The following is a 211,994-nucleotide window of genomic DNA, read 5'->3' on the forward strand; positions in this document are numbered from 1 at the left end:
AGGCATGCCGCGTCATCGGCATCTCGTTGCCGTACTACAAGGTGGCGCTGGGCAACTTCAAGCAAGAGGTCTGGAGGGCCTTCAAATGAAATACGCACACGAAGTCATCGATCTGCTGGCCGCGTATCCGGGCCGCGAATTCAGGATGGCCGAGATCCTGCGGCACGTCAGCCGGGGCATGCCCATGGCGCCGGCCTCGCAAGAAGCAATGCGGCGCGGCGCGCGTCGTGTGCTGGATCATCTGCTGGATGCCGGACACGTGCAGCGCTGCGGCGGCAACACCAAATCCGCCACGTATTCCTGGCAGCAATTGGGACATGCACTTCATAAAAACCATGCCCATTTGGGACCGGATTTGAGACAATAGCCGCGGGGCATTGCGCCCACACGAAATGCAGCCCGCCAACCGATCCGGTTCGCGGGCTTTGTTTTTTTCCGGACCCAACAGTGACCGACATGACGCCTGAAGACGCAATCCTTACGTTGGTGACGGCCGCCGCGGGCGGCGTTCCAGTGTTTCTTTCCGACGATGCGCCGTCGGTTCCCCCGCCGCCTTGCATCGCGCTGGCCGTACGCTGGGTGCAGGCCGGCCCTGCCGAAACCGGCCCGGTCGACGCCGACGGCAATCAGCTGGTGCGTGACCATCGCGATGCCACCGTCGAACTGCGCAGCGTAGGCGCCGCCGCCTATCGCGCCCTGGACAAGATGGGGCTGGCGCTGCGCCATCCCGCTCATGAAGACCGTGCGGAAGCGCTGGGCCTGGCGGTGTTTCACGCCGGCCCCGTGCAGCGCGTGCCACGCGACGGCAACGACGCCACCTCGGGCACAGCGAGCGAGCCGCGGGGCGCGCTTGACCTGGGTATCCGCTACGCGCAGACCGATACGGATGTTGTCGGCCTCATCGAAACGGTGACCGGCAACATCACGACCACGGGCGGGCTGCTGCCTTCCTTTACAACCTCATTTTCCGCGAAGACCGAAGCGACGAATTAACGTTCAAGGTCTTCATCACGCTGTCCCCCCGCCGCCTTTGGGCGGTTTTTTTTTGGAGCCGCAAATGGCAAAAATCGACCGGATCGTCAATGTGGCGATCTCGCTGAACACCACGGCGATCAAGGAGCAGAATTTCTCTGACATCCTGATCCTTGGCGCACACGCGCTGGCCGTCAACCGCGTCATGGCGGTGACCGAGGCCGGCGAGCTGCTGGACATGGGCATCGCCCCGAACGACCCGCTGTACATCGCGGTGCGCGATGCCTTCAAACAGATTCCGACGGTGGCCCGCGTTTTTGTCGGCCGCCGCCAGGTGGATGCATCGCGCATTGCCGTGACGCGCGCCGCCGCGTCGGACTACGCCGTGTCTTTGTCCTGGCGTGAAGCGAATGGCATCGTGCAAAAGGTGGCTGCCAGCGTGGCGGGCGCAGCCGACAGCACGCCGCAGACGCTGGCGACGGCTCTGGCCGCCGCCATCGCCGAGACCGACGCACCGGTGACAGCCACCGCAACCGGCGCCGACGTTGCGGTGACCGCCGATGTGACCGGCCAGGCCGTCGCCATTGCCGTGACGGGCAACCTGGAACTGGCCGCGCCGGTCAGCACCGAAACGCCATCGGCCGCGCTGAACGCGTGCCTGCGCGAGAACGGCGACTGGTACGGCGTATCGCTGGCCAGCCGTGTTGAAGCGGATGTGCTGGACGCCGCCGAATGGGTGGAATCGAACGAGCGCCTGTTCGGCGTATCCAGCGCGCAGGCCGGCATCATCGACGCCGCCGTGTCCAACGACATTGCGTCGCGCTGCCAGCAGAAGCAGTATTTCCGCACGCACGTGTGGTACCACGGCCGGGCCGATAGCGAAGCGTTGGACGCCGCCGTCGCCGCCAACCGCTTCACCTTTTATCCGGGTGGTGAAACCTGGGCCAACACGCGGCTCTCGGGCGTGACCTACGACAGCCTGACCGAAGGCCAGGCGCTGGCCGCGCATGCGAAAAATGCCAACACGTTCGAGCAGATGCGCAACTTTGCCGTGACGCAAAACGGCAAGGTCGCCGCCGGCGAATGGATCGACGTGATCCGTGGCCGCGACTGGCTGGCCGAGCAGGTCAAGATTAACGTGGCATCGCAGCTGATCAACGCCAACGGCAAGGTGCCCTACACCGACGCCGGCATCCAGGTCCTGGTCAACGGCATCCGCCAGGCATTGCTGCTGGGCCAGAGCCGTGGCTTGGTCGCGCCCGACGAAATCGATGACGCGGGCCGCAAGATTCCCGGCTTCGTCATCAACGTGCCGCGCGCGGCCAGCGTGTCGTCCAACGACAAGGCCAACCGCATTCTGCGCGACCTGAGCTTCAGCGCCCGCCTGGCCGGCGCCATCCATGTTGCCGAGATCAAGGGCAACCTCACCTACCAACAACTGTAATCGGGGCATAACCATGTCAGTCAAAACCTACGCACCCAACCAGGTCAAGATCGTGATGGGCGCGCTGCCCATTTCGGGCCTGGCAGAAGACACCTTTGTCACCGTCACGGAGATCGGCGAAGGCATCGCCTCGGTCGTCGGCGTCGACGGCGAGGTGGCGCGGTCGATGTCGCGCGACTCGCGCCTGCGCATCACCTTGACGCTGATGCAGACCAGCGCCAGCAACGCCGCCTTGACCGCGCTGCACCAGGCCGACCGCGCCACCGAGGGCAACGGCGCGGTACCGATTTCCGTGACCGACCTGCGCGGCACGTCGCTGCACGCCTCGGATTCCGCATGGATCGTCAAGATGCCCGACGCGGGCTACGGCGCCAAGGTCGGCAGCCGTGAATGGACGATCGAGACCGGCCCGGCCATCCACGTGATCGGGGGCAATAGCTGATGAGCGCCATCAAGGAAGTAAGCGTCGGATCGACCGTCTTTCGTATTTCACGGTTTGATCCGTTCCGCCAGCTCAAGCTGTTGGGCGACCTGCAAAAAGAAGTGCTGCCGGCCGCCGGATCGATGCTGACCTCGGTGTTCAGCGCGGACGGCGCCGGCGAAGGCCGCGACGAAAACGCGATGCTCAATGCGTTCCGGGAACTGTCGGCCAAGCTGGGCGGCGATGCGCTGGCCGGCTGGGCCGAGCGCCTGATCGACCCGGAGCTGGTCAGCTTCGAACTGGCCGGCCGCGAGCCGCAGAAGCTGACGCCGGCGCACCGGGGCCTGGCGTTTGCGGACTATGCCGAGATCCTGGAGTTGCTGTTCCACATTCTTGAGCACAACTTCGCCGGCCCTTTGGCGCGTTGGGCCGGCCGCTTTGGTCCGGCCCGCGCGACGTTGGCGAGCCTGTCGGGCGGTTCGACGCAGGCTTCGAACGAGAGCTGATCATCTGGCGGCCCATCCTGGCCCGCCATGTCAGCCTGGACGCCGTCAAGCGCGGCGACGTCGATCTGCTGGACATCCTGAAGCTCAACGCGCTGATGGACGCCCAGCAGGCCGCGCAGGCTGCGGCAGATAACAAGGCGAGGTAACGATGATCGTTGTACGAGAGGTGGTGACGCTGCTGCGCTACCAAGTGGATCAATCCGGGCTGTACGCCTATCGGCAGGCGTTCGAGTCGACGTTGCAGGCCATGGTGGCCGCAAGCGTCAGGGCGGGCGCCGCGATGCGCCAGGCGCTGGCGGATGTGTTGCCCGGCGTGCCGAACGCGCCGCAAGCGAAGGCAGGGCCATCGGCAATCGCGCGGATGCCCGGCGCGTGGATGACGATTGCGCAGATGACCGTTGCCCAGATGGCGGTCGGTCGGATGGCCGTTGGCCAGATGGCAAGCCCGCGGACGGCAAACGGCCAAGCCGCAAGGGGTCAAACCGCGAATGGCCAAACTGCTAATGGCCAAACTGCTAATGGCCAAGCCGCAAGCGGCCCGGCCGGACCCAGGCCTCAAGGCATTCCGGCGCCTCGCCAGCACGCCGCGGCGTTGGGCGGTCTGCGCGGTGCCATCCAGCTGACGCTGGGCGCGTCGCCGCTCAAGCGTGTCCTTGGCGACATCGACGCGTGGGTGCAGATCCAGGCGCGCTTGCTGCAAGCAGCCGGATCGGACGGGAACGCAGTGCAAGCCGACCGCGATCTTGCCCGCGTGTCACGCACCAGTGGCACGCCGTATGCCGACAACGTCGACACGTACGCACGGTCGGCGCGTACCTTGCAAGACCACGGACGCACGCGGCAGGAAGCCACCGGCATCACGGAAGCCGTGGCGTTGAGCATGCGCCTGTCGCAAACGCCGGCTCAGAACCGGGACGGCATCGTCACGGCACTGACGAACATGGTCGAGCAAGGCCGGTTGGACCTGGGGCAATTCAACGCCTTGCCCCAGCGCATGCAGGACGCATTGGCCGCAGGGCTCGATCTAAGCCGTGGCCAGCTGCGCGATCAAGTGCAGAGCGGCCAGGTCACGACGGATCGGGCGTTGCCGGCATTGCAATCGCAATTGCCGGCCATGCGCACCGAAGCCGAGGGCGCGCCCGCGTCCATCACGGCAGCAATGACGGTGTTCAACGACGCCATGCAGCGCTACCTGGGGCAGGCCTTGCCGGCGGGTCGCGGCGTGTTGAACGGCGTCGCGACGTCGATCCTGTTTCTGGCCGACCACATCGACGCGGTCGTCAAGCTGCTTGCCCTGATGGGGGCCAGCATTGGGCTGGTCTCGCTGGGCAACGGGCTGCGGCGGGCTAGTGCGGTGTCGGGCGGCCTGTTTCAATCGCTGATCGCGGCGACACGCGCCGCCCTCGGGTTGGATGCCGCGATGGCGCTGCGCGGTGGCCCGGCCGGCGCCATGCGGATGCTGTCGGTGTGGACGCGGTCGATAGCACCCATGCTGCGCATGGCGGCGGTGTTGAGCACGATCTATCTGATCGGTGAAGACATCGCCAGTTGGCTGGCCGGGGGCGAGTCGGTTATGGGCGGCTGGATCGGCGGCGTGGAGGAATGGCAGGACGAGCTTGATGCCGTGTCGTCCGTGCTGACGGTCGTGAAGGACTTGCTGGGCGGTGCGGGCGAGGCGCTGGGGCCGTGGATCCAGCGCTTCGGGTCGATTGCCGTGATGGTCTATGGCCTGTGGCAAATCCTGTCGCCCGTCGGCGGATTCCTGCTGAACCTGGCACGGGTCGTGGTCCCCATGTTGTGGAACGCTTTTGCCATGACACCGATCGGCCGGATCATTTCGCTGATCGGCATGCTGGCCGTCGCGCTGTGGCAAATCTGGGAAAACTGGGACGTCATCAAGGCGTACATCTCGGCATCCTGGGATGCGCTGATGGCGATGGCCATGGACTCGTTTCTGGGGCCGGTCATCGAATACATCGGGGCCATCTGGAAATTCTGGAGCGGTCTGGTCAGCGGCGTGATCGCGGCGTTTACCGGTGACTGGGACGGGGCCATCGCGCATTGGGCGGGCGCCTTCAACGGCTTGTGGACGTTTTTCTCGGACATGGGCGGCCGCATGGTCGCCACTGTCAAGGAGATCGGCCGCGCCATCCAGACCTGGGTGATCGACAAGGCGCGCGCGGCAAAGAACTGGCTCAAGAGCTTGCTACCGGGCCAATCAGGCCCCGACGCCGGCAACCAGGCGTCGGTAATGGACGGCTGGTCGCCGGACGCGGCGCCAAATTGGTTGACGACGGCAAGCAGCGCAGCGGGGCTGGTCGTGCCGCCTGTGTCCGTGATCGGTCCTGTACCGACGCGCATCGGCTCCCCGTTCAGCTTTCAAAGCAGCAACAACTTCGTCGTGAACGTGGCGTCCGGCGATCCTCTGGTGGTGAGAAAAGCGGTTGCGGAAGGCGTGAGCCAGGGGCAGCAACGCAGTCTTCAAGGCCTGCCGCACTGGTACGACCTGACGCCCGGCGTCGAAAGCCCCGGATAGGAGCCCTAATGAACTTTGTTTCCATGATCTTTGGGTGGAACGGCGGCAGCAGCATCGGCACCTTGCCGCTGGATGCGCTGGTCAACGAAACCACCCAGCTCAACAGCCGAACCACGTCATTCGCTGTGGAAGACGGCCCGCCGGTCACCGACCACGTGGGCCAGGAGCCCGAGCAACTGACGCTGACAGGGTGGGTGACTGCCGCCGACATCAGCTTGCTGGGCGGCTTCCGGAGCGCGGCCTTGGGCGCCGGCCGGTCAAAGCTGATCGGCGCCAAGGACGCGCTGCGCAAGATCCATGCGGATCGTCTGCCCATCACCATCACGACGGGGATGGACGTCTACGTGGACTTCGTGATGGAAAGCTGCTCCATCGGCCGCACCAACACGGCGGGCGACCGTTACGAGTTGTCCGCCATGTTCAAGCGCATCCGCAAGGTGACGTTGCGGCAGGCAGACATTCCTCCGGAAAAAACCTCGGGCAGCGCGACAGGCAAGGCCGGGTCGACCAAGGCCAACGCGGGCAAGCAAAGCGGCGTGCCCGCGAGCCCGAAGCAACGCGACACTTTCAACTCGGCAAAGGGTTTGAACCCATGATCCAGATACTCGTACCGGACGCCAACGACAGCCTTATCGAAATGGAGCTGGACGGCATGACGGTGTTCTTGCGGCTGTCCTGGAACAGCGAGGCCCAGCAATGGGTGCTGTCCATCGAGAACGCGTACAACGAGCTGGTCGTTGCCGGCATCGCCGTGGTGCCGGACACGCGCTTGCTGGCGGGCTACCGCCATCTGCCCGTGCCCCCTGGCGAACTGGTGGCCTTGGCGCCGGACCGTCGCGACACCATCAGCCGGTCGGCGCTGCCGTCGGGCGAAGTGGCGTTGCTGTACGTCAACGCGGCAGAGGTGGTTGATGGCAAGGTTTGATCGCGTCTACCGCCTGCTGGTCGGCAAAAGTGGCGCGCGCGGACTGGAAATCATGCCCCCGATGCGCATCACGTTCGATATCGCCAAGACGGCGGCCGAAGAGCCCAACGACGCCAAGATCAGCGTGTACAACCTGGCCGAGCAAACCCGGCGTTCATTGGAAGAGCCCGGCTTGCAATGCGTGCTGTATGCGGGCTATGCCGAAGAGGGCGGCCCCTTGTTGATGGCGTCGGGCAGCATTGTGTTTGCCTATACGCGCTATGGGCCGCCGGACGTCGTGACTGAGTTGACGGTCAAGGACGGCTACATCGAAGTGCGTGATACGGCGGTGTCGATCGGCCTGGGCCCGGGCGCGCGCGCCCGCGAGATCATCCGCGACATTGCACGGCAGATGGGCTTGCCGCTGGTCATGGCCGACGACGTGCCTGACCGTCGTTGGGAGCACGGGTTTTCTTTCTACGGCGCGGCGCGCACCGCGCTGCACAAAGTGACGCAAGGGACCGGGCTGGAATGGTCGATTCAAAACCAGCAATTGCAGGTGGTCCAGCGGCTGGGCACCACGCGGCGCCAAGCCGTTGTGCTGGCCGTGGACAGTGGCCTGCTGGGCCAACCCGAGCGCACGCGGGAAGCGGCCACTGAAAAGGCGAAGTCGAAAGGCAAGGCGTCGGCGCAGGCGGGTGCAAGCGCGCCCGCTGCCCGTGCCGCCGCGGCCAAGCCGGCCAGCGCCCAGCAACAGCGCGACGGCTGGAAGGTCAAGTCGCTGTTGCTGCCCACCATCAGCCCCGGCGACCTGGTCAAGCTGGAAAGCCGGTCCGTCCAGGCGTTTCAACGCGTTGAAACCGTGCGTCATACCGGCGATAGCGAAGCCGGTGATTGGCAAACGGAGTTGACGTTGGTGGATACCCAGGTCGCGCCATCCAAAAAGGAGCAGACATGAGCAATGCGGTAACCCTTATCCGCCGTCTTATCGCCACGGAATTGGCGGATATCTATACGACGCTGCCTGGCGAAGTGGTCGCGTATGACGGCACGTTCGTCACGGCGCGCCCCACGCTGGCCAAGCGGCTGGCCAATGGCGAAGTGCTGTTGCCGCCCCAGGTGGTGCGCGTGCCGGTGTGTTGGCCGGTAGGCGATGTGCACGGCGCGCAGGCGTTGATCTCGGTGCCGCTGGCGCCGGGCGATGCGATCAAGCTGTCTTTTTCCGCCCGTGCATTGGAAAACTGGCTGGGCGGCGATAACGGCCCGCCGGACGATCCGCGCCAGTTCGATTTATCCGACGCGTTCGCCTCGCCGCTGCTGCGGCCGGGCACGATGGCGGCTGACACGCAGAACGTCAGCATCCAGTACGGGCCGGGAACGTTGAAGCTGTCGCCCGCCGGCGACCTGAGCTTTCATGTCAAGACGTGGACGGTGCAGGCGGAACAGACCACCTTCAACACGCCGGTCACGATCAACGGGCCGCTGACCTATACCCAGGGCATGGCGGGCGAGGGCGGCCAGGGCGGTGCGTCGATGCGCATTCGGGGCGGGGTGGCCTATGAAGGCGGCGCGATCACTCATAACGGCACGAATATCGGCGACGCGCACCGTCACCCCTACGCGGGTGGCACGACCCAGGGGCCGCTGTGATGGCACTGGACCTTGCTTTATCTCCCGACCGCGATCTGGACTTGGACCTGCTAGGCCGCGCGTCATTCGTGGATGGCGCCGACCGCATCGCGCAGCAGATCAACACCACCTTGCTCGCCTTCATGGGCGAGTGGTTTCTGGACACCACCTTTGGCGTTCCTTACTTCGAGGACGTCCTGGTGAAGTCTCCCGACCGGTCCGGCATTGAAGCCATCTTCCGAGCCCGCATCCGCGCGGTGCCCGGCGTGACGCAGGTCAGCGCGATGCAACTGCAACTGGAACGCCAGCTGCGCGTGCTACGCGTGACCTACCAGGTCGACACCACCTTCGGACGACTGGAACGCGTGGTCTTGCTTCAAGCGTCTTAACCCCCTTAACTTTGTCGAGGAAACTATGGCCTACGGTGTCACACCGGACGGGTTCGTCCGACCACGCCTGCCCGAAATCCGCACGGAAATCGTGGCCGACTTGCGCGCTCGCATGCAATCGGCCGGGTTCAATGGGGCGGTGGAAACCCGCCCAGACAGTATTGCCGGCCTGCTGATCGACACCTTCGCGGAACGCGAAGCCACGTTGTGGGAGCAGGCCGAAGGCGTCTACTACGCGATGTATCCGGGTTCGGCGACGGGCGTCTCGCTGGACCGCGCCGTGTCGTTTACCGGCGTATCGCGCTTTCGCGACGAGCCGTCGCGCGCCTATGTGGTGCTGTATGGCGCGGCCGGTACAACGGTGCCAGCCGGCGCGCAAGCGCGGCATCGCGTCAGCCAGAACTTATGGGCGCTGGACAGTGCCGTGCAAATCCTGCCGGGCGCGGCAGCGGACGTGACGCTGCAAGCCGCCGTCGCTGCCCAGACCGCCTATACCGTGTCGATCGACGGCGTGGACTATGCCTACACCAGCGGCGTCACGACGAATTTGCCGCAGGTGCTGGCGGGCTTGGTGGCCGCGCTGAATGGCAGCGGGCTGACGGTGTCCAGCGACGGCGTCTCCGTGCGGCTGCACACGGACGGGCGGCAAGCCGCGTCGTTCGCGTGGTCCGCCGCATTGTCGCTGGTTCGTCTGGGAGCGCCCGGCCTGATGACAACGGTGGACGCGTCGGACGAAGGGGCCGACGTGGGCGACCTGAACGGCATCGTCACCCAGGTAGACGGGTGGGACGCCGTCAACAATCTGCAAGCGGGCGTGGCGGGACGCCTGGCGGAAAACGCCGCCCAACTGCGGGCCCGCTACACCACCGGCCTGTTCCGCCTGGGCGCGGCAACGCTGCCCAGTATTGCGCCCAACGTGCGCGACCGCGTGGCCGGCGTGCGCGTCGTGAAAGTCTTCATGAACAGCACCGACGTGCCGGACCCGCAGGGCCGCCCGCCGCACAGCGTGCACGTGGTGGCCGATGGCGGCCTGGACGACGAGGTGGCCGATGCCATCTTTCGCGTGGTGGCGGCGGGCATCGATACCCACGGTCAGCGCCAGGTGGTGGTCAAGGATGAAGAGGGCGCCAACCATCTGATCCGTTTCGACCGGCCTGAACGCGTGTACCTCTGGGTGCGTTGCGCCACCACGCTGCTGCCGCCCTCCGAGCAGGCATTCCCGCCCGACGGCTTTCAGCGCATTGCCCAGAGCCTGGCGGCGGTGGGCGAGGGCTTCTCCATCGGCGAGGACGTCGTCTTGCAGCGGCTATACGGCGCCATCTTTCGCACGCCTGGGCTGGCGTCCGTGGACCTGGCACTGGCTTTCTCGACCAACCCGGCCTTTACGCCCGCGCCCTCGGATTTTCGCGCGGCCAACGTGGCGATCCAGGATTTCCAGGTGGCGGCGTTTGATCTGTCGCGCATCGAGGTGACGTGATGGATCTGCACCAGAACCACGGGCAGGTTGCCTGGGGCCATTGGCTGGGCCAGTTTCAAACCAAGCGGCGGTTGGAGGCGCTGGTCAAGGCGCTGCTCAAACCCGCGGACGGGCTGCAAGGCGCGCTGCGGGCGCTATACGAAGACCGCTGGCTGGACACCGCGGTGGGCAGGCAGTTGGACGGCATCGGTGAGATCGTCGGCTTGCCGCGCGTGATTGATGAAGCGATCTACCTGCGATTTTTCGGGTTTGAAGGGCAGCCGAGCGTCGGCGGCTTCGGCCAGGCGCGATTTCGCCGCGCCAATGAACGGCCGGTGGCCGGCTCCACCGCGCTGCTGGATGCGGAGTATCGGAAGCTGCTGTATTGGAAGATCGCCTTGAACAACGGGCACGGCACCACGCCGGAGATCGCCCGTTCGCTCAAGCCGATCTTCGATGTGACCCGGGTCGTTGTGCAAAACGCCGGCAACGCAAAGATCCGCATCTGGGTCAGCCGCATTCCCGGCCCCAACGATCCACTGATGGGCAACCCCTACAAGTGGGTACCCCAAGCCGCCGGCGTCGGCGTGCAACTTATCACCGGCTCGACCGACAAGCCCTTCGGCTTTCGCGAGCAAGGTTTCTTTGGCTTTGGCGTCGGCGTGCTGGCGCGAGGGATTTACTGATGGCAGACCCCACTTTCTTTGACCTTTTCAAATCGACCTGGGCACAAAACGGCCTGACGGAAAGCATCACCGATCAGCAGTACAAGACCGGCTGGTCGTTCATCGGATCCGTGCCGCCTTCGGTCGAGCAATTCAACAAGGTGCAGCAGACCACCGACGAACGACTGGCGTGGCTGTACAAGCAGTTGGACGGCCTGGCCGAGGTCACGGGCCGACCGCTGGCGGCCACGAGTTCCGATGCATTGAGCTACGCGCAGCAGAACCTGAACGCCGCGAACCTGAAGACCGGCACGGTGCCGGTGGCGCGTCTTTCCGGCACGGCCACGTCGTTAACGGCGGGTGCGGCGACGAAGCTGGCAACGGCGCGCACCATCGCCGCCACCGGCGACGCCACGGGTGCCGGTTCGTTCGACGGGTCCGCCAATCTTTCCCTGGGCCTGACGCTCAGCCCCAGCGGCGTCACCGCCGGCAGCTACGGCAACGCCAACGCGGTGCCGACGTTCACGGTGGACGCCAAGGGCCGCGTGTCCGCGGCCGGCGAAGTCGCCATCGGCAACGCGGCGACAGCCACAAAGCTCGCGGCGGCGCGCACGTTCTCGGTCTCGGGCGGGGCGACGGCGGCCGGCGTCAGCTTTGACGGGTCGGGCAACGTGGCGCTGAACGTGACGGCGCTGGACGTCTCGAAGGCATCGGTCGGCACCCTGCCTGTAGCGCGCGGCGGCACGGGCCTGACAACCGTGGCGGCAGGTTCATATGTGGCGGGCGCGGGAACCGGCGCGCTGGTGCCCCGCACCCCAGCGCAGGTGCTGGAAGACATCCAGGCGCTGCCCAAGACCGGCGGCGATATCAGCGGGCCTTTGGTGCTTGGCGCGGGTGCGGCGATCGGCGCCCAGTACGGAACGAATACCGCATCGGGACGCACCGCGCATGTCCTGCTGCCGGATGGTGGGAGTTATTCCACGCATACCGGCACCGTGGTGGGCGCGATGAAAATCACGTTGCCCGCCGCGGCGGTCGGCGCTAACACGATGCTGCGTATGCGCGTGGATGTGTTCGAGTACCTGGACGGCGTGCCGCCGGTGTCGTTGTTGATCCATGGCTACGTGCAAACAACGAAGGCGTGGGCACGCTGCGGGGCGACGGTGCTGGCGGGCAGCGCGGCTTCCGATCTGCCTGTCAGGTTCGGTTCGGACGCGGCGGGCCTTCCATGCATCTGGATCGGCGACACAACCAAGTCCTGGTCATACGCAAGCCTGACCGTGTCGGAAGTGCAAGCCAAATACAACACCTCCGGCGCGTCGGTGGCTGCTTGGGGCGCGGGTTGGAAGGTCGAGCCGGTAACGGCGTTTGAGACCGTGTCGCAGACCTTGGCGAGCGGCAATCTGGCTTTCGGCCGTGCGGATATCGCCACGGTAAACGGCCTGCAGGACGCTTTGGAGCTGAAAGCCAATGCAGCCGTATCACTTCTGGCTGGCAACGGCCTGAGCGGCGGCGGTACATTGGGCGCCAACCGCACTGTGGCCCTGGGCACACCGTCCAAGCTGAGCGCCGTGACGACAAACGCAGTCACGTCGACCAGCCACACCCATGAACTGGATACGCAAACCGCCCCAAACGACGCGACAGCTGGGCGGATTCTGACCCTGGGTAATGCGTTCGGGCTGGGGGCGGATAATCCGTTGAAATCGGTGAATCTGAACTCGGTGATCGCTCCCGGGCTGTACGGCCAAAGCGTAAGCAGCGATGCAACGCTGCCGAGAAATTATCCGGTGCCGCTCGCAGGGACCTTGTTGGTCGGTTCAGCCGGCCAGACTATCTCTACGCAGATGTACACGGTCTTCAATTCAGGCGCGACGTATTCGCGTGCCAGATACGGCGAGACGTGGTCGCCTTGGCAGCGAGGGATCTTAGAGAATGATCTTGCGTCTGCGACACAGTCCGGTCTGGTGAAGCTCGCAACAGCGGATCAAGCTGTGGCCGGCGCAGACGGTTCGTCTTCGATGACGCCTCTGACCGCTGCCATAGCGGTTAATGCGCGTCTAGCGACCGATGTATTGGCGCAGGCCGGCAACGACAATTACCGGCTCCTGACGCCGCAGCTGATGGCGCGGGCGTTCGGTGGCCCCAACAGTCGACTGGAGGGACAGGGGTTCCAGCGGCTGCCAGGGTCGGGAAATCTCGTCATCCAGTGGGGATCTTCAGCAGGCTATGACAGCTACACCATTGCTCCTTATGTCCCCAGCTACATCCTCGGTTATGTAGCGACATGCTATGGCAACGTAGGATCCGCTGCATCGGCCGCATGGTGCGAGGTCAGCCTTATTGAGTCAGCCACGAAAATGCAGATCGCTGCCTACCGACCTGGCCCCGGTGGAGGAGCCATTGCCGCGCCTAGGGGCGTGCAATGGCTACTGTTCTGCTTGCCACGATAACGAAACGAGGAAACGACATGAAATGGATGTTTAGCGCGTCGATGCAAGAGTTCTACAACTTGGCCGGCGAACCCGGGGATCGCCTACCCGCAGATTGTGTCGAAGTGAGTACGACACTGGCGGAAAAATTGCTTGCGGAAATAAAAAGCGGCGATCGGCTGCTCATCGTCCGGGAGGACGGGCGGCCTTCGACCGTTCCTAGAATCGTATTCAGCCCGTCGGAATTGATGTTCTTTCATACCGGTATCAATAGCGCGGCGGCGATTCCCTCGGATTCTGTGCCCGTGAGTGTTTCTCTGGCCAACGATATTCAGGCACAGCTGGCTCTGGGCCGAGTCATTGCGGCTGATCCTGATGGGCAACCCATTACATTGCCGCGCCCTCCCGAGCCGCAAGAGGCTGTTGCTACTCGCGCACTCGCTCAACGCGACGCGTTGCTTGCGGAAGCAGCGATTCGTATTGCCCCGTTGCAAGATGCGGCGGATCTTGGCATCCCTTTCGCTGGAGAGGAGGCGTTGCTTCAAGCCTGGAAACGCTACCGGATCGCGCTGAATCGGGTCGAATCCGACCCGGGTTTTCCGCGGAATGTCTCGTGGCCGACGCGGCCTGAAGCCGTCGTCTAGCGAACGCTCGTCTCGACAGGTCTTTTTGTCTATGGAGGTCGTATGTCCGATTGGGAAAGAACCCTTGCATGGCTGGCCGGCGTAGGCGCGCTGGTGGCGGTTGGCCGTGCGCTAACAAACAAGGAAGAACTGCCGTGGCGTGTGGTGGCCGGACGAGTGATTCTCGGAAGCGCTCTGTCAACCGTGGTCACGCTGTTGCTGATTCCGTATCCGACCGCGCCGATGCCGGTATTGGTCGGCGCCGGGGCGGCTGTCGGCATCCTAGGCGAGCAGGTGCTGGAGGTTGCTGCGCGGCGGATCCTTGCATTCAAACTTGGAGGCGGGGCGAAGTGATTATGTATTGGGCCCCCTTCGGGTGTAGTGCGTCAGCGGACAAGTTGAGAGGCGCCTATGGACCTACACGCGATTTGTGATTACACAGTTAGCCCTGCCTTGACGCTGCTTCCGCCCGCGATGGACACGCCGCAGGCCTGCGTTCTCTTGCTGGCTATCGGCTTGCAGGAAAGCCGCTTTCTGCATCGTCGCCAAGTGGGTGGACCGGCCCGAGGCTTCTGGCAGTTCGAGCAAGGCGGTGGCGTGCGAGGCGTGTTGACGCATGCTGCCACTTACGGACCTGCCCGCCGGCTCTGCGCCGCCCGCGACGTGGCGGCCACCGCGGACGCCGTCTATTCCGCCCTGGAGGCCGACGACGTGCTTGCCGCCGGCTTTGCGCGTCTGCTCTTGTGGACCGACCCGCGTCGTTTGCCTGACGTGGGCGACGCCGACACCGCCTGGGCGCTGTACCTGCGCACCTGGCGCCCCGGCAAACCGCATCCGCACACCTGGCACGCGCTGTATGCCCAAGCCATGGCCGCTATCGGGGAACCGCATGTTCGCGTGGCTTGAACGGTTCAAGACCCTGGCGGTGGCCGCGTTGGCCGCGAGCGCCGTGGTGCTGCTGGCGTATCTGCGAGGGCGCAGCGTGGGGGGGCGCGCCGAACGCCAGGGGCGCGACACGCAAATCAATCGGCAGGCCGAGCAGGTTCGGCAGGAGGTAAGGGATGTGCAACATCAAACGGCTCGGATGGACGATGCTGCCATTGCTGACGAGCTTAAGCGTGACTGGGTGCGCGGCGCCGGCCCGGGTGGGCGTTGAGTATTGCGAGCACGCGCGGCCCGTCTTCTTTGATACGGCGGCGCAGGTGGATGCCACGCCGGCTTCCGTCCGGCGGCAGATCCGGGATGGCAATGCCGTCTGGCGCCGGCTGTGTGGCGGGGCGCCATCATGACCTAGTCCATATTGCGCGATATGGCTCTGTCCGGCTGGGCCAAGAAGGCGCACGATAGCGGTTCTGAAATGTCTTTATCAGGATGCCATTATGAATGCTCGCCTTGACTATGCCAAAGCTTCGCCCGACGGGTACAAGGCCTTTGGCGGGGTATATGTTTATCTTCAGCACTGCGGCCTGCCCAAAACCTTGATTGATCTGGTGTTTTTGCGGGTGTCCCAGATCAACGGATGCGCCTATTGCATCGACATGCATTCGCGTGACCTCATCAAGCAGGGCGTGACCGTGGACAAGCTGGTGCTGGTGCCGGTGTGGCATGAAGCGGGCGCGGTGTTCACGCAGCAGGAACGCGCGGCGTTTGCGTGGGCGGAAAGCGTGACGCGCGTGGCTGATACTGGTGTGCCGGATGAGGACTATGCCGCGGCCGCCGCCGAGTTCAGCGACAAGGAATTGGCGGACTTGACCTATGCGATCGGGCTGATGAATGCCTTCAACCGCCTGGGCGTCTCGTTCAGGGCGACGCCGGCCGCCACGAAGGCGGCTGCGCGGGCGGCGGATTGAAGGATGCGATCAGTCGTCAGTCCAGATCGATGACGGAAGAGGTGTCCGGCGCATAGCCGTTGGCCTCTCTGTCAGCGCCTCTATCGGACCCGGCCCGATCGGAAGCTTGGCGTCTTTCTTCGGCCGCTTCAGCCGGCGCGCCACCTAATTGGCCCGCTTCCAGCACTTTTATCGTGCCATCCACCGTGCCGACAACCAGCGATTGCGCATCGGCATCCATGGCGAAGATCAGCGTTGGCAAGCCGTCGACCCGCACGCGGGCATAGCGCCGCAGCACGCCGGTTTGCGCGTCGATCAGTTGCAGCGAGCCGTCAAGAAAGGCGGCCGCGATCAGGTTCAAGGCGGGCATGTGCACGATGGCGCTGGGCGATGCGGGGATGGGGCGCCGCCAAAGTTCGCGATCCCGGCCCAAGGGCTTGCGGTAAATAAAGCCGGAGTAGGGCGCGCGCACGTTGGGCGAATAGTGCTTGCCGCCGATGACCAGGCCGGGGCCCAGAGCATCGTCGACGTAGGCGCCGCACAGTTCCATGGCGTGGCCGGCGGCATCGTTGCTGGCTTTTAAAACCGGCCATAGCCGGCGCACGGGGCCATCAGGTTGCACCACGCACAGGGTTTTGCGTTCGTGCGAACTGGCGGGCGTGCCTTGCAGCAGGAATAGACAGGGCGCGTGGCGGATGCGCAGGTAGTGGTTGAAGCAGTCGTAATGGCCAAGGTCTGGACGATGCTCGACGCCGGTCGCCAGGTCCAGCAGCACATCGCGCGCCTGTCCGGGGGCCGCCGTAACCCGGTTTTGGCGGCCCAGGATCCGGCCTTGGGGCGTGGCGGAAAACGTGAATTCGCCGTCATAGGAGCGCGTCAGCTGCAGGCCGGCGTTGGTGGTTGTGTGGGTGTTGGTGTAGGTGTAGGTGTTGGTGTGGGCGTTGGTGTGGGCGCTGGCATCCGCACCGGCGCCGGTGTACGTGTACAGCCGCGCGTCCTGCCTGCCCACAATTTGGCCAGCCTGGCCGGTCTGGACGACATGCACCAGTACGTCCTTGCCGGATGTGAGGATCTCGACGCCGTGGCCCGCGCCGCTGTGGGTGGCAAGGCGATCGCCGTTGCGGTGGTGGACCTCTAGTTGGCAGCCCTCGTGCACGGCGGCGTAGCGGTCGCGATCCAGCCAGGCCACATCCAGGATGGCCCCCCGGCGCGTCCATCCGGCTACTCCGAACCACGCTTGCAGGCGCGCTTCCAGCTGCTGGACATCTGGGGCGCGCAAGGCTTGCGCGCGCAACTCGGCAGGGACGCTGGGGGCTGCATCCACGTTCAGGTTCAGCGCTTGCGAACCGGGGCAAGGCGCTGGCGCTTGCACGCGGAACAAGGCGTCGAAGGCGTCGCGGGCATCATCGCCGTCGTCCCACGGCCGCATCCACGCTTCGATCTGGTCGCCCGCCGCGTTGTAATGGCATCGCACCACTTCGGGAACCTGGTTGTACAGATGAACGCCGTGCGTCTCGCGCCAGTCCCAGACGATGAGTTCGCCTTCAAACAAATAGCCGCCGTCGTAGCTGCCGCCGCCAATGGCGACTGTCGTGCCGGTGGGGTGGAACGCCACATCGTTGACGGGATAATGCAGGTCGTCAAAGGCGGCGAAGGGAACGAGCGAATCGCGGCGGTACAACGCTACCCGGTAGCGCAAGGTGCGCCCGCCATAGGCGGCGCGCGCGCGCGGGTGGGCCAGTAACGCAAACGTGGACGCCACCGCCGCCACATCGCCCGCCGCGTTGAAAAACACGCCGTTGATCTTGCCGCTGCCGCGTAGCCCTGGGGCGGGTGATGTTGTCATGATGCGCGCGTGAAAAAGCTACGAAGGATCGACGCCCGGCACGCCTTGCCGGATCGCTTGAGAGAATCCCGGGGCATTTCCGTGGGCGCGAGCGCGCTCTGTGTAGCGGCCCCGTTCGCGGTATTGCGCGGCGCTGTCCGCGCCTTGCAGCACGTTCAAATCAAAGAAGTACTCAGGTAGATACCCCGACGCCAGCTGGCGATAGTCCAGCGGCAGCCCGGGCACGATGCGCCGCGCCATCTGGAACACGATGGTGGTGCAGTTGCCCGTCACGGTGTGATAGAAGCGGGGCGTGTCGCGCAGCCGGTTCGCGCTGTTTACATACGCCAGGAATAACGAACGCGCGTTGTCCAGCGGCATGTGGATGCGGTACAGGTAGCTGTCTTCGTCACGCACGTTGGTGCGCACGCGCAGGCTATCTTCTTCGGTCGAGGCGATCAGGCTCAATTCGTATTGCTTGAAAAAGCCGCCGATCTCGGAAAAGCGGTCGCCTTCCTTGCGGCGGATTTCCACCGAGAAAACGACGTAGCGATCCTGCCCGAATCCGAACGACACCAAGGCGTGGGCGATGGCGGGGCGGCCCCAGTACGACAGCGCAACGTCCACCGATTGAAGTTCGTCCAGCGCGTAGCGGCGCGTTTCCCATCTGGGTGTGAAGTCGGTGCGGCTGCGCCAGTCGAAGTTGCGCACGTTTTGCAGCGTGACAACGTTGCCATCCACCTGCCCCAGGGTCTGCCGTGAGACTTCGGGCATCCACGGCCGGTCGTTCGACGCGCGCAGGCGTGCCCACCATAGGCCAAGCGCCAGCGCGACCACTGCAAAGCCATAGCCGGCAGGGCGCCACGTGGGCCAGAACAACCCGGCCAGGGCGGCGCAAGCCAGCATCAACCAGCCCGCGGTCAGCACGCCCCTTGGCGCGCGGGCCAACGGCGCGCGTATCCACAGCGCCAAGCCGCCCCAGGCGGCGACCAGCGTGATGGTGATGCCAAGCAAAATGGATGCGGTCATAGGATCTCTAGGCGGTCGAGGCCGCCAGAGTATGGCCGGGCTTGATTTAAGCCGTCAATTGCGCCGGGGAGGTCGGCGCGGGCCCGTCATGGCGACGGGCGGCGGCGGGGCCGATCCGGGACGGGCAACGCCGCAACGGCGGCGCGCGTCCTGGTCGGCAACATCATGAACGCGCCCGGCTTGCGGCCGTCGGTTCTTTTTTGGCGCGCGTTTTAGGCGCGGGTTTCTTGACTTCGGCAGGAGCGTCGAACTCCTGTTTGTTGCGCTCACCACGTGGGGTGTTTTCCGGATGAGGCTTGGGAAAGGCCCAGGGCTTCGTTTTCTGATCCATTGCATGTACTCCTTGCACAGGCGGAACAGTAGCATTAGCCGTGGCTGTGAGTAAGTGAGGGTTGACGTCAATATTCATCACATCGTGATTTTTTAAGAAAAAAGTTCGGGTTTGGACCGGGGCGGCGTCGGCGATGTTCCCCGATGGCGACACGTCGTCGGCAACGAGACGAAAGACGCCTCTGCATGCGGCGTGCCCGGGGCCGATCGTGCAATGCCGGCCCACGCATCCGGTTTGGAAACGCCACGCGTTCAAGCTCAGGGCGTGGTCCTGTTGGCCCGTCGCCCTGATGGAATGGCGCGGCGCGCGCGCTGATGAATCGATCTTTGTTTGGTCCAGCGCAAAACGGGTTGCCGCCGCGCGAGTCGAAGACGCTTATAAGCGTGGCATCCGGCCGCAGCCGACCCCAAAGATCGGACGCATGCACCATCCGGGCTGCGGGATTTTACGCAAGTTGCGCGGCGCGTCGATCTGAGGGCTGGCCGCAACAGATTCGACGGGTTAACCCTGTCAGGGCCTGGCGCTCATCCTTTTTTGATGGCGAAAGCGCGCGGCGCGTTGCATGCGCGGCGCTACGATGGAAAGCGTGCAAAGGGAAAGCGTGCACATAGGGAGACAACTATGGACACCGCCAAGGATTGGTACGCCGCTGTCCGGGAATGGCAGCGCGCCCGCGATGAACTCACCGCGGCCATCGCCGCCATCAAGTGGCCCAGCCCCACGCCCGGGTGCCTGGAAAGCTACGACCGCGCCTACGCGCGCGAGACGCAGGCGCGGGAACGCATGAACCAAGCCTACGAGCGAGTCCGACGATAACGCTGTCCGCGCACGCCCTGCCGGGGTTGCCGAAGTGGCTCTATAAAACAGTAAAGCGATGGCCCTGTGCATGGGGCCACGATGGCGTTATGTTGTGTTTTTCCCTGACAACGCCTGGCCCACCATGTACCTGCCATCCGCTTTTCGCGAAGACGACCTTGCCGTCCAGCACGACTTTATCCGCGCCCACCCGTTGGGCGTCGTCATGACCAGCGGCGAGGGGGGCTTGATGGCCAACCACATCCCCTGTCTGCTCTATCCCGAAGGCGACCATGGCGTGCTGCGCCTGCACGTGGCGCGCGCCAACCCGCAGCTTGCACATTTGGCGGCCGGGCGGGAATGCTTGATCGCGTTTCATGGCGCACAGGCCTACATCACGCCGTCCTGGTACGCCACCAAGGCGCAGACGCACAAGGTGGTGCCGACGTGGAATTTCGTGGCGGTGCATGTGTGGGGCACGCCGGTCATCCAGGATGATCCCGCCTGGTTGCGCGCGCAGCTGGAAGCGCTGACCGCCAGCCAGGAAAAGGCGCGTGCACAGCCCTGGAGCGTGGACGAGGCGCCGGCGGATTTCATCGCGGCGCAGATGCGAGCCATTATCGGAATCGAGATCCCGATATCGCGCATCGAAGGCAAATGGAAGGTCAGCCAGAACCGAACGCCGGCTGACCGCGCAGGCGTGGCGGAAGGGCTGGTGAACGAGGCCGGCGATACGGTCATGGCCGCGCTGGTGGCGCGCCGGGGCCCGCCGGCTTGATCGTGGCGGGCGGCGTACGGCGCACCGCCGCCTGGCCGCTGCCAGCGGCAAAGCAGACGATGGCAGCGGCCTGCAACAGGGCCGCCGCCGCCAGGAAGCCGACCATGGCGTGTCCGCTTGCATCCAGCACGGCGCGCAGCAAGCCGAACAGCGCGGGCGCGAAGGCATAGGCGCCTTGCGACAGCGCGACGATCAAGGGCACGACGCGCAGGCTGTCCTCACGCGCGAATTCCATTTGCGCGATCAGCGGCGGCAACGACGTGGCATTGCCGATGCCGGACCCGAACAGAATCACGCCCAGCCACACCGCCCACATAGCGTCGGGGGCCAGCATCAGCGTTAGCGACCCGCAGATTTGCACGGCATAGGCCGCGCACGCCACCTTGCGTCGGTCGGTGCCGGCCGGCATCAGCGCGCCTACCAGCGTGCGCCCGACGATGGCGGCCGCGGTGGCCAGCCCCATCGCCAGGCCGGCGGTCTGCGCGCCGAGCAAGGGCGCCAACAACGACAGCAGGTGCGCGATCAGCCCGATCTGGGCAAACAAGCCCAATGCCATGCCACCGGCCAGCGTCAGAAACGCGCGGTCGTGCCACAGGCGCGACACGCGGGGCAGCGTGGCGGACGCCGGCGGCGCGGGCGCATCCGTGCTATCGCCGTCCGGCAGTTGGCCCAGCTGCTGTGGCGTTACCGCGAACACCTTGCGCGACAAGACTCCGATGACGGCGACCATGGCCACGCCGACCCACAACGCGGCCTGGGCGAAGCCCGCCTGCGCAATCAAAAATACCCACAGCGGTGAAAACACAATGCCGCCCACGCTGGCGCCGTTATAGGCCATGCCCAGTGCGGACGGGCGACGCCGCACGAACCACGGCGCGATCAGCGCATTGACCGCGGCCGCACCCAGGGCCACCCAGCCCATGCCGCTAAGCACCGCCGCCCCATACAGCTGCCATGGCGATGCGGCCATCGACCACCCGGTCACCCCCAAGGCCAGCAGCACCGCGCCGCCGAACGTGGCCCCCACCACGCCGATGCGGCGGTACAGGCGCGGCAGGTTGGCAACGACGATCGTGCCGCTAAGAAAGTGCAGGGTGACGGCGCCTGATACCAGCGCGACGCTCCAGCCGGTGCGTTGCACCACCGCGTGCAGGAACACGGGCGGCCCGTAAAAACCGACGCCCCAGCCGAAGACGGCCAGCACAAAGGTGGCGGCAAGCACTTTCCAACCGAAGAACGAAGATGACTTGGGCATGGCTTTTCTGATTTGTCCGGATGTCATGTTGCGATAGGGCGCAGTATGCTTACGCCTTGCACACAACACTTTGGTCCACAGCGAATCATGGAATCCAAGTTCGCCGACATCAATCTCTCCGCGGTGGCCGGCGCCATTGCCGACCCTGCCCGCGCCCGCATGCTTTGCCTGTTGCTGGACGGGCGCGCGCGTACCGCCACTGAGCTGGCCGCGGCCGCCGATATCGGGGCGTCCACCGCCAGCAGCCATTTTCAACGCTTGCGTGAACAGGGCCTGGTCGACATGGCCGTGCAGGGCAAGCATCGCTACTATCGGCTGGCCAACGGGGACGTGGGGCACGCGCTTGAGGCCCTGCTGGTGGTGGCCGGCGCCGACCGCGTACCGTTCAAGCCCAGCACGCCGACCGCGCTGCGCGACGCGCGCACCTGCTACGACCACATGGCCGGCACGCTGGCCGTGCGCGTCCATGACGCCATGGTGGCCCGCCAATGGCTGGCGCAGGACGGCCGCGATTACGCGCTGACACCCCTGGGCGAAGCGTCGATGGCGCAGATTGGCGTTGACGTTGCCCAGGCACGCCTGCGCCGCCGCCGTTTTGCATGCGCGTGCCTGGACTGGAGCGAGCGTCGGTCGCACCTGGGCGGTGCGCTGGGCGCGGCGCTGCTGGACGCCCTGATGCAGCGCGGGTGGATCACCAAGGACCTGGATTCCCGCGCGCTGTCCGTCACGCGCAAGGGCGCACGGCAATTTCCGGCGTTCTTCGGCATGCCGGACGCGTATGCCGACGACGGTTTGATGCAGGGGGATGCGCATGCGGCGGCTTGATCGAACATAGCCATTCCAGCCGCGAATGCGGCTTTTTTTTCGTCGGCCGTGGCCGAAGCCCGGCGTGTGCGGGGCCCGTCTTCAAGCTGTGTTGAACATGATTCCCCCGACCTTTTTTTCCCATTAGCCTTATCAACGTTTTTCAGGAGGTGGCCTTGCCTACCCTGGCGCTGCGCGCAATTTGCTTTCCCGCCGGTTTGATTTCGGAACTACGCATCGACGTCAATCACGCTCCCGAGGAAGTTCAGAACGAACTGGACGCCATTCATCAACGGATGCAGCGGCCGTCGGACCGCCTGTATGCGTTGCCGGAGGTTCATACCGACATCCCCGGCCTGGTGCTGCGTTATCGCGAAGCCGATGGCGAGTACTACGTGTACGTGGTGGATGTGCGGCGTGACCGCGTGGCCGGCTATACCGTCTTTAATCGACTGATCGAAGTGGGCAAGCGGGCTGACCCCTATGTGCGCGCGCCGCATTCGAAGTACGCGCCGGCGTATCAGGGGATGGGCCTGGCCACCGCCGTGTACCGCTGGGCGTTGGATGCCGGCCTGTGCATCATCAGCGGTGCCCGCCAGTCGGTGGGTGCGCATCGCCTGTGGATGGGGCTGGCGGCGGACTACGAACTGGGGTTTGTAGACCTGCGCAAAAAGCAGCTTGGCTATCTGGGCAAGGCGGTTTCGCAGCGCGTGCAGGAAGACTTGCACACGCGCATGATCCTGCTGGGACGCGGCTGGGCCCTTCCGGAATACATGCGCCTGACGGGCATGATTTCGGTCAAAGAGGCGATTTCGCAACATGACCTAGGGTAATCCCCGTAACGCCTTGGCCGGGGGGCGGTGCGCAAAAGCGTCGCCCTTTCAAACCCCGCGCCCCGCTTGGCGTTGCGCCGATCGCCACGATTCGGCTACGTCTCACCCGGAAACGGGGACGCAATTGTTGCCGTGCAACAATGTTTCTATTGGCTGCCGAGGTTACAAAACATATCCGGACTGTCATCAATGCCGGGGTATGCTCATTCGCAGAACGAGGGCATCCGAAAGTGCATCAGAACAATTTGATCTACAAGGGATACCGGCTCACGGCCAAGGTGTCCCGGGGCGAGGACGCTGACATTTCAGCGTTGCAAAGCGGCCCCGTATTCATTGCATCGGTCATGGTGGTTCAGGCCGGCGCCGTCCTAGAAGGTGGCGATGAATATCCGGTGCCGCGCTTTGCGGACGGCGGGTTCGTCTATAGCCCGCGCGAAGCCGTGCACGCGGCCATCTTGCATGGCCGCGAAATCGTGGACGGCCTGACGAACATGCCGTCCTAGCTGGAAAAGACTTCCCGCCAATCGCGAGTCTTGGCCAGCGTCTGCACCGTTGCGGATTGCTCCAGGATGGTCACGGCCTTCTTGAATTCCTCGGCGGTAGCGCCGTCTTCCAGGATGACCATGCGCGAATTGCGCGCATCCGCCATCTTGACGTCCGACATCTTGCCGTGGGTTTGATAGACCTGCGTCCAGTCCATTTTCTTGCCGGCCTTCAGCGCAATCGGCTCGATGTAGGTCAGCGCCGTGCTACCCGCCGCACGCACGGCGAAGGCGAAGTCGGCGGTGTGGCCGCTGCTGCCCTTGGCGCGCGCGCCCTTGACCATGCGATTCACGCCCACGCCCTCGGCCAGGGCGCGGCCCACCTGGGCACGAAACCGCAGCTGGCTGAAACGGGGCATCCACTTGGCGCACTGGAACGACAGCGCCATCGCCAGCTTCACCGCATCCCACAACGCTTCCTGCAATTGATCGTTCGGGCCCGTCGCCACAATGGCGCCGTCGCGGTCGAAGTGCGCCAGGCTGACGCCGGGCGTTTCATTGAGCATGTCGATGCGCTTGGGGCCGATTTCGATGCCGTAGCTGGACGCGTGCATCGAGGTCTCACAGGCGTCGGTCAGATAGAAGGTGGCATCGTCCGGATGCGCGATGAAGAAGGCGGCGTGCTGGCCATCCAGCCCCAACGTCATGGGGGCGACGGCGCGTATGGCGTGTTCACCGGCCGGCAGGACGGTCCAGCCGGAGGCTTCCAGGAAATTGCTCATAGGATCAGTTCGATTTGGCGGCCTTTCAGGGGATGCGCAAAACCGCCCACTAGCGTGAGGTTCGCCCGCGGCAGGAAATACTGCATCAGCGCGCCGATGGTGTGCAGGGCGGGCACGATGGGCTCGGCATAGCCTTCGCCTTCGTCCACCCAGATATGTTCGTGGCTGCGATCCGCAAGCGGCTTGCGAAAGTGCGGCCGGCCTTCGCCCACCAGGCTGGTATGGAAAGAGTCATCGGTATCGACACCGAACACGCGATGCGGGCCGACAAACAAGCTGGCGCAAAACGCTTCGGTGAGAAAGATCGTGGCCTGGCCGTGCACCACGGTGCGCGCGCCGCGATAGGTCACGCGAAAGATCACGTCGTCGCGCGCGTCGCCCTTGACCTTGCAGGGGCTTGCGAATTCCATCCACTGGATGTTGTTGGCCGCGGGCTTTGGGATCCAGGAGATCGGTTTTACAGTTTCCTTAGGTTCGGCAAGAATCTCTTGCACCTCATCAACGGTAATTAACGGTTCGAACTTGTTGGCCATAAAACGAATCTAGGGTCTTTGAATTGCGCTACCAATGCGCTCTGCCGCTCGCGCCGCGGCGCAGGTGCGCGTGCGGGCAAACAGGGCGAGGGGGCGTAATCTTACAAGATGGAGTCAGTGCAAACCCGCAAGCTGTATGGATATACAGCTTGCGGGCCGGGCGCGATGTCCGATTTCAGCGCCGGGCTACAGCGCGCTGGCGCCGAAGGTGTCGCACTGCTTGATGCTGCCGCTTTCCAGGCCGCGCTTGAACCAGCGCACGCGCTGGGCCGACGAGCCATGGGTGAAAGAGTCCGGCACGGCATAACCCTGCGCCTGCTTTTGCAAGCGGTCGTCGCCGATGGCGGTGGCCGCGCCCAGCGCTTCCTCGACATCACCGCCTTCCAGGATATTGCGCGCCGCGTTGGCCCGCTGCGCCCACAGGCCGGCAAAGCAGTCCGCCTGCAATTCCATGCGCACCGACAAGGCGTTGGCCTGCGACGGGTTGCGCCGGCGCAGCTGGTCGACCTGATCCGAAATGCCCAGCAGATGCTGCACGTGGTGGCCGACTTCGTGCGCGATTACATACGCTTGCGCGAAATCGCCGGGTGCCTTGAAGCGGTTTTGCAGTTCATCGAAGAACGCCAGGTCGATATACACCTTGCTGTCGCCTGGGCAGTAGAAGGGTCCCATTGCGGATTGGCCCGTGCCGCACGCCGTGGGCGTTGCGCCGCGAAACAGCACCAGCTTGGGCGCGACATATTGGCGGTTCAAGTCTTTTTGAAAGATGGCGCCCCAGGTGTCTTCGGTTTCGCCAAGCACCTTGGCCACGAAGCGCGCTTGCGGGTCGTTGACGGGAGGCTTGGTCGCGGGGGCTTCTTGCGTGGTGGTCGGGCCTTCGGCCATTTGCAGGACGACGCTGGGGTCCACGCCAAAATACATGGCCACCAAGGCAAGTACTATCGTACCGATGCCAATGGTTCCACGACCGCCGATACGGGGACCGCTGGCACGTCGGTCTTCCACATTGTCGCTTTCGCGCGAGTCATCGAGGCGCATACTGTTTCTCCGGGCGGGTCGGCGTTCCCGCCATTTTGCATCGCCGCGCTTTACTTGGCGGCATTCAAGAGTGTTAGGATAAACCCATGGCTCTGTATTTATCTATTCATCCTGCGAATCCTCAACCTCGCCTGCTCAAGCAGGCAGCCCAATGGCTGAACGATGGGGGCCTTGTGGCCGTACCCACTGATTCCAGCTACGCCGTTGTCGCACGGCTGGACGACAAGGACGCCGCGGACGGCTTGCGCCGGCTACGCGGTCTGGACGAAAGACATCACCTGACTTTGCTGTGCCGCGACTTGGCTGAAATTGGCCATTTCGCGCGCGTCGACAACAAGCAATACCGCCTGCTGAAGGCCGCCACGCCCGGTCCGTGGACCTTCATTCTGGAAGCCACCAAGGAAGTGCCGCGACGCGTTTCGCATCCGTCGCGCAAGACCATCGGCATACGTGTGCCCGATCACGCCGTGATGCTGGGCCTGCTGGAGCAAGTCGGCGCGCCGCTGTTGTCCACCACGCTGATCCCCAAGGACGAAACCGAGGCCTTGAACGACGCCGAAGCCATCCGCGAACGCTACGACCATCAGCTGGCCGCCATCATCGACGCCGGCGCGTGCGCGCAGTCTCCCACCACCGTCATTGACCTCACCAGCGACGATCCCGTCGTGGTGCGCGTGGGCCGCGGCGACCCGGCCACGCTTGGCCTTGCCTGATTTCCCTATTACTGTTTTGCCCTTGCGTGCCGGCTCCCGCCGGCACGCGGCTCATCTACAATCCGGTTCGCCATGAACGACATCATCCAAACCATTGCGGTCTACGCGATACCGGTCATCTTCGCCATCACGCTGCACGAGGCCGCGCACGGTTACGTGGCCCGCATGTTCGGCGACCCCACGGCCTATGAAGCCGGCCGTGTCAGCCTGAATCCCGCCCGGCATATCGACCCGATCGGCACGCTGCTGGTCCCGATGGCAATTCTTCTGGCGTCCAAGCTGCTGGGAAGCCCCGGCATGTTGTTCGGCTGGGCCAAGCCCGTGCCGGTGGACTTCGGCCGCCTGCGCCGTCCCAAGCGCGACATGCTCTGGGTGGCGCTGGCCGGTCCCGCCGCCAACCTTTTCATGGCGATTTTGTGGGCCTTTTCGCTGCGCCTGATGCTGGAATCCGGCATGCAGGAATCGTTCTGGTTCCAGATGGGCGTGGCGGGCGTGAACATCAATCTGGTGCTGATGGCGCTGAACCTGCTGCCCATCCTGCCGCTGGATGGGGGACGCATCCTGTTCAGCCTGTTGCCGAACCGTCTGGCCTGGCAATACTCAAAAATAGAGCCGTATGGCCTGGTCATCGTGATCGTCTTGCTGGTCACGGATGTGCTGTGGCTTTTGATGCGCCCGGTGTATGAACTTGGAACGACTATCGTCCAGTGGTTTCTGTAGGATTTCATCCAATATCCGTTAAACTCAGCGGTTTCTTTGATTCTGGCCCTGGGGCATCCTGCCACGGGGCGTTGGAGCCCTACATCTATGGCATCCCCTGCATCCGCCGCAGGCGTTAATTTCCAGGGCAGCTTGGTGGCCCTGGTCACTCCCATGCAGCCCGACGGCAGCCTGGACTACGCTGCCTACCGGTCATTGATCGACTGGCACGTCCAGGAAGGAACCGACGCGCTCGTGGTGGTGGGCACCACCGGGGAGTCGCCCACGGTCTCCATGGAAGAACACGCGGAACTGATTCGCGTAGCGGTGGAACATGCCGCGGGCCGCATCCCGGTCATCGCCGGCGTGGGCGCCAACTCCACCGACGAAGCCATCCACCTGACGAACCACGCCAAGGCCGTGGGCGCGCAGGCCGGCCTGTCGGTCGTTCCGTACTACAACAAACCCTCGCAAGAGGGTTTGTACCGTCACTTCCGCGCTATCGCGGAAGCCGTCGACCTGCCCACCATCCTGTACAACGTGCCCGGCCGCACCGTGGCCGACATGACCAATGAAACGGTGCTGCGCCTGGCGCAGGTGCCGGGCATCATCGGCATCAAGGACGCCACCGGCGACATCGCGCGCGGCGGCCTGCTGCTGCGTGAAGCGCCGGACACGTTCCAGGTTTTCAGCGGCGACGACCCCACTGCCGCCGCCCTGATTCTGTTGGGCGCGCGCGGCAATATCTCCGTGACCGCCAACGTGGCGCCCAAGCTCATGCGCGACCTCTGTGCCGCCGCATTGGCGGGCGACGTGCCCAAGGTGCGTGAACTTAATGCCTATCTGGCGCGTCTGAACAAGGCTTTGTTCGTTGAAGCCAATCCCATCCCCGTCAAGTGGGCGCTGGCCGAAATGGGCCGCAGCGCACTGGGCTACCGGCTTCCGCTGGTTGAACTGGGTACGCAGAACCACGAAGTCGTGCGTCGCGCGCTCCAGGAAACGGGTCTGCTCTAAATATCGTGAGGATACGTATGAACAAACGTCATGCCGGTTTGTCGGCATTGATGTCTCTGGTGTTATTGGCCGGCTGCAGCGAGGTCAATCAATTCCTGGGCAATGAAGAATCCGTCAACTACAAGAGCGCCGTCACCCAGCGTGGAGAGCCTCTGAGCATCCCGCCGGATCTGACTCAGGCCAATAGCGACCCGCGTTATCGCGCGCCCGCTTCGGGCTCGACGACGTACTCGCAGTTCCAGCAGCAGGGCCAGGCGCAAGCCACCGCGCCCAAGTCCAGCAACGTGCTGCCCGGCCGCCAGGACATGCGCGTCGAACGCGACGGCGATCTGCGCTGGCTCGTCGTTGACCGTGCCCCGGAAGACGTGTTCCCGCGCCTGGTCGACTTCTGGACCGAAAACGGCTTCACCGTGGCCAGCAACAACCCGTCTGCCGGCCTGATCGAAACCGACTGGGCGGAAAACCGCGCCAAGATTCCGGAAAGTTGGTTGCGCCAGGCATTGGGCGCTGTGCTGGAATCGGCCTGGGATAGCGGCGAACGTGAAAAATTCCGTACCCGCGTCGAACGCGTGAACGGCCACACCGAGGTCTACGTCAGCCACCGCCAGATGCTTGAAAAGCGCGTCGGTTCCGACGGCGGACAGGTGCAGTGGCAGAACGGCAAGGAAGACCCGGGCCTGAACGCCGCCATGCTGGCGCGCATGATGGTCTACCTGGGTTCCGACGTGGACAACGCCCGCAAGCTGGTACAGCAGGCCGAAGCCTCGCCGCAAAAGCCGGCCGTGCAGGAAGACGTCCGTTCCCAAGGCGCCTCGTTGCTGGTGGCTGAATCGTTCGACCGCGCCTGGCGCCGTGTCGGCGTGGCCCTGGACGGCGGCGGCTTTGCCGTTGACGACCGCGACCGCTCCACGGGTGACTACTTCGTGCGCTACGTCGACACCGACACCGGCGAAAAGAACGAGCAGCCGGGCTTCTTCAGCCGCATGTTCTCGGGCGACAAGAAGGCCGGAGCACCGCAGTTCCGCATCCACCTGGCCGCCACGGGCGACCAGACCACGGTGACGGTGCTGGACGCCAACGGCGCGCGCGACAGCAGCGCCACCGCGCAGCGTCTGCTGAGCGTGCTGAAGGACAAGATGTAATAGCCGTTCTTGGCCGGCGCCCAGCGCGCCGGCCCGGATTGGTCAAGGCCCCCATATGGGGGCCTTTTCGTTGGGGCCGCCGCCCTGGCAGCGGGCGGGCGGATCAGCCCGGCTCATTGCGCGGGTGGGCTGGGCGGGCAGGGTGGGCATCGCCGCTGCGCAGGGCACTGCCCACGCCGCATCGCGCCCAGACGCAAAAAAGCCCCGGCAATTTCTTGCCAGGGCTTTTTCGCGTCTTCAGAGCGGGGGTTCGTCTCTGTTTTATTAAGACGCCGGGGTGGTCGAGCCGCCCGGGGTATTCGAACCGCCGCCAGGCGTGGTGCCAGGCGAAGTCGGGGCCGGCGACGTGGCCGGAGGCGTGGTCGAGGGGGCCGGCGTGCTGGCGCCAGGGGTGGTCGCGGGCGCCGCCGGGGCATCTTCCTTCTTGTTGCAAGCGCTGAGCGCAACGGCCAGCACCGAAGCAATAATCAAGGTTTTGCTCATCATTTTTGGACTCCTGTAGATGACGACTCTTGAAACCCCCTTAGGGGAAACCAGAACTCAGGCTACAGGAAGCCGACGCCGCAGCGCGTGTGAAAGTTAAAAAGGTCGCATCCCAACGGCAACAAACCTTTCAGCTTCGTGTTATGTCTTTCCTTATGTGTCCCCGCGCATGGATCTGATTGCGTTCTGTCCGACTCCGATACGCGGACGTGTCCGGATACTACGCCGGCTGGTAATGAATCCACCCCGAGTCCAGCCAGTCGGCCAGGCACGAACGTGCCTCTTCCGACAGCTTCGCGCAGGCGGGGTGGGCGCAGTCCAGGCTGCGGGCGTCGGCCAGCGTGCGCAGCGCGGCGTCGGCGGGCGTCATGGCGGTTTCACCGTTGATGAAAAGCTGCTTGCCGCGATACAGCATGCGGGTGCGGCGGTCCAGCACCAGGCGACCGGACGCGGGCCAGTCTTCTTCCAGATCAACCTCTACGTCCTCGGGCGCGTCAAATACGCTTTGGTTGTGTGGTTCGGTCAGCCAGCAACCCAGAAAGCGCGAGGCCAGCGCATCGTCAAAACGCAGTTTTTCCACGGTTTCCAAGGTGGCCGCCACCAGCGCATCCGGCAGCGCCGCCGGGGTGTCGACGGCGGGTTGCCCGGGGTCGCGATAGACGGCGGACAGCTTCGGGCCGGGCAGGGCGGGTTCGCCATAAGGGCCGCCCAGCAAGCCCACCCGCGCCATGACCTGGTCGGCGGCGGCTTCAAGCAGGCCGCGCGCCAGGATGGCTTGCGTGGGCGCCCGAAAGCCGATCGAAATCGTCATGCAGCCATCTCCCATGGCGACGCCGTCGTGCGCGGCCTGGGGCGGCAGGTACAGCATGTCGCCGGGCGCCAGCACCGCCTTGTCCTCGGGCTGGAAGTTGCTGAGGATCTTCAGCGGCAGGCCCGGTTCAAGCGACAGGTCTTTTTGCCGTCCATAGCGCCATTCGCGTTCGCCGGCCGCTTGCAGCAGGAACACGTCGTAGCTGTCGAAATGCGGCCCCACACCGCCGCCATGGCTGGCGATGCTGATCATCACGTCGTCCAGGCGGGCGTCGGGAATGAAGCGGAACAAGCCCATCAGTTCGGATGCGGCGTCGCTAAGCAGGTCCACGCTTTGCACCAGCAGCGTCCAATCGCCTTCGTTGTCTTTCGGCAGGCGCGCAAAGGGGCCGTTCTCCATTTGCCATTCGCCGTTTTCACGCCAGATCAGGCGCGATTCCACATCGTCGCGTCGCGCCAGCTTCTTGATGGCGGCGATGGTCAGCGGCGGCTGAAAGCCCGGGATGGCCTGACGGATCAGCAGCGGCTTGCGCTGCCAGTAGCGGCGCATGAAGTCGTTCGGGCTTTGGTCGCCTAACAGCGGCAGGGGTTGGTCAAGGTTCATTGCAGGTGCTTCTTCAGGCGGTAGAGGGCGTCCAGCGCTTCGCGCGGGGTGAGGCTGTCGGGGTCGATCGTGGCAAGTTCTTCGCGCAGCGCGTCCAGCGCCTCGAGGGCGTCGTCGCGATCGGCCTGGGCGTAGGCGTGCGCGTCGGCGTCCGCCGCCGCTGAAAACAAGCCCAGCTGGGGCGTGGGAGCGCCTTGTGCTTCCAGCCGTTCCAGTTCGCGCGTGGCCTGGCGGATGACCGCGGCAGGCACGCCGGCGCGTTGCGCCACCTGGATACCGTAGCTGCGGCTGGCCGGGCCTTCGCGCACTTCGTGCAGGAACACGATTCCCGCGGCGGATTCGGCAGCGGCCAGATGCACGTTGGCCGATGCCGGTTGTTCGGCCGGCAGGCGCGTCAGTTCAAAGTAGTGGGTGGCGAACAGGGTCAGTGCGCGGTTGTGCGCCAGCAGGCGGCAGGCAATGGCCCAGGCCAGCGCCAGGCCGTCATAGGTGGACGTGCCGCGACCGATTTCGTCCATCAGCACCAGGCTGTTGGGCGTGCTGGCCGACAGGATGGCGGCGGCCTCGGTCATTTCCATCATGAAGGTCGAGCGCCCGCCCGCCAGGTCGTCGGCCGCGCCGATGCGGGTGAAGATGCGGTCGATCTTGCCGATGCGCGCCCGCGCGGCCGGCACGAAACTGCCGATGCGCGCCAACAGCACAATCAGCGCCACCTGCCGCATGTAGGTCGACTTACCGCCCATGTTCGGACCGGTGATCAGCAACATGCGACGCGCCGGGTCCAGCCGGCAGCCGTTGGGCGTGAAGCGTTCAATGGCGTGTTCCACCACCGGGTGGCGGCCGGCGTCGATGTCGATGTCGGCATTCTCGGACAGCTGGGGCGCGATCCAGTCGTGGCGGCGCGCGTGCTCGGCCAAGGCGGACAACGAGTCCAGCTCGGCCAGCGCGGCGGCGCAGTCCGACAACGGCCGCACGTGTTCGGCCAGCACGTCCAGCAATTGCTCGAACAGCCACTTTTCGCGCGCCAGCGACCGGTCTTGCGCGGACAGCACCTTGTCTTCCCACGTCTTGAGTTCGGGCGTGATGTAGCGTTCGGCGTTTTTCAGCGTCTGGCGGCGGCGGTAGTCTTCGGGCACCTTGGCGGTCTGGCCCTTGGTCACTTCAATATAGAAGCCGTGCACGCGGTTGAATTCCACGCGCAGGTTGCTGATGCCGGTGCGCTCGCGTTCGCGCGCTTCCAGTTGCAGCAGGAAGTCGCCGCCATCGGCGGCCAGGCCGCGCAGTTCGTCAAGTTCGGCGTCAAACCCGGCGGCCAGCACACCGCCGTCGCGGATGGCGACAGCGGGTTCCGGCGCAATGGCGCGCACCAGCAACGCGGCCAGGGCAGGGTCCACGGACAGGTGCGAGATCAGTTCGCCCAGACGCGGCGACGCTGCCATGGGTTCGACCAGGTCGCGCAGCGCGGGCAGCGATTGCAGCGCATCGCGCAGGCTGGCCAGTTCGCGGGGGCGAACCGAGCGCAGCGCCAGGCGCGCCGCGATGCGTTCAATGTCGGGAAACGCATTCAGCGCGGCGCGCAGCGATTCCAGCACACTGGCGGACCCGAAGGTCTGCTCGACGTCCATGCGGCCGGCCAGCAGCGCCGAAATGGCCTGCTGGCGCGCCAGCGCCTGATCGTTTTCACGCAAGGGGTGATGCAGCCAGCGGCGCAGCAGCCGGCTGCCCATCGGCGTGCGGCACCCGTCCAGCAGCGAGAACAGCGTGGGCGCGTCTTCGCCGGACAGCGTTTGGGTCAGTTCCAGGTTGCGGCGGGTCACCGGGTCCAGCAACACGTACTGCCCCGGCCGTTCGGCGGACAGGCTTTGCACGTGGGCCAGCGCCTGCGATTGCGTGCGCGCCGCATAGCGCAGCAGGGCGCCGGCGGCGCAGATGCCCGCGGGCATGTCTTCGATATCGAAGCCCGCCAGGGTGTCGGTCTTGAAGTGCGCCAGCAGATGCGCGCGCGCGCCATCGTTTTCGAAATGCCAGTCCGGCACGCGTGAGCGCGCGCCATCAAACGGGAAGTCGAAGGCGGCGCTGTCGGCGCAGATGATCTCGGCCGGCGCAATGCGGTGCAGTTCGGATTCCAGCTGCGCGGGGGCGCATTCGGTAACGCGAAATTCGCCGCTGGCCAGGTTCAGCCACGCCAGGCCGGCGCGCGGCGCGCGGGCGTTGCCGGACACGAACACGGCAGCCAGCGCGCGATCCGCCTTGGCGGGCAGCAACGCGTCGTCGGTCAGCGTGCCGGGCGTAACGATGCGCACGATGCGGCGTTCGACGGGGCCCTTGGACGCGGCCGGGTCGCCGATCTGTTCGCAGATGGCGATGGATTCGCCCATGGCCACCAGCCGCGCCAGGTATTGCTCCATGGCGTGCACGGGCAGGCCCGCCATGGGAATCGGCGTGCCGTTGGACGACCCACGCTTGGTCAGCGTAAGGTTCAGCAGGCGCGCGCCGCGCTCGGCGTCTTCGTAGAACATTTCATAGAAGTCCCCCATGCGGTAGAAGAGCAGCAAGGGGCCGGCCTCCGCTTTCAGGCGGAGGTATTGCTGCATCATGGGGGTGTGGCCCGCGTGGGCCTCGGCGGCGGTGAGTGGTGTTGCGGAATTCATGCCCGTGATTGTATCGGGGCGAGCGCGCGCGTGCGGTGGCAAGCAGGATGGATTTGCCGCGCCCGGCCGCCGACGGCACAATCGCACGACGCGGTCTTGTGATGGCCGTGGGAGCCCCAGATGCCGGACCTGCCCTTTCCCGACCCCGCCTTACCCGATCCCGCTTTTTCCGACCCGCCGTTTCCCGACCCGCCGTTTCCCGACCCCATTAATGCGGCCGAACGCGTGACGATCTCCAGCGGGGCGCATCAGGCCGAGTTCGCGCCGGGTGGCGGCGGGCGGCTGACCCGCTTGTCCACGGGCTCACACGACTGGATCGTGCCGCTGACCGCCACGGAATGGGCGGCTGGCAAGTGGCCCCGCGCGGGCTCCTACCCCCTGGTTCCGTATTCCAATCGCATTCGCGACGGGGTGTTCACGTTCAACGGCGCGCGCCACGTGCTGCAATCCGTGCCCGGCCGGCCGCAAGCCATCCATGGTGCGGGCCTGTTTCAGCCCTGGCAGGTGCGCAATCACACGCCGGACAGCATCGACCTGGTGCTGGCTCAACCGGCGGGCGTGCTGGGCTGGCCCTGGCCGTTCGAATGCGTGCAGCGCTACCGGCTTGACGCGCGTGGCTTGCGCCTGTCACTAAGCGTGGTCAACCAGGGAGATTCCGCCATGCCTTGCGGCCTGGGTATCCACCCTTACTTCACCGCCGATCGCGTGGCGCTGAACGCGCGGCGCCTGTGGCCCGCCGATGCCGACGGCTTACCAACGGGCAGCCGGGTCAAGCATGTGCGCGAAGTGCGCCGGTCGGCCGAGGGCTGCGATACCTATCTGTCGCAATGGGAGGGGCGCGCCACGCTGCACTGGCCGGACGGGCACGAACTGGCCCTGCATGCGGACCCGGCCTTTGCCCATGTCGTGGTCTACACCGCGCCGGGATCGCAATTTCTGTGCGTGGAACCCGTCACCAATGTGGCCGACGCGTTCAACCTGGCGGCGGCCGGTGAAACCCGCACGGGGATGCAGGTCCTGGAGCCGGGGGCGCGCTTTGCGGCCACGGCGCTGATGGCGCTGACGCCGCCTCGCGGCCAACGCTGAACGCCGCGCTTGGAAACGCCGGCTTCCTCCGGCGATAATCCGCCAACCCCAATCCAGGAGTCTCCTACGTGAAAAAGCTCAGCACCGAACAATTGCAGGCGGCGGCCGAAACGCTGCGCCGGGTGCAGGCCAAGCTGGCCCGTTCAGGCAGCCTGCCGCTAGAGCCCACGCTGTACGCCAGCGCAAAGGGCTTTCGCCGTAACGTGCCGGACTATCTGTGGAACTGGTTGTCGGGGCTGCTGGCGCCGCACAAGAGCCTGGCGTCGTGGATGGACACCCATCAGCCGGGGTGGCGTGACGGCAAGACGCCGGCCGCCGTGGTGTATGCCCGGACCGAGAAAGGCTGGTTCGATTGGCTGATCGCCGAACTGGAAGCGGAAATCAACGATCCGCATGCCCGCGCCAGGCGGGAAGGGCAAGCCTGAGCCAAGCAACTGGGTCCGGTCAAGCCGTTGCATCGGCCTTGCCGGGCCCATTCCTGTGATCGGCGACCACCTTCGTGTACACCGTGGCGCCCAATGATGCGCCATGCACGGCCAGGTGCGCGCCCAGCTGAATGACTTGCAGGATTTCCGCGCGCGTCACGCCTTGCGTCAGCGCACGCGGAATCAAGGCCTGCAATGCCGTGCGGTCGCCGTCCGTGAACGTGGCGTGCAGCGCAATGCGCACCAACAAGCGTTCGGCATGGCTAAGGCCACCTGCCGGCGCGCCGCCTTCCACAAAATCCAACAGCACGGCCACATAGCCCGGGTCCTGCGCCGCCATTCGCAACAGGCCGGCCGCCTGATCCGGCCATAGCGCCTGGATGCGGGCCACAAGCGGATCATCCGGCGGCAGGGCCGCCGACGGGGCGGCCTCATGCAGCACGTCCGCCGCTTGCAGCACGGCGCTCAGGCCTTGCAAGGTCACCAGGTGCAGCACATCGAAAACGTCCGCTTCACTGGCGCCTGCCGCAAGGGCCAGCTTCAGATGCGTCGTCAGGCCGGCTTCGTACAGGTGCGTGGGGGACGTGTCCAGCGCCACGTAGATCAGCTCGACCATGCGCGGCGTCAGCGGCCCGGTGCGCGCGGGATAGCCCGCGTATTCGGCGTAGGTCGACAAGAACGTGGGATTGGCGTGCAACAGCGTCTCGGTCCACGGCCGCCAGTAGCCGCGCGCGGCGATGAACCGGGCTTTGATCGCGGCCGGATCGTTCAGCGTGTGCATAGCGTTTGCCCTGTCAGGTATTGAGCTTCAGCCCCCGCGATGAAACGAAGTAGCGGGTTCAGCGCGGCGTCCGGGTTGGCGGCGTCCACTTCGACAGCATTGATGCGGCGCGCGCGCGGCCCCCATTCACAGGCCAACGTGGCGATCAGCATGCGCGCGGCGGCGTCGTCGCCCGCGTGTTCCCAGGCGGTCAGCGAGTTCGTATGGGAGTCCACTTGGGAGTTCGTTTGGAAATCCACTTGGAAGTCCGCCTGGGAATCCACTTGGAAGTCCGCTTGGACGGCACGCGGCAGCAGCAGCGTCAGGCTGCCCGGCCCACTGCCGGCGCCATGGCGCTGCGCGGCCGCCAAAGTGGCCGCCAGCCGCCCGCCAGGCGGGCTGTGCAGCACAGACGTGTCGACGATGGCGGCGTAGCCGTCGCGCGTATCCGTGCTGCCCAGCCCGGGCCAGCCGCCGTGCACGGTTAACGACAAAGGCGCGTCGCAGGGCACGGCGGCGATGGCGTTCGGGGCAAAGGGTTGGCTGCCGCCAAAGACAGACGACCCGCCGTCCACGGACAGGCGGCTGCCGCTTAAGGGCGCGGCGTTTCGGCTGGCCAGAAACGCCAGTGCGCAAGCCAGCTCTTCGGGCTTGGCCAGGCGACCCAGGGGAATCTTCGCGACTGCGCGCACCGGGTCCAGGCGCCCGCTTGCGATCAGCCCGTCAACCAATTCCGTTTGCACGAATCCAGGGCACAAGACGCTGACGCGCAGATCTGGCCGCGCGCGCGCCAGGGCTTGCGTCTGCGCGATCAAGCCGGCTTTGCTGGGGCTGTACGCGCCGCGCAGCGGAATGGCATGCAGCCCCGCGCCCGACGCCACGTTGACGATGCGGGCGTGCGGTGCCAAGCGGCCCTGTAGCGCGCGCAGCAGGCGTGGCGGCGCATGCAGGTTCAGGTCTAGCAAGCGCTGCCAGTCGCGGTCATGTTGTTCGGCGACGGGCAGGTTGCTGGCGTCCGTCATCCCCGCGTTGTTGATGATGGCGTCCAGCGTCGGCATGCCGTCGGCCAGCGCCAGAATCTGTTCGGGGTCCGTCAAGTCGACGACGCGGGCAAGATGTTCGAACTGGGCGGTGGCGGGCGCCTGGGACTGCGGCGCAGACCGGTCCGTGGCTCCGGCGCGCGAAGGCTTCGCGACCGGGGCGGCGATCCTGTCGGCATCGGCGTCCACGTTCACCTTCGTCGCAGCGCGCAACTCCGCCAGCAGGTCCTCCAGCGCCTTTGCATTGCGGTCCACCAGCACGCAACGGTGGCCTAGCCGGGCCAGCCGCCAGGCCGTGGCGCGGCCGATGCCGCTGGCGGCGCCGGTCAACAGAACCGTATCCATCAAAGCGTGGTGAACGTGATGCCGCCGTCCACCACCAGCGCCTGCGCCGTGATGAAGCGCGCTTCGTCGCAGGCCAGGAACGCGATGCCGCTGGCCACGTCTTCCACTGTGCCCAGCCGCCCCAACGGCGTGCTGGCGATGCGGCGCGCGTCGCGTTCGGCGTTGCGGTTGCGCTGCGTGCCTTCCGTTGGCACCGCCGACGGGCAGACCGCGTTGACGCGAATGCCGCGCCCGCCCAGCTCGGCGGCCGCCGCCCGGGTAATGCCCAGCACGCCCGCCTTGATGCCCGAATACACCATCGACGCCGGCGCCGATTTCAGCGCGGCGGTGGACGCCACATTGACGATCGCACCGCCGCGTTCCGGGTCCATCGCGTCGGCGGCGGCCTGGATGCCCCAGATCACCGCCTTGAAGCCGATGTCCAGCATGCGGTCCATCGTGTCGGCCTGGATCTCGGCGGCGCTTTGGTAGCGCACCCACGCCGCGTTGTTGACCAGGATGTCAAAGCGCGAACCGTACTCGGCCGCCTGCCGCACGGCCTGCGCAATGCCTTGGCGTGACGCCACGTTCTGCACCACCGCAAACGCCTTGCCGCCGCCGGCGGTGATGTCGGCGACGGCCGCGTCCACCAGTTCCTGCTTCAAGTCGTTGATGCCCACGATGGCGCCGCGCGCCGCCAGCACGCGCGCGGTGGCGCGGCCGATGCCGGCGCCTGCGCCGGTGACGAGCGCCACGCGCCCAGCCAGATCTTGTTGCATGGTTTCTTCCTACACCGATTCAATGAAATCGCGGCCCACGGCACGTGACACGCCGCCGAATGCCGCATCCAGCTTGCGCACCGCGCGCAGCGCGGGGTGCAAGGGTAGCTCCCAGGTAAAGCCCATGCCGCCGTGCAGGTGGATGGATTTTTCGATGACGAAGGCGGCGTTGGCGATGGCGCCCGCCAACGCCGGCCGGGTATCGCGATGCGCACCGAACTCGTCGGTGTGCATCGCGCGGCGGATCGCGGCGCTGGACACGTCTTGCAGCAAGCGCATGCGCGCCAGCAAATGGCGCACGGCCTGCTTGGCCGACAGCGGACGGCCGAATTGCACGCGGGTCGCCAGGTAGCCGGCGGCGGCTTGCAATGTCCCTTCGGCCGCGCCGTTGGCGTACTCGGCCAGCAGCAGTTGCGCGGACGCTTCCAGCGCGACCCGTGCCCGCGCGTCAAGCCGCGCCAGCACGGGTGCGCCGGCCAGCGCCAGCCAGATCTGCGGATGGTCCGGGTCCAGTTCCGCTTGCGGTTCTTGCGTGGCATCGCGCACGTCCAGCAGTGCCGCGCCGTCCCCATCGGCAACCAGCACCCAGTCGGCCGGGCCATGATCCAGACGCGCGCTACCTTGCTGGACGCTGCCTTGCCACGCGATGCCCGCCAACCGCTCGCCGGCCACCAGCACGGCGGCGTGCGGAGTGCCCGCCAGCGCCTTGGACAGCAACATCTGTTCGGCCAGCGGCAAGGGCAGTTGCAGCCGGCCCGCCGCCTGCGCAATCGGCAAGGCGAACGCCAGGTCCAGGCCCAGCCCGCCGTCGGCCTCGTCCGCCATCACGCCGCACAGACCGGCCTGCGCCAGCACGGCGGCCATCTCGTGCGGGTCCGTGCGCGACAGCGCATCCGTGATGGCCGCGTCGGCGGCCTGCGCAAACTCTTCCGGACGCAGTTCTTCGCTACTCATGTCAAATCCTTGGGCAGATTCATGACGCGCTGCGCGATCACATCCAGCTGCACTTCGGTGGTGCCCGCGTAGATCGTTTCAGCGCGCGCGAACAGATACGCGTTGGTAAAGGCCTTCTGCGTACGCCGCGCCAGGGGGCTGGAATGCGGCCCCACCTGCGACAGCAGCGATAGCGCCAGCCCGGCAAAGGCCTGATGGCATTCGGACCAATACAGCTTGGTCAGCGATCCGCGCGCACCGATGGATTCGCCGCGCAACATGCGGTCCACCGTCAGTTCGACCAGCCCCTTCAAGCCGTCAACCTGCGCGACCACGTCGCCCACGCGTTGCTGCACATAGCCGTCGTCCAACGATGGCGCAAGATGCGCGTGGGATTTGCACGCCGCGATCAACTGCCGCAGTTCGCATTCAAAGCGCCACGGCCGGTACATGCGATTGGTGGCGCGTTCGATGGACAGCACGCGGATGGCGGCGTTCCAGCCTTCATCCGGTGCGCCCAGACGCGCGCTGTCGGGCACCACCACGTCGTCGAAGAACACCTCGGCAAACGACTCCTTGCCGTCGATCGACTTGATCGGCACCACCCGGATGCCCGGCGTGTCCATCGGCACGGCAAACATCAGCAGCCCACGGTGCTTGTCCGCCACGGTGCCGGTGCGCGTCAGCAGCAGGCAGTAGTGCGCCTTGGCCGCGCCGCTGGTCCAGATCTTCTGGCCGTTGATGCGCCAGTGTCCGCCTTCCTGCACCGCCTTGGTACGCAAGCGCGCCAGATCCGAGCCCGCGTCCGGTTCGGAAAAGCCCTGGCACCAGAATTGCCGCATCGTCAGGATTTCCGGCAAAAAGGCCTGCTTCTGCGCTTCGTCGCCAACGGCCATGATGATGGGGCCGGCCAGCTCCTTGCCGATGGAGCTGACGCTCTCCGGCATCGGCAGCGCGCCGATTTCCTTATTCACCGCCAGATGCTCGCGCAGCGTCAGGCCATGTCCGCCATAGGCTTCGGGCCAGGTCATGCCCGCCAAGCCGGCCTGATGCATGGCCGCTTCCCAGGCGCTGCTTTCGGCCAGCGTGGCGGCGCGCCACTCCAGGCTGTCCGCGCGCATGAAATCCGGCAGATTCGCGCGCAGCCAGTTGCGCGCGTGTTGCCGGTAGACCTCGACGCCCGAGGCGGGGTCGGGAACGATTACCTGTTGTTCAAATTGCATGCTTGTCCTTGCTGTACGGGCGCGGCTGCCGGGGTAGAGGCACGCGCGGCGCGCGGAATCATCAACGCGTCCAGCACCACCACGCCCCGGCCCTCGGGCCGCACCAGAATGGGGTTCATGTCGATGTCGGCGATGTCGTCGCGATGCCGGAATGCAAATTCCGACAAGCGGGCCACGCTGCGTGCGGCGGCGGCCACGTCGGCCTTGGGCTGTCCGCGCGCGCCGTCCAGAATCGGAAACATCTTTAACGACCGGATCATCGCCAGCGCTTCGTCTTCGGTGACGGGCGCGGTCTGCACTGCCACGTCGTTCAGCACTTCGGCAAAGATGCCGCCCATGCCCACCATGACAATCGGGCCGAACACCGGGTCTTGCGACACGCCCGCGATCATTTCCGTGCCACCGCGCAGCATCGGCCCGACCAGCACGCCGTCAATGCGGGCGCCGGGCGCGTGGCGCGCCACGTTGGCAAGAATGCGAGCATGCGCCTCGCGCACGGCCTGCGCGTCGGCCACATCCAACGCCACTCCGCCCGCCTCGGTCTTGTGCGCCACATCCTCCGACGCGATTTTCAGCACGACGGGGTAGCCGATGCTGTCGGCGGCGCGCACGGCGGCGTCGGCATCGGTGGCGATCAGTTCGCGCGGCACATCGATGCCGGCTTGGCCCAGCGCCTGCTTGGCGTGGAATTCATTCTTGAAGACGACGGGGTCGATGGGGGAAGGGGCGGGGGGCGCATTGTCGATGGCCGCAATCGAAGCGCCCTCGGGCGCTGCAAGCGGTGTTGCCGTCGTGTAACCCGCTCCAGCCGCACTGTCAGCGCCACCCTTCGCACGCAACTGCCCCAGCCGTGCCAGCCCCGCCAAGCCCGTGGCCGCGGCGTCAATGCTGGCGAACACGGGTATGCCCAGCGCATTGATCTGTTCGATCGCGTCCGCCGGCCCCTGGCTGATGATCATCAGCAGGCGCTGCGGATGGCTGGTGCGCACCTGCGCCAGCGCTTCCAGGTAGATGCCGCGCAACCGGGTGTTGTATAGCGACAGCGACATGAACAACACCAGCGAACTGTCGGACGGATCTTCCAGCAAGGCAGTCAGCATCTTCAACAGGATGTCTGGCCGGCTCGACATTTGCGCCGACGCGTCGACCGGGTTGCCGGTGCTGGCGGTGGGCACGGCGTCGTGGATGCGCTGTTGCGTCAGCGGCGCCAACGCGGGCAGCGTCATCCCGGCCTCGCTCATGGCGTCGGCCATCATGATGCCGAAGCCACCCGAAGCGGCCACCAGCGTCACCGCGTCGTTGCGGGGCAAGCGGTTCGGCATCAGCATCGACGCCGCGTGGCCGACGTCGATCAACGCTTCCACCGAGCGCACGCGCAGCACGCCGTAACGGCCGAAGACGGCGTCGATGACAGCGTCCGACCCGGTCAGCGCGCCGGTGTGTGACGCGGCCGCCTGCTGGCCTTTTTCGGTGGAGCCGATCTTCAACACGATGACCGGCTTGCCGCGCTGGCGCGCCAGGCGCAGCGCGCTGATCAGCTTGTCGGCATCGCGGCACGTCTCCATGCAGCACAGAATGATGTGCGTGTCGGGGTCGTCGGCCAGCGCGGCGATGCCGTCGGCCACGTCCACGTCGGCTTCGTTGCCGGTCGCAATGAAGCGGCTGACGCCCATGCCGCGCCGCGCCACGCTTTGCATGGTGTGGCTACCCACATTGCCCGACTGCGACACGATGCCTGCGTGCCCGACCGGCGGCATGTGTTCTTCCAGCGCGATCGAGAACGAGCCGATCAGGCGGTCGGCCACGTTGACCGCGCCCAGGCAGTTCGGCCCCAGCACGCGCATGCCGTATTCCCGGGCGATAGCGACAAGCTCGGCTTGCAGCGCGGCGCCGGCAGGACCCGCTTCCGTGAAGCCGGCCGACAGCACGATGGCGGCCTTGGTGCCGCGCGCCGCGCAGTCGCGCAACGCGGCGGGCGTGGCGGCGGCGGGCACGGCCAGGATGGCCAGCTCGGGAGCGGAAGGCGTGTCGCGCACCGAGGCGTAGGCGGCCAAGCCCTGGATGAAACCGCCCTTGGGGTTGATGGGATACACGGCGCCGGCATAGCCGTGCTTGATCAGCATCTGCACGGGCCGCCCGCCGATCTTGGTGACGTCATCCGACGCGCCCACGACGGCGATGCCGCTTGCCTTGAAAAACGGCGTCAGTCCGGCGCCCGCGCGCTGGGGGCTATGTCGTTGGGGGCTATGTTGCTGCGGGCTACGCGCTTGTTCGGTCAGCGCCATGTCAGCGGCCCTTGAACTGCGGCTGGCGCTTTTCCAGGAACGCCATGCGTGCCTCGCGGGCGTCTTCCGTCTTGGCCAGCGCCATCGTGAAGTCCTGCTCGAAACGGTAGGCATCGCGCTGCGGCATCAGGTCCACCATATTGGCGGCGCGCTTGGCGTATAGCACGGCCAGCGGCGCCTTGGACGCAATTTCGTGGGCCAGCGCCAACGCCGTCGGCAGCAACTGGTCGGGCGGCAGTACGTCTTCCAACACGTTGCGGCGCAGAAGGTCCTGCGCGCTAAGGCGTTGACCGGTAAAGAACATGCGGCGCAAGGTTGACCGGCCCACCAGCGTGCGCAACATGGACGCGCCGCCCGCCAGGCCCACGTTGATCTCGGGCATGCCGAAGGTGGCGTTGTCAGACGCGTACATGATGTCGCACGCGGCCATCAGCCCCAACCCCGCGCCCAGCGCCGCGCCGTTCACGGCGGCAATCACCGGCTTGGCGCATTCCTTGATGGCGTTGCCGGTTTCGCGGGTGATGCGGTTGTGCTCCAGAAAGTCGCCCGCGATTTCGGCGTTGGGTCGGTCTTTCAAATCCGCCCCGGCGCAAAACACCTTGCCTTGGCCCGTCAGCACGGCGCAACGTATGTCATCGCGCTCGGATATTTCGTCGAAGATGGCGACGATGCGGCGGCGCATGGCGCGGTTCAGCGCATTGACCGGCGGGCTGTTCAGCGTGACCAGCGCAACGCCTTCGTTGATTTCCAAAGTGACCGTGGCGTCGCTCATGCGGGCACCTTTTTGATGGGGGAAAAAGCGAGGGCGCGCAGGGCGCCGATGGCATGTTGCATGACGTGTCTCCATAAGTCCGATGGACCGGTCTTGCCCCGCTTTTAGTGCGGGACGGCCGGTTTTTTTTGGATTATATGGACGGGTATTGCGCAGGATTCAGGCCAAAAATGTTGGTTGTGTTCTGCACGAAAACGGCATATTCCCGCGCGGCTCAAGCCGATACCATGGTTTGGGAATTCGTCCGCCGGACGAGCAGAACAGGGGCGGTCGGCGCATGCAGATCGAGCGTATCGGCACGGTTCGCGCGGCGCTGGGCGAATGCCCGGTGTGGGATGCGGCCGGAAATTGTTTGTGGATGCTGGATTGCCGCGGCGGGCAGCTGCTGAGGATTGATCCGGAAAGCGGCGCGACGCGCGAATGGCGCTTGCCCGCCCCGGTGGGCTCGTTCGCGCTGAACGGCGACGACAGCATCATCGTGGCGTTGAAAGAAACATTTGCGCTCGTCAGCCTGAACGACGGCGCGACGCACACGCTGGGGCGCATTGACGACAGCCACCCGAATCTGCGGCTGAACGACGGCGCGCCGCTGCCTGATGGCAGTTTCGTGGCCGGCACCATGCATGTCCATCGGCAAGAAGGCGAAGCGCCGCTGGGCGGCTTGTATCGCGTGGATACGGTCGGCAAGGTCAGCCGCATCGCGCAGGGCCTGGGCGTGGTGAACGGCCCCGTCATGCATCCGGACGGGCGGCATTTTCATGTATGCGATAGCGCGCAACGCAAGGGTTTTCGCTATCGCATGGATGAAGCCGGCCGGTTGTCTGCCCCCGAGGTCTACATCGATACCGATACGCTTGGCTCCGCGCCGGACGGCTGCTGCTTTGATCGCGACGGCGGTTTGTGGACCGCGCTGGTGCATGCGGCAGCCATTGCGCGGTTCGATGCGACGGGCAGGCTGGATCGCCGCATCGACCTGCCGGTCGCGCATCCGGCATCCCTATGTTTCGGTGGCCCGGATCTGTCGGACATCTTCGTCACGACAATCAGCGACAGCGGTCGGTTGACAGCCACAGGCCCGCTGGACGGGGCCTTGCTGCGCATTCGGGAAGCGGGCGCTGTGGGTGCGCCGCGTGGGCAGTGCCGCATTCGTCCTTGATGTACTGCGCCTGATCAGGGGCTTTCGGCGGCGGCCATCTTGTTGTACGCGGTGAACCGCAGCGCCGAACCCGACACATGCGAGGCCACGAAATCCAGGAACAGCCGGATCTTCACGGGGATCATCGCCGTATCCAGAATGGTGGCGTACATGCCTTCTTCGAAGGTCGTGTTCGTGACGTGGTAATCGGGGAATAAACGCACCAGCGTGCCACGCGAAATATCGTTGTGCACGGTGTAGTCATCCAACAGCGCAATGCCTTCACCCAACAGCGCCAGTTCCAGCAGCGCGACGCCGTTGTTGGTCACGTGGCGCGGCTTGATCAGCACTTCCTCAATCGCTTCGTCTTGCTTGAAGCGCCAGCAATATTGATCGCCGGGCAGCAGATAGGCCAGGCAATCATGCCGCGCGATATCGGCGGGCCGGGCGGGCGCGGCGTGCTTGGCCAGGTAGGCGGGCGAGGCCACCAGAAAACGTTCGCTCTTGAACAGAATGCGGCGCTTCAAGCCCGCTTCCACGGGCGGAGAAATGCGGAAATCGATATCGAAGTTATTGCGGCGCAGGTCCGCCTTGGTTTCGGACAGCACCAGTTCAATATGAATGTCGGGGTACTGCTGGCGAAACGCGGCCACCAGCGGCGGCAGCACGCCCAGCCCGAACATCATGCGTGAATGCACCCGCAGGATGCCCTTGGGCGCGGCGCGGATTTCGGTGATATTGCGATGCGCCTCGTTGATGTTCCACAGAATGGACTCAAGCTGTTGCGCATATTCCTGGCCGGCTTCGGTCAGCACGACTTGCCGGGTCGAACGCAGCAGCAGCTTCACGTTCAACTCGTTTTCGAATTCGGTGATCATGCGGGATACCGACGTTGCCGACACCCCGAACTGCCGAGCCGTTTCAGAGAAACTCTCGGTCTTGGAGATCGACAGAAAGAGCTCCATCGCGCGCAGCCTGTCCATCATTCCTCCACTTTACGCAGCACAGAACGCCGCATTTCCTGTATTTCCCCGATGACTGCCGGCCTCTAGAATTTCCTCAGAACGTCAAGCAATCAATGAGGAGACATTATGGAATTCGGCGTGTTCATTCTGGCGCAGCAGCGAGGTTACCACCAGTCCTCAAAGCAAGTCATCAACAACTCCATCGAACAAACCGTGGTGGCGGAGCAGGCCGGTTTCGACGCCGCCTGGTACGCCGAACACCACTTCAACAACTACTCGTTGTCGCCGTCGCCGCTGATGACGGTGGCGCACGCGGCGGCCAAAACGCACCGCATCCGCCTGGGCACGGCGGTGTGCATTCTGCCGCTGTACCACCCTGCGCGCTTCCTGGCTGAAGTGGGTTTCGTGGACACCGTCTCCAATGGCCGCCTGGACCTGGGCGTGGGTTCGGGCTATCAGGAATTCGAATTCGAACGCTTCGGCGTGCAGATCGCGGATTCGGGGGCAATCTTCAATGAATTTCTTGACGTCATCCCCAAGGGCCTGACGCAGAAGATCTTTGAACACGACGGGCAGTTCCTCAAGATTCCGCCCAGCTCGATCGCGGTGCGCTGCTTGCAGGACCCGATGCCGCCGCTGTGGATCACGTCGGGCAACCCGGTCACGCTGGGCCGTGGCGTGCGCGAAAACCATAACCTGTTCGTCACGGCGCTACTCAAGGGCAACGACGCCATAGCCGAACTGCGCGGCAGGCTGGAAAAAGTGGCCGAGGACAACGGCCGCGACCTGGACCGCGATGTGAAGTTCGGCTTTCTGCGCTGTGGCTACGCGTCGGACAACAAGGCAGAGATCGACGCGTACCTGGACTGCGCGCGCTTTCAACGCCGCATTTCCGAAAGCCTGAAATTCCGCCGCGCACAAAGCGACGATGGCTACATGGTCAAGGAAGTGCCGTCTGAAAACGACCCCACGTTCGAGCAACTGCGCAAGAACCTGCCGGTGGGCTCGGTCAATGAAGTGATCGACAAGATGCTGGAAGAGATCAGCATCCTGCGGCCCAAGCACATTGCGTTGCAGACGCAGCTGGGCGACTTCGATCAGAAGACGATGCTCAAGCAGATCGAGCTGTGGGGCGACAAGATCATTCCGGCCATCCGCAAGGAAGTCGGCAGCACGACGGCCGTGGCCTGAAGGGGTGCAAGATGCAGATCTATCTGAGCAACGCGGGGGCGATCACGCTGCGGCATCCGTCGGACTTCCGGCGGCTGGACGTGCTGGCCGACCCGCAGCCGCGTGAACGCCTGGAACACGCCATCGCTCGCGTCGGGCGGCGCGAAGACGAGCGCCATGTGCGCCTGTCGCCATCCGTGCTGCGATTTTTGTCGCAGCATGCGGGCGATCCGAAATGGGAAGCGGATTTTTCCGCCATGGTCGATTACGCGGCCAGGCACGGATGGGTCGACGAACGCGGCGACATTCGCGCGCACATGGTGGTCAACGAGCATGACCAGGTGGTGTCGGTTGACGACTTCAAGGCAGCGATGCGTTCGCTGCCGGCCGGCATCAGCGCGGTCACCACGGGTGAAGGTGAACAGGTGGCCGGCATGATCGTGTCCAGCTTGACGTCGATATCGGCTGACCCGCCGATGGTCGGCTTCTTTGTCCAGCAGACCTCGTCGGCGCGCGAGCCCTTGCTGCGCCACGGCCGCTTCGTGGCCAACGTGTTGGGCGAAGGGCACGAGGCCGTCATGCAGGCGTTTCTGGGGCAGCCCCAAGGCATGGCGCGCTTTGCGCAAGGCGGCTGGGCGATGAACGAGCAGGGCACGCCGGTGCTGCCCGATGCGCTGGCCAGCATCGAATGCGATATCGTCTGCACCGAAGTGCTGGGCACGCATGACTTGATCGTGGGCAAGATCCGCAAGACGACCTGCCGCGAAGCGCAGCCCGTGATCAACTTCAAGTCCGCCACGCATCGCATCGCGCCCGTCCGGCTTCAATAGACGGGGGCCGCGCCCGGCAAAATGCCCGCCATGTCGGCGGGCATTTCTTGCTGCGGTTGAAACGCAGGATGCCGCCGGACACGCGGCGGCAAGCCTCTGATCAATCCAGCACGATATGGTTTTCCTGGATGACGCGGCCCCAGTATTGGCGGTCCGCTTCCAGTTGTGCGTCCAGCGCTTGCGGGCCGCCTGCCTTTTCGGTCTGCCCATTGGCCACCAGCATCTGGCGAAAGCTCTCGGCCTGAACCGTCTTGACCGCCGCGGCGGAATAGGCCTGGATCAAGTCAGCGGGCGTGCCCTTGGGCGCGTGCAGCGCGGTCCAGTAGCTGGCCTTCAACTGCGGATAGCCCAGCTCGACTACCGACGGCACATCGGGTAGGGCAGGGTCGCGCTGGTCGGTCGTCAGCGCCAGGATCTTCACCGCGCCCGCCTTCTGGTGATCGGCCAGCGCGATGGGCGTCATGTACGACAGGTCGTTGCGGCCGGTGATCAGGTCGATCAGGCTGGTCGGGGTGCTCTTGTAGGGCACGGCGGTCAGCGGGATGCCCAGCGTCTTGGCCAGGATCAAGCCGTACAGGTCGGTGACGCTGCCCGGCCCCAGCGAGCCATAGGTCAGCGCGCGGTTTTCCTTCTTGGCGTAGGCGACCAGGTCGGCAATGGAATTCACCCCGATCGTTGCCGGTACCGTGATGGTCAACGGGCCGTCGAACATCATGGCCACGGACGCGAAGCTGTCAAACCGGTATTGCAGGTTGGGGCGCAGCAAGACGTTCAGCGACACCGGGCCCGAGCCGCCCATCAGCAGCATGTTGCCGTCGGCCGGCGCGCGCGCGACTTGCGCCGCGCCGATGATGCCGTTGGCGCCGGGCTTGTTTTCCACGATGAAGGGCACGCCCAGCTGCGCGCTCATGCCTTCGGCCAGCAGCCGGGCGAAGTTGTCGTTAGGGCCGCCGGCGGCGTAGGGCACGATCAGGGTCACGGGCTTGGGGGCGGCGCGCAGCGGCCGGGCAAGCATCATGAGGGTGCCGGCCGCGATGAAATCGCGGCGCGTGAGCTTGAACATTGTCTCTCTCCTTGATCCCGCCGCCGTGCATGTCCGTGCCTTCTGTGGGCCGGGTCAGCGTGTTGTCAGCGTGGCGACAGGGCGGCGGGCGGCGCTGGGCCGCCCGCCTGGGGTTGTCACAGGAGTCGATGATAATTTTTATCGGACTTCCCGATTACCCCATCTTTGCGCAGAACAGTTCTGCGAAGGCCGTCAGAAACCTTCCAGGACGACCTTGCCCTGCGCCTTGCCGCTTTCGATGAAAGCATGGGCGCGGCGCAGATTCTCGGCGTTGATCTTGCCGTAGTGCTCGCCCAGCGTCGTGCGCAGCGTGCCGTCGTCGATCAGGCGGGCCGCCTGGTTCAGCAATTCGTGCTGCGCGATCATGTCGGGCGTGTTGTGCAGCGAACGCGCAAACATGAACTCCCAATGCAGCGACGCCGATTTGCCTTTGAGCAGGCGCACGTCGATGGCGCTGGGGTCATCGATCAGCGCAATCTTGCCTTGAGGGGCGATGGCTTCGGCCAGTTGGGCAAAGTGCTTGTCGCTATGGGTCAGGCCGGCGATGTGGCTGACCTGCGGCACGCCGATGCGCTTGAGCTCTTGCGCCAGCGGCTTGCTGTGGTCGATGACGTGATGCGCGCCCAGTTCGCGCACCCATGCCTGCGTCTCGGGCCGCGAGGCGGTGCCGATCACCGTCAGCCCCGTGAGCTGCCGTGCCAGTTGCACCAGGATGGATCCGACGCCACCCGCCGCGCCCACCACCAGCAGGCTGCCCTGGCTGGGCGCGGCGTTGTCCAGCACGCGCAGCCGGTCAAACAGCAGTTCCCAGGCGGTGATGGTCGTCAAGGGCAACGCCGCGGCTTGCGCAAAGTCCAGGCTCTTGGGCATGTGGCCGACGATGCGCTCGTCCACCACGTGGCGCTGGCTGTTGGCGCCGGGGCGGTTGATGGCGCCGGCGTACCAGACACGGTCGCCCGGCTTGAACAGGCTGACCTTGGCGCCCACGGCGCGCACGACGCCGGCGGCGTCCCAGCCGATGATCTCGGGCTTGCCGTCCTTGGGCGCCCGGTTGGCGCGGATCTTCACGTCAACGGGGTTGACCGAAATGGCGTGTACGTCCACCAGCAGGTCGTGGTCGCCGGGGGTGGGCTCGTCGATGGTGATGTCTTGCAGGGCGTCGGCATTGTCGGCCGGCAGGTTCTTGAAGTACGCAATGGCTTTCATATCAGTGGCTCGGGTTTGCTTGGGTGATGGGGTGAGATCAGAGGATGGAGCGGACCACGCCGCCGTCCACGCGCAGCGCCGCGCCGTTGGTGGCGCTGGCCTGCGTAGAGCACGCGTAGACGACCATGTTGGCCACTTCGTCCACGGTCGCCAGGCGGCGCAGCAGTGACGTGGGGCGGTGCTGGGCGATGAAGTCGCGTTCCATCTCGTCTTGCGACACGCCTTGTTCCTTGGCCATTTCAGCGAAGAAGTCAGACACGCCTTCCGAGCGCGTCGGGCCCGGCAGCACGGCGTTCACGGTGACGCCGGTGCCGGCGGTCAGTTCGGCCAGGCCACGGGAAACGGCCAGCATCGCCGTCTTGCTGACGCCGTAATGGATCATTTCCGCCGGAATCTGCACGGCCGATTCGCTGGAAATGAAGACGATGCGGCCCCAGTTGGCCGCGATCATGCGCGGCAGGTAGTAGCGTGATAGCCGGATGCCGCTCATGACGTTGGTGTCCAGCATTTGCTGCCAGTCGTCATCCGTGATTTCGGTGAACGACTTGGGGGCGAAGAAGCCGGCGTTGTTCACCAGGATGTCCACGTCGGGGTGCGCCGCCACGATGGACGCGGCGCCGTCGGCGGTGGCCAGGTCGGCCTGCACGGTCGTGACCTTGGCCGCGGGAAATTTCCGCGCAATCGCGGCAGCCGCCTGTGCCAGCTTGTCGGCGCTGCGGCCGTGCAGCACCACTTGGGCGCCGGCCTCGGCCAGGCCGAACGCAATCGCCAGGCCGATGCCACCGGATGATCCGGTCACCAGCGCCTTTTTGCCATTCAGTTCGATATTCATGTGTCAGCTCCAGAAAAGATCAGGACGGGCTTGAAAACGAAACCATGATTACCCAGTTCGCAGGCATGAAAAACCGGCTAGCATCGCACTCAGTTTCAATAATTTTTTGAAAATGAGTCGACCATGGTGCGGTTTGAAGACTTGCGGATCTTTGTGGCCTCGGCCGATCACGGCAGCTTTTCCGGCGCCGCGCGCGAGCTGGACGTGTCGCCGGCCGTGGCCAGCGCGGCGCTGAAGCGGCTGGAGCAGACGTTGGACGCGCGCCTGTTCGTGCGGTCCACGCGCAGCCTGCGGCTGACGGCGGACGGCGAGCGTTATCTGGAATACGCACGCTCGGCCATCGCTACGCTGGAAGCGGGCAAGAACGCGATGGCGCGCGACAAGACGGCAATATCCGGCACGCTGTCTGTGTCGATCCCGTCCGACTTGGGTCGCCACGTGCTGCTGCCCTGGTTGGATGACTTCCAGAGCCAGCATCCCCGCGTGAGCTTTCAGGTGCGCATCAGCGACCGCCTGGCCGACCTGTACCGCCAGCCGGTGGACATCGCCATCCGCTACGGCAAGCCCAGCGATTCCGCCTTGGTGGCGCTGCCGCTGGCCGAACAGAACAGCCGCGTCGTCTGCGCCTCACCCGCGTATCTGGCGCGGCACGGCGTGCCGCAGAAACCGGAAGACCTGCGCAACCACAACTGCCTGTCGTTCGTGCTGGGCGAAACGCTGCACGACCGCTGGGCGTTCGACCACGAAGGCACGGCGCTGACGGTGCCGATCAAGGGCGACCGCGTGGGCGATGACGGCGACCTGGTGCGCCGCTGGGCGTTGGCGGGCAAGGGCGTGGCGTACAAATCGCGCTATGACGTGCTGCGCGATCTGCGCGCCGGACGCTTGGTGGCGCTGCTGCCGGACTACGCCACCGAACCCTCACCGCTGTACCTGCTGTGCGTGCACCGCATGTTGCTGTCCCCGGCGGTCAAGCGCTTGCGCGAATTCCTGCAAGAGCGCTTTCGGCAATTCGACGCGGGGCAGGGCGACGCGGGGTAGCTCGACGCGGGGTAGCTCGACGCGGGGTAGCCCGCCGTGGGGTAGTCCGACGTGGGCTGGACAACGCGGATTGGGCGACAGAGCCCGCGGGTCTAATGCGCCGCGCGGTGGTGCGACCCCGATGCGGCCTTGTTTCTGGCCCGCGTCTGCGCCGCCTTCTTCGCGGCGGCGGAACGGCCGGCCGCGCCCTTTGTTGCCGCTGCCTTCTTCGCCGCTGCCGAGCGGTCAGCCGCCGTGCGGCGGCCCGCCGTCTTGCTGGCGTGGTGTGACAACGCCGAACGCGATGCGGGCTTGGTGCTTTCCTTCTTCAAGGCCTTGGTCGTTGCGCGAGAACGCGTGGACGACTTGGCATGCCCGTCGTGTGCGGCCTCGATATCCTTTTTGGCCCGATGCTTGGTGGCGGGGCTGGCCTTCTTCGACGGCGTGGCCTTCACGCCCGCGCGGCGCGCCTTGGACAGTCCGATGGCAATGGCTTGCTTGGTGGAACGTACGCCGTGCTTGCCTTCGCGCACGTGCTCGATTTCCTCGCGGACGAACTCTCCGGCCTGCGTGGATGCGGCCTTGCCTTCTCGCTTGTCTTGCTTCGCGCGTTCCAGGGTTTTCCGTTCAGGCATGGTGATCTCCTTGCTGGGTTGCGGGAGCGGGCTTCGTCGCCAGTCGAGACCACGCGACGGAACTCGTAACACCACGATAGCGCCACGGCGGTATCCTGTGTGTTCGAATGGATTGCCGGTCGTAAGCGCCGGAACACGGCCGACAGACCGTCGATTCACGACTCACCCCCTTAGCGGAGACGAGCTATGTCGAATCATGTCTACAAGCAAATCGAACTGGTGGGCTCTTCCACCACCTCAACCGATGACGCGATCGCCAAGGCGATCGAGCGCGCATCCGAAACCCTACGCAATCTGGACTGGTTTGAAGTCACTGAAGTGCGCGGCCATATCCAGGACGGCAAGGTGGCCCATTGGCAGGTCGGTTTGAAAATCGGCATGCGTCTCGAAGGAGACGAGTAATCCGCGCGCTGGTCGTTCATTGACCAGCGTCTGCAAGTGCTTGTTGGATAAGGAGTTTTTGGGCTTGTTATCCGACTGTTCATAGGCTTGTCCACATTCCATGGGGACAAGCCTTTTCTTTTATCCCCAAGTTGGGCGGCGTGGTACGCGGGACGCCCCACGTCGCGTCGGCCGGATCATGCTTGGGCGTTTATTGCCCGCTGCTCTCAAGTGCTTGCCCTGTAAGCGTTTTTAGCGACTACCCGCATACTGTCCTCAGCCTTATCCACATTTGCCGGGGACAACTCGGTGCCCGCTTAGCCACCATTGGGCCTTTATTGACCACCCGTTGCAGGTTATTGATATGCATGGGGTTTTCGTACCTGCCCTCAAACTGTCCTCATGCTTTTCCACAGAATGCTGGGACAAGACGCGCACCGTGCTCCCGCCTTGAGGACCGCTGTTCGGACATACAGCTTTTTCGGGGATAACTTCGCCCAAACTCATCCAAAAGGACGATTGCGCATTGTTTGATCAGCACGCGCAAGTGCTTGGCGGGGCAGGGGATTTTGACTGTGCCCCAATACTGTCCTCAGCCTTCTCCACAGATGGCGGGGATAAGTATTTATGGCGTGGGGGGCGCGGGCGGTGCTGCGTGTCGCAAACCCCCCGGTCAAGCCGGAGCCGTCCGCGATTCCACGTCCATCGCAGGCGGCCATTCGACCTTCGGCGCCAGCCGAAGCGCCAGGTTGTGGGAGGGCACTTCGTTAGGGTCGTTGAATTCTCGGACGGGAGGCACGGCGTCGACCCCGTACTGCATGTAGGCGCGCACGTAATCCCAGGAACTGCCTTCGTCCTGGTAGACGCTTAAGGGAAACCGGTCGATGACTTGATTGGTGCCCGGCTTGACGACGGCCACGGATACGCCCCACGAAATCATCAAGCCGCCTTGCCCGGTGGCCCCCCGTTGCCGCCAGGCTTCGGCACGCAGGTCGGCCCAATCGTAGGATTTCGTGGTGACCTGCCATTTCGCGAATGGATTCCACCAGACGTGTTCGAAGCTGTATACGTATACGGTTCGGCGTAAACGGTTAAAACGGACCGGCTCGTCGCGCGGGATGGCAGTGTCTATGCGTATGCAGAGGTATGCCATGGCGCCGGTCATAATGCCCGGTGCCAGGATTTGCAACGAGAAGACGATGCCGTGCTCCCAGCTGCTACAGGCCATAGCCAGCACAGCTAAGGTGAAGCAGATTGGAAAGATGGCGAAGAACATTAATAGCCCGCGCATTTTTGTAGAGCGACGGGAAATCTCCAGATAGGCGTCGTTGAGCGCGTTGAGTGTAGGGGCATGATGGGGCTGGACTTCAGCGCGCTCGCCGTCCATGGGTGCGGCTAAATCGCGTTGCCACCCCCGATATGGTCTATCAAGTAAAGGTCTTTGGTTTGCCATAATTCCGGTTCTAAAAGAGGGGGCGCGGCCAGGGGCCTATGCATGTAGCGAGTCGCGCACGTTATCGAAGAGTGGTTAGCACCAGCTCTGCAAACAATTCGGGCTGAGTTTGGTCGGGCCAGTATTTCGCCTTGATGGTTGCCGACTCAATGTCCCGTTCCAGAAAAGCCAGAATGAGAGTTCCGGCAATCAACGGATTCATAGACGTCGGCATACGCGTAGCGTTGGCATCTACGTGGTAGCTCGGGCGCTTCTGGGAACCAGACAACTGCACCGACGCCGAAGCGTTGCACTGTTCGACAACGGCGATGTGGTTGCCCGCGTAACTTTTTAAGCTGACGTACATGGCGTAGGCGGAAAGTGCTGGGTCCCATGCGGGAAGTCGAATGCGGTATACCAGCGCTTGCGACCAGATCGGCTCGACGCTGGAGATATCCAGTGTTGGCTGGGGGTTATTAACGAACTCTGCCGCCACATCCATGCCCAAAATCGCCGCGTTCAGCGCGCCGATGGCCGTGTATTGATCTTTATTGGCCGCCTCGTTTTTGGCTAATGCGGCTTCAAGGGTGGGGGAGGGCGGGACGGTGATGACAGTTTTTGCGCTATTCCACCAAATCGCGGGAGATTCGTTGTGCACCCCGAAATAGCATCTCCTGCACCACTGTTCCAACGCGGTGGACTGATGGTCTTTGGCACTTTGCGAGGTGGCGTAGGCGGCCAGACCCAAAGCAATCGCTAAACCTAATGGTCCCATCAACGAACTTAAGCCGTAATGCGCGGCTACGGCGCCCATCCCACCGCCTGTGAGCGCGAACCCAGCAGCCCAGCTGTATAGGTTTCTTGCGGGGAAGTCGCCGGCGCGTTGATTTCTATAAGCCGCAAAGCCGAACTGCACGGCGTCCGCTGCTCCCGACAGCGCACTGGTCACGCCACCAAACCGAATCAGTCCCTTTCCCAGGGCCAGTGCATTCACTGCGTGCGATTGCGCGACCGAGACTCTCTCCATCGCCTGGGCCACGCTTCGTATCGCCACGCCCGTTGCTTCGATTCCGACGCCCATCACGCCCGCCGCGCTTGCGGCCACGCTAGAGACGGCTTCGCGGTATCGGCCGCCCGCCACGCGATCCAGGCCGTCCAAACTGGCCTTAAGCCCGTCCTGTTGAAAAAACAACGCGCCCATGGAAAGCGCCACGTCCATGTTCGCCATCCCGCGCATACCCACAAAAGCCGTGTGTGCTCGTAGCTTTGCGTCCGCCGCCGTAGTTCGTAGTTGGCCGGCTATAACGTGTGCCTTCGGCTCGAAACTACCAATGCCCACCACCACGCTGCGCCAACCGGCGTCCAGCGTTTCGGCCGTGGCGTTGGACATCGCCGTTAGCTTTTCTTTCAACCCTTCGGCGGTATCCGCCACCCAGAACGTGGCTTTGAATATGTGGTTCTGAGCCGGGCCGGGCAAGGTCAGCATGCCGCTGAATATCAGCGCCCGGGCCTTCTTGCCGGTCTCCTTCGCGGCCTTGTCGTATTGCTGGCGAATTTGTTGAGTGAGTAATTCCTGATACTCGCCCAGTGTCAGTTCAATCTGAACCCGTAGTAGCTGGGTGCGCTCGTATAGCAGCAGGGCGGCTTGATGAACTGTCGTCGCGACGGGCAGAAGCCGTTCTTGCGCTCGCGCTTCCAGCACCGTCATCGCGTTAATCATCGCGCCTTGCAGTTGGCCCGCCGCGTCCCTTACGGTGCTGCGTAGATACATCTCACCTTCTTGCGAGGCCATCACGTCTTTGATCGCTGCATACAGCTTGCCGGAGTCGTTGGCCTTGAAGCCTTCCGTAAAACTCGGGCGTAGGGCTTCCAGCAGGCGGGCGTTCTTGGCCAGTAGCGCCTGGTACAGAATACTGTCGGGGTTTTCCAGCAAGGCCTTCCACAGCTGCTGCGTGGGGCCAAGATCCGCGCCATCAACCGGGGGCGCTTCGCTGGGGCCGCCGTCCAGGCAGGCCGCCACCATCTTGGTGTACGCCGCTGCCGAGTGCGGATCGGTAGCCGAGTAGTCGTATCGCGCGATGCGCAGCCAGGCCAAGGATTGCAGCCATGCGACATAGCGGGCCGCCATCGTATCTATCAGTCCTTGCCGACGCTGCCATTCCTTATCGTGCATGTCCTGAAACTGCTTGCGACGCGGCTCGCTGTAGCGTTGTTCCAGGCGTTCGTGATACTCGGCCGTGATGCGCCTGGCCGCGATTTCCGTTTCGCGGGGGACATCTACCGGCGGTAAATGGGAACGCGTGCCCAGCACGGGATGGTCATTGTGTTGTCGGCGGTATTCGATCTCTTTTTCGACTTCCTGTACCGCTTGCGTGCGTGCCCAGGTCTTCTCCAACTCTCTGATCTGCACCAGCGCCGCCGATGTGAACAGCAGATACTGCCGTTCGGCATTGCCCGCCCATGCGAGCCGGTCGTTAATCAACAAATGTCGTTGTTGATTGAATTCCAACACCGCGCCCACCGGATCGGGCAACGCCAATGCCGGCACACCTTGCGGCAGGCCTTGCGTCTTTGCGATGTCGTCGACGTAATCATTCGACGGCACAAACCTGGGGGTACGTGTACGCACGGCATGTCGGCTGCCGAAATCTTCCCCGTCGTAACGGTATTCCCACACGTGATCGGTCAGAAACCCATCCGCGAATTTCAACCCGTGCAATACCGTCTGCGGCGTGTCACGCAACGTCGTCAGATCCACTTTCAAGAACCGCGCGGATGGCGCCGTCTGCGCCTTGTAGGCATCCAACACCGGCTCAGGCCACCGGTCCTGCGAGAACGCGATCCACGCTTCCTTGTAGACCGCGGTGTCGACGTGTATGAACGAAGCGCGCACGTCGTGCCCTACACCCGTGCAAGCCTGGGACAAGGGGCGGGGAGTGCCCTCGGGCATTCGGTACGGGTCATATTGGCGCATGTGCCCTTCGGCGGTGACTTGGTACGCGTGCCAGATTTCCTGATCCAGCAGCACATACACAAACCCTTCGCGCAGTACGCGATAGTTGCCCGGCTGCATATCGATGCGTACGCGGTCTTGTTCGGGATCGAAGGGGGACGGCCCCTGCGGCAATGCGGCCTCGCGCAGCAACAGGATCGGCATCCCGCTGCGCTCGCACGCGCGGCAAGTACCGACCGGCACCGCCATGGTTTCCAATACCGCCAGCCGCGCCTGATAGGCGAACGAACCCGCATGCGAACCCATGATGCAACTCCCCGTAAATGCCAACACGTCACGACCGCAATGCCGTCGGCATGCCGTCAAGCGTTCGGATCGGCGCGCGGCACGTTCGACAGGTACGCGCTCGCGCTGGTCCGATATCGGAGCAATGCAACATCCGTGCCATGAAACCGAATCTTGAAAATAGACGCGCGATATCAATGGCTTGCGGTGAAATTGGCGGACTTGTAGTGGCATGCGGTCGGTGCCATGCCCGGAAAACGCCCGTTTTTCACGAGAAATCGAGCCAGAGTTGACTCGATTAAAAATAACCTGCGTCTTATCAACGACTTATAGCGGGCCAGATTTGGCTCGATCGGGTCAAATCTGGCTCATCCAGTCATGCCCCAGCGCCAGTCCGACAAACGCGGCGCAAAAAAAAGCCCCCCGACGTGTCAGGGGGCTTGATCGCCCGGAGGTAGATCGGGCGATCGGCGCCGGTGGGCGTGGCCCTGCCGGCTGCGGCGGCAATCAGCTGTTCAGTTTCTTGACCCAGTCCACGTAGCGGTCGACCCAGCCTTGCAGGAACTTGCGGGTGCCTTCGTTGGTGATCGTGTATTGGTCGTCGATCAGGCCTTCGGAATATTGCAGGAACACTTCCGGGGTGGTCAGCGCGTTGGCGCCTTCGGCGGCCAGGATGTTGCGCAGGTGTTGCTGCATCATCGCGGTGCCGGCGGCGCTGGGCGATGCGCCGACGATGCCGACGGCCTTGCCGGGCCAGGAGTTCTGGCCCCAGGGGCGCGAACCCCAGTCGATGCCGTTCTTGATCGCGGCGGGCACCGAGCGGTTGTGTTCGGGAGACACGAAAAGAATGCCCTGCGCGTCGGCGATCTGCTGCTTGAGCTTGGCGGCGGGGGCGGGCAGATTGTTTTCGTTGTCCTGGTTGTACAGCGGGATGTCGCCCAGGCTGACGTAATCGAACTTGAAGTCCGCGGGAACCAGCTTTTCCAGCGCACGAGCCAATCGCAAATTGATCGAGGCGGCACGCAGGCTGCCGACGAAAACTGCAATTTTGTAGGTGCTCATGGGCAAATGCTCCAACGGGAAAGGGAAAAGCCAGTGTAGACCTGCTTGGCGACGCGCTCAATCATTGTCGCGTTATGTCTTAATGCGAGCGGTGCCGTCCTGCGGCAGAGCAGGCCAGCGGCTTGGCCGCGCGCGCCATGTCCGTGACAGCGCCGCGGCCGCGCGTCGCCCGTCAACGTGTCACACCATCAGGCTGACATGCGCCGACACCACGCGCCACCCCGCGGGCGTGCGCATCCAGGTCTGGCTTTGGCGGCCGATGCGGTCGCTGCCCTGGCGTTGGAATTCGATGTTGGTGGTGGCGAAGTCCGTGCCGTACGTGGTGATGGCGGTGCGCAGGACGCGCCGCGCCAGGCCTTGCGGCGAGCGCCCGGCGCGGAATTCGCGGATGGCCTCATAGCCATACAGATTTTCGCCGGCGCCGTAGCGCAACGTGTGCGGGCTGTTCCAGAACAGCGTGTCCAGCTCCTGAACGTCGTTGGTCACCAGCGCGGTTTCATAGCGCTCGAAGGCGGCCGTGACTTCGGCGACGACGTCGGGCAAATTGATGTCCATCTCTGTTTCTCCGCATGCACCGGCTTGGTGCGTTGAGTAGGGGTAATCACCAATATGGTGTGTGTTGCGGTGCGCAATTTTGGACGTGCAGCGCGTCGATGTCGTTCACGCCAGGGGAATGCTGCACCGCAAGGCTGGCACGGGGATTGCTAGGGTTAACACTGCATAACAAGCTACACCGTTGCCCAGGAGTTCCGTCATGTCCAGTTCCGCTGTTTCCGCCCCGGTCACCATGCTGGTCACGCGTCATATCGCACCCGAACGCTATAGCGATTTTCTGTCCTGGATGCGCCAGGGCGAAATCCTGGCGGCGGGGTTTCCCGGCTTTTTGGGGTCGGGTGTGCTGCAACCGCCCGAAGGGGGCGACCAATACCAGATCGTGCTGCGCTTCACGGACGAGGCGAGCTTGTTGCGGTGGGAAAAATCCTTGCCGCGCCGCATGTGGCTGGAGCGCGGGGCGAACCTGGTGCGGGCCAGCCATGAACACCGCGTCAAGGGCACGGACGGCTGGTTTGCGCCGAAGGCTGCCAGCGCGCCGCCGCGCTGGAAGCAGGCGGTGAGCATCTGGCTGGCGTACTTCCCGGTGTTGCTGGTGTTCTCGATGCTGGTCAGCGAGCATCTGAGCGTGCTGCCCGTGTTCTGGCGCGTTTTGATCACAAGCGTGATATTGACGCCCATCATGGTGTTCATCTGCATTCCGGTAATTTCGCGGGTGCTGCAACGGTGGTTGCGGGCGGGATGATGCCGCACACCCGTCAGGCCGCCTTGGCGTGACGGGTGGAATACAAGCGGTGCAGGGTGATTTTGCGCACCGCGCTTTGGCTGTCGCTGATGTGCGCTTGCAGTAGCTGTGCGGCGGCAGCGCCGTCGCGGGCCAACACGGCGCGCAGGATGGCGCCATGTTCTTCGTAGGTGTTGTCGATACGGTCTTGCAGCGTGAAATCCAGCCGTCGCACGATGCGGATGCGCTCGGTGGCTGCGCGATGCACGCGTGCAATCTCCGGGTTGCCGGCGGCCGCCACCAAGTCGATATGAAAGCGTTCGTCCAGGTCGGCCAGCCATTCGCCATCGCTGGACCGATCACCGGGCGCGACCAGCCAGGTGTCGGCCAGTGATTGCAGCGCGCGCAGCGGATCGGGGCCTTGGCCTGGCACACACAGCGCATGGACGGCAGCGGTTTCCAGCACGCTGCGCAGTTCGTAGAAGTGGTCCAGCGTGTTGAAGTCCAGCGGCTTGACCAGCCAGCCGTTGCGTTGCCGGACTTCCAGATAGCCTTCGCGCTCCAGCCGGAACAGCGCTTCGCGCACCGGCGTGCGGCTTACTTGCAGCCGGTCCGCGATTTCGGTTTCGGTAAAGCGGTCGCCCGGCGCCAGCCGGAAATCAAGGATGTCCCGTTTTAATGCACCGTAGGCGGTGTCGGCCAGGGTGCGGGGCATGTCGATGGCGGCGAATGCGGATTCCATAACGGGCCTTGGATGTTGGGGGTGTGGCGGTCGGACGGTGGCGGAAAGAGATAAAAAGAAAGCTCAGACCGGACGCACGCGCGCGGCGCCGGCCTGTTCCAGCACGTAGGCGGCGGCCAGGCAATCAGCTTCGCGCCAGGGCGCGCCGATCAATTGCACGCCCAGTGGCAAGTGGCCGTCGTGTTCGGTCTCGGGCCAGGTGGGCGCGGTGCAGACGGGCAGGCCGATACATGAGATGGGTTGCGTCAGCAGCCCCATGCTGGCTCGCGCGGGCAGTTCTTTACCGGCCAGCGTCAGCCAGTCGGTGCCTATCGGCGTGGCGGACACGGGCGTGGCGGGCGCGATCAGCACGTGGTACTGGTCGAACAGCGCCATGGCCTCGCGGTAGACGCGGTGGCGAATGCGTTGCGCCTGCTGCACCCAGGCGGCGGGCACCAGGCTGCCGGCGACCAGGCGGTCGCGCGAATAGGGTTCGTAGTAGTCGTAGTGCGTGACCAGCTTGCGCCGATGCAACGCGCCGCCTTCGGCCGCCGTGATGATGAAGGCGGCGGCGCGCGCTTGCGTGGCGCCGGGCATGTCGACGACGGCGGTGGCGTCCAGCGCGCGCGCGGCGATCTCGACGGCGCGGCGGGCTTGCGGGCCGGCCCAGTCGGCAAAGTAGCCGCCCAGCACGGCCACGCGCAATTTGCGCGCGCCAGAGGCTAGCGTGGGCAACACGGAGTCCACGGCATGTTGGGCGCAGGCAGCGTCGTCCGGGTCGGGGCCTTGCAACGCATCGTAGGCGGCGGCCAGGTCGCTGGCGCTGGCGGCGAAGGGGCCCAGGTGGTCCAGGCTGCCGACAAAGGGAAAAGACCCCGTGCGCGGCAGGCGGCCATAGGTCGGCTTCAAGCCGAAGACGCCGCACAGCGACGCCGGCACGCGGATGGACCCGTTGGTGTCCGAGCCCAGGGTTAACGGCACCAGCCCGCCCGCCACGGCGGCCGCGCTGCCGCCCGATGACCCGCCCGCGATACGGCTGGTGTCGTGCGGGTTGCGGCATGGGCCATAGTGGGTGTTTTCGGTGGTGAAGCCGTAGGCGTGTTCGTCCATGTTCAGGGCGCCAATCAGCACGGCGCCGGCGTCCCGCATGCGCGCGACCAGGCGCCCGTCTTGCGCGGCGGGCGGATTGGCGGCGTTGACGCGGCCGCCTGCCAAGGTCACTTCATCAGCAATGTCGAACAGGTTCTTGACGGCATAGGGCACGCCTGCCAATGGCGGCAGTGCCTCCCCACGCGCGCGGCGCGCATCGATGGCGGCGGCTTCCTGGCGGGCGCGCGCCTCGGTCACGGCGGTAAAGCAGTTGTACGCGGGGTCACGTTCGCGCACGCGGGCCAAGGTGGCGTCCAGCACGGCCAGCGCGCTGCGCTCGCCGCTGGCGACCTGGCGGGCGATGTCGATGGCGGGGCCGCTCACGGACGGAACACCGATGCGGATTCCAGTTCGACGGGCAGCGGCTCGTCGATGAAGCTGGCCGCAATGTCGTGGATGCGCGCGAACTGCTGCACGACTTCGGCCGTGGCCGCTTCGCGCAGGGCGTAGCCCGACAGCGCCAAGGCGCTGCGCACGTATTGATCGATGGTTTCCTGGGTCATGGCGGATTCTCCCGATAGACGCGTTGATTGCTTGCCTGAGACACCGAGTCGGTGGATTGCCTACCTGCGCACTTCGCGCTGGAAAATCTCCAGGCTCAGTTTCTTCATTTGAATAAAGCTGGGCTCGGACAGTGTTTCCACCGTGCGTGGGCGGGCATCCGTGTAGTCCAGGATCTCGGCCACGCGGGTGGGGCGCTTGGTCAGCAGCAGCACCTGGTCGGCCAGGTACACGGCTTCTTCCAGATCGTGCGACACCAGCAACATGGTGGTGCCCGTTTGCAAAAACACCTCTTGCAGCTTTTCGCGGATGAACAGCGTCATCTCGAAGTCCAGCGCGGAGAAGGGTTCGTCCAGGAACAGCACCTCGGGTCCGGGCGCCAGCGCGCGCATGATGGAGGCCGTCTGCTGCTGCCCGCCACTGAGTTCATACGGATAGCGCTTCAGGTCGAACTTGACGTCGAACGAGGCGACCAGCTCTTCCACGCGCGCATCCACTTCGGCCTTGCTGCGGCCTTCCAGCCGCAGCGGGTAGGCAATGTTGTCAATCGTGCGCAGCCACGGGAACATGGCTTCGCGGTAGTTCTGGAACACATAGCCGATCTTGGTTTGCGCCAGGGATTTGCCGTCGAACAGGATCTCGCCGGCATCAATGGGAATAAGGCCCGCGATCATGTTGATCAGTGTGGACTTGCCGCAGCCGTTGGGGCCGAAGACGGAGACGATCTTGCCCTTGGGGATGTCCAGGTTGAAGTCTTCGTACAGCGGCCAGCCCGCGAAATACTTGGTCAGGCCACGAATGGTGATGTGCGTGCCCAGGGGGCCGGGCGCAAACGGCGCGGCGGCGGGGGCGGGGGCGATGATGGGGTTGATGACGGTGGACATTTATCGGCCGCTCCAATGGACCACGCGCTTTTCCAGCACAAGAAAAATAATGTTCAGCACATAGCCCAGCGCGCCGGCCGCCAGGATCGCCGCGTACATCTCGCGCACGTTCAGCACCTGCTGCGCGTTGATGATGCGATTGCCCAGGCCGCTGTCGGACCCAATGAACATTTCCGCCACGATCACGATCACCAGCGCCATCGATACGCCGCTGCGCAGGCCGACAAACGTGGGTTGCAGGCTTTCCCAGATCAGCACGTCCTTGAAGATCTGCCAGCGCGATGCGCCCATCACGCGGGCCGCCATCACACGCTGCTTGCGGGCATTGATGACGCCATAGGCGCTGTTGAACAGAATCACCAGCACGGCGGCAAACGCGGCGATGGCGATCTTGTTCATGTCGGTAACGCCAAAGATCATCAGGAACAGCGGGATCAGCGCGGACGACGGCGTCGATCGAAAGAAGTCCACCAGGAACTCCACGCTGCGATACGCCTTTTCATTGCTGCCCAGCAGCACGCCCAAAGGCACGCCGATGACGCCGGCGATCACGAAGGCTTGCAGCGTGCGGTTCAACGATGACAGGAAATCCCACAGCAGCGGCCCGCCGGCCAGGCCCTTGACCAGGGCCACGATGGTGGCGCTGGGCGTGGGCAGCAGCACGGGGCTGACCAGTTGCAGCCGCACCACCAGGTCCCAGATCACGAACAGAGCCAGGGGCCCGACCAGGGGCAGGAAGCGTGCGCCATTGAACTTGCGCGGTGGCTGCCTGGTGGGGGCGGAGGGGGCGGCCATGGCGGTCGGTGCCTTTGTCGCGGTCGTGGTCGTGGTCGCGCTTGCGGGCACGCTTGAGGTTGCGGAAGTCGCGGTCGTGGCTGTCATGGGTCAGCCCTTGTAAAGCATGGTCGACACGTCGACCTTTTGCGCGAAGATGCCCTTCTCGGTAAACAGGTCGAAGAACTTCTGGAAGTACTGGATGTCGCTGGGCGTGAACTCGTTGTAGAGCGTGTAGGCCGCCAACGGCACTTCTTCGGTCATGGGGCCTTCGATGGCGGTGTAGCCCTTCATGAAGGGGCGCGCCTCGGCCGGCTTGGTGCGGATCAGTTCGATGCCGCGCGCATAGGCCGCGATGAATTTCTTGCTTTCTTCCGGGTGCTTTTTCAGGAACGCGGTGGTCAGCGAGGCCGACCCGCCAAACCACGGTGCCATCGGATCGCCCAACACGTACTTGGCGATCACGCCCGTTTCCAGCACGCGCGTGGTGCCGTTCAAGCGGCCCACCGTGCCCGTGGGTTCCAGCGTGTAGCACGCATCCAACTGGCCGGCGGCAACCGCGGCCACGTGCTGGCTGATCGCCAACTCGACCACGGTTGCTCCGGTTGCGCCGGCGCGCTCCAGTACTGCTTTGGCCAGCGTGGCGTTCTGGATGCCGGGTCCAGATCCGACCTTTTTCCCCTTGAGGTCTGCTATGGATTTGATGGGACTGTCTTTCGCGACGATGAACTCATCCAGCACGTTCTTGGCGTTGCTGGGATTGGACGCAAAAATCTTGAACAGGCCAGGCGAGGCGATCTCGCCGATGGCCAGGTTGGCCGAGCCCGTGCCGTTGGCGCTGCCGTCCGCGCGGCCGGCCAGCATGGCTTCCATGACCTGCTGCGCGCCCGCGAACTTCAGCGGTTCGACGTTCAGGCCCGCTTCCTTGAAATAGCCTTTTTCCACGGCCGCGTAGAACGGCAGGCCGGCCGCCACGGGCCAGAAGCCGATGCGGATCACCGGGCCCGATTGGGCGCGGACCAGCGCGGGCGCAGCCAGCGTCGCGGCGCCCAGGGCCGCGCCCTGGATCAGACGGCGGCGGGTGGCGTTGAAGGCGAAAGGCGCATTGCGGTTGATCATGAAGGCTCCTGGAGGGCTTGCAGTGAAAGGTGTTGCGACGCTTGCCTTGTAGACAAGCTTGCATACCAGTCATCAAGCAAAACCCGTGCCAGGTTTGCCAGAGTGGGGTTAGCCCTGGGAGGCGCGTGCGGCGGCCTCGCGCTGGTGCCTCGGGTGAACCATTTTGGTGCATGACGCACCACTGAAGGGGACAGGTCGGACGTCGGGTGGGCGTCAGCAGGCTTGCGGACTCGGCGGCGTCAGCCCACCAGGCGGTTGGCCAGGGGTTCAGCGCGCGCCCAACGGTGCAGGTTGTCGACGAACAGGCCGCGCACGCGCGCGCGATTGCCGTCCGAGAAGCCCGCGCTGTGCGGCGTCACGATGACGTTGTCCAACCCCCATAGCGGGGATGCCGGCGGCAGGGGCTCTTGCTGGAATACGTCCAGGAACGCGCCGCCCAGGCGGCCTGCCGACAAAGCGTCGATCAACGCGGCTTCGTCAATGACGTGGCCGCGCGCCACGTTGACGACCGACGCGTGCGTGGGCAAGGCGGCCAAAGCCTGCTGGTCGATCAGCCCACGCGTGGCCGGTGTCAGCGGGCAGGCAAGCAGCAGCCAGTCGGCCTGGGGCAGCAGGCTGCGCAGGTTGGCATAGGTAACGCTGTGGCGCGCTTGCGGCACGGGCGTGGCGGAATGGCGCACGACGGACAGCGTCAGGCCCAACGCGCCCAGCAGCGCGCCGATGCGTTGGCCGATGCCGCCCCAGCCGACGACCACCGCGTGTTGCCCGGCCAGATCGCGTGGCGTGCGTTCGCCCAACAGAGGCCGCCACGCGCGTTCGCGTTGGTCGGCGGCCAGCAGGGGCAGGCGGCGCGCCAGGGCCAGCACGCCACCGATCGCGGTTTGCGCAACCACCGCGTCGGTCGCGCCTTGTGACGTGGTGATGGCGACGCCGCGTGCGTGCAGTTGCTGATAGATGTCGCGGTCCGCGCCGGCCGAATGCACATGGACCCATTGCAGGTCAGGCGCGGACAACAGCGCGTCGTAGTAGCGCGCCGTGTCGGGCGTGATCTGGAACTTGGTGGACGCGCCCGTGATGTCGCGCGAAATGAACGCGACGCGCGCGTTGCACGGCTCGCCGGCTTGCGGGTGGCACAGCGCGATGCGCGGTGCGTCCCGGCTTGCCAGCGCCTGGCGCAGCGCGGCGGCCTCGGCGGGCGAACAAAGGATGCGGATCTCGTCTTGCGGCATGGATGGCTCGGGGGTGATCCAGAGGGCGGCGGCTTAGTTGGCGGCGGGTTGGAATTTGCGCACCAGCGCCGCCCACTTGTCGTGCTCCGCACGGATGAAGGTGGAAAACTGCGCGGGCGTGCCGCCTACGGGCTCGGCGCCTTCATGCAGCATCTGCGCCTTCAGCGAGGGCAGGGCGGCGTTGACTTCGCGGTTGATCACGGTAATGACCTCGGGCGGCGTGCCTTTCGGGCCGAAGAAGCCAAACCAAGATCCGGCGTCAAAGCCCGGATAACCGGACTCGGCAATGGTGGGCAATTCGGGCAGGGTTGCCGACCGTTGCAGCGTGCTGACGGCCAGCGGGCGCAGCTTGCCCGCGCGTATCTGCCCGATCACCGACGGAATCGTGGCGAACATGAAGTCGATGCGTCCGGCCAGCAAGTCGTTGACCGCGTCGGCCCCTTTGTACGGCACGTGCGTGGCTTGCACCCCCAACTGGTCCATCAACATGTAGCTGGACAGGTGCGACGACGTGCCCACGCCGGTGGAACTGTAGTTCAGGTGCTGCGCCTTTTTGACGTAAGCAAGAAAACTCTTGATGTCCTTGGCGGGCGATGACGGCGGCACGACCAGCACGTTCGGCACGGTGGCGATCTGCACCATAGGCACCAAGTCGGTCAACGGGTCGAACGACAGTTTGGCCAGCGATGCATTGACCGCGATGGGGCCGACGGAATTGACAATCAGCGTATGCCCGTCGGGCGCGGCGCGCACCACGAATTCCGTGCCGATGTTGCCGCCCGCGCCCGGTTTGTTTTCCACCACGAAAGGTTGGTCCAGCTTCTTGGACAGCGCGTTGGACATGCTGCGCGTCAGCGTGTCGGTGGTGCCGCCGGCAGTGAACGCCACGATCACCTTCACGGGCTTGTCGGGGTAGTCGGCGGCCATGGCGGCTGGGGCGGTACAGGCGCAGGCCGCCGCTGCGGCGGCGAGCAGGGCTCGGGCAGTGTTCATCGTTGTCTCCGTCCGTGGTTGTCGTTTGGATAAGTCGGCGCCGTGCCGCCACGTCGGCCGGCGCCTTTGGGATGCAGGACTCCAATACAGGAATCCAATGCAGGTATCCGTCGCCGGTCGGGGCGCCGGGGTCAATCCCGAAAGCCGGGGTCGATGCGGTCCAGTTTGCGCAGCAGGGCCGGCCATTCCATGACGCCGTAAGGGCGCCGCGTGCCGGGCTGATAGTTGTTCCAGGTTTCTTCCAGCACGGCGGGGCTGACCTGGCGCAGCGGCGAGCCCGTGGCCATGGCCGCCAATTGGGCACGGCAAGCCAGCTCCAGCCGGTGCATCCAGTTGAAGGCCTCGCCCACCGTGCGTCCCACCGTCAGCGCGCCATGGTTGCGCAGGATCAGCGCTTCGCCCTGGCCCAGGTCCTGCAACAGCGATTGCTGCTCGTGCAGGTCCAGCACCACGCCCTGGTAGTCGTGATAGCCGATCTTCAAAAAGCGCATGGCCGTCTGCGTCAGCGGCAGCAGCCCGCAGTCCAGCGAGGCCACGGCCATCGACGCCCAGCTGTGTGTGTGGATGACGCAGTCCACGTCATGGCGGGCGGCGTGCACCGCGCTGTGGATCACGTAGCCCGCCTTGTTGATGCCGTAGTTCATGTCGCCAAAGTCCGGCTTGGCCAGGATGGTGCCGTCCAGGTCCACCTTGATCAGGCTGGACGCGGTGATCTCTTCGTACATCATCCCGTAGGGGTTGATAAGGAACGCGTTGTCTTCGCCCGGCACGCGGGCCGAGATATGGTTGGCCATCATGTCGGCCATGCCGTAAAGCTCGACCAGCCGGTAACAGGCGGCCAGGTCGACACGGGCCTGCCATTCCTGGTCGGAACAGTGCGGCCGCATGGAGGCGATGGGAAGCGTGCCCGGGCGTCGGGAATCAGTGGTCATCAGCTTTGCAGGGGTCCGTTGCCGCGGCACCATGCCACGGCGTTCACGAATGCAATGTATGCGTGGGACCCGGCGCGGCCTAGCCCCGCGGCCGGCATGGGGGCATCACGAATCCAGAAGGGTGGCGCCCGGCCAGCCGCCGTGGCGTACTTGCGCGCGCATCACGTCCACCAGCACGACGCGCGCGGCCAGCGCGGCGGGCGACAGTTCTTCGTCGTTGATGCAGTAGACGGCGTTGCGGCGGTACAGGAACGGGTCGTCGATGGGGTGCATGTTCAACAGCCCGGCCTCGGCCCGCGCCACGGCGGCGCCCGGTTGGATGGTGGCGATGGGGTTGGCCTGCACCAGGTCCATCAGCGTGGTCAGGCCGTCCACTTCCACGGCCACCCAGGGCTCGATGCCTACCCGTTCGAAGGCGGCTTCGACCCAGGCGCGCAGGCCATGGGCCTTGCTGGTCACGGCCAGCGGCAGGCCGGCCAGCTGGTCGATGGTGGCGGGTTCGCCGTCGGGCAGGGCAAACACGCCACGCGGGGCCAGCAGGAACAATTTTTCGTCCAGCACCGGGATCGCGCTGCGGCCCTGGCTGCTGTCATTCTGGAACAGCACCGCCAGGTCCAGCCGCCGGTTGTTGAGCTGCTCGCCCAGGTTGCCCGACAGGCCCTCGACCAGATGCAGCCGCACGTTGGGGTAGCGTTCGACCATGGCTGCGTAGAACGGCCGCGCCAGCATGGACGCCGTGGTGGGCGCAAAGCCCACGCTGACCATGCCCGACAGGCGCGCCTCGCGCGCGGCCGCCACGGCGTGTTCCGCATGCCGCAACGTCAGCCGCGCTTGCCGCAGGAACGCGGTGCCGGCGGCGGTGGGCACCACGCCGGTATGCGTGCGCATCAGCAAGCGCGTCGCCAATTCGCTTTCCAGGCGGCTGATCTGCTGGCTTAGCGCCGAGGCCACCACGCCCAGATCGCGCGCCGCGCGGCCGATGCTGCCCAGTTCGGCAACGCGCACGAAGTAGCGGAGTTGACGCAGTTCCATGGTCTTCAAAACGGGGACGGTAATAGCGCGATAGTAGCGGCCCGCCTGATAGGCGCGCGCTTTTTTTAAGCGGATTCCGTTCAAAAAAATGTCAGGTATCTGACTTGGCGCTGAACATCAAACGAAAATTGTTTACACTCGCATCCACAAAATTGAAGTCGGAACGGCCCGCCGCGGGGGCGGACACCGTTCGAGTCACGGGAGAAAGTCGATGCGCAAGTTGTTGTTGGGTGCGGTGTTGGCCGCAGCGGTATTCGGGGGGACGGCCCATGCGGCCGCGGAACCGCGTGCTGTCGTCGCCACCTATTCGGATCTGGCGCTGGCGGGCTATGAAGATTCGCTGACCGCCGCCAAGACGCTGCGCTCCGCCATCGACGCGCTGATCGCCAAGCCCGGCCCCGACACGCTGAAGGCTGCGCGCGAAGCGTGGCTGGCCGCGCGCGTGCCGTACCAGCAGACCGAGGCGTATCGGTTTGGCAATCCCATCGTTGACGACTGGGAAGGCCGCGTGAACGCCTGGCCGCTGGACGAAGGCCTGATCGACTATGTGGATGCCTCGTACGGCACCGACAACGACGAAAACGCCTACTACGCCGTCAACGTCATCGCCAATTCAAAGATCTCGGTGGGCGGCAAAACGGTGGACGTCAGCAAGATCACGCCGCAACTGCTGTCTGAAGTGCTGCACGAAGCCGACGGCAACGAAGCCAACGTGGCCACCGGCTATCACGCCATTGAATTTCTGTTGTGGGGCCAGGACCTGAACGGCACCGGCCCGGCGCCGGCAGACCGCAAGGGCACGCCGCAAGAACGCCATTCCGGCAACCGCCCGCATACCGACTTCGACACCAAGCAATGCACGGGCGGCCACTGCGAACGCCGCGTGCAATTCCTTAAGGCCGTGACGGACCTGCTGGTAACGGACCTGGAAGAAATGGTCGGCAACTGGAAGAAGGACGGCGCCGCGCGCAAGGCCGTCGAAGAAGACCCCAAGGCGGGCTTGATCGCCATGCTGACGGGTTTGGGCAGCTTGTCGTACGGCGAACTGGCCGGCGAACGCATGAAGCTGGGCCTGGTGCTGCATGACCCCGAAGAAGAGCACGATTGCTTCTCGGACAACACCCACAATTCGCATTACTACGACCAGATCGGCATTCGTAACGTCTACCTGGGCACCTACACCCGCATCGACGGCAAGCAGGTCACGGGCGCCAGCCTGTCTGAATTGGTCAAGGCGCGCGACCCCAAGCTAGACGCCGAAGTGCGCGCCAAGCTGGACGCCACCGTGGCCGCCATGCAAGCCATGAAGACGCGCGCCGAAACGGTTGAAACCTACGACCAGATGATTGCGGACGGCAATAAGGAAGGCAACGCCGTGGTGCAGGCCGCCATCGACCGCCTGGTCGACCAGACCCGCAGCCTGGAACGCGTGATTACTTTGCTTGAACTGGGCAAGGTTGCCATCGAAGGTTCCGACAGCCTGGATAAACCCGACGCCGTATTCAAGTGAAGCTCGCTCTAGCCGCCGTACTGGCGGCGTCGGCCTGCGCCGGCGCCGCCGTTGCCACTGAAGTCCCTGCCGGGCGTGACGACTTAACGCCCGAAGACCAAAAACGCGTCACCGCCATCACCGCGCCCACGCGCGATTTCTCCAAGGTCGAAACCTTCGAGACCATGCAGGCCGGGGCGGCCACCACCAACAAACTGATCAACGCCGACATTTTTTCCCAGCCCTCGGCCAACATGAGCTTCGAGGGCCGCCAGGAATTCCAGGTGGGCAACGGCCTGTTCCGCAAGGACTGGGTGTCGGCGCCGGCATCGACGCAGGCCTCCGACGGCCTGGGGCCGCTGTTCAACGCGCGCTCGTGCCAGGCCTGTCACACGAAAGACGGGCGCGGCACCGTGCCGGGCTTTGATCCCTTGGAACGCACCGACGCCGTGGCGCTGTTGTTGCGCCTGGCCGTGCCGCGCGGCCCGGACCGTGGCCATCCGAAGCTGGCGCCCGGCGAATTGGCCGAGCTGCCCGAACCCGTTTACGGCGTGCAATTGCAGAACTTCGCGGTGGCGGGCCTGCCGGCCGAAGGCCGCATGGAAATCGAATACGAGCCCATCGCGGTGGCGCTGAACGGCGGCGAGACCGCCACGTTGATGAAGCCCACGTATCGCATCGAGAACCCGGGTTATGGCCCCCTGCGCGCCGACACGCAGATTTCGCCCCGCCTGGCGCCGCCCATGATCGGGTTGGGCCTGCTGGAATCCATACACGAAGCCGACATCCTGGCCAACGTGGGCGCGGACAAGCGCGACGGCATCGTCGGCAAGCCGAATTGGGTGACCGACGCGCGCACCGGCAAGCGTGTGCTGGGCCGCTTCAATCTAAAGGCCGGCCAGCCCACCGTTGAACAGCAGAGCGCTGCCGCGTTTTCCAACGACATGGGCCTGTCCACGCCACTGTTCCCCAAGCATTCGGGCGATTGCACGCCCGCGCAGAAGCAGTGCCTGGACATGCCGCACGGCGCGCAGCCGCGCTTTGGTCCGGAAGAAGTGCCGGCCAAGCTGATGGACTTCGTGACGATCTATTCCACCAACTTGGCGGTGCCGCAGCGCCGCGACGCCGACGACGCGCGCGTGCTGGCCGGCAAGAAGCTGTTCTACGAAGCCAACTGCGTGGCGTGTCACGTGCCCAAGTATGTGACCAGCCGCAATGCCAAGCAGCCGGAACACCGGTTCCAACTGATCTGGCCGTATACCGACATGCTGGTGCACGACATGGGCGACGATCTGGCCGACGGCGTGTCCGACGGCCAGGCCACCGGCCGCGAGTGGCGCACGCCGCCGCTGTGGGGCATCGGCCTGACCAAGACTGTGAACCCCACGGCGACGTGGCTGCACGACGGGCGCGCCCGGACGCTGCTGGAAGCAGTGCTGTGGCATGGCGGCGCGGGCAAACCCGCGCGCGATCGCGTCGTGGCGATGACGCCGGACGAACGCGCTGATCTGATTCGTTTCCTGGAGTCGTTGTAATGAGATCCATGACGCAAGCGGGCGGTAAGGCTGCGCAGGGCGGGGCGTTCGCGTGGAACGGTCCGCTGATGAAGGTCATCCCGCTGAAGGTGTCCGCGCTGGGCACTTTCGAGCTGACGGCGACCGCGTTGCATGCCGCCGCACCGAAGGTCACTGCGTTGAAGTCCTTCGCATTGAAATGTTCGGCATTGAAGGCCACCCTGGCTGCGGCGATGCTGGCCGTGCCGCTGGCCGCGCAGGCGCAATTACCCGCCGATCTGGGCGAGCGGCTGGCGCGCGACTACGCGCGCCCGGCCGTGGGCAAGATGGTGGATGCCGCCACCGCGCTGGATGGCGCGCTGGGCGGCTGGTGCGCCAAGCCGGATGCCGCCGGCGCCACGCGCGTGGCCGACGCCTATACCCAATTGATGCTGGCGTGGTCCGGCGTCGAGATCCTGCGTTTCGGCCCACTGGTGCAGGCCAACCGTTTTGAACGGCTGGCGTTCTGGCCCGACACGCGCGGCGTCATGCCGCGTCAAGTGCAGCAGTTGATCGCCGCGCAAGACGCCGCCTTGCTCGCACCCGGCGCGCTGGCCGGCCGCAGTGTGGCGGTGCAGGGCCTGCCGGCGCTGGAATACGTGTTGTATGGCGACCCCGCGCTGCTCAAGCAGACCGGCGCCCCGACCTTTGCCTACGCTTGCGGCTATGCGCGCGCCGTGGCCGCCAACGTCACGACGATATCGCGCGACGTGGCCCAGGCCTGGAGCCCGCAAGGCGAGTTCGGCCGCCAGTTCGCCAAGCCGCAAGCCGGCAACGACCTGTACCGCGACCCCCAGGAAATTGCCGCCGAGGCCATGAAGGCCTTGTCGACCGGTTTGCAGTTTGCCCGCGATGTGAAGATCCTGCCGGTGTTGGGCGAGTCCGCCGACGCCGCGCGGCCCAAGCGCGCCGCCTTCTGGCGCAGCGGCTTGTCCACGCGCTTGCTGGCGGCAAACCTGGATGGCTTGAAGGCCTTCTATCAGGCGGGCGCCTATGCCCTGCCAGCCGGCAGCGAATGGATGGATGTGTCCGTGCGCGGCGAATTGCAATCCGCCGCCCGGACCTTGCAAGCGGTGCCCGCGCCGCTGGATGCCGCGCTGCAAGACGAAGACGGGCGGCGCTTGTTGCTGTTGGCGTCGCTGACCATCAAGAACGCCAAGGCCATCGTGGACCAGGATCTGGCCCCGGCGCTGGGCGTCACCATCGGCTTCAACGCGCTTGATGGTGATTGATCGGCGCCGCTTTCTGATGCTGGCCACGGCGCTGGGCTTGGCGCCCGCCGCCGCGAGGGCGGTGCTGCCCGCCGATGGCGGCGCCTTGTATCTCAGCGCGCGCAAGCGCGGCGGCCGCGACGAAGCCGTGTTGCTGGACGAGGCCGGGCACGACCGCCTTGTGGTGCCGATGCCCGCGCGCGGCCACAGCTTTGCCATCGACGCCCGGGGCCAGCGCGCCGTGGTGTTCGGCCGCCAGCCGGGCTTTTTTGCCGTGGCGTTTTCGTTGCGCGACAAGGGCCAGCCGCAGGCCTTGCCCGTACCCGACGAACGCCATTTTTTCGGACACGGCGCGTTTATTGATGGCGGGCGCCTGCTGGCCGCCACGGAAAACGACTTTGAAGGCGGACGCGGCGTGCTGGGCATCTACGATGCGTCGCCCGGCGGCGCATGGCGCCGTATCGGCGAATTCGATTCGGGCGGCATCGGTCCGCATGAAGTCGTATTGATGCCGGACGGCAAGACGCTGTGCGTGGCCAACGGCGGCATCCTGACGCATCCCGATTACGGCAAGCTGGAACTGAATCTGGACACGATGCGGCCATCGCTGGCCTATATCGACGCGGCCAGTGGCCGGTTGCTTGAAAAGGTAGAGCTGGCGCCCGCGTTGCATCGCTTGTCGATCCGGCACCTGGCGCTGGCGGATGATGGCTGCGTATGGTTTGGCTGCCAATACATGGGGCCGGCCTCGGATCGGCCCGCGCTGGTGGGGCGGCATCGCCGGGGCGCGCAGCTGGAACTCTTCGAGGGGCCGGCGGAAACGCTGCGCAATATGCGCAACTACGTGGGCTCGGTCACGGTGGACGCGTCGGGCGCCATCATCGCCACGTCCAGCCCGGTGGGGGGGCAGGTGATGTACTGGGATGCCGCCAACGGCCGCTGCCTGGGCACGACGCAATTGGCGGACGGATGCGGCGTGGCGCCCGCGCCCCAAGCCGGGTTTCTGATCAGCAGTGGCCTGGGCGCGATGTTGCGTGCCGATGCAACGGGCTACCACGCGCCGGTGCTGCCGCCATCGCGCGAGCTGTCCTGGGACAACCACTTTCGCATCGTCAAGGCCTGACGCGCGGCTCGGCACTTACAAAGCTTGACATAGCAAGCCCGCGCCGCGCCCCTTTGCGTCGGCGTCATCTGATACAGTTTTCGGTTGTTATTTTTTGTGGAAAATTCCATGGAAGACGCCTTGAACGAATTTCAGGCCTGGGCCCCCAGGCTGGTTGATATGGGCATCAATCTGTCGGTGGCGCTGCTGATCCTGATCATCGGGTGGTGGGTGTCGTCGTTGCTGGGCAGCTGGGTGCGTCGCGCCTCGATGCGCTCCAGCAAGATCGACCCGACGATTGTGCCGATGTTCTACACCACGGTCGTGTGGGCGGTGCGTATCTTTACCGTCATCGCCGTGCTGGCTCGCTTCGGCGTGCAGACGGCCAGCTTGATCGCTGTGCTGGGCGCCGCCGGTCTGGCCGTGGGCCTGGCCTTGCAAGGCACGCTGCAAAACATCGCGGCCGGCATCATGCTGCTGATCCTGCGCCCCATCCGGGCGGGCGAGTACATCGCCCTGAGCTCCGGCGCCGACGGCACGGTGGAAGAGGTCGGCCTGTTCCTGACGCGGCTGGTGCAAGGCGACGGCATCCACCTGACCCTGCCCAACAGCACTGTCTGGAACGCCACCATCACCAACTACAGTCGCAATAAGACGCGCCGCCTGGATATCCCGGTGCCGGTGCGCTACGGCGACGATCTGGATCAGGTGATGACCAAGCTGAAGGAAATCGTGGCTGCGCGCCCGGATGCGCTGATGGATCCGGAGCCGCAGATCAAGGTGTTTGAGTACAAGGAAAGCGGCGTCATCGTGAACGTGCGCGTGTGGGCGGAATCCAGCAAGTATTGGGACCTGCGCTGGGGCCTGTACCAGGAAATCCGTACGACGCTGGAAGCGGCCGGTTTCCAACCGCCGATTCCGCTGCGCGAAATCCAGAACCCCCGGACCCCGGGCAAGGCCGACGCGGCCACCTGAGCGGTTTCTGGCAGACTTTGCCAATACCAATGCAAACGGGCACCTTCGGGTGCCCGTTGTTCATTCGGCGTACCAGCGCCTTGCCGCCGTGCGCGATCAGGCCTGCATGGCCAGCCGCGCCAGTTCCGATTTGATCCAGCCCGCGATCTCGCGCTGGCGCTGGGCCGGCATGCGGTCGATGATGGCCGTGACGCTGACGGCCAGCAGTGGCGAACCGTGCGAATCCAGCAGCGCGCAACCCACGCCCAACGCGCCACGCACCGCGTGATTGCCCACCACGGAATAGCCGCGCGCGCGGGTGTTGTCGATCAGCCGGTACATTTCCTGCGGCGTCATGCCGCCATATTCGTCCAGACGGCCCGAATTGCGGTCGACGATGCCGCGTGCGATGTCGTCCGGCAGGGCGGCAAGCAGCGCCATGCCGCCCGACCCCACGCCCAGCGGCTGACGCTTGCCCGCGTAAGTGGCCAGGATCTGGACCGGGTAGCTGCCGATCTCGCGATGCAGGCTGATGGAATCATCATCGTCGCGCACCACCAGGAACACGGCGTCGCCCGTGCGGTCGGCCAGGCGGCGCAGCACCGGCAGCAGCTGGCGCACGCGCGGATCGCGCGAGCGGGTGTCAGGGTCCACGGCCAACTGGGCGCGATATTTCTTGGTGCCCGTCACGGGCAGCACCAGGCCGGCGTCCAGCAGGGCGGCCAACAGGCGGTATATGGTGGGGCGTTGTATGCCCGTCAAGCGGGCGATATCGGTCACGCTGAGGCCGTCGGGCCCTTGGTCGCGCAGGGCGGCCAGCACGGCAAGTCCGCGCCGCAACGTGCGTGGGCCTGCGGCCGCGGCATCACTGTCTTGCATGCAAATCTCTGAGAACTTAGGGTTATTGCGAATCGGTCAAGGGAAAACCATTGTCCGTAGCGTGGACTCTACCTTGATGCAACCGTCGTGTATAGCTCAAAATGCGTCATCAAATAATTCGAATCGTCCATCTAATGGACAGTACCTGCACGGAGACACTATGACTACAGGTCAAAAGCCTGGCCTGCGGCGTTTTGCCGCCACCCTTCTGGCTACCGCCGCAAGCGCATTCGCGATGGGTTCCGCCCACGCTGCCTACCCTGACAAACCTGTCCGCATCGTGGTCGGTTTTTCCGCCGGTGGCACCACCGACGTGATTGCCCGCATCATGGCCAAGGAACTGACCGAGGCCCTGGGCCAGTCGTTCGTGGTTGAAAACAAGCCGGGCGCCGGCAGTAACATCGCCACCGACCAGGTGCAGCGCGCCGCCCCGGATGGCTACACGCTGCTGTTCGTGGCTGTCACCAGCGCCATCAACCAGACGCTGTACAAGAACGTCACGTTCGATCTGACCAAGGATTTCGCTCCGGTCGCGCTGGGCGCCAAAGTGCCTAACATCCTGGTGGTGAACCCGGAAGTGCCGGTCAAGTCCGTCAAGGAACTGGTCGATTACGCCAAGAAGAACCCGGGCAAGCTGGCCTTTGCCTCGTCGGGCAGCGGCACGTCCATCCACATGGCGGGCGAGCTGTTCAAGATGAAGGCAGGCATTGACGTGCTGCACGTGCCCTACAAGGGCAGCGCGCCGGCCATGACCGACCTGATCGGCGGCCAGGTGCAATTCATGTTCGACAACATGCCGTCGGCATGGCCGCACGCCCAATCGGGCAAGCTGCGCGCCCTGGCCGTCACCACCAGCGACCGCTCCAAGAGCGCGCCGGACCTGCCGACCATGAAGGAATCGGGCTTTACCGATTTTGACGTGTCGTCCTGGTTCGGCCTGTTGGCCCCGGCCGGCACGCCGCCCGAAGTGATCAATACGCTGAACGCCGCCATGCAGAAAGCGCTGGACAAGCCTTCCGTGCAGACCAGCTATGAAAAGCTGGGCGCCGTGGGCGTGAAGACCACGCCGGCTGAATTCGGCGCGTTCATCAAGTCGGAAGTCGACGGCTGGGCCCCGGTGGTCAAGGCCTCGGGCGCCAAGGTGGACTGATCGGGCGATACCCCGGCCGGCGCCAGCCGCTACCGGGATCTGATCCGACAGGGACGGGCTTTGCGCCCGTCCCTATTTTTTTGCGCCGCCGTTGCGCCGCGCGGTAGCCAGCATGGCGGTGCAGACGCCGCGCATCATGTCCACTTCGTCGCGCGTCAACGCCGGCCGCGAAAACAGATGGCGCATGCGCGGCATCAGCTTCTTGGGGTGCGCCGGGTCCAGGAACTGGACGCCGATCAGCGCTTCTTCCCAATGCGCCAGGAACGCCTGCACGGCCTCGCCCGAAGCCGGCTCGGCTCCGCGCGACGGCTCTTGCGCGGTCGATGCGGGCAACAGCGCCGCGCCTTGTTCCACCAGCAGCGCGTAGCGCAGCTCCCACGCGGCCAGCTGCAAGGCCTGGGCTACGTTCAGCGAGCTGTATTCCGGGTTGGCGGGTATGTGGCAGATGCGATGGCACAGGGCGATCTGCGCGTTGGTCAGCCCGGCGCGTTCGGTGCCCAGCACGACGGCGGCCACGCCCTGGGCCGTGCCGGCCAGATGCGCGCGGGCCAAATCGGCTGCCTGGCGGATGTCGCAGGGCGGAGGACCCAGATCGCGCACGCGCGCGGTCAGGGCAAACGCCATGGTCACGGGCGCCAGCGCTTCTTCCAGCGACGCGTAGATGCGCGCGTTTTCCAGCACGTCCAGCGCGCCGCTGGCCAGGGCCACGGCCTCCGGCTGGCTGGTTACATCTGGAAATTTAGGCGCTACCAAGACCAATTCGGAGAAGCCCATCGTCTTGATGGCGCGGGCCGCCGAACCCACGTTTCCGGGGTGGCTGGGGTTCACCATAATGAAGCGAACACGTGAAAATGCTTGAGTCATTTAAAATGGCGCGTTTGGCTTCACGCCTTCCTGGTTTTTTGGGTCGATTTCCCCGTTGGGGCGACGACGGATCGGGGGGGGCGGCAAGTGGCCTATCATCACGCGAACCCACCGCATACGTACGGAATTTTATGCACCCGATGCTCAACATCGCCATCAAGGCGGCCCGGCGTGCCGGCACCATTATCAACCGTGCCAGCATGGATTTGGAACGACTCAGCGTGGCTCGCAAGGGGCCGCGCGATTATGTCACGGAAGTCGATCGCGCCGCCGAGGAGTCCATCGTCGAAACGCTGCATGCCGCTTACCCGGATCATGCCGTGCTGGGCGAGGAATTCGGGCTGCAAGGTCCCGACCAGGCTGAATTCCAATGGATCATCGATCCCTTGGACGGCACGACCAACTTCATCCACGGCCTGCCCAACTACGCCGTGTCCATCGCGCTGACCCAGCGCGGCCAGGTCACGCAAGCGGTCATCTATGACCCCTCGCGCAACGAGCTGTTCACGGCCAGCCGTGGCAGCGGCACCTTCCTGAACGACCGCCGCGTGCGCGTCTCGGGCCGTACCCGCTACCACGAAGCGCTGCTGGGCGCGCACTGGCCCAACGCCGGCGACCCCGAGCAGGGTTCGCAGCGTTTCCGCCATATGGCCGAAAGCGTTACGGGCGTGCGCCGCATGGGTTCCACCGTCCTGGACCTGGCCTACGTGGCCAGCGGCCGTCTGGACGGCTTCTGCGGCGTGGGCCTGAAGCCCTGGGATCTGGCCGCGGGCAGCCTGATGGTGCTGGAAGCCGGTGGCCTGATCGCCGACTTTGACGGCGAACAAGGCTGGATGGACAGCGGCAACGTCCTGGCCGCCACCCCGAAGATCTTCACGCAGTTGCTGACGTCGCTGAACCCGCCGTCCGCCGCCTGATCGCGCGGGCCGATGCGGCCTTGCCACAACCGGCCTTCGGGCCGGTTTTTTTATGGTCCTTGCAAGGTGAACACCAGCCATGCGCATGGCTGAAAGCCATTGGCCATCAGGCAAACGGAGGGCCGCGTGTCACCGGCATGTCACGAATTTTCCATGTACGATTACCGGTCGTGTAACTTCTGGAGCTCCTGATGGAGTGGCTGCTAGACCCCGCAGCGTGGGTCGGCTTGCTTACCCTGGTCGTCCTTGAGATCGTCCTGGGCATTGATAACCTGATTTTCATCGCCATCCTGGCGGACAAGCTGCCCCCTGCGCAACGCGACCGCGCGCGCATCATGGGGTTGAGCCTGGCCCTGATCATGCGGCTTGGCCTGCTGTCCGTCATGTCGTGGCTGGTCACCTTGACCACCCCCTTGTTCACAGTCGGTCCGGTGTCGCCTTCGGGGCGCGACCTGATCCTGATGGTCGGTGGCCTGTTCCTGCTATTCAAAGGCACGATGGAACTGCACGAGCGCCTGGAAGGCGGTCAGCACGCGGGGTCCTCCGGGCCGCGCGTGTATGCCAGCTTCTGGGTGATCGTTACGCAGATCGTGGTGCTGGACGCGGTGTTCTCGCTGGACTCGGTCATCACGGCGGTGGGCATGGTGGACCATCTTGCCATCATGATGATCGCCGTCGTCATCGCCATCGGCATCATGCTGCTGGCCTCCAAGCCGCTGACGCGCTTCGTCAACGCGCACCCGACCGTGGTGGTCCTGTGCCTGGGCTTCTTGCTGATGATCGGCTTTTCGCTGCTGGCCGAAGCCTTTGGCTTCAAGGTGCCCAAGGGCTATCTGTACGCGGCCATCGGCTTCTCGGTGGCCATCGAGGCGCTGAACCAGGTGGCGCGCCGCAACCTGCTCAAGCTGGACGCCCGCCGTCCGATGCGCGAACGTACCGCGTCGGCCGTGCTGCGCATGCTGGGCAAGCGCCCGCCCACCAGCGACGAAGCCGACCTGCCCAATGCCGACGGCCCGGCCATTCCGGCCTTCGGCGTGGAAGAACGCAACATGGTCAGCGGCGTGCTGACGCTAGCCGAACGTTCCATCCGGTCGATCATGACGCCGCGCACGGATGTGTCCTGGATCAATATCGACGACGACCCGGAACTGATCCGCCATCAGCTGACCGAGGCGCCCCACAGCTTCTTCCCGGTGTGCCGGGGGTCGCTGGATGAAGTGCTGGGCATCGCGCGCGCCAAGGACCTGGTTGCCGACCTGATCACCGAAGGGCGCGTGCGCCGCAACCGGCTGCGCGATCCCATCATCGTGCACGAGTCCATCGGCATCCTGCGGTTGATGGACACGCTGAAACGGTCGCGCGGGCAGCTGGTGCTGGTGGCCGATGAGTTCGGCGCCATTGAAGGGCTGGTCACTCCCATCGACGTGTTCGAGGCCATCGCCGGTGAATTCCCCGACGAAGACGAATTGCCCGACATCGTGGCCGACGGCGACAACACCTGGAAGATCGACGGCGCGGCCGACCTGCACCACGTCGAACAGGTGCTGGAAACCGAAGGCCTGGTCGACGAAGCCCAAGACTTTTCCACCCTTGCAGGCTACCTGCTGTCGCGCTTTGGCCATCTGCCCAAGCCCGGCGATGTCTGCGAATACGAAGCCCATCACCAGCACTTCCGCTTCGAGGTGCTGGAAATGGACGGCCGCCGGATCGCGCTGGTGCGCGTTGAAAAGCGGCCGCAGGAAATGCTGTCGGACGAAGCCCCGCTGGCCAACGATTAACCGGAACCCCTACCTATCGTGACTGACAACGCGCTCTATCTGATCAAGGCCTTCATTCTTGGCATTCTTGAAGGCCTGACCGAGTTCATCCCCGTGTCCAGCACCGGCCACCTGATTTTGGTGGGCGACTGGATCAACTTCCAGTCCGGCGATGGCAAGGTGTTCGAAGTGGTCATCCAGCTGGGTTCGATCCTGGCGGTGATGTGGGTGTTCCGGGCGCGGTTGATCCAGCTGATCCGGGGCACCTTGACCGGCGTGGCCAGCGAGGTCGCGTTCACCCGCAACCTGATCATCGCGTTCCTGCCAGCGGCGGTCATCGGCGCCATCTTCATCAAGACCATCAAGTCGGTGTTCTATCACCCCGGCGTGGTGGTGGTGACGCTGGTGCTGGGCGGCCTGATCATGCTGTACGTGGAACGCAAGACGCATCACACGCCGGGCGACGCGCCGGGCGCTGCCGACGACACGGCGTCCGACGAACGGGCGTCCGCGCACACGCTCGAACAGATCACCTGGAAGCAGGCGCTGGGCGTGGGTGTGGCGCAGTGCTTCGCCATGATTCCGGGCACATCGCGGTCGGGCGCCACCATCATCGGCGGCATGATCGCCGGCATCCAGCGCAAGACGGCCACGGAATTCTCGTTTTTCCTGGCCATGCCCACGATGCTCGGCGCGGCCGTTTTCGATATGTACAAGAACTTCGGCGCGCTGACCCAGCATGACTTGTCCGGCATCGCCGTGGGCTTCATCGCAGCGTTCCTGAGCGCGATGGTGGTGGTGCGCGCGGTGCTGCGATTCGTGGCCAACCACACGTACCGGGTGTTCGCCTGGTATCGCATCGTGTTCGGCGCGGTGGTCGCCGCGTGGATCTTCACGCGCTGATCCCGTTCAGTCGCGCAAAAAAAATGGCCTCGCGGTTGCGAGGCCATTTTCATTGTGCGGCCGTTGCCGGCGCTGCACAGCGTTCGGCTTTGTCCTGAGTCTTGCCCTTACGATTCCGTTTCCAGGTCGTAGAACGTCAGCCCATCGCTATCGATGATCAGCCAGCCACCGCGCGGGGGCGACACGTGATCGCAATCCCAGTCGGGCAGCACCCAGCGTTCACGCTTCTTGCCATCCACGTCCAGCACGTGGCGTGCCGGGCGATGCGTGTGGCCATGAACCAGCACGGGCACGCCGCTATCGCGGAAGATCGACTCGATGGCGGCGCCATTGACGTCCATGATTTCCATGGACTTCGTCTGGTTGGCCGCCTGGCTTTCGCCGCGCGCCTGCTGCGCCATGGCCAGGCGTTCGGGGATGGTCTTGGCCAGGAACTCGGCCTGCCATTGCGGATTGCGGACCATCTTGCGGAACTGCTGATACGCGGCGTCGTCCGTACAGAACTCGTCGCCGTGCGTCAGCAGCACCGGGCCGGCATCCGTTTGCAGCAGGGCGGGCTCGGGCAGCAGCTTGGCGCCCACGGCCGCGGCCAGTTCTTCCCCAATGAGGAAGTCGCGGTTGCCGCGCCCCAGCCATACCGGGATGCGTGCGCTGGTGTCGCGCAGCGCCGTCAACACCGTGGCAAGCCACGGCGGCGCGGCGCGGATCACGTCGTCGCCGATCCAGGCGTCAAAGATGTCGCCCGGCAGCAGCAACGCGGCAGCTTCCTGCCGCGCGGCCTCCAGAAACGCCAGGAATGCCTCGGAGGTGGCCGGCGTGGCCGGCCCCAAGTGCAGGTCGGACGCCAGCCAGATCGGGCCGGGCAGGGCAATCTTATTCAAGAATCTCGGCCTTCTCGATGATCACGTCTTCGTTGGGCACGTTCTGGTGGAAGCCCTTGTTGCCGGTCTTCACACCCTTGATCTTCTCGACCACGTCGGTGCCTTCGGTGATGGTGCCGAACACGGCGTAGCCCCAGCCGTTCGGCGTGGGCGACGTGAAGTTCAGGAAATCATTGTTGGACACGTTGATGAAGAACTGCGCGGTGGCCGAATGCGGATCGCTGGTGCGGGCCATCGCCAGGGTGTACTTGTCGTTCTTCAAGCCGTTGTTGGCTTCGTTTTCGATCGGGGCATGCGTTTGCTTTTGCTTCATGCCGGGTTCGAAGCCGCCGCCCTGGATCATGAAACCGTCGATCACGCGGTGGAACACCGTGCCGTTGTAGAAGCCTTCCTTGACGTAGGTCAGGAAGTTTTCGACGGTCTTGGGCGCCTTGGCGGCGTCCAGGGTGATGACCATATCGCCTTGGTTCGTAACAAGCTTGACGCGCGGGTTGGTGCTCATGGCTTTTGTGCCTTCAGAAGTAGTGGTGGTGGAGGAGGCCGCTGGGGCGGCGCTGACAAGCGCTGGGGCAAATGCGGCCAGCGCGAACGAGCACGCCGTCAGGCGCAGCAGGTGGAAGGGTGAGTAACGGGACATCATTTGCCTTGTTTATCCTTCAGCATGGTTTCGACTTCACGGGCCTTCTCCTGCATGCCGGGCACGCCATCGCTGGCGGCCTTCTTGTAAGTGCGCAGGGCCTGTAGAAGTTGCAGATCGCCCAGGTTGGCTCGGGCGGCGGCGTAGCCGGGGTCAGCGCGTAGTGCCATTTGGAGGGCGTCTTGCGCTTTTTCAAGTTCACCGCGGCTGGCATATAGAGCGGCCAGGTTGTTCCAAGGTTCCGGCAGCTCGGGGAAACGCGTGGTCATGTCGGTGTAGATGTCGATGGCTTCGCCCGTGCGATTCAGGGCGGCCAGTGCGCGCGCGTGCTGGAACATCAGCTGCACATCGGTGCCGCGTTGGTCCTTGATTTCGGCTTCGCGCTTTTCGATCATCGCCAACGCTTCTTCGTTATCGCCGCGGTTCAGCAGCATTTCGATGCGGTTGGTGATCTGCGAGGGCGACGGCGTCAAGCGCGTGTCCACGCCGGGTTTGGCCGCTTCCAGCAGTTTGGCCAGACTGTCCCAGCCGCCTTCGGGGGGGATGGGGTCCAGGGTGGTGCGCGTGGCGTTGGGGCTGGCCCCACCGCCGCCGGCCATCGACTGGGCAAAGGCGCTACCCGCCGGCGCGCCGGCAAAGGCCAGCGCGAGCAGGGCGACACAAAAACGCGGCTTGATAGTCACGTGGGTATCCGTTAAAAGTCGTGGCCGGGCAGCACTTACGCGTGCGACCGGGCCGCTTGCTATACTTGACGACCGCCATTTTAGCCCCGGTTGCGTTTTTGTTTCGGCAAGAGCTTGAGCCGGAACAGAGATGTCGAGCTGGAGCCCCCCGGCAGGACGCGCGGTATCGGTGGCGCCCGGGGTATCCCGGGGGCCGGCGATATCGGTGATATCGGCGATATCGGCCATATCGGCGATGCCGGTGATGCCGGTGATACCGGGGGCATCGTCCCGCCCCAGCAACTTTTTCCGATTTCGCCGCGGAAAGCAATCAGACCAATACATAAGCGCCATGCTGCAAATCTACAACACGTTATCGCGTACCAAAGAACCGTTCAAACCGGCCCAGGCTGGTCAGGTGCGCATGTACGTGTGTGGCATGACCGTGTACGACTTCTGCCATCTGGGCCATGCCCGCATGCTGGTGTCGTTTGACGTCGTGCAGCGCTGGCTGCGCGCCACCGGCCTGGCCGTCGATTACGTGCGCAATATCACCGACATCGACGACAAGATCATTCGCCGCGCCGTTGAAACCGGCCGCCGCATCGGCGAGGTCACCGAGTTCTACATCGCCGCCATGCACGCCGACGAGCGCGCGCTGGGTGTTCAATCGCCCGACCGCGAGCCGCGCGCCACGCACTACGTGGGCGACATGCTGGACATCATCGGCAAGCTGGAACAGAACGGCCTGGCCTATCAAGCCGATGACGGCGACGTGAACTACGCCGTGCGCGGCTTTGCCGGTTACGGCAAGCTGTCCGGCAAGACGCTGGACGACCTGCGCGCCGGCGAACGCGTGGCGGTGGGCTCGGCCAAGCGTGACCCCCTGGACTTCGTGCTGTGGAAGTCGGCAAAGGCCGACGAACCCGCCGACACCAAATGGGAATCGCCCTACGGCATGGGCCGCCCCGGCTGGCACATCGAATGCTCGGCCATGAGCAAATCCTTGTTGGGCTTGCCGCTGGACATCCACGGCGGCGGTCCCGACCTGAAATTCCCGCACCACGAAAACGAAATCGCGCAGACCGAAGGCGCGTTCGGCGGCACGCTGGCCAACATCTGGATGCACTGCGGCCCGCTGATGGTGGATTCGGACAAGATGTCCAAGTCGCTGGGCAACTTCCGCACCATCCGCCAGACCGTGGCGCTGGGCGACCCCGCGGCGGACGACGCCGACTACCGCGTCAACCCGCGTGAAGCCGAAATGGTGCGTTTCTTCATTGTGCGCAACCACTATCGCAGCTCGCAGAACTACACCCCCGACAACCTGATCGACGCGCAAAACGCACTGGATCGCCTGTACCAGGCCTTGCAGAACGTGCCGGCCGACGACCAGGGCATCGACTGGAACGAGCCGCAGGCCCAAGCCTTCAAGGCGGCCATGGACGACGACTTCAACAGCTCGGGGGCCGTGGCAGCCCTGTTTGAACTGGCCACCGAGGCCAACCGCGACAAAAGCGCGCGCAGCGCCGGCCAGATGAAGGCGCTGGCGTCCTTGCTGGGTTTGTTGCAGCAGGACCCGGCTACGTACTTCCAGTCGCCCACGCGCTATTCGGCCGCGGCCATCGAGCAAGGCGCGCGCGCCACGCTGGACGCCGACGCCATTCAATCGCTGATCGATGCGCGCGCCGCCGCCAAGGCCGCGCGTAATTTCGCCGAGGCGGACCGCATCCGCGCCGAACTGCGCGAGGCCGGCATCGAACTTGACGACAAGCCGGGTGGCTTGACGCAATGGCGCCGGGCCTGAGCCCAGTGGATACGCCCGATATGTCCACCGCCGATCTCGACATTCCCAAGCCTGATTATTGGGAAGCGGCCGTCGCCCATCTGATGCGGCGCGACCGCATCTTGAAAAAAGTCATCCCCCAGCACCCCGAAGTGTGGCTGACGTCGCGCGGCACGCCGTTCGTGACGCTGGCGCGCGCCATCATCGGGCAGCAGGTCTCCACCAAGGCGGCCGATGCCGCCTGGACCAAGTTCATCGAAGCCGTCGGCAAGCGCCCCACGCCCGTGGCCGTGCTGCGCGTAGGCGTCGATGGCCTGCGCCGCGCCGGCTTGTCCCAGCGCAAGGCCGAGTACGTGCTGGACCTTGCCGTGCACTTCGGCGAACGCCGCGTCCACCCTGAAAAGTGGGCGGCCATGGACGACGAAGCGGTTATTTCTGAATTGGTCGCCATCCGGGGCATTGGGCGCTGGACGGCGGAGATGTTTTTGATTTTCAATCTACAGCGGCCTGACGTCCTGCCGCTGGATGATCCAGGGTTGCTCAAGGCAATCTCACTACACTATTTCAGTGGCGAGCCTGTCTCGCGCTTCGAGGCTCGCGAAGTCTCGCTGGCGTGGCAGCCCTGGCGTACCGTGGCGACCTGGTATCTATGGCGCAGTCTGGAACCGACACCGGTTCAATACTGATGCACACCAGGCAGCCCATCTACGGAACCACACTACATGCGCAATACATTTCTGGAATTTGAACAGCCGCTGGCCGAACTTGAAAACAAGATCGAGCAGCTGCGCTATGTGCAGGCCGATTCTGCGGTAGACATCTCCGACGAGATCGGGCGTCTTCAGCAAAAGAGCCAGACCTTGGCCAAGGAGATCTACGCCAAGCTCACGCCGTGGCAGACGGCGCTTGTCGCCCGCCACCCCCAGCGTCCTTACACGCTGGACTACGTGCGCGAAATGTTCACCGACTTCCACGAACTGCACGGCGACCGCATGTACGCCGACGACCAATCCATCATCGGCGGTCTGGCCCGCTTTAACGGCACGCCCTGCATGGTCATCGGCCACCAAAAGGGCCGCGACACCAAGGAACGCGCCGCGCGCAACTTCGGCATGCCGCGTCCGGAAGGCTATCGCAAGGCCCTGCGCCTGATGCGCCTGGCCGAGAAATTCGGCGTTCCCGTGTTCACCTTCGTGGACACCCCCGGCGCCTATCCCGGCATCGGCGCCGAAGAGCGCGGCCAGTCCGAAGCCATCGGCCACAACCTGTACGCCATGGCCGAACTGAAAGTGCCCGTGATCTGCACGATCATCGGCGAAGGCGGTTCCGGTGGCGCGCTAGCCATTGCCGTGGGCAACGCCGTGTTGATGCTGCAATACGCCACCTACGCCGTGATCTCGCCCGAAGGCTGCGCGTCGATCCTGTGGCGCAGCGCCGACAAGGCGCCCGATGCCGCCGAAGCGCTGGCCATCATCGCGCCGCGCCTGAAAGACCTGGGCCTGGTTGACCGCGTCGTCAATGAACCGGTGGGCGGCGCCCATCGCGACCCGCGCGTCATGGCGCGCTTGCTGCGCCGCGCGCTGGCTGATGCCCTGCGCCAACTGCAAGGCATGACGCCCGAACAGCTCGTTGAACAGCGTGTGCAACGCTTGCTGTCCTACGGCGCTTATACGGAAGTGCGCGCGTAGCGCAGGCAACGGCGCCGGCTGGTACGCCGGCGCCACGGCCGCGCTGCCCGCGCCCAAAATCATGAACGCGCACCCCACGCCCGACACGCCCGACCAGGCCGAGTCGGGCGTGTCGCATTGCGCGTCCGCAGCGCCTTCGGTGTCGACGGAAAAGGGCGCGGTGCCGTCCGCTGCGTCGTCGGCGTCGACAGTTCGGGAAACGGTGTTGCGCGCCAAGGCGTCGGTGTCGGCGGCAGGGCGACCGGCGTCAACGGTTGCGCTGCCGAAATCGCCCGCGTTGATCGCGGCGTTGCGAGACGCCTTGCAGGCGTTGCCCGCGCGACCCGCCCGCCTTGCCGTCGCCTTGAGCGGTGGCGCCGATTCCGCCATGCTGGCCGTGCACGCGGCGGCTGTTGCGCATGACCTTGGCATCGGCCTGTCGCTTTTGCATGTGCATCACGGCTTGCAGGACGCGGCCGACGAATGGGGCAGGCAAGTGCATGCCCTGGGCGCCTTGCTGGGCCTGCCGGTGCACGAAGCGCGCGTCCAGGTCGAGCAAGCGGCGGGCAAGGGCATCGAGGCCGCCGCGCGCGATGCCCGCTACGCGGCGCTGGCGCGGCTGGCGCAGGCAGAAGGCGCGACTCACGTTCTGCTGGCGCATCACCGCAACGACCAGGCCGAAACCGTTTTGCTGCGGCTGCTGCGCGGCACCGGCCTGCTCGGCATGGCCGCGATGTCCCCGGTCTTGCAACGCGACGGCATCACCTATGTGCGCCCCTGGCTTGCGCAGGACCGCGCGACGATCCTGCTTGCCGCCGACGCCGTGCGGCAAGCGAGCGGCTGGCAGCCCGTACAAGACCCCACCAACGCAGATCCCCGCTACACCCGCGCCGCCGTGCGCGAATTGCTGGCGCCCGTGCTGGACAAGCGCTGGCCCGGCTGGCGCGCCATCGTCGCGCGGCACGCCGCGCACATGGCCGAAGCGGCGCAGATCCTGGAAGAAGTCGCGCGCGAAGATCTGGCCCGTCTGGACCCCGGCCCCGACGGCGCCAGCTTTTCATTGAAGGCGTGGCGCGAATTGTCGCCGCCGCGCCAGTCGCAGGTGCTGCGCTTCTGGCTGCAACAAAACGGTGCGCGCATGCCCACGGACGCGCGCCTGCGCGACCTCTTGCGTCAGCTGCGCGAACTGCACAGCCTGGGGCACGACCGGCAGCTGCAAGTGCAGCAGGCCGGCCATGTGGTGCGCTGCCATCGCGGGCGCGTGTGGATCGAAGCGCGGCAATAAATAAACCGGCGTTCTGGAAAGAATCCACGGAAAAATAGCCGCGCAATGAACATAAATTTCCTCAAACTGAGCAAATTTTTACCGCCGCGCTAGAATATATGGTTTTGCCCGTCACCACTTTGCGGCGGGTGTCCAGCCAGAGTACGAGATGTCCCTGATCGTTCACAAATATGGCGGTACTTCGATGGGCTCGGTCGAGCGCATTCGGAACGTGGCGCGTCGCGTCGCGAAGTGGCACGCCGCCGGCCACCAGGTTGTTGTAGTGCCGTCGGCAATGGCGGGCGAAACGAATCGCCTGCTGGGTCTGGCGCGCGAAATTTCGCCCCAGCCCGATAGCCGCGAACTCGATATGATCGCCGCCACCGGCGAGCAGGCCAGCAGCGGTTTGCTGGCCATTGCGTTGCAGGCCGAAGGCGTGCCGGCGCGCAGCTATGCCGGTTGGCAAGTGCCCGTGCGCACCGATTCATCCTTCACCAAGGCGCGCATCAGCTCCATCGACGACGCCCGTATCCGCGGCGACCTCGACGCGGGCCGCGTGGTGATCGTGACTGGCTTCCAGGGCATCGACCCCGAAGGCCACATCACGACGCTGGGCCGTGGTGGTTCGGATACCTCGGCCGTGGCCGTGGCCGCCGCCATCAAGGCCGACGAATGCCTGATCTACACCGACGTGGACGGCGTCTACACGACCGATCCGCGCGTGGTGCCTGAAGCGCGCCGCATGGCCGTCGTTTCCTTCGAGGAAATGCTGGAAATGGCCTCGCTGGGTTCCAAGGTACTGCAAATCCGCTCGGTGGAATTCGCCGGCAAATACCGTGTTCCGGTCCGGGTCCTGTCCTCGCTGACCGACCCGCTCATTCCGCTCGACGAAGAAATGGTCTCGGGCACGCTGATTACTTTTGAGGAAGACGAAAAAATGGAAGCCGCCGTTGTCTCCGGCATCGCCTTCAGCCGCGACGAAGCCAAAATCACCTTGCTGGCGGTTCCCGACAAACCGGGTATCGCTTTCTCCATCCTGGGTCCGGTCGCCGCCGCCAACATCGATGTCGACATGATCGTGCAGAACCAGTCCGTGGCTGGCACGACCGACTTCTCGTTCACCGTGAATCGCAACGAATTCGCGCGTGCCGTCGACCTGCTCAAGCGCGAAGTCATCCCCGCCGTGGGCGCGCGTGAACTGTCCACCGACGAGAAGGTCGCCAAGGTCTCGATCGTCGGCATCGGCATGCGTTCGCACGTGGGCGTGGCCAGCCTGATGTTCCAGACGCTTTCGCAAGAAGGCATCAACATCCAGATGATCAGCACCAGCGAAATCAAGACGTCGGTCATCATCGACGACAAGTACATGGAATTGGGCGTGCGCGCGCTGCACAAGGCCTTTGGCCTGGACCAGGCGCCGGCCCCCAAGGAATAAAGGCAGCGGATCGGTACGTTTTTTTTTGATTGATGGCCCCGTTTGCGGGCAAGCACCAAAAAATTCGTGCTAGAATCTCGTTCTCTTTTCGGAGACGTGCCCGAGAGGCTGAAGGGGCTCCCCTGCTAAGGGAGTATGTGGCTAAAAACTGCATCGTGGGTTCGAATCCCACCGTCTCCGCCAGATCTTCGGCGCTGGTGCTAAACAACCAGCGCTGAATTAAAAAACCCGCAATCGCGAAATCGATTGCGGGTTTTTTTCATTGGTGCGCGTTGATCGTCAGCGCGTTTTTCATTCCAGCGCGGATAGCAGCGCGCGCGCCTGCTCCACGACATCCGCATCGTTCGGCCTGAACGGCATCGGCAATGCTTGCGCCAGGCGCTTGTATTGCGCGTGGCTGCTGCGCGCGTAGGCGGGGTCGTAGTGGCGGTCGATGAGTTCGCGCGCCAGATCGATGCGGCGGCCGTCGTCCACCATCTGCTGCCAACCCTGGATCACCTCGCGGCTGTGCAGGCCCAACATGCGTTGCAGCTGGGCTTTCAACCATTCCGGGTTTTCGAACAGCTGCGCGTAATCCTGTTGAAGGAAAGCGGCGCGGTCTTCGCGCGTGGATGCCACGTTGATGCATACGCCGTCATGCATGGCTTGCAGCAAGGCGGGCGGCAATTCGACGGCGCCGATCTTGCGGCTCTCTGCTTCAACAAACACGGGTTGTGATGCGTTCAGGGCACGAAGGCGCGCGGCAAGCAGTGTGTCGAAGTGCTTTTGCGAAGGCTGCGCCACGCCTTGCAGGGCGCCCAGCAACGAGCCCCGGTGCGAGGCCAGTTGCTCCAGGTCCAGCGTCTGCGCGCCGGCCTGCGCCAACGCGTTCAGCAAGCGCGTTTTGCCGCTGCCGGTGGGGCCGACCAGCACCACGCAGTGCAAGGCCGCCGGCAAGGTTGCCAGCGCTTGCAGCGTAGCGCTGCGATAGCTTTTGTAGCCGCCGTCCAGCTGCCGCGCGCGCCAGCCGATCATGTTGAACATCAGCGTCATAGAGCCAGACCGCTTGCCTCCGCGCCAGCAATAGATCAGCGGGCGCCAACCTTGCGGCCGGTCGGCGAAGCGCGTTTCCAGATGCAGGGCGATGTTGCGGGCGACCAGCGCGGCGCCCAGTCGAGACGCTTCGAACGGCGACGCTTGGCGGTACAGCGTGCCAACCTGTACCCGTTCTTCATTACTGAGCACGGGCGCGTTGATGGCGCCCGGGATGTGATCGTCGGCGTATTCAAGCGGCGAGCGTACGTCGATGATTTCATCGAAGTCGTGCAGCTTGTCCAGACTTACCAGCAGGTGTTTCACGATGACGGCCAAGAGATAAGGGAGGCAATGGAAGCGGCCACTAGGATAGTGCTTTCCGGCGGCGTGGGTGCACGATCGCGATGGCAATCGCTGCCGTATCCAAGCCGCGCCGCAATGCGATATTTCGATGCCCCGACTTGCACGTTTTCTGAAACAACGCTATTATTCAAGGCTTGCTTTTTGACGCGCCCGTAGCTCAGCTGGATAGAGTACCTGGCTACGAACCAGGGGGTCGTAGGTTCGAATCCTGCCGGGCGCACCAAGTTTTTTTAGAGCGGTTTGTTTTGTAGGACCGGCTTCTAGGACGTAGCGAATTCTTTTCGCGAAATCCGGCAAAAAAACTTCAAAAAAACTTAGAAAAAAAAGCAGAAGCAGTAAAAATGGTGAAATTGTTCTGATATAATTTTGCCTCTTTGTCGGAGCGCCCGTAGCTCAGCTGGATAGAGTACCTGGCTACGAACCAGGGGGTCGTAGGTTCGAATCCTGCCGGGCGCACCAAGTTTCACGTCACACTGAAGCGCCGAACAAAGAAAATGGAAAGGCCTTTGATCATTGATCGAAGGCCTTTTTGTTTTGCGCCGACGCTGCTTTGCTTTCCTCTTCAAAGCCCCAGTCCCCTACGCTTGCCCAATCGTCACCCAACAGTTCGGCGGGGTGCATCGTGCGGTCGGAACCGTTGCCGCATTTCATGGCGTCGGATGCGCAGTATTGATCGCAGCCCCAGCAAACCCGTTCGGGGTGCTTGGGATGCATCGGGAATTTCTTGGCCATGCCGTGCCTCATCAGGGAAACGCCATCGCAGTGTCGTCCGCAGCATGCCGGGACAGGCGGCCGGTGCGTGTGCGCGAAGAGAAGTGCAGTGCAGTGCACTGTAATTTCAGCGTACTGCGCACCCGCGCCGCGTTCCTTGATGTGAAGCAAGCTATGGTGCACCGAAGCCTTGCCCCGACCGGCGCCCAAGCGCATTTTTCCGCACCGATTTGCACGATGCGGTTTTTCCATGTTATAAACACGCCTCTTTCGGGGCGCCCGTAGCTCAGCTGGATAGAGTACCTGGCTACGAACCAGGGGGTCGTAGGTTCGAATCCTGCCGGGCGCACCAACTTATATCGAACACGTGATGGCAATGCGAAAAGCAATGCAAAAAGCAATGCGAAAAGCAATGCAAAAAGCAGTGCGATAAGCACGGCGATAAGCACGGCGAGAAGCACGGCGATCGCGGTTCCGCCAAAGCGCCACAGCGCCAAGGCATGGCAAGAAAACGAAGCGGCTTGATGGTCATCCATCAAGCCGCTTTTGTTTTGTCCGGGGCGGATCACCAGACCCGGCTCGCCAGGCCCGGATCTCCACGTATCACCAGACCCTTATCACCCGGCCCGTCTGCGCGCCTTCCACGCTGCGGCGATAGGCCAGCGCCACCCGCGAGGCGGGCGCCGCTTCAAAGCCCGGGAAATACGGCCCGTAGGCTTGCATGGATTCCTGCAACACCGTCGGGCTGACCGAGTTGATCCGCAACCCTTGCAGCTCTATCGCCGCGCCACGCACGAAGCCGTCGATGGCGGAGTTCACCGCCGATGCGTTCGCGCCATACCGGATCGGTTCGTCACTGACGATGCCGCTGGTCAGCGTGATGGATCCGCCCGCGTTCAAGTAGTGTTGCCCGATCAGCGCCACGTCAACCTGACCCAGCAGCTTGTTGTGCAAGCCGATCTTGAATTGTTCGGCCGTCATCTCGGCCAGCGGGCCGAAGTGCATCGCGCCGGTGGTCGAGACAATGGCGTCGACCTTGCCCACGCGTTCGAACAGGTTGCGGATGCTGTCGCTGCGCGTTACGTCCACGTGGTACTGGCCGCTGGTGTTGCCCACGGCGATGATGTCGTGGCGTTGGCCAAGCTCTTCGGCAACCGCGCGGCCGATGGTGCCGGTTGCGCCGATCAGGATAATTTTCATGGAAGCCCCCGGGCCGTGCCCGTTGTTTGGTTGGCATTTGCAAAGCGCTGGCGTCGTGCCAGTGCATAGAGGCATTCTCGCTTTTCGATATCCATGGAAAAATCCGCTCATGGTGCAAACACTTCACACTCCGGGTGCGTAATACATGGATCGCTTGCTCAGCATGGAAGTTTTCGTGGCGGTCGTTGAGCTGGGCAGCCTGACCGCGGCGGCGGCGCGGCACGAAATGTCGGCGGCCATGGCGGCCAAGCACGTCAAGGCGCTGGAATCGCGATTGGGCCTGCGCCTGTTGAACCGCACCACGCGCCGCCAAAGCCTGACCGAAGCGGGCCAGGCGTATTACGCGCGCTGCAAGACCATTCTGGAAGACATCCGCAACGCGGAGCAGGGCGCCGAGGCCTTGCGGCTGACGCCGCGCGGGCATCTGCGCATTACGTCCACGGTGACCTTCGGTTCGCTGGCGTTGACGCCAGCCATTGCCGACTATCTATCCGTGTATCCCGACGTGAGTGTCGAGCTGGTGCTCAGCGACATGGTGGAAGACATTGTGGCCGCCCGCTACGACGTGGCGGTGCGCATCGGCGAGCCGGTCGATTCCGGTTTGGTCGCGCGCACGATCGGACGCTACCAGATGGTGATCTGTGCCGCGCCCGCGTACCTGGACCGCTATGGCACGCCCACCACGCCCGACGACCTGATGCAGCATCAATGCCTGGATTTCTCGTACTGGAGCCGCCGCACGGGCTGGCAGCTGTCAGGGGACGACGGCAGCCAGGCCGGTTACCCCACGGGCCGCTTTGTGTCGAACAACGGGCAGGCGCTGCGTCAGGCCGCACTGGCGGGCTTTGGCGTGGTGTTGCAACCCGAGCTGTTGCTCAATGAGGATATGCGCGCTGGCCGGCTGGTGCCGATCCTGCAACCGTATTGGCCCGCCGCGCGGCCCATTACGCTGCTGTACCAGAAGGACAGGCAGGCGCTGCCGAAGCTGACCACCTTTGTGGACTTTCTGGTCGAACGCTACACACGATAGTTGCCGGCACCCCAGGCAGGGCGCCTCTTGCCGGCTTCCTGGCAGCCTTTTAACGGCCTCGTCGCCGGTCCACCGCGGTCAATGAAATACCGTTCTTGATCATCTGATACGCCTGCCCACCCAGCCACGTGACCTGCTCGCCCGAACTTGTCCGGCAGATACAGTGCGTCTTGGGATCGAAGCGCGAGGTGCCCAGCGCGGAATATGCCTCCAGGTCCGCAACGAAGCGTTCGATGCGGTACAGGGTGCCGTCGGGGGATGTGACAAGCACATCGGCCAATCGTCTTGCGGTGCCGAGCATACTCAGTACCTCCAGGGGCCGTCGGTGTTGCGGCGGCAAAGCCTTGTGGGCGCTTCTTCGTGTTGCGGCGCATGCGCGCGTGGCGCGTTTGCGGTGCTACCGAAGGCGGCCTCCAAACAAAGAATCATCAAGTTGGTCGGGTGACACGCCCAGCGCCTCGGAGATGCGATCCAGCACTATCTGCCGCGGGCGGGGTCGTGGCCTTTCCAGTTCAATGTATATGGAATGATCCACGCCAAGCCGGGCAGCCATATCAGCGGTAGTGATATTGAGGTGCTCGCGCCACGCGCGTATCAGACTCCAATCGTTGCCGGTTTTTAAGTTGACGACCGCTAGCGGTAATGGCTTGTGTCCGACGGCCAGTCTGCGGTGCGGGCCTGCCGGCTCGGGGCCGAGCACATTGCGCTTGGCGGCGCCGCTTTTCCGGGGTTCGCCTCGGGGCGTTGTGACATCGGGTTCTGCGGTGAATATAGCGCCGCCGTTGGTTTGCCGATACTGATCATTGCCGATCCAGGAGATTGCTTCGCCGTTATCGAGCATGCACTCGCAATCCAGGTGGTAATTGCTGGGAACGCTCTCAAGTTTGGCAATGGTTTCCGTGGTGGTGGCGTGCCGCACCACACGGTGCAATGCGCCGTCGGATGAACGCACGAACACGTCGGGAAGTCTCCAGGAAAAAGGGATGATGATCTCCACGGTCAAAGCCACGCCTGCCACTGTAGCCCGGTGGCAAAACGGTGAGATTTGGGGTTTCCCCTCGGCTGTTGTGGCTAGTTCGTTTCTACTCGATCTTCAACGTAAAGATGCTCACAAATGTTCACGGTGCGTGACCGCTCTTGAACCCGTCATCGCGTGGGTCGAAGGCGGCCGCCAGCACGCGCGGCATGAGGTCGGCGGCGGCGCCATGCAGATTGCAGTGCGCGTGCGCGTCCAGCGGTGTGGCGTTTGGATTGACCTGCACGACCGTCGCGCCGGCGGCCAGCGCGCGCTGCGGCAGCTCAGCGGCGGGGTACACCAGCGCCGACGTGCCGATGCTGAACAGCAAGTCGCATTGCTGCGCGGCGCGTATCGCGGTGCCCCAGGCGTCCGACGGCAAGCTTTCGCCAAACCACACCACCCCCGGGCGCACGGGCGCGCCGCACTGCGTGCAGCCGGGCGGGGGGATGCGGCGGCCTTCGTCGGTGTTGCCGGCGGCGTGGGTGTGCGCGGCCGAAGACCCCGCCGCGGACGTGTCGGTCGCGAGGCTGTCCGTCGCCACGCTGTCGTCGAAGGCATAGGGGGCGCCGCACGCCGAGCAGCGCGGGGCGTGCAGGCTGCCGTGCAGATGCACCACCTGCGTGGCCCCCGCGCGTTCGTGCAGATCGTCCACGTTCTGGGTGATGACCGTCAGCGCGGGCACGTGCCGTTGCAGCGCGGCGATGGCGTAGTGCGCGGCATTGGGCGCGGCGCGCAGCACTTGCGCGCGGCGCCATTCATACCAGCCCCAGACAATGTCGGGATGCTTGCGAAAGGCCTGCGGCGTGGCAAGCGCCTGCGCGTCAAAGCGCGACCACAAGCCGGTCAACGCATCGCGAAAGGTCGCAATGCCGCTTTCCGCCGACACCCCTGCCCCGGTGAACGCAACGACGCGCTGCGCGTTGCGCAATGCCTCGATCAGGGCAGGCGGAATATCGTGATGCGTATTTTTCATTTCAAACCTTGAGAACAGTTCGATACGCTGCGCGCGGGGGCGCCTGCCTGTCAAGCGCGGGCTGCGATGTGTCGCTGTAATGTGCTTCTGTGATGCGCGCGTGCGCATGCATCCCGAATGATGGATACTGCTTTTCTCATCTGGGATTTCCCCATGCACTGGAGACCCGCAATGCCTGAATCCGCCGCCGGCCTGGACCGGCTTCGCCGCTTCATCGCCACTGCCACCCGACTGGCCGGCGCCGACGCTTTGGCGCAAACGACCGCCTTGCAAGAGGCGTTTGCCGATCTGGTGCGCCACGATGATTGGTTGCCCGACGCCTGTACCGCACCGCATCCGCGGTATTACCAGCAATATCTGCTGCACTGCGATCCCTTGGAACGTTTTTCGCTGGTCAGCTTTGTGTGGGGGCCGGGCCAGTCCACGCCCGTGCATGACCACGAAGTGTGGGGCTATGTGGGCATGCTGCGCGGCGCCGAGATCAATCAGCGCTATGTACGCCACGCCGACGGCAGCATCGTACCCGCCGGCGAACCCGCCACCTTGCACCCCGGCGACATCGAACGGCTGGACCCCGCCCAGGGCGACATCCACCGCGTGTCGAACGCGTTCGCGGACAAGGTCTCGATCAGCGTGCATCTCTACGGCGGCAACATCGGCGCGGTGTCGCGCCATGTCTATGATCCTGAGACGGGGCAGGCCAAGCCTTTTGTGTCCGGCTATTCCTCGCCCAGCCTGCCGAACCTTTGGGACCGCTCGGCCGCCGTGCGCGCCACCATCCCGGGGTTGAAAGCCTGACCGCAGCGCGCGCGACGCAAGTTGTTCGGTGGTGTCTGCCCGTGCTATGTTCCTGTCCTAAATATTAGGAAATACAAAGATGGACAAGACGCTGCTCAAGGGCTTGATGGTATTGGAAGCGGTGACCGACGTGGACAATCCGCCGCGCACCATCGATGCCCTGGCCGCGCGGGTCGGCCTTACCCGCAGCAACACCCACCGCACGCTGCAAACGTTGATCCACGCCGGCTACGTCATCAAGGACGACGACGGCGGCGGCTACCGTGGCGCGGTGCGTCTGTTTGAATTGGCCGCACGCCAGCTTGCACAGCTGGACGTGCGCAAGCTGGCCGCGCCGTTCATGCGCACGCTGGCGGACCAGACGGGCGAGACGGTGCACCTGTCGGTGCTGGACGGATTCGATGTGGTCTACGTGGACAAGATCGACAGCCCGCAACCGATACGCGCCTATTCCATGGTGGGTGGCCGCGCGCCCGCCTATGCGGTGGCCACGGGCAAGGCGCTGCTGGCCTATCAGCCCGAAGGCTATGTCGAGCGCTATGCCGAGCAATTGGTGCGCCACACGCCGTCAACCATTGTTTCCATGCCCCTGCTGAAAGACGAGCTGCGCAAGATCGCGCGCGCCGGCTATGCCGTGAACCGCGGCGAATGGCGCGAGGGCGTGGGCGGCCTCGCGGTGACCCTGTTCAACAGCCTGGACCAGGCGGTGGCGGCGGTGGGCATCTCGGGCCCGCTTGACCGCCTTAGCGCGGCCAGGATGAAGCAGCTGGCGCCGGATGTGTCGGCCTGTGCGCAGTCCATTTCGCAAGGGATGGGTTACCGGCGCGGTTATCTGGATCAGTAGCGCCCACGCGCGCCGGCAGCGCCGCGGCGATGCGCGCGGCCTGGTCGCGCGCCAGGCGTGCGTTCACATCCATGGACGTGGTCCAGAAATACGTGCCGCCTGCCAGGCTGCCCAACACCGACACCTGTTCCCACACCGCGCCCTGCGCGTTCCTGACGCAGCCCGTGTCGAAGTCCAGCGCCAACCCGCCAAACGCGTCCGACACCGCATGGCCGTCGCGCAGCAAGCCGGCCACCAGCGCATCGTCCGTGCGTGCGGCGTCCACCGAAAAGCTGGTGGCGTTGATGAGGACATCGCTGCGATGTACGGCGCTGCCGTCCGGGGCGCGGAAGCGGATATGGAACTGAGCGCCGACCGCGTCATGGTGGCAGTCCATAAAGCCCGCGCGCACTTGCAATTGCGCCGTCTTGAACAGTGCTTGCAGCTTCAAGGCGTTGCGCATGGGAAAGGTGGCGCGGCGCGCCATCCACAGCGCGCGCCAGCGCGATTGAAAACGATGGCGCTCAGTGTCGGGCAGCAGGCGCCAGATTTCGTCTACCGCTGCATTGGTGGCGGCGGCCACGGCCTGCCAGGGCCGTGCCGCTTGCAGCGATCGACGTATCTCTTCGTCCAGCGCGCTTGCCGCGTCGGTGGTCAGGCCGAAGATCTCATCGGCGTCCAATGCGCCGCCCATGGCGCGCACTTCATCCTGCAAAGCCTGCGCGATCACTTCCAGCGATAGGGCGCCGCCATGCCGCATGGCAAGCGCCACGGCGCCTTCACGGCTAAGGTGGCGCAGCGCCGCCGGGGGCTGGTTGTGCGGGCTGCGCACCGACGGCAGCCGGCCATTGCGCGACACGCACAAGAGCGGGCCGCGATGGCCTGCTTGCTGCAAGGCCGCCACGGCGTCCACCGCGCTAAGGCTGGTGCCGACAATGCACACGGACGCATCGGGTGGGATCCCGGCGGCCAGTTCGGCGACGGGGTAGGGGCTGTTGAAATAGCCCGGCGCGTTGTGCAGCGCGGGGAAGGCTTGCGATGGCAAGTTGCCGTTGCACAGGACGGCATAACGGGCCACGCACGGGGGCGCGCCGTCGGGTTCGACGTACACCGTGCCGTTCGGCAGTGGCGACACGCGCCGCACGCGGCAGGGCACGTGAGCCAGCGCGATGCCCAGTGCGTGTGCAAGGTCCCGACAGCGCGCGTAGACCGCGCGCAGATAGGCGCCGAACAGCGGGCGGGGAAGAAAGTCGGATGGCTGAATATCGGTCACGCCATATCCACGCAACCACGCGGGGTCCTGCGCGCGCAGCCACTCGACAAAGTCCAGGCGATGATCCGCCCGCGCCGACATAGTGCCTGCGGGGATGTTCAACAGATTACTGGGCAGGTCTTCCTGATAGGCACCGCCGGGGCCGGGTTCCGCCTGCGGTTCAAATAGCGATACGGAAAGCGATACGGACAGGGACGGCGACGGCGGGCGCGGCAGGCCTTGCGCTTGCCAGGACAACAGCAGCTGGTACAGGAAACTGACGGCGACCGAGCCGCCGCCCACGATGGCAACATCGACCGGCATTCCCGCATCGATACCCGGATCAACCCTCAGCTTCACCGCGCCCAACTCCGTGTGGGCGTGGCTCATTTGGCGGCCGACATGCGCACCACGTCGCCCCAGCGCGCCACTTCCTGCTTCAGCACACGGCTGGTGTCGGCGGGCGATGTGGCCACCGCGTCCGCGCCCAGCTTCAATGCGGCCTGCTGCACCGAGGCCATGGCGGCGGCTTTCTGCATGCCGGCCGACAGCTTGTCCACGACGTCGGGCGGCGTGCCGGCGGGCGCCAGCAAGGCGTAGGCGGTTGCCACGGAATAATCCTTCACGCCTTGTTCCATCAACGTGGGCAGGTCGGGTAGCGCGGTGGCGCGCTTGGCGGTGGTAACGCCCAACAGGCGGATCTTGCCGCTGGCCACCTGGGGCAGCAGGGCGGGCAGGGTTTCGATGACCATGTCGATCTGGCCGCCCAGCAAGTCGGTAATGGCGGGACCGCTGCCGCGATACGGCACGTGCATCAAGCGCGTGCCGGTCACCACCTGGAACAGCTCACCCGCCATGTGCTGCGAGGTGCCGGGGCCGGCCGAGCCGAACGTGATAGTGCCCGGCTTGCTCTTGGCCAGCGCGATCAATTCCTGCACGTTGTTGGCGGGCACCTTGCTGTTCACGGCCACTGCCATCGGCATGCTGGTGGCCATGGACACCCCGACGAAGGCGGTGGCGAAGTCGTAACCCGGTTTGTCGGGCATGGCTGCGTGGATGGCATGGCTGCCCACCGCGCCCATCAGTAGCGTGTAGCCGTCGGGGGCGGACTTGGCGACGTATTCCGCGCCGATTTCCCCGCCCGCGCCCGCCTTGTTTTCCACCACCACGCCCTGTCCCAGGAAATCACCCAGATGCTGCGCATAGATGCGGGCCGCGGCATCGGTGGCGCCGCCCGGCGGAAAGGGCACAACCATGCGTACCGGTTTGGCCGGCCAGGTTTGGGCTTGGGCCGGGCCGGCGGCAAACGCCAGGACCGCGCCAGCCAGGGCAATGCGCCATGTCTGCTTCATGAATGTCTCTCCTTGGTGTGATCCAAACCGTCAGACGTGTACCGGCCCGTGTTGACCGTGCCAGGCACCGCTGCGGCTCATTTTTATAAATCCTAAAATATAGGACTCGTATTCCAAAAGATGGTTTACGTAGAATTCCACACGGTGATATGCTGGTCAACAATTAAGCGCAGCACCTAGGGATTGCACTAGGAAACATGCGGAAAGCTGGCGCTGGGTATCGGGTGACAGGCATCATGCCATCGACGAAAGCCGCGCTCTTATATTATTTTTTGCATCCCAAATATTGAATTTTCATAATGAGAGGTCAGACATGACACCCAGTTCGGCACTGGCCGGCATCACCGTGCTTGAAATTTGCAACGTCGCGGCGGGACCCTTCTGCGGCATGTTGTTGGCGGATATGGGCGCCGACGTCATCAAGGTTGAAAACCCCGAGGGCGGCGACACGCTGCGCAGCTGGCCGCCGATTTCCAATGGCTATAGCGAAAACTTCGCGTCGCTGAACCGCAACAAGAAGTCGGTGACGCTGAACCTGAAAGACCCCGCCGACCTGGCCCTGGCGCGCGAACTGGCGCAGAGCGTCGACGTGTTGATCGAAAACAACCGGCCCGGTGTAATGGACCGCCTGGGGTTGGGCTATGCCCAATTGCGCGAGGCCAATCCCAAGCTGGTCTATTGCTCGATCTCGGCCTACGGCCAATCCGGCCCGCGCTCGCAGGAAGGCGGCTTCGACCTGACCATCCAGGCCATGAGCGGCATCATGAGCGTGACCGGCGAGGCCGGTGGCGAACCCGTGAAATGCGGCGTACCGGTGGCCGACTTTTCGGCCGGGCTGTATGGCGCGTTTGCCATTGCGTCGGCGTTGCGCGCGGCGCAAGCCAGCGGGCAGGGCACGCATATCGATGTGCCGATGCTGGGCGCCACGCTGGGCATTGCCGCGTTGCAGACGTCGGAATTTTTCGGCAGCGGCAAAGACCCGGTCAAGCTGGGCTCGGCCCATCCGCGCAACGCACCGTATCAGGCGTTTCGCTGCAAGGGCGGTTATTTCGGCATGGCGGCCGGCAACCAGGCCTTGTGGAAAAGCGTATGCGCCACCGTTGGCCGCGACGACCTGCTGGCCGACCCGCGCTATACCGACACCAGTGCGCGCGCGCGCCACCAGACCGACCTGCGCGAGATCCTGGAAGCCATCTTCGCCACCGAAGACGCACAGACCTGGTTGACGCGGTTTCGCGCGGCCGGCGTGCCGTGCGCGCCCATCAACACCTATTCCGAAGTGCTGGCCGACCCGCAGGTGGAACACATGGGCTGGGTGCAGCCCGTGGAATTGCCTAACGGCGTACAGACGCGAACCTTCGGCCTGCCCGTGCGCTTTGATGGTCAGACGACGGCGCTGCGCCGGCGACCGCCCGCGCTGGGCGAGCACAACGACGAAGTGCTGGGCGCGTTGCGCGCGGCCAAGAAAGGGGTGCCGGCATGAGCGGCGTGTTGCGTATCGACAAGCAGGGCGCGCACCATGTGCTGACGCTGACGCGCGCTGAAAAAATGAATGCGTTGTCCGCCGATCTGGTGGATGCGCTGATCGCCGCGCTGGACGACGCCGAGGCGCAGGGCGCCAAGCTGATCGTATTGAAGGGCGAAGGCAAGAACTTCAGCGCGGGCTTTGACTTTGGCGATTGGCAGACGCAAAGCGAAGGTGACCTGCTGCTGCGCTTTGTGCGCATCGAAACCCTGCTGCAACGCCTGGCCGCCTCACCGTGCCTGACGGTGGCGCTGGCGCACGGCCGCAACTTTGGCGCGGGTGTGGACCTGTTCGGGGCCTGCAAGTGGCGCATCAGCGCGCCGGACGCAACCTTCCGCATGCCCGGGCTGAAGTTCGGGCTGGTGCTCGGCACGCGCCGCTTTGCCGCCTTGGTGGGCGCAGAGCGCGCCCGGGCGGTGCTGGAACAGGCCGCCACGTTCAACGCCGAAGAGGCGCTGCGCGATGGCTTTGCGACGCGCCTGGCCGTGGCCGAGGAATGGGCCGATATTGAACAGCAGGCGGCGGATACGGCGGCCGCGCTGACCGATGCCAGCCGCATTCAGCTGTACGCCGCGCTGTCGCGGGAAACGCCCGACGCCGACCTGGCTCGCCTGGTGCGTTCGGCGGCCGCGCCCGGCTTGAAGGACCGCGTGGCGGCTTACCTGCAAGCGCGCTAAGGCCACACGAACCAGCAAGGGAGAGGAAGACAATGGCTTCGGGATTCAACCAAAAGAACAAGCAGTGCACGGTGGCCGAACTGGCCGCGCTGGTGCCCGATGGCGCGTCCATCGCGCTGGGCGGCAGCTTTCTGCATCGCGGGCCGTTCGCATTCGTGCGCGAACTGATCCGACAAGGCAAGCGCGACCTGGAACTGGTCAAGCAGTCGCCCGGTTATGACGTGGACATTCTGTGCCGTGCCGGCGTGCTGCGCCGCGTGCGCGCGGGCATCGTTGCCATGGAAGGCAACTTCGGCCTGGCGCCGTGGTATCGCCGGGCGGTGGAACAGCGCCAGATTGAACTGGAAGAACACGCTTGCGCCAGCCTCACGGCAGGCTTGCGGGCGGCGGCGTTCGGCGTGCCGTTTCAACCCTGCGGCGGCCTGCACGGCAGCGGCCTGCCGGAACTGAACGGCTGGGCCTGCCTGGACGACCCTTACGGCAGCGACCAGAAAACGTATGTGGTGCCTGCAATTCGCCCCGACTTCGCGGTAATCCAGGCGTCGGAGGTGGACGCGCTGGGCAATGTGCGCGTGCACGGCACCGCGCACTGGGACCGCATCATGTCGCGCGCGGCGGGCAGCGTGCTGGTGGTGGCGGAAAAGCTGGTCGACAGCGCCGTGTTCGAAGCCCAACCGGAATCCACGCTGGTGCCGTACTTCATGGTGCAGGCCTACGCCGTGTCGCCAGGCAGCGCGTGGCCCGGGTCGTGCTGGCCCGACTACGCCATCGACTATCCGGCGGTGGAAGCCTACATGGACAAGAACAGCGATCTACAAGCGCATCTGGCCGCCGCGCCCGAAGCACAAGGGGGCAATCATGGCTGAACAGTGGTCGGGCTTTTCCTACATCGTGACGAACCTGGCGCGCTTCATCCGGCCGGATGAAATCACCTTCAGCGGCGTCAATTCCACCATGCCGATGCTGGCATGCCTGCTGACCAAGCGGGCCTACGACTGGGACTTCGTCTACATCAACGTGGCGGGCGGCGTGAACCCGCGCCCGTCGCACATTCCCATTTCCAGTTCCGACCCGGTGCTGGCCGAGCACACCGCGTCGATCTTCTCGAACGAAGACTTCTACGACCTGTGCACGCGCGGCCGCATGGACCTGACTTTTCTGGGCGCGGCGCAGATCGACGGCGCGGGCTGCGCCAATAATTCCTGCATCGGCGACTGGCACGCGCCCAAGGTGCGCTTGCCGGGCGGCGGCGGAGGCGCGGTGATGCTGCCCACGGCCAAGCGCGCGTGCACGTGGCGCACGGAACATTCGCGGCGCACCTTCGTGCCCAAACTGGACTTCATGACGTCGTGGGGCGGCTTTCATGGGGTGGTGACGCCCATCGCGGTGTTCATCAAGCGCGACGGGCGGCTGGCGCTGCAATCCTGGCATCCGGAATCCAGCCTGTCGGAAGTGCGCGAGCGCACCGGCTTTGAGTTCGACGCGACCGGCGCGGCGCCCACGGAACCGCCGACCGCCGCCGAGGCGCGCGCGCTGCGCGAGCTTGACGCCGATGGCCAGTTTGAACGCGACGCCGCCGTCGCGCTGCGCTAGGAGAGGCCGCCATGACTCTTGCCGAACCGACGCTGGTAGCGGCGTTTGCGCGTACGTGGCGCCAGCCGGAATGGGCGTCGCGCGCCGCCATCGTCACGGCCGACACGACCCTGACGTATGCCGACCTGCACCAGCGCGTCGCGCGCATCGCGGATAGCGTCCGCGCGGCGGGCGTGGCGCCGGGCAGCTATGTCGCCATCGCCATGGAGCGGTCGCTGGAACAGGTGTTGACGATACTGGGCGTGATGGCGGCGGGGGCTTGCCCCTGCCCGTTGGAACCTCGGTTGTCGGCCGAGGAAACGGCACGCCGCGTGGCGGCGGTGGGCCTGACGTGGCTGCTGCACGACGAACCCAATACCGCGACGGCGGCGGCCAGCAGTCTGCCTGCGGCACGGGTGCTGAAGGCGGCAAGCGTGGCAAGCGCGGCCGACGTGGCAAACGTGGCGGAAGTCGCGGACGTGGCAACCTGGGCGGACCGGGCAACCGGGGCGGACGTGGCTCGCCCGGCACATCCCGCGCGTTCGGACAACGCGTCGGTGCTCGGATGCGCGGGCCGGATCTCTCCCGATGCGCCTGGCCTGTTGCTATTCACCTCCGGCAGCACCGGCAACCCCAAGGGCGTGTTGCTCAGCCACCGGGGCCTGGCCAACAACGCGCGCGGTGTGTTGGCGCATACCGGACTGACGCCCGACGACCGCTTGCTGCACGTGATGCCGCTGCATCACACCAACGCCTTGAATAATCAGATTTTCGCGCCGTTGCTGGCGGGCGCCAGCGTGGCGTTGGCCGGCCGCTTTCGCGCCGACGACATGCCGGGCTTGCTGCGCACCTTCCGTCCCACCATCATCACCGGCGTGCCCACGATGTACGCCCGCATGCTGGAACTGGACTTTGATGCCGCCAGCCTGGCCGGCCTGCGTTTCGCGCGCTGCGGGTCGGCGCCGATCACCGAAGCGCTGCATCGGCGCATCGAAGCGTTCCTGGGCTGCCCGCTGGTGGTGTCCTACGGGCTTTCCGAGGCCACCTGCACGTCCACCATGAACCCGCCCAACGCCCGCCGCGTAGGCTCGGTCGGCACCGTGCTGGCCGGCCAAAGCGTCACGCTGCGCTTGCCGGACGGCGCCGAAGCCGCGCCGGGCGGCGAGGGCGAAATCTGCATCGCGGGCGACAGCCTGATGCTGGGTTACCTGGGCGTGGACAACGGCGCCGATGGCGCGCCGACGCTGTTGCGCACCGGCGACCTGGGACGCTTCGACGACGCGGGCTACCTGAGCATCACCGGCCGCATCAAAGACGTGATCATTCGTGGCGGCGAGAACATTTCGCCTGCCTTGATCGAAGGCGTGGTGACGGGGCTGCCCTTTGTTGCCGCGTGCTGCGTCGTGGGCGCGCCGGACGATGACCTGGGCGAAGTGCCGGTGATCTTCGCGCAACCCAAGGCCGATGCCACGGCCGGCAAGCAAGAAGCCGCCGCGCTGCAAGCGGAAGTGCTGTCCCGGCTGGGCCGGATTTACGTACCGCGCGACGTGTTCTGGGTTGAGCGGTTGCCGGAAAACGCGGTGGGCAAAGTGGACCGCAAGGCGTTGGCCGGCATGGTTGCACGCAAGCCCGAGCACGCGTGATTCATCAGATCCCCGGGCGCAGGGCCTCACGCCATCTGGCTGAGAGTCTTGCGAAAGCGCTTCAACGGCAAGGTGAACAACACACTGCCGATCAGCGCCCACGCCAGAAACGGTTGCCAGACCACGCTTAGCCCGCGATCACCTTTGCGCCAGCCTCGCCAACCCGGCAATGATCGTCACCATGCGGCGGCTGCTGGCCGATAGTGCGCGCGTACCGCATCTGGCGCGGCGCTGATGTGCGGCTTGCTGTAGGGCTGCGGTCAGGCCTGGCCGCGCAGCCGGGCCAGCTCGGCCGAGAGCTCGGCAACCAGCGCCTGCGCACGCGCCAGGGAATCGTGGGGCGACGTCGTGTCTTCCGGTGTCGGGGTCAGGGGCGTGAAGGCCGGGTGGGCCAGCTTGGCCGGGTTGACCGAGTTGGTCGGCTTGGCCATTTCGGCCGTTTCAGCCCGTTCCGCCGGTGTCTCCTGCAAGCGCGGATGCACGCTTTCGTGGCCCATGCTGACGTCCACGTCGAACACCAGTTGTTCGGCGCGATGCCAGGTGGTGAACCATTCCAGGGGACGGTCGTGCTGGTCCATGCCTTGGCCCTGCAACATCAGCAGCGGCGTGCCGGTCTGTGTGTGCAGCAGCTTGGCAAGCTTGGCGTCGGCGGCGACCGCGCGGATCTGGTTGCGGCCCGCGCCGGGGCGCAAGCCGAAGCGGCGCGTCAACACGCCATGCAGGGAAGCGTCGGCCAGGTCGTCGGCGCGCAGGCCGGGCACGGCGTCTGCCGGCAGCCACGTACGCACATACGCCAGCGGCGCGTCGGCCACATGGCGCAAGCGTTCCAGCATCAGTAATTGCGTGGTGCCGAAAAAGGCCGCGACGTCGGCGGGCGGCTCGGCCCGCGCGAACGCCAGCACGCGGGTCTGCAACGCCACGCCGGACTGCGCGAATTGTTCGTACAGCCCGGTGGACCGCTGCACCAGCCGGCGATGTTCCCGCGGCGCGGCAACCGTTGCCGGGCGCCCACTTTCGCGCTGGATCAAGCCTTCTGCCGCCAGTGCGGCAAGCGCCTGGCGGACCACGCTGCGCGCAACGCCAAAGCGTTCGCATAGCGCGGCTTCGCTGGGCAGCACGGCGCCCGCCGCCAGCTTGTTCGTCCGGATGAAGCCCCGCAACAAGGCCGCCACCTGGGCGTGCAGCGGGATATCGCCAGAGCGATCAAGAACGGGCAGTGCGTCGTGCGTGGCGGGCGCCATGAAAATCAACCTCCGGTTTGTGCCCGCGCAGTTTCCCATACATGCGTCCAGCCCGGGGCCAGGTGCGCGGCGCGTTCGGCGGCCAGGATCAGGCTGTCTTCGCGCGCGATGCCCTTGCCCGCGATGTCGAACGCGGTGCCGTGGTCCACGGATACGCGCACCACGGGCAGGCCGACGGTGATGTTGACGCCGTCATCACCATACACGGCCTTGAACGGTGCGTGCCCTTGGTCGTGATAGCAGGCAATCACGAATTGCCACTTGCCGCGCACGGCTTGCGGGAACAGGGCGTCGGCGGGAATCGGGCCGGCGGCCAGGATGCCAGCCGCGTTGGCTTCCGCCACGGCGGGCGCCAGGATGTCGGCGTCTTCGCTGCCGAAGATGCCGTTCTCACCGGCGTGCGGGTTCAGGCCCGACACGGCCACGGGTTGGTCGCCACGGCCCAGCGCCTTGGCGAACGAGCCGGCCAAACGCAGCACGGCGCGCATGCGCGTGGGCGTCAGGTCGTCGATGGCCTGGCGCAGCGATACGTGCGTGGTCGCGTGGAAAATGTAGAGGTCGCCGGCCGACAGCACCAGCGAGAACGTCTTGACGCCGAACTCGTGCGCCAACAGTTCGGTGTGACCGGGCCACTTGTGGCCGGCGGCGTGCATCGCAGCCTTGTTCAGCGGCGCGGTGACGATGCCGTCGACTTCGCCGGCGCGCGCCAGGGCGCACGCCGTGGTCACGAAACGCACGGAACCGTCGCCCGCGTCGGCGCTGATTTCACCCAGCTTGACGTGGGCCAGCGACGGGCCGGCCTGCAACACTTCGATCGTGCCGGGGGCATTGGTACAGTCGGCCGCGCGGTCCAGCTTGCGCACGATGGCGGGGTCGCCGCCCAGGCCGCGCACGGCGTTGACCATCACGTCCACATCGCCGACCACCAGCAGGCGGGCCTTCTGGCGCAGTTCGTCATGGCCCATCAGCATCTTGGCCGTGATTTCCGGCCCGATGCCGGCCACGTCGCCCAGGGTGACGGCCAGCAGCGGCAGCTTGTTCGGTTGAGGTTGTGTCATCGCTTGAATCTCCTGTCGCGGATCGCGCGCACGGCGCGAACCAGTACGTCTTCGGTGCCAAAGCCGCCGGCCTTGGTCACCACGGGCAGGCCGGCGGCCATGCCCCCGGTCAACGTGCCAAGAGGCACGCCGCCCATTACTTCATCCACCAGCGCGATCCCGCGCGCGCCCAGCGCCACCAGCACGCTGCGCGCGCCGTCGCCGCCCGTGGCCACCACGCCCGCCGCGCGGGATGCGGTGATCAACCGCGCCGCCAGGCTGCCCAGCCGTTCGGCGACTTTCTCGGAATCCAGGCCGTCCAGCTGGCCTTCGGGCGCCAGCAGCAGCACGGTGCCGGCTTCGGCCGGCGCCTTGGCGTGGGCTTGCAACAGCGGTTGCGTCCAGGCCTGCCAGGCGGCGTCGTCGGCCAGTTGTTGCAACGTGGGCGTCCAGGTGTCGGCGCCCGACGCGTTCAGCGCAGCGGCTTGCGCGCGCGCGGCGCTGTGCTGCGACGTGACCACGACGACGACGGGCGCCGTCTGGTCCGCACCGGCCCACACTCGGGCCAGCGGCACGGCCAGGCCGCCCGCGCCCACGGGCAGGGCGTGTACGCCCAGCAAGCCGATGGCGCGCGCCAGCCGTTCCAGATCGGCGTCCGTGGCGGCGTCCACCACCACGGTGTGGCCCGCTTCGCGGATGCGTGCGGCCAGCGCTTCCGGCGTGTCGCCGTCTTGCGCCGCGACGTGGGCGCAGCCCAGCAACGTGGGGATATGGCTTTCGGTGACGGGGGTGACCGGGTCCGTCGCGGCGGACGTTTCGGTAACCGGCTTGCCGTTCACCATCAGCACGCCTTCTTCAACGGTGCGGCCGGTGGCGGGAAAGGCGGGGCAGATCACCGCCACCGTGTCCGGTCCCCAGGCCAGGCGCGCCGCGTCGATCTCGGCCTTGAAGGCGCCACGCAAGGTGGAGTCCACCTTCTTGTACAGGCGGGACACACCGGCCGCGCGCAGCTGGCGCACGTTCTGGTCGATGACGCGGGCGGCGTCGGCGGCGGGCAGGGCGCGGCTGTTGGTCGTCACCGCCAGCACTTCGACGCCGGCCGTCGCGGGGCCGGACAACGCTTCCTCGGCGCCGCCAATGGACAGGTGCGTGCTCCAGCCGGCGCGCACGAACTGCACCGCGGTGTCGCCCGAGCCGGTCAGGTCATCGGCGACGATGGCGATGGTGGGGGTCAAAGCGCCTCTCCGCGCGCCTCGCCCAACGTCGGCGTGGCGCGGGTTGCGTCCGCGTCCTCGGACTTCAATTCACCGGCGCGCTTCAGGAAGTACGACGCCAGGATCGGAGCCAGGATGGAACTGATCAACACGCAGGCGGCCACTTGCGCGGTGGCAGTGGACACGTATTGCTGGAAGTTGGGGTCGGCGGCGGCCACCACGGCGGGCGTGGCGATGGCGTTGCCGGCCGTCGTGCCCGCGGCAAACCCCAGGCCGCTCTTGCCGCCACGGCGCAGGATCATGCGATAGCCCAGGTAGACCAGGCCGCCGGTAATCGGGCTGATGATCAGGCCCAGGATCAGGCCGCTGATGCCGCCGCTGACGACCGCGCCCAGGTTGATGCCGGTGCCCAGTGCGAAGGCGAAGAACGGGATGACGATGTTGGGCACGGGCTTGAGCACGTCGCGCCACTTGGGGTCCAGGTTGCCGACCACGACACCCAGCAGGAACGGCACAAGCGCCGCCACCAGGGCAATCATCGGAATGTCGGCCAGGCCCGAGGCCCCCAGGAACAACAGGCTGAAGAAGGGGCCGTCGTTGACGGCGCTGGCCACGTAGGCGCCACGGTCGCGCGCATCGCCGTACTGGCCGGTGTAGGCCAGCCACAGGCCGCCGTTGCTGTTGTCGAACGCGGCCAGCAAGGCCAGGATCGACACGCCCAGCACGCCGTCCAGGCCGACGTAGCTGCCCAGGATGATGATCAGCGTGGCGGGTACCAGCGTCTTCATCAGCAGAATGGTGCCGGCGGTGGCCAGGATGGGGCCGCCGGTGCGGGCGTTGACCTGCGTGCCGGTCGCAAAGATCAGCAGGGCGATCAGCGGCAGGGCGCTGTTCTTGAAGAGGGCGGTGGTGAAGCCGCCGATGGCCAGCGCATCAGGGGCAAAGGTGCCGATCAGGGAACCCAGGATCAGCGGCACCAGCATCAATCCACCGGGGATTTTCTGCATGGTGCCAAAAAAAGGCGAACGGGAAGAGGCAGAGGTCGACACTTGCGTAAGTCTCCAGGACGGTTCTGGTGGATTGCAGACGTTCGTTGACGCGTCTGTCAGTGGGGGTTGAAAAACCGCTAGTGTACACCTGTACGTACTGCCTGTACGTACAGGTTTTCCAGCTGGGTCAGGTTTTCCAGGACCCCCGTCCTGGAGGTTTTAGCCAAAATGCCGGCACCGCGGCGAACCTTGCGTCAGAAGCGGTACGCCCCGCTCAACATCACCGTGCGGCGCGCGCCGTAGAAGCAGTCGCCTCGGTCCAGGCAGACCACTTCATAGGTGCGGTCGGCAATGTTGTTGACGTTCAGGGCATAGCGCCACGGGCCGTTGTCGTAGCTGACCATGGCGTCGAACAAGGTGACGGCGGGCGTTTCCGGTGCGCCGCCGTCGCGGAACGCCGTCAGGTAGCGTACGCCCGCGCCCACCGCGAAGCCGGGCTGGCCGGCCAGCGCGAAGCGATACTTGCCCCATAATGACGCCATGTGCTTGGGCAGGCCTTCCAGCTGCGGATCCAGATCCGTGTAGATGTAGTTGGCGATGACGTCCACGTCTTTGGTGACGCGGCCGCGCAATTCCAATTCCACGCCGCGCGTGCGCGTCTTGCCGGCCTGGAGCTGGTTGTTGGGATTTTCAGGGTCGTTGGTTTGCCGGTTCTTTTCGCGCAGGTCGTAGGCGGCGGCGGTGAACTCGATGTCGGCGTCCTTGGGCATGTACTTGATGCCCGCTTCGACCTGCTTGCCGCGCATCGGCTTGTAGCGTTCGTTGTAGAAGTTGGACCCGGCAATGGGCGTGAACGATTCGCTGTAGCTCAGGTAAGGCGACCAGCCGTTGTCGGCCGCGTACATCAACCCGAAGCGCTTGGTGGTGGCGTAGTCGGTTTCCTTGTCCTGGCCATCGATGCGGTTGTCGGCGCGGTCGCGGCGTATGCCCGCCAGGACGATCCAGTTCTGGTCGAATTTGATCTGGTCCTGCGCATAAAAGCCCAGCTGCTGCTGCTTCTGCTTGGGCGTGTCCGACAGTTCATATTCCGGTCGGTTGCCATAAACGGGGTGGTACAGGTTCAGCGGCGCGCCCAGGCCCGAGGCGGTCTCGCCGGTTTCGCGATAGCGCGAATAATCCATGCCGAAGATGACGGTGTGCTCGGTGCGGCCCCAGTTCAGTTTGCCTTCGATGTTCTGGTCGGCCAGCAGCGTGCGCATGCGCGGCTTGTTGACGTAGAAGAAGCGGTCGGTGGTGGTTTGGGCGGCGTCGATGTAGGAATCGCCGCGCCGTTCGCCATACACGTTCGGGTACAGCGACTGGTAGTCGACGCGGCTGACGGTGTTGCGGAAATTCTGGCGGAATTTCCACGTGTCGTTGAACTGGTGTTCGAACAGCCAGCCCACGCTGAATTGCTCGGTGTCGTAGGCGTCAAAGCCCGGTTCGCTGACGAACCGGCGGGTCGGGATGCGGCCGTTGGGGTTCTCTTGTACCGAGCCGCTCCAGGGCAGGAACGATTGCGTCGTGCCGGACTTGTCCTTTTGCCACAGCGCCTGCAAGGTCAACGACGTGGCGGCGCTGGGCCGCCAGGTCAGCGACGGCGCCAGCATCAGGCGGTCGTCGGGCGCGTATTGCACCTGGGTATCGCTGTCGCGTCCCACGCCCACCACGCGGTACAGCCATTGGCCGTCTTCGGTCAGCGGTCCCGTCAGGTCCGTCTGGATTTCGCGGCGGCCGTCATTGCCGATCACCACGCCGATTTCGCGCTGGGCCTCGGCTTGCGGGCGCTTGCTGACCAGGTTGACGATGCCGCCCGTGCTGCCCTGTCCGTACAGCATGGACGCGGGGCCGCGCAGCACTTCAACGCGCTCCAGGCCATAGACCTCGGTGCGCGGGTTGTTGAAGCTGAAGAACTGGCGCAGGCCGTCCAGGTATTGCGCCGGTTCCGTGCCCCGAATCCGGACATAGTCGGCGCGGTTGTCCACGCCGTACGCGTTGGGCCGCACGCCCGCGGCGTAGTTCATGGCGTCCTGCACGTTCAGTGCGCCCTGGTCCACGATCTGGCCGCGCGGAATGACGGTGATGGCTTGCGGTGTTTCGGACAGCGGCGTGTCCGTCTTGGTGCCCGTGGCGCTCTGCGTGGCGACGTAGCCGTCCACGGGCCCGGTTGCGGTTTCGCCCGTGCCGGTGACCTGCACGGCGGGTAATACGGTGGGGGGTTCGGCGGTCTGCGCGTGTGCCGAGGCGCCCAGGCAGGCGGCCAGCGCAGCGGCGGGCAACAGGGTTTGCGGCCGCGTGCGCAGGGCGGTCCGGGTTGGATGGCGTTTCAAGTCAAGTCCCCTACGGCGCTGCGGCCGCTGATTACATATGGAAATAGCAACGATAAGTATTATTAATTGCGTTGGCATCGTGCGCCTAGGCGCGCTGGCCATCCCAGATGTAAAAAAGCCCTGCAAGAATCGGCCGCGCAACGATCGGTGGTGGCGCAAATTTCCGTGTTTTCAAGAACTTGGCGGGGGCGGGGGCACGGCCAATGGCAATCGGCACGCGGGCCGGCGTCAGCGCCGCGCTGTTGGCCTCAAACGACACCCAGCGCGTTACGCGTACTGGGCGCGGCGCGTTCCGCCTTCGCGGCGGCTGGCCTTGTCGGCCACGATATTGTCTTGCCCCATCTGCCGGCCGCGCTGTTCGATGCGGCCCAGAAAGTCGCGCAGTTGCGCCACTTCATCGTCGCTCAAGTCCTGCACCAGCAGTGCATTCAGCCGCGACACTTCGGGCAGCAGCGCCCGGTATCGCGCCAGCCCCTCGGCCGTGGCTTCAACCAGCACAACCCGGCGGTCAGTGCTGTCGTGCAGGCGCCGCAGCCATCCCTTGTCGCATAGCGTGCCCAGCGTGCGCGACGTGCGGGCCAGGTCCAGCTTGGCCGCGGCGGCCAATTCCGCCGAACTCATGATGCCGCCTTCGATGGCGCAGGCCAGGATGCGCCACTCGCGCCGCGTGATGCCGAAGCGGCCTTCGCACAGGCGCACAAACACCGGGTTGGACTGCGCCCACGCCTGATACAGCCGATACATAAGCATGTCGGCCAATTGCGGCGGCGGTGCGGGGTTGGGGCGGGTTGGCATGGCGTCTCCTCCTTGCCGCAGCGCATGCCGCGCCCAGCGCGTTGCGTCTGCATATCGTTATGGAAAGTCCTGGATTAGATCAAGCAATGACCCCGTTGCTACAGTCAATCTGCTTATTTGGGTATTCGGCCAGGCAGACAGAACATAACCGACGGCGGGCCACTGTCGACAGGAGAACACCATGCGTAAATGGACGACGGGGGCGGCCTTGGCTGCCGCGTTGGTGGGGGCCGTGTCGCCGGCCTGTGCGCAGCAGGCGCCGCTGGATGGCGCGTTGACCCTTGTGGTGGGCTATCCGCCCGGGGGCAGTTCCGATCGCATCGCGCGGCTGGTGGCCGACCGCCTGAAAGACCGCGTGGGCGTGCCCGTCGTCGTGGAAAACAAGACGGGCGCCGGTGGCCGCATTGCCGCGCAAGGCCTGCACGCCGCGCCCGCCACGCAGAATGCGTTGATGCTGGCCAACCCCGCCGTGATGGTGGTGGCGCCGCTGGTCTACGCGCAGCCTGGCTACGACGCCCAGCGCGATTTCAAGCCCGTGTCCCTGGTCAGCGAATATAAGTTCGCGCTGGCCGTGCCCGCGTCCTCGCCCATCCAGGACGTGGCCGCGCTGCGGTTATGGCTGCGCGCCAATCCCAAGCAATTCACCGTGGGCGTGCCCGCCACCGGCAGCCTGCCGCACTTTTTTGCGCTGATGCTGGGCCGTGAAATCGGGCAGGAGCCCGAGGTGGTCGGCTACCGGGGTTCAGCCCCGCTGATCTCGGAACTGATCGGCGGCATCCTGCCGCAAGGGATCGACACGCTGGACACCTTGTTGCCGCAGCATCGCGCCGGCAAGATCCGCATCCTGGCGACGTCCGGCGAGACGCGCGACCCTGACTTGAACGATGTGCCCACCTTTCGCGAAGGCGGCGTGAACCTGGCGGCCGACGGCTGGAACGCGTTCTTCGCGCCGGCCGCGATGCCCGAGGCGAAGGTCAAGCGGCTGGGCGCCGACATCGCCGCCATCCTGCGCGAGCCCGCCATGCAGCAGGCGGTGCGCGCCGTATTCCTGGAACCGGTCTCGCTGGACGCACGCGCCACCGCCGATGCGTTGGCCGCCTATCGCAAGCAGTGGGAGCCGGTTGTACGCGAATCCGGCTTCACGGCGACGCAATAAGGGGCGGCGATGAGTCCCGTGCAAAACGTGTTGTTCATCATGGCGGATCAGCTGCGCGCCGATCACCTGGGCTGCTATGGCCACCCCTATCTGCAAACGTCGAACCTGGACGCCCTGGCCCGGCGCGGCGTGCGCTTTGACCGCGCCTTCGTGAATTCCGGCGTGTGCGGCCCGTCTCGCATGAGCTACTACACGGGCCGCTATCCGTCGACGCATGGCGCAACCTGGAACCGCGTGCCGCTGTCCATCAACGAGATCACGCTGGGTGAATACCTGACCGGGCAGGGGCGCGACCTGGCGCTGGCGGGCAAGACGCACATCATCCCTGACAAGGCCGGCATGGAACGGCTAAGCATCGATGGCGCCTCCGAGCTGGGTGTGCTGCTGACGCGGGGCGGCTTTCACGAACTGGACCGCTACGACGGCCACCACCCGCCCGGCGACGAAAGTGGCTACCCGGCGTACCTGCGCCGCCACGGCTACGACAGCGCCGACCCCTGGACGGACTACGTCATTGCGGGCGTGGACGCCAACGGCCAGATCGCCAGCGGCTGGAACATGCGCAACGTCCATCTGCCCGCGCGCGTGGCCGAGCCACATTCCGAAACGGCCTACATGACCGACCAGGCGCTGGACTTCATGCAGCGTCGCGGCAGCCAGCCCTGGGTGCTGCACTTAAGCTACGTGAAGCCGCACTGGCCCTACATGGCGCCCGCGCCGTACCACCGGCGCTATACCGCCGACCAGTGCCTGCCGGTGCTGCGCAACCGTGAAGAACTGCGCGACGCGCATCCCGTGGTGGCCGCCTATCGCCAGCAAGAAGAGAGCATCAGTTTTTCCACCGATGAATGCGTGCGCGTGGTGCGGCCCGCGTACCAGGGGCTGATCCAGCAGCTGGACGATCACCTGGGCCGACTGTTCGACTACATGGAAGGCGCGGGCCTGATGAAGAACACGTTGATCGTGTTCACCGCCGATCATGGCGACTTCCTGGGCGACCACTGGCTGGGCGAAAAGGAACTGTTCTACGACACCGTGCAGCGCGTGCCGTTCATCGTGATGGACCCCTCGACGGCGGCCGACGCCACGCGTGGCCTGGCGCTGGACGACATGGTGGAAAGCGTGGACGTGGTGCCGACCGTGCTGCGCGCGCTGGGCACGCGCGGCCCCGCGCACCGGCTGGAAGGCCGCGAACTGCAAACGCTGCTGCATGGGCGCGACGCCGCCACGCCGTGGCGCGACTGCGTGTTTTCTGAACTTGACTACAGCTTTCGCCAGGCGCGCATCCTGCGTGGCAAGACGCCGCAAAACGCCCGGGCGTGGTCGGTGCGCACGGATCGCTGGCGCTACGTTTACTGGCTGGACGAGCCCGAACAACTGTACGACCTGCATGCGGACCCGGGCGAATTCCAGGACCTGGGCACCCGCGCCGAACACGCCGCCGTGCGGCTGGAGCTGCGCCAGCGCTTGTTGGACTGGATGCTGCGCGGCAAGCGCCGCACCACCATGAGCGACGAGGCCGTGGAAAAGGCCACCAACGCGCACAAGCGCGCGGGCGTGTTTTTCGGGCAGTGGTAAGGGGCGGGGCGGCGTTGCGCAGTAAGGGGCGGCGCGCCTTCGCGCACTGAGGGCGGGGCGTGTCGCGCGCCGCCCCGGTGGCCGCGACCAGGCGTGATCTCAGGCGTGCCCGGCGCTTTGCTTTTCCGCCGGCGCGGGAGTTTCGGGCTTGAGTTGCCGCCGCAGGATCTTGCCCACGTTCGAGCGTGGCAGGTCATCACGGAATTCCACGTACCGCGGCACCTTGTAGCCGGTCAGCTGCGTGCGGCAGTGTGCGATCAGCGTGGCGGCGTCCAGCCCGGGGTCCTTGCGGATCACGAACAACTTGACCGCTTCGCCCGAACGTTCGTCCGGCACGCCCACGGCCGCCACTTCGCGCACGCCCGGATGCAGCGCGGCGGCGTCCTCGACCTCGTTCGGGTACACGTTGAAACCCGACACCAGGATCATGTCTTTCTTGCGGTCGATCAGGAACACGTAGCCGTCCTCATCGACGTAGCCGATGTCGCCGGTGCGCAGGAAGCCGTCCGGGTACATCACCAACGCCGTTTCGTCGGGGCGATTCCAATAGCCCTGCGTGACCTGTGGCCCGCGCACGCAGATTTCGCCGGGTTCGCCCACGCCCAGTTCTTCGCCTTCGTCGTTGCGGATCGAGATCTCGGTGGACGGCACGGGCAGGCCGATGGACCCGGTGAACGTCGTGACGTCCAGCGGGTTGACCGTGACGGCGGGCGACGTCTCGGTCAGCCCGTAGGCCTGCGCCAGCGACTTGCCTGTGACGGCGCGCCAGCGGTCCGCCACGGCGCGTTGCACCGCCATGCCGCCGCCCATCGTCAGGCGCAGGCGAGAAAAATCCAGCTTGGCAAAATCCGGATGGTTCAGCAGCGCGTTGAACAAGGTATTGACGCCGGTAAACGCCGAAAACGGCACCTTGCCCATCTCTTTGATCAGGCCGGGTATGTCGCGTGGGTTGATGATCAGCAGGTTGCTGGCGCCGATTTTCATGAACGTCAGGCAGTTCGCCGTCAGTGCAAAGATGTGATACAGCGGCAAGGCCGTGACGATGCATTCCTCGCCATCGTTCACCAACGGCTTGATCCAGGCGTGGGCCTGGCTGACGTTGGCCACCAGGTTGCCGTGCGACAGCATCGCCGCCTTGGCTACGCCGGTCGTGCCGCCCGTGTATTGCAGGCAGGCCAGGTCGCGCTGGTCCAGCTGCACTTCGGTAAACGGCTGGGCGCGGCCGGCAAGCAGCGCGTCGGCCAGGCGCATGTGCCCGGGCAGGGACCACGCCGGCACCATGCGCTTCACGTGGCGGATCACCAGGTCCACCAAGCGCCCTTTGACCGGCCCCAGCATCTGGCCGATGGAGGTGACCAGCACGTGTTCCACCGCGCTGTTGGGTAACGCCTTTTGCACCGTGGCCGCGAAGTTGTCGGCCACCACGATGGCGCGCGCGCCCGAATCCACCAATTGATGTTCAAGTTCGTGCGGGGTGTAGAGCGGGTTGCAATTGACCACGACGCAGCCGGCCCGCAAGGCGCCGAACAGGCACACGGGGTATTGCAGCAGGTTGGGCATCATGAGCGCGACGCGGTCGCCACGGCCCAGCCCGCGGGCGTGCAACCAGGCGGCGAAGTCGCGCGTCAGGGTGTCAAGTTCGGCGTAGCTGATGGACCTGCCCATGCTGATGTACGCAGTCTTGTCCGCGTAGCGGCGGCAGCTGTCCCGCACGATCGAGACCAGCGTGGTGACGCCGTCCATGTCGATTCGCGCGGGGACGCCGGCGGGGTAGCTCTTGTGCCAGATAGGTTCCATCTTTTTGGATTTCCGCCTAGTTGCCCAACAGGGCTTTTTTCAGGGAGGCCTGCGCCGGCTTCTCGCCCAGCCAGACGCGCAGCAACGCACGCGCGAAGTCGGGGCTGTCGATGCGGCCGCGTTGCTTGCCGTTGTGCGATCCGGTGATGCCCCGGCCGTCGAAATCCAGGTCGACCACGTCGCCTTCCTTCAGGGCGCCAATGTCGGCCATCAGCCGGGTCAGCTGGTCGGCCGGCGCCTTCATGGCGGCAAGTTCCGCCTTGGGCGTATTGTCGCGCAGGCCTTCCTGCAAGGCCTCGTCAAGAGTCTTGCTGTCGACGTCGCGCAGCAATTGCAGGCGGATGCGGCGCGGCTCGGTGCTGTTGATCAGCGCCGCCGCGTCGTGGCTTTTTGTGGTGACGTACAGCGCCGCCACATACACCTTCACGACGATTTTCGTGCGCACGCCGGCGCCGTTCAGCACCAGCGCGTGGCCGCCTTCGGACAGCTGTTCCGGCACGCGCTTGCCCGCCACGTCGATGTCGGCGGCAAGGGCCGGCGCACTGATCAGGCTGGCCATCGCGCCGGCCAGAATGAGGCTCAGGGCGGTGGCTCGCCCTCCAGGGATACGTTGCATGTGTCTCCTCCTGTGGTCTTTCGCTTGTAGAACTTCTTGTCGGCGATATAGATCGTGCGTTCCACGACGGCGTACACCACGCCGTCCTTGTCCTTCAATTCCACCGTGTACGCGCGGGTGGTTTCGTGCGCGCGCGCGAGGTCGGCGCGGATGTCCGCGATTTCCCCGGGCGGCAGCCGGAAATCGACATACAGGGTGGTGTAGGCGGGCTTGCGAAAGCGGATCGAGGCGGCCTTGTCCCACACGATGTGATCCGGGCCCAGCGCCGACATCAGCATCGTGGGATGGGCGCCGTCCGTTACCGCGAACAGCGACCCGCCGTACATCGATCCCACGATATTGCGCGTGCGGCGAAGCAGCGGCAGCTTGATGCGGATGTGCAGGAAATCCGGCGACACAAACATCACGCGGCCGCCGGTGGCGCGAAACGCGGGATGCAGGTTGAAGCCCACCCGCATCAGGCGCGCGCGCCATTGCGGCGACAGGCTTTTAAGCCAATAGGGCTTCAGGCTGGGCATGCCGGGCGGTTCCGCAATGGCCCTACATCGCTTCGAACAGTCCGGCCGCGCCCATGCCGGTGCCGATGCACATGGTGACCAGCCCGTACTTGCCGCCCGTGCGGCGCAGACCGTGCGTGATGGTCGCCGTGCGGATCGCGCCGGTGGCGCCCAAAGGGTGGCCCAGCGCGATGGCGCCGCCCAGCGGGTTGACCTTGGACGGGTCCAGCTTCAGTTCACGGATCACGGCCAGCGATTGCGCGGCGAAGGCCTCGTTCAGTTCAATCCAGTCCAGCGCGTCCTGCGTGATGCCGGCGCGTTGCAGCACCTTGGGGATGGCCGCGACGGGGCCGATGCCCATCACTTCGGGCGGCACGCCGGCGACCGAGAAGCTGACGAAGCGCGCCAGCGGGTTCAGGTTGAATTCGCGCAGGATGCGGTCGGACACCAGCACCACGGCCGCCGCGCCGTCGGACATCTGCGAACTATTGCCCGCCGTGACGCTGCCGCGCGTGGAGAACACCGGGCGCAGCCGCGCCAAGGCTTCGGCACTGCTGTCCGGGCGCGGGCCTTCATCCACCTCGACCAGTCGGCGCACGACCCGCACCGCGCCGCTGGCGCCATCGGGCAGGTGCGACACCACTTCATACGGGGTGGTCTCGGCGCGGAAATGGCCGGCCGCAATCGCCGCGCACGCCTTCTGGTGCGAGGCCAGTGCAAACGCGTCCTGGTCTTCGCGCGACACCTTCCAGCGTTCCGCGACCTTTTCGCCCGTCAGCCCCATGCCGAACGCCATGCCGATGTTCTGGTCATGGGCGAAGATCTCGGGGTTCATCGACACCTTGTTGCCCATGATCTGCGGCATTGCGCTCATGGATTCGGTGCCCGCTCCGATCATGATGTCGGCTTCGCCCATGCGGATGCGCGCGGCGGCGTCGGCCACCGCCTGCAAGCCCGACGCGCAGAAGCGGTTCACGGTGACGCCCGCCACGCTGTGCGGCAGGCCCGCCAGCAGCAGGCCGATGCGCGCCACGTTCATGCCTTGTTCCGCTTCGGGCATGGCGCAGCCGGCAATCACGTCTTCGATGCGCGCGGTGTCCAGGGCCGGCACTTGCGCCAGCGCGCCGTTCAGCGCGGCGGCCAGCATGTCGTCGGGGCGCGTGGTGATGTAGGCGCCGTTGCGCTTGCCTACCGGCAGGCGCGTGGCGGCGACGATATAAGCGTCTTGAATCTGCTTGGTCATGATGGTTTCCTCAGTTGCGCAACGGCTTGCCGGTTTCCAGCGTGTGGCGGATGCGGGCCTGGGTTTCAGGCGTGCGCAACAGGGCCACGAATTCGCGGCGCTCGACCGCCAGCAGCCATTCTTCGTCCACCTTGGTGCCGGTCTCGACCTCGCCACCGCACAAGGCCACGGCGGCGCTGCGCGCCACGCGGTAATCGTGCGCGCTGATCATGCCGCCTTCACGCATGTTGACCAGCACCATCTCGAAGTTGGCGATGCCGTTGCGGCCCGCTACCGGAATATTCGACAGGCGCGGGGGCGGCGTGTAGCCCGCTTCGGCGGCTGCGCGCGCCTGGCCGATGGCCACGAACAGCAGCTCGTCGGGATGGAACAGCACCACGTCGTGCTCGCGCGCGAACCCGGCGTCGATGGCTTCCAGCGCGCTTTTCGCCACCTGCGCCATGGCGATTGTCTGAAAGACCGGTTGCAGGTACGGGAAGACTTCACCGGGCGTGGCGGTCTTGGCCGCCAGCGCGGCGGCGCGACCCGCGAATTCCTTGCTGCCGCCACCGGCCGGGATCAATCCGACACCCGCTTCCACCAGCCCGATATAGCTTTCCAGCGCCAGCACGCGGTGCGAGGCATGCATCAGGAATTCGCAGCCCCCGCCCAGCGCCATGCCCTGCACGGCGGCCACGGTGGGTATGCGGGCGTACTTGAACGACTGCGAGGCGCGTTGGAATTTTTCGACCATCGCTTCCAGCATGTCGAACTTGCCCTCGGCGCAAGCCTGCACCACCTGCTGCAAATTGGCGCCCACGGCAAAGGGCGGTTCGTGCCAGATCACCAGGCCGTCGAAATCGCGTTCGGCGCGCGTGACGGCTTGCAGCACGCCTTCCAGGACTTCACCGCCCAGCGTGTGGTTCTTTGAGGTGACGGACAGGATGGCGATGCCCGGGTCCACGTCCGGCAGGTTCCACAGGCGCACGCCTTCGTTGTCCCAGACGGTGACGCCACGGTCGTCGGGGCCTTCACCAAATACGCGTTCGGGGAACAGCTGGCGGCGATACACCGGCAAGGACGAACGCGGATGCAACTTGGCGGTACGCGCGGAATACGAGCCTTGCGGCGCGTGCACGCCCTGGCGGTCGGCCTCCCGCACCCAGGCGGGCAGGGGCGCGTTGCTCATGGCGCGGCCGGCGGCGATGTCGTCCGCCACGGCGGCGGCAATCGCCTGCCAGCCGGCGGCCTGCCAGGTTTCAAACGGGCCTTGCGACCAGCCGAACCCCCAGCGCATGGCCAGGTCCAGGTCGCGCGCGTTGTCCGCCACGTGTTCAAGCTGCACGGCGCTGTAGTGAAAGATGTCGCGGAACAGGCTCCACAGGAACTGCGCCTGCGGGTGGGCGCTGGCGCGCAGGGCGGCAAAGCGCTTGGCGGGGTCGCGTTCTTTCAACAGCGCGGCCACTTCGTCGGCCAGCTTGCCGGCGCTGGGCACGTAGTCTTGCGCCTTCAGGTCCAGCACCAGGATGTCGCGGCCCTGCTTGCGGTAGACGCCGGCGCCCGTCTTCTGACCCAGCGCGCCCTTTTGAATCAAGGCCGACAGCCAGTCGGGCAGCGCGAAGTAGCGGTGCCAGGGGTCATCGGGCAGGTTCTTTTCCATGGTGCCGACCACGTGGGCCAGCGTGTCCAGGCCAACCACGTCCGCCGTGCGGTAGGTGGCGCTTTTGGGGCGGCCGATCTTCGGGCCGGTCAACGCGTCGACTTCGTCAAAGCCCAGGCCCAGCCGCGCGGTGTGGTGCATGGCGGCCAGGATGGAAAACACGCCAATGCGGTTGGCCACGAAGTTGGGCGTGTCCAGCGCGCGGATCACGCCCTTGCCCAGCGTGGACGTCAGCCAGGTTTCCAACTGGTCCAGCACGGCCGGCTGCGTATGCGACGTGGCAATGATCTCCACCAGCCGCATGTAGCGGGGCGGATTGAAAAAATGGATGCCGCAGAAGCGCTCGCGCAAGCTTTCGGGCAAGGCATTGGCCAGCGCGTCGATAGACAGGCCGGACGTGTTGGACGCGATGATGGCGTCGGGCGACACATGCGGAGCGATCCGCTCGTAGAGCGCCGTCTTCCAGTCCATGCGTTCGGCAATGGCCTCGATGACCAGGTCGCAGCCGCGCAGCGCGTCCAGGTGGTCGTCGTAGTTCGCGGGGGTGATCAGGGCAAGGCGGGCCGGGCCGGCCAGCGGCGCCGGTTCCAGTTTTTTCAGGCCGGCCAGCGCCTTGTTGACGATGCCGTTGCGATCGCCTTCACGGGCGGCCAGGTCGAACAGGGTGACCGGTACGCCGGCATTGGCCAGGTGGGCGGCGATCTGCGCGCCCATGACGCCGGCGCCCAGGACGGCAACGTGTTTGACGACGAACTTGCTCAAGGGGATTCTCCTGTGTAAAGCGGGCGGGCGGCGCGGGGCCGCCCACCCGCGCAAGGCTAGAAGCGGGACGACAGTTGCAGGCCGACGATGTGGCCGCTGCTGTCATAGGTGCCCGCTACGCGGCCCTTGGTCGCCTGGCTGCCGGACGTCGTGTCGATGTCCGTCTTGCGCAGGTACAGATAGGTGTAGCCCAGGTCCAGCGTGGTGTTCTTGGTGGCCGCCCACTGCACGCCGGTCGAGAACCAGTAGCGGTCGTTATCGGGCAGGGAGGTGGGGCGGTCGGCCTTGTCATGCACCGGCGACTGGTCGTACGCCAGGCCGAACTTCCACTTCCAGTCCGGGGCGAACTTGTAGTTCGCGCCCAGTGCGACGCGCCAGGTGTCGCGGAAGTTCAGCGGCAGTTCGTCATCGCGCGCGCCAGGGCCCGAGTTGCGGATCTTCAGCTCGGGGATGCTGCTCCAGCCCGTCCAGGACACGTCGCCCAACAGTTCCCAGCGCTCGTTTAGCTGGTGGGCGGCGCTGAGGATCAGCGTGTCGGGCAAGTCTACCGAGGCCTTGGCGTCAAACGACACCGATTGCTTGGTGGGCCCGATGCTGGTGATGTCGGTGTCGCCCTTGGCCGTGTGCTTGATCTTCGAGCGGTACGACAGGCCGATGCGCGTGTCTTCGGTGGGTTGCAGCATGAAACCCACGTTCCAGCCCCAAGCGTCGCCCTTCAGGTTCAGGTCGGCGTCGCCGTTGGTGGCGACCGGCAGGCCCGCAATCGGCACCACCGTTTTCTTCTTGTAGTTGGCATCGATGTGCTGCCAGTTCAGCCCGAAGCCCATCGAGAACTTTTCGTTGACCTTGTAGGCGATCGACGGGTTTACGTTGATCGTCTTGATCTCGAATTTGTTCGAATGGTATTGGCCGACCCAGCCATCGTCGTATTCGGTCATCAGGCCGAACGGCGCGCCGACGCCCAGGCCGATGTACCACTGCTCGTTCAATTGCCAGGAGGCGTACAGGTTGGGCACCACGCCAAGGTTGCCTGCGTCACCACCATTGCCGCCGGTGGGGGCCGAGCCGTTCAGCCCTGAACCGGGCAGGCCGGGAACGCTGGGATTACGGCTATTGCCGTTGTCCTTGAACTTGAACGAGGGTTTGATGAGGTTGACCCCGCCCGAAAAGTTCACGCCGGGCAGGTAGGTCATGCCGGCCGGGTTGAAGTAAATGATGCTGGCGTTTTCCGGATTTGCCGCCGAGCCTGCGTAAGCGTTGCCCAAGCCACTGGCGTTCTGCTCTAAAAGCTGAAAGCCGGCGGCATAGGACGTTGCGGACGCGCCCAGGCCGACCACAAGGGCCGACAAGGTGCTCAGGGACAATGAACGTCTGCGCATGGTACTGCCTCCTCGAGTTGGATGTATGTCTCTTCTTGCACTGCCGGTCTGTTTGTGACCCCGGTCTATTCGGCGTGAGCCGGTTTGCTGCTGCGCCAGGCATGGCTGGCCTGGTAATGCAGGGGTCCGCCCGTGAAAGGCGCGAACCCCGTTCCAAAAATCACCCCGGCATCGGCCGAGTCGGCATCGGCCACCACGCCGGACTGCACGCGTTCCAAGGTGGCATCCACCAAGGGCTGGATCAGGCGCTGCGCCAGCCCGGCGGGGGCGCCGGTGGTGGCATGGTGATCGCCGCCCAGGCTTGCCGCGCCGGACTTGACCGCCGTGCCTTGCTTGACCGGCTTGCCGTCGCGCCAGGCGTAGAAGCCCTTGCCGCTTTTCTTGCCCAGGTCACCACGCGCCAGGCGTTCGGCCAGGCAGCGCGGTGGCTCGGCACCACCGGCCAGTTGCTCGCCTGCCGCGCGGGCGATGTCCAGCCCGACGGTGTCGGCCAATTCCAGCGGCCCCATCGGCATGCCGAATTCGACCATGGCGGCATCCACCGTTTCCGGCGCCATGCCGTCGTCCACGCTGCGCATGGCTTGCAGCATATAGGGCGCCAGCACGGCGTTGACGAGGAATCCCGGCGCGCTCTTGACGGGAAGCGCCAGTTTGTCGATCTGGCCCACGAAAGCGCAGGCGCGCGCCGTGGCCTCGCCCGAATCGCCCTCGGCATGCACCACTTCCACCAGCGGCATCTTGGCCACGGGGTTGAAAAAGTGGATGCCCACCAGCCGCTCGGGGCGAGCCAGCCCGCTGCGCAGCGTTTCCAGCGACAGGCTGGACGTGTTGGTGGCCAGCAGCGCATCGGCCTTCATGCGCGGTTCCAGCGACGCGTACAACGCGCGCTTGGCCTCGGGCTGTTCGCTGATGGCTTCAATGATGATGTCGGCGCGCGGCACGCCGCCGCCGGTGGGGTCGGGTATCAGGCGGTCCAGCGCGGCGCGAACCAGGCGCGGGTCTTTCAGGCGGCGCGCATACAGCGTGGCGGCGCGCTCGATGGCCGGTGCGATGCGCGCCATGTCCTGGTCTTGCAGCGTCACCGTCAAGCCCTTGTATGCGCACCAGGCCGCGATGTCGCCGCCCATGGTGCCGGCGCCCACCACATGCACATGGCTGGCCGGCGTGACGCCGGTCTGCTTGCCGTTGGCCTTCAGGCGCTCTTGCAGGCGGAACACACGCAACAGGTTGCGGGCGGTGTCGGACGAAATGATGGCGTCGATCAGGTCAGGCGCCTGCAAGGCGTTGCCGCCATGCTTTTCCCATATCGTGACGATCGCGGGGGCGGCGGGGTAGTGGCCCAGCGGGTCCTTGGCGGCGATCTGCTTGCGTGCGCGGCTGGCGACCAGGGCCTTGAAGGGCCAGCGGTTGGCCCAGGCGCCGATACCGCGTGCGCGACGCGGCGGCTTTTTCGACAGCACCATCTGGCGCGCGGCGGCCTGTAGCAAACGTGGCGGCACGCGCGCGTCGGCCAGGCCCAGCGCGGCGGCGCGTCGCGCATCCGCGCCCCGGCCGGTCAGCATCATGTCCAGCGCGGCGGGCGCGCCGATTACCTGCGGCAAGCGCAGCATGCCGCCCCAGCCCGGGAAGATGCCCAGCATGACTTCGGGCAGCGCCAACGACGTGCCGGGCTGATCGGCGACCAGGCGGTAGCGGCACGCCAGCGCCAATTCAAGCCCGCCGCCCAGGCAGTGGCCCTGGATCAGGGCCAGGGTGGGGTAGCGCACGGCGGCCAGTCGGTTGAACAGGTTCCAACCCCGTGCGATCAGGCCGCGCGCCTGTTCGGGCGTGTCCAGGCTGGCGAATTCATTGACGTCGGCGCCCACGATGAAACCGGTGGCCTTGCCCGACTGAATGATCAGGCCGGCCGGCGGCGCGGCGTCCAGGGCGTCCAGCACGACCGCCAGTTCCGCCATGGTGTCGGCCGACAGCGCGTTCACGGCGCTGCCCGCGCGGTCGAACGTCAGGCGGGCCAGGCCGTCGGGGTCGCGGTCCAGGCGCCAGTGGGAAAGCGTGTCCATTGTCGTCATGGGCGGTCCTCGTCCAGGGTTTCAACCAGCATGGCACCGCCTTGGCCGCCGCCGATGCAGATGGCCGCCATGCCGCGCTTGGCGCCACGGCGCTTCAACGCTTCAAGCAGATGCAGCACGATGCGCGCGCCGGACGCACCCACGGGGTGGCCGATGGCGATGGCGCCGCCGTCCACGTTCAGCTTGGTCGGGTCCAGCGGCCCCCATGCTGGCGTACCAAAATGCGCTTGGCAATAGGCATCATCACGCCATGCCGCCAGGCACCCTAGCACTTGCGCGGCGAAGGCTTCGTTGATTTCCCACAAGTCCAGGTCATTCAAGCCCAGGCCATGGCGTTGCAGGATGGGCGTGGCGGCATGCACCGGACCCAGGCCCATTTGTGCGGGGTCCAGACCAGCCCACTGGCTGTCCACGATGCGGCCCAGGGGGCGCAGGTTCCACTTGGCCACCGCTTCTTCGGACGCCAGCACCAGCATGGCCGCGCCGTCGGTCACCTGCGAGCTGTTGCCCGCCGTGATGTTGCCCCACGGTTTGTCGAACACCGGCCGCAGCTTGGCCAGTTTTTCGGGCGTGGAATCGTCACGCACGCCGTCATCGTCGGGGTAGAGCTTGCCTTTGTTGTCGATCAACGGCGTGATCTCGTTCAGCGCGCCGGCCGCGCGCGCGGCCAGAACGCGCTGATGGCTGCCGGCCGCATAAGCGTCCATGGCGGCGCGGTCGATGCCGAAACGGGTGGCCACGTTTTCTGCCGTCTGGCCCATCGACAGGCCCACCACCGGGTCGGTCAACCCCTTGAGCAAGCCAATGACAGGCGCCAGGTTCTTCAGCTTGAAGCCGCGCAGCGCGGCCAGCTTGGCGCCGATGCCGCGCGCCGCATACCAGCCGGACAGCCAGCGCACCATGTCGTCGGAAAACAGCAGCGGGGCGCGGGACAAGGCGTCGGTGCCGCCAGCCAGCACCAACTGCGAACGGCCGGTTTGAATATTGGCGATGCCGGAATCCAGGGCCTGCATGCCGGATGCGCAGTTGCGCATCACGGTCCATCCGGGCACGTGGTTGCCGCAACCCAGGCGCAGCGCAATCACGCGGCCGATGTTGACCTCGTCGGGCGATGGCGCGGCGCAACCGATGATGACTTCGTCCAGATCGGTGGGGGCGTAGGGTTGGCGCAGCAGCAGGGCGCGGCCAGCTTGCAGGGCCAGGTCTCCGGCCGAAAACGGGCCGGGGCCGGTGCGGGCTTTCAGAAAGGGCGTGCGGGCCCCATCAACGACGTAAACCGGTTTGAATGCCATCGGTTTCCTCCGTCAGGCGACCTTGCGTTCGGCGGCGGGCCGGTCGGCCTGCGCCTTGCCCAGGTCAAAGGGGAAATCATCCACTTGCACCACGGTATCGCGCAAGCTGTTGCGGTGTTTGACCACGGCGTACTCTTCGGCGGTGATGCCGCCGGCCGCGTAGGCGGCGTCGGCGATGTCGCGCACGTTGGCTTGCGGATTGCCTTGCAGGGCGCCGCGCTTTTCAAGTTCGCGGATCTTGGCTTCGATGGGCTCGGCGGCAAGCGTGGCCGCCAACGCCAGTTCGATGGCGCCCACGGGCTCGTCGGCGGTGGCGGGCAAGTGGCAGCCCGAGGTCAGGCGGTCGCGCGTGGCGCTGGGGGCGATCAACAGCCGCGCCACGTCCTGGCCCAGCGCGTCTGACGGCGGCGTTTGCGTGCGGCCCCACGGGAAGATCAGCCGCGCCAAGGTCCAGGCCACGAAACGGTTGGGCGTGTTTGCCAGCACGCCATCAAAGGCTTCCTGCAACTTGAACAGCGCGTCCTGGATCGACCAGTGCGCCAGCGGCGCATCGGCGGCCTGACGGCCTTCATCTTCAAAGCGCTTGAGTGTGGCGCTGATCAGGTACATCTGCGAAAGCACGTCGCCCAAGCGCGCCGACAGGCGTTCGCGGCGCTTCAGGCTGCCGCCCAGCACCAGCATCATCGAGTCGGCCAGCAGCGCGAAAGCGGCGGAATAACGGCTAAGCAGCGGGTAATAGGCCTTCATGTCGGGCGCGACGTCGGCGTTCACGGCAACAAAGCGCGCGCCGGTCAGCGCGGTGCCCAGGGTACGCAACGTATTCTTGGCCACGAAGCCGACGTGACCCCAGAATGCGCGGTCGAAGTCGTCCAGCCCCTGTTTGGCGTTGGGCGACTGCGCCGCCTGCATTTCAGCCAGCACGTAGGGATGGCAGCGAATCGCGCCTTGTCCAAAAATGATCAGGCTGCGCGTCAGGATGTTGGCGCCTTCGACGGTGATGCCGATGGGAATCTGCTGATACGCGCGGCCCAGGAAGTTGTTGGGGCCCAGGCAGATGCCCTTGCCGCCGATCACGTCCATGCCGTCGTTGACGACCTGGCGGGCGCGTTCGGTCACATGGTATTTGACGATGGCGGACACAACGGACGGTTTCTCGCCCAGGTCCACGGCGCCCGCCGTCATGCTGCGCGCGGCATCCATCATGTAGGTGTGGCCGCCGATACGCGCCAGCGCTTCTTCCACGCCTTCGAACTTGCCCACGGGCATGCGGAACTGGCTGCGCACGCGGGCATAGCCGCCCACGGCGCGCGCCGTCAGCTTGGACATGCCGGTGTTGGAAGACGGCAGCGAAATCGATCGACCGGCCGCCAGGCATTCCATCAGCATGCGCCAGCCCTGGCCGGCCATGGCCGGGCCGCCGATGATGAAGTCCAGCGGCATGAAGACGTCGGTGCCGCGCGTCGGGCCGTTCATGAACATCGCGTTCAACGGAAAGTGGCGGCGGCCGGTGTCCACGCCGGGATGGTCGTGCGGCACCAACGCGCAGGTGATGCCCAGGTCTTTCTTGCCGCCCAGCAGGCCATCGGGGTCGTACAGGCGGAACGCCAGCCCCAGCAGCGTGCAGACCGGGGCCAGCGTGATGTAGCGCTTGTCCCAGGTGACGCGCATCCCGATCACTTCGCGGCCTTGCCATTCGCCCTTGCAGACGATGCCGCTGTCGGGAATGGCCGCGGCGTCCGAACCAGCCCAGGGGCTGGTCAACGCAAAGGCCGGCACCTCGTCGCCACGCGCCAGGCGCGGCAGGTAGTGGTTTTTCTGTTCGTCGGTGCCGTAGTGCAGCAGCAGTTCGGCCGGGCCCAGCGAGTTCGGCACCATCACCGACACGGCCAGCGCCGACGAGCGCGTCGACAGCTTGGTCACGATTTCGGAATGGGCATACGCCGAGAAGCCCAGGCCGCCGTATTCCTTCGGGATGATCATGCCCAGGAAACCCTGGGACTTCAGATAGGTCCACACGTCCGCCGGCAGGTCGTAGCGTTCCTGTGTGACGCTCCAGTCATTGACCATGCGGCAGGCCTGCTCGGCCTGGACGTCCAGGAACTGCTGTTCGGCATCGGTCAGGCGCGGGCGCGGGTAGGCCAGCAGACGGCTCCAGTCCGGGCGGCCGCGAAACAGTTCGCCTTCCCACCAGACCGTGCCGGCTTCCAGGGCGTCGCGTTCGGTGTCGGACATCTGCGGCAGCACCTTGCGGTACAGATTGAAGATGGGCGCCGACAGCAGCGCCCGCCGCAGTGGCCGCACGCCCAGCACGATGGCGGCAAGCACCGCGATGACGACTAGCGTGAGGATGACTGCGGACATGTCTTTGTCTCCGTAATGGGTGTTCTGGTCGGTCTGGTTCTAATTGTGAGGATGCCGATGCCGATGTCGGCTAGGCGCCCGCCACCGGCGGCAGCGGGGCGCGCAAGCCGCCCAGCAGGAAGCTCATCAGGCGGGGCAACAGCAGGTCGGGGTTGTCGGGTTGTTCGGCTTCGTCGATCTGCCAGCCCGTGACGGATCGCAGCAGGTCGGTGCCGATGATGGCGTACGACGTGGCGCCCAGCATGAACTGGAAGCGCCACACGATTTCGGCCTTGGGCACATCGGGCAGCGCGGCAAACAGGGCATTGCGGTAGCGCTCGAGCACGTCGGCGTATTCCTCCGCGAACAGGGCGCGGATGAAATCGGACGGCTCGGTCATTGTGCGTTCCAGCAGCGGCAGGAAGGTGCTGCCGGCCTGGGCCGGGTCAGCGGCCAGGCGCAGCAGCGTGCCGAAAAAAGCGTCGACGATCTGCGATGGCTTGAGGGGCTTGCCTTCGGATTGCGCCTCAAGTTCGTCCAACAGGCGCAGGCGCTCGCGGTTCAGGACTTCCAGCCGCCGTTTCAGCACCGCCTGCACGAGTGACTCTTTCGAGCCGAAGTGATAGTTCACCGAGGCCAGATTGACGCCGGCCGCGCCGGTGATCTGGCGCATCGAGGTGCCCTCGTGGCCTTGCTGCGCAAACAGCGCTTCGGCGGTGTCCAGGATGGATTCGCGGGTAGTGGGAGTTCTGATTTCTTGCATAAGGTTGAATTCAAACGTTCGTTTAAAAATCATTATGCGTTAGCGAAGAATGAGAAGCGAGCCTCGGCTATCCCCAATAGGGTTTACCCCTAACGTGCGCCTGCAACATCCCTTGTGCACTAGGTGGCGGGCTTGTTGCACCGGGTCAGCTAGACCGGAAGGATGAGCTGACGCACGCACTTGCATGAGCGCGCCTCGGCCGCCGGCACGATCCTGAACCGTTCGTCCTCGGACGGCCGACCTAGGATGAATGTGGTCTGGAAGGCAGGGGCAAAACGCCGCAGTATCAGCGCGAGGACTCAATTGCGTTGTACCGGCGATGCAAGGGGCTCGCCCGCGCACCAGGCCGGTGCGCTCGCCCTAGACGCCCTGACACAGGAGCGGGACATATGAAAACGTACCGAGTGGGACTGTTGGTTGACGGGTATGAGCAACCCGGCTGGATGCATGAGATGGTGGATTGGCTCGTCCATAGTCAGGATTTCGACATCTCGGCCTTACTGGTGATGAACGCCGAGGCGACGTCGGCGGCGCCGCGCCTGGCCGTCAGGGCACTGTTCGGGACGCTGTCGCGCTTCGAGGGCCGGATGCTGCCGGCCAAGCAACGCCAGATGCTGTCGTGCGCCGATTTGCGCAAGAGCATGCCGTCCCCGTCAGTGCCGGTGCTGCCGCTGGAGGCGGGGCAGGCCGCGCCGGGGGCCCAGGAGGCGGTGACGGCTTTGGGGCTGGACCTGGTCATCACGCTGGGTTCGTCATGCGCGGCCCGTGAGCAAATGGCCGAGTGGGCGCGCTTGGGGGTCTGGCAGTTGAGCTATTCGGATATTGCCGTGTCGACCAGCCGCTACGCCGGTTTCTGGGAGGTCTTTCAGCGCGAGGATCACACGACCGTCAAACTCTGGCGAATCGGCGCGGCGGCCGAGCAGGATGAACTGCTGGACCAGCGCAGTTTCAATACGGAAGTGTTCTGGTTGAAGAATCAGGCCCGCGCTTTCAGCCTGGGAAATTTCATGGTCTACGACGCCTTGCAGGCCCTGGCGCGCGCCCGCCAGAGCGAGCCGGCGCCCGACATGCAGATCATGAGCGGCCCGCGCCGGGCCGACCCCGGGGAGTGGGACAGCGCGGCGTATATTGCGCGCCAGGCGTGGTTAATGTCGGATTTGATTGTGCGGCGCATCATGAAGCGCAATGTGCGTTGGCGGATTGGTATGTTTCCGTCATCCCGGCAACAGGCGGTGGTATCCGAAGCCATGGTGCTGCAACCTCCCAAAGGTAGGTTCTTCGCAGATCCGTTTGTTTATACGCACGATAAAAAACCATATATATTTTTTGAAGATTACGACTTCACTTCACGGAAGGGCACGATTTCGGTCGCGACCTACTCCGACGGGGCTTTCCGACTGTTGGGCACTGCCTTGAACCTGCCTTATCACCTGTCGTTCCCGTATATTTTTGAACACGACGGTGTGACCTACATGGTTCCGGAAACGTGCGGAAATCGCAGTATTGAATTATGGAAATGCACTGAATTTCCCCTGAAATGGGAGCTCGATGTCACGTTAATGACTAATATATCCGCCGTGGATACCATTATTTTTAAACACGGAGAATATTGGTGGTTATTAACGAATATCGATAGAACAGACGGCCAAAGCCATTGCGATGAATTATTCGCGTTCTTCTCGGATTCGCCGCGCTCGACCGAGTGGACGCCGCACGCCTGCAACCCCATCGTGCGCAACCCGATGCGCGCCCGCAACGCGGGGATCGTTGTCTCGCCTAGCGGAGAGGTGATCCGCTGTGCCCAGTACCAGGGCTTTTGCCACTACGGCAAGGGCGTGTCGCTGAACCGTATCGAAGAGCTGACACCATCCACGTATGTGGAAACGGATGGCGAAATTCACTACGCCAGCTTTTTACGCAAGCGTCATGCTTCAATGCACCATTGGCACCATCAGGGGGGTCATACCGTATTTGACTTCGCCTATATGGAGTAAATGAAGCCCGGCGCGCCAAAATAAAAATGTTACCTATATTTCGATTCGATGATCCGGAGCGGGCAGGGGTGTGTCCGCGGAAACATATCGAAAGTTCTTCGGTGCAGATTTCGGCATATCGGCCGCCACGGGCCCGCGACCCGCTGCGGCTTTTTTGCTGCCCGCTTTTGGCCCAAATCGTTACCATTCAAGCCTTTCGGGGCAGGGCCTCATAGGGGGAGACCGCCCGGGTGCCTGGGAAAGCTGGTGAAAACCCTAGCGGTAGAAAGGCGGAGGGACAGCTCTCATCCATATTTACGAGAGTGATTAAGGCTAACGAATGATTTCTGTTTTTATCGGATTATATCGCCCTGAAACGTCTTGATTTTGAAGGTTTCGAACCATAAGATGGGTCCATGCCATCCGTTATGTTGGCTACCAAAGTTGCCCAGCCCAAATGCCCCGGTCCAGCTTCATTAGATATTCCGGGATATTGCGGACCACCCCCGCGGGGCTGGAAAAAAAATAGTCTTCAGCACAGCGAAGATCCCTTCTAGGCCCGTCGAAAAACCGGGAGGACACCATGGCCAAGATGGTCCTGATTGAAGCCCATCCGCTACTGCGGTTGGGGTTGTGGCAGATACTCAGCAAGTTGGACGATGTGTGGGAAATCGAGGGTATGGGCTTGGCGGACTTGTCCAAGGCCGATGGCGCGCACGCTGGCGCCGATCTCTTGATCTATGGGTTGCCGGTGGATACCGACGAAGCATGGAGCGCGCTGCATGAAATTCAGCGTGTTCTGACGCCCAAGCGGATTCTGCTGTTGACGGACGTGATGCCGTTGCCGATGCCGGTGCAAGGCTTGCCCGGCGCCAGTGTGTATGGCTGCTTGATGAAGACGGCTTCGGTCGAGATTCTGGAAGCCGCGATTCGCCTGGTCATGGCCGGCGGTCAGTGCTTCCCCAGCGAGCAGGCATTGCAAGCGCCTGCCTCGACGGTCTGCGCGCTGCCGCCACGTGATGGCGACGACGCTTCCAGCAAGGGCTCCATGCCGGTCAGCGCCGGTGCGCAGCTGCTTCAGATCACGCCGCGTCAGTACGAAGTGCTGGTGTTGCTGGCCAGGGGGTATCCGATCAAGACGGTCAGCCGCATGCTGAACATCTCGGTTGCTACCGCAAAGACGCATGCTTGCACGCTTTACCAGCGTCTGCATGTCAAGAACAAGGGCGAAGCCGTATACGCAGCGCTGCAACGCGGCGCAACCTTGGAATGGCATGAGCCCAATGGCAGGGAATCGGACGCCGGGCAGATCTATGGGCGCAAGCTTGGGTAGTAATGGGCGCGCCGCCTGCCCGGCAGCCAGGAACAGGTCTGTTCTGTTGCTGCCGGGTTCGCCCCTCCATCCCGCCTAAGTCATACATCGCAGTGCCCGCAGACATTTCGGATGCGGCTTTCCTCCTCCAATCATCCTCCTGAACGAGATTCAGCGAACAGTGCCGCTGATAGCATGGGTCGTGTCCGCAAGCATGGGTCGAGAGCGCGAATCACAACGCCTCGCAATCGCGACCCAATAGCGCGGACAAGATTCCCTTGGGGCTGGCGCCGCACATAACCTGCCATCGCAGCGTGATGCGCCGACGCCATGGGAACCGTGAATGGGCCATGTGTCACAAGGTTCTCCCCGGGATGACAACCGTACTGATCGAAGACTACGCTCTGCTTCGCGTCGCGATCCAGCATGTGCTGGAGCGCGTACGGAACGCCGACGACATCCTGGCAATATCGCCAGCTCACCTCCTTAACATGTCCAGTTCGATCAACCGCCCAGTCGAGTTGCTGGTGATCGGTTGCAGCGGCGTTGCGGAACAGGACATCGGGCTTATCTCGCAGGCCATGGCCTTCTTCATGCCCAGGCTGGTACTGGTGCTGTATTCCGTGCTGGACCCCGCCGTGATGGGGGCGTGTGCGCGGGCAGGCGTGGCCGGTTATCTGCCCAAGGCTTCCAGCCCAGACGCGCTGGCCGCCGCCGTCAGCCTGGTGGTGGCGGGGGGCGAATGCTATCCGCAACCGGCCGGACGGCCCCAAGGCGTGGCGCAGGCGCCCATGCAGGAATTGCGTGAACTGACACAGCGCCAGGAAGAGATTCTTCAACTGTTGGTGCAAGGCAAGACCATGCGCGAGATCGGCCAGCATGTCGGCATATCCGTGGCCACGGTCAAGAGCCACGCGCGCACGCTGTACTGGAAGTTGAATGCGCGCAACCAGGCCGAGGCCGCCTACATCGCGGTGCAGATGGGCCTGGTGCGTAGCGGCGGCCCGCCGCCCACCCCGAAGAAGGATGGGCCGGGCTAAGGGGCGCCGGCCCCTTGCAGGCCACGCCTGTCGGCCGGGGTAACGCCCGGCCGTTTCTTTGGCCGCTGCCGGAAAGCGCGCAAGCAAAGCCAACGCAAAGCAAAAGCAAAGCAAAGCAAAATAAAAAAACGGTAGGGATCCATCGATCTCTACCGTTCATTCAACGCTTGGATCCTCCACGCGGGTAGCCGTTACCGTTCACCCTCGCGCGGGACCACATCCACCGTTGGCGCCGGCGCCGCTGCCGTCGTTGCGCGCTTGCCCACCACCTTCGCGAACTCCCGTTCAGCCGCCGCCAGCACCGCATCCACGTGCAGGTGGGTCAGCGCGTACTGGCGCGCGTTGGCGCCCAGCGTTTCGCGGATCTGCGCGTTGTAGCTCAGCTTGCGCACCGCCTCCGCCATGGCCTCGGCGTCCTCGGGCGGCGTCAGCAGCCCGCAGCGCGCCACCACACCGGCAAGCTCGGTGCCCGGCGCCGCGCCGCACACCACCGGGCGGCCGCTGGCCAGCATGCCGGTCAGCTTGGACGGCATCACCAGATCGGCCGCGCCCGCGCGTTGCGGCAGCAGATGAATATCGGCCGTGTTCAGCAGCGCGCCCAGCCGATCGGCCGGCTGCAAGTCCAGAAAGCGCACGCGGGGCAGGCCCTGGCACGCCGCTTCCAATGGCGCGCGCTCGGGCCCCTGACCGCAAAAGATGAACCACAGGCGGCTTTCGCGGCCCAGGCGCCGCGCCACGTCGGCCAGCGTCTGCAAGCCTTGCTTGCCGCCCATGTTGCCCGAATACAGCGCCACGATCGCGTTCGCGGGTATGCCCAGTTGCGCACGGTAATCCCCACCTTGCGCGCGCGGTGTGATGGCGTTGACGTCGATCCAGTTCGGCAGCAGCACCGCGCGATCAGGTTCGACTCCCTTGGCCAGGGCCAGGTCCAGCATGCGATTCGAAATGGTGGACACGCGATCAAAGCGCCGCATCAGCCAGCGCTCGCCCCGCTTGACCAACGCGCGCAGGCCCGCTCCCTTGAGCAGGCCCAGTTCAAAGGCCGCGTCGACCTCGTAATCTTGAATGTGCAGCCACGCGCGCGCGCCGCACAGCCGCGCCGTGATCCATGCGGCGGGCGCGCAGAACAGCGCCGGTTCCACCACCAGGATCAGGTCCGGCCGGCCCGCTGCCGCGCGCAGCAGCGATGGCAGGCTGGACACCGCGAAGCTGGCCAGATGGATCAACCGCTTCAGGCCGCCGGGGCGCGCGGGCACCCACAGCGGCGCACGCCGCACGGTCACGCCGCGCCGCTCTTCTTTGCGATAGCGGCCGGCGCGGTAGCCGTCGTGCACTTGCCACTGCGGGTAGTAGGGCGGGGCGGTCACCACGCTGACCTCGTGCCCATGCGCGGCCAGCCACTCGGCCAGCTCGGCGCTGTACTTGCCGATGCCGGTCAGTTCGGGCGCGTAGTTGATCCCGTAGATCAGAATTTTCATGGCGCCGTCGCCATGCGCGGGCGCACCGGGCGGCAGGGATTGCCATGGCACACCATCGCCGCCGGCATATTGCGAAACACGGAACTGCGCGCGCCCACCACCGCTTCACGGCCGATGGTTACGCCCGGCCCCACGAAAACATCGGTGGCGACCCACGCGCCGTCTTCCACGCGCACCGCGCGTTCGCGCAGGGGGAAGTCGGGCTGGCCGGCGTCGTGGTCGGCGGCGCACAGGTAGCTGCGCTGCGACACCACGGCGTGGGCGCCGATGTGGATGGGGCCCAGGCTGTACAGCACCGCGTCGTCGCCGATCCAGGCGTAATCGCCGATTTGTACTTTCCACGGGTAGGTCACCGTGGCCGTCGGCCGGATCAATACCTTCTTGCCCACCTGCGCGCCGAAGCAGCGCAGCAGCCAGCGCCGAAACCCATACGCCACCTGGGGCGACCACCGAAACAGCGTGGCCTGCACGGTCCACCACAGCTGCACCGTCAGCGCGGAGCGGCCACGCTGGCCGGGGGCCAGCGCAAAGCGGTCCAATTGCTGAAGCGCGCTCATTTGGCGGCCCCCGGCACGGCGTCCGCTTGCGTTCCGTTGGCGCGCGCCAGGCGGGCCTTTTGCAGTTCTTCGGTCTTGATGCGGATCTGCCAGTAGTACATGGCGCGCGCCACCGCGTAGTCATAGCCCGCCTTGCCGTCCAGGAAACCCAGGCGGAACACATACGAGTGCAAGAACGAGATGGGTGCCTTGAACGGCATGGCCTGGAAAATACGCTTGAGCAATGCGCGCGCGCCCACGTTGGCTTCACGCGGATCGTTCATCAGGCCCTTGGTGCGCAGGTTGGCTTCCCAATCCGAATAGCGGTTGTGCTTGTCGAAATAGTGAAACAGGGAATCGTGGTCGTTGTGCACCATGCGCTGGCGCAGCGCAAAGGTCTCGCCCTTGACCTGCGGCTGGTAGTGGCCTTCCACTTCCCACATGTGCGCCACGTCCAGGTCGTCGTAATCCAGAAAGCGCGATTGGTCGCGCGCCAGCAGCGCCAACTTGTAGACGCGGTGGCCGTGCACCAGCTTCTTGCCGCAGAACACGTAATCGAAGGGCACGAACGCGCCGCCCGCGCCCGCTGCGAAACGCGGCAGCACCTCGCGGATTTCGGCGGCAAGCTGCGGCGTCATTTCTTCGTCCGCGTCCACGTACAACACCACCGGGTGCGAGAAGGGCAGTTGCTCCAGGCACCACTGCTTTTTCTTCGGGTACTTGCCGTTCCACTGAAAATTGGAAACGCGCGCGCCCAGGGCGGTGGCCATCGCGCAGGTGGCGTCGGTGCTGTTCGAGTCCACCACGAACACTTCATCGAACTCCACCAGCGCCTTCAGGCACTTGGCGATGTTGCGCTCTTCGTTCTTCGTCATGACAACCACGGATACCGGTATTTTCTGCATGATGCTGTCCTGTTCAGGGCGTGCCGCGTTGCATCAGCGGCTGGAATAGCGCGATGACGTTGCGGCAGTGCCGCTCTAGGGAAAAGGCGTCGGCGCGTTCGGGGCCTTGCGCGGCCAGTTGCTCGCGCATCTTGGCGTCGTAGGCCAGCCGGCGCACGGCGTCGGCCAAGGCCGCCGCGTCGCCCACCGGCACCAGCAGCCCGTAGCGCCCGGCGTCCAGAATCTCGGCGGGGCCATGCGGACAGTCGGTGGAGATCACCGGCACGCCCAGGCACAAGGCTTCCACCAGCACGTTGCCGAAGCTCTCGCGGATGGACGTCAGCACAAAAGCGCCGGCGCTGGCGATGACGGGGAACGGGTTGTCGATGTGGCCGGCCAGCGTGACGGGGCTGCGCGAGGGGCGCTCGTCGATACGCTTTTGCAGCGCGTCGTGCTCGGACCCTTCGCCCAGGATGGTGAAGGCGATGCCCGGGTCGTCCAGCAAGGCGGCCGCATCCACCAGCGTGGCATAGTCCTTCACGGCTTCCAGCCGGCCCACCGCCACCACGTGATAAGGCGCGGCAGCGTCGCCTTGCGTGCGCTGCGCGCCTTGGCGGCGCACGTTGTCCAGCGGCACGCCGTTATAGATGGTGTGGACCTTGCCGCGCAGCGGCGGAAACATGCTGACCAGGTCTTCCTTGACGCCGCGCGACACGCCCACCACCGCGTCGTGGCGCCGATACGTCTGGCTGACCAGCCAGCACTTCAGGCGCCGCATTTTTGACGCGCCGTAATGAATGGCCGGGCTGCTGTGCTCGAACGCCACGGTGCGAAACGTGCCGCCCAGTATCTTGCGGGCCAGCACCACCAGCATGTTGCACAGCAATCCGTGCGAACACACGATGGCCGGCTTGTCGCGGCGGATCTGCGCCAACAGGCGCATGAACGCCACGGGCAGCATCAGCCGCAGCTTGGTGGGCGATTCAATGATGGGCAGGGCGCGCGTCACCTTCGGGTTGGCGACGGGGTATTCGCGGTTGCGCGAACGCAGCAGGAACAGGCCCGAATCAACGCCCTGTTCCGGCAGGGCATCCACGATGAAGGCAACGCATCTACCGACGCCGCCGTGCAAGTCTGGCGCGACAAACAAGACATCAGGCATGAGGAATCACTCGAGGTGGCGTCCGGCGCACGGCATCCGGACGGTGGCTGGGGGATAGCGGGGAACGGGGCGCGTCCGCGCGGGGCACGGGCATGATCTGCGCATTGCGCATCAGCGACAGGCAATAGCACAACAGGAAGCCGGTGAACGCGGTCTTGGGCGCATAGGCCAGCCCACCGGACAGGGAATCGATGAAGATGTAGATGGGCGCCGTGGCCAGCAGGTAGCGCCGGTGCATTTCCAGGCCGGGATGCGCGTATCGCCGCAACAGCGTCAGCAGCAATATCAACAGCGGCGGCAGCATGATCATGATGGTGCCGACCACGCCGAACTTCATCAGGTAGAAGGCCCAGGAGTTATGCGCGAACGTGCTCAGTTCAAAGCCGTTTTCGCCCATGACCCAGCTGCGAAAGCCCGCGCCCTTGCCGAACACGGGGCTTTCGGCAAAGTAGTCCATCTGCCCCTGCATTTCCTGGATGCGCGCGCCGTAGCTGGAATCTTCGTCCAGCTTTTCCACGCTGAAGATGCGGTTGGTCAGCACGTCCAGGTAGCCGATGCTGGCAAACACCAGCACGCCCGCAACGGCGGCGGGGGCGAAGATCAGCACCGCGCGCCGGCGCAGTTCGGGGCCCGTGCCCAGCAGCACGGCAATCACCACCGACACCGCCAGTTGCAGGTACTGGCTGCGGTTCAGCGAAAACACCAGCGCCAGCAGCATGTACAGCGTCAACGCATAGGCTTTGGGACCGGACACGTTCAAGGTGCGCCGGAACGTCAGCAGCGACACCACGCCAAACGGAATGGCCCACACGCCCAGCCGCACGTTGCGCAGCGGGTTCGATACGCTGAACCCCTGCAACTGTTCCAGCAGCATCAGCGTGGCCACCGCCAGGCAGGCCGCCACGATGTACTTTTGCAGCACGGCGTAGGCGGCCGGGCTATCGATGTCCTTGTAGCAAAGGAACGGCGTGCACAAGAAGTAGAAGACGATGCGCAGGTCGCGCGCCACGTCGCCGGTTTCAATGCCGGGGTGGTGCATGGACACCAGCAGCAGATAGATTACCGACATGGCCTGCAAGCCCAGCAGCGCGCCAAGCAGGCCGCGGGGCAGGGCGTAGGCGCTGGGCTCGGCCAGCCGCAGCGCCTTGACGGCCAGCATGGCCACGAACAGCACATCGAAGGGCGACAGCTTGAAGCTGCCCACGCCCAGGATGAAGCGGTCGTCGTTCAGGGCCAGCGCGGTGAAGGCGAACAGGCCCAGCAGGTGCAAAGTGGATAAGCGGCGGTGCGGGCTCATGTCGGCGTCGTCCTAGTGCGCGGCCCAGTCGTCGCGTCCGAAAATCTTGGTGGTCAGCTTTTCGAACAGGTAAGACAAGTCGCCCTGGCGCGCGTGCGCGGCCACCTTGGACGCGCGGCATGACAGTTCGAATAGCTTGCCCAGGCCCGGTTCGGTGCGCCGGATGCGCGTGACGATCTGCTCGCGCTCTTCCAGCAGCACGTCCTGCATCAGCGCCGTTTTGGTTTCGTCATGCGCGGTGTAGACGCCCAGCGCGTCCGGCACGATCAGGTTCTTGCCTTCGCGCAGCAGCCGGCTCCACAGTTCCAGGTCCATGCAGTAGCGCATGCTTTCCTGCAACAGCCCGTACTTGCGCAGCAGGTCGCGGCGGAAGATGGCCGACTGGTTGGGTATGGACGCCTTCACCACCGTCAGCGTGCCGCGATTGACGGGCGTGTAGTGGATCTTGCGAAAGATGTGGTTGTTGGCATCGGCCACGAACAGGTTGCCGCTGACGATCGGCGCGCGGCCCCGTGCGGCCGCGGCGCCCAGCTTGCGCAAGGCGCCGGGGAAATACAGGTCGTCGGAATTCTGCCAACCGACATAGTCGCCCGTGGCGCGTTCGAAGCCCTTGTTGATGGCATGGGACTGGCCCCGGTCCGGGGTGCTTTCCCAGTACGTCAGGTAGCGCTCGTACTTGCGGATGATGTCCACGCTGCCATCGGTCGAGCCGCCGTCGATGATGATGTATTCCAGACGCGGATACCCCTGGTTCAGCACCGACAGGATGGTGCGCTCCAGGAACTTGGCCTGGTTGAACGAGGGGGTCACGATGGTCACCTTGGGCAACAGGCCGCCGGCGATCGGCGCGGGCGGACGCAGCTCGCGGACGAAGTCGATGAGCTGACGTGAATACTCGTTATGACGCTTGCGCATGTAAGACCTCAGCATGTAGGTGTTATCGGGTGGCCGCTGGCAACGCGCCCGGAAATTCGGGGCGGGATTGACGGATGGCGAGGGCCACGCCGGCCAGCGTGATCGCCGCATACGCCATGCGGCCCCACGCCGCGGCGTGTTCGCCCGCCGCGTGCACAAGGCCCGCCATGACACACAGCATCGCCAGTCCGCCCAACCCGTTCAGGATGGCGACGGCGCGGGAATTGCCCAGCCCCAGCAAAGAAAAGTGGGCCGCGGCGTTCAACGACAGCAGCCCGGAGGCCACGATCAACAATTGGAAAGTCCCCAGGTGCCCGGCCGCCACGTTGTCGCCCAAGAGCAGGTTCAACAAGGGATGGCTGACGGCCAGCACGGCCAGCGTGGCGGTGGCGGACAGCACCAGGTTCCATCCCATCATGCGGCGGATCTCGCGTTCGACGGCGCCCGCGTAAGGCGGCGACACCGACAGGCGCGTCACGCGCGGCATGGCTTTCTGGAAGATGGCCACCGACGCGGTGTGGATGATCTGCCCCACCTGCACGCCCACGGTGTAGATGGCCAGCGCGGCCGGGCCCATCATGCTGCCCACCAACACGCGGTCGACCGATCCGAAGGCCAGCGCGCTAAGGCTGTTCAGCCATGACCAGCGTGAAAACTTGAAGGCGTCCATCATGGCGCCCCGATCGCGCACCGGCCGCACCAGCACATGGCCGTAGGTGCGCGAGAACACGCGCATCTTCACGCTGCCCGCCACCAGCAACCCCAGCGCCTGTGCCAGGCCGGTGTAGGTGGGCGATGCGGTCATCCAGGCGGTGGCGCAGGCCAGCGCCATCGTGCCGCTGCGGCTGAAGACCTCGCACAGCGCGGTGGCGCGAAAGTCCTCTCGGCCTTTCAGGCAGCCCGAAAACAATTGGTCGTACTGCTGCGTCAGGTAGATGGCCAGTGCCGGCAAGGCCAGCAGCGTGACGGCCACGCCGCCGAACGTGGCGGCCGGCCAGGCCAGCCCCACCACCGCCCACAACAACACGGCGGCCAGCGTCACCACGCCCAGCGCGCAGCCGATCAGCGACATGCTGACCCCCGCCGCGCGATAGGCGCCGCCGGGCTCGTGCATCCGCTCGGACACCAGCTTGGTGGCGGTTACGGCCGCGCCCAAGTTGGCGGCGTTGCCGAAGCCGGCCAGCGCGATGATCATCGAGTACTGGCCAAAGCCCACCGTGCCCAACTGCCGAAACAGGATGGGCAGCGCGATCAGCGCGGCGACCGGGCCGATACCGTATTCCACCAGCCCCCAGAAGGAGGCGTTGCCGGCGATGTGTTTCCTGACGAATCCAAACATCGGGATGCCTGTGGTGAGTGCTGGCGCGGCCGTCAGGCCACGGGCAGCGCCGATTGGGGTTGATCCGCGCGTTCACGCAGGAAGTGCTGGTAGGCCAGCGCGATGCCGTCCGTCAACGACACGGCGGGTTGCCAGCCCAGCGCCGTCACGCGCGACGAATCCATCAGCTTGCGTGGCGTGCCGTCGGGCTTGCCGGTGTCGTAGACGATGCGGCCTTGATAGCCGACCACGCGCGCCACCAGCGCCGCCAGGTCCGCGATGCTGATGTCCTTGCCGGCGCCGATGTTGTAGATGCCCTCGGCGTCGGGGTGTTCCATCAGCATCACGCAGGCCTTGGCCAGATCGTCCACGTACAGGAACTCGCGCAGCGGCGTGCCCGTGCCCCAGATCGTCACGCTGTCCTGACCGGCTTCGCGGCCTTCATGGAACTTTCGGATCAGCGCCGGCAGCACGTGGCTGCTGTGCAGGTCGTAGTTGTCGTGCGGGCCGTACAGGTTGGTCGGCATGGCGCAGATGAAGCGTGCGCCGTATTCGCGCTGATAGGCTTCGCACAACTTCAGGCCCGCGATCTTGGCGATGGCGTAGGGTTCGTTGGTGGCTTCCAGCGGGCCGGTCAGCAAGGCGTCTTCGCGGATCGGCTGGGGCGCCTCGCGCGGGTAGATGCATGACGAACCCAGGAACAGCAGCTTGCGCACACCGGCCGCATACGCGGCGCGGATCACGTTGCACTGGATCATCAGGTTCTTGTACAGAAAGTCGACCGGATGATTCTGGTTGGCCAGGATGCCGCCGACCTTGGCGGCGGCCAGGTACACCACATCGACCGGCGTGGTCGAAAAGAAGCGGTGCACCTGGTTCTGGTTTTCCAGGTCCAGCTCGGCCCGGCTGCGGGTCAGCACGTTGGGGTAGCCGCGGCGTTGCAGTTCGCGGGTGATCGCCGCGCCCACCATGCCGCGATGGCCCGCCACGAACACGCGTTGGTCCAGGTTCGTCATGGCGCGCTACTCCTTGTAGGCGTAGATTTCGTAACCGTTCTGCTCGACCAGCGCATCGCGGCGCGCGTCCCTCAGGTCGGCTTCCACCATTTCCTTGACCAGCTCCGCGAACGTGGTGCGCGGCGACCAGCCCAGCTTTTCGCGCGCCTTGGTCGGGTCGCCCAACAGGGTTTCCACTTCGGTCGGGCGGAAGTAGCGCGGGTCGACCCGCACGATGACCTGGCCGGGCTTGACGTCGTGCACCGGCGAGAACAGCACGGTGGCCGTTTCTTCCAGGCCTTCGCCTTCCCATGCCAGCAGGATGCCCAGCTCGCGCGCGGCCGTATTGATGAATTCGCGCACGCTGTATTGCAAGCCGGTAGCGATGACGTAGTCCTCGGGCGTGTCCTGTTGCAGCATCAACCACTGCATTTCGACGTAGTCACGCGCATGGCCCCAATCGCGCAGCGCGGACAGGTTGCCCAGGTACAGGCATTCCTGCAAACCCAGCACGATGCGGGCCAGGCCGCGCGTGATCTTGCGCGTTACGAACGTTTCGCCGCGCTTGGGCGATTCGTGGTTGAACAGGATGCCGTTGCAGGCGTACATCCCATAGGCTTCGCGGTAGTTCACGCTGATCCAATAGGCGTAGAGCTTGGCGGCGGCGTACGGGCTGCGCGGGTAGAACGGGGTGGTTTCCTTCTGCGGCGTTTCCTGCACCAGGCCATACAGCTCGGACGTGGACGCCTGGTAGAAGCGCGCCTTGTTCTCCAGCTTCAGGATGCGGATGGCTTCCAAAAGACGCAGGGTACCCAGGCCGTCGGCGTTAGCGGTGTACTCCGGCTCTTCGAAAGAGACGCCCACATGGCTTTGTGCGGCCAGGTTATAGATTTCGTCCGGCTGCACCGATTGCACGATGCGGATCAGGCTGCAAGAGTCGGTCATGTCGCCGTGATGCAGCACGAAGTTGCGCGGCTTGTCATGCGGATCTTGGTACAGATGGTCGATGCGGGCGGTGTTGAACAGCGAAGCGCGCCGCTTGATGCCATGGACTTCATAGCCCTTGGCCAACAGAAACTCGGCCAGATAGGCCCCGTCTTGTCCGGTAACGCCGGTAATGAGTGCCCGTTTTGGCATGGTTGTATCCTTAAGACTTAGTGACTGCACGAAAGGAGCCGAAGGCTGCGGAACCAATGTGCAATGAGATTACTGTTGCACCCGCCGCTAAGATATCGGCCAAAAGGTCTAAGAGTTCAGCCTGTCGATAGGGAAAAAAGGATTGGATTGATTCATCCAGCGCGCCCAGCGCGGTGACCGCCAGCATGGCCACCAGGGCAGGGCGCCGGTTGACCGACAGGTAGACCAATCCCGTCAATACGGCGTAAGCCAGAAGATGCAGCCGCTTATCCCCAAACGCATCCGACATCTCCGCCGCCAGCCCGGGCAGGTTCCCCACGGTGATCAACACCAGGAAAAACAGCCCGGCGACCGGCAGGCAAAGCCGGGCTACGCCGGGTCGCCAGAAAGGTTCCTCCCATGGGCCCGCACCCCCGCCGCCGGGCAGCGCGAGCCCGGAGGGGTGGGCGCGTGGGGGCTCCCCCCCGCCGCCGGGCCGCCCCAGGGCGGGGGTAGCCCCCCCGGGGGGCAGCGCGTGCCCGCAGGGCCTGGCGCGTGGGGGCTCCCCCCCGCTGCCGGGCCGCCCCAAGGCGGGGGTGGCCCCCCCGGGGGGCAGCGCGTGCCCGGAGGGCTGGGCGCGTGGGGGCTCCCCCCCGCCGCCGGGCCGCCCCAAGGCGGGGGTGGCCCCCCCGGGGGGCAGCGCGTGCCCGGAGGGCTGGGCGCGTGGGGGCTCCCTAGACCCGGCCATACATGTCCTGGAAACGCACGATGTCGTCTTCGCCCAGATACGCGCCTGACTGCACTTCGATGATTTCCAGCGGGATCTTTCCCGGGTTTTCCAGGCTGTGGGTTTCGCCCAGCGGGATGTACGTCGACTGGTTCTCCGTCAGCAGGTACTGCTTGTCGCCGTTGTAGATCCGCGCCGTGCCCGACACCACGATCCAGTGTTCCGCCCGGTGGTGATGCATCTGCGACGACAGCCTGGCGCCCGGTTTCACCGTGATCCGCTTGACCTGGTAACGCGGGCCCTGGCCCACCGAGTCATACGACCCCCACGGGCGCTGCACCTCGCGGTGATGGTTCAGCTCCGACCGATGCTGCGTCTTGAAGATCTCGACCAGGCGCTTGACGTCTTGCGAGCGGGACTTGTGCGCGACCAGCACTGCGTCGGCGGTTTCGATCACCACGATGTCATCCAGGCCCACGGAAGCAACCAGCCGGCTGGTCGAATGGATCAGGCAATTGCGCGAATCCTCCACCATCACATCGCCCGTGGTGGAATTGCCTTCCACCGTCTTTTGGGCGATGCCCCAGACCGCGTCCCACGCGCCCACGTCGCTCCACGAGGCCGCCAGCGGAATCACCACGGCGCTGTCGGTGCGTTCCATGATGGCGTAGTCCATCGAATCGCTGGGGCAGGCCTCGAACGACGGCCCATCCAGATGAAACAAGCCCGCTTCGCCATGCCCCGTGGCCACCGCCGCCTGCACCTGTTCCAGCATCTTGGGCGCCAGCCGCGCCATCTCGGACAGGAATACCGACGCCTGGAACGCGAACATGCCGCTGTTCCAGTAATAGCCGCCGTCATCGATCAGCCGCTGCGCGACTTCGGGCGACGGCTTTTCCACAAAGCGGCGCACGCGGCGCGCGGGCGCCATCACGCCGGGTTCGTCAGACTGGATGTAGCCATAGCCGCTAAGCGGCGCGGTGGGGGTGATGCCGAACGTGACCAGCGCACCCTGGCGCGCCGCCTCATAGGCCTGCGCGAAGGCCTGCCGAAGCACGTCGCCGTCTTCCAGCACGTGGTCGGACGGCATGATCAGCATGATGGGGTCTTCGCCGTCGCGCATGGCGCGCAGCGTGGCGGCGGCAATGGCCGGCGCGGTGTTGCGCGCAAAGGGCTCCAGGATCACTTCCGCGTCCTTGATGCCCAGCTCCTGCGCCTGCTCGGCGGCAATGTACTGGTGCGCGTCGTTGCAGACCAGCATCGGCTTGGCCTGCGCGCCGGCGGACCCAAGCCGCAGCAGCGTGTTCTGCAACAGGCTGCGCGAATCGGTCAAACGGATGAACTGCTTCGGCAGCAGTTCGCGCGACAGCGGCCACAGGCGCGAGCCGGAACCGCCGCAAAGGATGACTGCCCGGTAGGCGGGAGGGGGATTCGTCATGGCGCTCACTCCTTGAAGTAGGCCTGGGTGTACGGATGCACGCCGGGATCGGCGGCGATCTCTTCCGCTTGCAGCCAGCGGTAGCCATGGTGCTGGCCGCGCGGAAGGGTTGCGGTATCCAACGAAAGCTCGGCCTCATACGCGAGGACGACATAGTGGGTGGAGCGTCCCGCTTCACCCGCGAAATTGGTGCCATAGAAGTGTTCGTACACGCCGCGCGGCGTCCACGATTCCGGGGCAATGGCCAACCCCAGTTCTTCACGCGCGATACGGTCCAGCGCGGCGCGCAGCGGTTCGTTCTTGCGGATGCGCCCGCCCGGCACGAACCAGGCGCCACGCGCCGGCGGGTTGGTGCGCAGCCCTGTCAGATAACGGCCGGCGCCGTCGCGCAACAACAGGTCGATGGACACCAGCGGCAGCATCTCCACCGCCTGGCGGAAGTCCGCGCGCGGCAGTACGCCCGTGGATGCCGCATCTGCCGTCATGGCCGCCGCTGCGCGCGCGGGCGCGCCGGGCCATCCCAATGGACTAGTAGACATTTCGACCCGTCCATCCCGACACGGCCGTGCGGGCGATGATCAGCAGGTCCATCCGGAACGTCCAGTGCTGGATGTAATAGATGTCGTGCTCGACGCGGTCGCTCATCTTGCGCAGCGTGTCCGTCTGCCCACGAAAACCATTGACCTGCGCCCACCCCGTGATGCCCGGCTTGACGCGGTGGCGCATCATGTAGCGCTGCACCAGGTCCTTGTACATTTCGTTGTGCTCCAGCGCGTGCGGCCGCGGCCCCACCACCGACATGTCGCCCATCAGCACGTTCAGGAATTGCGGCAGTTCGTCCAGGCTGGTGCGGCGCAAAAAGCCGCCGATGCGCGTAATGCGGGAATCGTTGCGCGTGGCCTGCGTGACGGTGCCTTGCTCCTGGTGCACGGTCATCGTGCGGAACTTGTAGACGTGGAACACCTTGCCGTCCACGCCCAGGCGGGGTTGTGTAAAGAACACAGGCCCGCGTGAGGTCAGCTTGATGGCCAGCGCAATCGACAGCATCAGCGGCGACAGGCCGATCAGCGCGCAGAACGCAAAGCTGCGGTCGAATACTTCTTTCGCCCAACCGCGCACGCCGGCGGCGGGCAGGCTGTTCAGCTGGATGGCGGGCAGCCCCAGAAATTCGCCGATGCGATGGCCCAGCAACTGGATCGACATCACATCCGGAATCCAGCGGATATCCACCAAGTCGTTGCGCAGGTGATACAGCACTTCGCGCAATTCCTGGCCCGCCTCCATCGGAAGGACGATCCAGATCTCGCGCACATTGTTTTCGTGCACGAAGGAATGCAGGTTGTCCAGATCGTGCAGGCGGCGCACTTGCGGCGGCAGGCTTTCGTGCGGCTCGGCGTAGATGCCCGCGACTTCATAGCCCGCGCCCCGGTAGCGTTCAACGCGGCGCCACAGGTCATGGCCCAGCGCGCCGAAGCCCACCAGCAACACGTTCTTCTTGTTCAGCCCGCGATCGCGCGCGGCGCCCAGCGCGGCGTAGACCGCGATACGTACGCCGGCCAGCGTCAGCGCCGCCATGCCGAACCAGGTAGCCGCCCACATGCGGGATATCGCGGCGGTCTGATGCATGAGAAAACTGACAAGGATGCCCAGCGCAAACACCGTGGCCCACGCGGCCAGGCTGCGCACGACCAGATCGGTCAATAGCCGCCCGCGCCATGACACATACAGGCGGAATGCGGGGAACAGGGCGATCACGCCCAGGCCGCACAAATAGATCAGGAATAGATGAATTTGCGGAGGGTCCGCCATTGCATCTTCCGAGAACTTCAAACCGGTGGCAGTCAGGCCGCAGGCGATCACGATCGCGGCATCGAGCAGGCGGTACAGATAGCTTGCTCCGCTGAATCTTGCCGATGTGTCCGAGTGGGACGGGTCCATCGCGCACTCCTGTTCGTGGGGAGTCTTCTTGCGGCGAAGAAAAAAACGATGCACTGCCGCAAAACATGTGGCTACCGACGAAATCTTATTGAGTGCGTGGCGTACCCGAAACCTCCAAACGATGTAGGAGAAGGCTTAGGGCATCCGTCGAATGTGCGGGGCTTCGAAAAGAGAGTGGAATGTCGCAACCCGTTACGCATCGGGCTCCATTCCAAGCAACGAAGTCATTCACAGTGGATTTGCCATGACGACATTTTTCGGAACGTTGAGCCGAGCCATCGCCGCTATCGCGCTCGTGTCCTCGCTGGGCGCTTGCGCCCTGTCTCCCGGTATGACCTTTAATTCCGGCCATCTTGTTGATCCCATGGACCCCAATTCCGTGGCGCCGATCAAGGAAATCACGCCAACCCTGGTGGTCGACGACCTGCGCAACCGCCAGGCGTTGATCGATAACGACGGCGTCCAAAAGCTGGTCGGCACCGTCGAGCCCTACCGCATCGGGCCGGGCGACATCCTTTCCATCGTGGTGTGGGATCACCCCGAACTCGTCCTTCCGACGCAAACCTATGCCATCGGGACTGGGGTTACCGAACTAGTCATGGGGGATACCGCCTCGGGCATACCGGGGTATACCGTCTCATCCACTGGATATATCCAATTTCCGTATACGGGACTGCTGAAAGTGGCGGGGTTGACGGAACTTCAGGCGCGCAATCTCATAGTCAATAGTTCCGGCAAGTACATCCAGGATCCGCAGATCACGGTACGCGTGCTGGGCTATCGAAGCAAGCGTGTCTACGTCGAAGGCGAAGTCAAGTTGCCGGGCACGGTTGCCATCAACGACATTCCGATGACTCTGCTCGAAGCGGTCAACCGCGCGGGTGGCTTGCTGCCCACCGCCGACCGCAGCGCCGTCTATGTCATTCGCGATGGCCGCCGTACTCGTGTGAACCTGCCCGCGCTGATCGAACGTGGCCAGGACTTGAATCAGGTCATGCTGAAGTCGGGCGACATCGTGCGCGTTACGCCGCGCGACGACAGCAAGGTGTTCGTGATGGGTGAAGTGTTCCTGCCCACCACGGTTGTGATGCGCGATGGACGCATGTCGTTGACCGAGGCGCTGGGCATGGCGGGTGGCCCGAACCAGTTGACGGCGGATGCATCGCAGATATTCGTTGTGCGCAGTACCGAGCAAGCGACGCCGCAGGTGTTCCACCTGAACGCCAAGTCGCCGCAAGCTCTGGCTGTTGGTGCGAAGTTTGAGCTGGAACCCAAAGACGTCGTGTTCGTGGATACGGCCGCGCTGGTGCGGTGGAACCGCTTCATCAGCAACCTGTTCCCGAGCGCGCAAACGGTGCAGACCGTCAAGTCGATCAACTAGTCCGCCTTTCGGGGCCTTCGGGCCCAAAACAACGCCTTTGGGGGCGCCGCATCCGCCGCGGCGCCCACGTCTGGAGAGCTGCATGTCGTTGCCCATCGAAGCATTCGAGCCGAACGTCCCGGCTCGCCAGCAGGAAACCCCGCTGTCCTCGCACGTGGACGCCATCATTTCGAATCGTTGGATGATCCTTGGGATCACCTTGCTCGCCTTCCTGGGCGCGCTGGCCTATGTGATGGTGACCCCATCCGTGTATTCGGCCGACATCATCGTGCAGGTCGAAGAAGAGATGCCGAACGGCCAGGCGCGGAGCCTGCTGGGCGACGTGTCCGCCATGTTCGACACCAAGGCAGAGACCTCGGGCGAAATGGAAGTGCTGCGTTCGCGCATGGTGGTGGGGCCGGCCGTGGACAAGTTCCTGTTGTACATCCACGCCAAGCCGCGTTATTTCCCCGTGGTGGGCGAATGGCTTGCGCAGCGCTATGAAGCGTTGCCGTATCCGTCCAGCCTGCCGCGCGGCGGCTATGCGTGGGGCGGCGAACAGATTGCGATCTCGCAGCTGGACGTGCCCAACGAATGGCTGGGCAAGCCGTTTCGCGTGACCACGCAAGGCGAGGGCCGCTACACGTTGACGGACAAGTTCACGGGCGCCACGTTCAGCGGCGCGGTGGGCAAGCCCGAACATTTCCTGTTGCCCGGCGGGGGCGCGATGGACGTGCATATCGACGCGTTGACGGGCCGGCCCGGCACCGAGTTCACGATCTCGCGCAGCTCGCGCCTGGCGGCGATCGAAAACGTGCAATCGCACCTGGGCATCTTTGAACGAGGCCGCGCATCGGGTGTGATCGGCGTCACGCTGGAAGGCAACGACCCGGCACTGACCACGGCCGTGCTGAACCAGATCGGCCAGGAATACGTGCAGCAGAACGTCAACCGTAAAGCGGCGCAGGCCGAGAAATCGCTGGGCTTCCTGGAACAGCAACTGCCCATCCTGAAGGGCGAGCTGGACGCGGCCGAAACCAAGTACAACGCCTTGCGCAACAAGCGCGGCACCATCGACCTGTCCGAAGAAGCCAAGCTGATCCTGGCGCAGTCGGTGGACGCGCAGACCAAGGTGATGGAGCTGCGCTCCAAGCGCCAGGAGCTGATCACGCGCTTTGCCCCCACGCACCCCAGCATCGTCGCGATCGATCGCCAGATCGCGTCGCTGTCGGGTGACGTCAGCCGCATCGGCAACAACATCAAGGCGCTGCCCGACCTGGAGCAGGACGTGGTGCGCCTGGTGCGTGATGTGCGCGTCAACACCGAGCTGTACACGGGCTTGCTGAACAACGCCCAGCAACTGCGCTTGATCCGCGCCGGCAAGGTCGGCAACGTGCGCATCCTGGATGCCGCCGTGCAGCCGGACCGCCCCGTGCGCCCCAAGGCCGCGATCATTATCGGCGTGGCCACGGCCATCGGTTTGATCTTCGGCATGCTGTGCGCCTTTGTGCGCAATGCGCTGTTCGGCGGCCTGTCGGAACCCGACGACGTTGAACGCTACACGGGCCTGCCGGTGCTGGCCGCCATTCCGTACAGCGACATGCAGGACAAGCTGTGGCGCCGCAGCCGCCGCAAGAACGCCACGGTGCCCGCGCTGCTGGCGCAAAGCCAGGGCAACGCGCCACCTATCGAAAGCCTGCGATCGTTCCGCAACGTGCTGCAAGCGTCGCTGCGCCAGTCCGCCAACAACATGGTCATGTTCACCGGCCCGGTGGCGGGCGTGGGCAAGTCGTTCCTGTCGGCCAACTTTGCCTTCATCCAGGGCGGCGTGGGCAAGCGCGTGCTGCTGATCGACGCCGACTTCCGCAAGGGTCAGCTGAACCGCTATTTCGGCGTGCCCAAGGAAGACGGCTTGTTCGAAGTGCTGTCCGGCACGATCCCGTTGACGCGCGTCAGAAAGCACAGCGTGTCCGAAGGCGTGGACTTCATCGCCACCGGCGCGGTCACCTTCGATCCGTCCGAGCTGCTGGCTTCGCCCGTGTTCGGCGCCACCTTGCGCGAGCTGTCCTCGCAATACGACATGGTGATCCTGGACACGGCGCCGGTGCTGTCCTCGCCCGATGCGGCCGTGGTTGGCACGCATGCCGCCGCCGTCATGGTGGTGGTGCGCTCGGGGATGAACACGGTGGGCGAAATCCGTGAAACGGCCAAGCGCCTGATCCAGGCCGGCGCGCCGGTGGACGGCGTGCTGTTCAACGGCTTGAAACTGATGCCGGAACGCTTTGGCTTCCGGTCCAAGTATGGGAATTATCGATACTCCCGTGCGGCGTATTACGGCGATTTCAAACAGAACGGTCCCAAGTAACGCCACCCGGAGAAACTGGCATGCACGGAACTTTTGGCTGGGATACCCCGCAAATTCTGGATGCGGTTTTCAAGGCTTACGACATACGCGGCACGGTGCCGGACGAAATTGACGCGCGCTTCGCGCACAGCCTGGGCATGGCGGCCGGCACCAAGGCGCGCGAGCTGGGGGCGCGGTCGATGGTGGTGGGGCGCGATGGCCGCTTGAGCAGCGTTGAGCTGGCGGCGGCGTTGCAGGCCGGGCTGCGTTCGGCGGGCATGCATGTCATCGACATCGGCATGGCCACCACGCCGATGGTGTATTTCGCCACGCGGCTGATGGACACGGGCGCGGGCATCGCCGTCACGGGCAGCCACAACCCGCCCGCCCATAACGGCTTCAAGATCGTGCTGGACGGCGCGTCGCTGTACGGCGAGGGCATTACCGCCTTGCGCGACGCGATGCGCCTGCCGATCGAATCGGCCAGCGTGTCCGGCGGGCGCACGCAGATGCAGATTCAACCCTGCTACGCCGCGCGTCTGGTGGGCGACATCCGCATGGCGCGCCCGATGAAGATCGCCATCGACTGCGGCAGCGGCGTGGCGGGCGCGGTGGCGCCGGCGCTGTTTCGCGCCCTGGGATGCGAAGTCACCGAATTGTTCTGCGAGGTGGACGGTTCGTTTCCCGGCCACCACCCCGACCCGGCCGACCCGCAGAACCTCCAGGACCTGATTTATTGCCTGCGCTATTCCGATTGCGAGGTCGGGCTGGCGTTCGACGGCGACGGCGACCGGCTGGGCGTGGTGACAAAATCGGGACAGATCATCTGGCCGGATCGGCAGCTGATTTTGTTCGCCCGCGACGTGCTGTCCCGCAACCCCGGCGCGGAAGTGCTTTACGACGTGAAATGCAGCCGCCACGTGGCCCGCGCCATCTTCGAGGCCGGGGGCAAACCGACCATGTGCAAGACCGGGCATTCACTCATCAAAGCCAAGATGCGTGAGTCGGGAGCGCTACTTGCTGGAGAGATGAGCGGTCACATGTTTTTCAAGGAGCGCTGGTACGGCTTTGACGATGGGATCTACGCCGCCGCCCGGCTGCTGGAGATCCTGTCCGCTGCGCCGGACCCGTCTGCCCTGCTTGAAGGCTTGCCGCAGTCCTGCGCGACCCCCGAAATCAAGCTGGACACCGCCGAAGGCGAACAGTTCGAACTGGTGAAGCTGCTGCGCGAACAAGGGGAATTCCCCAGCGCGGTCTCCATCAACGACCTGGACGGCGTTCGGGTGGACTACGCCGACGGCTTTGGCCTGGCGCGTCCATCGAACACCACGCCGACGGTGGTTTTGCGTTTTGAAGGAGACACCGTGGCCGCACTGGCCCGGATCGAGGAGGATTTCCGCAACGCGTTCCGGCGCATTGCACCTCTCGTTCGTTTACCGTTCTAAGGAGCATCACGCGATGGGAAAGGCCAATTTTGCGATTGAGGCGTTAAGGGCGGATTCCGGCCTGGCGCAGAGCCCTGAGTGGCAGGCGTTCGCGCAGGCTGCCGAGGCCGCCGAACTTGACGCCAACACGCTGAAAGTCATTGAAGCAGCCGGTTTGTGCGTGGACCTGACCATGCAACGGCAATCGCCCGCGCTGGAAGCGGCGGCATTGAACCTGCTGCAAGCGCGCGGGCTGGCGGACGCCCGCCATTCGTTGTTCACGGGCGAACCCGTCAACTGGACCGAAGGCCGACCCGCCTGGCACACGGCCGTGCGCGCCGGGCGCACGCCCGAGCAACCGGACGGGCTGGACGCCGATTCCGTCTGCGAATATTCGCGCATGAGCGATTTCGTGCGCCGCGTGGACCAGACGGCAGATTTTTCAACCGTGCTCCATATTGGCATCGGCGGCAGCGACTGGGGTCCGCGCCTGGCGGTCCAGGCGTTCGGCGGGCCGTCGCAACGCCGCCAGATCCGCTTCGTGTCCAATATCGACGGCCACGCCTTCCATGACGCGGTGGCGGGCCTGGACCCGCGCCGCTGCCTGGTGGTGATTTCGTCCAAGTCGTTCACCACGTCCGAGACCATGCACAACGCGCGCGCCGCGATCGCGTGGCTCAAGCAGGGCGGGGTGGCGGACGTGTCCGAACACCTGGCGGCCGTGACCGCCAACGTGTCGGCCGCGCGCGCCTTGGGCGTGCCGGCCAGCCAGACCTTCAAGATGTGCGATTGGGTGGGCGGGCGTTATTCCGTGTGGTCGGTGGCCGGCTTGTCGATTGCGCTGACGGTGGGCGCCGACGTGCTGATCGGCATGCGCGCGGGCGCCGAGGCGATGGACCAGCATTTCCAGAATGCCCCCTTCGCCGCGAACGCCCCGATTCAGCTGGCCCTGGCCGGCTTGGTCAATTGCAGCGTGCTGGGCTACAACTCGCTGAACATTGCCGCGTACAGCGCGCGTCTGCTGCACCTGGTGACCTATTTGCAGCAGCTGGAAATGGAATCGCTGGGCAAGCGTGTCGCGGGTGATGGGACGGCGGTGGGCGTGCCCACGGCCCCGATCATCTGGGGCATGCCGGGCACCGACGGCCAGCACACCTTCTTCCAGTGGCTGCATCAAAGCGAAGATGGCGCGCCGGTGGATTTCATCGCCAGCCTGCAAGGCCATGCCGACAGCCCCGACGCCCATCGCCATCTGCTGGCCAACTGCCTGGCGCAGCGTCAGGCGCTGCTGCGCGGCAAGAACCTTGAACAAGCGTTGCAGGACGTCGCCCACATCGACGACCAGGAACGCGCGTTGAGCCTTGCCCAACACATGGTGCACCCGGGCGGCCGGCCGTCCACGCTGATCGTGCTGCGCCAGCTGGACCCGCGTGGCCTGGGTGCCTTGCTGGCCTTGTACGAACACAAGGTCTTCGTGCAAAGCGTGGTGTGGGGCATCAACCCCTTCGACCAGTTCGGCGTGGAGCTGGGCAAGCGGCTGGCCACGGGCATCGACCGCGAGCTGGCGGTGCCGGTGTCGGCGGGCGTGGTCGATTGGGGCCATGACGCGTCCACCTCGTACTGGATCGACCGCTATCGCAGCCACACCCAGGCGCCGCGTCCGCGTCATGCCTGGGTGCCGGGCGTGGCGGCGCATCTTTGACGGGGGCGGCGATGCCAGACATGCACGTGCTGGTGACGGGCGGGGCCGGCTACATCGGCACGCATACGCTGATTGCGATGCTGGCGGCCGGCCAGCGGCCGCTGGTGCTGGATAACTTCAGCAACGGCAGCCGCGAGGCCGTGCGCCGCGTCGAACAGCTTTGCGGGCAGCCGATAGCGCTGATCGAAGGCGATATCCGCACCCCCGGCCTGATCGAGCGCGTGCTGTCTGACGCCGCCGCGCGCGGGCAACCGGTGCAGGCGGTGTTGCATCTGGCCGGCTGCAAGGCCGTGGGCGAATCGGTGGCCGATCCGCTCAAGTACTACGACAACAACGTCACGGGTTCGATGGCGCTGCTGCGCGCCATGCGCGAGGCGGGCGTGTCGCGGCTGGTGTTCAGTTCATCGGCCACCGTCTATGGCGAGCCGCGGTTCCTGCCGTTCACCGAGGCGCATCCCCTGGCCCCGGCCAATCCGTATGGGCGCACCAAGCTGATGGTCGAGGAGATGCTGCGCGATGTCTGCACGGCGGACCCGACGTTCAGCGCGGTGACGCTGCGCTACTTCAACCCGATCGGCGCGCATCCCAGCGGGCAGATCGGCGAAAGCCCGCGTGACCTGCCCAACAACCTGTTTCCGTATCTGACCCAGGTGGCGGTAGGCCGCCAGCCGTTCCTGCGCGTCTTCGGCAACGACTACGACACCGTTGACGGCACCGGCGTGCGCGACTACCTGCATGTCATGGACCTGGCGCAAGGGCACGTGCAGGCCCTGGCGTACGGCGCCGGCCAGAGCGGCTTTGTCGCCGTGAACCTCGGAACCGGGCACGGCACCAGCGTGCTGGAACTGGTGCACGCCTTTGAAGCCGCCAGCGGCTTGCGCATTCCCGTGCAGATCATGCCGCGCCGGCCGGGCGATGTGGCGCGCACCTGGGCGGACCCGTCGCTGGCCGAGTCGCTGTTGGGCTGGCGCAGCACGTACGACGTGGCGGCAATGTGCGCCGACGGCTGGCGCTGGCAGCAGGGCAATCCACAAGGCTACGAGGCGGACGACGCCAGCCAGGGCGTGCAGGCCGCCGTGGCATAACCCCTATGCCATATCGGAGGCCTGTTGAAAAAGGGGCGCCAGCGGTTACAGTTGACGGGACTATTGCGTAGCACCGTCAATGAGGCATTCCCATGTTTGACATCCATACTCGGCCCGGGTCCACCCGCCCCGCACAGGGGCAGTCGCGATGAACGGGCCCACCTACATTCCCCCCGCCCACTGGAACCTGGACAGCATCGTGTCCGGCTTGCGCGAAGCGCGCGTCGCCTGGCGCGGCCCGCGCGGCCGCCTGCGCGAAGATTCCGGCCTGCGTGAATTCCCGTCCCAGGAAAGCCTGCGCCAGATCATCAAGGACCTTTGCGGCGCCTTGTTCCCGATGCGCCTGGGGCCGATCGATCTGCGTGAAGAAGTCGAAGACTACTACGTGGGCCATACCATCGGCGCCGCGCTGGATGCGCTGCTGCATCAGGTCTGTCTTGAACTGCAATACGTGGGCCGGCACGAACACGTCGACCCGGCCGAAACGCAGCGGCGCGCCATCGAAATCGTGCGCCAGTTTGGCGCCGAGCTGCCGCGCGTGCGCGCCGCGCTGGATCTGGACGTGACCGCCGCCTACCAGGGCGACCCGGCCGCGCACAGCGTGGACGAGGTGCTGCTGTGCTATCCCGGCGTGGCGGCAATGATCCACCATCGCCTGGCCAACGTGCTGTATCGGTTGAACGTGCCGATGCTGGCCCGCATCGTGGCGGAAATCGCGCACGCGGATACCGGCATCGACATCCACCCGGGCGCCACCATCGGCCGCAGCTTTTTCATCGATCACGGCACGGGTGTGGTCATAGGCGAAACGGCCATCATCGGCGACCGCGTGCGGCTCTATCAGATGGTGACGCTGGGCGCCAAGCGCTTCCCGCCCGGTGAAAACGGCGAGCTTAAAAAGGGCCTGCCGCGCCATCCGCTGATCGAAGACGACGTTGTCATCTACGCGGGCGCAACCATTCTGGGCCGCGTCACCATCGGCAAGGGCTCGACCATCGGCGGCAATGTCTGGCTTACGCGCAGCGTGCCGCCGGGCAGCAACGTCACGCAGGCCAGCCTGGTCAGCGACATGCCCGACTGTGGGCTGGGCGGCTGAACGCAGCGTAGGAATCAGGATGGATACCCAAGTCTCGGATCTGGCCGCGTTGCGCGGCTTTGTCGACCGCCACCCGCGGCTGTTCGTGCTGACGGGGGCGGGCGTCAGCACCGATTCCGGCATCCCCGACTACCGCGATACCGAAGGCGAATGGAAGCGCAAGCCGCCCATGACGCTGCAAACGTTCATGGGCGACGACCTGGCGCGCGCCCGCTACTGGGCGCGCAGCATGGTGGGCTGGCGGCGCTTTGGCCACGTTCAGCCGAACGAGTCGCATCGTGCCCTGGCGCGGCTGCAAGCGCGCGGCTTGATCACGGTGCTGGTCACGCAGAATGTGGACGGCCTGCACGAGGCGGCGGGCAGCCGCGACGTGGTGGACCTGCACGGCCGCCTGGATGAAGTGCGCTGCATGAACTGCGACTGGCGCGGTGGGCGCGCCGACTGGCAAGACCGGCTGCAAAACGGCAACCCCGCCTGGACGTTGCTGGACGCCACCGACGCGCCGGACGGCGACGCGGACCTGGAAGGCGAAGACTTCTCGCAATTCACCGTGCCGCCGTGCCCGCGCTGCGGCGGTATCGTCAAACCCGACGTGGTGTTCTTTGGCGAAACGGTGCCGCGCGACCGTGTCGACCGCGCCAACGCCGGCCTGATGAGCGCCGATGCGGTGCTGGTCGTGGGCTCGTCCTTGATGGTGTATTCGGGCTATCGCTTCGTGACCGCCGCGTCGCGCAATGGCATGCCGATCGCCGCCATCAACTTGGGTCGGACACGGGCCGACGGCCTCTTGACCCTGAAGGTGGAACAACCTTGCGCGGTCGCGCTGGAGGCCTTGTAACACGGGTTTTCGGCGGCCGGTTTTTGACCGGTTTAAGCAAGTGCTTGTCCTGTAAGCGTTTTTTGGCGCCGTTACAGACCTTTCCATAGGGTTGTCCACAGGATCTGTGGATAATTCCTAGGGAATACCCCCGGTTTTTCGATCATCCTGCATCGGCGAGCTCAGCCCCGTCCCCCAACAGGGCGCGGCGGGCGGCGTGCCAACTGCCGGCGTCCGGGGCATACAGCAGGCCGCCGGTGCGGTGCGTGGGCTTGTAGGGCGATCCGTCAAAGCGTGCCGCATAGCCGCCCGCCTCGCGGTGCAGCAGCCAGCCGGCGGCGTGGTCCCAGGCCGTCAGCTGGTTGTATAGCGCGATGTGGCAATGGCCGGCCGCCAGCATGCGGTATTCGTGGGCGGCGCAGCGCAGCGACGCCGTGCTGCCCAGGCGCGACAGGTGGCCGTTGACGGTCGTGCGCAGCGGCTCGGGCAGGGCACCCGTCGAGATCAGGCCGTCCATGTCCTCCAGCGGAGCGGGGCCGGCCACGGCCAAGGGCGCGCGGCGCCCGTTTTCGTATTCCATCCAGGCGCCTTCGCCGCGCACGGCCAGCGCGCTGTCGCGGTTGACTGGGTCGTAGATCACGCCCGCGATGACGTCGCCGCGATGGCAGGCGGCGATCATCATGCCGAACAGGGGCAGGCCCGCCACGTAATTGCGGGTGCCGTCGATCGGGTCGATCAAAAAGGCCAGGTCGGCGTCCACCAGCATGTTCAGCAGCGAAGGGTTGCGCGCGGACGCCTCTTCGCCGATGAGCACGGCGCCGGGATACAGCTTGGCCAAACGGGCGCCGATCATGCGTTCGGCGGCCTCGTCCGCATCCGTGACCAAATCGCGCGGCGAACTCTTGCCCCGCACGGCGCCTTCGGGCAGGTTGCGAAAGCGCGGCATGACTTCCACCTGGGCCGTTTCGGCCAGCACGGCGGCAAGCTTGCGGGTGTCCTCAAGGGTAAAGGTTCTGCTCATACGGATCCATTCAGGGAACGCGCAAATCTATCATGCCTGGGCGGCATTTGATCGCGATTCGCAAGTGACTGGATTGAAAGGACTTTTCCGGGCTGTGCAGGACTTATCTGCCGGGTTGTCCACAGTTGTTGGGGATAAGCGGCGGGGAAAACCGCTTATCCCCGGTGCGCGGCGAGCGCCGCGCACCGGCTGGGGCCTCAGGCGCCCAGGTCCACGCACAGGTACTTGATTTCGAGGTATTCCTCGATGCCGTACTTGGAACCTTCACGGCCCAGGCCAGACTGCTTGACGCCGCCGAACGGGCCGACTTCGTTGGAAATCAGGCCGGTGTTGATGCCTACGATGCCGTATTCCAGCGCTTCGGACACGCGCCAGATGCGGGCGTAGTCGCGCGTGAAGAAGTACGCGGCCAGACCGAAGATGGTGTCATTGGCCATGCCGATGACTTCTTCTTCGGTGTCGAAGCGGAACAGCGGGGCTACCGGGCCGAAGGTTTCTTCGGTGGCAAAGCGCATCGATTGCGTCACGTCGCGCACCACCGTGGGTTCGAAGAACGTGCCGCCCAGCGCATGCGGCTTGCCGCCGGCAATGACCTTGGCGCCGTGCGAGGTGGCGTCGGCGATGTGCTCTTGCACCTTTTCGATGGCGTTGGTGTCGATCAGCGGGCCTTGCGTGACGCCGTCTTCAAAGCCGTCGCCGACCTTCATGGCGTTGACCTTGGCGACCAGGCGCGTGGCGATTTCCTCGTACACGCCGGCTTGCACGTAGATGCGGTTGGCGCAGACGCAGGTCTGGCCGGCGTTGCGGTACTTCGAGGCCAGGATGCCGTCAACCGCGCGGTCCAGGTCGGCGTCGTCGAACACGATGAACGGCGCGTTGCCGCCCAGTTCCAGCGACAGCTTCTTGATTGTGGGCGCGCATTGCTCCATCAGCGTGCGGCCCACTTCGGTGGAACCCGTGAAGCTCAGCTTGCGCACCACATCGCTTTCGCACAGCGCTGCGCCGATATCGCGCGAGCTGCCGGTGATGACGTGGAACACGCCTGCCGGAACGCCGGCTTCTTCGGCCAGCACGGCCAGCGCCAGTGCCGTCAGCGGCGTCTGCTGCGCCGGCTTGACTACCATCGTGCAGCCGGCGGCCAGTGCCGGGCCGACCTTGCGGGTGATCATGGCGGCCGGGAAGTTCCACGGCGTGATGGCGGCGGTGACGCCAATGGGCTGCTTCAGCGCCAACAGGCGTTGGCCGGCCTTCGGGCTTTGCAGCACGTCGCCGTCGATGCGCTTGGCTTCTTCGGCAAACCATTCCAGGAACGATGCGGCGTAGGCGATTTCGCCTGCGGCCTCGGTCACCGGCTTGCCTTGTTCCGACGTCATGATCGCAGCCAGGTCTTGCTGGTTCTGCATCATCAGCTGCGACCACTTCAGCAGGATCGCGGCGCGTTCCTTGCCGGTCTTGGCGCTCCAGGCGGGCAACGCGGCCTGCGCGCTGGCGATGGCCTGTTCGGTTTCCTTGCGGCCCAGCTTGGGCACGGACACGATGGTCTTGCCGGTGGACGGGTTGTCAACCGGGATCGATGCGCCGTTGCCGGCGCCAACCCACTTGCCGTCGATGTAGCAGGCGTCGCGCAGCAGATCGGGGCGCGACAGGGGATGGGTCAATGCGGTCATTATTGAAGTCTCCTTGATTGGGATTCAACGGGGCCAAGGCAGCGAAGAAAGCGCAACAGTAAAGCGCAACAGTAAAGCGCAGCGGGCGCGGCGGAAAGATCCGCAACGCCCGCAATCACCGTGCCTGTGGCCCCTTGAACAGGGTTCAGGCCGAGACCGTTACGCTGCCAGTGCGTCGGACAGAATCTCCAGCGCGCGGTCGAACTGCGCGTCGGGGATGGTCAGCGGGTACAGGAAACGCAGCACGTTGCCGTAAACGCCGCAGCTCAACAGGATAAGCCCTTGTTCCAGCGCGCGGGCCTGCACGCGCTTGACGGCTTCAGCGTCCGGCTTGCCGTTGGCGTCGTTCAGTTCCAGTGCCACCATCGAACCCAGGCCGCGCACGTCGGCAATGGCCGGCACCTTGGCGCGCAGGCCTTCCAGGTGGGCGCGCAGCTTCTCGCCCAGCACGTTGGCGCGGTCGCACAGTTTTTCTTCGGCAATCACGTCCAGCACGGCATGGGCCGCGGCCACCGCCAGCGGGTTGCCGGCGTACGTGCCGCCCAGGCCGCCCGCTGCCGGGCCGTCCATGACGTCGGCACGGCCGACCACGCCCGAGATCGGGAAGCCGCCGCCCAGGCTCTTGGCCATGGTGATCAGGTCGGCTTGCACCGAGTGGTGTTCCATGGCGTAGAGCTTGCCGGTGCGGCCAAAGCCCGTCTGCACTTCGTCGGCGATCAGCAGGATGCCGTGCTCGTCGCAGAGCTTGCGCAGCGCGCTCATCAGTTCGGGCGGGGTGATGTTGAAGCCGCCTTCGCCTTGCACCGGTTCAATGATGATCGCGGCGACGCGCTTGGGGTCGATGTCGCACTTGAACAGCAGGTCCAGCGCCTTGAGCGAGTCGGCAACGGTGATGGACTGCGTGGCGTTGGGGAACGGCACGTGATAGATGTCGCCGGGCATCGGGCCGAACGACAGCTTGTACGGGGCAACCTTGCCGGTCAGCGCCATGCCCAGCATGGTGCGGCCGTGGAACGAACCCGAGAACGCGATGACGCCCGAACGGCCCGTGGACGAACGTGCGATCTTGATGGCGTTTTCAACGGCTTCGACGCCGGTGGTGAAGAAGGCGGTTTTCTTCAGGCCGTCGATGGGGGCCAGGCGGTTGATGCGTTCGGCCAGCGAGATGTAGCTTTCGTACGGAACGATCTGGTAGGCCGTGTGCGTGAAGTTGTCCAGCTGGGCGGCCACGGCGGCCTTGACCTTGGGGTGCAGGTGGCCGGTGTTGAGCACCGCGATGCCGCCCGCGAAATCGATGTATTCCTTGCCGTTGGCGTCCCACAGCGTGGCGTTCTCGGCGCGCACCGCGTAGAAGTCGCACATGACGCCAACGCCGCGCGGCGTGGCCAAAGAACGGCGGGTATTCAGGTCTTGATTCTTCATCTCAGCCTCGATGAACAGGGTGGGCGGGAAAACCTTATTTAATGCTACGATGGCCCCATTTGTGGGAACCACTTTGATAAAACAGGTAGAACCAATTGCGGTCCATTGTAGGTGACTTGCTGCTGCTGCGTCTGGCGGACGGATCCAGCGAGCCCATGAACAAGCGCTTGTACCGTGGGATACGCGAAGCGATCCTGGATGGAGCCATTGCCGCGGACTCACGTTTGCCCGCGTCCCGCGACCTGGCAACAGAGCTGGGCATTGCCCGCAATACCGTGGTCCACGTCTATAGCCAGTTGCTTGCCGAGGGCTATACGCGCAGCCGCCAGGGCAACGGCACATTCGTGAATGCGTCGGTGCCTGATTCCTACCTGGCCAGCGGGCGGCGCCTGCGCCAGCCCGCGCAGGCGCAACCGGGGCCCGCGCTGTCACCACGCGGCGCGGCCATTGTCGAAGGCGTGTCGGCTTCGCCCTACCAGTGGGGCGCCTTCATGCCCGGCGTGCCCGACCTGACCGAATTTCCCCACAAGAAATTTGGCCGCATCGTCAGCAATCTATGGCGCAACCCGTCGCCCGATCTCTTGACCTATGCCTACGGCGGCGGCCTGCCCGCGCTGCGCGAAGCGCTGGCCCAGCATCTGGCGCTGACGCGTTCCATCGACTGCGACCCCGATCAGATCATCATCACCGAAGGCTCGCACCAGGCCATCGACCTGACTACGCGCATCCTGGGCGAAGCCGGCGAAACCGCCTGGGTCGAAGATCCGGGCTACTGGGGCGCGCGCACCATCCTGCAAGTCAACGGCCTGCACACCGTGCACCTGCCGGTGGACGAAGAGGGCATGCGCCTGCCCGAGCCCGGCGGCACGCCCCCGCGCTTCATCTTCGTCACGCCGTCGCATCAATATCCGCTGGGTCCGGTGATGTCGCTGGCGCGTCGCCGGCAGTTGCTGGCCGTGGCGCGGCAAAGCGGCAGCTGGATCATCGAAGACGATTACGACAGCGAATTCCGCTTCTCGGGCCGACCCATTGCCTCATTGCTGGGGCTGGAACCCAACGCGCCCGTCATCTATATGGGCACGTTCAGCAAGACGCTGTACCCGGGCTTGCGCGTGGGCTATCTGGTCTTGCCCAAGCCGCTGACCGCCGCGTTCCAGGCCGCGCACGCCGAGCTGTATCGTGAAGGCCATCTCATGACGCACGCGGCGCTGGCCACCTTCATTTCCGAAGGCCATTACGCCGCGCACATCCGCCGCATGCGCATGCTGTACGGGCGGCGCCGCGCGATGCTGGTCAATTTGATCGAACGCCGGCTGGGGCCGGAATGGCTGCATCGCGACGCCAGCATGGCCGGTCTGCACCTGGTGCTGACCCTGCCGCCGGACATGGACGACCTGCGGGTGGTGGACGTGGCGCGCGGCAAGGGGGTGCTGACGCGCGCGCTGTCGCGCTACTACGTCAATGCCGAAGGGCGGCGGCCCGGCCTGCTGCTGGGTTATGCCTGTGTGCCCGAACACGATATTGCGCGCAAGTTTGAAGTGCTGCTGGAAAGCCTGGCTGAAGTGGCCCGCAAGCCCGCGGCCGCTTGACGCGGCCCGCCTAGAACAGCGGCAGCGCCGCGCCGAATGCCGCCGCGTTGCGCATGCCCTGGTCTTCGAAGTTGGTGTTGAAAACGGCATGCGCCTGGCTGCTTTGCGTGGCCAGCCGCGTGAAGCGTTCAACCAGTTCGGCAAGCTCCTGCTCTGTGTATTCATACTGAAAGCGGCCCGACGACGCGCTGCCCGACGCGTTCCATGCATCGGCATTGCGGCCATGCAGTCGCAGCAGCGTCAGATCGGGATGCGTGCTTTCCCAGATGGCGGGCACGGTATTTTCAAAGCCCCGCGGCGCGTCCACGACCGTATGCACCACGCCCAGATCGCGTTCGAAAGCCAGCGTGTCGGCGATGGCGCCCGGGCTGTCGAACCAGCTGCGATGGCGAAATTCCACCGAGATCAGATGCTCTTGCATGCGCGCCGCGCAGTCGGCCACGTGCGCGCGTCCCCGCGCGTCGCGCCGGATCCACGGGGGAAATTGAAAATGCACCGCGCCCAGCTTGCCCGGCATCCGCAGCGGTTCCAGCGCCAGTTGGTAGCGGCGCCACATTTCGTCGCGCAGGTCTTCGGGCATCTGGCGGTGGTAGATGATTGGGTCCGGCCAATCGTCAAGCTCGCGCGCGATGTCCCCGGGCAGGGCAGCCAGCGGCGTCTGGTGGCCGGTGAACAAGCGGAACGCCTTGATGTTGAAGACGAAGTCATCCGGCGTGCGCTGCGCCCACAGATAGGCATTGTTGGCCGAGGGCAGGGCGTAGTAGCTGGAATCGATTTCCGCCATCGAAAAGCGCGACGCGTAAAAGCGCAGCCGCGCCTCGGCGCCGCGCGCGTCGGGCGGATAAAAGCGCCCGCAGGCAAGCAGGGTGGGATCGGTCCAGGAGGCGGTGCCGGTCAGGATACGCATGACAAAAGGGTGGCGGATGGGGCGTGGGGCAGGGCGACGACGCTGCTATGATAGCTGGATAAATAGCCAGTCATTTGGCCTACTTGCCGCCATGCCCGACCACGACCCCTCTCCCAACACCCGCCCCGATCCCCTTGCCGATCTGAACCCCGCCCAGCGCGAAGCCGCCGAATACGGCGTTAAGTCGGGCTTAAGCGCGGGCTCAAGCGCGGGCTCAAGCGCAGGCTCAAGCGCAGGCTCAAGCGCAGGCTCAAGCACGGGCCTGGGTTCTGGCTTGAGTTCGCCCGCGGACGCGGCGGCCGACGACGGCCCGCTGCTGGTGATCGCCGGGGCCGGCTCCGGCAAGACCAACACGCTGGCGCACCGCGTGGCCCACCTGATCCTGAACGGCGCCGACCCCCAGCGCATGCTGCTGCTGACGTTCTCGCGCCGCGCGGCCCAGGAAATGGACCGGCGCGTGGGCTCGGTGTTGCAACGCGTGATGAACCTGCGCGGATCGCAGCAGGCGCCGTCGCTGCCTTGGGCAGGCACCTTCCACGCAATCGGCGCGCGGCTGCTGCGCGACTGCGCACTGCGCATCGGCCTGTCTGAAGCGTTCACCATTCATGATCGCGGCGACGCCGAAGACCTGATGGGCATGGTCCGCCATGAACAAGGCCTGTCATCCACCAAATCCCGATTTCCCTTGAAGGGCACCTGCCTGGCGATTTATTCGCGCGTGGTCAACAGCCAGACCCCGGTGGCCGACGTGCTGAAAACGTCATTCCCCTGGTGCGCGCAGTGGGAAGAAGAATTGAAGACGCTGTTTCGCGGCTATGTGGCCGCCAAGCAGGACCAGCAGGTGCTCGACTACGACGACCTGCTGCTGTATTGGTCCGAGATGATGACGGACCCGGGCATCGCCGCCGATGTGGGCGCGCGCTTTGACCACGTGCTGGTGGATGAATACCAGGACACGAACCGCCTGCAATCCGCCATTCTGCTGGCCATGAAGCCCGACGGGCGCGGCCTGACGGTGGTGGGCGATGACGCGCAATCCATCTATTCGTTCCGCGCCGCCACCGTGCGCAACATCCTGGATTTTCCCGCGCAGTTTCCCAAACCCGCCCGCGTCATCACGCTGGACCGCAACTACCGGTCGACCCAGCCCATCCTGAATGCGTCCAACGCCGTGATCGGCCTGGCCACCGAACGCTTCGCCAAAGACCTCTGGACCGATCGCGTCTCGTCGCAGTTGCCCGAACTGGTCACCGTCAGCGACGAAGCCGGGCAGGCGCGTTGGGTCGCCGACCAGGTGCTGGCGCAGCGCGAGGGCGGCGCCACCCTGAAGTCGCAAGCCGCGCTGTTTCGCACGGCCAGCCATAGCGCCGCGTTGGAACTGGAGCTGACCCGGCGCAATATTCCCTTCGTCAAGTTTGGCGGGCTGCGCTTTCTGGAAGCCGCGCATGTCAAGGACCTGCTGTCGCTGTTGCGTTGGGCCGAGAACCCGCGTGGCCGCATGGCGGGTTTTCGCGTCGCGCAACTGATGCCCGGCATCGGCCCGGCCACCGCCGGCAAGCTGATGGACGCCATGGCCGCCAGCCCCGAGCCGCTGCGCGCGCTGCGCGAGTTCAAACCCGGCGCGGCGGCCCAGCAGGAATGGGGCGCCTTCGCCGACACCTATGCGGCCCTGTGCGACCCGGGCCTGCGCTGGCCCGCCGACGTGGATCTGGCGCTGCGCTGGTACGCCGGCCAGCTTGAACGCCTGTATGACGATGCGCGGGTGCGCAAGACCGACCTGGACCAGCTGGTGCGGCTGGCGGCGGGCTACCCGTCGCGCGAACGCTTTTTGACCGAGTTGACGCTGGATCCCCCCGACGCCACCAGCGACGAATCCGGCGCGCCCTCGCGCGACGAGGACTACATGATCCTGTCCACCATTCACTCGGCCAAGGGCCAGGAATGGAAGGCTGTTTATGTGCTGAACGTGGTCGATGGCTGCATCCCGTCCGACATGAGCACCGGCACCGCCGAAGAGATCGAAGAAGAACGGCGCCTGTTGTACGTGGCCATGACGCGCGCCAAGGAACGGCTGCAACTGATCGTGCCGCAGCGCTTTTACGTGCACCAGCAGACGGGCATGGGCGACCGCCATGTGTACGGTTCGCGCACGCGCTACATCACCAACGCCATGCTGCCGCTGTTTGAACACCTGCCCCGGCCGCCGGCGCTGGGCGACCTGCCTGCCGGCGCGCAGCCCAAAGAGGCGCAGGCTCCGGCCATCGACGTCACCCGCAGGGTGCGCAACCTGTTCTCATAGCCTGCGCTATCATCGGCCGATGCCATAAGTTGTGCCGTAGGGCTCGCATTGCCAAAGGGTATCCATGTCTGCTGAAGAGAATTTCGCCGACGTCCACAAGGGCGAGGTGGTGGCGTCCATCGCCTATGTGAACGGCCGCCGCGACCGCGAAGTACCCATCGATGAAGTCGGGCAGCACATCGGCCGGTATAGCAGCCAGAACAGTGGCCAATCAAGCGGACTAAGCCCCGGGCAACCGCCCGGCATGCTGTGGATCGGCCTGCGCAACCCCACGCCCGAATTGCTGGCCCGTGTCACGGGTGAATTGGGCGCTTGTGGCAAGAACCAGGAAGAGATGCTTGAGCCGCATCGGCGGCCCAAGATCATCGACTACGGCAACATGGTCCTGATCGTGACCATCACCGTCGAGGTCGAGGCCGAACGGCCCGTCTTCGGCGAAACCCAGCTCTTGATCGGCGACGGCTTTCTGGTCACCGTGCGGCGCGGCGCCACCGCGGCGCACAGCCCGCTGCGCGAACGCCTGGAAGCCTCGCCCGACCTGCTCAAGCGCGGCAGCGACTACGTGGCGTCCGAAGTGCTGGACTGGCTGGTTGACCGCTACGTGGCGGCGGCCGGCAAGATCGAAAGCGTGGTCGAAGGCGCCGAACAGAAGCTGCTGATCCGTGGCGCCAAGGATTCCGATATCCGCAAGCTGTATCGCCAGCGCCGCGACCTGTTGCGCATCCACACCGTCGTGTCGCCGATGGCGGAAATCTGCCGTCGACTGGCGCGCGTCGAGATGTCGGCGGTGGACGAGCACGCTCGCCCGTATTTCGGCGAAGTCGCCGACCGCGTCCTGCGTGTGGACGAGCTGTTCAATGCGCTGCGGGAATCGCTGGCGTTCGCCTTCGAAGCCAGCCTGATGATCGGCCAGGCGGCGCAGAACGACACGACGCGCAAGCTGGCGTCCTGGGCCGCCATCCTGGCCGTGCCCACCGCGATTGCCGGCATCTATGGCATGAACTTCGAGTTCATGCCGGAACTGAAGTCGCCCTGGGGCTATCCCATCACGCTGGGCGTCATCGCGTCGATCTGTTCGGTTCTGTACTGGCGGTTCCGCAAGTCCGGCTGGCTATAAAGGGCGGGCAGGCAACCACGCGCACGCCAGGTCAGGAAGCAAGCCTGGGCGGCTGGGGGGCGAGACGTTCGGCAGGGCAAGCGACCGGGACATTTCCGTACGCTGTATTTGCCGAAATGCGGACCGCCTGTGGCACACTTGCCGCGTTTCTTACCTGGAGCCCGGCCGGTGCGTGGCAAACCCCCATTTCGCGGCGGCGGCAAGCTGACCGCCCTGATCATTGCCTTGATTCTTGCGGCGGCCGGCGCCATCGTCAATTGGCTACAGCCGTCGGGCCAGGGCGATTCACCCAGCCCGTCGCGCCCGCCCTCGGCCGACGCGCGCCCGCCCTCGGCCGGCGGCATACCGCCCGGCAGCTACACGCTGACCGGCGCGATCGTCAATGTGGCCGACGGCGACACCGTCACGCTGCGCGCACGCGACGGCCAGCGGCGCATTCGCATGGACAGCATCGATGCGCCTGAAGAAGGCCATGGCGCTGATCAGCCCGGCCAGCCCTTTGCCGAAGCATCCCGCAAGAACCTGGCGGATCTGGTCGCCGGCAAGACCCTGACCGCCCAATGCTACGAACAAGACCAGTACGGCCGCGACGTGTGCGCGCTGATTCTGGATGACGGCCGCTCGGCCAACCGTTTGCAGGTGCAGTCCGGCTACGCCTGGGCCTACACGGCCAGACGCGGCGATTACCTGCGCGACAAGGCCATGACGGGCTTGCAACGCCAAGCCCAGGACGCCAAGCGCGGCCTTTGGGCCAAAGAGGGCGCCATGCAACCCTGGAAGTGGCGCTATGACTGCTGGCGCCAGCGCCAGTGCGGGTGATGGGCGGCGGCGGCCGTCCCGTGGCCCCGCTAGGGCATGCCTGGGTACTGGCTGCGTCCCGCCTTTGCTATCCTCTGTCGCAACGTTTTGAAGGGAAGGTTTCCATGCTTGCAATGAAGCGGCTCAGGGCGACAGCCATGCTGATGTTGCTGGCGCTGGCGGGCTGCTCTCAAGAAAGCCCGATCAACAGCCCGTATCCGTCCGGCGCCGAAAGCCAGAACACGCTTTATTCCGCGTTTGTCCAGCGTTCGCCCAAATACCTGGACCCGGCAAGCTCTTATTCCGGCGACGAAACCCCTTATACCTACAACATCTACGAGCCGTTGTACGGGTATCACTACCTGAAACGGCCCTACGAGCTGGTGCCGCGCGCCGCGCAAACCATTGATCCGCCGCAGTATCTGGACGCTCAGGGCAAGCCCTTGCCCGCCGATGCGCCGGGCGAACAAATCGCTGAAAGCATCTACGACATCAAGCTCCGCCCAGGCGTGCGCTACCAGCCGCACCCCGCGTTCGCCCGCAAGACGGACGGCAGCTACGACTACTTTCCGATTTCCGAAGACGACCTAAAAGACAAGTACTACATCCCCGACTTTCCGCGCACCGGCACGCGCGAGCTGACGGCGGACGACTACGTCTATGCGTTTCGCCGGCTGGCCAGCCCGCGCGTGGTGTCGCCCATCTATTCGGTGATGGCGGACCACGTGGTCGGCATGCAGGAATACGGCGACCGCCTGCGCAAGCGCGACCAGGAACTGCGCCGCGACCTGCCCGGCGGCGGCGCCGCGTCGTGGCTGGACTTGCGCGACGCCGACGGCTTCACCGGCATCCAGGCGCTGGACCCGCACACGCTGCGCATCCGCGTCAAAGGCAAGTACCCGCAGTTCAAGTACTGGCTGGCGATGACCTTCACGGCACCCATCCCCTGGGAGGCCGACCGCTTCTACAGCCAGCCCGGCATGGCCGCGCATGATCTGTCGTTGAACACCTGGCCGGTCGGCACCGGACCGTACATGATGGCGGAATCGTTGCAGAACCGGCGCCACGTGCTGGTGCGCAACCCCAACTTCCATGGCGAAGCCTACCCCTGCGAAGGCGAACCCGGCGACAAGGAAGCGGGCATGCTGGCTGATTGCGGCAAGCCCACGCCCTTCATCGACCGCGCGGTCTTCAGCCTGGAAAAAGAAGCCATCCCGCTGATCGGCAAATTCATGCAGGGCTACTACGACGTGCCGCAAATCGAACGCGGCGAATACGGGGTGGCCATGCTGGTGGCGGCGGGCGACAGCCAGGACAAGGCCAAACAGTACCGCGAACACGGCATCCGCCTGCCTACCACGGTGGAAACCGCCAACTGGTACATGGGCTTTAACTGGCTGGACCCGGTGGTGGGCAAGGGCGACACGCCCGAGCAGGCGGAAAAGAACCGCAAGCTGCGCCAGGCCATCAGCATCGTGTTCGACTGGGAAGAATTTGTCACGGTCTTTGAAAACGATCAGGCGTCCGTGGCCCAGGGCCCGGTGCCTCCCGGCGTGCTGGGCTACCGCGATCCGCCTGAAGGCGTGAACCCGGTGGTGTACGACCTGGTCGACGGCAAACCCGTGCGCAAGTCCGTCGACGTGGCCAAGCGCCTCTTGGCCGAAGCTGGCTACCCGGACGGCCGCAACGCCAAGACCGGCGCGCCGCTGGTGCTGTATTACGACGCCATGCAGGGCGGCGGGTCGAACCCGCGTTTTGACTGGATGCGCCGGCAGATGGCCAAGATCGGCGTGCAGCTGGACGTGCGTTCTACCGACTACAACCGCTTTCAGGACAAGATGAAACGCGGCGCCGCGCAGATCTTCCTGTGGGGCTGGAACGCGGATTACCCGGACGCCGAGAACTTTCTGTTTCTGCTGTACGGCCCCAACGCCAAGGCGCGCGGGGGCGGCGAAAACGCGGCCAACTACGAAAGCCCGGAATTCGACAAGCTGTTCGAACAGATGAAGTTCCTGGACGACGGCCCCGAGAAAGAACAGCTGATCGCCAAGATGGTGGCGGTGGTGCAGCGGGATGCGCCCTGGATGTTCGGCTATTTTCCGATGTCGGGCGGCGCCTATCAGCAGTGGGTCGGCAACGCCAAACCCACGCAGATGGTGCGCAATACCCTGCAATACATGAAGATCGATCCCGCGCTGCGCCAGCAGAAGATCGATGAATGGAACGTCCCAAGATGGTGGCCCATCGGCCTGTTCGTGCTGCTGTTGGCGCTGGCGATCTGGCCTTCGTACGTGGCGCTTAAACGCCGCGAACGCCAGACCGCCTTCGGCCCGGCGGTCCGCAAGGAGCATCAATCATGATCGGCTATGTCATTCGCCGGCTGTTGTATGGCGTGCTGATTCTGATCGGCGTCAACCTGTTCACGTTCATCCTGTTCTTTGCCGTGAATACGCCCGACGACATGGCGCGCCTGGCCATCGGCGGCCAGCGCGCCAGCCAGGACGCGGTGGAAAAATGGAAGGTGGAACGCGGCTACGACAAACCGCTGTTCTTCAACGAACGCGCGCAGGGCACGGCGCAATTGACCGACACCATCTTCTACCAACGCTCGGTGCCGCTGCTGGCCATGGAATTCGGCGCATCGGACAGCGGGCGCGACATCGGCCGCGAGATCCAGACCCGCATGGGCCCCAGCCTGGCGCTGGCCGTGCCCACCTTCATCCTGGGCCTGTTTGTCAGCATCGTTTTTTCATTGACGCTGGTGTATTTTCGCGCCACGCGGTTGGACTTCTGGGGCGTGGTCGTCTGCGTGCTGCTGCTGTCCATTTCCAGCCTGTTCTACATCATCGCGGGGCAGTGGGTGTTTGCCAAACTGATGCGGCTGGTGCCGTTCTCGGGATTTTCAGGCGGGCTGGACGTGGTCAAGTTCCTGGCGCTGCCGGTGCTGATCGCGATTGTGTCGCGGCTGGGGCCCGAGGCGCGCTTCTACCGCACGCTGTTCCTGGAAGAAATCGGCAAGGACTACGTGCGCACCGCGCGCGCCAAGGGCCTGGCCGAACGCGTCGTGCTGTTTCGGCACGTGCTGCGCAACGCAATGCTGCCCATCCTGACCAGCACGGTGGCCGCCTTGCCGCTGCTGTTCATGGGCAGCCTGATCGCCGAATCTTTCTTCGGCATCCCCGGCCTGGGCAGCTACACCATCGACGCCATCAACGCGCAGGACTTTTCGGTGGTGCGCGCCATGGTGTTCCTGGGCGCCGCGCTCTACATCGTGGGGCTGATCCTGGCCGACATTTCCTACACGCTGGCTGACCCCCGCGTTCGATTCGAGTAGCCGCCATGCCCAAGATCGTCTTCCTTTGGACCGACATCGCGCTGTGGCTCATGGTGCTGGGGGCGCTGGCCTATGTCTGGCACGTGCGCCGCAGCCCGAATCTGCGCGCCACTTGGGGGCGTGTCGCGCGTGACACGCCGGCAATGTGCTCGGCCGTCATTCTTGCCGCGTTCACCGTGGTGGGGCTGCTGGATTCCGTGCACTATCGCCCGCAACTTCCGCCCGCGCCCGGCGCCGCCGCCAACGCGGCGCCCATCTACGCGCCCGTGGTCAAGTCGGCGCTTGACGGTCTGCTGGCCGGCACCGTGCTGACGCAACCCGAAAGAAACTACTCGCAGCCCTTGGCCGTGAAGCTGTTCCTGAAAGAAACCATGCTGGTCAACGACAAGCCGGTGCGAGACTTCCCGCGCCTGCGCGGCGCCGCCACGCACGTGACCGATCCGGATACCCAGCATGTGCCTGACGTGTTGAAGCGCCTGGGCTGGGGGCTGGCCGGCGGCCTGGCGGTGGCGTTGCTATGCGCCGCCCTGCTGTTTGCCTTGCTGGCGCGGCGCGCGCGGTCGGGCAGGCAGGCGGCGCGGATTTTGCTGGCCGGCGATTCCGACGTGCCCTGGCGCGCGATGGCCATCACGTTCACCTTGCTGTGCCTGACGGCGGGGACGCTGGCCGGCCTGTCCAGCGGCTACCACGCGCTGGGCACCGACCGCATCGGCAACGACGTGCTGTGGCAAGCGCTGAAAAGCATCCGCACGGCGCTTGTCATCGGCAGCCTGACCACCATCGCCATGCTGCCGCCCGCCATCATCTTCGGCATCGCGGCCGGGTATTTCAAGGGCAAGGTCGACGACGCCATCCAGTACTTGTACACCACCATCACATCAATTCCCGGCGTGCTGCTGGTGGCCGCCTGCGCGCTGATGATGCAGGTGTACATCGACAACCATGCCGACCTGTTCGACACCTCTGTCGCCCGCGCCGACCTGCGTCTGTTCCTGCTGTGCATGATTCTTGGGCTGACCGGCTGGGCCGGCCTGTGCCGTCTGCTGCGCGCCGAAACCCTGAAGCTGCGCGAGCTGGAATACGTGCAGGCGGCGCGTGCATTCGGCGTGTCGCACTGGCGCATCATGACGCGCCACCTGCTGCCCAACGTGGCGCATCTGGTGCTGATTACGGTGGTGCTGGAATTCTCGGGGCTGGTCCTGTACGAGGCCGTGCTGTCTTACCTGGGCATCGGCGTGGACCCCAGCATGAATTCCTTTGGTTCGATGATTGACGGGGCACGCCTGGAAATGTCCCGCGATCCCATGATCTGGTGGAGCCTGATGACCGCATTCCTGTTCATGCTGGCGCTGGTGCTGGCGGCCAACCTGTTTGCCGATGCCGTGCGCGACGCGTTCGATCCGCGTACGCGCCGCTACAAACCCAGCCGCATGGCGCGCCTGGGCGGCTGGTTTGGCCGCCGCCAGACGCTGGCCGCCGAGCCGCGTCCGTCGAAATCCGGAGAAGCGCCATGAGCCAGGATTCCATCTTGCTGGACGTACGCGGCCTGGACGTGGACATAGCCGGGGAAAGCGGCATGACGCACGCGGTCAAGCGCCTGGAGCTGGCCATTTCGCAACGCCAGACCTTCGCGCTGGTGGGCGAATCGGGTTGCGGCAAGAGCATGACGGCGCTGGCGCTGTTGCGCTTGCTGCCCGACGCGGGCCGCATCGTGGGCGGGCAGATCGACCTGGATGGCCAGGACCTGAACCGCCTGCCTGAAAGCGCAATGCGCGGCGTGCGTGGCGGCCGTATCGGCATCATCTTCCAGGAGCCGTCCACCAGCCTGAACCCGGTCATGCGCGTGGGCGACCAGATCATCGAAACGCTGACGGCGCATACGCCTTTGCGCGGCGCGGCGGCGCGCGCGCGTGCCATCGACTGGCTGCGCCGCGTGGGCATTCCCGAGCCCGAGCGCCGTGTGGACGACTACCCATTCCAGTTTTCGGGCGGGCAGAAGCAGCGCGTGATGATCGCCATCGCCTTGGCGGCCGAGCCGCTGCTGTTGATCGCCGACGAGCCCACCACCGCACTGGACGTGACCGTGCAGGCGCAGGTGCTGGACTTGCTGGCCGACATCCAGCGCGAAATGGGCATGGCGGTGATGTTGATCACGCACGATCTGGCCGTGGTCAAGAACGTGGCGCATCACGTCGCGCTGATGCGTGGCGGTGAAATCGTGGAAAGCGCCAGCGCCGAGGAATTCTTCCGCGCGCCCAAGCATCCGTATGCACGCCAGTTGTTCGACGCCATTCCCACCTTCGACAAACGTGGTGCGCCGCTGTCCCGGCAAGGCCGCGAGGCCGGCGCCGGCAAGGCCGAGCGCGCCCGCCCACGCGCGCCCGGTAACGCGGGCGACATGGTGCTGGACGTACAAGACCTGAAGGTGCATTACCCCGTGCGCAAGGGGCCTTTGCGGCGTGTCGTGTCCTGGGTCAAGGCGGTGGACGGCGTTACCTTTACGCTGCGCGCGGGCGAGACGCTGGCCCTGCTGGGCGAGTCCGGTTGCGGCAAGACAACCACCGGCAAGGCACTGTTGCGCCTGATCGACGGCGCGCGCATTTCGGGCCGCGCCATGCTGCAAGGCAAGGACTTGCTGACGGCCGACCGCCGCACGCTGCGCGATCTGCGGCAAGACATCCAGATCGTGTTCCAGGACCCTTACGCATCGCTGGACCCGCGCATGCGCGTGGGCGACATCCTGGATGAAGGTTTGGCATCGCTACGGCGTTCGATGAGCGCCCAGGCACGCGCCTCCCATGCCGCGCAGTTGATCGAACGCGTCGGCCTGCCGGCCAACACGCTGACGCGCTACCCGCACGAATTTTCCGGCGGGCAACGCCAACGCATCGCCATCGCGCGGGCGCTTGCCGTCGAGCCCAAGGTGCTGATCTGCGACGAACCCACGTCCGCGCTGGACGTGTCGGTGCAGGCGCAGATCCTGGACCTGCTGCGTGAACTCCAGGACGAGCTGGGCATCGCCTATCTGTTCATCACGCATAACTTCGGGGTGGTGGAATATCTGGCCGACCGCATCGCGGTCATGGACGGCGGGCGCATCGTCGAGCTTGGCGATGCCGATACCGTGCTGCATGCGCCACGCCAGCCACTGACCCAGCGTTTGCTTGCGGCCGTGCCGCGCTTGCAGTTCGGCCCATGAAAAACGCGCCCTGATCCGGGAGAATCAGGGCGCGTGGCGGGGTGGCGTCCTGGTGAGACGCCCGCCGCGTCAAAGCTCGTGATGGGACGTCGGCGTTTCCAGCCAGACCAGGGTGTCGTGCCGCAAGGCGCGCACGCATTGCGCCAGGAAGGCATGCACGGTTTCCAGTTCGGCGGTGTCGTAGCGTCGCGCCATCAACATCACCGCGTCGGCGACCCACTGGCGCTCCTGCGCCAGGTGCTGGCACTGTTCCTCGACCGGCCGGATCACGATCATCCGGCGGTCCAGCGGGTGGCGGCCGCGCTGCACATAACCAGCCGCCTCCAGCCGGTTGATCAAGGCGGTGGCGCCACCCGAGCTGATTCCCATCAACTGAGCCAGTTGCCCGGTGGGCAAGGCGTCGAACTCCATCACCAGTTCCAGCGCTTTCAGATCCGCCAGGGGGATGCCCAGCTTGTCCGCCAGGGCCGACTGGCACGCGGCGTTGTACACCGAGAACTGTCGTCCCAACATCAGGGCGATATCGTCGAGCATGCCCGGTCGCAATTCATTCGTGCGGGATTCTGGCATCACGGTCACATGCTCATGGTGGGCGATCGTTTCTTGTTGCAGCATGATTTCGCTCCTAGGCGGATCAGTTGTTTACTTCTTGGCCAGACCGCCGAGCAAACCGCCCAGCAATCCGCCGTTGGCAGCGCCACCCGAGGTGCCGCCCGCCGTTGAACCGCCGTTCAAGCTGCTGGTAACCCCACCCAGCAGACCGCCCAGCAGACCCCCGTTGCTTGCCGCGCCGGCACCCGCCGCGCCGCCGGCTGCCGCACCGGCCCCGGCGCCGGCGCTCACGCCTGCACCGGCGCCCGTGCCCGTCGTCGCACCCACCGACACGCCGCCGGCCACGCCGGCCACCACGCCACCCAGCAGGCCGCCGCCGACCGCGCCGCCCGAGGCGCCGCCCGCCGTGCCACCCGTGGCGCCGGTCACACCACCCAGCAAGCCACCCAGCAAACCGCCGTTGGCCGCGCCGCCCGTCGTGCCGCCCGTAGCACCGCCGACCGCACCCGTCACGCCACCCAGCAAGCTGGTCACCGGGGCCAACAGGCCGTTCACGCCGCCCGCCGCGGGCGTTCCGCCCACGCCGCCGACGCCGCCCAGGATGCCGGTGATCGGGCTGAGCAGGCCGCCCGTGCCGCCACCGGTCACGCCACCCGTCACGCCACCCAGGCCCAGTGCGCCGGTCACCGACGCCACGGCGCCGGTCGCGTTCGCCAACGTGGAGCCCAGCGGGTTCGTATTGCCCGGCGTGGCGTGGACCAGACCGCCCGCGCTGGCCACCGCCCCGCCCAGGCCCTGCAACACGCCGTTCAGGCCGGCTGTGTTACCCGGCAACGTTCCGCCCGCGCCGGCCAGCGTCCCGCCCAGGCTGGTCAGCAGGCCGGCCACCGGGGCGCCCAATTGCGTCTTGGCCCCGACTTGCTGCGTCAGGTTGGTGACCGTGCCGGCGATCGGCGCAACGTTCACGTCCAGCGCGCCGCCCACCCCGCCCAGTGCGGGTTGCAGCCCCAGCGGCAGTACGTTGTCCACAGTTTTGCCAACATTCGACAGGGCCGGCTGCAAGACGGGGCTGGACGAACCGTCCAACACGCCGCCCGTCACACCGCCCACCAGTTGCGTAACCGGGTTGAGCAAACCGCCTTGGCCGGAAAGACCCGCCGTCAAGGCGCCCACCGAGTTCGTGGCGTTGCCCAGCACTGACGTCAGCGGCCTGGGGTTGGCGGGATCCGCGTTCAGCAGGTCGCCGGCGCCCGCCACCGTCTTGCCCAGGCCGTCCACCAGGCCGCCCAGGCCGGGGCTCAAGCCACCAGGCAGGCCGGCGTTCTTGACGGTGCCGCCCAGGTCGCTGACCAGGCCGCCCACTTGGGTCGTGACGCCGTCTACGGGTGCGCCCAGCCCCGTCGTGGCCCCGACTTGCTGCGTCAGGCCGACCACGGTATTGACCACCGGTTCCACGGTGGGATCCAACGCCTTGCCCACGCCACCCAGCGTCGGACCCAAATTCAGCGGCAGGGTGTTGTCCAGCGCGTTTCCGGTGTTGCCCAGCCCGGTTTGCAGCAAGCCTGCCGTCACCGGATTGACCGGAGGATTACCGGGGTCGGTGCCGCCGGGATTCGTGCCGCCGGGATTGGTGCCGCCGGGATTGGTGCCACCGGGATTCGTGCCGCCGGGGTTGGTCGGGATATCGATGCCGGGCAGGCCGGCGGTTTTCTTGCTACCACCGCTGCTTCCGCAAGCGGCCAGCGCGCTGACGACAGCAGCGGCCATGACGGTGGCGGTCAAAATGCGTTGAATGCGGTTGGCTTCAATCTTGGACATCATGGCGAGCTCCTCGGGGTTGGTAGATCAGGCGTTGAAACCGCCCGGTACCGCTCTACATGCATAATCCGTGCCAAGATTTTTCAAGAACGCCGATATTGCGTGGGCCTGCGCCTGTGTTGGTGGAAAAAGACCTTTATTTTCAACGAGATATGAATAATTCCAGGGTTTCTACCAGGCTTGGGAATTAGTCACTTTTGCGACCATAAAAAGCCTGCGAATGTTACGAATGGCCGGTTATCCGACGTTACGTTACGGGCGACGTTACGTAACGCGGTGTTGGGAACAGGCGCAAATAAGCCCGCTTTTGCCTTTGATCGCCGGGCAAAAAAAAGCGCCTGTCGGAGCAGGCGCCAAAGGGGTCGGGTATCCGGTGCGTCAGAACGCGTCGTAGAACAGCGAATAGTTGGCGTTGAAGCGCACGTCGCGGTCGTTATTGACCGTAGCGGATCCGATTGGCTTGGCCACGTTGAAATCGAACAGATAGTATTTATCGTCCGTAAAGCGCAGCCCCAGCGCTACCGAGGAAAGGTGCCGCTGGTTCAGCTCTTGCAAGCCCTTGTTGTTGTACCAGGTGCGCGCATAGTCGATCAGGGCATAAGGCTGGACGGCCGACAGGTATTCCCACCCGGTGCCAAAGCGCCGGTTGATTTCGGCGGATACGCCCACGCCCTTGTCGCCGCTTTGTTCTCCTTGCGGGTATCCCATTGCATAACGCCAGCTACCAAAAGAGATCTGCTCGGACGAGGGCAATATATTGCTGGAATATTGGGCAGCGCCCGAAAAGGTGAGGCCGAACTGGGCCGGCAGTGCGATAGTCTGTTTGGCGTTCAGGTTATAGCGGGTGAAATCCAGGTCCAGAATCGGCGTGGCGGAATAACCGTAATTGCTCGAGATGTCCTTCTTTGCCCCCGCCGCATCGAAGCCCTTCGACACGCTGGCGGTTATGTCGGTTGTTTGGATTTCCGACAACTGTATATATCGTAATTCGATATTCGCGGCGCGCACGCGGGCATCCTGCTGCAACCACAGATCGGCATTGCGCGATTCATATCGGTCTTTGGAATTGGCGGCGTACATGCCCACCGTGCCCGTCAGCGACCGCGTGTTGCTCAGCAGGATCGGGTAACTGACCCCGATACCGATGCGGTCGTTTTTCACGCGTCGCTCAAAACCCAGATATTCGATCGCGTCGTCCTTGGGCTTGGCGTCGTAGTGGTAGCCATCCACTTTCACGGCCAGGCCGTCAGCGCCGATGGGCACGCTGATTTCGCCCATTACATATTTCACGTCGTCGGTATTGAAGGGTACCGCCGCGGTCAGTTTGACTTGTTCACCCAATGGGGTAAGGCTGCTGGCGCCCACATTGACCAAGGGCTGCATGCCGGTACCCAAGTCGGCCACGCCACCCGTCAAACTGAACGGATGCCGGGTCGCGCTCAATACCAGTTCGGTGGCACCGTCGGCGCGGCGCGGTAAATCAAGGCTGGGTGTGAATTTAACGCCCGGCACCGTGCGCATCAGATTCAACTGTCGCTCCAGCGTGGCCTGCTTAAGCGGGCGATCCTCTTTTAACGGTCCTGCCAGGGTGTCCAGGCGATCCTGGGCGTTACCGATATCGCCTTCGATGCGCACATTGCTGATGAACCCCTCGACCACGGTCACCACGACCAGGCCATTTGCAAATGTCTGGTTCTGCACGAGTGCAAACGAAAGGGGGTAGCCCTTGTCGCGATACAGCTGCGTGATTTTATCGACCTGCTGGACCAATTCGCCCAGGCTGATTTCCTTGCCGGACAAGGGGCTGAGTATTGCGGATACCTCGTCGAAGGGAATGGCATGCACGCCGCTGACATCGAAATTGCGGGGCACGATGCGTTGAGCCAGCCGCGCCTGCAATGCCAATTGCTCGGGGGTGGCCGTTTGCACGACGGGAGGTGGTTGGGTGGCGCCCGGTGGCCTTTCCAGCTGCGGGACCGAATCCACGGGGTTGCCTCGCAAAGGGCCATCCGCGCGCGCGGGAGCGCTTAGGAAGGCCGTACAGATCAGGGCGAGGGTAAGCGAACTTGCCGGGTACGTACGTCTCATTGCCAGTGTGTCTCTGTATCGGCCAACGCCGTCCCGATGAGTATTCGATATTGCGGGAATACTGAATCGATATAGGGACACAGCGTTGGTAAGAATTGCTTCAGCGTGTCGTAGGCAATATGGTGCCAGTGCACGGAGTTAACAACAAATTATTTCAGTGTGACCGATCGGGCACGACGGGATTACAACATATAGACATTCTCATGAAAGAAAATATTTAACTTTTATAAGGGTTAACTAGGGGATTGTTATTAGGTTCACCTTAGTTTTGCTGTATTCGTTACATGTCGGTGGTCAATGTGCTGCGAATATACGTGTAAACCCTGATGTGTATTAAATGTTAATAGATAAGACTATATAAACGTTTCAAAAACACATCGGTTATGAGCCACCGGGAGTCCACAAGATGGGCACGCATCACCCCAGTAATCATTGGCGCGATCAACCGATCCCGCTTCACCGTTTGCCGCTGTTTCGTCGGGGCCTTTCATGAACCCGGGCGATATTGTTCCGCTCTCGTTCAATGGCGGCCTGGTCGCCTTGTCGTTTCTGACGGCGGTACTCGGTTCGTACGTTGCCTTGCTGGCAGCGGCGGGCATCCGCACAGAAACGCAGGACGGCGACCTGCGCATCGGTTACATCATCATCGGCGCGGTGGCCATGGGCGGCGTGGGCATCTGGAGCATGCACTTCATCGGCATGCAGGCGCAGAACCTGCCTTTCGATGTCGGTTATCAGGTCGGGCTGACCATACTCAGTTTCTTCGTTGCCGCCGGGTTTTCCGGGTGGGCATTCTGGTATGTGGGGCGCGAACGCTTCACCTTTGGCCGCTGCCTGGTGGGTGGCATGGCTGCCGGCCTTGGCGTGGCGGCGATGCACTATCTGGGCATGGGCGCGATGCGCATGCCCGCGGTGCTGCTTTGGAATCTGCCCATTGTCGTTTTATCGGTGCTTATCGCCGTAATTGCGGCTTCGGCCGCGTTGTGGCTGGCGTTCAATACCCAGAACGAGTTTCAACGCGGCGGCGCGGCCATTTTGATGGCAGTGGCTGTTTGCGGCATGCATTACACCGGCGCGGCGGCCGGCACGGTTATCTGTTCAACGCCCCGCGAAGCGTCCAGCCTGCAAATCGGCGGGGTGATGCTGCCTTATATCGCGTTCGTGCTGTCGGCCGTCATGTTGCTGATCATGCGTTGGCAACTGCAACGCGCGTCCAGCCGTTTCCGCTCACGCATGGCGCAGCGTATTGACTCATTTATTGAATCGGCGCCCGTGGCCGAACCCGGCAAGGCGCCCGGCTCCACATTGGGGCCGGGCTAGCAGGGCCCGGTATGCATTCGGATTTTCATTCGAACGCGGCAAATACCGGGAATAGGGGGTCGGCACCGCAACGCGGATCGGCTCAATTATCAATCGAGTGTTAGGAGCTCGACATGAAAGCGAAACTTGCGCAGTTCTGGAACGACGAAGATGGCATCACCGCCCTGGAATACGGGTTGATCGCGGGTCTGGTGGCAGTGGCCCTCATCGCTGCCGTGGGGACGTTCACCGACGCCCTGGGCGACATGTTCACGGGGCTCGGCACCAAGCTCAATACCGCAAACGGGGGTTGACCCCCTAGCGCGCTAACGCGTACCGCTATGACCCAACGTGTCGGGCCATCGCGGTACGTGGCTTAAGGCCGAGTTTGCTTGCTTGACACGGGTTTTGCTCTTCTGGACGAGCAAGCCTGCCGTTGAATCTGCTTGATCAGAAGGTCCTGCCTTGTATCCAGGGGAAGTGCTGTGGCTGCTGTTGTTCGCATGCTGGAATGTGGTGCTGATCTACAACGATCTGCGCTATCGCCGCGTACCCAACACGTTGATCGTGGTGGGCTTCGTGGCACAGCTGCTTTGGCTTGCCGCCGCCGCGCTCGTGCCTGGATGGACGTATCCGCCTCTCTGGACGGGATGGCTGATGTGTTGGGCAGGCTTTCTGGCCGCCATTCTTTTCTTGCCGCTTTGGGGCCGGCGCCTGATGGGCGCGGGCGATATCAAGGCGATCGCCATCCTGGGTTTGGCGATGGGGTTTGCCCCTTTGGTGCTGGTGATGGTGCTGGCAAGCCTGTTGGCCGGGCTGCACGCACTGGCGTATGTGGTGGTGGCGCGCTATTGGGCGGTGTCGCACCGGCTGCGCCAGATTCCGTATGCCATGTACCTGGGTATTGGCGCGCTCAGCGTGGTTCTTATGCCCTTGAATTCGCCTTGGTATTCGTGGTGTTCTTCCTGGTGCTCTACGGCATCCTGACCTACGGGCTGGTGTTTCTTGCTCAGAATTCCGTCACGCTGGCCGCGCAGGACGGCGCCCGCAAGGTCCTGCAATGGCAGGCGGGCACCACGTCGCTGGCGGCGCGTGCCAACGCAGGCCGCGACACCGCATTGAATATTGCGTCCTGGATGTCGTCCATGTCCGCCGCGCCGATCAAGGTTGCGGTCTGCGGCAGCGGCGGCGCCTTGAGCAGCAGCGCGGGCGGCACCTGTAGCGGTCAGCCGCTGGCCGCCGATCAAATTGAAGTGACGGTGTCGTATGCCTACGGCGCGCATCCGTTGATCCCGTCGTTTCCACTGTTGCAGACCGTGTTGATGCCGTCCACCAGTGTGCTTAGCGCGCGCGCCACGGTCCATTTGGGCAACACGCTGGGCGTGGGAGGCTGACATGGCGCTGCCACGAACCCGTTTTGCGCCACCGCGCCAACGCGGCATTGCCGCGCTTGAACTGTCGCTGACCCTGACCATGTTGCTGATCTTCATCTGCGCCGTGGTGGGCTATGGCGTGTTGTTCTGGATGCAGCAACAGCTGGCCGCCGCCGCCGGTGAGGGCGCGCGCGCCGCCGTGCACGCGCAGATCAGCGGCAGCGCCAACGTTCAGGCCGATGCCTGTTCGGCTGCCATGAGCATTTTCTCGACCGGGTCCGCGGTGGCGTGCGCCACCACGAACGCGCCCTGCGCCTGGGCCGGATCCGGGGGCGAAGTGGCTAATTGCGCCACCGTCGCCATGACCTACAACACCCAGTCCTGGCCGCTGCTGGCCACATTGCGATCGTTCATCGTCATGCTGCCCGGCACGAACACGAACTGGGTTCCCAGCAGGTTGTCGTCGACAGCCATCGTGCAGATATCGCAAGGGACACCATGAGCAGTATTAGCAAGATCATCGCGGGCGTGTTGTTGGTGGCGGGCCTGGTGCTGGCCTTCCTGGCGTGGCGCCTGGCGTCCCATTCCGGCCCGCCGCCCGCCAATCCGTCACCGGTCGCCACCGCGCCGGCGCCGGCGACCGCGCCGCAAGTGACGTTGCACGATGTGGTTGTGGCCAAGGAAGCCATTCCGGCCGGCACGCGCATCGACGCTGCAAAAATGCTGACGGTGGCGCAATGGCAGGTGGCTCTTTCCAACAGCTTCAACACCCCGGCTCCGCTGGAAGGCGCCGTTGCGCGCGTGGACATCGCGGCGGGTGACCCCATCGTTCCCAGCCTGTTGGCGCAAGGTTTGGCCAAGCAGCTCAAGCCCGGCGAACGCGCCGTGGCCATCGCGGTTGACGAAGTGGTCGGCGGCGGCAACCGCATTGCGCCCGGAGACCTGGTGGACGTGTTCTTCATGGTGGAAAAAGGCCAGGAAATTTCCGGCGGCCAGGCCCGTTTGCTGCAATCGCAGTTGCGCGTGCTGGCCTTTGGCAAAAGCTCGGTGGACGGCCCCGAAGAAAAATCGGTGCTGCAACAAGGCCCCGGGCAGCCGGCGCGTACAGCGGTGCTGGCGGTGCCGGTCGAACAGATCAACGAACTGATCCTGGCCAGCCGTGCCGGCCGTCTGCAACTGGCGTTGCGCCCGGTGGGCGATGACGCCGTGCCCGACGCCACGCTGTTCGCCAGGCGCGGCACGGTCTTGCCCACTCGCGCTGACCTGAGCCCCGCGCAGCGCGAAGCCTTGTTGACGGGTCCGAACCGCGCGTTTGCAGGCGACAGCCTGGTGCAGCTTGAAGGCGCCACGCCGGCCGCCCGGGCGCCCGCCAGCCGGGTGTCGGCACCCACGGCCGGCAGTGGCGGCGGCGGCGGCCGTACCGTTGAAATCGTGCGGGGAGACAAATCCGAGCGCGTTCGTTATTGAACTTGGCTGCGCGTGGCAGGTGCCGCCCGCGGCTGGACCATTAGAAGCAAACAGATCCAGCACAATGAAAAGATATCAGCGCACCACCATGATCTGCGTCCTGTCGGCCGCAGCGGCAATGACATACGGTGCCCCAAGCCTGGCCCAGGGCGCCGCGTCCACGGCGTCGGCGAATGCACCGGTCCGTGATATCGCGGTGGCCGTCAAGGGCCAGCAATCGCTCATGCTTGATGGCGCGGCGCCCAGCCGCATTGCCATCGGCGACCCCGAGGTGGCCGACGTGAAGATTCTGCCCCCCTCCGGCAAGCGCGCCGGCTCGCTGCTGTTGTACGGCAAAAAGGCGGGCACGACACAGTTGCAGATATGGACGGGCAGCAGCCCCACGCCGCAGATCTGGAACGTGCGCGTGGCCACGTCGGTGCAGGCGGCCCTGGCCAGCCGCGGCGTGCAGGGCGGCCCCAACGTGGATATCGCGGGCGACCACGCGGTGGTGTCCGGCCACGCTGATACCCCGCTGGCGCAGATTGCCGCGGCCAAGGCTGCCGCCGCGGCCGTGGGCGACAAGAACGTCGTGGACGTGTCCACCGCCGGTGCGGGCGGCGTCGTGCAGGTCGAGGTCAAGGTCGTGGAAGTGTCGCGGTCAGTGATGAAGCAGGCAGGCATCAATTTCGCCGCCAGCAATGGCCCCTGGGCCGGCGCCAGCGCCATATCCCCGACGGGGCTGGCCTCGCCGCTGGGGTTCACGCCGGGCGGCCCGATCGCCGCGGGCTTCTCGCTGTTCTATGACACGAACAATTTCTCGGCGCGCCTGCGCCTCTTGCAAAGCAACGGCATGGCGCGCGTGCTGGCCGAACCCACGCTGGTCGCGTTGACGGGTCAAAGCGCCAGCTTCCTGGCAGGGGGCGAACTGCCGATTCCCGAAGCGGGCGGCCTGGGCACCACCACGGTGACCTTCAAGCCATTCGGTATCGGCCTGACGGTCACCCCGACCGTGCTGTCGCGCGATCGCATCTCGTTGAAGGTGGCGCCAGAGGCCAGTGAACTGGATTACAGCAACGGCATCTCCATTGACGCCAACACCGTCATCCCCGCGCTGCGCACGCGCCGGGCGGATACCACGGTGGAATTGGGCGACGGCGAAAGCTTCGTGATCAGCGGCCTGGTGTCGCGCCAGACCAAGGCAATGGTCAACAAGGTGCCCATGCTGGGCGACCTGCCGATCATCGGCGCCTTCTTTCGCAGCGTGGATTATTCGCAAGAGGACACCGAATTGGTCATCGTCGTGACGCCGCGCCTGGTGCGCCCGATTGCGCGCGGCGTGACGCTGCCGCTGCCAGGTGGCCGTCAAGAAGCAGCAGATTCAACTTTCAATGCCTGGGGCTATTACCTGATGGGCCCGGTAGGCGGGCAGCAAATGCCGGGCTTTTCACGGTGAGTAATATGAAGACACATGCCAGCGAGTGGGTTGGCCTGCAAAACGGCAAGCGGTTCCTGTTTTGCTCAAAAGGCGATGGCGTCGCCGCGCAGCTTGGACAGGCTTTGGGAGACATGGGCATGTTGACCCAGGAATCCCCCAGCATCGAACAGTTGGCGCGGCGTTTGACCGAGATCGGACCGCAAGTGGTTTTCCTGGACTTCACCCTTAGTGAGGACGAACCGGGCAAGCTGTTCAAATCCGCCGAGCTGGCACGCTTGCTGGCGCGTATCGCGCCCACGGTGCCGCGAGTGGCGGTCGGCTTTCTTAGCCAGCCCGAAGGCGCCATCGCGGCGCTGCGTGCGGGCGTCAGCGATTTCGTGGACCCCACGGTCGCACCCGAGGAAGTCAAGGAAGTGGTGCTGCGGCTGCTAGACGTGCCGGCCGGGGGTGGCCGCATGGATGGTTCGCGGCGCAGCGTCTTGCTGCTGGGCGCGCGTCCGGGCGTGGGCACCAGCACGCTGGCCGTGCATCTGGCCGGCATGGTGCAAGACCGCTTGAAGCAGGCGCACGTTGCACGCGCCAGCGCCAACGGCGCCAAGCCCGTCAAGCCGTCCGAACAGTCGGGCGCCCTGCTGCCCCTGGCCAGCCGCGTAGCGTTGATGGACCTGGGCTGGCCGGTGGGAGATTGCCAGCTTTACCTGAATATCGGTAGCGACTTTGACTTTGCGGAAGCCGCGCGCAACCTGCGCCGGCTGGATTCCACCTTGTTGGGTTCGGCGATGGCCCATACCAACAACGGTCTGAGCGTGTTGGCGCTGCCGCGCGATCTGTCCCAGATGCGCGACGTTTCGCAATCCGACTCCCTGCTGGTGTTCGAGCGCTTGCGCCAACACTTCGGCGTGGTCGTAGCGGATGCGGGCGGGTTCACCAACCCGGAATTCGTGGCGGGCCTGGCGCGCTCGTCTCAACAGAACTGGATTGTGACGGACCAGAGCGTCGGGGCGCTGGTGTCGCTGGCCGGCCTGCTGCAAGAGCTGGAGCAACTGCATGTTGACCGCCGCAGCCTGGGCCTGATCGTCAACCGCTACGACGAACGCTACGGCATGACGGCGCAGCAGATTGCCGACCGCTTCCAACTGGATCTGGTGGGCACGCTGCCGGACCGCACGCTGGCCCTGATGGTATGCACCAACCAGGGCCACCTGCTGCACGAAGAGGCCGAGCGCGATGTCTATGTGCGCGCGGTGCAGACCCTGGCGGAAAAACTCAGCGCGGAAGAAAACACCCCCGGCGGGCGGGCTAGCTGGCTGGCCACATGGCTGCCCGGCGTGCACCGCCGCATGATCGTCGGTTAACGGCAAGCGACACGGGACGGCGGCGGAATCCGACATGATCATGACAGCGACCATAGAATTCGGCGGTGACGGCGACAAGGGCTTTGTATCGTCGAACCGCTTTCAGGAAGTGAAGACGGCGGCGTACGAACACCTGCTGTCGCGCATCGAGGAACTGGGCGCGGAGTTCGGCCGCTGGGCGCGATCGGCCATCCAGGAGTTCGTCGATATCGAAGTCGCAAGCTTTGTACGCTTGCGGCGCGTGCCGATCAACGAAGGCGAAATGCGCTTGATCGCCGAGGCGCTGACCAAGGAACTGGCCGGCCTGGGGCCGCTGGAAGACCTGCTTGCCGATCCGGCCGTTGAAGACATCCTGATCAACGGCTACGACAACGTGTTCGTCTCGCGGCGCGGCGTGCTGGCGCGCGAAACGCTGCGCTTCACGGACAACCAGCATGTGCTGCGCATCGTGCGCCGCATTCTTGCGCCCATCGGCCGGCGGCTGGACGAGTCCAGCCCCATGGTGGACGCGCGCCTGCCCGATGGTGGCCGCCTGAACGTGGTGATCGAACCGTTGGCCGTGGACGGCCCGATGGTGTCGATCCGCAAGTTCCGCCAGGACCCGCTCAAGCCCGCCGATCTGCTGACGCTGGGCACCTTCGACGAAGACATCTACCGGCTGCTGCACGAGGCGGTGAAGAACCGTTGCAACGTGCTGGTGTCCGGCGGCACCAGCTCGGGCAAGACCTCGCTGCTGAACGCGCTGGCGTTCTTCATACCGGAAACGGAACGCGTGGTCACCGTGGAAGACACCGCCGAACTGTCGCTGAACCATCCGCACGTGGTGCGGTTGGAGTCGCGGCAAGGCGGCTTTGACGGCAGCGGCGCGGTCAGCATCCGGGAACTGATCCGCAACAGCCTGCGCATGCGCCCCGACCGCGTGGTGGTGGGCGAAGTGCGCGGCGCGGAAGTGATGGACATGCTGCAAGCGATGAACACGGGCCACGAAGGGTCCATGGCGACCATCCACGCCAACTCGCCGCGCGAATGCCTGTACCGGATCGAAATGCTGGCGGGCTTTGCGGGGTTCCAGGGCAGCGAGGACAGCCTGCGCCGCCAGATCGCCAGCGCGCTGGACTTCATTGTGCAGATCGGCCGCCTGTCCAACGGCAAGCGGCGCGTGTTGTCCGTGACGGAAGTTACCGGCATGGGCGACAACGTCATCTCTACGCAGGAACTGTATCGCCACGAAGTCTTCACCACGCCCGAGGGCGAAGAGAAAGACCGCTGGAATTGGCTGGGCATCCACCCGCACACGCCCAAGCTGGCAAAGCTGCGCAACGAGCAGCGCGTCAACGACAACCCGTCCGGCGACAACGATGGCGGTGGCGGGGGGTTCTGGAGCCGGAGGCGCTGATGCAAGACGCTTTGATCCTGGGCGCGCTGGCGCTGGTGATGGCTTCGGGCGCGGTGCTGCTTTGGCGTCATGCCAACAGCGGCGCGCGGCGCGCGGCCAGCTCGGCGTTTCTGGAAAACCAGCTCAAGCGCGGTCGGGAAACGCCCGAAGAAGCACCGTTTGCCGAAGGCGGGCGCGCGATGCGCAGCGGCTTTTCCAGCTGGGACCGGCTGTTGTTGCTGGCGGGCGTGCGCCAAAGCCCGGGCTTTTATCTGCGCACGGCGGTGCCCGTGGTGGCGGGCGCGGTGTTGGCCTGGGTGTTCCTGGGGCCGCTGTCGGGCATTGTGTCGTTCGTGATGCTGGCCGTGCTGATGTACTTCCTGCTGTGGCTGCGGGCCGACAAGCGCCGGCGCCGCATGATTGCGCAGCTGCCCGCCTTTCTGGACAACATCGTGCGCCTTATCACCATCGGCAACAGCATGGGCGCGGCGTTCCAGACAGCCGCCGCCACCACCGACGAACCGCTGCTGGAAGTGGTGGAAACGGCGGCTAGCCTGAGCCGGTCGGCCAAGGAACTGGACGCGGCGCTGGTGCAGGTGTCGCGCATGTATGGCCTGAAAGAGCTGTACATGGTGGCGGCCGTGGTGTCGCTGGCGATGCGCTTCGGCGGGCGCAGCGACCAGGTGCTGGAACGCATGGCCGCGTTCATGCGCGACGTGGCGCAGGCGCGCAATGAACTGACGGCAAGCTCGGCTGAAGTGCGCCTGTCGGCATGGATTCTGGCGCTGCTGCCGGTGGGGATCGCCGGCTTCATCATCGTCGCCAACAACAAGCTGTTCATGGGCCTGTGGGAAGACCCCCTGGGCTTCAAGATGCTGCTGACCGCCGTGGTGCTGCAAATAGGCGGCTGCTATTGGCTGTATCGCATGGCCAAGTCGATTTAAGGGAAGGCAACGATGCAGATGCTGCAATCCTGGGATGTCTCTACCGTGCTGGCGGCGGCGCTGATGCTGGTGGCCGCCGCGTTGCTGGTGCTGGGCGTCAGCATGGCGCGGCGCCTGCGCGGGCAGGGCCGTAGCCGGCAGGTCATTGATCAGGCGCTGGCCACGCGCCAGGGCGGTGCGGCCGCGGCGGGCGCGCCTGCCGACACGGGACGCGGCCGGTTTTCGTCGGCCGCGCGCATGGCCGACGCGTTCGGCAAGCGCCTGAGCGAAGGGCGGCTGGCCGACACCTTGCTGGCCGCCGAGGACCGCAAGATGGTCGACATGGCGGGCTATGCCAATACCGGCACGGCGCGCTCGCGTTTTGTCGCGGCACGCTTCGGGCTGGCCATCGTGCTGCCCATCGTCGCGGTGGTGTTCGACCTGCGCAAGCACCTGACCGATTCCTCGATGGGCGTGTTCATCGCCGCGTTCTTCGGCTTTGCCATCGGCTACATGTTGCCCAAGTGGGTGGTCAGCCGCCGGCTGGCGCGCCGCAAGCGCATGGCGGGCGACGAACTGCCGCTGCTGATCGACTTGCTGCGCTTGCTGCAAGGGGTGGGCTTGTCCATCGACCAGAGCATGCAGGTGCTGATCAAGGAATTTGCGCAGGTGCTGCCGGTGCTGTCGTCTGAATTGCGTCTGGCTTCAGAGCTGTATGTGCGTGGGCGGACGCGCGAGCAATCGCTGGCGCGGCTGGCTACGGGTTTCGACAACGATGATCTGTCGGCCATCTGCCGGCTGATCGCGCAGGTGGACCAGCATGGCGGCGCCGTGCAGGAACCCCTGAATCGGTTTGGCGAACGCCTGCGCGACAAGCGCCGGCTGGAATTGAAGGAGAAGGTCGGCAAGACCACCGTGAAGATGACTGGAGTGATGATCGTGACGTTGTTGCCCGCCCTGTTGATCGTGACGGGCGGCGCGGGGTTTATCGCGGTATTGCGTGGCATGTCACGCATGGGGGGCATGTAATGGCGGACGTGATCAAGAAGGGTGGGGGCGCCTTGCGGTGGACCCTGGTGGCGGCGGCCTTGGCGGCCGGCGCCGGCTTGACGGGATGCAAGACCAATAACGCGGAATCGGCGTGGCAGTTGATCCAGCAGCAACAGCAGGAACAGGCGCTGGCGCGGCAGAAGGAAGAAGACGCGGACGCCAAGCGGCGTCCCAAAGAGCCCGAGATGATGGTGTCGCTGATCGTCGAGGCGCAGCGCCAAGAGCGCTATTTCGCGTCGCTGGCGTATATCGACGCGTATCAGCAGAAGTTCGGCAACGACGCGCGGGTGGCGGTGCTGCGCGCAGAGGCCTTGCGCCAGACGGGGCAGACGGCCATGAGCGAGCAAGCGTATCGCGCGTTGCTGTCCACCGATCAGGCGGCCGATGGCTGGCACGGGTTGGGCTTGATCGCCGGGTCGCGCGGCCAGTTCGATCAAGCCGCCGACGACTTTGCGCGCGCCGCCAAGCTGTCGCCGATGGACGCGCGCATTCTGGGCGACCTGGGTTATGCACGGCTGCGTGCCGGCGACCCGGCGGGGGCGCGCGTGCCCTTGGGGCAGGCCGCTGAACTGGCGCCGGACAACGGCAAGGTGCTTGCCAATCTGGCGGTGCTGTTGCTGGTGGAAGGCGAGCCCGCGCGCGCGCAACGCCTGATGGACCAGGCCAGGCTCAGCGAGGAAGCGCGCGGACAGGTGCTGCGCATGGCCTCCGACATCCGCGTGCAGCGGCCGCCGATGCCCACAGCCACGTCCATGCCCACGTCCACGTCCACTTCCACATCCACGTCCACGTCCACGTCCGCATCCGCCGCGGTGCCCGTGGCGGCCGATGCGTCCACGACTCGCGTGTCCAGCGGCGGCATTGTCCTGCCGGTGATGAGCCCGTTGATGGATGGCCTGGGCAATGGGCCCATCGTGCGCTAACCCGAATCAGGAACGATATCCATGTCCACGACCCGCTATTTCGCATCCCGCGCTGTGCCCTCGGCAGGGGCATGCACATCGGCGCTTGCCTTGCCTGCTGCATTGCCCGCTGCCTCGGCTGCTGGATTGCCTTGCGCACTGACCATCGCACTGGCGGCAGTGCTGGCCGTGCTGGCGCCCATGTCGTCTGTGGCGCAGTCGAACGTGCCCTTGACCGGTGGCATGTCGGGTGGCGCAGCGGCCACTGCGCCGGCGCAGCCCTTGCCGCAAGCGCAGCTGCCGGCTCGCCCCGTGGTGCAGCAGGTGCAAAGCCCCATGCCGCAGCCGGGCACGGCGCCGACCGCCCAGGCGACATCCACTACCCAAGGCGCCTCAAGCGCCCACGCAGCGCAGACGGCGGCGCCCGAGGAAGCGTTTGGCGACGTCACCCGTGGCCTGCTGGCCGCGCAGGCCGATGGCCGCCGCGCCGGCAATGCCTTGCCCGTGTTGGGGCCGGTATCCACGGCCGCGTGGAATCGCTATCTGGAAAGTTTCTCGCACCCCATCCCGGATTATTTCCAGAAGCGGGTCGAAACCAAGAACACCAACTGACCCGCGCCCACTTCGTTGCCAGCTGATGGCGACTTCAGGATTGCCCGATCATGCCAGCCCCAGCCCAACCCTTTTGTCGTGTGTCCCTGGCGCGCCAGCGCGGCAGCATGGCCGTGGCCGTGGTGTTCGCGGTGCTGGTCGGCGTGGCGATGCTGGGCGTGGCGCAGCTGGGCTATGGCTACTACATGAAGCGCGAGATCCAGAAGGCGGCGGACCTGGCCGCCCTGACGGCGGTGCAGGTGCTGGGCATGGGTTCGGCGGCCGACTGCACGCGCGCCACCTCGGCCGGCAAGGCATCGGCGTTGGCGAACGTGCCGAACATCTTCGACACCTTCACGGCCGCCGACATCACGGTGCAGTGCAAGCTGTGGGATTCCACGCGTGCCGACGCCTCCGGCATGCATGTTTTCGACCCGGCCGGCGGACAGCCGCTGAACGCGGTGCGCCTGACTATCCGCAAGGAACTGGCCAGCCTGTTCGGCACCTTGGGCTTGAGCACCACCGTCTCGGTGAATGCGGTGGCGACCAATACCCAGCCCGTTGCCGCCTTCATGGTGGGTTCGCGCCTGTTGCGCCTGCAACGCGGCGGCCTGCTGTCGCAACTGTTGTCGACGGTAGGCGCCACGCCCGCGCAGCTGGATGTGTTGGATGCGGCCGGGCTGGCCAGCGTCAACATCACGCCCGCGGGCTTGCTCAAGGCGCTGGGCCTGCCGCTGTCCGTGGCCACGGGCGTGGGCACGCCGGCTGAATTGGCGGCCGTCAACAACCTGACGCTGGGCCAATTGCTGCAAGCCACCCTTACCGTGGTCAACCAAAGCGGCACGGCGGGCGCCAATGTGGGCCTGGTCAGCAACGCCGTCAACACGGTGCTGGCGGTGATGCCGCTGAACCTGCCGGTGAAACTGTTCGGCAATGGCGGCGTGTTGAACCTGTCGGTGGTGGGCGGGGACGCGACCGGCGCGCTGTCGGCGAACGTCAACGCGCTGAACGTGCTGGAAACCGCGCTGGTCGTGGCCAACGGCCAAAACCTGATCAACCTGGGCTTGAGCGTGCCGCTGTTGGGCGTGGACGCCCGGGTGCGCGTGGTCGAGCCGCCCACGCTGGCCGTTGGCGGTATCGGCACGCAGGCCACCAGCGCGGGCATCCGCGTTTACCTGCGCGTCAGCACCAGCAACATTCCGCTGGTGGGACCGCTGCTGGCGAACACGCTGGGCACTCGCGTCGACTTGCCCATCATCATCGATGTGGCGCAGTCCACCGGTACGCTGACCAACCTGTGCCAGGCACCGCTGACCCGGCATCAGGCCACCATCGCGGTGACCTCGTCGCTGGCGAATATCTGCCTGGGGCGTTTTCCGGGCATGACGTCCAGCACCGACCAGAACGCCGCCAATTTCGTATCACTGACCAACAGCTGCCAGCCCGGCGCGTTTGCGGCCATCCAACGCCATCAGGTGTTGAACGTGCTGGGCATCCTGCCGTTGACGGCCAAGGTGACCTTGCCCGTCTTCAATTCCGCCGCGCCGGTGTCGGTAACGCTGACCGAGCCGCCCGGCACGCCCTCCACGCAAACGGTCACCGCCACGTCGGTGAACCTGGGTGCGCTGGCCTCGAACCTGTCCGACGCCGTCATCGGCGGCATTCTGGGCGACCTGTACAGCACGGGAACGCCCTTGTCCGCCGCGGACCGCACGGCGCTGGCCACCAGCCTGGTCGGCGGGGGCGGCAGCAGCGCGGGCAAGTCTATTACGCAGGTCTACAACGACATGCAGTGGTCCTCCACCGCGCTCAACCAGCTAAGCACCCGGCTGACCACGGGCGGGCTGACGGGCGTGCTGGGCGGCACGCTGCAACTGGTTGGCAACCTGCTGACCTCGTTGCTGGTGGCGCCCCTTAATGACGTGGTGTGCGCGCTGGGGCTCACCCCCAGCGCCATCCGCACGTGCCGGATCAATTCGGTGGCCGCGCAGGCGCTTAGTGGAAGTTCGCAGGTGGGCGGCGTGCTGTCCATCGTGGTGAACCTCTTGCAGCCGGTGCTGACCCCCTTGTCAGCCGCGCTGCAACAACTGCTGGACTTGCTGGGTGTCAGCGTGGGCCAGACCGATGTTTCGCTGCTGTCCGTCGATTGCGGGCAGCCCCGCCTGGTGTACTGATGAAGATGCCTTTGATCGCCGCTAAATCCTTGTCGGCAGGGTTGCTGCCATGACTCAGAAATTCGCCCGCGATGAGTTCGATCTTTACGTCTGGGAAGGCACGTCCGACATCGCCGGCCGCGCCGAGCGCTGCCTGGCGGGCATGGACGTGACGCTGGTGCGCGCGGACGCGGGCACCGCCTTCCCGCCGCCGCGCGACCCGGGCCGCCCGGCCGTCGCGCTGGTGTCGGTGTCGGTCATGGGCGACAACCGATTCAGCGGCTATGACTGGTTGTCGGCGCAGGCCATGCCGGTGATCTGGGTGTCCGCCGAAGCGCGCGGACGCGATCCCCGCTATTACCCGCCCGAATATTCCTACACCTTGCCGCTGTCATTCACCACGGCCGACCTGCGCAAGCTGCTGTATGAATTGCTGGGCACGCTGGAGCAGTTCAGCCGGTCGGCGCCCAAGCGCGAGCAGCCCCTGATTGCGGTGTCCGAACCCATGCGCGCGCTGCTGGCCGAAGCCGAGATGTTTGCCGATTGCCGCAGCAATGCCTTGATTCACGGCGAAACCGGCGTCGGCAAGGAACGCATCGCGCGCCTGCTGCATGACCGCGCGGCCTGGTCCGACGGCCCCTTCGTGGCGGTCAACTGCGGCGCCATCCCGGAAGGCTTGTTCGAGGCGCATTTCTTTGGACATGCCAAGGGCGCCTTCACGGGCGCCGTGGGCGCCCACAAAGGCTATTTCGAACAAGCCAACGGCGGCACGCTGTTCCTGGATGAAATCGGCGACCTGCCGCTATACCAACAGGTGAAACTGCTGCGCGTGCTGGAGCAAAGCGCGGTGACCCGGCTGGGTTCCAGCGTGGAAATTCCGGTGGATTTCCGCCTGGTCGCGGCAACCAACAAAGACCTGCGTGTGCTGGTGGGGCAAGACGAATTCCGGGCCGACCTCTATTACCGGCTGGCCGTGATCGAGCTGCGCATTCCGAATCTTGAACAGCGTGGCGGCGAAGAAAAAATCGCCATATTCCGCGCGCTGCTGGGTCGGCTGGGCTGCGAGGGCGAGCCCCCGGAATGGCTGTTGGACCGTGTGGCGCGCACGCGCTACGCCGGCAACGTGCGCGAACTGTCCAATGTGGCCGAACGCGTGGCCATCATGCGCCGGCAGTTCGGCGCCTGGGATGAATCGCGCATTGCGCGCATCTTTGACCAGATCGCCGAACCCCTGCGCGCCGGCAGCACGCTGTGCGAGCCACCGGTATTCACCGACGCCGAGCGCGCCGAACGTGCCCGCATCCTGGCGGCGCTGGACGTCAACGGCTGGCGTCGGCAAGACACGGCGAACACGCTGGGTATCAGCCGCAAAGTGCTATGGGAAAAGATGCGCAAGCTGCATCTGGGAGGCGGGCAGGGCGAAACGGCGGAAGGCGTCGTGGAGGCCTCCTGATCCTGCAATTGGGGAAGGCCCCTAGGGGGGCGACAAATCGCCCGCGGCCTATGTAAGCGGATTAACCGTGAGCGAAATAAATTGCTATAGTTCCGCAACGATTTTTTTGGGGAAGGCATGAACGTCCAATTTATCCGTGCCGCCACACGCATGGCGCTGTTAGGCACGGCGTTGTCCGGCCTGGCGGCGTGCGCCAGCGCTCAATCCGAAGCGCCACGGCCCACGGTTAAGCAGGTCGAAGCTACCAAGGCGGCGGACGCCCCGGTAACCCCGCCCGTGGCCCCGCCCGCTGCGCCCGCCCGGCCTGCGTCCACGGTGGCCGAACTGCAAGGCCTGATCCAGGCGCGCCAGGTGTCCGAGCTGCGCACGGCCTACAACGGCACGTACGGCGCCAGCCTGCTGTTCAAGCCCGACGACCTGACCTATTACGTGGCCCTGTTCCAGCAGAAGGACTTTTGGCGCGTCCTGAAGACGTTGTCTGAAAAACAGGCTGAATCCACCTACCGCGCGTTCGCCGCGCAATCGGCGGACCTGGCTGAAGTGGACATCAAGCGCATCAAGCTGCAAGCCGAATACGCGCATGCCGAAAAGCTGCTGGCCAGCCGTAATGAGCAACTCAGCACGCTGCAAGCCGACCGCACGCTGCGCATGCAGCAGGAACAGCAAGTGGCGGCGCGCCAGGAACAGTCGCGCCAGGAAGCCACGGCGCTGGCCGACCAGCAAAAGGACGTGCGCCAGCAACTGCGTGATTTGCAGCGCCAGATCGATGCGCTTCAGGCCCAGCAAGCCCAGATTGACGCGGGCCCCGGCGCCAAGCGGGGCAAGTAAGCAAGGTCTCTTGCCAAGACGGGCCCACGGGCCCGTTTTTCTTGGCCTGGGGATAATGCCCCCGCGCGTTTCAGGGGATAGTGGGGCGGCCGGCCGGATACTTGTATTCTTGCCGCAGGCCCCCATATGGCAATCATGGCTCTCAAAGTTTTTGACCTCCAGTGCGAACACAGCCACGTATTCGAAGGCTGGTTCGGTTCGCACGAAGATTATGACGCGCAACAGGCGCGTGGCCTGGTTACGTGCCCTGTTTGCGGGTCCGCCAGCATCACCAAGCGTTTGTCGGCGCCGCGCCTGAACGTGTCGCATCTGCACGCGCCGGCCAGTCCGCCCGCGATACCCGCCGGCGCCTCGGACGCCGAAAAAATGGCCGCGGTGCAGGCCATCGTGATGAAACAGGTGCGCGCCTTGCTGCGCAACACTGAAAACGTTGGCCCGCGCTTTGCCGAAGAGGCGCGCCGCATCCACGAGGGCGACGCGGACGAGCGCCCGATACGCGGCACGGCCACGCCCGAAGAGCGCGCCGCGCTGGTCGAAGACGGCATCGAAATCATGGCCGTGCCGGATTTTCTGGACGACGAGCGCCTGCAATAACCCCGGTGGGTGTCAACAAAAAAAGCCAGGCCCGCGAATTGCGGGCCTGGCTTTTTCGTACCTGCTGCCGATTCAGATTACTGAACGCGGCTGCGGTATTCGTTCGTGCGGGTGTCGATTTCGATCTTGTCGCCGATGGCGCAGAACAGCGGCACGTTCAGTTCGTAACCGGTGTTGATCTTGGCCGGCTTGGTGACCTTGCCGGAGGTATCGCCACGCACGGCGGGTTCGGTGTAGGTGATTTCGCGAACGATCGTGGTGGGCAGTTCAACCGAGATGGCGCGGCCGTCGTAGAAGACCACTTCCACGGGCATCGCTTCTTCCAGGTAGTTCAGGGCGTCGCCCATGCTTTCCGCTTCGATTTCGTACTGGTTGTACTCTTCGTCCATGAAGACGTACATCGGGTCGCCGAAGTAGGAGTACGTGCACTCCTTGCGATCCAGTTGCACAACTTCGAACTTTTCGTCGGCCTTGTAGACCGATTCGCTGGCCGAGGCGGTCAGCAGGTTCTTGAACTTCAGCTTCACAACAGCAGCGTTACGGCCAGACTTGTTGTATTCGGCTTTTTGGACCACGAGGGGATCCTTGCCGACCATGACCACGTTGCCGACTCGCAATTCCTGAGCGGTTTTCATCGATAAAACTCCGGGGGGTAGGTGCACTCGCCGTGCTTGCAAAAAGCCGCATGGCTTGCGGCTCCGTGCACACCCCGGGAGGCGTCATAGTTGAGGCCCGACAAATCCAGGGCGACTCAGAAAACTCTCTATTCTAACGTTTCTTGGCCAAGTCTGCGCAAAAGTCGGCCAGATTTTCGGCCAGATCCGGCAGCGCGGCCTGGCTTGCGTCCCAGGTGCGGGCGGCGTCCTGCCATGCCGCCCAGGCGTCCGGCACCAGCGCCGCCGTCATTGCGGCCTGAGTTTGCCCGGTCTCTGGCTGGTTCCAGGCGCGGATCAGGCCCTGCGCACAATCGGGGGCCGGATAGCGGGCTAGCCAGGCTTGCAGCTTTTCCAGGTGCACGTTCTGGTCCTGGGGATAGATTTGCCACACCAAGGGACGCGCGGCCCAGGCGGCGCGGACGAACGAGTCTTCGCCGCGCACGAAATTCAGGTCCGACAGCCACAGCACGCGGTCAAAGTCGGGTTGGGCCACGAAGGGCAGCCGGGCGAGTAGCGGGGCGCCGGGCACCCGGCAGGCGGCTTCCAGGCCCGGCGCCACGCCTTCGGGAGCCAGCAGCACGCTGGGCCAGGAATCCGCCGCCAGGGCGCGGACCAAATCGCCGGTGGGCGCCGTGGGATAACAGAACAGCGATACCGTACGGGCGCCATCGCGGCGGCGCGCCAGCACGGCGTCGTCCACCCCCAGCGACCGCAAAAACCCGTTTTGCTGGTCGATAGACGCTTGCAGCGCGTCACGTTCGGCGCTTAAGCCCGGTTCGCGCAACAGGCCGCCCGTGGCTGCGGTGAACCCGGGAAAGAAAAAGTGTTTGACCAGCCCGTCAGGCCGCTGCGAGGGCAGGCCGTGGCAGCTTTCCACCCAGGCTTCGGCGCTTAGATATTCCAGGTTGATCCACGCGGGATGCACGCGTTGCATGCTGTGCAGAAACGCCTCGGGCGGGTCGCAGGCAAAGGCTTCGATGACCACGTCGCGGGCGGTCAGGGCCAGGTCGGGCGTGTCGGACCAGTGGACGATGTCCACGCCGGCCAGCTCCTGGCGCGGGGCGTCGGGGAAGATGCCCGGTTGAATGCGGGCAAAGCTGGCCAGGTCGTCCACCCACAGGCGTACCTCCCAGCCACGGCCGGCGGCCAGCCGGCGGGCCAGCCGCCAGCAGACGCCGATGTCGCCATAGTTATCGACGACCCGGCAAAAGATGTCTGCTTGCATGGCGGCCTGGTGAAACTAGTGGAACTTGGCCGGCGCGGCTTCGGCGTCCTCGGGCAGTTCGGCGTGCACCAGTTCGCCCAAGGGGTTGGGGAAGTAGGGCGCGCCGCAGTCTTCGCAGTATTCCGCCGGCAGCACGCCGGGGATGCGGCGCAGTTCCGTCACGCCGTATTCCTTGAGCAAGGCGGCGATTTCATCGACCACGTCGGGTTGGCCTTCGTCGGACGGCAGCTCTTCCTCTCGGCCATACAAAGGCCACACGCAGCCGTAGTAGACGTCGTTGCTGCTGCGCGCCGTGAAGCTGATGCGGTATTCGTCGATGCGGTTTTCGCCACAGCCGGCCACGACCGCGCGCAATTGCGAGGCTTCCAGGTTGACCGCGCCTTCCAGCCAACTGACGGCCGCGCGTAGCGACAAGGGACGCACGCGGCGGTCGGCCTCGCGGTTGCTGACGTAGTAGGCGTCGGGCAGCAGGGCTTCGAAGCCGCAGCCCGGCATCAGGGCGGCCAGCGTGGGTTGCGCCTGGGCGGCCCACTGTTGCTGGCACGCGTCGCGCGTGGCGTCGGCGTCGCCCAGGCTTTCCTGCCAACGGAAGATCGGTGCGTTTTCGGGCACCGCCACCGCGCCGATGATGTAGCGCGTGTCGGCCAGCATGTTGGCGGTTTCGATCTCGGTGTTGAGCGTGGGCTTGGTGGTTTCAGCGCCCAGGGCTTGCGAGCCCAGGCGTTGCAGCCACTGCCAGGTTTCGCCGAACGTGCGCGGCATCTGGTCCACGCTGACCAGCACCGGCATCAGCGCGGTGCGCGCCTGGCTGGACAGCACGTGGCCATGCAACTGGGCCAGCAGCGCCTGCTGGGCGCTGGCGGAAACGGGGCCGGTGGGGATGGCGTAGCGCGTCCAGGCCACGATCGGTGCAACGATCAGCAATACGTCGTACACCACGCCGTTTTTCTCGATCTTCATCGATTCGGACAGCGTTTCGGCTTGCTCGATCAAGACTTCGTAGGCGCCGATATCGCTTTGCGCCAGGTGGTCCAGGGCCGCTTCCAGCGGGGCGTCCTGCCCGGCCTTGAGCAGCTTGGGAATCGCTTCGCCAAGCTGGTTCTCCCAAAACACGTCTTCAACGCGGCTGCCCGAGCGGTTAAGCGATTGGGCCAGCGCCACCAAACGGGTGGCGTCGCGGGTCATGCGGGGAGCGGATTGGCTGCGGGTTCGGGCCATAACTTCGAGGGACGTCCAGTAAGTGTGTAACGACGTAGTTTACCGCTCGCCGCCCATCGCGGCGTTGTCGCATTGGTTTCCGACTTCAGAGGCCCGCGCGGCACGCTGCGCGATGCATCGCCCGCCATTGATGCCACATTGGCAACAGAGCATCCCCACGACGGGGGTTTATTGCTGATCGCGAAAGTTCGACAATCCCTTATCGAATTTCTATACAGGAGGCTGCGCCATGCGTTGGCCTACGCTTTTTGTTTCCCACGGCTCGCCGATGCTGGCCGTTGAACCCGGCCGCACCGGCCCCGTGCTGACGGCATGGAGCCACGCGCAAGGCCGCAAGCCGCGCGGCATCCTCGTCGTATCGCCCCACTGGATGGGCGAAGGGCTGGCGCTGTCCACGCGTGATCGGCAAGTGGCGTGGCACGACTTTGGCGGCTTTCCGCCTGAACTGTATGCGCTGCAATACGCGGCCCCGGGCTCGCCCGAATTGGCCGATCGTGTTCAGGCGGTGCTGGCCGAGTCGGGTATCTCCGCGGAGCGCGACCCGCGCCGTCCGCTGGACCACGGCGCGTGGGTGCCGCTGCGCTACCTGTATCCCGATGTCGATGTGCCGGTGGTGCAGCTGTCGCTGGACATGGGGCGCGACGCCGCCGGCCAACTGGCGTTGGGCCGCGCGCTGGCGCCGCTGCGTGACGAGGGCATCCTGATCATCGGGTCGGGCTCGCTGACGCACAATCTGCGCGATGTCCGCATGCCGCAAAGCGCGGCGCCCGTGGCGTACGTCCCCGCGTTCCAGGCGTGGTATGCGCGTAACCTGGCCGAGCACAACGTGCCGGCGCTGCTGGACTGGCAGGCGCGGGCGCCCGGTGCATTGCAGGCGCATCCGCACGACGATCATTTGATGCCGTTGTACGTAGCGCTGGGGGCGGGCGGCGACGACGCCCGCGCCACCCGCCTGAACGACGAAATTTCGTATGGGGCGTTGGCGATGGACGCGTATCAGTTCGACGATTGAGGCGGCGGGGCGGGGGATAGAAGGCGCGGGTGCGTAGCCCTGGTACACAGCCCTGGTACACAGCCCGGATACACGGCCCAGATCCATAGCCACGGCCCAAGACCATGAAAAAGCCCCGGAACCGCCAAGGTTCCGGGGCTTTTTGCATCGCGCCCCGACTGCGGGCGCGTCGCGCGTCAGGCAGCCAGCAGCTGGCGCAGCACGAAGGGCAGGATGCCGCCGTGCAGGTAGTAGTCCACTTCGATTGGCGTGTCGATGCGCAGCAGCACCGTCACGTCCTGCTTCGAACCATCCTTGCGGGTGATCGTCAGCGTCACGTCCTGCATCGGCTTGATGCCATTTTCCAGGCCCGAAATGTCGTACGTTTCTTCGCCGGTGATGCCCAGCGACTGCACGCTGTCCGCGCCCTTGAATTGCAGCGGCAGCACGCCCATGCCCACCAGGTTGCTGCGGTGGATACGTTCGAAGCTGCGCGTGATCACGGCCTTCACACCCAGCAGTTGCGTGCCCTTGGCCGCCCAGTCGCGTGACGAGCCGGTGCCGTATTCCTCGCCGCCGAACACAACGGTGGGGGTGCCCTGGGCCACGTACTTCATGGCCGCGTCGTAGATGGACATCTGTTCGCCCGTGGGCTGGAACAGGGTCTCGCCGCCTTCGAAGCGGCTGCCGTCGGGCAACGACGGAATGATCAGGTTCTTGATGCGCACGTTGGCAAAGGTGCCGCGCATCATGATTTCGTGGTTGCCGCGACGCGAGCCGTAGCTGTTGAAATCGGCCTTCATCACGCCGTTTTCCTTCAGCCACTTGCCTGCCGGCGACGATTCCTTGATAGAGCCGGCGGGCGAGATGTGGTCGGTGGTTACGGAATCACCGAACACGCCCAGAGCACGCGCGCCCTTGACGGTGGGCATCGCGGCCGGCGTCATGTCGAAGCCTTCAAAGAAGGGCGGTTCCGCGATGTACGTGGAGTCAGGCCAGTTGTAGGTATCGCCGGCGATGCCCTTGATGTTCTCCCACAGCTTGCCCGGGTTGCTCTTGACCTGGCCGTAGTTGGCCTCGAACACCTTCGGGTCCAGCGCATGCTTCATCAGCGCTTCGACTTCCTCGGACGTGGGCCAGATATCGCCCAGCCAGACGTCGCCGTTCTTGCCACGGCCCACCGGCTCGGTCATCAGGTCGCGCGTGACCGTGCCGGCCAGCGCGTACGCCACAACCAGCGGGGGCGAGGCCAGGAAGTTGGCCTTGATGTTCGGGTGGATGCGGGCTTCGAAGTTGCGGTTGCCGGACAGCACCGCCGAGCAGACCAGGTCGTTGCCGGTGATGGCTTCGTTCAGGTCCGGCGTCAGGTCGCCCGCGTTGCCGATGCAGGTGGTGCAGCCGTAGGCGGCCACGTCAAAGCCCAGCTTTTCCAGATAGGGCAACAGGCCCGTCTTGGTCAGGTAATCGGTGACCACGCGCGATCCGGGGGCCAGCGACGTCTTGATGTGCTTGGGCACCTTCAGGCCGGCTTCCACCGCCTTCTTGGCCAACAGGCCGGCGGCCAGCAGCACGTTGGGGTTCGACGTGTTGGTGCACGACGTGATGGCGGCAATCAGGATGTCGCCGTTCTTGATCTTGGTGCCGGCGCTGGTGGTGAATGTCTGGTTCAGCTTTTCGGCGGGTTGGTTGAAGCCGTTTTCGGCAACCGGCTTGGAGAACAGGTCAATGAAGGTGTTCTTGACGTTGCCGATTTCGATGCGGTCTTGCGGGCGCTTGGGGCCGGCCAGGGACGGCGCGACGGTGGACAGGTCCAGGGTCAGCAGCTTGGTGAAGTTGATGTCCTGGGCGGCGGGGATGCCGAACATCTTCTGGGCCTTGAAGTAGGCTTCGAAGGCAGCGATTTCGTCTTCGGTGCGGCCCGTGCCACGGAAATAATCGATGGTGCGTTCGTCGACCGGGAAGAAGCCCATGGTTGCGCCGTATTCCGGCGCCATGTTGCCGATGGTGGCGCGTTCGGCCACGGTCAGGCTGGCGGTGCCTTCGCCGCAGAATTCAACGAACTTGCCCACCACTTTTTCACGGCGCAGCATTTCGGTGATGGTCAGCACCAGGTCGGTGGCGGTGACGCCGCCGCGCAGCTGGCCCTTGAGTTCAACGCCGACCACGTCGGGCGTCAGGAAGTACACGGGCTGGCCCAACATGCCGGCTTCGGCTTCGATACCACCCACGCCCCAGCCCACCACGCCGATGCCGTTGATCATCGTGGTGTGGCTATCCGTGCCCACCAGCGAATCGGGGTAATAGACGTTGTTTTTCTTGTCCTGGTGCACGCCGCGCGCCAGGTATTCCAGGTTGACCTGGTGGACGATGCCAAAGCCCGGGGGCACGACGCCGAACGTGTCGAACGCCTGCATGCCCCACTTCATGAACTGGTAGCGCTCTTGGTTGCGCTTGAACTCCAGCTTCATGTTCAGGTCCAGCGCATTCTTGGTGCCGAAGTAGTCGATCATGACCGAGTGGTCGACAACCAGGTCGACCGGCACCAACGGTTCGATGCTCTTGGGGCTCTTGCCCATCTTGTCGGCCACGGAACGCATGGCCGCGATATCGGCCAGCAGCGGCACGCCGGTGAAGTCCTGCAACACCACGCGGGCAACCACGAACGGGATTTCATCTTCGCGGCGGGCGTTGGCCTGCCAGTTGGCAAGCTGCTTGACGTGTTCTTCGGTGACCTTCTTGCCGTCGCAGTTGCGCAGCACGGACTCCAGAACGATGCGGATCGATACCGGGAGCCGCTGCACATCGATGCCAAGCGACTTGCCCAGCGCCGGCAGCGAATAGTACTGACAGGATTTATTGCCGATCTTGAAATTCTTGAGGGTGTCTAGAGTGTTGTGCGGCATGATGGACTCCGTGGTTTTGCCCGGCTTTTTACCCAAGCGCAGGCGGCATTTTCTGGCGTTTTTGCGCGTTTGTCATTGTAGGGGACACAAGCCCGCGCCCGATCGTATGTCTTATATCTTATATAAGACTTGGGCGGCGCGTCAAAGTTCCGACCCGTCCGCACAAGACATATGGCTTTGCAAAACCCCTACTTTGGCGGACATGGCCCAAGCCCGCAAGACCCCAAGCTTGTAGCAGGGCTTTCCTACGGACGCCGCCCCCGCGCCCGACGGGCCCCGCCATCAAGCCAGAAAGCCGCGCAGCAAAGGCTCCAGTTCACGCTTCAAAAAGTCCACCAACGCGCGCTGCGCGGTGGACGGGTAGGGCGTGGGCGACGTCAGGATGAACAGCTTGTCGCCCGGCCCCTGTGCCCGGTAGGCCGGCAGCACCTCGCGCAGCCGGTTTGCTTCCAGGTCGGGTTGGACGATATAGGCGGGCAGCAGGGCAACGCCCGCGCCGTCGCGCGCGGCCTGGGCCAAAAAAGGGAAATACTCGGATTGCAGCCGTGGCGCCAGCTTGATTTCGTGCGTCTGGCCGCGGCGGCCGGTCAAGCGCAGCGTGGTCCGCGGCTTGGCCCCGGGCGGGCACAGGAAGTCCAGCCGGCCCAGGTCGCGCGGGCGGGACGGCGCGCCCACGCGCTGCAAATACCCGGGCGCGGCGCACAGGTGCCATTTCACGTCGCCCAATTCGCGCGCGACATAGTCTTGCGGCGGCTGCGAAATTACACGCAGCGCCACATCTATCTCGGACGAGATCAGGTCGCTGACGCGATTCGAGAACAGCACCCGCAGGCTAAGACTGGGATGCTCCAGCGCAAAACGCACCAGCAACGGGCGCAGCGCGTCCAGTTCGCCAAGCCCCGTGGGCAGAGACAGGCGGACATGGCCGGTGGGTTCGGCGCCCAGTTTCTGAAGCGCGTACCGCGCCGATTCCACCTCGCGGGCCATGCGCGCCCCATGCTCGTAAAGCATTGTGCCTTGCTGCGTCAGTTCAAGCCGGCGCGTGGTGCGCCGGATCAGTTGCGCGCCAAACGTGCGTTCCAGCTTTTGCAGGTTGCGGCTGACATGGGACCGCGTCACGCCCTGGCGCAGGGCGGCCTCGCTTAGCGTGCCGGCTTCCACGATGGTCACGAACAGCTGGATCAGGTTCAGGTCTAGCGCGGGCAGGGCGGCCATGGGGAAGGGGTCATTGTTGCCTGTCAGGAAACAGAGTTTACTCAGACCGAAGGATTGTCGCGGTATCGACGCGTTGATAATCTGGTCGCCATTGCGCATTGCAGTCACGACAAGGAGACAAACCATGGCCCAAAGCATGTTTCGCGGCGATCTGTTCCAGGGGCAGCGCGTTCTTATTACAGGGGGTGGCACGGGCTTGGGGCTTGCCATGGCCGAACGGTTGGCGGCGCTGGGCGCCACGGTGCACGTGTGCGGCCGCCGCCTGTCCGTGGTCCAAGAAGCCGCCGCCGGGCTGCGAGTCCGGCACGGCGCGCAGGTCTACGCGCACGCTGTCGATATTCGCGATGCCGACGCGGTTGATGCCATGGTGCAGGGCATATGGGACACGCACGGCGGCCTGGACGGCCTGGTCAATAACGCCGCCGGCAACTTCATCAGCCCTACCGAAAAGCTGTCGGCGCGGGGGTTCAACGCCATCGCCGACACGGTTTTTCATGGCACCTTCTACATGACACAAGCGGTGGGCAAGCGCTGGATCGCTTCCGGCATGCCGGGCGCGGTGCTGTCGATTGTGGTGACGTGGGTATGGACGGGGTCGCCGTTTGTCGTGCCGTCGGCCATGTCCAAGGCCGGCATCGACGCCATGACCAAATCCCTGGCCGTCGAGTGGGGCCGCCACGGCATCCGCTTGAATGCGATTGCGCCGGGCGTGATTCCGACCGAGGGCGCGACCGCGCGGCTGCGTCCCAACGGCGACGGCCAGGACGTGCTGACTCAGCAGAACCCCATGCGGCGGCTGGGCACGGGACACGACATCGGCGAGCTCGCGGCTTATCTGCTGGCGCCTGACAACGACTGGGTCAACGGACAGACCATTGCGCTGGACGGGGGCGACTACCTGGCCAACGGCGCGTATTTCAAGCAGTACTTCGATTGGTCCGACGAGGACTGGGCCGCCGCCCGCGCCGCCATCGAGGCCCGCACCGCCCAAGACAAGGCGCAACGCGCCGGGAAGCCGGCATGAGCGGCCACATCATCGCCGGCAATGTCAGCCTGACGCGTGATGTGCTGGTCGGCCGAGGCGAGCAGGTGGCCGCCGGCCTGGCCGCGATGGGCGTGCGCGAAGGCGACGTCATCGCGGTGCTGCTGCGCAACGGCATGGCGTATCTGGAAATCATCCAGGCTTGCAAGCGCCTGGGTTGTTATTACTGCCCCATCAATTGGCACTACACCGCCGACGAGGTTGCCTTTCTGGTGACCGACAGCGGCGCCAGGCTGCTGATCGCGGACGACGACCTGTGGCGGCAGGCGCAGGGCGCGCTTCCCGCCGGCCTGCCCGTGTTGCGTGTGACCGGGCCCACAGCGGCGGCGCACGGACCCGTCGCGGATAACAGCGGCGACCCTGCCGACTACGACGCCTGGCGTGATGCACAGCCGCGTTACGACGGCCCCTTGGTGGCGCCGCGTGGGCACATGGCCTACACGTCCGGCACGACGGGCCGGCCCAAGGGCGTGGTGCGCCGGCCATTTCCGATGGACCGCCTGGCCGACCATCTGGCCGCCGTCGAATCCGTGGTGGAGCAGGCGTATGGCTTGCGGCCGGGCTGCCGCGCATTGTTGCCCGCGCCCATCTACCACAGCGCGCCCAGCGTGTTCGCGCAGGTGGCCTTGCGGGTGTGCGACACGCTGGTGCTGATGCCCCGGTTCGATCCCGTCGACGTGCTGCGCCAGATCCAGCAGCACCGCATCGACACCGTGTATCTCGTGCCGATCATGTACGTGCGCCTGCTAAAGCTGGACGCGCAAACGCGGGCCTCTTTTGACCTGTCGTCGTTGCGCTTCGTGGCCTCGACCGGGGCGCCGTGCGCGCCGGATCTGAAGCGCGCCATGATTGACTGGCTTGGCCCCGTCGTCCATGAAACCTACGCGTCCAGCGAAGCCGGCATGGTGACCGTGATCGATTCGCACGAAGCGTTGGCGCGGCCGGGCAGCGCGGGGCGCCCCATTGGCGCCGCGCAGGTACGCATCTATGCCGACGATGGCAGCCCGTGCGCGCCGGGCCAAATCGGCCATATCCATGTCCGCCAGCCCGCCTATGCCGACTTCACGTACCGCAACCACCCCGAGGCGAGACAGGCGATTGAACGCGACGGGCTGATCGGTCTGGGTGACCTTGGCTATGTGGACGCGGACGGCTACCTGTTCGTGTGCGACCGCGAGTCGGACATGGTGATATCGGGCGGCGTGAATATCTACCCCGCTGAAATTGAACACCACCTGACGCAGTATCCCGGCGTGGCCGATTGCGCCGTTTTCGGCGTGCCCGACGCGGAATTTGGCGAACGCCTGCTGGGCCTGATTCAACCCGCGCCCGATGCCGATGTGGACGTGCAGGATGTGATGCGTTGGTTGGACACCCGCATCGCCCGCTACAAAGTGCCGCGCCAGCTGCTGTTGCGCCCCGCGTTGCCGCGCGACGACAACGGCAAGATCGCCAAGCGCCGCCTGCGCGCCGAGTTCTGGGAAGGCCACGCACGCCGGGTCTAGGCGCGGGCAGATCGACTTGCCCCGTGTGCTTACGCGCGCGGGGCCCATACCAAGATAAGAGTCGCCAAAGACTCGGGAGACAAGCATGTTGAAGATCAACCGTTGGGCAGGCCGCGCGTCGGCGGCAGTGCTGCTGTGCGCCGGCGCCGTGTCGACGTCCGCACCCGTGTGGGCGGCGGCGTTTCCGGACAGGCCGTTAAAGCTGGTGGTGCCGTACACGCCGGGTGGCGCGGCAGACCAGTTGTCGCGCACGCTGGCCGAACGCCTGTCACGCGAATTGGCGCAACCGGTTGTCGTTGAAAACAAGCCAGGCGCCAACACCATGATTGCCGCTACCCAGGTGGCCCGCGCGCAGGCGGACGGCTACACCTTGTTGTTGGCCAGCAATGCCAGCATGGTGTTGAACCCGGCGCTTTACCGCAAAATTTCCTACGATGCCGAGCGCGATTTTCGCGTGTTGTCGATAGTGGCCGAACTGCCGCTGGTGGTGGTTGCCAACAAGCAGGTGCCGGCCGCCACCCTGGCGCAGTTCGTGGGCTATGCCAAGGCGCATCCCGGCAAGCTGAACTACGCGTCTGTCGGCATCGGCAACCCGCTGCAATTGGCCACCGAACTGCTGAAGTCGCGCACGGGCATGGACGTGGCGCATATTCCCTACAACGGCAGCGCGCCCGCCTTGAGCTCGTTGATGGCCAACGACACGCAGCTGATGGTGGACGTGATCAGCACGTCGTTGCCGCTGGTGAAAGACGGCAAGATCAAGGCATTGGCGGTGACGACGGCCGAGCGCCTGCCCGTGCTGCCGGACGTGCCCACGGTTGCTGAAAGCGGCTTCCCGGATTTTCGCGCCGCGACCTGGTTCGGCGTGGCGGTGCCGGCGGGCACGCCGCCGCAAGAGGCCGCTGTGTTGCAGCAGGCCATTGCGAACGTGCTGCGCCAAGCGGATTTTCGCGAACGATTCCAGACGTTGGGCCTGGTGATCCAGGCGCCGCGCGATCAAGCCGAGACGGATGCTTATGTAAGCGACGACCGTCGGCGTTGGGGCGAAGTCATCCGGGCCAACAACATCAAGCTGGATTGATACGGCGGGCGGCCCAACCCTTTTGGCGGGGGCGGGGGTCACGCTATCCGCGCGGGCCCGCTCACGCCAGCAACGCCGGCAATTCAGCCGCCGCGATTTCCAAGAACCGGCGCAATGCCAGGGGCTCGCCGCGGCGGGCCGGCATGATTGCGTAGATGCGCGACGGAGCGGCTTGCCAGCCGGGCAAGATGGCGATCAGTTCGCCTCTGGCCAGCATGTTGGCGCACAGATAATGCGGTAGCAGCCCCACACCCAGGCCGGCGCGCACCATGGATCGCAGCGTGGCCATGTTGCTGCTCAGGCATCGCGGCTGGAACTCCAGTGATTCCGTTTCGCCCGCCGGGCCGGTGAAGCGCCAGGTATGGCGGCTGTCCTGCGTGGCATGCGCCAGCAGCGGTAACGCGGCCAGGTCGCGGGGATGGCGCGGCCGTGCCTGCGCCAATGCCGGGGCGCCTACCAGTGTCAGCGGCACCAGTGCCAGCTCGCGACCGATCAGCCGGGAATCCGTCAGCGGGGCGCCCATCGCGCGAAACGCCAGGTCGTAGCCTTCGCCCACCAGGTCGATGATTTCGTCGCGAGTGTCCAGCAACACCCGCACGCCGGGATGCGCGATGCAAAAGCGGGCGACCATTTCGCCCAGCAGTGTCACGGCCAGCGGCGACGGCGCGGTGATGCGCAACAAGCCGCTGGGCGTGTCGCCCATAGAGGCCGCCAGGTCGAACGCGGTACGGGCCTCGCGCGCCACCGCTTGGGCGTGGACGTAAATCTGCTCGCCCATCGGCGTCAACGACACGCGGCGGGTGTTGCGCTGAAGCAGGCGCACGCCCAGCCGAGCTTCCAGTTCGGCCACGCGCCGGCTCAGCTTGGAACGTTGCATATTCAACACACGCGCCGCTGCCGAAAATCCGCCTTTGGCGACGACTTCGCTAAAGAGCAGCAAATCGTCCAGGTGATGAATGTGCGGGTACATAGAGCGGGGGGGCGTAAAAGGGGAGGCGGGCGCGAATTGTCCTGTGCGGCGTGACAAATATTCCTGAAATTGGCCTCTACTGTCCGCCTGGTGGAACGCATAAGCTCTGCGTCAGTCGGCGCCACCCCCTTTCCACATTGGCGCGACCCACTCCAGGCAGCGCCTTTTTGACTATTCATCTTAGTAACGTCGCGGCGAGCCAGCCCGAATCGGCCGGCGATTCCTGCACCACGCGCGCCTTTCGCCACACCGACTTTTCTCGTGGCTGCTCTCCGGTCATCAGGGTCGACCATTTCGACATGACGGCCTCGGCCGCGCCGGGCCCGTGGCCGCCGGAGCCGCGCCCCGGCTGCCACGTCGCCACCTTGCTGCTGGAGGACACGCGGGGCAGCCTGCTCGGCACCGGCGCCGCCGGCGATGAGCAGGACGTGCAGGCGGGCGACCTGCACTGGGCGCGGGCGGATGCCGGCGCCACTCGGGTGCGCCAGCCCGCCAACGGCGCTCGGTCCGATGGATGGCGGTTGAATGGCCTGCGTATTGTCGTGGGGGCTTGCGATGCGAGCGATGCCGGCAATCCCGCGCCCACGCTGATCCGGGGCTGGGAAATGCCGGTGATCCAGACCGACGCAGGCCGTATCCGCGTGGTCGCCGGCCACCACGGTGGCTGGCAATCGCCGCTGGTCACGGCGGCGTCGATGCTGGTCCTGGATGGGTGGCTGCGCCCGGGCGCGACGCAGCTGGTGCCGTTGCCGCCCGGCTGGAACGCCTGGCTTTATGTCGTGTCCGGCGAGCTGGGCGTGCGCGCGCGCCACCGCCGCTCCGGCGCGCCGGCGTTGCCCAAGCAGATGGGCGGCGATCCTGACTTCGCTGTCTTGGGCACGGGCTGCGCGCTGACCGCGTCCGCGTCCGCGTCTGCGTCTGCGTCGGCGGGCAATGAAGAAGGCGTGTTGGTGTTGATGGCGGGCAGGGCGCCGGCGCACTTCGTGCTGGTGGGCGGCCCGGCAGTCGGACGGGTGTCCGCGCGGGGTGTGCCCGCAGCCACTGCCATTGCCACACCCACGACCGCAGCCCCGACCGCAGTCCCCACCTCAGCCCCAACCTCAGCCCCCACCGCAGCCCCCCCCGCAGCCCCCACCGCAGCCCCCACCGCAGCCCCCACCCCCCCCCCCCCCCCCCCCCCCACCCCCGC

At 65.2% G+C, this 211,994-nt stretch carries 192 protein-coding genes and 4 tRNA genes (1 of these 196 running past the window's edge); 105 read left to right on the top strand and 91 right to left on the bottom strand.

The features are described 5' to 3' along the window. The 20 genes from V6F88_RS20370 to V6F88_RS20465 all read left to right on the top strand — a co-directional run. Positions 1 to 89, top strand: the end of a protein-coding gene (locus tag V6F88_RS20370) for a hypothetical protein (protein WP_332611788.1). The gene continues 322 nt to the left of window position 1, outside the view; only the last 89 of its 411 coding nucleotides appear in the window; the start codon falls outside the window, past its left edge; the stop codon is at positions 87 to 89. Next, positions 86 to 367 carry a hypothetical protein gene (locus V6F88_RS20375; RefSeq protein WP_332611790.1) on the top strand — a complete coding sequence of 94 codons (282 nt, stop codon included), beginning with the start codon at positions 86 to 88 and terminating at the stop codon, positions 365 to 367. Before V6F88_RS20370 ends, V6F88_RS20375 begins: the two co-directional genes overlap by 4 nt. An 89-nt stretch (positions 368 to 456) precedes the next feature. Then, the gene (locus tag V6F88_RS20380; protein WP_332611792.1) at positions 457 to 993 is read left to right on the top strand and encodes a phage neck terminator protein; all 537 of its coding nucleotides are present in this window, start codon (positions 457 to 459) and stop codon (positions 991 to 993) included. A 64-nt stretch (positions 994 to 1,057) separates the two neighbouring features. After that, positions 1,058 to 2,416: a DUF3383 family protein gene (locus tag V6F88_RS20385; protein WP_332611794.1), complete on the top strand. Its 1,359-nt coding sequence runs from the start codon at positions 1,058 to 1,060 to the stop codon at positions 2,414 to 2,416. Between the two features lie 13 nt (positions 2,417 to 2,429). Further along, complete coding sequence (locus V6F88_RS20390; RefSeq protein ID WP_332611796.1) at positions 2,430 to 2,858, top strand: phage structural protein; 429 nt, start codon at positions 2,430 to 2,432, stop codon at positions 2,856 to 2,858. Further along, on the top strand, positions 2,858 to 3,343 hold the full coding sequence (locus V6F88_RS20395; RefSeq protein ID WP_332611798.1) for a phage tail assembly chaperone: 486 nt from the start codon (positions 2,858 to 2,860) through the stop codon (positions 3,341 to 3,343). The genes V6F88_RS20390 and V6F88_RS20395 overlap by 1 nt, the downstream gene beginning before the upstream one ends. A 148-nt stretch (positions 3,344 to 3,491) precedes the next feature. Then, a complete protein-coding gene (locus tag V6F88_RS20400; protein WP_332611799.1) occupies positions 3,492 to 5,879 on the top strand; it encodes a tape measure protein in 2,388 nt (795 codons plus the stop codon). 8 nt (positions 5,880 to 5,887) lie between these two features. Further along, positions 5,888 to 6,475, top strand: coding sequence for a phage baseplate protein (locus V6F88_RS20405; protein WP_332611801.1), 588 nt, complete (start codon positions 5,888 to 5,890; stop codon positions 6,473 to 6,475). Beyond that, on the top strand, positions 6,472 to 6,804 hold the full coding sequence (locus tag V6F88_RS20410; protein ID WP_332611802.1) for a phage baseplate plug family protein: 333 nt from the start codon (positions 6,472 to 6,474) through the stop codon (positions 6,802 to 6,804). The genes V6F88_RS20405 and V6F88_RS20410 overlap by 4 nt, the downstream gene beginning before the upstream one ends. Continuing rightward, a complete protein-coding gene (locus V6F88_RS20415) occupies positions 6,791 to 7,741 on the top strand; it encodes a phage protein (RefSeq protein ID WP_332611804.1) in 951 nt (316 codons plus the stop codon). The genes V6F88_RS20410 and V6F88_RS20415 overlap by 14 nt, the downstream gene beginning before the upstream one ends. Beyond that, complete coding sequence (locus V6F88_RS20420; RefSeq protein ID WP_332611805.1) at positions 7,738 to 8,433, top strand: Gp138 family membrane-puncturing spike protein; 696 nt, start codon at positions 7,738 to 7,740, stop codon at positions 8,431 to 8,433. Before V6F88_RS20415 ends, V6F88_RS20420 begins: the two co-directional genes overlap by 4 nt. Continuing rightward, the gene (locus tag V6F88_RS20425; RefSeq protein WP_332611807.1) at positions 8,433 to 8,801 is read left to right on the top strand and encodes a hypothetical protein; all 369 of its coding nucleotides are present in this window, start codon (positions 8,433 to 8,435) and stop codon (positions 8,799 to 8,801) included. The genes V6F88_RS20420 and V6F88_RS20425 overlap by 1 nt, the downstream gene beginning before the upstream one ends. A 25-nt stretch (positions 8,802 to 8,826) precedes the next feature. After that, positions 8,827 to 10,278 (top strand): hypothetical protein, encoded by a 1,452-nt coding sequence (locus V6F88_RS20430; RefSeq protein WP_332611809.1) that lies wholly within the window; start codon positions 8,827 to 8,829, stop codon positions 10,276 to 10,278. Continuing rightward, positions 10,278 to 10,943 carry a DUF2612 domain-containing protein gene (locus V6F88_RS20435; protein ID WP_332611810.1) on the top strand — a complete coding sequence of 222 codons (666 nt, stop codon included), beginning with the start codon at positions 10,278 to 10,280 and terminating at the stop codon, positions 10,941 to 10,943. Before V6F88_RS20430 ends, V6F88_RS20435 begins: the two co-directional genes overlap by 1 nt. After that, entirely contained in the window at positions 10,943 to 13,375 is a 2,433-nt protein-coding gene (locus tag V6F88_RS20440) for a hypothetical protein (RefSeq protein WP_332611811.1), read from the top strand. Before V6F88_RS20435 ends, V6F88_RS20440 begins: the two co-directional genes overlap by 1 nt. A gap of 17 nt (positions 13,376 to 13,392) precedes the next feature. Beyond that, positions 13,393 to 13,998 (top strand): tail fiber assembly protein, encoded by a 606-nt coding sequence (locus V6F88_RS20445; protein WP_332611812.1) that lies wholly within the window; start codon positions 13,393 to 13,395, stop codon positions 13,996 to 13,998. A 42-nt stretch (positions 13,999 to 14,040) separates the two neighbouring features. Then, positions 14,041 to 14,331 carry a holin gene (locus V6F88_RS20450; RefSeq protein WP_332611813.1) on the top strand — a complete coding sequence of 97 codons (291 nt, stop codon included), beginning with the start codon at positions 14,041 to 14,043 and terminating at the stop codon, positions 14,329 to 14,331. A gap of 57 nt (positions 14,332 to 14,388) precedes the next feature. Further along, entirely contained in the window at positions 14,389 to 14,883 is a 495-nt protein-coding gene (locus V6F88_RS20455; protein WP_332611814.1) for a hypothetical protein, read from the top strand. Then, positions 14,867 to 15,133, top strand: a complete 267-nt coding sequence (locus V6F88_RS20460; protein ID WP_332611815.1) for a hypothetical protein — start codon at positions 14,867 to 14,869, stop codon at positions 15,131 to 15,133. The genes V6F88_RS20455 and V6F88_RS20460 overlap by 17 nt, the downstream gene beginning before the upstream one ends. 223 nt (positions 15,134 to 15,356) lie before the next feature. Continuing rightward, positions 15,357 to 15,827 (top strand): carboxymuconolactone decarboxylase family protein, encoded by a 471-nt coding sequence (locus tag V6F88_RS20465; RefSeq protein WP_332611816.1) that lies wholly within the window; start codon positions 15,357 to 15,359, stop codon positions 15,825 to 15,827. A gap of 16 nt (positions 15,828 to 15,843) precedes the next feature. Here the strand turns inward: V6F88_RS20465 and V6F88_RS20470 are convergent, their stop codons facing one another. The 3 genes from V6F88_RS20470 to V6F88_RS20480 all read right to left on the bottom strand — a co-directional run bounded on the left by V6F88_RS20470 (position 15,844) and on the right by V6F88_RS20480 (position 18,991). After that, positions 15,844 to 17,652, bottom strand: coding sequence for a hypothetical protein (locus tag V6F88_RS20470; RefSeq protein ID WP_332611817.1), 1,809 nt, complete (start codon positions 17,650 to 17,652; stop codon positions 15,844 to 15,846). Positions 17,653 to 17,670: 18 nt separating this feature from the next. Then, the gene (locus tag V6F88_RS20475; RefSeq protein ID WP_332611818.1) at positions 17,671 to 18,660 is read right to left on the bottom strand and encodes an Lnb N-terminal periplasmic domain-containing protein; all 990 of its coding nucleotides are present in this window, start codon (positions 18,658 to 18,660) and stop codon (positions 17,671 to 17,673) included. A 163-nt stretch (positions 18,661 to 18,823) separates the two neighbouring features. Beyond that, entirely contained in the window at positions 18,824 to 18,991 is a 168-nt protein-coding gene (locus V6F88_RS20480) for a hypothetical protein (protein ID WP_332611819.1), read from the bottom strand. A gap of 621 nt (positions 18,992 to 19,612) precedes the next feature. On the opposite strand from V6F88_RS20480, the gene V6F88_RS20485 reads away from it, so the two are divergent. Both V6F88_RS20485 and V6F88_RS20490 read left to right on the top strand, forming a co-directional pair. After that, the gene (locus V6F88_RS20485; RefSeq protein WP_046805965.1) at positions 19,613 to 19,807 is read left to right on the top strand and encodes a hypothetical protein; all 195 of its coding nucleotides are present in this window, start codon (positions 19,613 to 19,615) and stop codon (positions 19,805 to 19,807) included. A 124-nt stretch (positions 19,808 to 19,931) separates the two neighbouring features. Then, entirely contained in the window at positions 19,932 to 20,564 is a 633-nt protein-coding gene (locus tag V6F88_RS20490; protein ID WP_332612038.1) for an FMN-binding negative transcriptional regulator, read from the top strand. Here V6F88_RS20490 and V6F88_RS20495 read toward each other — a convergent pair. Continuing rightward, on the bottom strand, positions 20,524 to 21,819 hold the full coding sequence (locus V6F88_RS20495) for an MFS transporter (protein WP_332611821.1): 1,296 nt from the start codon (positions 21,817 to 21,819) through the stop codon (positions 20,524 to 20,526). The genes V6F88_RS20490 and V6F88_RS20495 overlap by 41 nt on opposite strands. An 87-nt stretch (positions 21,820 to 21,906) precedes the next feature. Between V6F88_RS20495 and V6F88_RS20500 the strand changes: the two genes are divergently transcribed. From V6F88_RS20500 to V6F88_RS20510, 3 genes are all read left to right on the top strand, one after another. After that, positions 21,907 to 22,644: an ArsR/SmtB family transcription factor gene (locus tag V6F88_RS20500; RefSeq protein WP_332611822.1), complete on the top strand. Its 738-nt coding sequence runs from the start codon at positions 21,907 to 21,909 to the stop codon at positions 22,642 to 22,644. 155 nt (positions 22,645 to 22,799) lie between these two features. Continuing rightward, positions 22,800 to 23,456, top strand: coding sequence for an N-acetyltransferase (locus tag V6F88_RS20505; RefSeq protein ID WP_332611823.1), 657 nt, complete (start codon positions 22,800 to 22,802; stop codon positions 23,454 to 23,456). Positions 23,457 to 23,686: 230 nt separating this feature from the next. Next, the gene (locus V6F88_RS20510) at positions 23,687 to 23,959 is read left to right on the top strand and encodes a hypothetical protein (protein WP_332612040.1); all 273 of its coding nucleotides are present in this window, start codon (positions 23,687 to 23,689) and stop codon (positions 23,957 to 23,959) included. On the opposite strand, the gene V6F88_RS20515 is transcribed toward V6F88_RS20510, so the two are convergent. The 3 genes from V6F88_RS20515 to ypfJ form a co-directional block, all read right to left on the bottom strand. After that, positions 23,956 to 24,720: a DUF1828 domain-containing protein gene (locus V6F88_RS20515; protein ID WP_332611824.1), complete on the bottom strand. Its 765-nt coding sequence runs from the start codon at positions 24,718 to 24,720 to the stop codon at positions 23,956 to 23,958. The genes V6F88_RS20510 and V6F88_RS20515 overlap by 4 nt on opposite strands. Further along, positions 24,717 to 25,253, bottom strand: a complete 537-nt coding sequence (locus tag V6F88_RS20520) for a hypothetical protein (RefSeq protein WP_046805960.1) — start codon at positions 25,251 to 25,253, stop codon at positions 24,717 to 24,719. Before V6F88_RS20520 ends, V6F88_RS20515 begins: the two co-directional genes overlap by 4 nt. 186 nt (positions 25,254 to 25,439) lie before the next feature. Continuing rightward, positions 25,440 to 26,291 (bottom strand): KPN_02809 family neutral zinc metallopeptidase, encoded by an 852-nt coding sequence (gene ypfJ, locus V6F88_RS20525; RefSeq protein ID WP_332611825.1) that lies wholly within the window; start codon positions 26,289 to 26,291, stop codon positions 25,440 to 25,442. 86 nt (positions 26,292 to 26,377) lie between these two features. On the opposite strand from ypfJ, the gene V6F88_RS20530 reads away from it, so the two are divergent. The 4 genes from V6F88_RS20530 (at position 26,378) to bamC (ending at position 29,859) form a co-directional block, all read left to right on the top strand. Next, positions 26,378 to 27,004, top strand: a complete 627-nt coding sequence (locus V6F88_RS20530) for an L-threonylcarbamoyladenylate synthase (protein ID WP_046805958.1) — start codon at positions 26,378 to 26,380, stop codon at positions 27,002 to 27,004. Between the two features lie 72 nt (positions 27,005 to 27,076). Beyond that, positions 27,077 to 27,724: a site-2 protease family protein gene (locus tag V6F88_RS20535; RefSeq protein WP_046805957.1), complete on the top strand. Its 648-nt coding sequence runs from the start codon at positions 27,077 to 27,079 to the stop codon at positions 27,722 to 27,724. 87 nt (positions 27,725 to 27,811) lie between these two features. Further along, complete coding sequence (gene dapA / locus V6F88_RS20540) at positions 27,812 to 28,717, top strand: 4-hydroxy-tetrahydrodipicolinate synthase (protein WP_046805956.1); 906 nt, start codon at positions 27,812 to 27,814, stop codon at positions 28,715 to 28,717. A 17-nt stretch (positions 28,718 to 28,734) separates the two neighbouring features. Next, complete coding sequence (bamC, locus tag V6F88_RS20545) at positions 28,735 to 29,859, top strand: outer membrane protein assembly factor BamC (RefSeq protein WP_332611827.1); 1,125 nt, start codon at positions 28,735 to 28,737, stop codon at positions 29,857 to 29,859. A gap of 264 nt (positions 29,860 to 30,123) precedes the next feature. Here the strand turns inward: bamC and V6F88_RS20550 are convergent, their stop codons facing one another. The 3 genes from V6F88_RS20550 to mutS form a co-directional block, all read right to left on the bottom strand. After that, complete coding sequence (locus V6F88_RS20550) at positions 30,124 to 30,345, bottom strand: endopeptidase (RefSeq protein ID WP_082134552.1); 222 nt, start codon at positions 30,343 to 30,345, stop codon at positions 30,124 to 30,126. A gap of 217 nt (positions 30,346 to 30,562) precedes the next feature. Next, positions 30,563 to 31,756: a ribosomal protein uL16 3-hydroxylase gene (locus V6F88_RS20555; RefSeq protein ID WP_332611829.1), complete on the bottom strand. Its 1,194-nt coding sequence runs from the start codon at positions 31,754 to 31,756 to the stop codon at positions 30,563 to 30,565. Beyond that, complete coding sequence (mutS, locus tag V6F88_RS20560) at positions 31,753 to 34,407, bottom strand: DNA mismatch repair protein MutS (protein ID WP_332611830.1); 2,655 nt, start codon at positions 34,405 to 34,407, stop codon at positions 31,753 to 31,755. The genes V6F88_RS20555 and mutS overlap by 4 nt, the downstream gene beginning before the upstream one ends. Positions 34,408 to 34,527: 120 nt before the next feature. Here mutS and V6F88_RS20565 point away from each other — a divergent pair, with 120 nt between their 5' ends. After that, entirely contained in the window at positions 34,528 to 35,493 is a 966-nt protein-coding gene (locus tag V6F88_RS20565) for an aldose epimerase family protein (protein ID WP_332611831.1), read from the top strand. A gap of 68 nt (positions 35,494 to 35,561) precedes the next feature. Beyond that, entirely contained in the window at positions 35,562 to 35,918 is a 357-nt protein-coding gene (locus V6F88_RS20570; protein WP_332611833.1) for a hypothetical protein, read from the top strand. 19 nt (positions 35,919 to 35,937) lie between these two features. On the opposite strand, the gene V6F88_RS20575 is transcribed toward V6F88_RS20570, so the two are convergent. Genes V6F88_RS20575 through V6F88_RS20605 form a run of 7 tightly spaced genes read right to left on the bottom strand, consistent with a single transcriptional unit; the run spans position 35,938 to position 44,034 of the window. Then, positions 35,938 to 36,699, bottom strand: coding sequence for a carboxymuconolactone decarboxylase family protein (locus V6F88_RS20575; protein WP_332611834.1), 762 nt, complete (start codon positions 36,697 to 36,699; stop codon positions 35,938 to 35,940). Continuing rightward, positions 36,687 to 38,063, bottom strand: coding sequence for an SDR family NAD(P)-dependent oxidoreductase (locus V6F88_RS20580; RefSeq protein ID WP_332611836.1), 1,377 nt, complete (start codon positions 38,061 to 38,063; stop codon positions 36,687 to 36,689). Before V6F88_RS20580 ends, V6F88_RS20575 begins: the two co-directional genes overlap by 13 nt. Beyond that, positions 38,063 to 38,821 (bottom strand): SDR family NAD(P)-dependent oxidoreductase, encoded by a 759-nt coding sequence (locus V6F88_RS20585; protein ID WP_332611837.1) that lies wholly within the window; start codon positions 38,819 to 38,821, stop codon positions 38,063 to 38,065. The genes V6F88_RS20580 and V6F88_RS20585 overlap by 1 nt, the downstream gene beginning before the upstream one ends. A 9-nt stretch (positions 38,822 to 38,830) precedes the next feature. After that, positions 38,831 to 39,775 carry an acyl-CoA dehydrogenase family protein gene (locus V6F88_RS20590; protein WP_332611838.1) on the bottom strand — a complete coding sequence of 315 codons (945 nt, stop codon included), beginning with the start codon at positions 39,773 to 39,775 and terminating at the stop codon, positions 38,831 to 38,833. Then, the gene (locus V6F88_RS20595; RefSeq protein ID WP_332611840.1) at positions 39,772 to 40,977 is read right to left on the bottom strand and encodes an acyl-CoA dehydrogenase family protein; all 1,206 of its coding nucleotides are present in this window, start codon (positions 40,975 to 40,977) and stop codon (positions 39,772 to 39,774) included. The genes V6F88_RS20590 and V6F88_RS20595 overlap by 4 nt, the downstream gene beginning before the upstream one ends. Then, positions 40,956 to 43,262, bottom strand: a complete 2,307-nt coding sequence (locus tag V6F88_RS20600; protein WP_332611842.1) for an acetate--CoA ligase family protein — start codon at positions 43,260 to 43,262, stop codon at positions 40,956 to 40,958. The genes V6F88_RS20595 and V6F88_RS20600 overlap by 22 nt, the downstream gene beginning before the upstream one ends. A gap of 1 nt (position 43,263) precedes the next feature. Beyond that, positions 43,264 to 44,034 carry an enoyl-CoA hydratase/isomerase family protein gene (locus V6F88_RS20605; RefSeq protein WP_332611844.1) on the bottom strand — a complete coding sequence of 257 codons (771 nt, stop codon included), beginning with the start codon at positions 44,032 to 44,034 and terminating at the stop codon, positions 43,264 to 43,266. 277 nt (positions 44,035 to 44,311) lie between these two features. Here V6F88_RS20605 and V6F88_RS20610 point away from each other — a divergent pair, with 277 nt between their 5' ends. Next, positions 44,312 to 45,190: an SMP-30/gluconolactonase/LRE family protein gene (locus tag V6F88_RS20610; protein WP_332611846.1), complete on the top strand. Its 879-nt coding sequence runs from the start codon at positions 44,312 to 44,314 to the stop codon at positions 45,188 to 45,190. Between the two features lie 14 nt (positions 45,191 to 45,204). Here the strand turns inward: V6F88_RS20610 and V6F88_RS20615 are convergent, their stop codons facing one another. Beyond that, entirely contained in the window at positions 45,205 to 46,152 is a 948-nt protein-coding gene (locus tag V6F88_RS20615; protein WP_332612044.1) for a LysR family transcriptional regulator, read from the bottom strand. A gap of 108 nt (positions 46,153 to 46,260) precedes the next feature. Here V6F88_RS20615 and V6F88_RS20620 point away from each other — a divergent pair, with 108 nt between their 5' ends. Further along, on the top strand, positions 46,261 to 47,325 hold the full coding sequence (locus V6F88_RS20620; protein ID WP_332611848.1) for an LLM class flavin-dependent oxidoreductase: 1,065 nt from the start codon (positions 46,261 to 46,263) through the stop codon (positions 47,323 to 47,325). Positions 47,326 to 47,336: 11 nt separating this feature from the next. Continuing rightward, the gene (locus V6F88_RS20625; protein ID WP_332611849.1) at positions 47,337 to 48,134 is read left to right on the top strand and encodes a flavin reductase family protein; all 798 of its coding nucleotides are present in this window, start codon (positions 47,337 to 47,339) and stop codon (positions 48,132 to 48,134) included. 100 nt (positions 48,135 to 48,234) lie between these two features. Here the strand turns inward: V6F88_RS20625 and V6F88_RS20630 are convergent, their stop codons facing one another. The 3 genes from V6F88_RS20630 to V6F88_RS20640 form a co-directional block, all read right to left on the bottom strand. Continuing rightward, positions 48,235 to 49,197 carry a tripartite tricarboxylate transporter substrate binding protein gene (locus tag V6F88_RS20630; RefSeq protein ID WP_332611851.1) on the bottom strand — a complete coding sequence of 321 codons (963 nt, stop codon included), beginning with the start codon at positions 49,195 to 49,197 and terminating at the stop codon, positions 48,235 to 48,237. Between the two features lie 192 nt (positions 49,198 to 49,389). Then, the gene (locus V6F88_RS20635; RefSeq protein ID WP_332611853.1) at positions 49,390 to 50,403 is read right to left on the bottom strand and encodes a zinc-binding alcohol dehydrogenase family protein; all 1,014 of its coding nucleotides are present in this window, start codon (positions 50,401 to 50,403) and stop codon (positions 49,390 to 49,392) included. 37 nt (positions 50,404 to 50,440) lie between these two features. After that, a complete protein-coding gene (locus V6F88_RS20640; protein ID WP_332611854.1) occupies positions 50,441 to 51,235 on the bottom strand; it encodes an SDR family NAD(P)-dependent oxidoreductase in 795 nt (264 codons plus the stop codon). A 123-nt stretch (positions 51,236 to 51,358) separates the two neighbouring features. Here V6F88_RS20640 and V6F88_RS20645 point away from each other — a divergent pair, with 123 nt between their 5' ends. Then, positions 51,359 to 52,276 carry a LysR family transcriptional regulator gene (locus V6F88_RS20645; RefSeq protein WP_332611856.1) on the top strand — a complete coding sequence of 306 codons (918 nt, stop codon included), beginning with the start codon at positions 51,359 to 51,361 and terminating at the stop codon, positions 52,274 to 52,276. A gap of 92 nt (positions 52,277 to 52,368) precedes the next feature. On the opposite strand, the gene V6F88_RS20650 is transcribed toward V6F88_RS20645, so the two are convergent. Then, a complete protein-coding gene (locus V6F88_RS20650; RefSeq protein WP_332611857.1) occupies positions 52,369 to 52,890 on the bottom strand; it encodes a DUF6496 domain-containing protein in 522 nt (173 codons plus the stop codon). A 186-nt stretch (positions 52,891 to 53,076) separates the two neighbouring features. Here V6F88_RS20650 and V6F88_RS20655 point away from each other — a divergent pair, with 186 nt between their 5' ends. Continuing rightward, complete coding sequence (locus V6F88_RS20655) at positions 53,077 to 53,292, top strand: dodecin (RefSeq protein ID WP_332611859.1); 216 nt, start codon at positions 53,077 to 53,079, stop codon at positions 53,290 to 53,292. Between the two features lie 652 nt (positions 53,293 to 53,944). Here V6F88_RS20655 and V6F88_RS20660 read toward each other — a convergent pair. The 4 genes from V6F88_RS20660 to hpxZ form a co-directional block, all read right to left on the bottom strand. Further along, complete coding sequence (locus V6F88_RS20660; RefSeq protein ID WP_332611860.1) at positions 53,945 to 54,658, bottom strand: DUF6708 domain-containing protein; 714 nt, start codon at positions 54,656 to 54,658, stop codon at positions 53,945 to 53,947. Positions 54,659 to 54,785: 127 nt separating this feature from the next. Then, complete coding sequence (locus V6F88_RS20665) at positions 54,786 to 57,962, bottom strand: T6SS effector BTH_I2691 family protein (RefSeq protein ID WP_332611861.1); 3,177 nt, start codon at positions 57,960 to 57,962, stop codon at positions 54,786 to 54,788. A 486-nt stretch (positions 57,963 to 58,448) separates the two neighbouring features. After that, entirely contained in the window at positions 58,449 to 59,003 is a 555-nt protein-coding gene (locus V6F88_RS20670; RefSeq protein ID WP_332611862.1) for an NADPH-dependent FMN reductase, read from the bottom strand. Between the two features lie 180 nt (positions 59,004 to 59,183). After that, entirely contained in the window at positions 59,184 to 59,558 is a 375-nt protein-coding gene (gene hpxZ, locus V6F88_RS20675) for an oxalurate catabolism protein HpxZ (protein ID WP_332611863.1), read from the bottom strand. A 199-nt stretch (positions 59,559 to 59,757) separates the two neighbouring features. Here hpxZ and V6F88_RS20680 point away from each other — a divergent pair, with 199 nt between their 5' ends. Then, positions 59,758 to 60,300, top strand: a complete 543-nt coding sequence (locus tag V6F88_RS20680) for an antibiotic biosynthesis monooxygenase (protein ID WP_332611864.1) — start codon at positions 59,758 to 59,760, stop codon at positions 60,298 to 60,300. A 13-nt stretch (positions 60,301 to 60,313) separates the two neighbouring features. On the opposite strand, the gene V6F88_RS20685 is transcribed toward V6F88_RS20680, so the two are convergent. The 10 genes from V6F88_RS20685 to V6F88_RS20730 form a co-directional block, all read right to left on the bottom strand. Further along, positions 60,314 to 61,021, bottom strand: a complete 708-nt coding sequence (locus V6F88_RS20685; protein WP_332611865.1) for a GntR family transcriptional regulator — start codon at positions 61,019 to 61,021, stop codon at positions 60,314 to 60,316. Positions 61,022 to 61,084: 63 nt separating this feature from the next. Next, positions 61,085 to 62,473 (bottom strand): AtzE family amidohydrolase, encoded by a 1,389-nt coding sequence (locus V6F88_RS20690; protein WP_332611866.1) that lies wholly within the window; start codon positions 62,471 to 62,473, stop codon positions 61,085 to 61,087. Next, on the bottom strand, positions 62,470 to 62,652 hold the full coding sequence (locus tag V6F88_RS20695; RefSeq protein ID WP_332611867.1) for a DUF4089 domain-containing protein: 183 nt from the start codon (positions 62,650 to 62,652) through the stop codon (positions 62,470 to 62,472). The genes V6F88_RS20690 and V6F88_RS20695 overlap by 4 nt, the downstream gene beginning before the upstream one ends. A gap of 60 nt (positions 62,653 to 62,712) precedes the next feature. Continuing rightward, the gene (locus tag V6F88_RS20700) at positions 62,713 to 63,534 is read right to left on the bottom strand and encodes an ABC transporter ATP-binding protein (protein ID WP_332611868.1); all 822 of its coding nucleotides are present in this window, start codon (positions 63,532 to 63,534) and stop codon (positions 62,713 to 62,715) included. Beyond that, on the bottom strand, positions 63,535 to 64,329 hold the full coding sequence (locus tag V6F88_RS20705; RefSeq protein WP_332611869.1) for an ABC transporter permease: 795 nt from the start codon (positions 64,327 to 64,329) through the stop codon (positions 63,535 to 63,537). Between the two features lie 90 nt (positions 64,330 to 64,419). Next, positions 64,420 to 65,427 (bottom strand): ABC transporter substrate-binding protein, encoded by a 1,008-nt coding sequence (locus tag V6F88_RS20710; RefSeq protein ID WP_046804176.1) that lies wholly within the window; start codon positions 65,425 to 65,427, stop codon positions 64,420 to 64,422. A 239-nt stretch (positions 65,428 to 65,666) separates the two neighbouring features. Next, positions 65,667 to 66,656, bottom strand: a complete 990-nt coding sequence (locus V6F88_RS20715; protein ID WP_332611870.1) for an NAD(P)-dependent oxidoreductase — start codon at positions 66,654 to 66,656, stop codon at positions 65,667 to 65,669. Between the two features lie 33 nt (positions 66,657 to 66,689). Then, the gene (locus tag V6F88_RS20720; RefSeq protein WP_332611871.1) at positions 66,690 to 67,649 is read right to left on the bottom strand and encodes a Bug family tripartite tricarboxylate transporter substrate binding protein; all 960 of its coding nucleotides are present in this window, start codon (positions 67,647 to 67,649) and stop codon (positions 66,690 to 66,692) included. A gap of 131 nt (positions 67,650 to 67,780) precedes the next feature. Next, positions 67,781 to 68,581 (bottom strand): class II aldolase/adducin family protein, encoded by an 801-nt coding sequence (locus tag V6F88_RS20725; protein WP_332611872.1) that lies wholly within the window; start codon positions 68,579 to 68,581, stop codon positions 67,781 to 67,783. Positions 68,582 to 68,686: 105 nt separating this feature from the next. After that, positions 68,687 to 69,613, bottom strand: a complete 927-nt coding sequence (locus V6F88_RS20730; RefSeq protein ID WP_332611873.1) for a LysR family transcriptional regulator — start codon at positions 69,611 to 69,613, stop codon at positions 68,687 to 68,689. Between the two features lie 211 nt (positions 69,614 to 69,824). On the opposite strand from V6F88_RS20730, the gene V6F88_RS20735 reads away from it, so the two are divergent. The 5 genes from V6F88_RS20735 (at position 69,825) to V6F88_RS20755 (ending at position 75,943) form a co-directional block, all read left to right on the top strand. Continuing rightward, positions 69,825 to 71,123 carry an imelysin family protein gene (locus V6F88_RS20735; protein WP_332611875.1) on the top strand — a complete coding sequence of 433 codons (1,299 nt, stop codon included), beginning with the start codon at positions 69,825 to 69,827 and terminating at the stop codon, positions 71,121 to 71,123. Continuing rightward, positions 71,120 to 72,637: a di-heme oxidoreductase family protein gene (locus V6F88_RS20740; protein ID WP_332611876.1), complete on the top strand. Its 1,518-nt coding sequence runs from the start codon at positions 71,120 to 71,122 to the stop codon at positions 72,635 to 72,637. Before V6F88_RS20735 ends, V6F88_RS20740 begins: the two co-directional genes overlap by 4 nt. A 212-nt stretch (positions 72,638 to 72,849) precedes the next feature. Then, the gene (locus V6F88_RS20745) at positions 72,850 to 73,887 is read left to right on the top strand and encodes an imelysin family protein (RefSeq protein ID WP_332612045.1); all 1,038 of its coding nucleotides are present in this window, start codon (positions 72,850 to 72,852) and stop codon (positions 73,885 to 73,887) included. Next, complete coding sequence (locus tag V6F88_RS20750; protein ID WP_332612047.1) at positions 73,877 to 74,989, top strand: DUF1513 domain-containing protein; 1,113 nt, start codon at positions 73,877 to 73,879, stop codon at positions 74,987 to 74,989. The genes V6F88_RS20745 and V6F88_RS20750 overlap by 11 nt, the downstream gene beginning before the upstream one ends. A 108-nt stretch (positions 74,990 to 75,097) precedes the next feature. Then, positions 75,098 to 75,943 (top strand): mechanosensitive ion channel family protein, encoded by an 846-nt coding sequence (locus tag V6F88_RS20755; RefSeq protein WP_332611878.1) that lies wholly within the window; start codon positions 75,098 to 75,100, stop codon positions 75,941 to 75,943. Between the two features lie 96 nt (positions 75,944 to 76,039). Here V6F88_RS20755 and V6F88_RS20760 read toward each other — a convergent pair whose 3' ends face one another. Next, positions 76,040 to 76,801 (bottom strand): IclR family transcriptional regulator, encoded by a 762-nt coding sequence (locus V6F88_RS20760; protein WP_046804169.1) that lies wholly within the window; start codon positions 76,799 to 76,801, stop codon positions 76,040 to 76,042. A 160-nt stretch (positions 76,802 to 76,961) separates the two neighbouring features. On the opposite strand from V6F88_RS20760, the gene V6F88_RS20765 reads away from it, so the two are divergent. Beyond that, positions 76,962 to 77,951 (top strand): Bug family tripartite tricarboxylate transporter substrate binding protein, encoded by a 990-nt coding sequence (locus V6F88_RS20765; protein WP_120156398.1) that lies wholly within the window; start codon positions 76,962 to 76,964, stop codon positions 77,949 to 77,951. Positions 77,952 to 78,023: 72 nt separating this feature from the next. Here the strand turns inward: V6F88_RS20765 and V6F88_RS20770 are convergent, their stop codons facing one another. Beyond that, positions 78,024 to 78,815, bottom strand: a complete 792-nt coding sequence (locus tag V6F88_RS20770) for an RNA methyltransferase (RefSeq protein WP_332611880.1) — start codon at positions 78,813 to 78,815, stop codon at positions 78,024 to 78,026. Positions 78,816 to 78,946: 131 nt separating this feature from the next. Here V6F88_RS20770 and V6F88_RS20775 point away from each other — a divergent pair, with 131 nt between their 5' ends. The 3 genes from V6F88_RS20775 (at position 78,947) to V6F88_RS20785 (ending at position 82,392) form a co-directional block, all read left to right on the top strand. Continuing rightward, positions 78,947 to 79,732: an inositol monophosphatase family protein gene (locus tag V6F88_RS20775; protein WP_046804166.1), complete on the top strand. Its 786-nt coding sequence runs from the start codon at positions 78,947 to 78,949 to the stop codon at positions 79,730 to 79,732. Between the two features lie 191 nt (positions 79,733 to 79,923). After that, complete coding sequence (locus V6F88_RS20780) at positions 79,924 to 81,510, top strand: TerC family protein (RefSeq protein WP_332611881.1); 1,587 nt, start codon at positions 79,924 to 79,926, stop codon at positions 81,508 to 81,510. 18 nt (positions 81,511 to 81,528) lie between these two features. Continuing rightward, on the top strand, positions 81,529 to 82,392 hold the full coding sequence (locus V6F88_RS20785) for an undecaprenyl-diphosphate phosphatase (protein ID WP_332611883.1): 864 nt from the start codon (positions 81,529 to 81,531) through the stop codon (positions 82,390 to 82,392). A gap of 107 nt (positions 82,393 to 82,499) precedes the next feature. Here V6F88_RS20785 and V6F88_RS20790 read toward each other — a convergent pair whose 3' ends face one another. The 3 genes from V6F88_RS20790 to V6F88_RS20800 all read right to left on the bottom strand — a co-directional run bounded on the left by V6F88_RS20790 (position 82,500) and on the right by V6F88_RS20800 (position 84,593). Next, complete coding sequence (locus tag V6F88_RS20790; RefSeq protein WP_332611884.1) at positions 82,500 to 83,273, bottom strand: UDP-2,3-diacylglucosamine diphosphatase; 774 nt, start codon at positions 83,271 to 83,273, stop codon at positions 82,500 to 82,502. Continuing rightward, positions 83,266 to 83,775: a peptidylprolyl isomerase gene (locus V6F88_RS20795; protein WP_006225507.1), complete on the bottom strand. Its 510-nt coding sequence runs from the start codon at positions 83,773 to 83,775 to the stop codon at positions 83,266 to 83,268. Before V6F88_RS20795 ends, V6F88_RS20790 begins: the two co-directional genes overlap by 8 nt. 134 nt (positions 83,776 to 83,909) lie before the next feature. After that, positions 83,910 to 84,593 (bottom strand): tetratricopeptide repeat protein, encoded by a 684-nt coding sequence (locus V6F88_RS20800; protein ID WP_332612050.1) that lies wholly within the window; start codon positions 84,591 to 84,593, stop codon positions 83,910 to 83,912. A 331-nt stretch (positions 84,594 to 84,924) separates the two neighbouring features. Here V6F88_RS20800 and cysS point away from each other — a divergent pair, with 331 nt between their 5' ends. The 6 genes from cysS (at position 84,925) to V6F88_RS20830 (ending at position 90,907) form a co-directional block, all read left to right on the top strand. After that, positions 84,925 to 86,379 carry a cysteine--tRNA ligase gene (cysS, locus tag V6F88_RS20805; RefSeq protein WP_332611885.1) on the top strand — a complete coding sequence of 485 codons (1,455 nt, stop codon included), beginning with the start codon at positions 84,925 to 84,927 and terminating at the stop codon, positions 86,377 to 86,379. A gap of 20 nt (positions 86,380 to 86,399) precedes the next feature. Further along, positions 86,400 to 87,044, top strand: coding sequence for a DNA-3-methyladenine glycosylase family protein (locus V6F88_RS20810; protein WP_104144233.1), 645 nt, complete (start codon positions 86,400 to 86,402; stop codon positions 87,042 to 87,044). A gap of 36 nt (positions 87,045 to 87,080) precedes the next feature. Next, positions 87,081 to 88,046, top strand: a complete 966-nt coding sequence (locus V6F88_RS20815; protein ID WP_046804158.1) for an acetyl-CoA carboxylase carboxyltransferase subunit alpha — start codon at positions 87,081 to 87,083, stop codon at positions 88,044 to 88,046. 61 nt (positions 88,047 to 88,107) lie between these two features. Further along, complete coding sequence (gene tilS, locus V6F88_RS20820; protein WP_442880369.1) at positions 88,108 to 89,310, top strand: tRNA lysidine(34) synthetase TilS; 1,203 nt, start codon at positions 88,108 to 88,110, stop codon at positions 89,308 to 89,310. 148 nt (positions 89,311 to 89,458) lie between these two features. After that, positions 89,459 to 90,724, top strand: coding sequence for an aspartate kinase (locus V6F88_RS20825; RefSeq protein ID WP_332611887.1), 1,266 nt, complete (start codon positions 89,459 to 89,461; stop codon positions 90,722 to 90,724). A 90-nt stretch (positions 90,725 to 90,814) separates the two neighbouring features. Continuing rightward, positions 90,815 to 90,907 (top strand) — tRNA-Ser (locus V6F88_RS20830). A gap of 108 nt (positions 90,908 to 91,015) precedes the next feature. Here the strand turns inward: V6F88_RS20830 and mnmH are convergent. Continuing rightward, positions 91,016 to 92,062, bottom strand: a complete 1,047-nt coding sequence (gene mnmH / locus V6F88_RS20835; RefSeq protein WP_332611888.1) for a tRNA 2-selenouridine(34) synthase MnmH — start codon at positions 92,060 to 92,062, stop codon at positions 91,016 to 91,018. Positions 92,063 to 92,247: 185 nt separating this feature from the next. Between mnmH and V6F88_RS20840 the strand changes: the two genes are divergently transcribed. Together V6F88_RS20840 and V6F88_RS20845 are read left to right on the top strand one after the other, a co-directional pair. Next, positions 92,248 to 92,324, top strand: a tRNA-Arg gene (locus V6F88_RS20840). A gap of 159 nt (positions 92,325 to 92,483) precedes the next feature. After that, positions 92,484 to 92,560: transfer RNA gene (locus tag V6F88_RS20845), tRNA-Arg, on the top strand. A gap of 51 nt (positions 92,561 to 92,611) precedes the next feature. On the opposite strand, the gene V6F88_RS20850 is transcribed toward V6F88_RS20845, so the two are convergent. Beyond that, the gene (locus V6F88_RS20850; RefSeq protein ID WP_332611890.1) at positions 92,612 to 93,064 is read right to left on the bottom strand and encodes a DUF3079 domain-containing protein; all 453 of its coding nucleotides are present in this window, start codon (positions 93,062 to 93,064) and stop codon (positions 92,612 to 92,614) included. Positions 93,065 to 93,087: 23 nt separating this feature from the next. Between V6F88_RS20850 and V6F88_RS20855 the strand changes: the two genes are divergently transcribed. After that, positions 93,088 to 93,164: transfer RNA gene (locus tag V6F88_RS20855), tRNA-Arg, on the top strand. 251 nt (positions 93,165 to 93,415) lie between these two features. Here V6F88_RS20855 and V6F88_RS20860 read toward each other — a convergent pair. Further along, positions 93,416 to 94,012 carry a short chain dehydrogenase gene (locus tag V6F88_RS20860; protein ID WP_332611892.1) on the bottom strand — a complete coding sequence of 199 codons (597 nt, stop codon included), beginning with the start codon at positions 94,010 to 94,012 and terminating at the stop codon, positions 93,416 to 93,418. Positions 94,013 to 94,157: 145 nt separating this feature from the next. Here V6F88_RS20860 and V6F88_RS20865 point away from each other — a divergent pair, with 145 nt between their 5' ends. After that, positions 94,158 to 95,042, top strand: a complete 885-nt coding sequence (locus tag V6F88_RS20865; RefSeq protein WP_332611894.1) for a LysR family transcriptional regulator — start codon at positions 94,158 to 94,160, stop codon at positions 95,040 to 95,042. Positions 95,043 to 95,091: 49 nt separating this feature from the next. On the opposite strand, the gene V6F88_RS20870 is transcribed toward V6F88_RS20865, so the two are convergent. The 3 genes from V6F88_RS20870 to V6F88_RS20880 all read right to left on the bottom strand — a co-directional run bounded on the left by V6F88_RS20870 (position 95,092) and on the right by V6F88_RS20880 (position 97,033). Further along, positions 95,092 to 95,343: a hypothetical protein gene (locus V6F88_RS20870; protein WP_332611896.1), complete on the bottom strand. Its 252-nt coding sequence runs from the start codon at positions 95,341 to 95,343 to the stop codon at positions 95,092 to 95,094. A gap of 96 nt (positions 95,344 to 95,439) precedes the next feature. Then, positions 95,440 to 96,039, bottom strand: a complete 600-nt coding sequence (locus V6F88_RS20875; RefSeq protein WP_332611898.1) for a helix-turn-helix domain-containing protein — start codon at positions 96,037 to 96,039, stop codon at positions 95,440 to 95,442. Positions 96,040 to 96,160: 121 nt separating this feature from the next. Further along, entirely contained in the window at positions 96,161 to 97,033 is an 873-nt protein-coding gene (locus V6F88_RS20880) for an SIR2 family NAD-dependent protein deacylase (RefSeq protein ID WP_332611900.1), read from the bottom strand. A gap of 171 nt (positions 97,034 to 97,204) precedes the next feature. Between V6F88_RS20880 and V6F88_RS20885 the strand changes: the two genes are divergently transcribed. Next, complete coding sequence (locus V6F88_RS20885; RefSeq protein WP_332611902.1) at positions 97,205 to 97,831, top strand: cysteine dioxygenase; 627 nt, start codon at positions 97,205 to 97,207, stop codon at positions 97,829 to 97,831. Between the two features lie 79 nt (positions 97,832 to 97,910). Continuing rightward, complete coding sequence (locus V6F88_RS20890; protein WP_120156392.1) at positions 97,911 to 98,675, top strand: IclR family transcriptional regulator; 765 nt, start codon at positions 97,911 to 97,913, stop codon at positions 98,673 to 98,675. Here the strand turns inward: V6F88_RS20890 and V6F88_RS20895 are convergent. Together V6F88_RS20895 and V6F88_RS20900 are read right to left on the bottom strand one after the other, a co-directional pair. Then, positions 98,575 to 100,296 (bottom strand): FAD/NAD(P)-binding protein, encoded by a 1,722-nt coding sequence (locus tag V6F88_RS20895; RefSeq protein WP_332611904.1) that lies wholly within the window; start codon positions 100,294 to 100,296, stop codon positions 98,575 to 98,577. The two genes, V6F88_RS20890 and V6F88_RS20895, sit on opposite strands and share 101 nt — an antisense overlap. Beyond that, complete coding sequence (locus tag V6F88_RS20900; RefSeq protein ID WP_332611905.1) at positions 100,293 to 101,258, bottom strand: Bug family tripartite tricarboxylate transporter substrate binding protein; 966 nt, start codon at positions 101,256 to 101,258, stop codon at positions 100,293 to 100,295. Before V6F88_RS20900 ends, V6F88_RS20895 begins: the two co-directional genes overlap by 4 nt. A 313-nt stretch (positions 101,259 to 101,571) precedes the next feature. On the opposite strand from V6F88_RS20900, the gene V6F88_RS20905 reads away from it, so the two are divergent. From V6F88_RS20905 to V6F88_RS20925, 5 genes are read left to right on the top strand one after another with little or no spacing between them, the layout of a single operon-like run. Then, positions 101,572 to 102,741 (top strand): CaiB/BaiF CoA transferase family protein, encoded by a 1,170-nt coding sequence (locus V6F88_RS20905; protein WP_332611907.1) that lies wholly within the window; start codon positions 101,572 to 101,574, stop codon positions 102,739 to 102,741. Next, positions 102,738 to 103,460 carry an enoyl-CoA hydratase/isomerase family protein gene (locus V6F88_RS20910; RefSeq protein WP_332611909.1) on the top strand — a complete coding sequence of 241 codons (723 nt, stop codon included), beginning with the start codon at positions 102,738 to 102,740 and terminating at the stop codon, positions 103,458 to 103,460. The genes V6F88_RS20905 and V6F88_RS20910 overlap by 4 nt, the downstream gene beginning before the upstream one ends. Before the next feature lie 32 nt (positions 103,461 to 103,492). After that, complete coding sequence (locus V6F88_RS20915) at positions 103,493 to 104,326, top strand: CoA transferase subunit A (RefSeq protein ID WP_332611912.1); 834 nt, start codon at positions 103,493 to 103,495, stop codon at positions 104,324 to 104,326. Further along, on the top strand, positions 104,319 to 105,053 hold the full coding sequence (locus V6F88_RS20920) for a CoA-transferase subunit beta (protein WP_332611914.1): 735 nt from the start codon (positions 104,319 to 104,321) through the stop codon (positions 105,051 to 105,053). The genes V6F88_RS20915 and V6F88_RS20920 overlap by 8 nt, the downstream gene beginning before the upstream one ends. Before the next feature lie 11 nt (positions 105,054 to 105,064). Beyond that, positions 105,065 to 106,675 carry a class I adenylate-forming enzyme family protein gene (locus V6F88_RS20925; protein WP_332611916.1) on the top strand — a complete coding sequence of 537 codons (1,611 nt, stop codon included), beginning with the start codon at positions 105,065 to 105,067 and terminating at the stop codon, positions 106,673 to 106,675. Between the two features lie 260 nt (positions 106,676 to 106,935). Here V6F88_RS20925 and V6F88_RS20930 read toward each other — a convergent pair whose 3' ends face one another. The 6 genes from V6F88_RS20930 to V6F88_RS20955 form a co-directional block, all read right to left on the bottom strand. Next, the gene (locus V6F88_RS20930; protein WP_332611918.1) at positions 106,936 to 107,916 is read right to left on the bottom strand and encodes a GntR family transcriptional regulator; all 981 of its coding nucleotides are present in this window, start codon (positions 107,914 to 107,916) and stop codon (positions 106,936 to 106,938) included. 5 nt (positions 107,917 to 107,921) lie between these two features. After that, the gene (gene pdxA / locus V6F88_RS20935; RefSeq protein ID WP_332611920.1) at positions 107,922 to 108,974 is read right to left on the bottom strand and encodes a 4-hydroxythreonine-4-phosphate dehydrogenase PdxA; all 1,053 of its coding nucleotides are present in this window, start codon (positions 108,972 to 108,974) and stop codon (positions 107,922 to 107,924) included. Then, positions 108,971 to 110,188: a D-threonate kinase gene (dtnK, locus tag V6F88_RS20940; protein ID WP_332611922.1), complete on the bottom strand. Its 1,218-nt coding sequence runs from the start codon at positions 110,186 to 110,188 to the stop codon at positions 108,971 to 108,973. The genes pdxA and dtnK overlap by 4 nt, the downstream gene beginning before the upstream one ends. Beyond that, positions 110,185 to 111,174: a 2-keto-3-deoxygluconate permease gene (locus V6F88_RS20945; protein ID WP_332611924.1), complete on the bottom strand. Its 990-nt coding sequence runs from the start codon at positions 111,172 to 111,174 to the stop codon at positions 110,185 to 110,187. The genes dtnK and V6F88_RS20945 overlap by 4 nt, the downstream gene beginning before the upstream one ends. A gap of 236 nt (positions 111,175 to 111,410) precedes the next feature. After that, the gene (locus V6F88_RS20950) at positions 111,411 to 113,525 is read right to left on the bottom strand and encodes a TonB-dependent siderophore receptor (RefSeq protein WP_442880370.1); all 2,115 of its coding nucleotides are present in this window, start codon (positions 113,523 to 113,525) and stop codon (positions 111,411 to 111,413) included. Positions 113,526 to 113,792: 267 nt separating this feature from the next. Then, on the bottom strand, positions 113,793 to 114,320 hold the full coding sequence (locus V6F88_RS20955) for a MarR family winged helix-turn-helix transcriptional regulator (protein WP_332611926.1): 528 nt from the start codon (positions 114,318 to 114,320) through the stop codon (positions 113,793 to 113,795). Between the two features lie 181 nt (positions 114,321 to 114,501). Here V6F88_RS20955 and V6F88_RS20960 point away from each other — a divergent pair, with 181 nt between their 5' ends. Continuing rightward, a complete protein-coding gene (locus V6F88_RS20960; RefSeq protein WP_332611928.1) occupies positions 114,502 to 115,476 on the top strand; it encodes a Bug family tripartite tricarboxylate transporter substrate binding protein in 975 nt (324 codons plus the stop codon). A 9-nt stretch (positions 115,477 to 115,485) separates the two neighbouring features. After that, positions 115,486 to 117,054 (top strand): sulfatase-like hydrolase/transferase, encoded by a 1,569-nt coding sequence (locus V6F88_RS20965; RefSeq protein ID WP_332611930.1) that lies wholly within the window; start codon positions 115,486 to 115,488, stop codon positions 117,052 to 117,054. A 99-nt stretch (positions 117,055 to 117,153) separates the two neighbouring features. Here V6F88_RS20965 and V6F88_RS20970 read toward each other — a convergent pair whose 3' ends face one another. The 10 genes from V6F88_RS20970 to V6F88_RS21015 form a co-directional block, all read right to left on the bottom strand. Next, on the bottom strand, positions 117,154 to 118,851 hold the full coding sequence (locus V6F88_RS20970) for an AMP-binding protein (RefSeq protein WP_332611933.1): 1,698 nt from the start codon (positions 118,849 to 118,851) through the stop codon (positions 117,154 to 117,156). Between the two features lie 16 nt (positions 118,852 to 118,867). Beyond that, positions 118,868 to 119,467 carry a chalcone isomerase family protein gene (locus tag V6F88_RS20975; protein ID WP_332611935.1) on the bottom strand — a complete coding sequence of 200 codons (600 nt, stop codon included), beginning with the start codon at positions 119,465 to 119,467 and terminating at the stop codon, positions 118,868 to 118,870. Next, entirely contained in the window at positions 119,431 to 119,976 is a 546-nt protein-coding gene (locus V6F88_RS20980) for a PaaI family thioesterase (protein ID WP_332612056.1), read from the bottom strand. The genes V6F88_RS20975 and V6F88_RS20980 overlap by 37 nt, the downstream gene beginning before the upstream one ends. A gap of 31 nt (positions 119,977 to 120,007) precedes the next feature. Further along, on the bottom strand, positions 120,008 to 121,207 hold the full coding sequence (locus tag V6F88_RS20985) for an acetyl-CoA C-acyltransferase (protein ID WP_332611937.1): 1,200 nt from the start codon (positions 121,205 to 121,207) through the stop codon (positions 120,008 to 120,010). Between the two features lie 10 nt (positions 121,208 to 121,217). Next, positions 121,218 to 123,608, bottom strand: a complete 2,391-nt coding sequence (locus V6F88_RS20990) for a 3-hydroxyacyl-CoA dehydrogenase/enoyl-CoA hydratase family protein (RefSeq protein WP_332611938.1) — start codon at positions 123,606 to 123,608, stop codon at positions 121,218 to 121,220. A 56-nt stretch (positions 123,609 to 123,664) separates the two neighbouring features. Next, positions 123,665 to 124,987 (bottom strand): OmpP1/FadL family transporter, encoded by a 1,323-nt coding sequence (locus tag V6F88_RS20995; protein ID WP_104144256.1) that lies wholly within the window; start codon positions 124,985 to 124,987, stop codon positions 123,665 to 123,667. A 65-nt stretch (positions 124,988 to 125,052) separates the two neighbouring features. Beyond that, complete coding sequence (locus tag V6F88_RS21000; protein WP_332611940.1) at positions 125,053 to 127,056, bottom strand: 3-hydroxyacyl-CoA dehydrogenase NAD-binding domain-containing protein; 2,004 nt, start codon at positions 127,054 to 127,056, stop codon at positions 125,053 to 125,055. Next, the gene (locus V6F88_RS21005; RefSeq protein ID WP_332611942.1) at positions 127,053 to 128,348 is read right to left on the bottom strand and encodes an acetyl-CoA C-acetyltransferase; all 1,296 of its coding nucleotides are present in this window, start codon (positions 128,346 to 128,348) and stop codon (positions 127,053 to 127,055) included. Before V6F88_RS21005 ends, V6F88_RS21000 begins: the two co-directional genes overlap by 4 nt. 12 nt (positions 128,349 to 128,360) lie before the next feature. Next, a complete protein-coding gene (locus V6F88_RS21010) occupies positions 128,361 to 130,709 on the bottom strand; it encodes an acyl-CoA dehydrogenase (protein WP_332611944.1) in 2,349 nt (782 codons plus the stop codon). Positions 130,710 to 130,779: 70 nt separating this feature from the next. After that, positions 130,780 to 131,451 carry a TetR/AcrR family transcriptional regulator gene (locus V6F88_RS21015; RefSeq protein ID WP_332611946.1) on the bottom strand — a complete coding sequence of 224 codons (672 nt, stop codon included), beginning with the start codon at positions 131,449 to 131,451 and terminating at the stop codon, positions 130,780 to 130,782. Between the two features lie 389 nt (positions 131,452 to 131,840). Here V6F88_RS21015 and V6F88_RS21020 point away from each other — a divergent pair, with 389 nt between their 5' ends. The 3 genes from V6F88_RS21020 to V6F88_RS21030 all read left to right on the top strand — a co-directional run bounded on the left by V6F88_RS21020 (position 131,841) and on the right by V6F88_RS21030 (position 135,776). Continuing rightward, positions 131,841 to 133,445 (top strand): glucosamine inositolphosphorylceramide transferase family protein, encoded by a 1,605-nt coding sequence (locus V6F88_RS21020; RefSeq protein ID WP_332611948.1) that lies wholly within the window; start codon positions 131,841 to 131,843, stop codon positions 133,443 to 133,445. A 562-nt stretch (positions 133,446 to 134,007) separates the two neighbouring features. After that, positions 134,008 to 134,757, top strand: a complete 750-nt coding sequence (locus V6F88_RS21025) for a response regulator transcription factor (protein WP_332611949.1) — start codon at positions 134,008 to 134,010, stop codon at positions 134,755 to 134,757. 353 nt (positions 134,758 to 135,110) lie between these two features. Next, positions 135,111 to 135,776, top strand: a complete 666-nt coding sequence (locus tag V6F88_RS21030) for a response regulator transcription factor (protein ID WP_332611951.1) — start codon at positions 135,111 to 135,113, stop codon at positions 135,774 to 135,776. 191 nt (positions 135,777 to 135,967) lie between these two features. Here V6F88_RS21030 and V6F88_RS21035 read toward each other — a convergent pair whose 3' ends face one another. From V6F88_RS21035 to V6F88_RS21095, 13 genes are all read right to left on the bottom strand, one after another. Beyond that, positions 135,968 to 137,254: a glycosyltransferase WbuB gene (locus tag V6F88_RS21035; RefSeq protein WP_332611953.1), complete on the bottom strand. Its 1,287-nt coding sequence runs from the start codon at positions 137,252 to 137,254 to the stop codon at positions 135,968 to 135,970. Then, positions 137,251 to 137,811, bottom strand: a complete 561-nt coding sequence (locus tag V6F88_RS21040; protein ID WP_332611955.1) for a putative colanic acid biosynthesis acetyltransferase — start codon at positions 137,809 to 137,811, stop codon at positions 137,251 to 137,253. The genes V6F88_RS21035 and V6F88_RS21040 overlap by 4 nt, the downstream gene beginning before the upstream one ends. Next, positions 137,808 to 138,695: a glycosyltransferase family 2 protein gene (locus V6F88_RS21045; RefSeq protein ID WP_104144263.1), complete on the bottom strand. Its 888-nt coding sequence runs from the start codon at positions 138,693 to 138,695 to the stop codon at positions 137,808 to 137,810. The genes V6F88_RS21040 and V6F88_RS21045 overlap by 4 nt, the downstream gene beginning before the upstream one ends. A gap of 13 nt (positions 138,696 to 138,708) precedes the next feature. Then, on the bottom strand, positions 138,709 to 139,836 hold the full coding sequence (locus tag V6F88_RS21050) for a glycosyltransferase (RefSeq protein ID WP_332611958.1): 1,128 nt from the start codon (positions 139,834 to 139,836) through the stop codon (positions 138,709 to 138,711). Further along, positions 139,829 to 141,133 carry an O-antigen ligase family protein gene (locus tag V6F88_RS21055; protein WP_332611959.1) on the bottom strand — a complete coding sequence of 435 codons (1,305 nt, stop codon included), beginning with the start codon at positions 141,131 to 141,133 and terminating at the stop codon, positions 139,829 to 139,831. Before V6F88_RS21055 ends, V6F88_RS21050 begins: the two co-directional genes overlap by 8 nt. Before the next feature lie 12 nt (positions 141,134 to 141,145). Then, positions 141,146 to 142,048, bottom strand: coding sequence for a glycosyltransferase family 2 protein (locus tag V6F88_RS21060; protein ID WP_332611960.1), 903 nt, complete (start codon positions 142,046 to 142,048; stop codon positions 141,146 to 141,148). Positions 142,049 to 142,070: 22 nt separating this feature from the next. After that, positions 142,071 to 143,387: an oligosaccharide flippase family protein gene (locus tag V6F88_RS21065; protein ID WP_120156372.1), complete on the bottom strand. Its 1,317-nt coding sequence runs from the start codon at positions 143,385 to 143,387 to the stop codon at positions 142,071 to 142,073. A gap of 32 nt (positions 143,388 to 143,419) precedes the next feature. After that, on the bottom strand, positions 143,420 to 144,382 hold the full coding sequence (locus tag V6F88_RS21070; protein ID WP_332611963.1) for a GDP-L-fucose synthase family protein: 963 nt from the start codon (positions 144,380 to 144,382) through the stop codon (positions 143,420 to 143,422). A 6-nt stretch (positions 144,383 to 144,388) separates the two neighbouring features. Then, the gene (gmd, locus tag V6F88_RS21075) at positions 144,389 to 145,498 is read right to left on the bottom strand and encodes a GDP-mannose 4,6-dehydratase (protein ID WP_332611965.1); all 1,110 of its coding nucleotides are present in this window, start codon (positions 145,496 to 145,498) and stop codon (positions 144,389 to 144,391) included. Between the two features lie 10 nt (positions 145,499 to 145,508). Further along, positions 145,509 to 145,829, bottom strand: a complete 321-nt coding sequence (locus V6F88_RS21080; protein ID WP_332611967.1) for a VanZ family protein — start codon at positions 145,827 to 145,829, stop codon at positions 145,509 to 145,511. Between the two features lie 382 nt (positions 145,830 to 146,211). Continuing rightward, positions 146,212 to 147,642 carry a mannose-1-phosphate guanylyltransferase/mannose-6-phosphate isomerase gene (locus tag V6F88_RS21085; RefSeq protein WP_332611970.1) on the bottom strand — a complete coding sequence of 477 codons (1,431 nt, stop codon included), beginning with the start codon at positions 147,640 to 147,642 and terminating at the stop codon, positions 146,212 to 146,214. A 5-nt stretch (positions 147,643 to 147,647) separates the two neighbouring features. Further along, a complete protein-coding gene (locus tag V6F88_RS21090) occupies positions 147,648 to 148,127 on the bottom strand; it encodes a GDP-mannose mannosyl hydrolase (RefSeq protein ID WP_332612057.1) in 480 nt (159 codons plus the stop codon). Between the two features lie 43 nt (positions 148,128 to 148,170). After that, positions 148,171 to 149,580, bottom strand: a complete 1,410-nt coding sequence (locus V6F88_RS21095) for an undecaprenyl-phosphate glucose phosphotransferase (RefSeq protein ID WP_332611972.1) — start codon at positions 149,578 to 149,580, stop codon at positions 148,171 to 148,173. A gap of 244 nt (positions 149,581 to 149,824) precedes the next feature. Here V6F88_RS21095 and V6F88_RS21100 point away from each other — a divergent pair, with 244 nt between their 5' ends. The 7 genes from V6F88_RS21100 to V6F88_RS21130 all read left to right on the top strand — a co-directional run bounded on the left by V6F88_RS21100 (position 149,825) and on the right by V6F88_RS21130 (position 159,429). Next, the gene (locus tag V6F88_RS21100) at positions 149,825 to 150,961 is read left to right on the top strand and encodes a polysaccharide biosynthesis/export family protein (RefSeq protein WP_332611974.1); all 1,137 of its coding nucleotides are present in this window, start codon (positions 149,825 to 149,827) and stop codon (positions 150,959 to 150,961) included. 82 nt (positions 150,962 to 151,043) lie between these two features. Next, the gene (locus V6F88_RS21105; RefSeq protein ID WP_332611975.1) at positions 151,044 to 153,305 is read left to right on the top strand and encodes a GNVR domain-containing protein; all 2,262 of its coding nucleotides are present in this window, start codon (positions 151,044 to 151,046) and stop codon (positions 153,303 to 153,305) included. A 20-nt stretch (positions 153,306 to 153,325) separates the two neighbouring features. Beyond that, entirely contained in the window at positions 153,326 to 154,729 is a 1,404-nt protein-coding gene (locus V6F88_RS21110; RefSeq protein WP_332611976.1) for a phosphomannomutase/phosphoglucomutase, read from the top strand. A 13-nt stretch (positions 154,730 to 154,742) separates the two neighbouring features. Then, positions 154,743 to 156,410, top strand: coding sequence for a glucose-6-phosphate isomerase (gene pgi / locus V6F88_RS21115; RefSeq protein ID WP_332611978.1), 1,668 nt, complete (start codon positions 154,743 to 154,745; stop codon positions 156,408 to 156,410). 11 nt (positions 156,411 to 156,421) lie between these two features. Next, positions 156,422 to 157,495 carry a UDP-glucose 4-epimerase GalE gene (gene galE, locus V6F88_RS21120; protein WP_332611980.1) on the top strand — a complete coding sequence of 358 codons (1,074 nt, stop codon included), beginning with the start codon at positions 156,422 to 156,424 and terminating at the stop codon, positions 157,493 to 157,495. 148 nt (positions 157,496 to 157,643) lie between these two features. After that, positions 157,644 to 158,591, top strand: a complete 948-nt coding sequence (gene epsC, locus V6F88_RS21125; RefSeq protein WP_332611981.1) for a serine O-acetyltransferase EpsC — start codon at positions 157,644 to 157,646, stop codon at positions 158,589 to 158,591. 19 nt (positions 158,592 to 158,610) lie between these two features. Continuing rightward, positions 158,611 to 159,429, top strand: a complete 819-nt coding sequence (locus tag V6F88_RS21130) for an NAD-dependent protein deacetylase (protein WP_332611982.1) — start codon at positions 158,611 to 158,613, stop codon at positions 159,427 to 159,429. Positions 159,430 to 159,571: 142 nt separating this feature from the next. Here V6F88_RS21130 and V6F88_RS21135 read toward each other — a convergent pair whose 3' ends face one another. The 3 genes from V6F88_RS21135 to V6F88_RS21145 form a co-directional block, all read right to left on the bottom strand. Beyond that, positions 159,572 to 160,429 (bottom strand): inositol monophosphatase family protein, encoded by an 858-nt coding sequence (locus V6F88_RS21135; RefSeq protein WP_332611983.1) that lies wholly within the window; start codon positions 160,427 to 160,429, stop codon positions 159,572 to 159,574. 197 nt (positions 160,430 to 160,626) lie between these two features. Continuing rightward, positions 160,627 to 162,096 (bottom strand): NAD-dependent succinate-semialdehyde dehydrogenase, encoded by a 1,470-nt coding sequence (locus tag V6F88_RS21140; RefSeq protein ID WP_219990574.1) that lies wholly within the window; start codon positions 162,094 to 162,096, stop codon positions 160,627 to 160,629. A 159-nt stretch (positions 162,097 to 162,255) separates the two neighbouring features. Next, complete coding sequence (locus tag V6F88_RS21145) at positions 162,256 to 163,518, bottom strand: 4-aminobutyrate--2-oxoglutarate transaminase (protein WP_332611984.1); 1,263 nt, start codon at positions 163,516 to 163,518, stop codon at positions 162,256 to 162,258. A gap of 95 nt (positions 163,519 to 163,613) precedes the next feature. Here V6F88_RS21145 and pdxR point away from each other — a divergent pair, with 95 nt between their 5' ends. Continuing rightward, complete coding sequence (pdxR, locus tag V6F88_RS21150; protein ID WP_442880371.1) at positions 163,614 to 165,107, top strand: MocR-like pyridoxine biosynthesis transcription factor PdxR; 1,494 nt, start codon at positions 163,614 to 163,616, stop codon at positions 165,105 to 165,107. A 10-nt stretch (positions 165,108 to 165,117) separates the two neighbouring features. Here the strand turns inward: pdxR and V6F88_RS21155 are convergent, their stop codons facing one another. Then, positions 165,118 to 166,014: a DUF72 domain-containing protein gene (locus V6F88_RS21155; protein WP_332611985.1), complete on the bottom strand. Its 897-nt coding sequence runs from the start codon at positions 166,012 to 166,014 to the stop codon at positions 165,118 to 165,120. A gap of 91 nt (positions 166,015 to 166,105) precedes the next feature. Between V6F88_RS21155 and V6F88_RS21160 the strand changes: the two genes are divergently transcribed. From V6F88_RS21160 to V6F88_RS21190, 7 genes are all read left to right on the top strand, one after another. Continuing rightward, the gene (locus V6F88_RS21160; protein WP_332611986.1) at positions 166,106 to 168,313 is read left to right on the top strand and encodes an ATP-dependent helicase; all 2,208 of its coding nucleotides are present in this window, start codon (positions 166,106 to 166,108) and stop codon (positions 168,311 to 168,313) included. A 64-nt stretch (positions 168,314 to 168,377) separates the two neighbouring features. After that, positions 168,378 to 169,430 carry a magnesium and cobalt transport protein CorA gene (locus V6F88_RS21165; RefSeq protein WP_332611988.1) on the top strand — a complete coding sequence of 351 codons (1,053 nt, stop codon included), beginning with the start codon at positions 168,378 to 168,380 and terminating at the stop codon, positions 169,428 to 169,430. A 168-nt stretch (positions 169,431 to 169,598) separates the two neighbouring features. Beyond that, entirely contained in the window at positions 169,599 to 170,249 is a 651-nt protein-coding gene (locus V6F88_RS21170) for a thermonuclease family protein (RefSeq protein WP_332611989.1), read from the top strand. 104 nt (positions 170,250 to 170,353) lie between these two features. After that, positions 170,354 to 172,588, top strand: a complete 2,235-nt coding sequence (locus tag V6F88_RS21175) for an ABC transporter substrate-binding protein (protein WP_332611990.1) — start codon at positions 170,354 to 170,356, stop codon at positions 172,586 to 172,588. Further along, positions 172,585 to 173,562, top strand: coding sequence for an ABC transporter permease (locus V6F88_RS21180; protein WP_104144273.1), 978 nt, complete (start codon positions 172,585 to 172,587; stop codon positions 173,560 to 173,562). The genes V6F88_RS21175 and V6F88_RS21180 overlap by 4 nt, the downstream gene beginning before the upstream one ends. A 5-nt stretch (positions 173,563 to 173,567) precedes the next feature. After that, on the top strand, positions 173,568 to 175,076 hold the full coding sequence (locus V6F88_RS21185; RefSeq protein ID WP_332611991.1) for an ABC transporter permease: 1,509 nt from the start codon (positions 173,568 to 173,570) through the stop codon (positions 175,074 to 175,076). Next, positions 175,073 to 176,761: an ABC transporter ATP-binding protein gene (locus tag V6F88_RS21190; RefSeq protein WP_332611992.1), complete on the top strand. Its 1,689-nt coding sequence runs from the start codon at positions 175,073 to 175,075 to the stop codon at positions 176,759 to 176,761. The genes V6F88_RS21185 and V6F88_RS21190 overlap by 4 nt, the downstream gene beginning before the upstream one ends. A 69-nt stretch (positions 176,762 to 176,830) precedes the next feature. Here V6F88_RS21190 and V6F88_RS21195 read toward each other — a convergent pair whose 3' ends face one another. The 3 genes from V6F88_RS21195 to V6F88_RS21205 form a co-directional block, all read right to left on the bottom strand. After that, positions 176,831 to 177,376 (bottom strand): MarR family winged helix-turn-helix transcriptional regulator, encoded by a 546-nt coding sequence (locus V6F88_RS21195; protein WP_332611993.1) that lies wholly within the window; start codon positions 177,374 to 177,376, stop codon positions 176,831 to 176,833. A gap of 27 nt (positions 177,377 to 177,403) precedes the next feature. Beyond that, on the bottom strand, positions 177,404 to 179,134 hold the full coding sequence (locus V6F88_RS21200) for a collagen-like triple helix repeat-containing protein (RefSeq protein ID WP_332611994.1): 1,731 nt from the start codon (positions 179,132 to 179,134) through the stop codon (positions 177,404 to 177,406). A 375-nt stretch (positions 179,135 to 179,509) separates the two neighbouring features. After that, positions 179,510 to 181,219 carry a ShlB/FhaC/HecB family hemolysin secretion/activation protein gene (locus V6F88_RS21205; protein WP_332612061.1) on the bottom strand — a complete coding sequence of 570 codons (1,710 nt, stop codon included), beginning with the start codon at positions 181,217 to 181,219 and terminating at the stop codon, positions 179,510 to 179,512. A 489-nt stretch (positions 181,220 to 181,708) separates the two neighbouring features. On the opposite strand from V6F88_RS21205, the gene V6F88_RS21210 reads away from it, so the two are divergent. From V6F88_RS21210 to V6F88_RS21290, 17 genes are all read left to right on the top strand, one after another. Further along, positions 181,709 to 182,539 (top strand): MHYT domain-containing protein, encoded by an 831-nt coding sequence (locus V6F88_RS21210; RefSeq protein WP_332611995.1) that lies wholly within the window; start codon positions 181,709 to 181,711, stop codon positions 182,537 to 182,539. Positions 182,540 to 182,652: 113 nt separating this feature from the next. Then, a complete protein-coding gene (locus tag V6F88_RS21215) occupies positions 182,653 to 182,832 on the top strand; it encodes a Flp family type IVb pilin (RefSeq protein ID WP_332611996.1) in 180 nt (59 codons plus the stop codon). A 151-nt stretch (positions 182,833 to 182,983) separates the two neighbouring features. Further along, entirely contained in the window at positions 182,984 to 183,505 is a 522-nt protein-coding gene (locus V6F88_RS21220; protein WP_332611997.1) for an A24 family peptidase, read from the top strand. Beyond that, positions 183,472 to 183,912, top strand: a complete 441-nt coding sequence (locus V6F88_RS21225) for a TadE/TadG family type IV pilus assembly protein (protein ID WP_332612062.1) — start codon at positions 183,472 to 183,474, stop codon at positions 183,910 to 183,912. Before V6F88_RS21220 ends, V6F88_RS21225 begins: the two co-directional genes overlap by 34 nt. Position 183,913: 1 nt before the next feature. Then, entirely contained in the window at positions 183,914 to 184,393 is a 480-nt protein-coding gene (locus tag V6F88_RS21230; protein WP_332611998.1) for a TadE/TadG family type IV pilus assembly protein, read from the top strand. After that, on the top strand, positions 184,390 to 185,358 hold the full coding sequence (gene cpaB / locus V6F88_RS21235) for a Flp pilus assembly protein CpaB (protein ID WP_332611999.1): 969 nt from the start codon (positions 184,390 to 184,392) through the stop codon (positions 185,356 to 185,358). The genes V6F88_RS21230 and cpaB overlap by 4 nt, the downstream gene beginning before the upstream one ends. A 64-nt stretch (positions 185,359 to 185,422) precedes the next feature. Further along, positions 185,423 to 186,793, top strand: coding sequence for a type II and III secretion system protein family protein (locus V6F88_RS21240; RefSeq protein ID WP_442880372.1), 1,371 nt, complete (start codon positions 185,423 to 185,425; stop codon positions 186,791 to 186,793). Next, positions 186,790 to 188,130, top strand: a complete 1,341-nt coding sequence (locus V6F88_RS21245) for a pilus assembly protein CpaE (RefSeq protein ID WP_332612001.1) — start codon at positions 186,790 to 186,792, stop codon at positions 188,128 to 188,130. Before V6F88_RS21240 ends, V6F88_RS21245 begins: the two co-directional genes overlap by 4 nt. Before the next feature lie 34 nt (positions 188,131 to 188,164). Further along, positions 188,165 to 189,526 (top strand): CpaF family protein, encoded by a 1,362-nt coding sequence (locus V6F88_RS21250; protein ID WP_332612002.1) that lies wholly within the window; start codon positions 188,165 to 188,167, stop codon positions 189,524 to 189,526. Continuing rightward, entirely contained in the window at positions 189,526 to 190,449 is a 924-nt protein-coding gene (locus V6F88_RS21255) for a type II secretion system F family protein (RefSeq protein ID WP_332612003.1), read from the top strand. The genes V6F88_RS21250 and V6F88_RS21255 overlap by 1 nt, the downstream gene beginning before the upstream one ends. Positions 190,450 to 190,461: 12 nt before the next feature. Beyond that, positions 190,462 to 191,457 (top strand): type II secretion system F family protein, encoded by a 996-nt coding sequence (locus V6F88_RS21260; protein ID WP_332612004.1) that lies wholly within the window; start codon positions 190,462 to 190,464, stop codon positions 191,455 to 191,457. Continuing rightward, complete coding sequence (locus tag V6F88_RS21265) at positions 191,457 to 192,401, top strand: tetratricopeptide repeat protein (protein ID WP_332612005.1); 945 nt, start codon at positions 191,457 to 191,459, stop codon at positions 192,399 to 192,401. Before V6F88_RS21260 ends, V6F88_RS21265 begins: the two co-directional genes overlap by 1 nt. A 180-nt stretch (positions 192,402 to 192,581) precedes the next feature. Beyond that, the gene (locus tag V6F88_RS21270; RefSeq protein ID WP_332612063.1) at positions 192,582 to 192,992 is read left to right on the top strand and encodes a DUF3613 domain-containing protein; all 411 of its coding nucleotides are present in this window, start codon (positions 192,582 to 192,584) and stop codon (positions 192,990 to 192,992) included. A gap of 50 nt (positions 192,993 to 193,042) precedes the next feature. Then, entirely contained in the window at positions 193,043 to 195,145 is a 2,103-nt protein-coding gene (locus V6F88_RS21275) for a TadG family pilus assembly protein (protein ID WP_332612006.1), read from the top strand. Positions 195,146 to 195,194: 49 nt separating this feature from the next. Next, the gene (locus V6F88_RS21280; RefSeq protein ID WP_332612007.1) at positions 195,195 to 196,577 is read left to right on the top strand and encodes a sigma-54 dependent transcriptional regulator; all 1,383 of its coding nucleotides are present in this window, start codon (positions 195,195 to 195,197) and stop codon (positions 196,575 to 196,577) included. A gap of 117 nt (positions 196,578 to 196,694) precedes the next feature. Then, complete coding sequence (locus tag V6F88_RS21285) at positions 196,695 to 197,405, top strand: DUF2968 domain-containing protein (RefSeq protein WP_332612009.1); 711 nt, start codon at positions 196,695 to 196,697, stop codon at positions 197,403 to 197,405. A gap of 135 nt (positions 197,406 to 197,540) precedes the next feature. Beyond that, positions 197,541 to 197,999, top strand: coding sequence for a DUF1178 family protein (locus V6F88_RS21290; protein WP_332612011.1), 459 nt, complete (start codon positions 197,541 to 197,543; stop codon positions 197,997 to 197,999). 77 nt (positions 198,000 to 198,076) lie between these two features. On the opposite strand, the gene efp is transcribed toward V6F88_RS21290, so the two are convergent. From efp to V6F88_RS21305, 3 genes are all read right to left on the bottom strand, one after another. Continuing rightward, a complete protein-coding gene (gene efp, locus V6F88_RS21295) occupies positions 198,077 to 198,634 on the bottom strand; it encodes an elongation factor P (protein ID WP_046804079.1) in 558 nt (185 codons plus the stop codon). A 133-nt stretch (positions 198,635 to 198,767) separates the two neighbouring features. Next, the gene (earP, locus tag V6F88_RS21300; protein WP_332612013.1) at positions 198,768 to 199,880 is read right to left on the bottom strand and encodes an elongation factor P maturation arginine rhamnosyltransferase EarP; all 1,113 of its coding nucleotides are present in this window, start codon (positions 199,878 to 199,880) and stop codon (positions 198,768 to 198,770) included. A gap of 15 nt (positions 199,881 to 199,895) precedes the next feature. Then, on the bottom strand, positions 199,896 to 201,098 hold the full coding sequence (locus V6F88_RS21305; RefSeq protein WP_332612014.1) for a DUF2863 family protein: 1,203 nt from the start codon (positions 201,096 to 201,098) through the stop codon (positions 199,896 to 199,898). Between the two features lie 229 nt (positions 201,099 to 201,327). On the opposite strand from V6F88_RS21305, the gene V6F88_RS21310 reads away from it, so the two are divergent. Beyond that, positions 201,328 to 202,110: a DODA-type extradiol aromatic ring-opening family dioxygenase gene (locus V6F88_RS21310; protein WP_332612015.1), complete on the top strand. Its 783-nt coding sequence runs from the start codon at positions 201,328 to 201,330 to the stop codon at positions 202,108 to 202,110. 176 nt (positions 202,111 to 202,286) lie between these two features. Here the strand turns inward: V6F88_RS21310 and acnA are convergent, their stop codons facing one another. Both acnA and V6F88_RS21320 read right to left on the bottom strand, forming a co-directional pair. Beyond that, positions 202,287 to 204,992: an aconitate hydratase AcnA gene (gene acnA / locus V6F88_RS21315; protein ID WP_332612016.1), complete on the bottom strand. Its 2,706-nt coding sequence runs from the start codon at positions 204,990 to 204,992 to the stop codon at positions 202,287 to 202,289. Between the two features lie 282 nt (positions 204,993 to 205,274). Next, complete coding sequence (locus V6F88_RS21320) at positions 205,275 to 206,207, bottom strand: LysR family transcriptional regulator (RefSeq protein WP_332612017.1); 933 nt, start codon at positions 206,205 to 206,207, stop codon at positions 205,275 to 205,277. 136 nt (positions 206,208 to 206,343) lie between these two features. Here V6F88_RS21320 and V6F88_RS21325 point away from each other — a divergent pair, with 136 nt between their 5' ends. The 3 genes from V6F88_RS21325 (at position 206,344) to V6F88_RS21335 (ending at position 209,835) form a co-directional block, all read left to right on the top strand. Next, positions 206,344 to 207,231 carry an SDR family oxidoreductase gene (locus tag V6F88_RS21325; RefSeq protein WP_332612064.1) on the top strand — a complete coding sequence of 296 codons (888 nt, stop codon included), beginning with the start codon at positions 206,344 to 206,346 and terminating at the stop codon, positions 207,229 to 207,231. Then, a complete protein-coding gene (locus V6F88_RS21330) occupies positions 207,228 to 208,754 on the top strand; it encodes an AMP-binding protein (RefSeq protein WP_332612019.1) in 1,527 nt (508 codons plus the stop codon). Before V6F88_RS21325 ends, V6F88_RS21330 begins: the two co-directional genes overlap by 4 nt. A gap of 85 nt (positions 208,755 to 208,839) precedes the next feature. Further along, on the top strand, positions 208,840 to 209,835 hold the full coding sequence (locus V6F88_RS21335; RefSeq protein ID WP_332612020.1) for a Bug family tripartite tricarboxylate transporter substrate binding protein: 996 nt from the start codon (positions 208,840 to 208,842) through the stop codon (positions 209,833 to 209,835). Positions 209,836 to 209,896: 61 nt separating this feature from the next. Here V6F88_RS21335 and V6F88_RS21340 read toward each other — a convergent pair whose 3' ends face one another. After that, on the bottom strand, positions 209,897 to 210,805 hold the full coding sequence (locus V6F88_RS21340) for a LysR substrate-binding domain-containing protein (RefSeq protein WP_332612021.1): 909 nt from the start codon (positions 210,803 to 210,805) through the stop codon (positions 209,897 to 209,899). 167 nt (positions 210,806 to 210,972) lie between these two features. Between V6F88_RS21340 and V6F88_RS21345 the strand changes: the two genes are divergently transcribed. After that, a partial coding sequence (locus V6F88_RS21345; RefSeq protein ID WP_332612023.1) for a hypothetical protein occupies positions 210,973 to 211,994 on the top strand: 1,022 nt, incomplete at its 3' end.

Origin of the sequence: Achromobacter sp. ESBL13, assembly GCF_036668755.1 — a bacterium.
GTDB lineage: Bacteria > Pseudomonadota > Gammaproteobacteria > Burkholderiales > Burkholderiaceae_B > Achromobacter.

Bases quoted from the DNA above. Each gene is read 5' to 3' on its own strand.
- V6F88_RS20580 (WP_332611836.1), bottom strand. From the start codon at position 38,063: ATGGATACGGTTCTGTTGACCGGCGCCGCCAGCGGCATCGGCCGCGCC.
- V6F88_RS21320 (WP_332612017.1), bottom strand. From the start codon at position 206,207: ATGGCCGCCCTGCCCGCGCTAGACCTGAACCTGATCCAGCTGTTCGTG.
- V6F88_RS20865 (WP_332611894.1), top strand. From the start codon at position 94,158: ATGGATCGCTTGCTCAGCATGGAAGTTTTCGTGGCGGTCGTTGAGCTG.
- V6F88_RS21230 (WP_332611998.1), top strand. From the start codon at position 183,914: ATGGCGCTGCCACGAACCCGTTTTGCGCCACCGCGCCAACGCGGCATT.
- V6F88_RS21180 (WP_104144273.1), top strand. From the start codon at position 172,585: ATGATCGGCTATGTCATTCGCCGGCTGTTGTATGGCGTGCTGATTCTG.
- V6F88_RS21145 (WP_332611984.1), bottom strand. From the start codon at position 163,518: ATGAAGAATCAAGACCTGAATACCCGCCGTTCTTTGGCCACGCCGCGC.
- V6F88_RS21015 (WP_332611946.1), bottom strand. From the start codon at position 131,451: ATGCAAGAAATCAGAACTCCCACTACCCGCGAATCCATCCTGGACACC.
- V6F88_RS20635 (WP_332611853.1), bottom strand. From the start codon at position 50,403: ATGAAAGCCATTGCGTACTTCAAGAACCTGCCGGCCGACAATGCCGAC.
- V6F88_RS20405 (WP_332611801.1), top strand. From the start codon at position 5,888: ATGAACTTTGTTTCCATGATCTTTGGGTGGAACGGCGGCAGCAGCATC.
- V6F88_RS21275 (WP_332612006.1), top strand. From the start codon at position 193,043: ATGCCAGCCCCAGCCCAACCCTTTTGTCGTGTGTCCCTGGCGCGCCAG.
- V6F88_RS20710 (WP_046804176.1), bottom strand. From the start codon at position 65,427: ATGATCAACCGCAATGCGCCTTTCGCCTTCAACGCCACCCGCCGCCGT.
- V6F88_RS20695 (WP_332611867.1), bottom strand. From the start codon at position 62,652: ATGACCCAGGAAACCATCGATCAATACGTGCGCAGCGCCTTGGCGCTG.
- V6F88_RS20945 (WP_332611924.1), bottom strand. From the start codon at position 111,174: ATGCAGAAAATCCCCGGTGGATTGATGCTGGTGCCGCTGATCCTGGGT.
- V6F88_RS21155 (WP_332611985.1), bottom strand. From the start codon at position 166,014: ATGCGTATCCTGACCGGCACCGCCTCCTGGACCGATCCCACCCTGCTT.
- V6F88_RS20720 (WP_332611871.1), bottom strand. From the start codon at position 67,649: ATGAACACTGCCCGAGCCCTGCTCGCCGCCGCAGCGGCGGCCTGCGCC.
- V6F88_RS20850 (WP_332611890.1), bottom strand. From the start codon at position 93,064: ATGGAAAAACCGCATCGTGCAAATCGGTGCGGAAAAATGCGCTTGGGC.
- V6F88_RS20390 (WP_332611796.1), top strand. From the start codon at position 2,430: ATGTCAGTCAAAACCTACGCACCCAACCAGGTCAAGATCGTGATGGGC.
- V6F88_RS20465 (WP_332611816.1), top strand. From the start codon at position 15,357: ATGAATGCTCGCCTTGACTATGCCAAAGCTTCGCCCGACGGGTACAAG.
- V6F88_RS21195 (WP_332611993.1), bottom strand. From the start codon at position 177,376: ATGCTGCAACAAGAAACGATCGCCCACCATGAGCATGTGACCGTGATG.
- V6F88_RS21100 (WP_332611974.1), top strand. From the start codon at position 149,825: ATGACGACATTTTTCGGAACGTTGAGCCGAGCCATCGCCGCTATCGCG.
- V6F88_RS21055 (WP_332611959.1), bottom strand. From the start codon at position 141,133: ATGAGCCCGCACCGCCGCTTATCCACTTTGCACCTGCTGGGCCTGTTC.
- galE (WP_332611980.1), top strand. From the start codon at position 156,422: ATGCCAGACATGCACGTGCTGGTGACGGGCGGGGCCGGCTACATCGGC.
- V6F88_RS21185 (WP_332611991.1), top strand. From the start codon at position 173,568: ATGCCCAAGATCGTCTTCCTTTGGACCGACATCGCGCTGTGGCTCATG.
- V6F88_RS20575 (WP_332611834.1), bottom strand. From the start codon at position 36,699: ATGCACACGCTGAACGATCCGGCCGCGATCAAAGCCCGGTTCATCGCC.
- V6F88_RS20970 (WP_332611933.1), bottom strand. From the start codon at position 118,851: ATGGAACCTATCTGGCACAAGAGCTACCCCGCCGGCGTCCCCGCGCGA.
- V6F88_RS20745 (WP_332612045.1), top strand. From the start codon at position 72,850: ATGCTGGCCGTGCCGCTGGCCGCGCAGGCGCAATTACCCGCCGATCTG.
- V6F88_RS21305 (WP_332612014.1), bottom strand. From the start codon at position 201,098: ATGGCCCGAACCCGCAGCCAATCCGCTCCCCGCATGACCCGCGACGCC.
- V6F88_RS20910 (WP_332611909.1), top strand. From the start codon at position 102,738: ATGAGCGGCGTGTTGCGTATCGACAAGCAGGGCGCGCACCATGTGCTG.
- V6F88_RS21140 (WP_219990574.1), bottom strand. From the start codon at position 162,096: ATGACCGCATTGACCCATCCCCTGTCGCGCCCCGATCTGCTGCGCGAC.
- V6F88_RS21085 (WP_332611970.1), bottom strand. From the start codon at position 147,642: ATGACGAATCCCCCTCCCGCCTACCGGGCAGTCATCCTTTGCGGCGGT.
- V6F88_RS21025 (WP_332611949.1), top strand. From the start codon at position 134,008: ATGGCCAAGATGGTCCTGATTGAAGCCCATCCGCTACTGCGGTTGGGG.
- V6F88_RS20485 (WP_046805965.1), top strand. From the start codon at position 19,613: ATGGACACCGCCAAGGATTGGTACGCCGCTGTCCGGGAATGGCAGCGC.
- V6F88_RS20535 (WP_046805957.1), top strand. From the start codon at position 27,077: ATGAACGACATCATCCAAACCATTGCGGTCTACGCGATACCGGTCATC.
- efp (WP_046804079.1), bottom strand. From the start codon at position 198,634: ATGAAAACCGCTCAGGAATTGCGAGTCGGCAACGTGGTCATGGTCGGC.
- V6F88_RS20885 (WP_332611902.1), top strand. From the start codon at position 97,205: ATGCCTGAATCCGCCGCCGGCCTGGACCGGCTTCGCCGCTTCATCGCC.
- V6F88_RS21175 (WP_332611990.1), top strand. From the start codon at position 170,354: ATGCTTGCAATGAAGCGGCTCAGGGCGACAGCCATGCTGATGTTGCTG.
- V6F88_RS20955 (WP_332611926.1), bottom strand. From the start codon at position 114,320: ATGCCAACCCGCCCCAACCCCGCACCGCCGCCGCAATTGGCCGACATG.
- V6F88_RS21090 (WP_332612057.1), bottom strand. From the start codon at position 148,127: ATGACGGCAGATGCGGCATCCACGGGCGTACTGCCGCGCGCGGACTTC.
- V6F88_RS21040 (WP_332611955.1), bottom strand. From the start codon at position 137,811: ATGAGCGCGCTTCAGCAATTGGACCGCTTTGCGCTGGCCCCCGGCCAG.
- V6F88_RS21325 (WP_332612064.1), top strand. From the start codon at position 206,344: ATGTTTCGCGGCGATCTGTTCCAGGGGCAGCGCGTTCTTATTACAGGG.
- cysS (WP_332611885.1), top strand. From the start codon at position 84,925: ATGCTGCAAATCTACAACACGTTATCGCGTACCAAAGAACCGTTCAAA.
- epsC (WP_332611981.1), top strand. From the start codon at position 157,644: ATGAACGGGCCCACCTACATTCCCCCCGCCCACTGGAACCTGGACAGC.
- V6F88_RS20665 (WP_332611861.1), bottom strand. From the start codon at position 57,962: ATGGGTTCGCATGCGGGTTCGTTCGCCTATCAGGCGCGGCTGGCGGTA.
- V6F88_RS20825 (WP_332611887.1), top strand. From the start codon at position 89,459: ATGTCCCTGATCGTTCACAAATATGGCGGTACTTCGATGGGCTCGGTC.
- V6F88_RS21200 (WP_332611994.1), bottom strand. From the start codon at position 179,134: ATGATGTCCAAGATTGAAGCCAACCGCATTCAACGCATTTTGACCGCC.
- V6F88_RS20715 (WP_332611870.1), bottom strand. From the start codon at position 66,656: ATGCCGCAAGACGAGATCCGCATCCTTTGTTCGCCCGCCGAGGCCGCC.
- cpaB (WP_332611999.1), top strand. From the start codon at position 184,390: ATGAGCAGTATTAGCAAGATCATCGCGGGCGTGTTGTTGGTGGCGGGC.
- V6F88_RS21330 (WP_332612019.1), top strand. From the start codon at position 207,228: ATGAGCGGCCACATCATCGCCGGCAATGTCAGCCTGACGCGTGATGTG.
- V6F88_RS21240 (WP_442880372.1), top strand. From the start codon at position 185,423: ATGAAAAGATATCAGCGCACCACCATGATCTGCGTCCTGTCGGCCGCA.
- V6F88_RS21255 (WP_332612003.1), top strand. From the start codon at position 189,526: ATGCAAGACGCTTTGATCCTGGGCGCGCTGGCGCTGGTGATGGCTTCG.
- V6F88_RS20620 (WP_332611848.1), top strand. From the start codon at position 46,261: ATGGAATTCGGCGTGTTCATTCTGGCGCAGCAGCGAGGTTACCACCAG.
- V6F88_RS20380 (WP_332611792.1), top strand. From the start codon at position 457: ATGACGCCTGAAGACGCAATCCTTACGTTGGTGACGGCCGCCGCGGGC.
- V6F88_RS21215 (WP_332611996.1), top strand. From the start codon at position 182,653: ATGAAAGCGAAACTTGCGCAGTTCTGGAACGACGAAGATGGCATCACC.
- V6F88_RS21190 (WP_332611992.1), top strand. From the start codon at position 175,073: ATGAGCCAGGATTCCATCTTGCTGGACGTACGCGGCCTGGACGTGGAC.
- V6F88_RS20610 (WP_332611846.1), top strand. From the start codon at position 44,312: ATGCAGATCGAGCGTATCGGCACGGTTCGCGCGGCGCTGGGCGAATGC.
- V6F88_RS21105 (WP_332611975.1), top strand. From the start codon at position 151,044: ATGTCGTTGCCCATCGAAGCATTCGAGCCGAACGTCCCGGCTCGCCAG.
- V6F88_RS21280 (WP_332612007.1), top strand. From the start codon at position 195,195: ATGACTCAGAAATTCGCCCGCGATGAGTTCGATCTTTACGTCTGGGAA.
- V6F88_RS20515 (WP_332611824.1), bottom strand. From the start codon at position 24,720: ATGAGCAATTTCCTGGAAGCCTCCGGCTGGACCGTCCTGCCGGCCGGT.
- V6F88_RS20555 (WP_332611829.1), bottom strand. From the start codon at position 31,756: ATGAACCTTGACCAACCCCTGCCGCTGTTAGGCGACCAAAGCCCGAAC.
- V6F88_RS20590 (WP_332611838.1), bottom strand. From the start codon at position 39,775: ATGAGTAGCGAAGAACTGCGTCCGGAAGAGTTTGCGCAGGCCGCCGAC.
- V6F88_RS21020 (WP_332611948.1), top strand. From the start codon at position 131,841: ATGAAAACGTACCGAGTGGGACTGTTGGTTGACGGGTATGAGCAACCC.
- V6F88_RS20455 (WP_332611814.1), top strand. From the start codon at position 14,389: ATGGACCTACACGCGATTTGTGATTACACAGTTAGCCCTGCCTTGACG.
- V6F88_RS20775 (WP_046804166.1), top strand. From the start codon at position 78,947: ATGCACCCGATGCTCAACATCGCCATCAAGGCGGCCCGGCGTGCCGGC.
- V6F88_RS21270 (WP_332612063.1), top strand. From the start codon at position 192,582: ATGTCGTCTGTGGCGCAGTCGAACGTGCCCTTGACCGGTGGCATGTCG.
- V6F88_RS20395 (WP_332611798.1), top strand. From the start codon at position 2,858: ATGAGCGCCATCAAGGAAGTAAGCGTCGGATCGACCGTCTTTCGTATT.
- V6F88_RS20870 (WP_332611896.1), bottom strand. From the start codon at position 95,343: ATGCTCGGCACCGCAAGACGATTGGCCGATGTGCTTGTCACATCCCCC.
- ypfJ (WP_332611825.1), bottom strand. From the start codon at position 26,291: ATGCGCCTCGATGACTCGCGCGAAAGCGACAATGTGGAAGACCGACGT.
- V6F88_RS21035 (WP_332611953.1), bottom strand. From the start codon at position 137,254: ATGAAAATTCTGATCTACGGGATCAACTACGCGCCCGAACTGACCGGC.
- V6F88_RS20705 (WP_332611869.1), bottom strand. From the start codon at position 64,329: ATGGCCGCCCCCTCCGCCCCCACCAGGCAGCCACCGCGCAAGTTCAAT.
- V6F88_RS20630 (WP_332611851.1), bottom strand. From the start codon at position 49,197: ATGTTCAAGCTCACGCGCCGCGATTTCATCGCGGCCGGCACCCTCATG.
- V6F88_RS20650 (WP_332611857.1), bottom strand. From the start codon at position 52,890: ATGCCTGAACGGAAAACCCTGGAACGCGCGAAGCAAGACAAGCGAGAA.
- V6F88_RS20460 (WP_332611815.1), top strand. From the start codon at position 14,867: ATGTTCGCGTGGCTTGAACGGTTCAAGACCCTGGCGGTGGCCGCGTTG.
- V6F88_RS20965 (WP_332611930.1), top strand. From the start codon at position 115,486: ATGAGTCCCGTGCAAAACGTGTTGTTCATCATGGCGGATCAGCTGCGC.
- V6F88_RS20750 (WP_332612047.1), top strand. From the start codon at position 73,877: ATGGTGATTGATCGGCGCCGCTTTCTGATGCTGGCCACGGCGCTGGGC.
- V6F88_RS20385 (WP_332611794.1), top strand. From the start codon at position 1,058: ATGGCAAAAATCGACCGGATCGTCAATGTGGCGATCTCGCTGAACACC.
- V6F88_RS20425 (WP_332611807.1), top strand. From the start codon at position 8,433: ATGGCACTGGACCTTGCTTTATCTCCCGACCGCGATCTGGACTTGGAC.
- V6F88_RS20730 (WP_332611873.1), bottom strand. From the start codon at position 69,613: ATGGAACTGCGTCAACTCCGCTACTTCGTGCGCGTTGCCGAACTGGGC.
- V6F88_RS21310 (WP_332612015.1), top strand. From the start codon at position 201,328: ATGCGTTGGCCTACGCTTTTTGTTTCCCACGGCTCGCCGATGCTGGCC.
- V6F88_RS20765 (WP_120156398.1), top strand. From the start codon at position 76,962: ATGACTACAGGTCAAAAGCCTGGCCTGCGGCGTTTTGCCGCCACCCTT.
- V6F88_RS20660 (WP_332611860.1), bottom strand. From the start codon at position 54,658: ATGGACGGCGAGCGCGCTGAAGTCCAGCCCCATCATGCCCCTACACTC.
- V6F88_RS20905 (WP_332611907.1), top strand. From the start codon at position 101,572: ATGACACCCAGTTCGGCACTGGCCGGCATCACCGTGCTTGAAATTTGC.
- V6F88_RS21000 (WP_332611940.1), bottom strand. From the start codon at position 127,056: ATGACGACAATGGACACGCTTTCCCACTGGCGCCTGGACCGCGACCCC.
- V6F88_RS21205 (WP_332612061.1), bottom strand. From the start codon at position 181,219: ATGAGACGTACGTACCCGGCAAGTTCGCTTACCCTCGCCCTGATCTGT.
- V6F88_RS20815 (WP_046804158.1), top strand. From the start codon at position 87,081: ATGCGCAATACATTTCTGGAATTTGAACAGCCGCTGGCCGAACTTGAA.
- V6F88_RS20435 (WP_332611810.1), top strand. From the start codon at position 10,278: ATGGATCTGCACCAGAACCACGGGCAGGTTGCCTGGGGCCATTGGCTG.
- V6F88_RS20415 (WP_332611804.1), top strand. From the start codon at position 6,791: ATGGCAAGGTTTGATCGCGTCTACCGCCTGCTGGTCGGCAAAAGTGGC.
- V6F88_RS21065 (WP_120156372.1), bottom strand. From the start codon at position 143,387: ATGTTTGGATTCGTCAGGAAACACATCGCCGGCAACGCCTCCTTCTGG.
- V6F88_RS20640 (WP_332611854.1), bottom strand. From the start codon at position 51,235: ATGAATATCGAACTGAATGGCAAAAAGGCGCTGGTGACCGGATCATCC.
- V6F88_RS20735 (WP_332611875.1), top strand. From the start codon at position 69,825: ATGCGCAAGTTGTTGTTGGGTGCGGTGTTGGCCGCAGCGGTATTCGGG.
- V6F88_RS20725 (WP_332611872.1), bottom strand. From the start codon at position 68,581: ATGACCACTGATTCCCGACGCCCGGGCACGCTTCCCATCGCCTCCATG.
- V6F88_RS20595 (WP_332611840.1), bottom strand. From the start codon at position 40,977: ATGCAATTTGAACAACAGGTAATCGTTCCCGACCCCGCCTCGGGCGTC.
- V6F88_RS20780 (WP_332611881.1), top strand. From the start codon at position 79,924: ATGGAGTGGCTGCTAGACCCCGCAGCGTGGGTCGGCTTGCTTACCCTG.
- V6F88_RS20420 (WP_332611805.1), top strand. From the start codon at position 7,738: ATGAGCAATGCGGTAACCCTTATCCGCCGTCTTATCGCCACGGAATTG.
- V6F88_RS20670 (WP_332611862.1), bottom strand. From the start codon at position 59,003: ATGAGCACCTACAAAATTGCAGTTTTCGTCGGCAGCCTGCGTGCCGCC.
- V6F88_RS20860 (WP_332611892.1), bottom strand. From the start codon at position 94,012: ATGAAAATTATCCTGATCGGCGCAACCGGCACCATCGGCCGCGCGGTT.
- V6F88_RS20400 (WP_332611799.1), top strand. From the start codon at position 3,492: ATGATCGTTGTACGAGAGGTGGTGACGCTGCTGCGCTACCAAGTGGAT.
- earP (WP_332612013.1), bottom strand. From the start codon at position 199,880: ATGCAAGCAGACATCTTTTGCCGGGTCGTCGATAACTATGGCGACATC.
- pdxA (WP_332611920.1), bottom strand. From the start codon at position 108,974: ATGACACAACCTCAACCGAACAAGCTGCCGCTGCTGGCCGTCACCCTG.
- V6F88_RS20700 (WP_332611868.1), bottom strand. From the start codon at position 63,534: ATGTCCACCGTCATCAACCCCATCATCGCCCCCGCCCCCGCCGCCGCG.
- V6F88_RS20760 (WP_046804169.1), bottom strand. From the start codon at position 76,801: ATGCAAGACAGTGATGCCGCGGCCGCAGGCCCACGCACGTTGCGGCGC.
- V6F88_RS20600 (WP_332611842.1), bottom strand. From the start codon at position 43,262: ATGGCGCTGACCGAACAAGCGCGTAGCCCGCAGCAACATAGCCCCCAA.
- V6F88_RS20480 (WP_332611819.1), bottom strand. From the start codon at position 18,991: ATGGATCAGAAAACGAAGCCCTGGGCCTTTCCCAAGCCTCATCCGGAA.
- V6F88_RS20440 (WP_332611811.1), top strand. From the start codon at position 10,943: ATGGCAGACCCCACTTTCTTTGACCTTTTCAAATCGACCTGGGCACAA.
- V6F88_RS20585 (WP_332611837.1), bottom strand. From the start codon at position 38,821: ATGCAACAAGATCTGGCTGGGCGCGTGGCGCTCGTCACCGGCGCAGGC.
- V6F88_RS20520 (WP_046805960.1), bottom strand. From the start codon at position 25,253: ATGGCCAACAAGTTCGAACCGTTAATTACCGTTGATGAGGTGCAAGAG.
- V6F88_RS20960 (WP_332611928.1), top strand. From the start codon at position 114,502: ATGCGTAAATGGACGACGGGGGCGGCCTTGGCTGCCGCGTTGGTGGGG.
- V6F88_RS20410 (WP_332611802.1), top strand. From the start codon at position 6,472: ATGATCCAGATACTCGTACCGGACGCCAACGACAGCCTTATCGAAATG.
- V6F88_RS20470 (WP_332611817.1), bottom strand. From the start codon at position 17,652: ATGACAACATCACCCGCCCCAGGGCTACGCGGCAGCGGCAAGATCAAC.
- V6F88_RS20895 (WP_332611904.1), bottom strand. From the start codon at position 100,296: ATGAGCCACGCCCACACGGAGTTGGGCGCGGTGAAGCTGAGGGTTGAT.
- V6F88_RS20550 (WP_082134552.1), bottom strand. From the start codon at position 30,345: ATGATGAGCAAAACCTTGATTATTGCTTCGGTGCTGGCCGTTGCGCTC.
- V6F88_RS20500 (WP_332611822.1), top strand. From the start codon at position 21,907: ATGGAATCCAAGTTCGCCGACATCAATCTCTCCGCGGTGGCCGGCGCC.
- V6F88_RS20655 (WP_332611859.1), top strand. From the start codon at position 53,077: ATGTCGAATCATGTCTACAAGCAAATCGAACTGGTGGGCTCTTCCACC.
- V6F88_RS20680 (WP_332611864.1), top strand. From the start codon at position 59,758: ATGTCCAGTTCCGCTGTTTCCGCCCCGGTCACCATGCTGGTCACGCGT.
- V6F88_RS20930 (WP_332611918.1), bottom strand. From the start codon at position 107,916: ATGGCGCCCGCCACGCACGACGCACTGCCCGTTCTTGATCGCTCTGGC.
- V6F88_RS21160 (WP_332611986.1), top strand. From the start codon at position 166,106: ATGCCCGACCACGACCCCTCTCCCAACACCCGCCCCGATCCCCTTGCC.
- V6F88_RS20915 (WP_332611912.1), top strand. From the start codon at position 103,493: ATGGCTTCGGGATTCAACCAAAAGAACAAGCAGTGCACGGTGGCCGAA.
- dapA (WP_046805956.1), top strand. From the start codon at position 27,812: ATGGCATCCCCTGCATCCGCCGCAGGCGTTAATTTCCAGGGCAGCTTG.
- V6F88_RS21290 (WP_332612011.1), top strand. From the start codon at position 197,541: ATGGCTCTCAAAGTTTTTGACCTCCAGTGCGAACACAGCCACGTATTC.
- V6F88_RS21165 (WP_332611988.1), top strand. From the start codon at position 168,378: ATGTCTGCTGAAGAGAATTTCGCCGACGTCCACAAGGGCGAGGTGGTG.
- V6F88_RS20685 (WP_332611865.1), bottom strand. From the start codon at position 61,021: ATGGAATCCGCATTCGCCGCCATCGACATGCCCCGCACCCTGGCCGAC.
- V6F88_RS20795 (WP_006225507.1), bottom strand. From the start codon at position 83,775: ATGAGCACCAACCCGCGCGTCAAGCTTGTTACGAACCAAGGCGATATG.
- V6F88_RS20445 (WP_332611812.1), top strand. From the start codon at position 13,393: ATGAAATGGATGTTTAGCGCGTCGATGCAAGAGTTCTACAACTTGGCC.
- V6F88_RS21340 (WP_332612021.1), bottom strand. From the start codon at position 210,805: ATGTACCCGCACATTCATCACCTGGACGATTTGCTGCTCTTTAGCGAA.
- V6F88_RS21260 (WP_332612004.1), top strand. From the start codon at position 190,462: ATGCAGATGCTGCAATCCTGGGATGTCTCTACCGTGCTGGCGGCGGCG.
- V6F88_RS21005 (WP_332611942.1), bottom strand. From the start codon at position 128,348: ATGGCATTCAAACCGGTTTACGTCGTTGATGGGGCCCGCACGCCCTTT.
- V6F88_RS20985 (WP_332611937.1), bottom strand. From the start codon at position 121,207: ATGACCAAGCAGATTCAAGACGCTTATATCGTCGCCGCCACGCGCCTG.
- mutS (WP_332611830.1), bottom strand. From the start codon at position 34,407: ATGAATTCCGCAACACCACTCACCGCCGCCGAGGCCCACGCGGGCCAC.
- V6F88_RS20625 (WP_332611849.1), top strand. From the start codon at position 47,337: ATGCAGATCTATCTGAGCAACGCGGGGGCGATCACGCTGCGGCATCCG.
- gmd (WP_332611965.1), bottom strand. From the start codon at position 145,498: ATGCCAAAACGGGCACTCATTACCGGCGTTACCGGACAAGACGGGGCC.
- V6F88_RS20430 (WP_332611809.1), top strand. From the start codon at position 8,827: ATGGCCTACGGTGTCACACCGGACGGGTTCGTCCGACCACGCCTGCCC.
- V6F88_RS21335 (WP_332612020.1), top strand. From the start codon at position 208,840: ATGTTGAAGATCAACCGTTGGGCAGGCCGCGCGTCGGCGGCAGTGCTG.
- V6F88_RS20645 (WP_332611856.1), top strand. From the start codon at position 51,359: ATGGTGCGGTTTGAAGACTTGCGGATCTTTGTGGCCTCGGCCGATCAC.
- V6F88_RS20475 (WP_332611818.1), bottom strand. From the start codon at position 18,660: ATGACCGCATCCATTTTGCTTGGCATCACCATCACGCTGGTCGCCGCC.
- V6F88_RS20375 (WP_332611790.1), top strand. From the start codon at position 86: ATGAAATACGCACACGAAGTCATCGATCTGCTGGCCGCGTATCCGGGC.
- tilS (WP_442880369.1), top strand. From the start codon at position 88,108: ATGAACGCGCACCCCACGCCCGACACGCCCGACCAGGCCGAGTCGGGC.
- V6F88_RS21265 (WP_332612005.1), top strand. From the start codon at position 191,457: ATGGCGGACGTGATCAAGAAGGGTGGGGGCGCCTTGCGGTGGACCCTG.
- hpxZ (WP_332611863.1), bottom strand. From the start codon at position 59,558: ATGGACATCAATTTGCCCGACGTCGTCGCCGAAGTCACGGCCGCCTTC.
- V6F88_RS20995 (WP_104144256.1), bottom strand. From the start codon at position 124,987: ATGCGCAGACGTTCATTGTCCCTGAGCACCTTGTCGGCCCTTGTGGTC.
- V6F88_RS20450 (WP_332611813.1), top strand. From the start codon at position 14,041: ATGTCCGATTGGGAAAGAACCCTTGCATGGCTGGCCGGCGTAGGCGCG.
- V6F88_RS21045 (WP_104144263.1), bottom strand. From the start codon at position 138,695: ATGCAGAAAATACCGGTATCCGTGGTTGTCATGACGAAGAACGAAGAG.
- V6F88_RS21285 (WP_332612009.1), top strand. From the start codon at position 196,695: ATGAACGTCCAATTTATCCGTGCCGCCACACGCATGGCGCTGTTAGGC.
- V6F88_RS21130 (WP_332611982.1), top strand. From the start codon at position 158,611: ATGGATACCCAAGTCTCGGATCTGGCCGCGTTGCGCGGCTTTGTCGAC.
- V6F88_RS21070 (WP_332611963.1), bottom strand. From the start codon at position 144,382: ATGACGAACCTGGACCAACGCGTGTTCGTGGCGGGCCATCGCGGCATG.
- V6F88_RS21060 (WP_332611960.1), bottom strand. From the start codon at position 142,048: ATGCGCAAGCGTCATAACGAGTATTCACGTCAGCTCATCGACTTCGTC.
- V6F88_RS21110 (WP_332611976.1), top strand. From the start codon at position 153,326: ATGCACGGAACTTTTGGCTGGGATACCCCGCAAATTCTGGATGCGGTT.
- acnA (WP_332612016.1), bottom strand. From the start codon at position 204,992: ATGCCGCACAACACTCTAGACACCCTCAAGAATTTCAAGATCGGCAAT.
- V6F88_RS20920 (WP_332611914.1), top strand. From the start codon at position 104,319: ATGGCTGAACAGTGGTCGGGCTTTTCCTACATCGTGACGAACCTGGCG.
- V6F88_RS21135 (WP_332611983.1), bottom strand. From the start codon at position 160,429: ATGAGCAGAACCTTTACCCTTGAGGACACCCGCAAGCTTGCCGCCGTG.
- V6F88_RS21030 (WP_332611951.1), top strand. From the start codon at position 135,111: ATGACAACCGTACTGATCGAAGACTACGCTCTGCTTCGCGTCGCGATC.
- V6F88_RS20880 (WP_332611900.1), bottom strand. From the start codon at position 97,033: ATGAAAAATACGCATCACGATATTCCGCCTGCCCTGATCGAGGCATTG.
- V6F88_RS21010 (WP_332611944.1), bottom strand. From the start codon at position 130,709: ATGTCCGCAGTCATCCTCACGCTAGTCGTCATCGCGGTGCTTGCCGCC.
- V6F88_RS21050 (WP_332611958.1), bottom strand. From the start codon at position 139,836: ATGCCTGATGTCTTGTTTGTCGCGCCAGACTTGCACGGCGGCGTCGGT.
- V6F88_RS20565 (WP_332611831.1), top strand. From the start codon at position 34,528: ATGCCGGACCTGCCCTTTCCCGACCCCGCCTTACCCGATCCCGCTTTT.
- V6F88_RS20490 (WP_332612038.1), top strand. From the start codon at position 19,932: ATGTACCTGCCATCCGCTTTTCGCGAAGACGACCTTGCCGTCCAGCAC.
- bamC (WP_332611827.1), top strand. From the start codon at position 28,735: ATGAACAAACGTCATGCCGGTTTGTCGGCATTGATGTCTCTGGTGTTA.
- V6F88_RS20925 (WP_332611916.1), top strand. From the start codon at position 105,065: ATGACTCTTGCCGAACCGACGCTGGTAGCGGCGTTTGCGCGTACGTGG.
- V6F88_RS21095 (WP_332611972.1), bottom strand. From the start codon at position 149,580: ATGGACCCGTCCCACTCGGACACATCGGCAAGATTCAGCGGAGCAAGC.
- V6F88_RS21250 (WP_332612002.1), top strand. From the start codon at position 188,165: ATGATCATGACAGCGACCATAGAATTCGGCGGTGACGGCGACAAGGGC.
- V6F88_RS20810 (WP_104144233.1), top strand. From the start codon at position 86,400: ATGTCCACCGCCGATCTCGACATTCCCAAGCCTGATTATTGGGAAGCG.
- V6F88_RS20755 (WP_332611878.1), top strand. From the start codon at position 75,098: ATGGAAGACGCCTTGAACGAATTTCAGGCCTGGGCCCCCAGGCTGGTT.
- V6F88_RS20615 (WP_332612044.1), bottom strand. From the start codon at position 46,152: ATGGACAGGCTGCGCGCGATGGAGCTCTTTCTGTCGATCTCCAAGACC.
- V6F88_RS20770 (WP_332611880.1), bottom strand. From the start codon at position 78,815: ATGACTCAAGCATTTTCACGTGTTCGCTTCATTATGGTGAACCCCAGC.
- V6F88_RS20890 (WP_120156392.1), top strand. From the start codon at position 97,911: ATGGACAAGACGCTGCTCAAGGGCTTGATGGTATTGGAAGCGGTGACC.
- V6F88_RS20975 (WP_332611935.1), bottom strand. From the start codon at position 119,467: ATGCAACGTATCCCTGGAGGGCGAGCCACCGCCCTGAGCCTCATTCTG.
- pgi (WP_332611978.1), top strand. From the start codon at position 154,743: ATGGGAAAGGCCAATTTTGCGATTGAGGCGTTAAGGGCGGATTCCGGC.
- V6F88_RS20530 (WP_046805958.1), top strand. From the start codon at position 26,378: ATGGCTCTGTATTTATCTATTCATCCTGCGAATCCTCAACCTCGCCTG.
- V6F88_RS20605 (WP_332611844.1), bottom strand. From the start codon at position 44,034: ATGAGCGACGCCACGGTCACTTTGGAAATCAACGAAGGCGTTGCGCTG.
- V6F88_RS20495 (WP_332611821.1), bottom strand. From the start codon at position 21,819: ATGCCCAAGTCATCTTCGTTCTTCGGTTGGAAAGTGCTTGCCGCCACC.
- V6F88_RS21210 (WP_332611995.1), top strand. From the start codon at position 181,709: ATGAACCCGGGCGATATTGTTCCGCTCTCGTTCAATGGCGGCCTGGTC.
- V6F88_RS20900 (WP_332611905.1), bottom strand. From the start codon at position 101,258: ATGAAGCAGACATGGCGCATTGCCCTGGCTGGCGCGGTCCTGGCGTTT.